At 63.5% G+C, this 174,708-nt stretch carries 188 protein-coding genes, 2 tRNA genes, 1 other RNA gene and 4 pseudogenes (1 of these 195 only partly in view); 91 read left to right on the top strand and 104 right to left on the bottom strand.

Annotation, left to right across the window (positions count from 1 at the left end; all coding sequences use genetic code 11):
- Positions 1-476, top strand: a 476-nt coding sequence (locus BLU18_RS07655) for a PGF-CTERM sorting domain-containing protein (protein WP_143025250.1), incomplete at its 5' end; no start/stop codon positions are given.
- Between the two features lie 365 nt (positions 477-841).
- On the opposite strand, the gene glmM is transcribed toward BLU18_RS07655, so the two are convergent.
- On the bottom strand, positions 842-2,170 hold the full coding sequence (glmM, locus tag BLU18_RS07650) for a phosphoglucosamine mutase (RefSeq protein ID WP_092633525.1): 1,329 nt from the start codon (positions 2,168-2,170) through the stop codon (positions 842-844).
- Positions 2,171-2,267: 97 nt separating this feature from the next.
- On the opposite strand from glmM, the gene BLU18_RS07645 reads away from it, so the two are divergent.
- From BLU18_RS07645 to BLU18_RS14840, 5 genes are all read left to right on the top strand, one after another.
- Positions 2,268-3,080, top strand: coding sequence for an undecaprenyl-diphosphate phosphatase (locus BLU18_RS07645; protein ID WP_092633523.1), 813 nt, complete (start codon positions 2,268-2,270; stop codon positions 3,078-3,080).
- 40 nt (positions 3,081-3,120) lie between these two features.
- Positions 3,121-4,323, top strand: coding sequence for a bifunctional sugar-1-phosphate nucleotidylyltransferase/acetyltransferase (gene glmU / locus BLU18_RS07640; RefSeq protein ID WP_092633521.1), 1,203 nt, complete (start codon positions 3,121-3,123; stop codon positions 4,321-4,323).
- A 116-nt stretch (positions 4,324-4,439) separates the two neighbouring features.
- On the top strand, positions 4,440-6,848 hold the full coding sequence (locus BLU18_RS14585; RefSeq protein ID WP_143025249.1) for an STT3 domain-containing protein: 2,409 nt from the start codon (positions 4,440-4,442) through the stop codon (positions 6,846-6,848).
- A gap of 276 nt (positions 6,849-7,124) precedes the next feature.
- Positions 7,125-7,457, top strand: a complete 333-nt coding sequence (locus BLU18_RS07635) for a VanZ family protein (protein WP_245697902.1) — start codon at positions 7,125-7,127, stop codon at positions 7,455-7,457.
- 564 nt (positions 7,458-8,021) lie between these two features.
- Positions 8,022-8,168 (top strand): hypothetical protein, encoded by a 147-nt coding sequence (locus tag BLU18_RS14840; RefSeq protein ID WP_176791200.1) that lies wholly within the window; start codon positions 8,022-8,024, stop codon positions 8,166-8,168.
- Between the two features lie 1,228 nt (positions 8,169-9,396).
- Here the strand turns inward: BLU18_RS14840 and BLU18_RS07630 are convergent.
- Positions 9,397-11,397, bottom strand: coding sequence for a hypothetical protein (locus tag BLU18_RS07630; protein WP_245697900.1), 2,001 nt, complete (start codon positions 11,395-11,397; stop codon positions 9,397-9,399).
- 14 nt (positions 11,398-11,411) lie between these two features.
- Positions 11,412-13,673, bottom strand: a complete 2,262-nt coding sequence (locus BLU18_RS07625) for a hypothetical protein (RefSeq protein WP_092633661.1) — start codon at positions 13,671-13,673, stop codon at positions 11,412-11,414.
- A 245-nt stretch (positions 13,674-13,918) separates the two neighbouring features.
- Here BLU18_RS07625 and BLU18_RS07620 point away from each other — a divergent pair, with 245 nt between their 5' ends.
- On the top strand, positions 13,919-14,689 hold the full coding sequence (locus tag BLU18_RS07620; RefSeq protein WP_143025248.1) for a hypothetical protein: 771 nt from the start codon (positions 13,919-13,921) through the stop codon (positions 14,687-14,689).
- Between the two features lie 182 nt (positions 14,690-14,871).
- Here BLU18_RS07620 and BLU18_RS07615 read toward each other — a convergent pair whose 3' ends face one another.
- Complete coding sequence (locus BLU18_RS07615) at positions 14,872-15,345, bottom strand: toxin-antitoxin system TumE family protein (protein ID WP_092633515.1); 474 nt, start codon at positions 15,343-15,345, stop codon at positions 14,872-14,874.
- Between the two features lie 2 nt (positions 15,346-15,347).
- Positions 15,348-16,019: a DUF7342 family protein gene (locus tag BLU18_RS07610; protein ID WP_092633513.1), complete on the bottom strand. Its 672-nt coding sequence runs from the start codon at positions 16,017-16,019 to the stop codon at positions 15,348-15,350.
- 130 nt (positions 16,020-16,149) lie between these two features.
- Between BLU18_RS07610 and BLU18_RS15015 the strand changes: the two are divergent.
- From BLU18_RS15015 to BLU18_RS07580, 6 genes and pseudogenes are all read left to right on the top strand, one after another.
- Positions 16,150-16,381, top strand: a pseudogene (locus BLU18_RS15015) (IS200/IS605 family accessory protein TnpB-related protein); the annotation flags it as partial.
- Between the two features lie 249 nt (positions 16,382-16,630).
- Positions 16,631-16,815 (top strand): annotated as a pseudogene (locus BLU18_RS15095) (zinc ribbon domain-containing protein); the annotation flags it as partial.
- A 120-nt stretch (positions 16,816-16,935) separates the two neighbouring features.
- Positions 16,936-17,208, top strand: a complete 273-nt coding sequence (locus BLU18_RS07595; protein ID WP_092633511.1) for an AbrB/MazE/SpoVT family DNA-binding domain-containing protein — start codon at positions 16,936-16,938, stop codon at positions 17,206-17,208.
- On the top strand, positions 17,209-17,640 hold the full coding sequence (locus tag BLU18_RS07590; protein ID WP_092633509.1) for a type II toxin-antitoxin system VapC family toxin: 432 nt from the start codon (positions 17,209-17,211) through the stop codon (positions 17,638-17,640). It abuts the gene before it with no gap.
- A gap of 120 nt (positions 17,641-17,760) precedes the next feature.
- Positions 17,761-18,395: pseudogene (locus tag BLU18_RS07585) on the top strand (IS6 family transposase).
- Positions 18,396-18,806: 411 nt separating this feature from the next.
- A complete protein-coding gene (locus BLU18_RS07580) occupies positions 18,807-19,859 on the top strand; it encodes a sugar transferase (protein WP_394327332.1) in 1,053 nt (350 codons plus the stop codon).
- A 112-nt stretch (positions 19,860-19,971) separates the two neighbouring features.
- Here the strand turns inward: BLU18_RS07580 and BLU18_RS07575 are convergent, their stop codons facing one another.
- Both BLU18_RS07575 and rfbB read right to left on the bottom strand, forming a co-directional pair.
- Positions 19,972-20,949: a GDP-mannose 4,6-dehydratase gene (locus tag BLU18_RS07575; RefSeq protein ID WP_092633505.1), complete on the bottom strand. Its 978-nt coding sequence runs from the start codon at positions 20,947-20,949 to the stop codon at positions 19,972-19,974.
- A gap of 524 nt (positions 20,950-21,473) precedes the next feature.
- Positions 21,474-22,400, bottom strand: a complete 927-nt coding sequence (gene rfbB / locus BLU18_RS07570; RefSeq protein WP_092633503.1) for a dTDP-glucose 4,6-dehydratase — start codon at positions 22,398-22,400, stop codon at positions 21,474-21,476.
- Between the two features lie 50 nt (positions 22,401-22,450).
- Between rfbB and rfbD the strand changes: the two genes are divergently transcribed.
- The gene (gene rfbD / locus BLU18_RS07565; RefSeq protein ID WP_092633501.1) at positions 22,451-23,341 is read left to right on the top strand and encodes a dTDP-4-dehydrorhamnose reductase; all 891 of its coding nucleotides are present in this window, start codon (positions 22,451-22,453) and stop codon (positions 23,339-23,341) included.
- Here rfbD and BLU18_RS07560 read toward each other — a convergent pair.
- From BLU18_RS07560 to BLU18_RS07550, 3 genes are read right to left on the bottom strand one after another with little or no spacing between them, the layout of a single operon-like run.
- Positions 23,338-23,517, bottom strand: a complete 180-nt coding sequence (locus BLU18_RS07560; protein ID WP_092633499.1) for a hypothetical protein — start codon at positions 23,515-23,517, stop codon at positions 23,338-23,340. The two genes, rfbD and BLU18_RS07560, sit on opposite strands and share 4 nt — an antisense overlap.
- A gap of 2 nt (positions 23,518-23,519) precedes the next feature.
- Positions 23,520-24,593, bottom strand: coding sequence for a glucose-1-phosphate thymidylyltransferase (locus BLU18_RS07555; RefSeq protein WP_092633497.1), 1,074 nt, complete (start codon positions 24,591-24,593; stop codon positions 23,520-23,522).
- Positions 24,594-24,595: 2 nt separating this feature from the next.
- The gene (locus BLU18_RS07550; protein WP_092633495.1) at positions 24,596-25,057 is read right to left on the bottom strand and encodes a dTDP-4-dehydrorhamnose 3,5-epimerase family protein; all 462 of its coding nucleotides are present in this window, start codon (positions 25,055-25,057) and stop codon (positions 24,596-24,598) included.
- A gap of 233 nt (positions 25,058-25,290) precedes the next feature.
- Between BLU18_RS07550 and BLU18_RS07545 the strand changes: the two genes are divergently transcribed.
- Positions 25,291-26,805 carry a flippase gene (locus BLU18_RS07545; RefSeq protein WP_092633493.1) on the top strand — a complete coding sequence of 505 codons (1,515 nt, stop codon included), beginning with the start codon at positions 25,291-25,293 and terminating at the stop codon, positions 26,803-26,805.
- Positions 26,806-26,820: 15 nt separating this feature from the next.
- Here the strand turns inward: BLU18_RS07545 and BLU18_RS14575 are convergent, their stop codons facing one another.
- The gene (locus BLU18_RS14575) at positions 26,821-27,699 is read right to left on the bottom strand and encodes an alkaline phosphatase family protein (RefSeq protein ID WP_143025247.1); all 879 of its coding nucleotides are present in this window, start codon (positions 27,697-27,699) and stop codon (positions 26,821-26,823) included.
- A gap of 90 nt (positions 27,700-27,789) precedes the next feature.
- Here BLU18_RS14575 and BLU18_RS07540 point away from each other — a divergent pair, with 90 nt between their 5' ends.
- Together BLU18_RS07540 and BLU18_RS07535 are read left to right on the top strand one after the other, a co-directional pair.
- The gene (locus BLU18_RS07540) at positions 27,790-28,827 is read left to right on the top strand and encodes a glycosyltransferase family protein (protein WP_176791199.1); all 1,038 of its coding nucleotides are present in this window, start codon (positions 27,790-27,792) and stop codon (positions 28,825-28,827) included.
- 35 nt (positions 28,828-28,862) lie between these two features.
- Positions 28,863-30,056 carry a sulfatase-like hydrolase/transferase gene (locus tag BLU18_RS07535; RefSeq protein ID WP_092633489.1) on the top strand — a complete coding sequence of 398 codons (1,194 nt, stop codon included), beginning with the start codon at positions 28,863-28,865 and terminating at the stop codon, positions 30,054-30,056.
- A gap of 18 nt (positions 30,057-30,074) precedes the next feature.
- On the opposite strand, the gene BLU18_RS07530 is transcribed toward BLU18_RS07535, so the two are convergent.
- Together BLU18_RS07530 and BLU18_RS07525 are read right to left on the bottom strand one after the other, a co-directional pair.
- Entirely contained in the window at positions 30,075-31,145 is a 1,071-nt protein-coding gene (locus BLU18_RS07530; RefSeq protein ID WP_092633487.1) for a glycosyltransferase family 4 protein, read from the bottom strand.
- The gene (locus BLU18_RS07525) at positions 31,138-32,346 is read right to left on the bottom strand and encodes a glycosyltransferase family 4 protein (RefSeq protein WP_092633485.1); all 1,209 of its coding nucleotides are present in this window, start codon (positions 32,344-32,346) and stop codon (positions 31,138-31,140) included. Before BLU18_RS07525 ends, BLU18_RS07530 begins: the two co-directional genes overlap by 8 nt.
- 164 nt (positions 32,347-32,510) lie before the next feature.
- On the opposite strand from BLU18_RS07525, the gene BLU18_RS07520 reads away from it, so the two are divergent.
- Both BLU18_RS07520 and asnB read left to right on the top strand, forming a co-directional pair.
- Complete coding sequence (locus BLU18_RS07520) at positions 32,511-33,722, top strand: phospholipid carrier-dependent glycosyltransferase (RefSeq protein ID WP_143025246.1); 1,212 nt, start codon at positions 32,511-32,513, stop codon at positions 33,720-33,722.
- Positions 33,723-33,915: 193 nt separating this feature from the next.
- Positions 33,916-35,808 (top strand): asparagine synthase (glutamine-hydrolyzing), encoded by a 1,893-nt coding sequence (asnB, locus tag BLU18_RS07515; RefSeq protein ID WP_092633481.1) that lies wholly within the window; start codon positions 33,916-33,918, stop codon positions 35,806-35,808.
- A gap of 17 nt (positions 35,809-35,825) precedes the next feature.
- Here the strand turns inward: asnB and BLU18_RS07510 are convergent, their stop codons facing one another.
- Complete coding sequence (locus BLU18_RS07510) at positions 35,826-36,944, bottom strand: glycosyltransferase family 4 protein (protein WP_092633479.1); 1,119 nt, start codon at positions 36,942-36,944, stop codon at positions 35,826-35,828.
- A gap of 140 nt (positions 36,945-37,084) precedes the next feature.
- On the opposite strand from BLU18_RS07510, the gene BLU18_RS07505 reads away from it, so the two are divergent.
- The 7 genes from BLU18_RS07505 (at position 37,085) to BLU18_RS07475 (ending at position 45,107) form a co-directional block, all read left to right on the top strand.
- On the top strand, positions 37,085-38,338 hold the full coding sequence (locus BLU18_RS07505; RefSeq protein WP_245697897.1) for a nucleotide sugar dehydrogenase: 1,254 nt from the start codon (positions 37,085-37,087) through the stop codon (positions 38,336-38,338).
- 645 nt (positions 38,339-38,983) lie between these two features.
- Positions 38,984-39,916 carry an SDR family oxidoreductase gene (locus tag BLU18_RS07500; RefSeq protein ID WP_092633475.1) on the top strand — a complete coding sequence of 311 codons (933 nt, stop codon included), beginning with the start codon at positions 38,984-38,986 and terminating at the stop codon, positions 39,914-39,916.
- Between the two features lie 72 nt (positions 39,917-39,988).
- Positions 39,989-41,083, top strand: a complete 1,095-nt coding sequence (locus tag BLU18_RS07495; protein ID WP_092633659.1) for a DUF4330 domain-containing protein — start codon at positions 39,989-39,991, stop codon at positions 41,081-41,083.
- A 61-nt stretch (positions 41,084-41,144) separates the two neighbouring features.
- Positions 41,145-41,561 carry a hypothetical protein gene (locus BLU18_RS07490; protein WP_092633473.1) on the top strand — a complete coding sequence of 139 codons (417 nt, stop codon included), beginning with the start codon at positions 41,145-41,147 and terminating at the stop codon, positions 41,559-41,561.
- A 100-nt stretch (positions 41,562-41,661) separates the two neighbouring features.
- Positions 41,662-42,828: a sugar phosphate nucleotidyltransferase gene (locus BLU18_RS07485; protein WP_092633471.1), complete on the top strand. Its 1,167-nt coding sequence runs from the start codon at positions 41,662-41,664 to the stop codon at positions 42,826-42,828.
- A gap of 5 nt (positions 42,829-42,833) precedes the next feature.
- Complete coding sequence (gene glmS / locus BLU18_RS07480; protein WP_092633469.1) at positions 42,834-44,636, top strand: glutamine--fructose-6-phosphate transaminase (isomerizing); 1,803 nt, start codon at positions 42,834-42,836, stop codon at positions 44,634-44,636.
- A gap of 186 nt (positions 44,637-44,822) precedes the next feature.
- Complete coding sequence (locus BLU18_RS07475) at positions 44,823-45,107, top strand: AbrB/MazE/SpoVT family DNA-binding domain-containing protein (protein ID WP_092633467.1); 285 nt, start codon at positions 44,823-44,825, stop codon at positions 45,105-45,107.
- A gap of 559 nt (positions 45,108-45,666) precedes the next feature.
- Here BLU18_RS07475 and BLU18_RS07470 read toward each other — a convergent pair.
- Both BLU18_RS07470 and BLU18_RS07465 read right to left on the bottom strand, forming a co-directional pair.
- Positions 45,667-46,887, bottom strand: a complete 1,221-nt coding sequence (locus tag BLU18_RS07470) for an orc1/cdc6 family replication initiation protein (RefSeq protein ID WP_092633465.1) — start codon at positions 46,885-46,887, stop codon at positions 45,667-45,669.
- A gap of 341 nt (positions 46,888-47,228) precedes the next feature.
- On the bottom strand, positions 47,229-47,486 hold the full coding sequence (locus BLU18_RS07465) for a MarR family transcriptional regulator (RefSeq protein WP_092633463.1): 258 nt from the start codon (positions 47,484-47,486) through the stop codon (positions 47,229-47,231).
- 715 nt (positions 47,487-48,201) lie between these two features.
- Here BLU18_RS07465 and BLU18_RS14570 point away from each other — a divergent pair.
- Positions 48,202-48,570 (top strand): DUF6907 domain-containing protein, encoded by a 369-nt coding sequence (locus BLU18_RS14570; RefSeq protein WP_143025245.1) that lies wholly within the window; start codon positions 48,202-48,204, stop codon positions 48,568-48,570.
- 94 nt (positions 48,571-48,664) lie between these two features.
- On the opposite strand, the gene BLU18_RS07460 is transcribed toward BLU18_RS14570, so the two are convergent.
- Both BLU18_RS07460 and BLU18_RS07455 read right to left on the bottom strand, forming a co-directional pair.
- On the bottom strand, positions 48,665-49,036 hold the full coding sequence (locus BLU18_RS07460) for a hypothetical protein (protein WP_092633461.1): 372 nt from the start codon (positions 49,034-49,036) through the stop codon (positions 48,665-48,667).
- 520 nt (positions 49,037-49,556) lie between these two features.
- Positions 49,557-50,516, bottom strand: coding sequence for an arsenic resistance protein (locus BLU18_RS07455; RefSeq protein ID WP_092633460.1), 960 nt, complete (start codon positions 50,514-50,516; stop codon positions 49,557-49,559).
- A gap of 154 nt (positions 50,517-50,670) precedes the next feature.
- Here BLU18_RS07455 and BLU18_RS07450 point away from each other — a divergent pair.
- The 3 genes and pseudogenes from BLU18_RS07450 to BLU18_RS07440 all read left to right on the top strand — a co-directional run.
- Positions 50,671-51,015, top strand: a pseudogene (locus BLU18_RS07450) (YegP family protein); the annotation flags it as partial.
- A gap of 6 nt (positions 51,016-51,021) precedes the next feature.
- The gene (locus tag BLU18_RS07445) at positions 51,022-52,542 is read left to right on the top strand and encodes a YegP family protein (protein ID WP_092633458.1); all 1,521 of its coding nucleotides are present in this window, start codon (positions 51,022-51,024) and stop codon (positions 52,540-52,542) included.
- A 403-nt stretch (positions 52,543-52,945) separates the two neighbouring features.
- Positions 52,946-53,419, top strand: a complete 474-nt coding sequence (locus tag BLU18_RS07440) for a DUF7384 family protein (protein WP_092633457.1) — start codon at positions 52,946-52,948, stop codon at positions 53,417-53,419.
- Positions 53,420-53,424: 5 nt separating this feature from the next.
- Here the strand turns inward: BLU18_RS07440 and BLU18_RS07435 are convergent, their stop codons facing one another.
- Positions 53,425-54,015, bottom strand: coding sequence for a hypothetical protein (locus BLU18_RS07435; protein WP_092633456.1), 591 nt, complete (start codon positions 54,013-54,015; stop codon positions 53,425-53,427).
- Between the two features lie 40 nt (positions 54,016-54,055).
- Positions 54,056-54,679, bottom strand: coding sequence for a non-canonical purine NTP pyrophosphatase (locus tag BLU18_RS07430; RefSeq protein ID WP_092633455.1), 624 nt, complete (start codon positions 54,677-54,679; stop codon positions 54,056-54,058).
- A 128-nt stretch (positions 54,680-54,807) separates the two neighbouring features.
- Between BLU18_RS07430 and BLU18_RS07425 the strand changes: the two genes are divergently transcribed.
- From BLU18_RS07425 to BLU18_RS07395, 7 genes are all read left to right on the top strand, one after another.
- Positions 54,808-56,040 carry a translation initiation factor IF-2 subunit gamma gene (locus tag BLU18_RS07425; protein WP_092633454.1) on the top strand — a complete coding sequence of 411 codons (1,233 nt, stop codon included), beginning with the start codon at positions 54,808-54,810 and terminating at the stop codon, positions 56,038-56,040.
- 23 nt (positions 56,041-56,063) lie between these two features.
- The gene (locus tag BLU18_RS07420; RefSeq protein WP_176791198.1) at positions 56,064-56,435 is read left to right on the top strand and encodes a PIN domain-containing protein; all 372 of its coding nucleotides are present in this window, start codon (positions 56,064-56,066) and stop codon (positions 56,433-56,435) included.
- A gap of 1 nt (position 56,436) precedes the next feature.
- On the top strand, positions 56,437-57,009 hold the full coding sequence (locus tag BLU18_RS07415; protein ID WP_092633452.1) for a DNA-directed RNA polymerase: 573 nt from the start codon (positions 56,437-56,439) through the stop codon (positions 57,007-57,009).
- The gene (spt4, locus tag BLU18_RS07410; RefSeq protein ID WP_092633451.1) at positions 57,009-57,206 is read left to right on the top strand and encodes a transcription elongation factor subunit Spt4; all 198 of its coding nucleotides are present in this window, start codon (positions 57,009-57,011) and stop codon (positions 57,204-57,206) included. Before BLU18_RS07415 ends, spt4 begins: the two co-directional genes overlap by 1 nt.
- Positions 57,207-57,208: 2 nt before the next feature.
- Entirely contained in the window at positions 57,209-57,739 is a 531-nt protein-coding gene (locus BLU18_RS07405) for a GTP-dependent dephospho-CoA kinase family protein (protein WP_092633450.1), read from the top strand.
- 63 nt (positions 57,740-57,802) lie between these two features.
- Positions 57,803-58,129 carry a 30S ribosomal protein S24e gene (locus BLU18_RS07400; protein WP_092633449.1) on the top strand — a complete coding sequence of 109 codons (327 nt, stop codon included), beginning with the start codon at positions 57,803-57,805 and terminating at the stop codon, positions 58,127-58,129.
- 70 nt (positions 58,130-58,199) lie between these two features.
- Entirely contained in the window at positions 58,200-59,825 is a 1,626-nt protein-coding gene (locus tag BLU18_RS07395; protein WP_092633448.1) for a bifunctional N(6)-L-threonylcarbamoyladenine synthase/serine/threonine protein kinase, read from the top strand.
- On the opposite strand, the gene BLU18_RS07390 is transcribed toward BLU18_RS07395, so the two are convergent.
- Positions 59,822-60,100, bottom strand: coding sequence for a DUF8106 domain-containing protein (locus tag BLU18_RS07390; protein WP_092633446.1), 279 nt, complete (start codon positions 60,098-60,100; stop codon positions 59,822-59,824). The two genes, BLU18_RS07395 and BLU18_RS07390, sit on opposite strands and share 4 nt — an antisense overlap.
- A gap of 153 nt (positions 60,101-60,253) precedes the next feature.
- On the opposite strand from BLU18_RS07390, the gene BLU18_RS07385 reads away from it, so the two are divergent.
- Both BLU18_RS07385 and BLU18_RS07380 read left to right on the top strand, forming a co-directional pair.
- Positions 60,254-60,532, top strand: coding sequence for a DUF5808 domain-containing protein (locus BLU18_RS07385; protein WP_092633657.1), 279 nt, complete (start codon positions 60,254-60,256; stop codon positions 60,530-60,532).
- On the top strand, positions 60,532-61,491 hold the full coding sequence (locus BLU18_RS07380; RefSeq protein WP_092633444.1) for a DUF5787 family protein: 960 nt from the start codon (positions 60,532-60,534) through the stop codon (positions 61,489-61,491). The genes BLU18_RS07385 and BLU18_RS07380 overlap by 1 nt, the downstream gene beginning before the upstream one ends.
- On the opposite strand, the gene BLU18_RS14835 is transcribed toward BLU18_RS07380, so the two are convergent.
- The 5 genes from BLU18_RS14835 to BLU18_RS07360 are packed head-to-tail and all read right to left on the bottom strand — an operon-like array spanning position 61,484 to position 65,952.
- Entirely contained in the window at positions 61,484-61,660 is a 177-nt protein-coding gene (locus BLU18_RS14835) for a hypothetical protein (protein ID WP_176791197.1), read from the bottom strand. The genes BLU18_RS07380 and BLU18_RS14835 overlap by 8 nt on opposite strands.
- A complete protein-coding gene (locus BLU18_RS07375) occupies positions 61,657-62,508 on the bottom strand; it encodes an MBL fold metallo-hydrolase (RefSeq protein ID WP_092633442.1) in 852 nt (283 codons plus the stop codon). The genes BLU18_RS14835 and BLU18_RS07375 overlap by 4 nt, the downstream gene beginning before the upstream one ends.
- A 57-nt stretch (positions 62,509-62,565) precedes the next feature.
- A complete protein-coding gene (locus tag BLU18_RS07370) occupies positions 62,566-64,995 on the bottom strand; it encodes a heavy metal translocating P-type ATPase (protein ID WP_092633440.1) in 2,430 nt (809 codons plus the stop codon).
- Complete coding sequence (locus BLU18_RS07365; protein ID WP_092633438.1) at positions 64,992-65,771, bottom strand: sulfite exporter TauE/SafE family protein; 780 nt, start codon at positions 65,769-65,771, stop codon at positions 64,992-64,994. Before BLU18_RS07365 ends, BLU18_RS07370 begins: the two co-directional genes overlap by 4 nt.
- A 1-nt stretch (position 65,772) precedes the next feature.
- Entirely contained in the window at positions 65,773-65,952 is a 180-nt protein-coding gene (locus tag BLU18_RS07360) for a DUF8131 family protein (RefSeq protein WP_092633436.1), read from the bottom strand.
- Between the two features lie 172 nt (positions 65,953-66,124).
- Between BLU18_RS07360 and BLU18_RS07355 the strand changes: the two genes are divergently transcribed.
- The 4 genes from BLU18_RS07355 to BLU18_RS07345 are packed head-to-tail and all read left to right on the top strand — an operon-like array spanning position 66,125 to position 69,820.
- The gene (locus tag BLU18_RS07355; protein ID WP_092633433.1) at positions 66,125-67,000 is read left to right on the top strand and encodes a halocyanin domain-containing protein; all 876 of its coding nucleotides are present in this window, start codon (positions 66,125-66,127) and stop codon (positions 66,998-67,000) included.
- A 15-nt stretch (positions 67,001-67,015) separates the two neighbouring features.
- Positions 67,016-67,522: a cytochrome c oxidase subunit II gene (locus BLU18_RS14830; RefSeq protein ID WP_176791196.1), complete on the top strand. Its 507-nt coding sequence runs from the start codon at positions 67,016-67,018 to the stop codon at positions 67,520-67,522.
- Positions 67,523-69,202, top strand: a complete 1,680-nt coding sequence (locus tag BLU18_RS07350) for a b(o/a)3-type cytochrome-c oxidase subunit 1 (protein WP_176791195.1) — start codon at positions 67,523-67,525, stop codon at positions 69,200-69,202.
- Positions 69,203-69,205: 3 nt separating this feature from the next.
- Positions 69,206-69,820, top strand: coding sequence for a hypothetical protein (locus BLU18_RS07345; RefSeq protein ID WP_092633431.1), 615 nt, complete (start codon positions 69,206-69,208; stop codon positions 69,818-69,820).
- 218 nt (positions 69,821-70,038) lie between these two features.
- On the opposite strand, the gene BLU18_RS07340 is transcribed toward BLU18_RS07345, so the two are convergent.
- Positions 70,039-70,899: a hypothetical protein gene (locus BLU18_RS07340; protein WP_092633429.1), complete on the bottom strand. Its 861-nt coding sequence runs from the start codon at positions 70,897-70,899 to the stop codon at positions 70,039-70,041.
- 63 nt (positions 70,900-70,962) lie between these two features.
- Positions 70,963-71,124 carry a hypothetical protein gene (locus BLU18_RS14825; RefSeq protein ID WP_176791194.1) on the bottom strand — a complete coding sequence of 54 codons (162 nt, stop codon included), beginning with the start codon at positions 71,122-71,124 and terminating at the stop codon, positions 70,963-70,965.
- A gap of 220 nt (positions 71,125-71,344) precedes the next feature.
- On the opposite strand from BLU18_RS14825, the gene hemH reads away from it, so the two are divergent.
- Together hemH and hemG are read left to right on the top strand one after the other, a co-directional pair.
- A complete protein-coding gene (hemH, locus tag BLU18_RS07335; RefSeq protein ID WP_092633426.1) occupies positions 71,345-72,391 on the top strand; it encodes a ferrochelatase in 1,047 nt (348 codons plus the stop codon).
- Positions 72,388-73,650 (top strand): protoporphyrinogen oxidase, encoded by a 1,263-nt coding sequence (hemG, locus tag BLU18_RS07330; RefSeq protein WP_092633424.1) that lies wholly within the window; start codon positions 72,388-72,390, stop codon positions 73,648-73,650. The genes hemH and hemG overlap by 4 nt, the downstream gene beginning before the upstream one ends.
- Here hemG and hemE read toward each other — a convergent pair.
- A complete protein-coding gene (gene hemE, locus BLU18_RS07325; protein WP_092633422.1) occupies positions 73,640-74,647 on the bottom strand; it encodes a uroporphyrinogen decarboxylase in 1,008 nt (335 codons plus the stop codon). The two genes, hemG and hemE, sit on opposite strands and share 11 nt — an antisense overlap.
- A 75-nt stretch (positions 74,648-74,722) precedes the next feature.
- Positions 74,723-75,076, bottom strand: a complete 354-nt coding sequence (locus BLU18_RS07320) for a winged helix-turn-helix transcriptional regulator (RefSeq protein WP_092633420.1) — start codon at positions 75,074-75,076, stop codon at positions 74,723-74,725.
- Positions 75,077-75,284: 208 nt separating this feature from the next.
- Between BLU18_RS07320 and BLU18_RS07315 the strand changes: the two genes are divergently transcribed.
- From BLU18_RS07315 to BLU18_RS07300, 4 genes are all read left to right on the top strand, one after another.
- A complete protein-coding gene (locus tag BLU18_RS07315) occupies positions 75,285-75,701 on the top strand; it encodes a DoxX family protein (RefSeq protein ID WP_092633418.1) in 417 nt (138 codons plus the stop codon).
- A 49-nt stretch (positions 75,702-75,750) separates the two neighbouring features.
- Positions 75,751-76,857, top strand: coding sequence for a DoxX family protein (locus BLU18_RS07310; RefSeq protein ID WP_092633416.1), 1,107 nt, complete (start codon positions 75,751-75,753; stop codon positions 76,855-76,857).
- Positions 76,858-76,930: 73 nt separating this feature from the next.
- Positions 76,931-79,228, top strand: coding sequence for a methyl-accepting chemotaxis protein (locus tag BLU18_RS07305; protein WP_092633414.1), 2,298 nt, complete (start codon positions 76,931-76,933; stop codon positions 79,226-79,228).
- Positions 79,229-79,230: 2 nt separating this feature from the next.
- A complete protein-coding gene (locus BLU18_RS07300; RefSeq protein WP_092633412.1) occupies positions 79,231-79,935 on the top strand; it encodes a bacteriorhodopsin in 705 nt (234 codons plus the stop codon).
- A gap of 66 nt (positions 79,936-80,001) precedes the next feature.
- Here BLU18_RS07300 and BLU18_RS07295 read toward each other — a convergent pair whose 3' ends face one another.
- Positions 80,002-80,595: a 2Fe-2S iron-sulfur cluster-binding protein gene (locus BLU18_RS07295; protein WP_092633410.1), complete on the bottom strand. Its 594-nt coding sequence runs from the start codon at positions 80,593-80,595 to the stop codon at positions 80,002-80,004.
- A gap of 60 nt (positions 80,596-80,655) precedes the next feature.
- Positions 80,656-81,549, bottom strand: a complete 894-nt coding sequence (gene gnd, locus BLU18_RS07290; protein ID WP_092633408.1) for a phosphogluconate dehydrogenase (NAD(+)-dependent, decarboxylating) — start codon at positions 81,547-81,549, stop codon at positions 80,656-80,658.
- A gap of 100 nt (positions 81,550-81,649) precedes the next feature.
- On the opposite strand from gnd, the gene BLU18_RS07285 reads away from it, so the two are divergent.
- Positions 81,650-82,744 (top strand): aminopeptidase, encoded by a 1,095-nt coding sequence (locus tag BLU18_RS07285; protein ID WP_092633406.1) that lies wholly within the window; start codon positions 81,650-81,652, stop codon positions 82,742-82,744.
- Positions 82,741-83,472 (top strand): glycerophosphodiester phosphodiesterase, encoded by a 732-nt coding sequence (locus tag BLU18_RS07280; RefSeq protein ID WP_092633404.1) that lies wholly within the window; start codon positions 82,741-82,743, stop codon positions 83,470-83,472. Before BLU18_RS07285 ends, BLU18_RS07280 begins: the two co-directional genes overlap by 4 nt.
- Positions 83,473-83,474: 2 nt before the next feature.
- On the opposite strand, the gene rnpB is transcribed toward BLU18_RS07280, so the two are convergent.
- Positions 83,475-83,866: RNase P RNA component (rnpB, locus tag BLU18_RS07275), an RNA gene on the bottom strand.
- A gap of 164 nt (positions 83,867-84,030) precedes the next feature.
- On the opposite strand from rnpB, the gene BLU18_RS07270 reads away from it, so the two are divergent.
- Positions 84,031-84,633: a TIGR00296 family protein gene (locus BLU18_RS07270; protein ID WP_092633402.1), complete on the top strand. Its 603-nt coding sequence runs from the start codon at positions 84,031-84,033 to the stop codon at positions 84,631-84,633.
- A gap of 15 nt (positions 84,634-84,648) precedes the next feature.
- On the opposite strand, the gene BLU18_RS07265 is transcribed toward BLU18_RS07270, so the two are convergent.
- The 10 genes from BLU18_RS07265 to BLU18_RS07220 all read right to left on the bottom strand — a co-directional run bounded on the left by BLU18_RS07265 (position 84,649) and on the right by BLU18_RS07220 (position 92,133).
- Positions 84,649-85,803, bottom strand: a complete 1,155-nt coding sequence (locus tag BLU18_RS07265; RefSeq protein WP_092633400.1) for a nicotinate phosphoribosyltransferase — start codon at positions 85,801-85,803, stop codon at positions 84,649-84,651.
- A gap of 70 nt (positions 85,804-85,873) precedes the next feature.
- Positions 85,874-87,268 carry an Hvo_1808 family surface protein gene (locus BLU18_RS07260; protein ID WP_092633398.1) on the bottom strand — a complete coding sequence of 465 codons (1,395 nt, stop codon included), beginning with the start codon at positions 87,266-87,268 and terminating at the stop codon, positions 85,874-85,876.
- 36 nt (positions 87,269-87,304) lie between these two features.
- Positions 87,305-88,903: an Hvo_1808 family surface protein gene (locus BLU18_RS07255; protein WP_092633396.1), complete on the bottom strand. Its 1,599-nt coding sequence runs from the start codon at positions 88,901-88,903 to the stop codon at positions 87,305-87,307.
- A 52-nt stretch (positions 88,904-88,955) separates the two neighbouring features.
- Positions 88,956-89,906 (bottom strand): WD40/YVTN/BNR-like repeat-containing protein, encoded by a 951-nt coding sequence (locus BLU18_RS07250; RefSeq protein ID WP_092633394.1) that lies wholly within the window; start codon positions 89,904-89,906, stop codon positions 88,956-88,958.
- A gap of 61 nt (positions 89,907-89,967) precedes the next feature.
- On the bottom strand, positions 89,968-90,222 hold the full coding sequence (locus tag BLU18_RS07245) for a DUF3194 domain-containing protein (protein WP_092633392.1): 255 nt from the start codon (positions 90,220-90,222) through the stop codon (positions 89,968-89,970).
- A gap of 4 nt (positions 90,223-90,226) precedes the next feature.
- The gene (locus tag BLU18_RS07240) at positions 90,227-90,616 is read right to left on the bottom strand and encodes a prefoldin subunit beta (RefSeq protein ID WP_092633390.1); all 390 of its coding nucleotides are present in this window, start codon (positions 90,614-90,616) and stop codon (positions 90,227-90,229) included.
- Positions 90,617-90,669: 53 nt separating this feature from the next.
- A complete protein-coding gene (locus BLU18_RS07235) occupies positions 90,670-90,945 on the bottom strand; it encodes a KEOPS complex subunit Pcc1 (RefSeq protein ID WP_092633388.1) in 276 nt (91 codons plus the stop codon).
- A 4-nt stretch (positions 90,946-90,949) separates the two neighbouring features.
- Positions 90,950-91,084, bottom strand: a complete 135-nt coding sequence (locus BLU18_RS07230) for a DNA-directed RNA polymerase subunit P (RefSeq protein WP_092633386.1) — start codon at positions 91,082-91,084, stop codon at positions 90,950-90,952.
- Between the two features lies 1 nt (position 91,085).
- The gene (locus tag BLU18_RS07225) at positions 91,086-91,361 is read right to left on the bottom strand and encodes an eL43 family ribosomal protein (RefSeq protein WP_092633384.1); all 276 of its coding nucleotides are present in this window, start codon (positions 91,359-91,361) and stop codon (positions 91,086-91,088) included.
- A gap of 52 nt (positions 91,362-91,413) precedes the next feature.
- Complete coding sequence (locus tag BLU18_RS07220) at positions 91,414-92,133, bottom strand: DUF2103 domain-containing protein (protein ID WP_092633382.1); 720 nt, start codon at positions 92,131-92,133, stop codon at positions 91,414-91,416.
- A gap of 93 nt (positions 92,134-92,226) precedes the next feature.
- On the opposite strand from BLU18_RS07220, the gene BLU18_RS07215 reads away from it, so the two are divergent.
- The gene (locus tag BLU18_RS07215; protein WP_092633380.1) at positions 92,227-93,519 is read left to right on the top strand and encodes a hypothetical protein; all 1,293 of its coding nucleotides are present in this window, start codon (positions 92,227-92,229) and stop codon (positions 93,517-93,519) included.
- On the opposite strand, the gene truD is transcribed toward BLU18_RS07215, so the two are convergent.
- From truD to BLU18_RS07185, 6 genes are all read right to left on the bottom strand, one after another.
- Entirely contained in the window at positions 93,516-94,850 is a 1,335-nt protein-coding gene (gene truD / locus BLU18_RS07210) for a tRNA pseudouridine(13) synthase TruD (RefSeq protein ID WP_092633378.1), read from the bottom strand. The genes BLU18_RS07215 and truD overlap by 4 nt on opposite strands.
- A gap of 5 nt (positions 94,851-94,855) precedes the next feature.
- Positions 94,856-95,512 (bottom strand): high-affinity nickel-transporter protein, encoded by a 657-nt coding sequence (locus tag BLU18_RS07205; RefSeq protein ID WP_092633376.1) that lies wholly within the window; start codon positions 95,510-95,512, stop codon positions 94,856-94,858.
- 82 nt (positions 95,513-95,594) lie between these two features.
- Positions 95,595-95,846: a hypothetical protein gene (locus BLU18_RS07200; RefSeq protein WP_092633374.1), complete on the bottom strand. Its 252-nt coding sequence runs from the start codon at positions 95,844-95,846 to the stop codon at positions 95,595-95,597.
- A gap of 81 nt (positions 95,847-95,927) precedes the next feature.
- Positions 95,928-96,266 (bottom strand): peptidyl-tRNA hydrolase Pth2, encoded by a 339-nt coding sequence (gene pth2 / locus BLU18_RS07195; protein ID WP_092633371.1) that lies wholly within the window; start codon positions 96,264-96,266, stop codon positions 95,928-95,930.
- A 38-nt stretch (positions 96,267-96,304) separates the two neighbouring features.
- Positions 96,305-97,393, bottom strand: coding sequence for an actin-like salactin (locus BLU18_RS07190; protein WP_092633369.1), 1,089 nt, complete (start codon positions 97,391-97,393; stop codon positions 96,305-96,307).
- 128 nt (positions 97,394-97,521) lie between these two features.
- Entirely contained in the window at positions 97,522-98,016 is a 495-nt protein-coding gene (locus BLU18_RS07185; protein ID WP_092633367.1) for a FlaD/FlaE family flagellar protein, read from the bottom strand.
- Positions 98,017-98,115: 99 nt separating this feature from the next.
- On the opposite strand from BLU18_RS07185, the gene BLU18_RS07180 reads away from it, so the two are divergent.
- Positions 98,116-99,321: a potassium channel family protein gene (locus tag BLU18_RS07180; protein WP_092633365.1), complete on the top strand. Its 1,206-nt coding sequence runs from the start codon at positions 98,116-98,118 to the stop codon at positions 99,319-99,321.
- On the opposite strand, the gene BLU18_RS07175 is transcribed toward BLU18_RS07180, so the two are convergent.
- Positions 99,316-99,606, bottom strand: a complete 291-nt coding sequence (locus tag BLU18_RS07175; protein WP_092633655.1) for a DUF7536 family protein — start codon at positions 99,604-99,606, stop codon at positions 99,316-99,318. The genes BLU18_RS07180 and BLU18_RS07175 overlap by 6 nt on opposite strands.
- A 96-nt stretch (positions 99,607-99,702) precedes the next feature.
- Here BLU18_RS07175 and BLU18_RS07170 point away from each other — a divergent pair, with 96 nt between their 5' ends.
- Complete coding sequence (locus BLU18_RS07170; protein ID WP_092633364.1) at positions 99,703-100,659, top strand: succinylglutamate desuccinylase/aspartoacylase family protein; 957 nt, start codon at positions 99,703-99,705, stop codon at positions 100,657-100,659.
- Positions 100,660-101,718 (top strand): pyridoxal-phosphate dependent enzyme, encoded by a 1,059-nt coding sequence (locus BLU18_RS07165; protein WP_092633361.1) that lies wholly within the window; start codon positions 100,660-100,662, stop codon positions 101,716-101,718.
- Between the two features lie 4 nt (positions 101,719-101,722).
- On the opposite strand, the gene BLU18_RS07160 is transcribed toward BLU18_RS07165, so the two are convergent.
- The gene (locus BLU18_RS07160) at positions 101,723-102,787 is read right to left on the bottom strand and encodes a sensor histidine kinase (protein WP_092633359.1); all 1,065 of its coding nucleotides are present in this window, start codon (positions 102,785-102,787) and stop codon (positions 101,723-101,725) included.
- A gap of 83 nt (positions 102,788-102,870) precedes the next feature.
- Positions 102,871-104,130, bottom strand: coding sequence for a tRNA(Ile)(2)-agmatinylcytidine synthase (locus tag BLU18_RS07155; RefSeq protein WP_092633357.1), 1,260 nt, complete (start codon positions 104,128-104,130; stop codon positions 102,871-102,873).
- Positions 104,131-104,247: 117 nt separating this feature from the next.
- Here BLU18_RS07155 and BLU18_RS07150 point away from each other — a divergent pair, with 117 nt between their 5' ends.
- Positions 104,248-105,219 (top strand): transcriptional regulator, encoded by a 972-nt coding sequence (locus tag BLU18_RS07150; protein WP_092633355.1) that lies wholly within the window; start codon positions 104,248-104,250, stop codon positions 105,217-105,219.
- 1 nt (position 105,220) lies between these two features.
- Here the strand turns inward: BLU18_RS07150 and BLU18_RS07145 are convergent, their stop codons facing one another.
- From BLU18_RS07145 to BLU18_RS07130, 4 genes are all read right to left on the bottom strand, one after another.
- A complete protein-coding gene (locus BLU18_RS07145; RefSeq protein WP_092633353.1) occupies positions 105,221-105,469 on the bottom strand; it encodes a glutaredoxin family protein in 249 nt (82 codons plus the stop codon).
- A gap of 53 nt (positions 105,470-105,522) precedes the next feature.
- On the bottom strand, positions 105,523-106,929 hold the full coding sequence (locus BLU18_RS07140; RefSeq protein WP_092633351.1) for an NCS2 family permease: 1,407 nt from the start codon (positions 106,927-106,929) through the stop codon (positions 105,523-105,525).
- Positions 106,930-107,007: 78 nt separating this feature from the next.
- Entirely contained in the window at positions 107,008-107,532 is a 525-nt protein-coding gene (gene pyrE / locus BLU18_RS07135; protein WP_092633349.1) for an orotate phosphoribosyltransferase, read from the bottom strand.
- A 54-nt stretch (positions 107,533-107,586) separates the two neighbouring features.
- Entirely contained in the window at positions 107,587-108,129 is a 543-nt protein-coding gene (locus BLU18_RS07130; RefSeq protein ID WP_092633346.1) for a CDP-2,3-bis-(O-geranylgeranyl)-sn-glycerol synthase, read from the bottom strand.
- 90 nt (positions 108,130-108,219) lie between these two features.
- Here BLU18_RS07130 and BLU18_RS07125 point away from each other — a divergent pair, with 90 nt between their 5' ends.
- Positions 108,220-108,819 (top strand): DUF502 domain-containing protein, encoded by a 600-nt coding sequence (locus BLU18_RS07125; RefSeq protein ID WP_092633344.1) that lies wholly within the window; start codon positions 108,220-108,222, stop codon positions 108,817-108,819.
- Here the strand turns inward: BLU18_RS07125 and BLU18_RS07120 are convergent.
- The 5 genes from BLU18_RS07120 to BLU18_RS07105 all read right to left on the bottom strand — a co-directional run bounded on the left by BLU18_RS07120 (position 108,816) and on the right by BLU18_RS07105 (position 112,325).
- Positions 108,816-109,763, bottom strand: a complete 948-nt coding sequence (locus BLU18_RS07120; protein ID WP_092633342.1) for a branched-chain amino acid transaminase — start codon at positions 109,761-109,763, stop codon at positions 108,816-108,818. The two genes, BLU18_RS07125 and BLU18_RS07120, sit on opposite strands and share 4 nt — an antisense overlap.
- Positions 109,764-109,934: 171 nt before the next feature.
- Positions 109,935-110,597 (bottom strand): 3,4-dihydroxy-2-butanone-4-phosphate synthase, encoded by a 663-nt coding sequence (gene ribB, locus BLU18_RS07115; protein WP_092633340.1) that lies wholly within the window; start codon positions 110,595-110,597, stop codon positions 109,935-109,937.
- Positions 110,597-111,307, bottom strand: a complete 711-nt coding sequence (locus tag BLU18_RS07110; RefSeq protein WP_092633338.1) for a DUF120 domain-containing protein — start codon at positions 111,305-111,307, stop codon at positions 110,597-110,599. The genes ribB and BLU18_RS07110 overlap by 1 nt, the downstream gene beginning before the upstream one ends.
- A gap of 76 nt (positions 111,308-111,383) precedes the next feature.
- Positions 111,384-111,512, bottom strand: a complete 129-nt coding sequence (locus BLU18_RS15170) for a hypothetical protein (protein ID WP_281241031.1) — start codon at positions 111,510-111,512, stop codon at positions 111,384-111,386.
- 39 nt (positions 111,513-111,551) lie between these two features.
- Positions 111,552-112,325, bottom strand: coding sequence for a nucleotide-binding protein (locus tag BLU18_RS07105; RefSeq protein WP_092633335.1), 774 nt, complete (start codon positions 112,323-112,325; stop codon positions 111,552-111,554).
- A gap of 114 nt (positions 112,326-112,439) precedes the next feature.
- Here BLU18_RS07105 and prf1 point away from each other — a divergent pair, with 114 nt between their 5' ends.
- Positions 112,440-113,684, top strand: coding sequence for a peptide chain release factor aRF-1 (gene prf1, locus BLU18_RS07100; protein WP_092633333.1), 1,245 nt, complete (start codon positions 112,440-112,442; stop codon positions 113,682-113,684).
- A 40-nt stretch (positions 113,685-113,724) separates the two neighbouring features.
- Entirely contained in the window at positions 113,725-114,948 is a 1,224-nt protein-coding gene (locus BLU18_RS07095) for a glycosyltransferase family 87 protein (RefSeq protein WP_143025244.1), read from the top strand.
- Here the strand turns inward: BLU18_RS07095 and BLU18_RS07090 are convergent.
- The 15 genes from BLU18_RS07090 to BLU18_RS07020 form a co-directional block, all read right to left on the bottom strand.
- Positions 114,945-115,334, bottom strand: coding sequence for a DUF6276 family protein (locus BLU18_RS07090; RefSeq protein ID WP_092633329.1), 390 nt, complete (start codon positions 115,332-115,334; stop codon positions 114,945-114,947). The two genes, BLU18_RS07095 and BLU18_RS07090, sit on opposite strands and share 4 nt — an antisense overlap.
- A gap of 19 nt (positions 115,335-115,353) precedes the next feature.
- Positions 115,354-116,034: a V-type ATP synthase subunit D gene (locus BLU18_RS07085; RefSeq protein ID WP_092633327.1), complete on the bottom strand. Its 681-nt coding sequence runs from the start codon at positions 116,032-116,034 to the stop codon at positions 115,354-115,356.
- Between the two features lie 45 nt (positions 116,035-116,079).
- Positions 116,080-117,123: a Brp/Blh family beta-carotene 15,15'-dioxygenase gene (locus BLU18_RS07080; RefSeq protein ID WP_218124060.1), complete on the bottom strand. Its 1,044-nt coding sequence runs from the start codon at positions 117,121-117,123 to the stop codon at positions 116,080-116,082.
- Positions 117,124-117,906: a lycopene cyclase domain-containing protein gene (locus tag BLU18_RS07075; protein WP_092633325.1), complete on the bottom strand. Its 783-nt coding sequence runs from the start codon at positions 117,904-117,906 to the stop codon at positions 117,124-117,126. It lies immediately after the preceding gene.
- Between the two features lie 103 nt (positions 117,907-118,009).
- Complete coding sequence (locus BLU18_RS07070; RefSeq protein WP_092633323.1) at positions 118,010-118,750, bottom strand: bacteriorhodopsin; 741 nt, start codon at positions 118,748-118,750, stop codon at positions 118,010-118,012.
- A 47-nt stretch (positions 118,751-118,797) separates the two neighbouring features.
- On the bottom strand, positions 118,798-120,456 hold the full coding sequence (locus tag BLU18_RS07065; RefSeq protein ID WP_092633321.1) for a bacterio-opsin activator domain-containing protein: 1,659 nt from the start codon (positions 120,454-120,456) through the stop codon (positions 118,798-118,800).
- 109 nt (positions 120,457-120,565) lie between these two features.
- Positions 120,566-121,975, bottom strand: a complete 1,410-nt coding sequence (locus BLU18_RS07060) for an ATP synthase subunit B (RefSeq protein WP_092633319.1) — start codon at positions 121,973-121,975, stop codon at positions 120,566-120,568.
- Between the two features lies 1 nt (position 121,976).
- Positions 121,977-123,746 (bottom strand): ATP synthase subunit A, encoded by a 1,770-nt coding sequence (locus BLU18_RS07055; protein ID WP_092633317.1) that lies wholly within the window; start codon positions 123,744-123,746, stop codon positions 121,977-121,979.
- Position 123,747: 1 nt separating this feature from the next.
- On the bottom strand, positions 123,748-124,074 hold the full coding sequence (locus BLU18_RS07050) for a V-type ATP synthase subunit F (protein WP_092633315.1): 327 nt from the start codon (positions 124,072-124,074) through the stop codon (positions 123,748-123,750).
- Entirely contained in the window at positions 124,071-125,120 is a 1,050-nt protein-coding gene (locus BLU18_RS07045) for a V-type ATP synthase subunit C (RefSeq protein WP_092633313.1), read from the bottom strand. The genes BLU18_RS07050 and BLU18_RS07045 overlap by 4 nt, the downstream gene beginning before the upstream one ends.
- The gene (locus BLU18_RS07040) at positions 125,117-125,698 is read right to left on the bottom strand and encodes a V-type ATP synthase subunit E (RefSeq protein ID WP_092633311.1); all 582 of its coding nucleotides are present in this window, start codon (positions 125,696-125,698) and stop codon (positions 125,117-125,119) included. Before BLU18_RS07040 ends, BLU18_RS07045 begins: the two co-directional genes overlap by 4 nt.
- Positions 125,699-125,717: 19 nt before the next feature.
- Positions 125,718-125,978: a hypothetical protein gene (locus BLU18_RS07035; protein WP_092633309.1), complete on the bottom strand. Its 261-nt coding sequence runs from the start codon at positions 125,976-125,978 to the stop codon at positions 125,718-125,720.
- A 172-nt stretch (positions 125,979-126,150) separates the two neighbouring features.
- Positions 126,151-128,382, bottom strand: a complete 2,232-nt coding sequence (locus BLU18_RS07030; protein ID WP_092633307.1) for a V-type ATP synthase subunit I — start codon at positions 128,380-128,382, stop codon at positions 126,151-126,153.
- Positions 128,369-128,701 (bottom strand): ATP synthase archaeal subunit H, encoded by a 333-nt coding sequence (gene ahaH, locus BLU18_RS07025; protein WP_092633305.1) that lies wholly within the window; start codon positions 128,699-128,701, stop codon positions 128,369-128,371. The genes BLU18_RS07030 and ahaH overlap by 14 nt, the downstream gene beginning before the upstream one ends.
- Before the next feature lie 74 nt (positions 128,702-128,775).
- Positions 128,776-129,003, bottom strand: a complete 228-nt coding sequence (locus tag BLU18_RS07020) for a DUF7860 family protein (RefSeq protein ID WP_092633303.1) — start codon at positions 129,001-129,003, stop codon at positions 128,776-128,778.
- Positions 129,004-129,088: 85 nt separating this feature from the next.
- On the opposite strand from BLU18_RS07020, the gene BLU18_RS07015 reads away from it, so the two are divergent.
- Positions 129,089-129,340: a DUF8151 family protein gene (locus BLU18_RS07015; RefSeq protein WP_092633301.1), complete on the top strand. Its 252-nt coding sequence runs from the start codon at positions 129,089-129,091 to the stop codon at positions 129,338-129,340.
- 8 nt (positions 129,341-129,348) lie between these two features.
- Here the strand turns inward: BLU18_RS07015 and BLU18_RS07010 are convergent, their stop codons facing one another.
- A complete protein-coding gene (locus BLU18_RS07010) occupies positions 129,349-130,344 on the bottom strand; it encodes a radical SAM protein (protein ID WP_092633299.1) in 996 nt (331 codons plus the stop codon).
- An 85-nt stretch (positions 130,345-130,429) separates the two neighbouring features.
- Here BLU18_RS07010 and BLU18_RS07005 point away from each other — a divergent pair, with 85 nt between their 5' ends.
- Entirely contained in the window at positions 130,430-131,011 is a 582-nt protein-coding gene (locus BLU18_RS07005; protein WP_092633297.1) for a cysteine hydrolase family protein, read from the top strand.
- A gap of 45 nt (positions 131,012-131,056) precedes the next feature.
- The gene (locus tag BLU18_RS07000; protein ID WP_092633295.1) at positions 131,057-131,485 is read left to right on the top strand and encodes a CopG family ribbon-helix-helix protein; all 429 of its coding nucleotides are present in this window, start codon (positions 131,057-131,059) and stop codon (positions 131,483-131,485) included.
- Between the two features lie 4 nt (positions 131,486-131,489).
- Here BLU18_RS07000 and BLU18_RS06995 read toward each other — a convergent pair whose 3' ends face one another.
- Both BLU18_RS06995 and BLU18_RS06990 read right to left on the bottom strand, forming a co-directional pair.
- The gene (locus tag BLU18_RS06995) at positions 131,490-132,722 is read right to left on the bottom strand and encodes an MBL fold metallo-hydrolase (RefSeq protein ID WP_092633293.1); all 1,233 of its coding nucleotides are present in this window, start codon (positions 132,720-132,722) and stop codon (positions 131,490-131,492) included.
- A 65-nt stretch (positions 132,723-132,787) separates the two neighbouring features.
- Positions 132,788-133,594, bottom strand: coding sequence for a DUF7839 domain-containing protein (locus tag BLU18_RS06990; protein ID WP_092633290.1), 807 nt, complete (start codon positions 133,592-133,594; stop codon positions 132,788-132,790).
- Positions 133,595-133,735: 141 nt separating this feature from the next.
- Here BLU18_RS06990 and BLU18_RS06985 point away from each other — a divergent pair, with 141 nt between their 5' ends.
- Positions 133,736-134,260 (top strand): OsmC family protein, encoded by a 525-nt coding sequence (locus tag BLU18_RS06985; protein WP_092633288.1) that lies wholly within the window; start codon positions 133,736-133,738, stop codon positions 134,258-134,260.
- On the opposite strand, the gene BLU18_RS06980 is transcribed toward BLU18_RS06985, so the two are convergent.
- The 3 genes from BLU18_RS06980 to BLU18_RS06970 all read right to left on the bottom strand — a co-directional run bounded on the left by BLU18_RS06980 (position 134,257) and on the right by BLU18_RS06970 (position 138,272).
- Complete coding sequence (locus BLU18_RS06980; protein ID WP_092633651.1) at positions 134,257-134,541, bottom strand: WNWW family protein; 285 nt, start codon at positions 134,539-134,541, stop codon at positions 134,257-134,259. The two genes, BLU18_RS06985 and BLU18_RS06980, sit on opposite strands and share 4 nt — an antisense overlap.
- On the bottom strand, positions 134,538-135,587 hold the full coding sequence (locus tag BLU18_RS06975) for a zinc metalloprotease (RefSeq protein WP_092633286.1): 1,050 nt from the start codon (positions 135,585-135,587) through the stop codon (positions 134,538-134,540). Before BLU18_RS06975 ends, BLU18_RS06980 begins: the two co-directional genes overlap by 4 nt.
- A 132-nt stretch (positions 135,588-135,719) precedes the next feature.
- Entirely contained in the window at positions 135,720-138,272 is a 2,553-nt protein-coding gene (locus BLU18_RS06970) for a heavy metal translocating P-type ATPase (RefSeq protein WP_092633283.1), read from the bottom strand.
- A 183-nt stretch (positions 138,273-138,455) separates the two neighbouring features.
- Between BLU18_RS06970 and BLU18_RS06965 the strand changes: the two genes are divergently transcribed.
- Both BLU18_RS06965 and BLU18_RS06960 read left to right on the top strand, forming a co-directional pair.
- Entirely contained in the window at positions 138,456-138,836 is a 381-nt protein-coding gene (locus BLU18_RS06965; RefSeq protein ID WP_092633281.1) for a 30S ribosomal protein S6e, read from the top strand.
- A 3-nt stretch (positions 138,837-138,839) separates the two neighbouring features.
- Complete coding sequence (locus BLU18_RS06960; protein WP_092633279.1) at positions 138,840-139,271, top strand: DUF7112 family protein; 432 nt, start codon at positions 138,840-138,842, stop codon at positions 139,269-139,271.
- On the opposite strand, the gene BLU18_RS06955 is transcribed toward BLU18_RS06960, so the two are convergent.
- Positions 139,268-139,555, bottom strand: a complete 288-nt coding sequence (locus tag BLU18_RS06955; protein ID WP_092633277.1) for a hypothetical protein — start codon at positions 139,553-139,555, stop codon at positions 139,268-139,270. The genes BLU18_RS06960 and BLU18_RS06955 overlap by 4 nt on opposite strands.
- 90 nt (positions 139,556-139,645) lie before the next feature.
- Between BLU18_RS06955 and BLU18_RS06950 the strand changes: the two genes are divergently transcribed.
- Positions 139,646-140,068, top strand: coding sequence for a DUF5807 family protein (locus BLU18_RS06950; protein WP_092633275.1), 423 nt, complete (start codon positions 139,646-139,648; stop codon positions 140,066-140,068).
- A 65-nt stretch (positions 140,069-140,133) separates the two neighbouring features.
- On the opposite strand, the gene BLU18_RS06945 is transcribed toward BLU18_RS06950, so the two are convergent.
- Both BLU18_RS06945 and BLU18_RS06940 read right to left on the bottom strand, forming a co-directional pair.
- Positions 140,134-141,309, bottom strand: a complete 1,176-nt coding sequence (locus tag BLU18_RS06945) for a DHH family phosphoesterase (RefSeq protein ID WP_092633273.1) — start codon at positions 141,307-141,309, stop codon at positions 140,134-140,136.
- Between the two features lie 45 nt (positions 141,310-141,354).
- Positions 141,355-141,807: a universal stress protein gene (locus tag BLU18_RS06940; RefSeq protein ID WP_092633271.1), complete on the bottom strand. Its 453-nt coding sequence runs from the start codon at positions 141,805-141,807 to the stop codon at positions 141,355-141,357.
- Between the two features lie 82 nt (positions 141,808-141,889).
- Between BLU18_RS06940 and BLU18_RS06935 the strand changes: the two genes are divergently transcribed.
- Positions 141,890-142,342 (top strand): universal stress protein, encoded by a 453-nt coding sequence (locus tag BLU18_RS06935; protein WP_092633269.1) that lies wholly within the window; start codon positions 141,890-141,892, stop codon positions 142,340-142,342.
- Here BLU18_RS06935 and BLU18_RS06930 read toward each other — a convergent pair.
- Positions 142,334-142,876 (bottom strand): GNAT family N-acetyltransferase, encoded by a 543-nt coding sequence (locus BLU18_RS06930; protein WP_092633267.1) that lies wholly within the window; start codon positions 142,874-142,876, stop codon positions 142,334-142,336. The genes BLU18_RS06935 and BLU18_RS06930 overlap by 9 nt on opposite strands.
- Positions 142,873-143,241, bottom strand: a complete 369-nt coding sequence (locus BLU18_RS06925; protein WP_092633265.1) for a universal stress protein — start codon at positions 143,239-143,241, stop codon at positions 142,873-142,875. The genes BLU18_RS06930 and BLU18_RS06925 overlap by 4 nt, the downstream gene beginning before the upstream one ends.
- Before the next feature lie 103 nt (positions 143,242-143,344).
- Between BLU18_RS06925 and BLU18_RS06920 the strand changes: the two genes are divergently transcribed.
- Complete coding sequence (locus BLU18_RS06920; RefSeq protein WP_394327331.1) at positions 143,345-143,926, top strand: DUF5806 family protein; 582 nt, start codon at positions 143,345-143,347, stop codon at positions 143,924-143,926.
- On the opposite strand, the gene BLU18_RS06915 is transcribed toward BLU18_RS06920, so the two are convergent.
- Positions 143,923-145,221 carry a dihydroorotase gene (locus BLU18_RS06915; RefSeq protein ID WP_092633263.1) on the bottom strand — a complete coding sequence of 433 codons (1,299 nt, stop codon included), beginning with the start codon at positions 145,219-145,221 and terminating at the stop codon, positions 143,923-143,925. The genes BLU18_RS06920 and BLU18_RS06915 overlap by 4 nt on opposite strands.
- Positions 145,222-145,320: 99 nt before the next feature.
- Between BLU18_RS06915 and BLU18_RS06910 the strand changes: the two genes are divergently transcribed.
- The 4 genes from BLU18_RS06910 (at position 145,321) to BLU18_RS06895 (ending at position 147,498) form a co-directional block, all read left to right on the top strand.
- Positions 145,321-146,133 (top strand): DUF8155 domain-containing protein, encoded by an 813-nt coding sequence (locus BLU18_RS06910; RefSeq protein ID WP_092633261.1) that lies wholly within the window; start codon positions 145,321-145,323, stop codon positions 146,131-146,133.
- Between the two features lie 59 nt (positions 146,134-146,192).
- A complete protein-coding gene (locus tag BLU18_RS06905) occupies positions 146,193-146,864 on the top strand; it encodes a DUF7119 family protein (protein WP_092633259.1) in 672 nt (223 codons plus the stop codon).
- Positions 146,865-146,905: 41 nt separating this feature from the next.
- Complete coding sequence (locus BLU18_RS06900; protein ID WP_092633257.1) at positions 146,906-147,340, top strand: group I intron-associated PD-(D/E)XK endonuclease; 435 nt, start codon at positions 146,906-146,908, stop codon at positions 147,338-147,340.
- Positions 147,341-147,387: 47 nt separating this feature from the next.
- Positions 147,388-147,498, top strand: a tRNA-Lys gene (locus BLU18_RS06895).
- A gap of 98 nt (positions 147,499-147,596) precedes the next feature.
- Here the strand turns inward: BLU18_RS06895 and BLU18_RS06890 are convergent.
- From BLU18_RS06890 to BLU18_RS06880, 3 genes are all read right to left on the bottom strand, one after another.
- Positions 147,597-148,676, bottom strand: a complete 1,080-nt coding sequence (locus BLU18_RS06890; RefSeq protein WP_092633255.1) for a PAS domain-containing sensor histidine kinase — start codon at positions 148,674-148,676, stop codon at positions 147,597-147,599.
- A complete protein-coding gene (locus BLU18_RS06885) occupies positions 148,666-150,234 on the bottom strand; it encodes a methyl-accepting chemotaxis protein (RefSeq protein ID WP_092633253.1) in 1,569 nt (522 codons plus the stop codon). The genes BLU18_RS06890 and BLU18_RS06885 overlap by 11 nt, the downstream gene beginning before the upstream one ends.
- 222 nt (positions 150,235-150,456) lie before the next feature.
- Complete coding sequence (locus BLU18_RS06880) at positions 150,457-150,930, bottom strand: deoxyuridine 5'-triphosphate nucleotidohydrolase (RefSeq protein WP_092633251.1); 474 nt, start codon at positions 150,928-150,930, stop codon at positions 150,457-150,459.
- Between the two features lie 120 nt (positions 150,931-151,050).
- On the opposite strand from BLU18_RS06880, the gene BLU18_RS06875 reads away from it, so the two are divergent.
- The 7 genes from BLU18_RS06875 (at position 151,051) to BLU18_RS06845 (ending at position 157,542) form a co-directional block, all read left to right on the top strand.
- The gene (locus BLU18_RS06875) at positions 151,051-153,027 is read left to right on the top strand and encodes an aconitate hydratase (protein WP_092633249.1); all 1,977 of its coding nucleotides are present in this window, start codon (positions 151,051-151,053) and stop codon (positions 153,025-153,027) included.
- A gap of 66 nt (positions 153,028-153,093) precedes the next feature.
- A complete protein-coding gene (locus tag BLU18_RS06870; protein WP_245697895.1) occupies positions 153,094-153,606 on the top strand; it encodes a GNAT family N-acetyltransferase in 513 nt (170 codons plus the stop codon).
- Between the two features lie 38 nt (positions 153,607-153,644).
- Positions 153,645-154,112 carry a DUF5810 domain-containing protein gene (locus tag BLU18_RS06865; protein ID WP_176791193.1) on the top strand — a complete coding sequence of 156 codons (468 nt, stop codon included), beginning with the start codon at positions 153,645-153,647 and terminating at the stop codon, positions 154,110-154,112.
- 24 nt (positions 154,113-154,136) lie between these two features.
- Positions 154,137-154,550: a DUF5809 family protein gene (locus BLU18_RS06860; RefSeq protein WP_092633245.1), complete on the top strand. Its 414-nt coding sequence runs from the start codon at positions 154,137-154,139 to the stop codon at positions 154,548-154,550.
- Positions 154,551-154,589: 39 nt separating this feature from the next.
- A complete protein-coding gene (locus tag BLU18_RS06855) occupies positions 154,590-154,964 on the top strand; it encodes a hypothetical protein (RefSeq protein ID WP_092633243.1) in 375 nt (124 codons plus the stop codon).
- Positions 154,961-155,497 (top strand): NUDIX hydrolase, encoded by a 537-nt coding sequence (locus BLU18_RS06850; RefSeq protein WP_092633241.1) that lies wholly within the window; start codon positions 154,961-154,963, stop codon positions 155,495-155,497. The genes BLU18_RS06855 and BLU18_RS06850 overlap by 4 nt, the downstream gene beginning before the upstream one ends.
- An 86-nt stretch (positions 155,498-155,583) precedes the next feature.
- Positions 155,584-157,542: an aconitate hydratase gene (locus tag BLU18_RS06845; protein WP_092633239.1), complete on the top strand. Its 1,959-nt coding sequence runs from the start codon at positions 155,584-155,586 to the stop codon at positions 157,540-157,542.
- On the opposite strand, the gene BLU18_RS06840 is transcribed toward BLU18_RS06845, so the two are convergent.
- Together BLU18_RS06840 and BLU18_RS06835 are read right to left on the bottom strand one after the other, a co-directional pair.
- The gene (locus BLU18_RS06840) at positions 157,543-157,776 is read right to left on the bottom strand and encodes a DUF2061 domain-containing protein (RefSeq protein WP_092633237.1); all 234 of its coding nucleotides are present in this window, start codon (positions 157,774-157,776) and stop codon (positions 157,543-157,545) included. It lies immediately after the preceding gene.
- Between the two features lie 109 nt (positions 157,777-157,885).
- Positions 157,886-159,499 carry a thiamine pyrophosphate-requiring protein gene (locus BLU18_RS06835; protein ID WP_092633649.1) on the bottom strand — a complete coding sequence of 538 codons (1,614 nt, stop codon included), beginning with the start codon at positions 159,497-159,499 and terminating at the stop codon, positions 157,886-157,888.
- Between the two features lie 167 nt (positions 159,500-159,666).
- Here BLU18_RS06835 and ddh point away from each other — a divergent pair, with 167 nt between their 5' ends.
- Both ddh and BLU18_RS06825 read left to right on the top strand, forming a co-directional pair.
- Complete coding sequence (gene ddh, locus BLU18_RS06830; protein ID WP_092633235.1) at positions 159,667-160,605, top strand: D-2-hydroxyacid dehydrogenase; 939 nt, start codon at positions 159,667-159,669, stop codon at positions 160,603-160,605.
- A 41-nt stretch (positions 160,606-160,646) separates the two neighbouring features.
- Positions 160,647-162,053 (top strand): MATE family efflux transporter, encoded by a 1,407-nt coding sequence (locus BLU18_RS06825; protein WP_092633233.1) that lies wholly within the window; start codon positions 160,647-160,649, stop codon positions 162,051-162,053.
- Here BLU18_RS06825 and BLU18_RS06820 read toward each other — a convergent pair.
- A complete protein-coding gene (locus tag BLU18_RS06820; RefSeq protein ID WP_092633231.1) occupies positions 162,050-162,760 on the bottom strand; it encodes a TenA family protein in 711 nt (236 codons plus the stop codon). The two genes, BLU18_RS06825 and BLU18_RS06820, sit on opposite strands and share 4 nt — an antisense overlap.
- Before the next feature lie 47 nt (positions 162,761-162,807).
- On the opposite strand from BLU18_RS06820, the gene BLU18_RS06815 reads away from it, so the two are divergent.
- Positions 162,808-163,836, top strand: a complete 1,029-nt coding sequence (locus BLU18_RS06815; protein ID WP_092633229.1) for an NAD(P)/FAD-dependent oxidoreductase — start codon at positions 162,808-162,810, stop codon at positions 163,834-163,836.
- Here BLU18_RS06815 and BLU18_RS06810 read toward each other — a convergent pair.
- The gene (locus BLU18_RS06810) at positions 163,833-165,008 is read right to left on the bottom strand and encodes an MFS transporter (protein WP_092633647.1); all 1,176 of its coding nucleotides are present in this window, start codon (positions 165,006-165,008) and stop codon (positions 163,833-163,835) included. The genes BLU18_RS06815 and BLU18_RS06810 overlap by 4 nt on opposite strands.
- A gap of 114 nt (positions 165,009-165,122) precedes the next feature.
- Here BLU18_RS06810 and BLU18_RS06805 point away from each other — a divergent pair, with 114 nt between their 5' ends.
- The 4 genes from BLU18_RS06805 (at position 165,123) to BLU18_RS06790 (ending at position 167,486) form a co-directional block, all read left to right on the top strand.
- Positions 165,123-166,574, top strand: coding sequence for a molybdopterin-dependent oxidoreductase (locus BLU18_RS06805; protein ID WP_092633227.1), 1,452 nt, complete (start codon positions 165,123-165,125; stop codon positions 166,572-166,574).
- Positions 166,575-166,693: 119 nt separating this feature from the next.
- Positions 166,694-166,966: a winged helix-turn-helix domain-containing protein gene (locus BLU18_RS06800; protein WP_092633225.1), complete on the top strand. Its 273-nt coding sequence runs from the start codon at positions 166,694-166,696 to the stop codon at positions 166,964-166,966.
- Between the two features lie 10 nt (positions 166,967-166,976).
- Positions 166,977-167,267, top strand: a complete 291-nt coding sequence (locus BLU18_RS06795) for a DUF8036 family membrane protein (RefSeq protein ID WP_092633223.1) — start codon at positions 166,977-166,979, stop codon at positions 167,265-167,267.
- A gap of 39 nt (positions 167,268-167,306) precedes the next feature.
- Positions 167,307-167,486 (top strand): DUF7987 family protein, encoded by a 180-nt coding sequence (locus tag BLU18_RS06790; protein ID WP_092633221.1) that lies wholly within the window; start codon positions 167,307-167,309, stop codon positions 167,484-167,486.
- Between the two features lie 24 nt (positions 167,487-167,510).
- Here BLU18_RS06790 and BLU18_RS14820 read toward each other — a convergent pair whose 3' ends face one another.
- A complete protein-coding gene (locus BLU18_RS14820) occupies positions 167,511-167,678 on the bottom strand; it encodes a hypothetical protein (RefSeq protein WP_176791191.1) in 168 nt (55 codons plus the stop codon).
- A 96-nt stretch (positions 167,679-167,774) separates the two neighbouring features.
- On the opposite strand from BLU18_RS14820, the gene BLU18_RS06785 reads away from it, so the two are divergent.
- Positions 167,775-168,071 carry a hypothetical protein gene (locus tag BLU18_RS06785; protein ID WP_143025243.1) on the top strand — a complete coding sequence of 99 codons (297 nt, stop codon included), beginning with the start codon at positions 167,775-167,777 and terminating at the stop codon, positions 168,069-168,071.
- Positions 168,072-168,263: 192 nt separating this feature from the next.
- Here the strand turns inward: BLU18_RS06785 and BLU18_RS06780 are convergent, their stop codons facing one another.
- The gene (locus BLU18_RS06780) at positions 168,264-168,707 is read right to left on the bottom strand and encodes a CopD family protein (protein ID WP_092633217.1); all 444 of its coding nucleotides are present in this window, start codon (positions 168,705-168,707) and stop codon (positions 168,264-168,266) included.
- Positions 168,708-168,803: 96 nt separating this feature from the next.
- On the opposite strand from BLU18_RS06780, the gene BLU18_RS06775 reads away from it, so the two are divergent.
- A tRNA-Ser gene (locus tag BLU18_RS06775) sits at positions 168,804-168,888 on the top strand.
- A gap of 9 nt (positions 168,889-168,897) precedes the next feature.
- Here the strand turns inward: BLU18_RS06775 and BLU18_RS06770 are convergent.
- The 4 genes from BLU18_RS06770 to BLU18_RS06755 are packed head-to-tail and all read right to left on the bottom strand — an operon-like array spanning position 168,898 to position 171,239.
- Positions 168,898-169,404, bottom strand: a complete 507-nt coding sequence (locus BLU18_RS06770) for an OsmC family protein (protein ID WP_092633215.1) — start codon at positions 169,402-169,404, stop codon at positions 168,898-168,900.
- Between the two features lie 41 nt (positions 169,405-169,445).
- Complete coding sequence (locus BLU18_RS06765) at positions 169,446-170,480, bottom strand: zinc-dependent alcohol dehydrogenase family protein (RefSeq protein WP_092633213.1); 1,035 nt, start codon at positions 170,478-170,480, stop codon at positions 169,446-169,448.
- A gap of 54 nt (positions 170,481-170,534) precedes the next feature.
- Positions 170,535-170,993, bottom strand: a complete 459-nt coding sequence (locus BLU18_RS06760; RefSeq protein WP_092633211.1) for an NOB1 family endonuclease — start codon at positions 170,991-170,993, stop codon at positions 170,535-170,537.
- Complete coding sequence (locus tag BLU18_RS06755; protein ID WP_092633209.1) at positions 170,994-171,239, bottom strand: PRC-barrel domain-containing protein; 246 nt, start codon at positions 171,237-171,239, stop codon at positions 170,994-170,996. It abuts the gene before it with no gap.
- Between the two features lie 125 nt (positions 171,240-171,364).
- Between BLU18_RS06755 and infB the strand changes: the two genes are divergently transcribed.
- Positions 171,365-173,167: a translation initiation factor IF-2 gene (infB, locus tag BLU18_RS06750; RefSeq protein WP_092633207.1), complete on the top strand. Its 1,803-nt coding sequence runs from the start codon at positions 171,365-171,367 to the stop codon at positions 173,165-173,167.
- A gap of 1 nt (position 173,168) precedes the next feature.
- On the opposite strand, the gene BLU18_RS06745 is transcribed toward infB, so the two are convergent.
- Complete coding sequence (locus BLU18_RS06745) at positions 173,169-173,555, bottom strand: DUF7522 family protein (RefSeq protein ID WP_092633205.1); 387 nt, start codon at positions 173,553-173,555, stop codon at positions 173,169-173,171.
- 159 nt (positions 173,556-173,714) lie between these two features.
- Between BLU18_RS06745 and BLU18_RS14565 the strand changes: the two genes are divergently transcribed.
- A complete protein-coding gene (locus BLU18_RS14565; RefSeq protein ID WP_143025242.1) occupies positions 173,715-173,939 on the top strand; it encodes a DUF8015 family protein in 225 nt (74 codons plus the stop codon).
- Here BLU18_RS14565 and BLU18_RS06740 read toward each other — a convergent pair.
- On the bottom strand, positions 173,920-174,303 hold the full coding sequence (locus tag BLU18_RS06740) for a DUF5811 family protein (RefSeq protein ID WP_092633203.1): 384 nt from the start codon (positions 174,301-174,303) through the stop codon (positions 173,920-173,922). The genes BLU18_RS14565 and BLU18_RS06740 overlap by 20 nt on opposite strands.
- Positions 174,304-174,390: 87 nt before the next feature.
- Positions 174,391-174,708, bottom strand: the 3' end of a protein-coding gene (gene pan2 / locus BLU18_RS06735; protein WP_092633201.1) for a proteasome-activating nucleotidase Pan2. Its footprint extends 912 nt past the window's final position; 318 of the gene's 1,230 nt are visible here — the last part of the coding sequence; its start codon lies beyond the right edge, outside the window — the gene reads right to left on this strand; its stop codon occupies positions 174,391-174,393.

Here is a 174,708-nt window from a genome sequence, read left to right as displayed (position 1 = left end):
TCAACCCGGTCGGCGTTGACGACGAGATGGTCGTCGAAGGCGTGACGAACCTGCGCCCGGACGACAACTCGATCACCGTCGAGCTCCTGACTCAGGACGGCGACTCGGTCGCCCTGACGACGACTGAGGACTGGGGCTACGATGGTCAGTACGAAGTCTCGATCGAGCTCGAGGACGTGCAGACGGGCACGTACACGCTCGAAGCCGACGACTCGTACAACTCTGACACGGTTGAGGTAGAGATCGTGCAGAGCGTCGAGACGGCAACGCCGGAGCCGACGCCGACGGAGGAACCGACGGCGACGCCGACGGCAACCGCCGAACCGACGCCTGAGCCGACGCCTGAGCCGACGGAGGAACCGACGGCAACGGCCACGCCGACGCCCACTGAGGGCGGCGGTCCCGGCTTCGGTGCCCTCGTCGCTGTCATCGCGCTCATCGCGGCTGCGCTGCTGGCCGTGCGACGCGACGACTAACGACGATTAATCCCGACTGACCGCCGATAGCGGTCATCCGGTGCGATTTCTTTTATTTGCGCTACTGCGTGTAGCAACAGTATCCTTGAGGAACTCAAGATGTTTCTGCGTTCACAGCTATGGGTTTTGAAGCGTTATGGTAATTGGTTAGAGTTCCTATTTTAAGTGTCACTCATATACTATAGGAGATAAATACAGATCTGGACAGAGACAATAGCGGTGGTCTAGTCAAATAGCATATTTTGTATCGCTTCTGGAAAACACCACAAAGTCGGAGTATACCACTGTTTAGAGAGTATAGATTATTCCCTTCACGGCGAAATCTGCGATCCCGAAGGCCGATGAACAATAATGAAAAGAAGTACTTATTTTGATGTTTGAGCAGTTGCGACTAATTCATTAGCCTCTGAGAGTAATGCGTCGGCACGAGTTTCCGTTCGTGCTTCGGTCGTGAGCCGGATGAGCGGTTGCGTGCCGCTGGCTCGAATTAACATCCACCCGTTTTCCGTTTCGATTCGCACGCCATCCAGCATTTCAATCGAATCTCCGTTATATCGCTCTGTTGCGAGATTCTCAACGGCAGCCATGACTTGTGCCTTCTGGGTGGTCTCGACGTTTTGCCGGCGGATCGGATATGTTTCAATATCCTCAATAAGTGTTGAGAGCGATTCTTCTGTTGCCACAAGTTCGGCAAGTTTGCATGCCGCTAGAGGACCATCCGGACAGAGCGTTTCCTCGGGCCAAATCCACGCTCCGCTGGGTTCGCCTCCGAAGGCGACATCATCCATAGTCACTTGCTGAGCGACGAATACGTCGCCAACTTTCGTCCGCATAACTGTCACATCCTGCGCACTGAGCGCGTCGTCAACAAGCAAGCTCGTATCGACAGGGGCAGCAACACGGTCGCCAGGAGTAGCTGCCTGTTGAGCAAACAACGCAAGCAGCACATCCCCCGGGATAAAGGTCCCAGTCTCATCAACGGCGAGCATTCGATCGGCATCACCGTCATGGGCAATCCCGAGATCAGCATCAGTATGCGCTACTGTTTGGCGAAGTGTAGCACAGTTAGCAGCTGTTGGCTCGCTTGGCCGTCCCGGGAAGCGACCATCTGGTTGAGCGTTTAGCGTTTCAACGGCACATCCCAGTTCAGTTAAGACTTCAACAGTCACACGTCCGGCTCCCGTTCCGAGATCAACGATGACAGACAGATCTAGTGGTGATTCGATTGTGGTACACAGTGCCTGTCTGTGATCGTCGTCAGCATGGTCATAGCGTGTTGTCTCTCCTAGCTCATCCCATGGTGAAAGAGCGAAATCGCCAGCCTCAATGCAAGAAGCGATACACTCGCGCTGCTCCGCATCAAAAGCTTGGCCAGATGGAGTCCACAGCTTGAGTCCATTATCGCACGGTGGATTGTGCGAGGCGGTAATTGCAACACCGGCATCTGCATCGTGCCAACTCACACTCCGAGCAACCGTCGGTGTCGCTGCTTGGCCGAGCCGAATCACGTTGGCACCACATTCCACAAGACCACTAGTTAGGGCCTTCTCGAGCATCCGTCCACTCTCTCGTGGATCACGGCCGACAACGATGTCATGATACCCCTCAGAGGCCAGCGCTCGGCCGACGGATAGTGCTGTGTCCGCAGTCACTGTTTCGCCGATAGGGCCGCGAATACCACTTGTTCCAAACATAGCAAAATATCTGATGACCCGCTATATTGTTCTTGGCAAGATTCGTTGTCAGTGAACGACCGGAATCGACTTGCGGGTGTAGTCGACTGACATACTTATGGACCGTTCGGTACTCATCGCAATTATTGTTGGTGCCCTGCAGGGCGTTTTTGAATGGCTCCCGATCTCTAGTGAGGGAAATCTCACACTTATCTTGGCTTGGCTCGGTGAAAGCCCGCAGCAAGCAGTCGCATTTGCCCTTTTTCTCCATCTTGGAACTGCCTTCTCTGCGACAGCGTATTATCGGCATGAGATCGCAACTGAATTGGGAACACTTCGTACCTGGCGCCCGGGCGTAGCACTACAGGACGAATATATGCAAACAACGTTTCTGGGTATTGCAACACTTGTCTCTGGGGGTGTTGGAGTGAGTGCGTATCTGTTGCTTGCGGAGATTGTCTCTGCATTAACTGGCGGTACGATCGTTATCGGCATCGGAGGGCTACTCATCCTCACTGGCATTTTCCAGCGGCTCTCAACATCTGTTGAGCGTGCATCACCGGCAACGCCCACACTCTGGGAGGCGGTCCTTGTCGGGATTGCCCAAGGCCTTGCAATTCTTCCCGGTATCTCTCGTTCTGGCTCGACGACCGGTGTCTTGCTATTGCGTGGCTATGCGGCTCCGACATCGTTTCGGCTCTCGTTTTTGCTGTCGATTCCCGCCGCAATCGGTGGTGGACTTTTGGCTTTCCTCGATACCGGATTACCCGGACTTTCACTCTCTAGCGGTCTGATTGCTCTTCTCACTGCGGCGATTGTCGGCTACCTCACGATTGATGCACTCATGCGGATCGTCAATCGGGTCGCGTTCTGGGTTGTTTGTCTTGGTCTGGGGAGTCTTGCAATACTTGGTGGTGGCCTCTTGCTGTGATAGGTCACCTCTTTAGGGGTGGCTGCTGACCTGAGTGCATATGTACGGTGTGGTACTCGCAGCTGGTCAGGGAACCCGAATGCAACCGCTGACTGATTCGCAGCCGAAGCCGTTGCTTCCTGTCGGTGGTCAGCCACTTATTGAATATGTTTTCGATGCGTGTGTTGACATTGTTGATGAGTTCGTCGTGGTGATTGGCTATCGTGGAGACGATGTGCGGGCAAAACTGGGTGACACATACCGTGAGACGCCGCTCACCTATGTCGAACAGGATGAGACCGCGGGTACGGCACACGCAATTGGACAAACAGAATCAGTTATTGACGATCGATTTGTCGTCCTCAATGGCGACGTTCTCGTCGACTCAACGCTTCCAACCGCGCTTGCTGAGACTGGTGGCCACGCAGTTGCAACAACATCCGTGTCCGATCCTACTGCGTACGGCGTTGTATCACTTGCTCCAGATGGCTCACTTGAGGATATCGTGGAAAAACCTGCTGACCCCCCGACGGAACTCGCGAATGTCGGGTGTTATGCGTTCGAGCCAGACATTTTCGAGTATATTCACCGAACAGAAAAGAGCGAGCGTGGTGAATTCGAGATAACCGAAACGCTTGAGCGACTTCTCGCGGACGGCCATGACGTTTCAGTTGTTGAGTACGATGGCCAATGGCTTGATGTGGGACGTCCTTGGGAACTGCTGGCAGCGAATGAGCATGTCCTTGCCGATAGCGATCGAGATATTCAGGGAGATACCGCCTCAAACGCCCAGTTATCGGGGGCTGTTATCATCGAGGAGGGGGCAGTTATACACGACGGTGTTGTCATTGACGGTCCAGCAGTGGTGAAATCTGGGGCAGAGATTGGGCCGAATGCGTATATCCGTGGTGCAACGGCTATTGGAGCTGATTCCCACGTCGGACATAGTGTTGAGGTGAAAAATTCTATTTTGCTACCGGGTGCGACAGTTCCACATCTCTCGTATGTCGGTGATTCCGTTCTGGGTCGAGACGTGAATCTGGGCGCTGGTACAAACGTAGCCAATCTACGCCATGACGGCGAATCAGTCCAGATGACGATCAAAGACGAGCGTGTCGATACAGGGCGACGAAAACTAGGGGTCGTGCTGGGTGATGGTGTACAAACTGGGATTAATACGAGCCTGAATGCAGGTGTGAAAATTGGATGTAACGTCTGTATCGCTCCGGGTGCAACTGTACTGCATGATCGTGGTCTGGAGTGAGTGAGTGGACATGACCGCCGTGTGTGCTGGCCATCCACTAATTGCCACGACTTGAAGCGATGACGCATCCGGGCGAATACGCGGGTTTTATTGTCTAATTAGCTTTGATTACCTGTATGTCTGAGGTGCGCGAAGCGGCGGAGGATTTTCTATCGGAATATCCAGATACTGAGGATGCGCTCTCTGAGATTGTTGCTCTTGATCAGAACGATGTATGGTCTTTTGAGGATGTGCCCCTAGATTCGGGGATCTTTGGTGAATTTGTCTCGCGAGGACTTGCCGAACAGGTTGATGGTGGGTATCGGCTTGTGGATCGACAAGCTGTTATCGTCGCTCTTGAGGGTGATACTGATGGGGCTGGGAGTAATGCCACCACCAAATCAAGGCTAGATACTGATATCAGTGTAGGACTGCCGACACTGAAGCGGCTCCTTCCAGAGCAACCATCTCGCGTGTTTGGCGCTATCGGTGCTAGTTTCCTCTTATTAATTGGGCTCCGAATGTTGGCCTATCCAACGGTCTTTCGAGGTGATAATGTTGTTCTTCTTGCCAACGACCCGTACTATTATCGCTACTGGGTTGAACAGTTACTAGCCCAACCTAATGGGAGCCTGCAGACGCTCTCAACACTACCGGATGCTGTCGCTAACGGCGAACCGCTTATGGTGGCTACTCTCTGGTTCATTGCCCGTCTGTTCGGTGGAGATGCAGGTGCGGCTGGGAATGTTCTTGCATGGTATCCTGTTGGCTCCACTCTTGTTGTCGGCAGTGTGAGTTATCTGCTTGGAACACGACTCTTCGCCGATCGTCGAGTCGGGATTGCAGCAGTAGTTATGTTGGCACTGATTCCCGCCCATGCCTACCGGAGTAGTGTGGGCTTTGCCGACCACCATGCGTTCGATTACCTCTGGTTAGCCCTGACGATGCTGATTTTAGTTGTCCTCACCCAACGACGCGACCGTCACGACTGGCGTTCTTGGGCCTTTGCCGGTGGACTTGGGGTCACTGTTGCTGGCCAAGTACTCGCATGGCAGGCCGGCCCGTTGTTGCTGCTTCCAATCGGTGGCTACGTGGTTCTCCTTTCACTTCTTGATTGCCGTGCTGACCGATCTTCCGTACGGTTGACACTGCCTGTACTGGCTGGCCTTGCATTCGGGGCCGCTCTGACATATGTGGTCCATCAGATACTCGGGTGGCATACCTCAGCTGTGGCCGCGACACCACTTCTACTGTTCATCGGGTGTCTCGGAGCTCTTGGGCTGGCCGAGCTGGCACGGCGACTCGGGACAAGCCCGCTGTATCTGGCCGCTGCTGAACTCGCCTTTAGTATTGGTGGGGTCGGAATCCTCTGGTATGTAGACGTTGCTGTCACGTCTAGCCTTAGCCGTGGAATTGACTTTCTCTTACGGCCGAGCTCAATTGCAGAGGAAACTTCTATTCTCAGTGGTGATCTGGGGTCGATTTTCGGACCTGCTCTGCTTTTTGGATTCATTCTCTTTCTGGCATTACCGTATCTAGGCTGGCTCATGATCCAGCTGTATCGTGACCGGGGTGCTGATCCAGTACTGATCGTTCCGACTGTGTACAGTTGGTTTTTCCTTGGATTAGTGACGATCCAAATTCGGTTTGCTGGCGAACTGTCAATTGCGATCGCACCTATCGCTGGAGTTGGTTTCATCCACTTCCTCTCGTGGATTGATCTTGCCCGTCCGCCAGTGTCTCTTTCTGGGGCAGACTCTGCCCAGTCGTCGGATTATACCGCTGATCCTGCAGCACCTTCTTTTGAGATACCGGACCGACGGGGCGTGTTCGCCCTTGGCGCCGCTTTTCTGCTGGTCAGCAGTCTGAGTTTCATGATGATTCCCGTGAAGACAAACCAACTGACAATTCCTGATGATCGGTATCAGGCCTCGTTATGGATGGCTGAGCACGCAGCTGACCAGAACTGGGAATATCCAGAGAACTACGTCTTCAGTCGATGGAGTTGGAACCGAATGTATAACTACTTTGTCAACGGGGAATCACCCTCTTATGGCTATGCGAAGGGCAACTACGCGGACTTTCTCGCTTCCTCTGCTGGAGCCGAGTGGTACCAGCGCCTGCGTGATCGGACTGGGTTTATAGTTACTGAAGACCTCCCCCAAGTGAGTTCGACTCCGGCAGCAGAATCCTTGTACAATCGGCTGCATACCGACTATGGGAGTGGAAGTGATACGACTACCGGCTTGGCCCACTATCGGGCTGTCTACGTCAGCGAGGATCGCTCCCTAAAGGTGTTTACGCTTGTTCCGGGAGCGCAGCTTGCAGGTACTGCTTCGTCAAACACCGAGGTGACGGTCACAACGAGACAATCCGTTAGTGGGGTTGAGTTTACCTACTCGCGGACGATCGAGACCGATGCTACTGGAGCGTATTCTGTCACAGTACCTTATCCTGGCGAGTATGTCGTTAACGGGACTCGTGTGCGGGTGTCGGAAACTGCGGTTCAGCAAAATCAGACGATCTCTGTTTCCACTTTAGGATAGGGATTGAATGACCCTTATCGTGGTTGCCATGTAGTTTGGATATTCAGATACATTCTCTCACTGATATACTCATAGCAGACACGAAGGTGAATATGTCAATATGTTCATTATTTGGGGATCATTTTGATCCAAAACTCGGTTTCAACGTATTGTCTATCAGATACCCAGCCTTTAGCCTGTGTGTGGGCTCTATAGAAGACAATGACTCAAATTCGGATTCCACTTATCGAGCAACCCTTCCGATAGGGAATCGTCCTTGCGGTCGCCGCGACGATTTTGTACTATTCCGTATTTACGCCGCCCGGTAGTGGAGCGATCCAGGCTGGGCCGTTTGGCATCCTCAGCTACGGGATATGGCTCCACGGCCTCGCGTACGCCGGACTCGCAGTCACGCTTGCGTATGCCGTCCAAGACCGCCTGTGGCGGGATCGCTCTGTCCTGATGCTGGTCTTTCTTGTTGCTGTTGGCTACGGGGCGGGGATCGAGTTACTCCAATCAACGCTGGAAACACGGACCGTCGATGTCATCGATTTACTCGTGAACGCAGTCGGAGCAGCGATTGCTGCCGTCTGCTGGCAGATCTTGACCCAATGGATACGATTCTATTGAGTACGCTGGTTGGCGGACGTTGAAACACTGATCCAATGACGAACGCTTCAGTGAGCTTCTCTCACCTAGTCTCGCAATAGAGTACCAATTTTGCTCACACCTCTTGGGGTTTAGCCGCTAACTGCACCACCAGAAGCAGTAGGGAGAGCCATCCTGTGTGAACAGCGGGAGTGAAGTGTAAAACCGCGGGACGGCGAGGCAACAGCAGCACCAATCACCGACTAAGATAGTAGTTATCGTCAGATTTGTGCAAAAGGCAGTAGCCGTGAGAAAGACAGGAAGGGTCCAACCAGTATGGAGACCAGCCAAGGAACTGGGAAGGAAAATCAACCGCTGAGTGATTTTGTCAACGAACAGGAGTTGATGGAATGCGGTGCTAACACTGATGTTTGAAACGAATATTGTACACCACGAAAACTGGCCACGGTAGGGAGCACAAAAACTATCGTGGCGGTGGTGATCGCGAGTACCCCACTTTGTCCAGTGATCCGACAGCGATACAACTTTTCTCCATAACATCATCAAGGCGTGCCTGTGGGCGTGCAACGATGTCCTCCAAGACATATGGCAGGCGATGACAAGCCACCCCCAAACACGAAACGGCATGGCTGGGCCGACGCCGACGTGGGCGAACAGGTCCTTCAGACGAACCTCGGCCACTCTGCATGCAACAGAGCTACCGAAGCCATCAACAGCACCGTCGCCCGGTAGAAGCATAGCAAACAGGCCTCACCGTCGCACTGCACGACACCTCCTATCCGGGATGACTAACGGAGTACGAGGGTCCACGACAATTGCGTCCTTCTTTCCACTGGAAACAGCTGTCTCGAAGTCGTATCCATCCTCCGACCGCCAGGCGACAACCCGCAGGCCAAGTACTTCCACGATGACGGTTACGAGATGACCGGCCTGACACACCAGCACTCCGAAACGACGAACAGCAGTTTTCGCCATATCGGCACAAAGGCCGAGATGGTGTCCGGGATACCGGACGAAAGCGACGCCAAGTACAGCACGGTCCTCAGTCTCGACCTCAGTATCAAAGAAATCCACGTCGCCCTGACTGAGTGATTTTAGAGCGGGACCTACCCCAATCACCGACGTGGGGTGCCCGTGAAGGTGTGGGCGACTAGCTGGATGCCCAACGGCAAGCTGTTCCATGTCTGTGCGTTCCGCTGAGTGGACGCGACATGGTGTACAAGGCCGAAACGGCAGGTATCGACACCATGCAGGGCAGGTACTTCTGTTGGATACACCTCAACGCTGCTCAAAGTGCGCACTCAACTGCAGGAGCCCCGTTCTTCTCAGACACGATTCGATTGCCAGACGTATGGGTGCGGCGTTTACGCGGACAACGACGCGGTCGCCAGACCACATCTGGCGGACAGTAACGTCGCGTAGCGACTTTGCAACAGCACAGACCAGTGGCATGAAGAGACTATGTGAGGCACTGCTCCGCACGAAGGCAACACGTTACTTTGGCCAGATATTGAGGGCATCAAATGCGAACGGCAGTTACTCGCTTAGCTCCCATCAGATGTTAGCCCAGACTAGGGGTCTCCCACTCAGTTACCTTTTTGGAAGTTGGGTCTGGGGTCCCCCCTTGGATGGCTATGGCACGAAGAGTTTACTACTGCGATGCTGGCGACAACAATCACTATATTAGTCGGGAAGTGCTGCTGCTGTCATGCCGCTTGCTTGCGATTTGGGCGGGATCTACTGCGGCCTCACTGTTGGGGGAACGCGGTACTGCAGTGCATGCTGCTGCCGGTTTGACCGGGGCCCAAGCAGGCACTATGACGGACTAACTCGTGCTGCGGCGTCAAGCGATGGGCAGCCCTCGCGACAAGCAATACAATCTTGTGACACACGAACCAATATCCCGGCCGATAGCACGGCCCGAGTAGCTCACGTAGGACAGCCACGATAACTGCAGTAATCACTCGGATGGCGGATACCGCAGCTGACGGGGTTCATCTGGGTAGACATCGAGGTAGACGTCGACAGACCCTGGGTCGAGCTCAAACTCGAAGCCGTAGGGATCGATCGTCCGCAGCCAGGTACAGAGCCGCGGGACCAGTTGGTCGCTATCGAGCGGGTCAGTGTCTGTCGGCACCGTATATCGATCACAAAACCGCTCGAGAACTTCATTAGTAAACGAGGATGTCCGATATGTGGGGCTATCGGCGGTGACCCACTCTGGACGGTGCTGGTGCTCACGGAACCCATGGATGGTCGGTGTCAACACGGTCGCGTAGTGAAGCCCAGATGCGAGAAACGTCGGGACACTCGGCGCCGGTAGTGGGAGCCACGACGCCACGACATCTTCGGCCGTTGCCGCCCGCATCTGGCGGTTGCCGACAGGATCGGTGACGACATACCCACCTCCATCGGGGCGACAGGACGGAAGCGACTCACTGAGTGTCGGCACCTCCAGTGGCGGGTCCCAGCGGCCAAGACAGTCATCACCGGCCCACAACTCAACGGTGCCCGCCGGTGTTACCCACCATTCTGGGGGATCAACGTCTCGTGGATACACTACTAATTGCTCCGTCGCTTTGAGGCATCGCGTGGTCGAATACAGTCGTGTACGGTCGGGGGTCGTCTCACAAAACGGGTGAGAGAGAATCTCGGTGATTTGATTGGCTGTTGCCGTCGTATCAGCAACGATATACGCGGTCGTGTCTGCACGCCTGGCGTCGCTTACGGCGCCGATGAGGTCACCGCCAGCAAGGGTTTCATCGGCCACGATGCGGACCGGATGCGCGCAGCCCTTTCGGATGGCCTCGAAGTGGGCGTGTGCAAAGTTTCTTGCCTGGTGGAGGCGGCCACGCGTCGCAAACCACTCGACGATCTGCTGTTGCCGGTCGGCTGGACTGTCGAGATCGAGCCGTGCACCTGGATCCGATGGTGACGGGGCCTCGGGAGTCGCTCCCGGTGTCGTCCCCGATGGCTCACGAAGCACCGATTTGACGCTGAGATCGAACCGGTCCCAACCGGGCACAGCCGGCCACAGATCCTGCTCGTAGTAGGCGGGGACGTGATCGAGAAACGCTGGCAGCGTTTCGGCATCAACAGTCAACCACGGATCGACATCGAACGACGCGTATGCACGCCGTTGCTCCGAACTGAAGTGGCGCTCACGGACCGCATCGAAGACAGCGGGACTGCGGGCAAGTCGTTTCCGTCTAGTCGGTTGATGGGCGGCATCATACTCGAGGGCGCGAATCTGTTTTGCGTCGAGATACAACCGGGCAGATTCATGGGGCGCTTCGAGCAGCGGTGCGTCAGCGGCGACACTCCATGTGCCCTCAAGTGGCAGTTGCCACGAGGAGGTGATCGCCTCGTCAGTGAAGTATGTTGCCGGATCGAGCGTGCCGGCATTGAGTGCGGCCGCGTGGTCGCTGTCACTGATCCACTGGTGGTCACGATGATACAGTGCCACGCGGAGTGAGACCTCGCGGTCACTGCCAGCGTTTCGAACGACGACCCGGACGACATGTGGGAGCCGGCGATCGATGAGCGTCTCGAGATACTGTCGGAGTGCCGTCGACGGCGGTGACAGGTCCGGATACGGGGTTGTGACCCGTTTTTGCACTCGCTCCGAGGGTGGCGTCGGCCCGAGCAGGCACGCTGATAGTGCGGGAGTCGTCCCGAGTGAGGTCGCTTCGACGAGCTCGAATCCCATCGTCCGTGGCAACTCATCTTGGGCGGTTCGAATGAGCGGCGCCGTCGCCTCGAGGGTCCGGTCGCCTGCGGCAAGCAGGAGTTCTTGTGTCTGAGCACCAGTGTAGAGTAGTGCCTCGACGACGTCATCTGGCTGGCGTGTGACAGCATACACAGTTCGGGCGATTGCATCGCCGAGTGGCGTCGTCACACGCTCAGCCGGCGTGTCGATACCGGGCCAGCGCAGTCGGAGGTACAGTGATTGATGTGACATACAAAAACCAGAAGTTAGAGTGAGAGATCAGCGTCGGCGTCGACGCTGGGCAGATGCGGCGAGACAAGCCCGCGCGGGAACACCCAAGTGTAGCCGTCGAGTGCTTTTTTGCCATCGGATGTATCCTTCCGATCGATATCGGGGAGGCCTTTGCTGAACCAACTCGTGTCCGGTGCATCCTTGTTGGTACACCACTGATAGATTCCCATCATCACCGAGTGACACTTGTTGACCTCAAGCTGTGCGTCGGCGGTTTCAGCGAGGAAGTCCTCCGCGACGACCCACCCGAACTCGGTGTAGCGCTGTTTTTTCTTATCAGCGCGCTCCCACTCCGGTGTCGCTTCGAATTCGGCAAAGTCACCGGTTTCTTCGCTCGGACGGCCCGTTTCATACATAATCGTCACATACGGGAGGTAACTCACATCGATGGGGACGTGTGGCGTCGTCACCTGACTCCACTCGCGTCTGAACGCGGTCTCACTCTCGTAGGTGAGCGTCTCATCGTCACGGGTGGTGACGATGTAGGTCCCGTCTTCGTTATGAGCGGTCGCACACCCATGGTCGACCTCGGTGAGATCTGCATCGGCCGGACAGCGCGTGACGACGTCGCCGTCGACGACGTGCGTGAGTATGCCGTCGGCGGTGAGTGTCCACACCGATTCGTTGTCACGTGTGACGAGCATTTCGCCGTCGATTGGCGGGATCGGATCACCCTGATACGTTCGAACGCCGTAGTCGGTGGTCTCGTTGTACGTCGCCCGGAGGGCTTTGTAGGCACGGTCAGCAGTTTGCTGGCTCGAGAGGACAAGGATCACGTGGCGATCCGCTGCCACGGCTCGCTCGACGTTCGTGAGGATGTTCGCTGGCTTCGAGCTGTTTTGCCACTCGGGTTCGACGTTGACAATGTCACTGTCGGTCTGTGTTTCCAAGACGTTGATGTAGCCGTTCTCCGAGCTAAGCTCTTGATCCGGCAGTGTCGTGCCGTCTTGTTCGACGCGACTGATCGTATCACCGCGAGCACGGGCGAACGTCATGAATCGCTCGCCGAGCCGGAGGTGGTCGTCACTACCGTCGGTTTGATGTCTCGTCTCAAGATCGACTTCAGCAGCCGACGTGTCCCAGTCGGTGTGACTGTCGAACTCATCGGACGAGACGGGTATAAACACTGGCGCCCCGCGAACCGGTGAATTGTCCCACGGGTTCTGGTCGTAGTAGTAGGCGTATCGCTGGGTGAAGTAACTGATTGCCGCCGGTGGGATCCAGAACCGGCCGTAGTAGCCATGCTCTGTCAGTGCTGGCTCCCAGCCGGCCGCTCCCCGGAGTAGCCGTCCAAACTCGGTGTGCCCGAGGACAGCTTCTTTGAGTGTTTCGACCTTTCGCCGATGCTGGAGTCTCGTATCATACCGTTTTCGCATCGCGTCATTGATTGAGACTGAATACGTCGTGCGGCCGTTGATATGTTGGTCATACTTGATGTGGAGGTACTCGTCGACGGGGATGTTGAAATTCGAGGTGAGACCGACTTTTTCGAACGGTCGACCCAGATCCGCGTTCCCCTCTTCTGTGATCAGGCGGGCGAGCCCGCGGTCGCCCTCGTATGTGTAGTCGGGCGACAGCGGCGCCAGTCGCGAGGTGAGATGGAGTTTGCCATCGCCGGGTTCAGCGAGTAGCTGATGAACGAATGGCTCACATGCCTCGGTGAGGGAATCGAAGACAGTGGCCATCATGTCATCATCGCATTTGCCGACGTCGGGGACTTCTTTGGACTCCTCGTTGACCAGCCGGCATGTCGATACGTCGCCCCCGACCGCGATCGGATCCAGATTCAAATCACCGACTTCGACGGTGTAGAGCTCGGGAAAGCTCTTGTTGACTGTTTCGCGAATGGCCTTCAAGCTGGGTTTAATCGCCTTCCCCGGGAAATCGTCGACCGTCGATTGCAACGCGCGGCCGTCGACGAAGTGTGGGGTAACATGGAGGGCGTGACACAGCACTGCCTCAATATCACCGCTTGAGAGCGGCACCGGTCGAGGATAGGTCAGCACTTCGACCGAAGCGTCAAACTGCTTTGTGAGTCGGGTGATTGCTTCGGCGACCCCATCCCCCGTCTTGTTTTCGAGTTTGTGTGCGTACGCGGGATCGACTGGTGGGGTGGCATGGATGATATTGCCTCGCGTGTGCCCGCCCTCGTCAGCAGGAATCCACAGTTCGGGGCGCTGTTCGCGTTTCTGGAATTGATTCTCAACCATCTCAAATGAGAGCGTTTGCTGGCTCATTCGAGTGGCCTCCGGCGTCGTTGGGTCGTGGGTAGCCGCGACGGACAGGTGTCGCGACCGGTCGCGTGTTCGAGCATCGTGCATGACCTACTGATGGGGGATTGGCAGTGGTCCTTTGGTGGATTCAGGGCCTGAATCCGCGTAACAATTATATATACTGGAGCCTGAGAGGTCACGGATATTTTCAATTCTGAGAATAGCAGCCATGCAAATATGCCGCTGGCTCTGGGAGCAGTCTCATAAGAATGCGTGCCAGTGCGCAGATCGTTTATCATGAGGAGGACTGTCCGTCGGCGATCGAACCAGTAATAAATGCGATCGGTCGTGATGATCGGCTCGGTCCCACGGGGGCCCCATTCTCGGACTTCAAGCAACGGGCATGTGAACTTATCACAATTATGTATGAGCGGGGTGCGTACTCGGGGTCGGATATTGACGAAAGGAGTCGAGCGGGAGTTACTGCCACCGAGTTCGATGATACGGAGCAGTTCTCACCCACGCAACAAACGCTCCACCAGAATCTGAAAACACTCGAGCAGTACGGCTATCTCGACCGTGATGGCTCCGGAGCGTCGGACCAGTTTGCGATCGCTGACGCTTGGATGACCGTGGATATCGATGGGGAAGGACTGGTTGATGCTGCTGGCTCGCCTTTGGGTCCGGACATCGATGGGGATGTTCCAGTGGAGACGATTGATGACGGTGAGTCAACTGGATCGTTACGGAATTATCAGCTGGCAGCCAAGCTGGCTGCAGACAACGCAGCGAATCTCACGCCTAATCAGCGGCTGGTCACCTCGATTTTCCGAACAGGTGGTGTGGTCGTCGGAATCGGCAGTGGGCTCCTGTTCGTCGCTGGCATACGTCTCAGTCCGCATCTCGTTGCTGCTGGCGAATCTGGCTTGTTGGCGGCGGCTACGCTCCTGATTGGGTGGCTTTGGTTTCAATTTATGGGGTCAGTCGCTGGGCGATCGGAGGAACGCCACGAGCGTGTGGGTCTCTCAGAGACAACCTAAACTACCCTACCCTATCCGCTCACGGCTGACGACATTTGCGCCTTGCAGGTTGAGCTTCCTACTTCGAGGATACGTTTCATTCGGATCCTTCGGTTCGGCGGTCCAGTTCTTCGAGGCTGCGCCCGGCGACGACGCCGACGCCGAAGCCGAGTGGGAAAGCGAACACAACAGTGGTGAGTAGCTCAGGGTAAGCCGTTCTGTGCGTTCACCACGTTCTCATCGCTATTCTTGACCGCTTCCCACCACGTCTTCAGCACAGCAATTGTGACGAGGGACGGTGGTTGTTCAACCTCGATACAGGATTTCCGATGCTTGTCGAGATCGTCTGGCGGATGAAAATGCTGCACGGGTTTCTTTGTGGATTGATTTACTTCTTCGCGTCTGAATCTGAATTCCAATCCTTTCTCTCGATAGTGGTATTTGTAATCTCCATTCTGCCACCACTGAATATCGAAATATCCGCCTCGTTGATGGATGCCGGGCATAACAGTAACCCGGGCTGCTCTATGAGTTCCGTCTCTCCTCGGGGAGAACGGTTCCCCCTTTTGATACTGAAACTGGACTTCGAAAACTCCCGTATCGAGTTGCCGACGCATGCGCTCTACGCTTTCATCAATCGCGTCCGAATCGATCGGTGACCCGTTCCCGAGCCCCATTTTTAGCGTGGGGTCTGGTTGAGAGCGTAGTCAGTTGTCTGTTCAACTCGGTGTCTCTCTCCCCGTTCGGTTCCGGTGTATGTCCGTTCTTTCGCCTCTTTGAGGCGGTAGGCAGCTCGGAGGTAGTTGAATTCTTGTTCTGCTGTCCGCCAGTGGGACATGTCCTCGAGTTCATCCTGGCTGAGGTCCTTATCTGAAACGAGGAGCTCCTCTGGGGTGGTTGCCCCATATTTGTCTTTGTAGTCCGCGAGTTCCTGCTTTACTCGTTGGATTTGATCGACGAGTGTTTCGCTAGCGGAGAGCTGGCTGATTTGTTTGAGGAGATACCAGTCGGGATCTCGCTCATAGACCGTTCCAGCGTCCGTCTGGTGGCTTCTAACCGTCCCTTCGTCGGCAAGTTTGTTGAGCGTAGTTCTGGCTTTTGATTCTGAGACCACAGCTATATCCGAAATCTCACGTGCAGATTTCGGGGTCGTTGTTCGGCTGATCACCGTGCGAATTCGCTCGTCGGCAGTCGTGTCTGTTTTCCACTCTGCGGTTGCGAAGTCGTTGATGTCCTCAAAGTCGTCATCATCAATATCGAACGGATCGATGTCATCCACGGTCACTGGTTCGTCCGGTAGCTCCTCCTCGGTGGGGAACGTATCGGGTCCGGTCGGTGCTTCGCCAGTCATGTATCGCCCTACACTCCGAAAACACATATATCTTTCCAGCATAGAAATATACGCTACAGCTTAGTGACGGCGTCGATACGGCGACGAATTCGTGGCCGTCGACTTCAGCACGATTGAGTTCACCGATGACTATGTCCGTGAGAACATGGCCTACGGTGAGTACATGAACCGGCGGTTTCACGGCTGGGGATTTGCGAAGCTCTATGCACAGATTCGCTACAAAGCCCCAAAAAAGGGGGATTCCCGTTGAGACGGTAAATCCCTGCAACACATCGAAGGTATGTCACGCCTGCGGTTCTCGTAGATTGGACTGGCCTGTCGAACCAGACCAATCACAACCATCTGAACGTTCTTGTCGCTGCTGGACACGTCGAAACGGTTCACAGACGGTACGAGGCGGATGCCCCGACCCTTGAGGTCGGGGAGGAAGCCGACAACCGATGACGCAATCCACGATACGATGGCTGGCCGACTCCCTGGCGTTCAAGTAACTACAATTATATATGTGAAAATACGGTGGAATACCGTCGTACCGCAGTCATCAAACTCGACACTCCCGAAGGAGCCGACGATTCACTTCGAGAGACTGTCGAACAGTTCAAACACTGCGCTTTGAGTGTCTGGATTGTGGCTACCAGAACCACGCTGACTACAACGCGGCGAAAAACATCGGTTTGCAGTATCTCCGTCGTCGGCAAAACGCAACGACGGAGGCGCACCCGTAGATGTGCGCTTGAATCGCGGGACGCTGAACGTGAGCGGGGGGTACGTTCCCCCTGCCTCTACTGAGGCATAGAACGGGAGTCCATGCGAAAGCCTTGGGGCTTGGCCCCGAGGCGATTTACAGATCTAATATTTCATCAATCGCAGTGCATGTGGCGCAACATGTATGACGTAGAGGACCGTACTACCGAATATGGCGGCTGAAGATGCACCCGAGGAAACGAAAGTCAGCGACCGAGGGATGGTCACAATTCCAGCGTCGCTCCGTCGGCGCCTCGATATCGAGCCCGGTGACAAACTCCGCTGGAACGTCGATGATGAGGGAGATCTCTCCGTAGAGGTTATCAAGCAACGGTATGGAGCATTTGCAGACGACGACATGAAGGCCCCGATGGGCGGTGATAGCCTCGAATCACACGATATCGCGGGGAAAGAAGAAGACTCAGCGTTTGCGGAGGACGGCTGAATGGCGGTTACAGTAGTCGATTCTAATATCCTCATCGACTACAAGGATACGAGTGCAAATACCCGCCACGAACGGGCAGAAAGTATCGTCCACGCTATCGACAGAGGCGATCTTCCGACTGCCCGGGTTACGAACTACGTACTATTAGAGTCGTTGAACTGGATTCACGAGCGCCAGCGCCACGAAATAGCTGTAGATCTGAAGACCCGTCTTACCGAATCGGCTGGCTTCGAACTGGTCCACTGCGCGCAGAAGGACTTCCCCACCGCTGTGGAACTCTTTGAGACTTACAAGGGCCTCTCGTTCGGTGACGCAACCATTGCCGCGTACATGCAGCGAACTGGTATCGAGTATCTGTACTCGTTTGACGACGACTTCGACGGCATCAAGGCCATTACCCGGTTGAACACACCCGATAACCCACACAATTGACACAGAAGAAGCGAAAACCAACCACGTCGTAAGCTAACCCACGGCTAAAGCCGTGGGCTTTCAGCGTGGCGGTGTTCAGATAAGGATGAAGAGTGAGGCGGTTCGTTTTCTGAGTGATCTATGCCCGAAAACGACCGCCTCGACGGCCGTTTGAACGAGATTGAGTTAGGTTTTGTGGAACGAGAGGCGACACCGAAATTGCTGATGAAGCTCGGTATTCAGCTCCATCTTGCTGGCCTATCACTTTCGGATACAATTTCTATTCTTGATATATTTGGTGTCAGTCGAGCTCGATCCACCGTTCACAACTGGGTTCACAAGGCAGAGCTACAGCCCGAAGCTGGTCGAAGTCCGGATCACGTCGCGGTCGACGAAACAGTGATCCGACTCAATGATGAGCAATATTGGCTGTATGCTGCTGTCGATCCTGAAGCAAACGAATTGCTACATACAACGCTTAAACCAACGACAAACAAGGTAATCGCTCATACGTTCTTTGCTGAACTCCGCGAGAAACACGACGTCGATGACGCCGTGTTTCTCATCGACGGCTCGCACTCATTGAAAGACGCCTGTCGCCGTCACAGCCTCGATTTCAGATATGAACGTCATGGAAATCGGAACAGTGTCGAACGTGTCTTTCGAGAGATAAAACGACGAACTACCAGTTTCTCAACTGTTTCAGCAACGCCGAAGCAGATACCGCCGATAATTGGCTTCGATCTTTCGCCTTCGCATGGAATCAGCTTATCTGAACACTACCATCACTCCCGACCCGAAGTCCTTATACGGTGCCACATATGTCCATTCTATGAATGACCTCGGGGTGGCGCTACCGTACGCTATCGATAACTGGAGTAACCGTATTTAGCGCGCTAGCCGTACTGGTAGCGAACCATGCCGTTTCACAGCAGCTCATCACGACGTACATACCTCTGTTCAATAACCTTGAAGTGGAGGTGATGCAAGACCGAACCCTTCGACGTGCACTTCTACTCAGTATTGGAGTCACTGTTGGGGCGCATATCCCTCTTTATAAACCTCGGCCACGACGGATTCTGGACATCGTTTTCCTCACACAAAAACGGGTCTTGGTGACTGGGCTCGCACTCGCTACGCTTGGATTTTTCGAGTGGTCTTATCGGTTGCCTCGAGCGACGCTGGTAATGTTCACCACTACTCTACTCCTCCTGTTACCGGGGTGGTTCATCACCATTAGACGACCGAGACGTGATCTATCAGAGCGTACCGTTCTGGTCGGAGACGATCTCGCCCAGATGCAGTCAGTCCGTGATATTATCGACGGTAACGTGGTTGGGTATCTCTGTCCAACGAACTCACTTCCGGTCGAAGAACCGGAGAAAATCATCGCTGACGGAGGCGGTGTAGAGGGGCTGAACGATCTGCAGTATCTCGGTGGGCTTTCTCGAATTGAGGACGTGCTCGTCAACCAAGACGTCAATACGGTTGTCCTCGCATTCGAGGACACAGATCGGGGTGAGTTCTTCGGTATATTGGACGCCTGTTATGAACACGGTGTTACCACCAAAGTCCATCGAGACTACGCTGATACGGTACTCACTGCTGATGCCGACGTTAAGGAATTGGTAGATGTACAGGTCGAACCTTGGGACTGGCAGGACTACTTCCTCAAGAGAGTGTTTGATCTCCTATTTGCTGGGATCGCTCTGCTCATCCTCTTGCCAGTGATCCTGAGTATCGTTGCGGCGATCAAGATCGAGAATGAAGGGCCAGTGCTGTTCAGTCAGCAGCGGACGTACCTGTTCGGCGAGACGTTCACGGTCTACAAGTTCCGGACACTGAAACCGAAGAAAGGTGGTGAGGTCGGGACAACTATCGACGAAGATCGTCACACTCCACTCGGCGAGTTTCTTCGAACGACACATCTAGACGAGATCCCACAACTCTGGTCGATCCTCATCGGCGATATGAGCGTCGTCGGTCCGCGGCCCGCGCAGACGGAGATTGAGAATGAATTTGAAACAGTCGAGCCGAAATGGCGCCAGCGTTGGTTCGTCAAACCCGGACTCACAGGATTAGCACAGATAAACGACATGATGAGTACCGAACCAGCCGAGAAGTTCCGATACGACCTTCAGTACATACGGAATCAGTCGCTATGGCTTGACGTGAAGATCGTCATTCGGCAAGTCTATAAGGTATTCCTCGACGTAGGCGGGCTCTTCAACGAAGATTGATGTACGCGTAGTAGAGAGTACAGCTGGCCGTAGAAGTCGAATTTGCTGGTTCTGATGTCCAGTAACGTGAGATCTCGATAAGGCTACAGTTGATGAGTAGTCCGAACGAAGATTACGTCGAGGCCGTGACTGTCGTCTGTTCTTCGATGATATCATTGAGAATGCGATCAAGGTCTGTCGTCGGGTGCCATCCGAGTACCGATTCAAGCTTGGAGACGTCCGGCTCTCGTTGCTGGGGGTCTTCGAAGTCCTCGCTGTACACCTCTTCGTAGGGAATATATGTGATTTCGGAGTTGGATTCGGTGAGATTGATGATTCGCTCCGCAAGTTCCTTGATTGAGGTCGCTTCCGGTGCGCCGACGTTGATCACTTCGCCGTGAGCTTCGGGTGTCGTCAGGAGTTCGTAAGTTGCTTTCACCGCCTCAGTGACGTGTGTGAAGCTCCGGGTCTGCGTTCCGTCTCCATACACTGTTAGCGGTTTATTCTCGAGTGCTTGTTCGACGAACCGGGGAATGACCATCCCGTACTGACCCGTCTGGCGCGGCCCGACGATGTTGAAGTAGCGACCGACGGCAACCGGAAGATCGTGATCTCGGTAATAGGCGAGGGCAAGTGACTCATCAACGGCCTTCGCGGAGGCATAACTCCAGCGGAGTGAAGAGGTGGGTCCAAGCACTCGGTCGTCCGACTCGGCGAACGGAACGGCTTCAGCCTTCCCGTACAGTTCCGACGAGGAAGCGATGAAGACGGGAGTCTGGTCGTCGACCGCGGCGTCGAGGACGTTTTCTGTCCCGATCAGGTTCGTTCGCATTGAGCGGAGCGGTTTGTCGACGATACGCTGGACTCCGACAGCCGCCGCAAGGTGGAAGACGCGGTCTGACTGTTGGACGAGCGGCGTGATTGTTTCCTTGTCAATCACGTCACCTTCGATGAGTTCAACTCGGTTGTGATCGGTGAGATGGGAGACGTTGCTTGATCGTCCCGTGGAGAAGTCGTCGAAGAGAATGATGTCGTCGTCGGTCTCCTCGAAGAGGAGGGTAGCGAGATGGGACCCAATGAATCCACTTCCCCCCGTGATGAGTGTCTGCATGGTGGGTAGGTGTTGGATGTGTGCAGATAAGGACACCGATTAGGTCAGGAGTTGTAGGTCTAGTCGATCTAGAGGTGACATAGTTGGTTGATTCGCGGTCTGAGCGTCCGACGCTGGATTCGGGCTATTCGGATCGGCGTCGTCGACATCAGTAAAGTCGTGGGACTGGCTGCTGCCTTGTGTTCAGATAAGAATTGAGAGGTGGGGAGTAGTATTTTCTGAGTACTTCATGCGCAAAAACGCTAGCCTCAGCGGTAGTATCAGCTTCACCACTGGGCCGTGGGGGGCGTTGCAGACTTGGAGTTCCTCAATGATCGGGATCGCTTGAGGGTTCCGCGTGTCACCCGTGACGAGTTTAAACGTGAGGATGTGTACGACGAATATATCTGAAAATCTGTTGAGGGGTCGACGATCGGTTAGATCTCTCGCGGTCGATCGAAGGTGTGTTGGCAGTTTAGGCTGGTACGAGGCGAACCGGGACTGGTACGAGTCGTTGATGTGGGCGTCGTAAGAGAAAGCGAAGCTCAGTCGAGATAGTATTCAACCGTCTGTTCGAGTCCCTGTTTAAATGTATACTCCGGTTCCCAACCAAGCGCTTCGATTTTCGCGGTTTCGAGTGCGTAGCGTTGGTCGTGGCCAGCACGATCGTCTACGAACTCAATCAGGTCCACCTCCGCGCCAACTGTATCGAGAATCGCTTCGGTCACTTCGAGGTTGGTCTTCTCGTAACTGCTCCCGATATTGTACACCTCGCTGATCTCTCCTTCCCGAAGGACCAGATCGAGTGCACGGCAGTTATCTTCGACGTAAATCCACTCTCGGACGTTCGATCCATCTCCGTAAACGGGGAGTGTCTCACCAGCAGCGGCATTCTTGATAAACTTTGGAATGAGTTTCTCGGGGTGCTGATGCGGGCCGAAGTTGTTGCACGTGCGCGTGATGAGCACCGGAAGGTCGTGTGTCCTTTCATAGCTCTGTGCGAGGAGATCGGCGCCTGCCTTCGTAGCTGCGTAGGGATTTCGTGGATTAAGTTGATCCGCCTCGGAGAATTTCCCATCGAGAATCTGTCCGTACACTTCGTCCGTCGAGATCTGTAGGAATCGGTCGATATTCGCGTCCTTTGCGGCGTCCAGAAGTATCTGTGTCCCTTCAACGTTCGTCGTGACGAACGGGTTCGCTCCTTCGATAGACCGGTCAACGTGGGACTCGGCTGCGAAGTTGACGACTGCGTCGACATCGTCAACGAGATCGCGAACGAGTTCCTGATTCCGGATGTCGCCCTCCACGAACTCGTGACGAGGATGGTCAAGAATGCCGTCGAGATTCTCCTTCGAGCCTGCATACGTCAGCGCGTCGAGCGTGACGACCTTGTCTGCGTCGTGTTCGTCCAGAACGTAGTGGACGAAATTCGAGCCGATGAAGCCAGCGCCGCCCGTGACGAGAATACGCATAATTCCCAGTAGTCGGTACGTATTTACATTCCTATCGGAAGACTCTCGATGTGCGCGTACTCGTCGTCGGTGCGAATGGCCTGCTCGGGAGTAACGTGGTTGAGGCGGGGCGACGACGAGGCTGGATCGTCCACGGGACGTATCATTCCTCTCAGCCGGCGTTTGATATCCCACTCTCGCAGTTCTCGCTAGAAACGTCCGATCAGTTCGGCGATCTCCTCGACGAACACGCTCCTAACGTAGTCATCAACTGCGCAGCGATGACCGACGTCGATGCCTGTGAGCAGGCGCCGGAACGGGCGCAGGCTATCAACGGCGAGGCGCCCGGAGAATTGGCAGACCACTGCAGGGCGTCAGAAACCGAGTTCGTTCACATCTCGACGGACTACGTCTTCGACGGAGAGCAACGCAGTCCGTACGACGAATCGGACGATCCAAATCCGATTCAAGTGTACGGGGAGTCGAAGTTACTGGGTGAACGCAACGTCCGAGATGAATACCCCCAAGCCTTGATTCCTCGGCTCTCCTTCGTCTGGGGCGTTCACCGAAGCAGCGATAATCTCACTGGGTTTCCAGCGTGGGTTCTCGACCAACTACGTGCTGAGGAGTCCGTCCCGCTGTTCACGGATCAGTGGATCACCCCTACTCGTGTCGGGCAAGCCGCTGAGGCAATCTTGGATCTCATCGCCGCGAGCGAGAGCGATCGGTACCACATCGCCTGTCGCTCCTGTATCACCCCGTACGAGTTCGGAGAGATCCTTGCAGATCGTATCGGCGCGTCGAAGAGCTTCCTCACCGAGGTATCGATGGATGATGTCTCGCGTGATGCAGCTCGCCCACTCGACAGCTGTCTCGCCGTCGACAAGATCGAAGACGCACTCGGGCGATCGCAGCCCACACTTTCTGCAGATATCGACACAGTCTGGGATATCTGGGACTAGATCTGGTACTGGTCGCGGTTTTCGAGGAAGTACTCGCGTGCCTCGCCGGGGAAGTCCTCGAAGCGCAGCACTTTCTGGCAGTCGAGTCCCGGGCACTTCATGACTCGGTTGTCCTCGAGTTCGTTCGCGGCGACTATGGTACCACAGGCCGGACAGGTGTATGTGATGATCCGCATGGTTAGAGTTTGAGCTGTGAGTTCTCACCGACGACGAGTCGGCGCCCCTCTGGGAGGAGTTCGTCGGCACTCTCAACATCGGCGTTCCGACCGAGCAGGCTGTCGACGATGCGACCCGACGCACTCAGCGTCGAATCGCCGATGACGACACTGTTCTCGATATGGATGTCTTCGAGCGTCGAGTTCGCCCCGATAGACGTGTACGGCCCCACGTACGTACCGTGCTTGATAGTCACGTTCTCGGCGATCGAGACGGGGCCACGAACGACTGCTCCGTCCTCGATAGTCGCTGACTCGGCGAGCCCGATGCGCCCCTCGGTCTCGGCACCGTCTTCGACGACGCCCGCCGTTTCAAGCTCCTTGTCTTCGAGCACGAGCCGGTTCGCTTCGAGGATGTCCGTGGGCTTGCCTGTGTCCTTCCACCAGCCGGTCACGACCTGCGAATCGATCTCGTAGCCGTCTTCCAAGAGTAACTGAATCGCATCAGTGATCTCGAGCTCGCCCCGCCACGACGGTTCGAGGTCGTCGATGGCGTCGAACACTGCCGGCGAGAAGACGTACATCCCGATGAGTGCGAGGTTCGTCGGCGGGTCCTCGGGCTTTTCGACGAGCTGTATGGCGTTTCCGTCGTCGTCGACATCCGCGATCCCGAACGCTTGGGGATCGTCGACTTTCTGAAGGGCGATACCCGCCCCGTAGTCGCCACGCTCGAAGCTCTCGACGAGCTCCGCGATCCCAGACTTGAGGATGTTGTCGCCGAGATACATCACGAAGTCGTCGTTGCCGACGAAGTCGCGCGCACAGCCCGCGGCGTGTGCGAGGCCGAGGGGCTCACCCTGAACAATGTACGTGATGTCGACGCCGTACTTGGAACCGTCGCCGAGGAGTTCCTGAATCGCGTCGCGGCCCTTGTGGCCGAGGACGACGCCGATATCGGTGATCCCTGCCTCTTTGAGATCTTCGATCGCGTACTCGAGGACGGGCTTGTTCGCGACTGGAACAAGCTGCTTTGGCCCGGTGTGTGTGATTGGTCGGAGGCGAGAGCCGGTTCCGCCGGAAAGTAGGATGCCCTTCATCGTTAGTTAGGCGTCTCGTCCCAGTCCATAGGGATTTCGTCTGTGTCTGGAGGGAGGCGTTCTTCGTCCGGATCCTCGTAGTCGTAGAGGTTCGTCGGGAAGTTGAGGAGGATTGCCTGCTCGTTCCCGACGACTTTGAACCCGTGCCAACAGTCGCCCGGGATCCGGATGATCTGTTGGTCGTGCTCGCCGATGATGAATTTGTTCACCTCGCCTTTTGTCGGAGAGTCGTCGCGGTCGTCGTAGATGCCGACCTTGATTCGTCCTTGGGGGCAGATGAAGTGATCTATTTGGCCTCGTGTATGGCGGTGCCAAGCACGAATGACGCCCGGGTAGGACATTGAGTAGTATGACATTGCGGGTTCTGAATCGTATTCTCTCCAATCCTCGCGGAAGATCTCAACCAAGTGGCCGCGCTCGTCAACGTTCACTTTGAGGTCGCGGACTTCGACATCATGAATCATTCCAATACTGTGAATAGCCAGTATCCTATTTTAATGGAAGGGATACAGTAATGATTATGACTTTGCCAACACGTGATGAATAATTCAGAATCATAACAATATGACAGTCACTAAAATGGTTGTAGATGAAAGATATCGAAACATCCAGATTTATACACTAATCATATAGTAAGATAATATGGGTCGTAAAATAATCGCTTTTGAGGAATCAATTCTGGGTGTGGCAAAATAGGATGGGGAACTACGTATCAAATCTTGCGAAGCAGGGTGGTATTACGTTTATAGGGAACCTCTCTGGCCGTTTGTTTGGGTTCGCATATCTAGTCATTATCACTAGCTTAGTTTCTCCGAGTGTATATGGAACATTTACACTTGGTTTGTCTGTCGTACTTTTCATTCGTGGTATCTCAGATTTGAGTCTTCACCGATCAATAGGTTACTTTTTGCCAAAATTTTTACAAGAAAATGAAAAAGGAAAAGCAACGGGAATCTTATATATTGTGGCATTATTGTCAGTATTCACCACAACATTAGCAGCTGTTCTTCTGATTGTTACTTCTCAATCATTGGCCCGGCTTTTCGACGATCCTCTTCTCTCCACCATACTTCCAGTTCTTGCGTTAGCAATTCCCATAGAAGCCTTAATTAAATCTGTTGAATCCATATTCAAGTCAATTAGAGTTTTGAAATATAGGTCATATACTAAGGATTTTATTAGGCCAATATTTCGAATATCTGTTACATCTGCACTTCTTTTTTCTGGAGCTGGGATTTTTGGTTTAGTAATTGGACATATATTTGCACTTATCTCATCTCTAATTGCTGGATTAGTTTTTTTCTACCGAAAATGTGATTGGTTTAGAGATGAAACAGTAGATTATATTGGGAAAAGACAAATCATCTCATACTCTCTCCCTCTAGTCTTTGCAGGTGTTATCTATTCAATAGTTGGGCGCTTGGATCAATTTCTCATAGGATATTTTTTAGATTCTTCTTATGTTGGATTTTACCAGGTTTCCTTTATTTTAGCCTCTAACACACTTATTGTACTCAAGTCTCTCACTCCTGTGTTTAAACCAACTGTTGCCAGTGTACAAAATGAATCGAACCAGCTCTTGACTGTATATAGGAACGCGACCCGATGGATAACACTACTCACACTTCCAATTGCCACAACTCTTTTTCTTGCCCCTGAACTGTATCTTTCAACCTTCTTTTCCCCAGAATATACTGTTGCCACAGGTGCTTTCTTGGCTTTACTTATTGGATATCTATTTAATTCTTCCTGCGGTCCTGAAGGAATGATGCTTGAAGGGCTAGGATACACTAAATTAACTCTGGTGAATACGATAATACTCATATGTATAAACGGTATATTAGATGTTGCTCTAATCCCTAAAATAGGGATTCTCGGAGCCGGGATTGCCACAAGTATAGGCCTGGCAGTTGCTAGTTTAGTTGGCGTCGTTGAGATCTACTACCTTCGCGGAATCCACCCTTACTCGATGGATTGGCTAAAGCTCTGGATAGCGATTTTGCCAGCCGCAGCACTTGGAGCCGCTATTCTGTCTAGAAATTTGCCCTCCGTACTTTTAGTGGTTATATTACCTAGCACTATTGTGATCGCATATGTTCTTTTTCTCATGTTGCTCTCCGGATTTACGGAAGAAGATCTGAGTATTGCCAAACAGGCTGATGAAAAATTTGATACCTCTATTTTTCAGAAGATTATACTGTGGGGTTCATAGATAGTTTGACTCATTTCAAATATATCCGAGATCCCTCAGCCGTGATTCAACGTTTCCCAGTTCTGGGCCCTCCCAGTTATCTGGTTCATACATCCCGGAGTCTGTTGAAGACAATTCTATCCAAGGGACTTGGATAATAGAGGGAATTGGGCGATATGCCGGATGTCCATATTGATTCCACTCCCCAAGGGCATTTCCATGATCCGATGTGATAACGAGTTTATCAGCCTCAACATTATTCACTAAAATTTCAATATTTCTGAGAACCTTACGCAGATTCTCTCGATAGTGTTTCCAAACTATCTCTTTTGCTATCTCGCCGTTTTCTAAGCGGGACCAGACACTTTGAAATTCATCATAAGATCCTTGTCCTGTTTTCCGTTCAACGGTGTCGGAACCTCCTAGCTCTGGGGAAGATAAAAATGGCTCATGAGGCTGCATATAATGAACTAATAGACGGGAGAAATTTTGCGTTCGACCTACTGATATTGCTCGGTCTGTGATAGGTTCCATAGTAATTGTTCCCAGTTCGTTATTCCATGCATATTTCCAAACTTCGTCAACCAACGCCATTTTTGACGGATCAACGAATTCCGCACTATTCGGATTACCCGTAATATATGCTGTTTCAGCTAGTTCCTCATTAACCGCCTCGGAAAAAGTCCGTTCCATCCAAACTGGTGTCTTGGTTGCTAAGGAGTATGATTTTCCAATTTCAGGTAAATAATCAAATTCAGGTGCCACTTCATTCATGAGATCATAACGACAAGCATCAAGAATTAACATTACATCCCATTCTTTTTCAAATATATTCTGGGATGGATATATCCTTGATGAATGCTTTCCAACAATATCGATAGATTTTGAGAGGGCTTTTTTAATTATTTCTTGCATTACTATTATCTATGATTCTGTGATCAGAGTGTCTCGTATCATGGAAACAATTAATTATGCCTTCTGTCGTAGATATTGTTGATGCCTGATATGGCTTCTGATTCAGATGAGATCTCAGTTGGGTTTATATTAGTTGGTGACAATTCGACTGCGAGTTCTCGACATAGGGTTTTGGATCCAACGAAATTCTTCGATGATTCTATAGAATGCCGATTTTTGTCGCTAAATTCGAGCCATAACTTTGAATTATCTCGGACAATATTTTTCTTATTCAATTTTTTACTTTTAACATGGAAAAGCGATATAATCTATATACAGAAGGCTATACTTCCGAGAGTAGTATTCAAATTAACCGACTTCCTTCGTACTAAGGTCGTGTTTGATTTTGATGATGCGATTTACACTTCCCCAGAGTGGGAAGACGATGATCCTGAAAGACGAGAACGGTTAATTACAGCACTAGAATCTGCGACAGTAGTAATAACCGGAAACCCTAATCTTTCGACGTTTGCTGAAGAGTATAACGATAAAGTATACACCTTGCCCACACCGGTCCCAAAAGACGATATGATTTCGGGGATATCTGAGTCAGATACTGTTACGATTGGTTGGATTGGTGGAGCTAACAATTTGAGATACCTAGAATTGATTGAGGAACCTCTCCTTCGTATTTTAAACGATTATAAAACAGAGCTAGTCATTGTTAGTGGGACAGAATTACCAGACAACATCTTGGAATCACATGGAGATATTGAACATCTTGTGTGGGAATTGGAAAAAGAGCATGAACAACTTTCAAGATTCGATTTTATGATCCGACCTATGGCAGATACTGAATGGATTAATGGAAAAGGCGGATACACATCGATAATACGCTGCATGTCTATAGGAATCCCGGTTATCGCTTCTTCAATTGAGCCTTTAGAGAAAATTACTAATCCTGGCAACTCTATTTTATTCGCAAGCACGAATAAGGAGTGGTATTCCAAAATGGAGGAATTAATCGACAATCCTGAAAAGAGGCGAGAAATTGGAATCAAAGCTAGACAAGAGGTTAGTCGTCAAAAACTTTGGACAGAAGATTATGCTAATGAATTACAAGATATTCTCAAATCAGTTGCTAAATGAAATCATTTAGTTATGAGCAATGAATCTCTATAGCCATGCTATCTGACCTCACTTCGGTCAAGCAAGTCGAAAACATTCTAGTTTTTATTTCGGATAGTTTACGTTTCGACGAACTTCCTAACTCTGTGAAATCCAACTCTATGTGGGGTCGTGCGATTGCAGCATCTACATTTACTGGATCGGGATTTCCATCTATTATGACTGGTAAATATCCAGTCAATCACCGAGTATGGGAATTAACGGATACGTTACCCGCAACACCAAATTTGTTGAATGCTACGTCGAACTCTGGGATTGACGCAACTAACGTCTGGGCTACAGTACCTGATCCAGAAAACAAACCGCCTCTCCGAATGTGCCATGAACAAGATAATACAACTATAGATGACATTGAATCCCCATTTACACTCGTTATTCACGATCAGGGGGGCCATATGCAGTATGGTAAGGGTGAGCAGGCCCAGTGGAATTCACATAAGGAGTTTTTCACGGATTTAGCAGACGATCCCAGCCGAATTAGGGACTTGTATCGTGAGGGTGTAGATGAGTCAATGAACCGATTCTCAAATATCTGTGCTCAGCTAAAATCTAGAAAAGAGTTTGAGAATACGCTGGTCATTCTGACGAGTGACCATGGTGAACTCCTCGGGGAGTATGGTGGCCTGTATGACCATGGCGCTCCTGTTGTTCCTGAACTCGTTTCTGTGCCAATGGTGTTTATGGGTGCTAATCTCCCTACTAATGAGGAGATTGATGTATTACTTTCAACAACAGATATTGTTCCGACTGTGTTTGCTGCATTAAATAAAACGGTTCCTTCTCACGTCAATGGATATGATATATGGAACCGCGACTCAGAAAGAATCAATAACCGGATTGTCCGTTCGGAAATCTGGCGTCAGCCGGACTATCCGATGATGTCGTATCAGGCTAGTTCGGCGTGGACCTCTAAAGGAGGTATCGTTCGACATTTAAATTCGATCAGTTCAAGACTTAGCTATCTTCTCGCATACGAGTATTATTATGCTCCATATTCAAATATGGTCCGTAAACTATCTTCAGGGACGATGAAACAATTGAAAGCATATCTGAAGCCAGAGATCACTTATGGCGAATTCAGCAGAGATAGTATCCAGTTCCCACAGGACTTCGAATCTGAGCAGCAATCCGATGCGACTACAGAAGGCCCAAATAAGCGCCAATTACGCGATCTGGGTTATCTTGAATAATTCTTACTTTTATTTTATTCACTTCGAAAATTTATTCAATATATCTGCCCACGTTGGTACTACTGTGGTCAAAGAATACTGTTCCTCAACACGTTGACGACCACGATTTCCCATTGTCTTTGCTAGTTCCCGATTTTTGTAGAGACGGTCCAATGCGGTTACCCACTCATTATTTGTAGTGGCGTGTAGGCCATTGTGTCCGTCCTCTGCGATCTCAGCGTTGACACCGACTGGTGTTGCTACGACTGGCTTCCCACATCCCATGTACTGAATTAACTTGAACCCGCACTTTCCCCGCTCCCACGGTGTCTCTTCAAGTGGCATGATTCCAACATCGAACTCAACAATATTTTTGATTTCTGTCTCTTCTGACCATGTTTTCACTTCATGAGGAACGCCCGGTAACTCCACTTCACCCGAGCCTACGAGGACGACGCGTGCGTCGTTTTCGTTGCATACTTCTCGAAGTGCCGGCGCAATCTGTTCCACATAGTTGGCTGTTGTTGGAGATCCAATCCATCCGATAGTGAACGTTCCGTTCTCATTTGGTGGAACATGTGGATACCGATCTAGATCAATAACTGTCGGTATGATTTTAATCTGGGACGCACCTGCTTGTTGAGCTCGAGAAGCCAGATATTCATTCCCAACGACAACGATCTCAGCTTCCCGCATTACAATATCGATTTTTTTGCCCAAGAGACGTCTGATTATCGGCCGATCTGACTGGTCATAGTTGTGGAATATTGCATCATCGTAGTCTACAATATAGGGTATATTGAGAGCACTAAGTAGACGCTCAAATATAGCGGGAATATACGGAAAGAGTTCTTTTTCGATAACAATAACATCATATTTCTGTGCGTTTAATATGTCCCGAATTCGTCGAATATAGGAATTTATTACAGCCTCTATTGAACGTTCGCCCGTCGCATACAGCGATTCAAGATATTCATTCGAAAACAGTGGTTTGCATGAACAGTGAATACCATATTCCTCGAAATATGGGAAATACTGTAACAACCGATAGCGACTGCTAGCTCCCTTTCTACCATACTTTGTCAGAAATAGTACATCAAAATCACTCATCGGACGATATTGATTGGTAGATCTTATCGTATTTCTCAACCCCTTCCGAGAGCGAGTAGTACGATTTTGCCACTGATCTGCAACGAGTGGCGATTTCCGAACTCAAATGTAATTTGAGAATATTTTCTACGGCTTCTTGCTTGGCAGTATGATCTAGTGATTCCATTGCCACTCCGACTTCGTTACTCTCAAGAATTTCTTCCACGTCCCCGACACCTGCATTACTCAGACAGGGGACTCCGCAGGCGAGAAATTCTCCCATTTTTGTTGGCGATGACCCCGTCTTGGAAAATGTTGGCTTGATGAGGAAGATTCCTATATCCATTTTATTCATCTCTTTTGGGACTTGTTCGTGCTGGACAGATTTTAATGAAATTACAGATGGGTCAATGTCGTGTTCTCGCAATTTTTCTTTGATTAATTCATGGTCTCCTTTATTGAGTATGGCAAGCTGTGCTTCGGGCTTCCGATCTTGAATCAGCTCAAAGCAATCAAGTACATCATCAAATAGATACCAAGTTCCTACGGATCCGACATACCCAACCACGAAGTCTTCACTCCGCTGTTCTGGGTTGGGTGTAAACAGCTCGAGATCAACGCATGTTGGAATCATCTCAAACTGTGTATTACTGGTATCCACATGATCGAACGATCGTATTGCGCCAATTCCAGCATTGGTCAATGAAACAACTACGTCTGCTTGTTCAATAAACTTTGTCTCAAACCATTTTGCAATCCGATAGATTTGATCATCCTCATCCCAAATACCAGCATCAATGCGTTCATCTGCCCAGAACCCACGCATATCAAAAACAAATGTAGTTCCGAACAAACGTTTGCATAGCAAGGCAAGAATTGAGGCGACATAGCTTCGTGAGTGTACAATGTCAATATCATTGCGGCGGATTGATCTCAAGCAGGTTATGAATCCTCTGGAAAGATCCCATATGGTTGCGGGTAGCGACGGCTTTCGATGGTATCGCATCGGATGCCATTGAATTCCCGCATTTTCTACCCTCTGTTTCATCGCTTCAAATCTTTTTCTTTTTTTGACATCTTCTCGTTTCTCAAACGTAACAAGTGTAATTTTATGCCTCTCCGCAAGGCGATCCAGATACCGATATACCTGTGATTGTCCGAGTGGTTCGAGTAAGCCTGTGTAAGATATGTAGAGTATATTTTTGCCCGGCGACTGTTCCATTGTCCGAAATTCTGACCTCTATACCTAAATTTTCGTTGTTTCCCGCTATCCGCTCTCAGTTGTACTAGTCATCCACTCAACTCCGTATCGGTTATATACTGCGCATCACTACGGACACCGTATACGGTTTATCTTGCGATTAAAAAGAAGCCTTCTTCCAATCCATGGATAAAGAAGCGAAACAAACTATCCCGATATTCGTCCTCACGCTCATACTCAGATTTATTTCTGCCGGCATAACGACAGTTACTAACCTCAATCCCGACTCTCAGGCTGACGCCATCAAATTCGGAAATACTGCGGCGTTAATTGCGCGTGGTATTAGTAATGGGCAGCCCTATCGGTACGTATCTGGTTCAGTTGGTTTCTCAGAACTGATCTATCCTTTGACATCAGTTGATCCATATAACCTATGGGGCTCCTTCCTCTCCCCGTTCTGGTTACTACCCGGCCCGAGTGGTCTCTATGCACGCCTTGGAAATGCGTTTCTCGGAGCGTTTGCGATTTATAATGTCTATCTCATTGCCCGGTACTACCACTCTCACCATGCTGGCATTACTGCGGCGCTTCCAATGATATTCTATCCGAGTTTCGTTGCCATCCACAGTACACTACTCCGCGAAGCGATCATTCTGTTCGCAATCACTACGGCAGCCCGACTTCTGATACTACCCCTACAACAGCGTCCCTACTGGTTTTCGTACGCGCTTGCAGCTGTTCTACTCCATATCTCGCTTCTCCAACGCGATGATAACGCAATTATTATTGCCGCAGCTATCGGTGCGGCAATCGCCGCATATATGATTAAGTCTGGATATATTTCGAAATCAACCACAGGTTTGGGGCTCGCACTCTCACCAGTCGCGTTCGTGCTCTCGCTTCCGGTCATCCGAGACGGAGTCGAATTTCTGGCCTACATTCGTGTCGTTCGCGCCCGCGGTCGTACAATCTATCTTCCCGACGTGATACCACAAACAATTCTCGAACTCGCCGCGTTCAGCTGGGTCGGTGGAGCGTACTTCCTCTATGCACCGTTTCCGTGGATGATCGAAACGATCCCTGACCTGCTCGTCGGTATCGAGGGACTCGTCAGTATCGCATTCACCATGGCTTCGATATGGGGTATCCGTTCACTCGGACAGAAGAATCCCTCCGCAACCATCGGACTACTCGTAGGTCTCGTTGTTGCAGTAATTCTATACGGTGTCGGGACAGTCAACTACGGGACAGGAATGCGCCACCGGCAAATGTTCCTCTGGGTCATCTTCCTCTTTGGCGGAATCGGAATCAGTGAGCACGTGAAGTTCGTGTGGCCGTTCCGTTGGGGCAAAGATTCGTTCATGGAATCCGATCCTAACCGATCCAGCTCAGACTAGTCTGGTTTGATCCTGCCAACACTCCACGAATATCCCGTGAATGCTCAACACTCTCTGTGCTTCTTCCTTCCCATCTCAAAAAATGCCGTATCGCTTGCCCACCTGCTCTCCAATTCCCGATATTCCACTCTGAATTACGTCAGCGATAGCAAAACTGATTACTGTGTCTCCTCTGTGAACAGGTAACTCTATCATGTGTGGAATTGCGGGTTTGTACTCTCGTTCTACATCTCCAAGTGAGCAGTCTCTCCGGCAGATGAACAACTGTCTCGTCCACCGTGGCCCTGATGAGGCAGGAATCCACGTAGATAGTCCTGTCGGCCTTGCTCATCGCCGCCTCAGTATCGTCGGCCTCGATACCGGCAGGCAACCGATCTTTAACGAGGACGACACCGTCGCCGTCATTTTCAACGGTGAGATATACAACTACGAATCACTTCGCACGAATCTCCAAGATCAAGGTCACCAGTTCACTACGGAGACCGATACAGAGGTCCTCGTCCATCTCTACGAGGAACAGGGAGACTCGTTCATCGAAGAGCTAGACGGGATGTTCGCGTTCGCGCTGTGGGATAGGTCACGAGAGCGATTACTTCTCGCTCGAGATCAGATGGGAATCAAACCCCTCTACCTCGGCGTCGAACCGAACGGAAGGGTCGCTTTTGCCTCGGAACTCTCTGCGCTGTTCCCCTTGGATTTTGATTTCGGAGGGTTAGATGAACAGGCGGTTGCGGAGTATTTCTCGTATGGGTACATTCCCGCGCCGCGGTCAGTGTTCCAGCACGTATCGAAACTTCAGCCCGGCCACTTGGCTGTCGTTTCAGACGGAGAAGTAGAGCGGAAACAGTTCTATAGCCCAAATATAGAGTCCATCGATCGAGACCTCGAGACGGCTGCAAAACAACTCCGCAGCCGAGTGGAACAGGCTGTAGAGGAACGACTACAGGCCGACGTACCACTCGGTGCGTTCTTGAGTGGAGGGATCGATTCGAGTGTTATCACGGGGATCTTATCCCAGATCCGTGAGGAGCCAGTAAGTACGTTTAGCGTCGGCTTCCACGAATCTCAGTTTGACGAAACATGGGCTGCACAGGAGGTTGCGACGTACCACGACACGGATCATCACGAGTACAAGGTCTCGCCATCGGACGTCCGTGATGTGATCGAGACCGTCATCCCGTCGCTGGGTGAGCCGTTTGCTGACTCGTCTATTTTGCCGACGTACATCGTCTCACAGAAGACTCGAGAGGAGATGACTGTCGCACTTTCGGGTGATGGGGCGGATGAGCTCTTTGCCGGATACAACAAATACCGAGGAGAATTCTACTCGAAGTACTACCGGATTCTCCCACGTTCTGTTCGCCGTAAGGTAGTCACACCAGTTATGAATCATCTGCCTGCGTCACGGGGAACGAAGACAGGTAACGCGATTCGGAAAGCACAGAAATTCATTCGTGGTGGTGAATCGGACCGAGCAGAACGCCAGTATCAATGGATGACGCTTACGACGCCACGGAGTTCTCCGGCAATAGATGGGGTTGACGTTCAGGATTGTGGCGTGAACCGAGTTGCAGAGGCTCAGCAAGATGCGGTTGCGAACCTTCCGGATGACCGAAGCGACGACCTCGCCGTTATGCAGATGACGGATGCTCGATTCGCGCTTCCCGACGGCATCCTTTCCAAGGTCGATCGGGCGAGTATGCTGAACTCCCTCGAGGTTCGCGTTCCGTTCCTCGATACCGATGTCTTCGAGTTTGCGATGGGACTACCGACATCGCAGAAAATCACGCCGACGAAGCAGAAGGTCGTCCTGAAAGAGGCGTTCGATGATATTCTCCCGGAGAAGATCCTACAACGCGGGAAACAGGGGTTCGAGGTCCCGATTGGAGAGTGGTTCAAAGACGAACTCGAAGATGAATTCACCGAGACGATCATGAGGTCGGAAACGGACGTGATTAACACGGAGTTCGTCTGGAAACTCTATCGCGAACACGTTGACGGCACGAGAGATCACGCGTACTTCCTCTGGGCGGTGTATGTTTTCCTTCGATGGCACAATCGAATGCGCGAACGAGGGATCCTCTAAATACGGCGAAACGCTGCCTATTCTCCGATTAACTCCTGATATACCCCGTCCAACTGCCCAACCATCGCCTCAGCCGAAAATTCCTCCACTCGCTCCAGGCCCCGCTCTCCCATCCGTTCCCGTAACTCCGAATCCCTCAACAAATCCCCCACCCCCTCACGCACCGCTGCAGCATCACCAGTCGGAACCAGGTATCCGTTCTCCCCATCAAGAACCTGCTCCGGAATCCCCGCGATATCGGTCGCAACCACGGGTAGCCCACTCGCCATCGCCTCGGTGATCACCCGTGGCGTCCCCTCGCGGAACGACGGCAACACGAGCACGTCACTCGCTGCGAGAATGCGCGGCACGTCGTCCCGGTACCCGGTCAGGAACACGCGATCCGACAGCCCCCGTTCCTCGATCTCCGAACCCAACGAGCCGTACAGCGGGCCATCGCCGACGATGCACACCGAGCCCTCGAAATCGCCCATCGACTCAACAGCGTCCAGCAACACGCCGTGGCCCTTTCCCTCTGCAAGCCGCCCGACCATCACCACACGCGGGCGCTCGCCCGGTAGGTCATCGGCTGGTGTCGCGTCTGCGAACGCATCCAAGTCCACCCCGCTGTAGACTGTCGTGTACTGTCCCGACCTCCCGATCCCCTCCTCCAAATACTCCTCGGCAATCACGTCGGCGTTCGTCGCGATGGTGTCGGTATACATCGCGGCCCGGCGCTCACACGCGAGTACGAATCGATTCAGCGTATCGTTTCGATCCTCAGTGAACGGGACGCCATGGACGGTGTGGACAACGTTCGGCACGCCAGCTAACGCGGCGGCGAAGCGTCCGATGATCCCCGCCTCCGTGCTGTGTGTGTGGACAATATCAAACTCCTCACGACGGAGGTACTGTGCCAGTGAGACGACCGCCGGGACTGCAGTCACGGGGTTATAGTGACGAATCAACGGGAATCGCTCCGTCTCGACCCCCCATTCGTTGAGCCGGTTTAGTGGTTCCAGGTCGTACTCGGCACCGTAGCCGACAGTGAACAGGTAGTCGTTCTTTAGTCCCTGTACGGTCGCCAATGTCTTGGCTTCTGCACCTCCCTTTATCAATCGCGTGATGAGATGGAAAACATGGGGTTGGCCCGTCATTGAACAGTCACACGTCTGGCGACGGTGCTTGTCAACTTAAGCCTCGTTCTCTTGACTGACTGCGTGATCTGATTTGAGTAACGACACGCTAAAACGGCTGAGGTGTGTCCACCAGATCAATGGCAGAAGTACGGACGCAAATGGGCATCATCGGCCTCGGCTACGTCGGCCTTCCGCTTGCCCTTGCGATGCACGACGCGGGCTACGACGTGGTCGGCGTTGACGTCGACGCTGACAAAGTTGAAACGCTTAGTAGCGGTAACTCGACCGTTGAAGATGTCACTGATGACGAAGTCGCGGCCGCAGTTGAGAGCGGCCTCACGTTCACTACTGATTACGACAACCTCAAGACCGTCGATGGCATCTCCATCTGCGTACCAACACCGCTTCGGAAGACTGATACGCCCGATCTCTCCTTTGTCCTCGACGCTGCTGAACGTCTCGCCTCTGTCGTCTCTGAGGGCTGCACAATCGTCCTCGAGAGTACTGTCTACCCGGGTGCAACTGAGGAGGCGCTCGCCGATGTTTTCGAAAAAAACGGAACCACTGTCGGGGAGGATCTCTTCCTTGCCTTCTCGCCGGAACGCATTGATCCCGGAAACAAGGAGTACGGTCCGACAGATATCCCCAAAGTTCTCGGCGGCGTCACTGACGAATGCGGCAACCGCGCACAGGCCCTCTACGAGCCCGTTTTTGATGAAGTCGTGCGCGTTGACTCTGCGACTGAGGCCGAGCTCGTCAAGCTCCTCGAGAATACGTTCCGCGCAGTCAACATCGGTCTCATCAACGAGCTCGCCCAGATCGCCCACGAACTTGATGTCGACATCTGGGACGCTATCAAGGCTGCCGAGACCAAGCCATTCGGATTTATGCCATTCTATCCTGGGCCTGGATTGGGTGGCCATTGTATCCCTATTGATCCGTTCTATCTTTCTTGGAAGGCCAACGAGAACGGTATCGATACTCGCTTCATCAACCTTGCGGACACGGTCAACCGGGAGATGCCCGAACACGTCGTTGATCGCATTGTTGAACTGCTCAACGATCGTGGTACTGCACTCTCAAAAGCTGAGGTTCTCGTGCTTGGTGCTGCGTACAAGCCCGATGTGTCTGACACCCGGGAATCCCCGGCTATCGACATTATCGACGAGCTCACCGACTGGAACGCTACTGTGGACTACCACGACCCCTACGTCCCCGAACTTGATGTCGGCGACACCACCTACGAATCCGTCCCACTCACTGACACTCGACTCAGTCGCACAGATTGCGTCGTGATTGTCACAGACCACTCTGTGTTCGATGTGGATTCTATCGTTGATGAGGCATCACTCGTCTTTGACGCTCGAAACGCTACTGACCACCGTGACGACGACCATATCGTCTTGCTTTGATTGCAACATAAGGTATTGACTACTTCAAATAGGACTAGACAGGATATATAAAATAGGTGGTAATATGGGGTCACTTTCGATATCTATGATCCAATAACACCTGTCCGAAACTCACCTCAACAGTTATCGACTATGTCTTTGGATTGTGTTCCATATCCGAAGACAGCTACAGTAGAGTTGGATGTCGGTTATGATAGTAGGGTGCGAATTACTATCTATAATCGGATGGATGCCAGTAGTATGAACAATCGCTGTCAACACCCGGAGTGCTACCCAGTGGAAGCCATGCAACGAATTCCTGGGAAGGGAAAATTCTGTCGGTATCACGCGCACAAGATACTCCACAAAGGAGACGCCTAAGCATACTACCTAACGCAAATTTCAACTAATTGCTTCGCTATCAACTACCTCATCGCCGCTATCACCAAACGCAGCCAGCATCACAGACACCACAAACACCCTCAAAGCCACTAGGATCTCTATCGACATATCTCGGTGACCACGACCACTGCCACCAGTACAATGACCATCGCGCAGGCCCCAGTTCGTCAAGCACGTAGCGGTGTCATCGCTCCTAACCAGTATCTGATTGCTCTCCGCAGTCGAAGTCGACAGACCCATTCCATATCATGAAAATCGTAACGTATGCCGACTGCACTTATCACCGGAGTTGCTGGATTCATCGGGTCAAATCTCGCTGACGAACTATTAAACCGCGGCTACGACGTCCGCGGCGTCGACAACCTCACCACTGGACGTGAACAGAACCTCGATGCACTCCACACTAACGACGACTTCACGTTCCATGAGGCGGATATCCGTGATGTCGATGCAATGGCTGAGGCCACTGACGGTGTCGATTACGTGTTCCACCAAGCCGCAATTCCCTCCGTCCCGCGGAGCGTTGATGATCCCGTTGCTACTACCGACGCCAACTGTACGGGGACAGCGAACGTTCTCAACGCGGCGCGCCACGCCGATGTCGATACCGTCGTCGTCGCTTCCTCCTCGTCAGTCTATGGCTCAACTGAACAACTCCCAAAGGTCGAGCACATGGAGTCCCTGCCTGAATCACCCTACGCACTCTCGAAGTACTATACAGAGAAACTCGCACTCCAGTTCAGACACTTTTACGATATCGATACGGCCGCACTCCGTTATTTCAACATCTTCGGGCCACGGCAGGATCCCAACGGCGACTACGCTGCTGTCATCCCGAAGTTCATCGACCTGATGCTTGACGGCGAGCGTCCGGTTATCTATGGCGATGGCGAACAGTCTCGTGACTTCACGTATATCGACAACGCCGTCCAAGCGAACATCCTTGCCGCTGAGGGGGACGCCACTGGCGAAGCATTCAACGTCGGTTGCGGCGGTCGAGTCACAGTCAACGAAGTTGTCGATACTCTTAATGATATCCTCAATACTGACATTGACCCAATCTACGATGACCCCCGGCCCGGCGATGTACGACACTCTCATGCTGACATCTCGAAAATTCAAGATGTGCTCGGCTACGAGCCCAAGGTCGGATTCGAAGAAGGACTCAAACAGACTATCCCCTACTACCGCGACTAAACAATACGTCTTCCGGAACCGTTTTGCTACTCTGTCAACCAATCACGATCAGCATGACCGGTGATCGCATCTATGGAACTCATTGACGACGACGGGAACCTTTTCGGTATCGTCAACGTCGTCGACACGCTGGTCGTTCTACTCGTACTCGCAGTCGTCGTCGCTGGCGTAGCGTTCGTCCTCCAGCCTGAGCCAGAGGGGCCGGATATCGGAACGACCCATGTCACTCTTGATCTGGGTACACAGCCAGATTACCTCATCGATGCGATCAATGAGGGCGACACGTACAATCCGACCGAGCAAAGCCAGATCACCATTACTGATGTCCACATCACACCACAGGAAAACCAAACTCAAGTCATCATCCGGGCCGAGCTCCGTGGTCCCGCCAGCCGCGGGGGCATTGAGTATGCGAACGCGCCTCCACGGCTTGGTCGTACACTCGATATTGCCACGTCGACCTACCAGATCGACGGCCGCATCAGGGCAGTCGGTAGAGGTGACTCACTCTCCACCAAGCAGACGAACGTCGTCCTCAGCGACACCATGTCGGCCGCTAACGCTGAGGAAGTAACCAAAGGCGACGAGATTCGCCTTGGTGGACGCACTGTCGCTGCCATCGAGAATGTCACCGTCTACGCAACTGCCGATCCGAATCAACGGCGTGTCGTTGTCGGAGCCACCCTAGAGACGTACATGCACTCCGGCGGATCTCGCTTTGGCAACACGCCTGTCAGGTCCGGGCAGACGGTGACACTCTCCACTGATATGTATACTTTCAACGGCCAGATTGAGCGTGTCGGGACGCTCGAATCTCGCGGCTCGGCCACTAAACAGACGGTAACACTCCAGCTGTACGATGTCCGTGATAACTTTGCCGATGCCATCCAGCCTGGCATGACTGAGCGCTCGGGGGGCGAGACGGTCGCTCGCATCATTGATGTCGAGACCGAACCCTCGATCATTATCGCAACTGCCGAAAACGGGAGCGTCAATGTCGTCGATCATCCGTACAACCGGACGGTGACTATCACGGCTGACCTCCGGCTCCGTCAGACGACTACCGGCCTCATGTTCAAGGGTCAGTCTCTCCGTCAGGGCTCAACGGTCGTTATCGATCTCGGAACGATCATAGTTGAAGCGACGGTAGTCAATATCGGCGGCTAATCGGTGTTCACAAGAGCAGTATCGAAATCGACATACTGCTTCTACTGTACTATGTGAATAGATGTCGGCCAAGAGTTCGTTGGTGCTCAAGATATTGGTTGCCTACACCGAACGAATGAGCCGTGCAGTCGATAGATCCCGGCTCATGAATCTCGTTGAATTGGCTGCCAACAGGACCACGAAGATAGTCCGAAATTCTTGGATCTATAACTGGCTGACTGCCGAACCGGAGCCCGAGATCATCGTTATTGACCTCCGTGAGACTCGTACTGTTGGCCCGGTCATCGCTCTCCTTGACCTGGTGATCGAGATGCTGGTACCGTGGTACCGTCAATCGGCGCTCAAGCGTGGCATCAATAGTGTCATTACGCTCGGTGAACGCGCTGCCGAGACACGTGTAGGCAAACTCGTCATCGCACTATTTGAACCACCTGAGCTCCCAGAGGAACGGAGTGGATCGCAGGACAAATATCGATGACACGTAGCAAGCGGAAGTCATCCTTTCGTGGGAAAAGAGAATATTACGCACTTGCAGGTATGTCCCGAAGGCCTATGCGCGATACTGAGCATTAGTGTGTATGAAAGCAGTCGTACTCGCAGCAGGGAAGGGGCGTCGATTGTGGCCACTCACAGAGATCCGGCCGAAGCCCATGCTCCCGGTTGCGAATAGACCAATTCTCGAACACGTTCTCGAGGCCCTCACTCAGACGGATATTACTGAGGCACTCTTGATCGTCGGCTCAAATCGGGACCGTATTCAGAGTTACTTTGGGGATAGCTATCGTGACCTCAGTATCTCCTATATCGTTCAGGAGCCACAGCTCGGGACGGGACACGCCTTATTGCAGGCTGAATCATCGGTAGGTGATTCATTTGTGGCGTTGAATGGAGACCGACTCATCAAGCCCGGTCTCATTGATGCAGTTATCGAACGACACGAAACGACTGCCGAACCCACTATGGCGATTACGCGGACTGAACGCCCAAGCCGATACGGTGTTGTCGAACTTACTGGCCAGACCGTGACGGGTCTGACGGAACGTCCTCACTCTGACCATACAACATCTAATTACGTCAACGCCGGTGTCTATGCATTTAGTCCCGAAGTCTTTGCTGCAATACGCCGGCTTGATACGCATGGCGAACAAGCATTGACAGATGCGTTGGGGACATTCATTGAGGAGCAGCGACTGGAAGCAGTTCGGTATCAAGGACGGTGGTTAGATGTCTCAGAACCGTGGGATTTGCTTACTGTTAACCAAACGCTGCTTGATACACAAGGCAAGTCAGTAACGGACCCAGAAACGGCTACTATCGATGAATCTGCTGTTGTGAGAGCGGCAACAGCGATTGGTGATAATGCTGTGATTTATCCACAGACCACCGTGCTTCGCGGGGTAAGTATCGGTAACAATGTCACTGTCGGTGCTGGTGTCACCCTGGAACGAGCGGTGCTCTTGGATGACGTCACAATCGAACATGGGGCGGTCGTGACTGACTGTATCGTTGGTGCAAACACGAGTATCGGGCCTAATACCACGGTTGAAGGTGGATGTACTGATCTTGTGCTTGAAGACAGGGTCTACCGCGATGTCACACTCGGTGGGCTTATAGGCGACAATGTTACAATTGGGGGTAACGTGACCGTCCGACCGGGCACGATTGTCGGAAACGATGCGACAATCGATAGCGGGACGTCCGTTGTCGGACGGATTGACGACAGCAGTCACGTCCAAGGGGGATAATACGTATGTGTGGGATTATCGGCTATATCGGGCCGGATGACACGGGGCGTATGGTACATGAGGGACTCAAAAATCTCGAATACCGGGGCTATGACTCCGCTGGGATCGCTCTTGCTGGAGGAACTCTTACGCTTGCCAAAACGGCTGGCCAAGTGGATGCACTTACTGCTCCCCATGCGAATGACGCAACGATCGGGATTGGACACACGCGCTGGAGCACTCATGGTGAGCCCACGCAAACGAACGCCCATCCGCATACGGACTGTACTGGTGAGGTCGCGGTTGTACATAATGGCATTATCGACAACTATGAAGCTCTCAAGGCGGAGCTGAGTGACCAGCACGTCTTCCAAAGTGAGACCGATACCGAGGTAATCCCACATCTTATCGAGTCCCACTTGGAGGCTGGTATCTCGTTGTTGAGTGCCGTCCAACGGACCACCGACCAGTTGGAAGGGAGTTACGCGATTGCTGCTGTCGTAGCGGGGCAGGATGAAATTGTTGTCGCTCGAGAGGATAGCCCACTGCTCCTGGGCCATGGTGAAGATGCGACGTTCATCGGTAGCGACGCCACGGCATTTATCGAGCATACGAATCGTGTGACCTACTTAGAATCGGGCGATATTGCTCGGATCACCCCTGACACAATCACAATCTACAATGACGGCGAGCAGGTTGAGCGAGAAACGGAAACTCTAGAGTGGGATGCCGAAGCAGCTGGCAAGAGTGGCTACGAGCACTATATGCTCAAAGAGATTCACGAACAGCCACGGGCGCTCAGACAGGCGATCTCGGGGCGTATCGATGACTTTGCACCTGCCGTTGATCTCGATATCGATCTGCCCGATGAGTACTTGCAATCAATCGAAGAGATTCAAATCGTTGCCTGTGGGACCTCATATCATGCTGGGCTCTACGCCAAAGAGCTCCTAGAGACGCATGCTGGAGTCCGCGTGACGGTACACATCGCAAGTGAATACACGTTCAACGGGGGTCGCGATCCGTGGCGAACCCTTGTCCTTGCCATCACGCAAAGTGGGGAAACTGCAGATACACTCTCTGCACTTCGAGCTGCCGCACACGAAGGCGCACAAACACTCGCACTCACGAACACGCTTGGGAGTACTGTCACGCGTGATGCTGATGATACGGTCTTTATTCGCGCCGGCCCCGAGATCGGTGTCGCTGCAACCAAGACCTTTGTCTCGCAAGTTGCCACCACCGTACTGCTAACTGTCCATATCGGCCAGCTCCGGGATGTGCTCAATTCACAAACTGCGGCCGATCTCCTTGGGAGTCTTCGTACCCTTCCTGGGGCCGTCCAGCAGGTCCTTGATCAGGAAGCCACGATGAAGCAGGCGGCAGCGACCTACGCTGACAGTGATGCGTTTTTCTACATTGGACGTAGCGCGGCGTACCCAGTGGCCCTTGAGAGTGCCCTCAAACTCAAAGAGATCTCCTACGACCACGCCGAGGGCTTTGCCGCGGGCGAACTCAAGCATGGACCACTTGCGCTTGTCACTCCAGAGACGCCAGTGCTTGCGATCCTTACGAATAATGCTGCCGCCGAGAAGACTGTTCACAACGTCAAGGAGGTCGAATCCCGCGGAGCGCCAGTGCTCGGTGTAACGAGTGATGACCAACTGACGGATGATCTTAACACGACCTTCGAAATTCCGGAGTGTGGCCTACTTGAACCACTTGTCGCCAACGTCGCCCTCCAACTGTTTGCCTATCACGTCGCCAACGAGAAAGGCCGCCCGATCGATAAACCTCGGAATCTCGCCAAAAGTGTGACTGTCGAGTGAGAAATACACCTACTGTTTCTATATCGGTGGATTAGTGGCGGCACTAACTCCTCAGCTCACCCCGTGATTTGTCGATGTAAGGACTTTCGAGGTGTCCAAACTGACTCATACGGTTCTGAATAGTTATCTACCGGAGTGATGCTGCCGAGCAAAGCGATTAATTCCATTCCCACTGTATGTGAGAATGTGCCGACGATTGATTCGAAGGGGCGGATCATCCTTCCACAGCGGATCCGGGAACGACTCTGTCTCGAACCTGGCACCGAAGTGACGGTTCGGACTGAGGACGGGAAAGTGATCGTTGAACCGGAGGCCGACCCACAGAGGGTACTCGATCGGTTGGAAACGCTCGTTGTGGAGACTGCCCCAACGAACGACGCCTCGACATCACTCAACGCTGATATCGATCCGATCGCACAGCGACATCGAGACGCCGTTCGACGCGGTGCAGAGCAGGACACCGACCCGTGATACTTCTTCCGTATCCGTTTAATGGTGGTGTGAGCGCACTCGCTCACATGGATACGTTCATCAGACCTCGCTTGACTACGTCGGAGCGGGGATCATGGGTGTGATAATTGCTGTCATTCTGTATCCTGTAGTGTTCGGTGTCTACACTATTTGACGACGTACCACGGCCCGTCGAACTGTGAAGTTTGCAGATGGTTTGGACAGGGGGATTCCGTATCATCGGGACTGGGATTAAGCGACTATCCAGTAAAGAGTCATTACTGTCCGTACATCGCTGATATCAGGTCGGGGTATTTCTTGATTTAGTGGCCCCTACTGCAGAGGAAGTATTGTCTCACACCCCACTGTGTCGAATGTTCTCATCTGTTCGTCACCTCTCAAGCAGTATCTTGTTATCAAATGTTCATAGCGACTATTCAGATCAATCTCTCACCATTCCACTATGTCGAGTGTTTATTTCAGAGGTTGTCGAGTCCTGTCTGACACCCCACCGTGTCGAGTGTTCCAGATAAATTCCTACCAGCGAAGCGAACTACCGTAATGCTCAGTTACTGCCTATTTATTCCAATGATTGGGTTAATTTTATGACACACCGTGGTAGTGTCAGTCCCTCAAAGTCACTGACGACCTTGGCGACAAGATCAAGATCAACGGCAAATTCATATTCATAGTATTGACCACCCGAACGGCCTTCATTTCGAGAGCGACGGTCAAGAATGCCAAGCATTGCAAGATCGGCAAGGTGATCGTGCATGCGACGTCGAACTAGGGGGTCAATGTCTGATTGCTCGGCAATAGTCCGATATTGTGGGTAAATATCCCGCACACGAAAGGGATCCCCTGACTCAAGCGCCAATTGTAGGACTGCCACGAGAGAGAGATGCCCGTGTCGGGTTAGTTCACGCATGCCGTGTTCGATTTGGCTCCGCTCAATTTTGTTCCGAGCGTCGTGGACATCGTCTTTGGTGATTTGATCACGGGCCACCGATCGTGCGAGTTCACCGGCTTGGTACAGCAAGTCGAGCGCCTGTCTCGCACTTCCGGTGTCCTGGGCGGCGATTGCAGCACATAGTGCGAGTACGCCCGGTTCAGTGGCATCTTCAAAGAGGGCACCCTCCGCGCGACGCTCAAGAATTGCTTCTAATTCGGGCGCATTGTACGGTGAGAAATGGATCTCTTCTTCACAGAGGGTATCTTTCACTTTTGGCGAGAGATTGTCTCGAAAACCGAAATCGTTGCTAATCCCGATTACGCCGGGTTTCGTTTCTGTCAGGTAGTCGTTTGAGCGTGCTCGCGGAATTTCATACAGAATCTCATCATCGGTCCCGATATGATCAATCTCATCAAGAACGATCAAGACTGTTCCCCCGACTGTATCGAGTTCATCATATAAGAGATCAAAGACACGCTGCTGTGGATAGCCAGTTGTACTGATTTGATCGTCGGGTGATCGGAGGGTATTGACGAGGTTGACTGCTACTTGGTATGATGAGGAGAGATTCGTACAGTTCAGCCAAAATACCGAGAGTGATACATCGTCGTATTGGCTTGAGTCTTGTTGTAGTTGTTTGAGCAAATATCGTGAGACTGCTGTCTTCCCAACACCTGTCTTCCCATACAAGAAAATATTCCGTGGCTGTGCGCCGTTAATTACTGGTTGGAGAGCGGTTTTGTACGCATTCAATTCCGACTCCCGAGCCGTGATTGAGCTCGGTTGATAATCGTCCCGGAGCATATCCTCGTTACGGAAGATCTGGGTATCACGGGTAAACGTCGGCATCAGTCACGTGTAGCTCTTGATGCTTGGATAATAAAACCACTGCGTCGAATGCGTCAATTGAAATTATATCCTAATACCGTGAAAGACAAATATGCTGTATTGGACGGTATAGAATGTTCTATCTCACGACTGAGAAAGCATTAACATTCGACATAGTGGGGTGTGAGATGGCTCATGCAAAGATAAGATGACCCCCTGTCCATAGCGTAGTCAAAGAACATTCGACACAGTGGAGTGTGAGAGAATGGCTGATCTTCTCAGTTAGGTGTGCCTCTACGATCTCGGCACACGCGCCACAATTAGTAGATAACGGAGGGAAAAGATTTCGTGAACTCTGCATCTCAGTTCTCACGTGGATCGTCCACAAAAATATACAGGCCACGGATTAGGGTGTCATTTTCTTCAACTTGTTTAATCCAGCCGGCCGCAGTGAGTCGATTTATCGCTTCATTTACCCGTTGCCGAGGCAGGTTAAATCGCTCCGCTACTCGAGACGGTGTTGTATATCCCCATGGTTGATCCGCAGATGTTCTTCCCTCTTTCAGCACCTCTAAGACCCGCTCCTCGTGTTCGGATGGCTCGTGTTTCTCGTTGGTCATGCGTGAACCTACTTTGTGGCGTACTTAGTAGTTCGTCGTTCGTGTTTCCTTCCATCTCGAAGTTCTATTAGATGTTCTTCAGTAACGTTTATTAGTAACGAGTGTATGATATTGGATAAGAAGCGCGGGACTCGGCTACTGTAAGACATCTGGCCGGACGTGCGCCAACACGTCCGACCGCGCTTCGCCAACCAGACGAAGCATGAGAAACTCCGAACCACCCAATAAAGAACCTGTCGTACAGTCACTAACTCACGATACAGCCAGCCCGCAGCTACAGCGCTGTCCAGTCTGTGGGGTCGTTGGCCTTCCTGAACGGATTGCGATCCATTCTTGTCAGGACACAGCCGCTACTCACTCCCAGACTGGCGGATCCACTTCCAACCTCACTCATTCCAAATCACGCGCCACCCCAGATGCGTCGCTCCAGCGGTGCGCAGAGGTTCTCCAGCCCATCACTGAGGTCCGTACCACAGACATCTGTACCGACAATCCCCACGTCGACCACCCGATATTGGAAATCGTCGGGACCCCGGCCACTCACTACGTGCCTCCCCGTGTGCTCTCCATCCTCGCTACATATCACTGTGGACTCCGCGGGCTGCACACGCGCCAGGCTCCCCAGTCGTGGGTCCTTGAGGCAATCTCCCCGACGGCCGAGCCAGCTTCGACCAGTTCCACCACACTCCCGTCCCGCTAACCACCACCCACTCCAATGTCACACCTTCCAGACGACGAGCGATCCACGGACGAATCGAGCTTCACCGTCGAGACTGGCGTCACACGCCAACTCGAAGACGAATACTCACGCGCTACTCTTGAGGTCACTCCCAAAGCTACAGCTGACCGGACGCTCCTGATCGGATTTGGAGGTCACTGGGGGCTGACCACCACGGAACTCACCCCGACCCAGGCCCGTGACCTCGCTCGAGCGCTCGAACGGGTGGCCAACCACCTTGAGACACCGCCCGACGACCCAGCAGCCACGTCCCCCGCAACCAACGAGACGACCACTGATTCACACGACTCTAGTCTCCTATCACACACCGAAGCCGACCAACAGGAGGCCACTAACGATGAGTGACCAGAGTGATGAGGAAGTTGATGAGACGGAGCTGGATCCCCATGATCCCCCACGTGAAATCACCCATGGACGTGGTCCAGGACAAGGTGCGTGGCTAGAGCGCCAACTCAAAAAGGCTCTTGAAGAGTGGGGCTATGGTGCGGCCCGCCGCGAACCCGTCGTTGCACTCACTGCCGATGTCGTTGCCTGTCGTGGAGACCACCGCGATGAGCCGGCCGATTATCTGGTTGCCGAATGCAAAGATTGGGAAAGTCGCTCCATCGACGAGTCGGTCATCATCCGACTTTGCCTGCTTGCCTTCTTGGGGCGAGCAATGCCAGTACTCTGTCACACCACCCGACTGACGGATCGTGCTTGGCGGCTCGCTCAAGCCTTCGATGTCCGACTGCTCACGCTCCGAGATCTTGAGAGAGACGAACTCCCGCCGTTGACCTGCGAGCGGCCACCGGAGGACGCCGATGTCCACCGGACCTCCGTTAACCCATGGTCGCTCCGAACCACGCCACCGGTCCCACTCCTACGGATGCAGGCCGGGCAGCCGGTCGATATCGAAACCCCGGTGTTCTTCCCCAACACGAGCGCGCCATGTTACGTGCCAGATCGCACAGGTCACGAGGACTACACTGACACGCACTTGGATCGGCTTGAGCGCCGCGAACACCACAGACGGAACGCCCAAGGCGACGAGTAGTGACCTCCACCCCCGCGTTCACGCGGATAAATCCTGAGTGTTAGATATCATATACTGAACTGGCGAAATACGTCTTCAACTCCGATCCAGGATCTTATTACTCTCTACGCCATCTTCTTCAGAGCTTTCAACAGCGTATCTGATACTCACAGAGTGTGAGCTGTCGCGAGCGATATTACTACGTTAATTTGGTTTCGGGGATTCCGCTCTGTCCTCGTCGATGAACCAGAATTCCGCTGCCAGTACTCGATTACACCCTACATACGGCCTCACTCCAGTAGCGAAATCGCCACCGTCACTCCGACACCAGCCACGCCGGAACGATTCTCGTGAGCACGACCATCCCCGTCAGTTCGACGAGCGTCTGCGTGACGACGATGGCGGGAACCAGCTCGTAGCCCGCCGGAAGCGCCAGCGCCAACGGGAGGACGACCAGCGAGTTCCGGGTGACGGAGGTGAACACGAGTGCGCGACTCTCGCCGACGTCCATCTCGAACAGTCCGGCCACCAGCCGACCGAGTAGGGGCATCACGAGGAGGAACAAGACATAGACCGGGACGACGACGGCAATCTGCGCTAGCGAGTCGTGGACCCGCGGGAGCTGCGAGGCGATGACGACGAACAGCGTCGCGCCCATCATCGGCACGGGGAGCCACGCCATCGTCTCCTGCCACGCGGCGGCTTTCGAGGACCGTTTTGCGCCCACCTCGGTCAGCCACGCGGCGCTCAGGGGAAGGACGATGAGTCGCAGGAAAGCGTCGATAAAGGGCCCGGCGTCGATAGCCTCGGCCACCGCCGGGCCGACGAAGAGCCAGAGGTAGACGGGCAACAGGAGGAGTTGGACGAGCATCAGCGCCGGCGTCGTCGCGGTAATCTGCTCGGCGTCGCCGCCCGCCAGTTCCGTGAACGTGATGACGTAGTCGATACACGGCGTCAGGAGCACCAGACACACGCCGACGAGGACGACTGGGTCCGCGGGAAGCAGGTGCAGGAGTCCCCATACGACGACCGGAACGACGAGGAAGTTCGTGCCGAGCGCCGCCGCCATGAAGCGCCCGTTCGCGAACGCGCGGCGGAGGCGAACGAACGGGATTTCGAGGAAGGTCACGTACAGCAACACGGCCAGGACGGGGTCGATGAAGCGCTCGATGACCGGGGCCGCCTCCGGACGACCGACGCCGACGCCAATCGCCAACGCGACGGCGACTGCGTAGACGGCGACCTGATGGCGCTGGAGCCAGCCGTTCGTGATCATCTACCGTCCCGACGGGACTGATAGATAAACTACCTTGGGCTCTACGAATGGGGCTGGAACACGTCGATATTGATATGCAGCTGAATGTATGTGATTATCAACAAGTTATTTAGTGTCTCACATTGACCTATTATGTGTATAAATGACAAATATCACATTCGAGCTGTTCGAGGACGCGGCGGACGAGTGGCGGTGGCGAGCACGGCATCAGAATGGCGAAATCGTCGCTGACGGGGGCGAGGGGTACGCGTCGAAGTCGGGTGCGCGCGAGGCCATCACCCGACTGCAAGCGTACGCTCCCGACGCGGACGTCTTGGAAGTCGGCAAGGCGGCGTTCGAGGTGTATCGGGACAAGGGCGGCGAGTATCGCTGGCGACTCGTCCACCGGAACGGCAACATCCTCGCCGACAGCGGTGAGGGGTACGCCGAGAAGAGCGGCGCTCGGCAGGCGGTAACGCGACTCAAATCGAACGCTGCCGACGGCGACATAGCGGAGTAGGAACCGATGTCATCCAACACAAATCAACTGACAGCGTGGTATCGAGAGCATATCGGCCGACCGACCAACGGAGGTGAGGTGACCGGCTACTGGATATTCGTCGTCGGCGTCGTCGCGGGTACGCTCGGCATCTTCCTGAGCCTCGGTGCCGCGCCCGCGAGCGCGGGTCGCCAGATGGCGATTCTCCTCGGCGCGGGTGGGCTCGTCCTCATCCTCGCTGGACCGATCATTCGACTGCCGCTCAGGCGGGCGGCGACGCTGCTTACGTACCTCGGCGTCGCCATCAGCGCACTCGCGCTCGTTTGGTTCCTCGTCGCCTTCCCCGACAACTGGAGTCGGGCGACGGGGAATCGGAGTATAATTGGCCTCTACGGGTTCGGCGTGCTGATAATCGCCATCGCTGGCATCGTCGTCCCTATCTTGACACAGTCGGCAGACGCCGAAGCGGACGAACGCGCCGCTGAGGCCGCCGAGCGGGCCGAACGAGAGCGAGAGCGTGCCGCGACGGAGGAGCGCCACGCGTCCGAACTCGAGACGGTGCGCGCGGCGCTCGCGAACGCCAAAGCCGACGAAGCCGACCTCGCTGCGGAACTCCGCGGACTCCACGAGAGTCAGGGTCGCTTCGAACTCTACGAGGACAAGGGCGGCGAGTACCGCTGGCGGCTTCGCCACCGCAACGGGAACGCCATCGCTTCCAGCGGCGAGGGCTACACGCGCAGGCACAACGCCCACAAGGGGATGCAGAGCGTCCGGCGCAACGCCCTCGGCGCCACCGTCGTCGACCTCGACGCGGAGGCCGATATCCCGGCCGAGGACGACGAGTTCGAACCCGTCGAGGAACACGAGAGCAACGCCACGGTCGAAGTCTACGAGGACCAAGGCGGCGAGTACCGCTGGCGACTCGTCCACGACAACGGCAACCTCCTCGCGGACTCCGGCGAGGGCTACAGCACGAAGTCGAACGCGCGACGCGCGCTTCGGAGCGTGCAGCTGACCGTCGGCCCCGCCGACTACCTCTGGTTCGACCCGGCCGGCTTCGAGACGTACCGCGACAAGGGCGGCGAGTACCGCTGGCGACTCGTCGCGCGCAACGGCCAGATTATCGCCACCTCGGGCGAGGGCTTCGCCACCCACGGCAACGCCCGTCGCGCGGTTCGTGGGCTTCGCGACGGCCTCGACGACTTCGAGAGCGAAGTCTACGAGGACGCACGCGACGAGTACCGCTGGCGGCTCCGCGCTTCGAACGGCGAACTCGTCGCCGGGAGCGGCGAGGGCTACACGCGACAGGACGACGCCGAGGACGCCCTCGAACGCGTCAACGAACTCGTCCCCGAGGCGGACACGCTCGAAATCGGGCTGGCGGCGTTCGAAATCTTTGAGGACGAGGCCGGCGAACACCGGTGGCGGCTCCGCCACCGCAACGGCAACATCCTCGCCGACAGCGGCGAGGGCTACACGGACCGCAGTAGCGTCCGCGACGCCATCGAGAGCGTCAAGCGGAACGCGCCGAACGCGGCCGCCGAGTAACCGGTCGCGCCGCTCTTTTCGATTCCTGAGAAAGTGACCGCTGCACCCCGCTCGGTACCCGGCCCGCGAGCGTGTGAACGGAGCCCCGGCTACGCATCGCCGAAGGCGGCGCCGTGGGGGAACGGCGCCGAGCACCGAGGTGCCAGTGGGGTGTGCCGGGCGCGCGGGTGGGGAGGATGGGAACTGAAGCCGGTAGTGCGCGCCCGGTCCAACACTTACTAGCCCCTGACTTAAACATGCGTCAGACAAGGGTCTGCCGTCGAGCGATCAGGGTCGTCGACAAGGCTCTTTGTGTCCCCGAACCGAGAGGTGGGTATGACGTGGGCCGACCTCTTCGCGCGCGCCGACTGCTACGACAGCACTGAGGCGGACGTGACAGACGCACTCGACCAGCACCGAGCCGATGCCGACTGAGCCGTCGCCCGCCCGCGTGACCGCGGACGCCGACGTTCTCGTGGCGGACCTCCTCATCGGCGGCGCCTCGCGGGCCGCGCTCGACCACGTCCGCGAGCACTCGTGGATGACTCTCGTCGCCAGCACGCCGTTGCTCGACGACGCCGCCGCCGTCGTCCGAACGCTCGCGGACGACGAGCTGGCGCAGGCGTGGCGCGACCGAATCGAACCCGAGTGCGAACTCGTCTCGCATCCGGCCGAGGACCACCCGGCGCTCGCGTCGGCCTACCGCGGCGGCGCGATGCATCTCCTGACGCTCGACGAGTCGCTCCAGTCGGCGTCGGCGGGCGCGGCCCTCCGGGGCAGAGTCGAGACCAGTCCTCGCCATCCCAGCGCGTTCGACACGCTGTTCGACGCCGAGAGTCTGTATCGAGAGGTCGTCGGTGGAGAGTATCCGGGCCCGGACCGCGACCCGCGGGCGTGACTTCGCTACAGGCCGCCCAGTCGCCCGCCGAACTGCCAGTACGTCACCGCCGGCGACAGCGCCAGCAAGACGCCGAGTCCGACCGTCGTCCCTGCCGTCCGCCAGTCAAGCGCCGTGCCGAGCGTCCGGTATCGCCACGACTGGAGGGACACGAACGCCCCGCCGATCAGTAGGCCGCCGACGGCGGCGCCGGAGGGCACCACGAAGCCACTCGGAAGCGGGAGCCCCGCCAGTTCCGCCCCGACGAGCACGCTTCCAACGCACGCGGACGCGAGGCCGTAGCCGAAGCCGACAGCGACGTGGTGGACGGCGACGCCAGTTCTGGACGTGTCGCCAACGGCCGCCTCGGGCGAGGCGTAGCCGGCGCTGTCAAGCCACACGAGTGGGAGCGTCCCGACAGCGACGACTACCGCGTACGGGGCGCCGTTGGCGACGGCGAGGATGGAGAGTGCCACCGCGATGAGGTACGCCTCGGCGAGCGATAGGGGGCCCGCCGCGACTGCGGGGACGACGAGTAGGGCCGTCGCCGCGAGGGCGAACACGAACAGGGGGACCGACAGGGGTGCCGACCGCTCCGCGAGTCGGTGGAGGGGCATACGTAGCCGTTGTCACAGCGACTGCAAGTGCCTTTGGCCGCTATCGCGTCGCGTACCACTCGGCGAACTGTTCGAGCGCCCGGCCGCGGTGGGAGACGGCGTTTTTCTCGGCGGCGCTCATCTCCGCGAACGTCGTCCCGTCGTGTTCGAAGACCGGGTCGTAGCCGAAGCCGCCGTCGCCGCGCGGTTCGACGATGCGGCCTCTGACGACGCCGCTGAACAGTTTGACGGGGAGGGCGTCGTCTTGCTCCTCCCGGTCGTCGGTCGCCGCGGCGGCGGCGCGGTCCGCACGGTCGACCGGGTCGGGACTGGCGTCGAAGGCGTCGCCGTCGCAGTACGCGAGCACGCAGCGGAACTCGGCGCGGGCGGGGTCGGCGGCGTCGCGGGCGAGGTGGCCGACGCGTTCCATCCCCAACGTCTCCTCGGCGTAGGCGGAGTAGGGGCCGGGGAAGCCGTCGAGGGCGTCGACGAACAGGCCGGCGTCGTCGACGAGGGCGGGTTCGCCGGCGTGGCGGTAGGCCTCGCGGGCGCCGCGGGCGGCGATGGGTTCGAGGTCGGGCGCCTGAATCTCGGTGTAGTCGAAGTCGAGTTGTGACACCTCGCTGTCGAGGTAATCGCGGGCCTCGCGGACCTTCCCCGCGTTGGTCGTGACGTACCGGAGCATAGCGGGCGTGGGGTCGGTCGGGGCAAAGAGGCGTCGGTCCGGCGGCGATTTCCCGTCGTGTCACTCCTCGTCGGCAAACAGCAAGCTTATCACCGCCAGGGGGCGAAAATCCTCCAAGATTACTCTCAATGGCAACGGAAACACATCAGCAACCGGAGGTGAACATCGGTCTCGTTGGCCACGTCGATCACGGCAAGACGACGTTGGTGCAGGCCCTCAGCGGGTCGTGGACGGACCAGCACTCCGAGGAGATGAAACGCGGCATCTCCATCCGACTCGGGTACGCGGACGCGACGTTCCGTAAGTGCCCCGGGGTCGACGAACCGGAAGCGTTCACTGTCGACGAAACCTGTGCCGACGGGTCCGAGAGCGAACCGCTTCGGACGGTGTCCTTCGTCGACGCCCCGGGTCACGAGACGCTGATGGCGACGATGCTCGCGGGTGCGGCGCTCATGGACGGTGCGGTACTGGTCGTGAGCGCCACGGACCCGGTGCCGCAGGCTCAGACCGAAGAACACCTGATGGCCCTCGACATCGTCGGCGTCGAGAACATCGTCATCGCCCAGAACAAAATCGACCTCGTCGACCGCGAGCGGGCGATGGAGAACTACGAGGAAATCGAATCCTTCGTCGAGGGGACCGTCGCCGAGGACGCCCCCATCGTCCCGGTCAGCGCCCAGCAGGAAGTGAACATGGACCTCCTCATCGGCGCCATCGAGGAGGAGATTCCGACGCCGGACCGCGACGAGACGAAGCCGGCACAGATGTTCGCGGCCCGCAGTTTCGACATCAACCGTCCCGGCACGACGTGGGAGGATCTCAACGGCGGCGTCGTCGGCGGCAGTCTCGTCGACGGGACGCTCGAAGTCGGCGACGAAATCGAACTCCGTCCCGGCCGCGAAATCGACGAGGAGGGCCAGACCGAGTGGCGCCCGATTACGACCGAGGTTCGCTCGCTACAGGCGGGCGGCCAGACCGTCGACGTGGCTCGGCCCGGCGGCCTCCTCGGCGTCGGGACCGGTCTCGACCCCGCGCTCACGAAGGGTGACGCGCTGGCGGGACAGGTCGCGGGCGAGCCCGGAACGCTCCCGCCGACCTACGAGTCCTTCGAGATGGACGTGGAACTGCTCGACCGCGTTGTCGGCGAGGACGAGGAGGAAATCGAAGACATCTCGACGGGTGAGCCGCTGATGCTCACCATCGGCACCGCGACGACGGTCGGTGCCGTGACCAGCGCCCGGTCCGGCGAGTGTGAAGTATCGCTGAAGCGCCCGGTCTGTGCGGAAGCGGGCGCCCAAATCGCCATCAATCGCCGCGTCGGCGCGCGCTGGCGACTCATCGGCATCGGCACGCTCAAGTGACACGTGATTCGCCAGCTGTCGCCGTGGACACCAGCGCACTCATGATGCCGGTCGAGTGCGACGTTCGCGTGTTCGACGAACTCGACCGTCTGCTCGGTCTGAACGAGGTCGACCTCGTGACGCCGCGAGCGGTGCTCGCGGAGCTGGACCGTCTGGCGTCGGGTGCTGGCGAAGAAGCGACCGCGGCCAGCGTCGGTCGGGACCTGGCCGAGCGGTGTCGCGTGGTGGAGACGGACGCATCGTACGCCGACGACGCCCTCGTCGAACTCGCGGAGCGAGACGACTGCGCGTACGTCGTGACGAATGACCGCCCCTTGCGTGACCGCCTGCTCGAACGCGGCGTTCGGGTAATCGGTTTAAGGGGTCGGAACAAACTGAACATAACACAACCTTAGCATGTACAAACGGGTACGACTCAAAGACACGGTCGAAGTGCCGCCGCGGCACCTCGCCGACGTGACGCCCGAGCGGGTGAAGCGCCTGCTCCAGGACAAGCTCGAAGGACGAATGGACGAGGAGGTGGGCAGCATCGTGAGCGTGACTAACGTCCACGACATCGGCGACGGCGCCGTCTTGCCCAACCGCCCCGGGGTCTACTACGAGGCCGAATTCGACGCCATCACCTTCGATCCACAGATGCAGGAGGTCGTCGACGGGACGGTCGTCGAAGTCGTCGAGTTCGGGGCGTTCGTCGGGATCGGTCCCGTCGACGGCCTGCTCCACGTCTCACAGATCTCCGACGAATATCTCGCCTACGACGGCGAGAACCAGCAGCTCGCCTCGACGGAGACGAACCGCACCCTCGGCGTCGGTGACGAGATTCGGGTGCGTATCGTCACCAAGAGCATCGACGAGCGCAACCCCCGTGACAGCAAGATTGGGCTGACGGCCAAACAGCCCGGCCTCGGCAAGCACGGGTGGCTCGAAGCGGAGCGCCAAGAGCGCGAGGCACAGATGGAGGGTAACTGATGGCCGAGGACCGCCTCGCCTGCCGTGAGTGTCACTTCATCAACGACCCCGACACGCAGACCTGCGCCAGTTGCGGGTCGTCGAGTCTCACGGAGGACTGGGCGGGCTACGTCATCATTACCCACCCGGAACAGTCCGAAGTCGCCGAGGAGATGAACGTCTCCGAACCCGGCGGCTACGCGCTCAAGGTCCGCTGACCGTGCTCGAACTCCCCGACGACCTCCGGGGTGCGTTCAAGGAGCCGTTCGGCCCTCTTTTCACCGACGCCGAGCGCCTGCTCGACGCCGATGGCGCCGGCCGCCCACTCGTCGCCGTCGGCGACGTCGTCACCGCGCACCTCTACGCCACCGACCACCCGCCGGACGTGGCGCTCATCGACGGTCACACCGAGCGCGAACGCGTCGACGACTCGGTCGCGAAACGGCTGCCCGACCCAGATATCGAGGTGTCGAACCCGCCGGCGACGCTCTCCAGCGACCTCATCGACGCGCTGCTCGACGCACTCGACCGCGAGGCGCCGACGGTCATCGGCGTCGACGGCGAGGAGGACTTGGCGGCGCTGCCGGCCATCCTCGCGACGCCCCGCGGCGGCGCCGTCGTCTACGGCCAACCCGGCGAGGGGATGGTGCTCGTCCCCGTCACCGAGGAGACGCAGGCCCGCGCCCGTGACCTCCTCGGGCGAATGACCGGCGACACCGACGCCGTGCTTGCCCGTCTCGACACCCGCTAGAGCGCTGTCGCACGCTTCGTAATCCTTTTGTCCAGTTCGGGACCACGTATAGGTAACTGAACGATGGACATCGATATTATCGAGGAAGACGAGAACCCCATGTTGCACCGGACGGACGTTAGATTCCAGATTACGCACGAAGAGGAGACCCCCTCGCGGCTCTCCGTTCGTGACAGTCTCGCGGCCAAGCTCAACAAGGACTCTGCGGAAGTCGTCGTTCGCGAACTCGACACGAAGTTCGGGATGCGAAAGACCATCGGCTTCGCCAAGGTCTACGAGAGCCCCGACCACGCCCGCGACGTGGAGCAGGACCACATGCTCGACCGGAACAAGATTAGCCCGGACGGCGAGGAGGCCGACGAGGCCGACGCCGAAGCGGAAGAAGCGTAGACGTGACGCCGCCCGCTGACCACGCGGTGTCGTGTGGTCAGCTCGTGACCACCCGCGCACAGCGACTGCCATGACCGTCCGCGTGCTCGGCATCGAGGGCACCGCGTGGGCGGCCAGCGCCGCCGTCTTCGAGTACGACCCCGCGGACCCCGCGCCGCTCGACGCCAACCCACCCTTTATCGAAACCGACGCCTACCAGCCCGAGAGCGGCGGCATTCACCCGCGCGAGGCCGCCGAACACATGGGCGAGGCCATCCCCAAAGTCGTCGAGGCGGCTCTCGACGCCGCCGACGGCCCCATCGACGCCGTCGCCTTCTCCCGCGGCCCCGGACTCGGCCCCTGCTTGCGCATCGTCGGCACCGCGGCCCGCGCCCTCGCGGGGACGCTGGACGTGCCCCTCGTCGGCGTCAACCACATGGTCGCCCACCTCGAAATCGGGCGCCACGGCTCCGGCTTCGACGCGCCCGTCTGCCTGAACGCCAGCGGCGCCAACGCCCATCTCCTCGGCTTCCACGACGGCCGGTATCGTGTCCTCGGCGAGACGATGGACACCGGCGTCGGCAATGCTATCGACAAGTTCACCCGACACGTCGGCTGGTCTCACCCCGGCGGCCCCAAGGTGGAGGAGGCGGCGGCCGACGGCGAGTACGTCGACCTGCCCTACGTCGTCAAGGGGATGGACTTCTCTTTCTCCGGCCTGATGAGCGCCGCCAAAGACGAATACGACGCGGGGACACCCGTCGAGGACGTCTGCTTCTCGCTCCAGGAGACGATTTTCGCCATGCTGGCCGAGGTGGCCGAACGCGCCCTCTCGCTGACCGGCGCGGACGAGCTCGTCCTCGGCGGCGGCGTGGGGCAAAACGCCCGCCTGCGCGAGATGCTGGAATCGATGTGTGCCGAGCGCGGCGCCGAGTTCTACGCGCCCGACGCCCGCTACCTCCGAGACAACGCGGGGATGATAGCCGTCCTCGGCGCCAAGATGTTCGTCGCGGGCGAGCGACTCCCAATCGAGGACTCCGCCATCGACCCGAACTTCCGCCCCGACGAAGTCGACGTGACGTGGCGGACGGGCGAACCCACCGTCTCCTTCGACCCGTCAGCGGCGCCCGCCAGACGCGGCGCCGAGGCCGTCGTCAGCGTCGAACGCACCGCGGACGGGGCGCCGGACCGAATCGTCAAGCGCCGCGTCCCGAAGTCTTACCGTCACCCCGAACTCGACGCCCGCCTGCGCCGAGAGCGCACCGTCGCGGAGGCGCGACTCACCAGCGAGGCGCGGCGGCAGGGCGTGCCGACACCCGTCGTTCGCGACGTGGACGTGCCAGAGGCGACGCTCACCTTCGACGCCGTCGGCGACTGTGACCTCGGGGCGGCGCTCTCGCCCGAGACGGCGCGCACCGTCGGCGAGCATCTCGCGACGCTCCATCAGGCGGGCCTCGTCCACGGCGACCCCACGGTGCGGAACGTCCGCGTCGGCGAGCGCTGCTATCTCATCGACTTCGGCCTCGGCTACCACAGCGGGCACGTCGAGGACCACGCGATGGACTGTCACGTCTTCGGCGGGAGCGTCCGCGGGACGGTGTCGGCCGCGGACGCTGACGCCCTCCTCGACGCCTTCGAGGACGGCTACGCGGCGGTCGGCGACGAATCCGTCCTGACGCGACTGCGGAAAATCGAGGGTCGCGGGCGCTACACCTAGAGCGTCGCGTCGGCGACCAGTCTCGCCCACGCCGACCAGTAGCGTCGCCACGCGTCGACACACTGCTCGACGGCGGGAGCCTCGTCGCGAGAGCGTCGCCGTTCGTCGACGACGGCTTGGCACTCGGGACAGCGCAGTCGTCGACTGTTGCCGAGCGTTCGAACTGCCCAGTCGCCGTCGACTGGGCTGGCGTGGCCACACTCCGGACAGAACAGGGTCGCCTTGCGCGGGCGGGCGTCGACGCTCGCGGGCGACGGGGCCGTGTGGGGGGCCATTACCGTTACTTTGCCGCGCGAGCGGGATAACGCTGGCGTTGAGGTCTGAATCGGTCGATAATGAACGATACGGGGTGTGTCGATATCGCCATCGACGGTCGTCTCTCGCTCCGAGCCGAAACGATTTATCCCGGGAGACCGTACGTCTCGCGCATGGTAGACAAGCCGCAATCCGGATCGATTCTCGGCATCCCCTACAACTTCGAGCGCCCGAGTCTCGGGCGTCTCGTCTCGTCGCACTGGAAGCCGGGCGACGGCATGGTCGTGGAGAAGCCCTTCGGCATCGGCTACTCGCTGAACATGGCCAACTGGCGGTCCTGGATCGTTGTCATCGTCGCCGCCGTCCTGCTCTGGCAGGAGCGCGGTGGCGAGAGCGACACCGACATCGACGACGCCGACGACGAGCCGGTGGAAGTGATCGTCGACGACTAGTGTCGGAGTACGCCTTCGAACTCGCGTTGTGCGCACAGCTGGAGCGAACCCGTGAGTGGATACTGGGTCGCCAGCTCGGGGCGTCGGTCGCCGACCCCGGCGCGCGCGTCGTCGACGTCTGCGGCGTCGTCCCCGGCCCCGAGTTCGACCGCCGGGCCGCCATCACGAGTCGGACCATCCCGCCCCGCGCCGTCGAGAGCGACGTGGGCCCCGGACGCGCCGTCGACCCCACCGAGGCCTTCGACTGCTCCCCCGGCGTCGCCGCCCGCGTCACCGACCGCGCCGTCGACGTGGGCTTCTTCGAGACGGAGCATCGAGGCAGTCGCCGGCACGTCCGCGCGACGACGCGCTACCCCGACTGGGTTGGCCACCTCGTCGGCATCGAGAACAAACCGGACCTCGACCGGCCGGGCGACCTCCAGTGGCAGTTGCGCCGCGACGTGTCGCTCGGCCTCTTCGACACCGTGATTCTCGCGACCGAGAGCTACGTGACCGGCGCGCACCTGAACCGCATCCCCGACGCGGTCGGCGTCTGGCGGTTCGACCCCGAGACGGACGACCTGACCGTCGTCCGGGAGCCGACGCCAATCGACACCGGAGCACCGGGCGTCGAACCTCTCGACGAGCGTCCGCTCCGGACGGACGTTGCCGTCGCTTCGACGGCCGCGAAGGCGCGCAAGCGACGCGCTATCGCCGAGCGAGCCTACGGCAAGGGATGGCGCCCCGACGAGTTTCCGGGGTGTGCGGCGATGGACCCGACCGATGATGGCCGCCCCTACTGCACCGCGTTCGACGCCGTGGTTGACCCCGGGAGCGACTGTGGGTCGTCGTGTCCGCACTTCGAGGCCGCCGAAGCGCCGAGTGTCGACACCGCGGCGCTGCGCGACGCGCGGACGCCGTGGGTCGCCGACCCGGCGGGCGTGGCGCGTCGGCAGGCAGGGCTGGACCGCTTCACCTAACTTTCGCTACTGCGGTCGTGAGCGCGACCAGAAGGCCGAGCGCGACACCGAAGAGCGCGGCCCGGCGCGGGGCCGGCGTGCCGTACGCGAGCACCGAGACGGCGACCCAGACAAAGGCACCCGAGAGCCCGCTGGCGGCGCCGCGTCCGAGCGTCGAGACGACGGTCATGTGCGTTCCTCCGCCGCCGAGGGGTAAAGGTCGTACTGCTCGCCGTCGACGGCGAGTGGCTCCGCGAAGGCCTCCTCGGCGGGGTAGTAGTGAGCGAGGTGGACCAGCCGCGTTCGGTCGGCGCCGAGTTCCGAAGCGAGGGCGAGTGCCCCCTCCCGGGTCATGTGTTTCGTCCCGAACGTCCGCGGGACGCCGCTCTCGTCGTAATGGGCCCCTCCCTGCGGATGGTGTTCGGCCGACGACGCGGGGACGATGGCGTCCGCGAGCAACAGGTCGGGGTCGGCAAGTGCCGCCCGTGACTCCTCGGGGATATCGTAGCTGGTGTCGCCCGTGATGGAACACTTCGCGCCCGTCTCCGGGTCGGTGACGACGACGCCGTAACACAGGAGCGGCGGGTGGTCGACGGGGACGAACTGCACGTCGAGGCCGCAGACGCGAAACGTGTCGTGTGGCGTCTGCTCGTGGACCGACACCCGGTCGAGGTAGTCGTACTTCCGTCGGACGGTGTCGGCGACGCTCTCGTCGGTCACGGGGTCGACCACGTCCGCGGCGTGGACTGGCAGGTGGTCGAAGACGCGGTAGGCGTTCCCGAGGCCGTCGAGGTGGTCGAAGTGAATGTGCGTCACCAGCGCGGCGTCGGGGAGTGACACGTCCTGCGTGAGAAACTGGTGGCGGAAGTCGGGGCTGCAGTCGACGAGGAGCGATTCGCCCGTCCGCTCGTTCTCGATGTGGACGGAGAACCGCGAGCGCTCGACGCCACGGTCACGTGCCCCCTCGCAGGTGGCACAGTCACAGCCGACCGTCGGCGTCCCGGTCGTATCACCCGTTCCGAGTAGCGTCACCCGCATTCGCCCGGGGGTTGCGCCCGGGCGCTCTTAGTGGTCGTGGTTCGGTATTGGCCGACCTCAATCGTCCGCCGTCGCCCCCGCGTGACCGAGTGCGTTCGCCTCGGGGTCGCCCCCTGCCAACGAGTCGTCCGCGCTCCCGTGGCCCAGTCCGCGGGCGGAGTTGGCGACCACCAGCAGACTGCTCGTCGCCATCGCCACCGCCGCGACGAGCGGGTTGAGGACGCCGAGGGCGGCGGCGGGCACCGCGAGCGCGTTGTAACAGAACGCCCAGCCGAGGTTCTCGCGGACCCGGCGATTGGTCGCCGCGGTCAGGTCGAACACCTCGGGGACGGTGGTCAGGTCGTCCGTCGTCACCACGGCGTCGGCGGCGTCGGCCGCGAGGCGCGTCCCGCTCTCCAGAGAGATACCTAGGTCGGCGGCCGCCAGCGCCGGCGCGTCGTTGCTCCCGTCGCCGACCATCACCGTCGTGCCGTCCTCGCGGAGGCGCTCGACGACTTCGGCTTTCGCCTCGGGCGGGACGCCGGTGAACACGTCGTCCACGTCGGGGTGCTCGCGGAAGCGCGCGGCGGTCCCGTCGGTGTCCGCCTCGCCGCCGTCGCCGGTGATGACGACGACGCGAGCCACGTCCTCGGCCACCGAACTGACGACGCGCTCCCATTCCGGACGGGGCTGGTCGCCCGCGACGACGACGCCGCGCACGCTCCCCTCCCAGCCGACGTACGCGGGGACGTTCCCAGCCTCGACCGCTCGCTCGTAGCGTTCGCGGTAGGTGTCTGGAATCTCGCCGTCCTCGAACAGCGCCGCGCGCCCGACGGTCACGCGCTCACCGTCGACGACGCCGCTCACGCCGCGGCCGGGGTGGCGCTCGAAGCCGTCGACGCGTCGGTCGGGGGCGTCCACCCCCTCGACCACCGCTCGGGCCATCGGGTGGTCAGCGAACGACTCGACGGCCGCGGCGCGCGCCAGTGCCTCGTCGGAGCCGACGGCGTCGTGGAGGGACATCTCGCCCGTCGTCAGCGTCCCCGTCTTGTCGAAGGCGAGAATCTCCGCCTCGGGCGCGCGCTCGAACACGTCGCCGTCGGTGACGACGATTCCCGCATCGAGCGCCTCCCGGACGCCCGCCGAGACGGCGAGCGGCGTCGCCAGTCCCAGCGCGCAGGGACAGGAGACGACGAGCACCGCCAACCCGGTCAGGACGGCGTCGCTCGGCGCCGCGCCGAGGGCGAGGTGGACGGCCACAGCGCCGAGAGCGAGGAGGACGACGACGGGGACGAACACGGCGGCGAGGCGGTCGGCGAGTCGCTGGACGCCGGGGCGCGAACTGCGGACGCGCCAGAGGTGGGTGACGAGACGGTCAAGCGTGCTCGTCGCGCCTTCGTCGGCTTCGACGACGAGGCCGCCAGCGGTGACGAGGCCGCCGCCGATAACCTCGTCGCCCACCTCGCGCCGGACGGGCACCGATTCGCCCGTCACGAGCGACTCGTCGACGGCGGCGGTCCCTTCGACCACCGTTCCATCGACCGGGAGTCGGTCGCCCGCGCCGACGACGAGTTCGTCGCCGGCCGTCACCTCCTCTACGTCGACCACTTCCTCGCCGTCCGCGGTGCGCCGGCGGGCGTGGCTCACCCGACTCTCCGTGAGCTCCGTCAACTGCCCCGCGGCCCGCGCTTTCAGGCGCGTCTCGTAGTAGCCGCCCAGCGTCACCACCAGCACGACCACCGTCGTGATGTCGAAGTACACCTCCGTGCCGCCGAGGAGGAGCGTCGCCGTGCTGTAGACGTAGGCGGTGCCCGCCGCGAGCGCCACCAGCAGGTCCATGTTCGGCTGGCCGGCGCGGAGGCTGACGTACGCCCCTCGGAGAATCGGGTAGCCGGTGTAGCCGAGGACGACGCTCGTCATCACCCACACGTTCCAGAGGAGGTACTGGCCGGCGACGCCGGTCACGTCGAGCAACAGCGCGTCGAATCCGAGGTAGGTCGGATAGAGGAAGAGGACGTACCACGCCATCGTCATCATGCCGAAGAAGCCGCCGATGACGAGGCGGCCCACCGTCTCCGTCGTGTCGTCCTCGCCCGATTCGTCCACGGGCCGCGCGCGGTAGCCGGCGCCGTCGAGCAAGGCCGGCAGGTCGTCTTCGTCGCGACGCTCGGGGTCGTAGACGACGCGGACGAGGTTCGAGGGGTACGACGCTTCGGCGTCGACGACGCCCTCGTGGCCCGTCGCGCGCGCTTCGAGGAACGCCTCGCAGGTGGCACAGTGCATGCCGTCGACGGCGACGAAGGCCGCCTCGGTGTCGGCTGGGTCCGCGGACTCGTCGTCGTCGCCGAGCGCCGAGCGCACGTCGTCCGGGCCGTCGACCGACGCGGCGTCCACGTCGTCGAGGGTGCGCGCCACCTCCAGACACCCCCGACAGCAGAAGGTGCCCGCCACGTCGTCGTCGCTCACCGGCGGGTCGGGCGTCGGCAGGTCACAGAGCGTGCAGGTCATAGTGGCTGGTAGACGGGAATCGGCGGGTGGGGGAGGGGGACGCCGAACAGCGCCAACCCTCGCGCCAGCGGCAGGTAGCCCAGCGCGAGAAAGCAGACGCCGAGCGCCCGGTGGAGGCCCACGCGCGTCCCCGCATCGAGCGATTGGAAGACGGTGCCGTACGCGAGGAGGGTCGGGACGGTGCCGAGGCCGAGGACGGCCAGCGAGAGCGCCCCGCGCAGCGGCGACCCGACGGCGAGCGCGTAGAGGAAGGCGGGGTAGAGCAGGGGACAGGGCATGAGTCCGTGGAGCGCGCCGAGGGCGACGATGCGCGGCCCGCCGACCCACTCGTCGACGCGGTCGGTCAGGGCGCCGTACACCCGCGAGAAGACGCTGCCGACGACGGGGAGCGACCGGCCGCGGACCGACCCGCGGACGAGGTAGCCGGCGCCCGTACAGACGATGACGCTCCCGACGACGACGCCGGTGACCGCGCGCACGTCTGTCGCGACGGCGGCCACGGCGGCGGCGTCGAAGAGGGCGGCGCCGAGCGCTCCCATCAGGCCGCCGACGAGGGTGTAACTCGCCGTCCGCCCGGCGTTGAACAGGAGGTGCTGGCGGACGTCGTGCCAGTCAAGGTGGTCGCGGCCCCCCTCCGCACCGAGGCGGTCGGCGTACAGCGTCACGAGCGGGCCACACATCCCGAGACAGTGCGCCCCGCCGAGGACGCCGATGGCGAGGAAGACGACCAGTCCCGCGTCGTCGGCGGGAGCGAACGCGCCGGCGAGTGGGTGCATCCTACGCGGCGCTGGCCTTGGCCGTCGACTCGCTGGGCATGAACATCGCAGTCACGCTCCCCGCGATGAGGACGACGTTGACGAGCGCCACGGCGACGATGAGGTCGACCGAGAGCGCGTACACTGCCACCGGAAGCAACGCCAAGAGCCCGACGAGTGGGACGCGGTGTACGGAAACCATACTGGCGCGTCGGCGGGCCGTGCTAATAACTACCCCCGCTATTCCAACGATTCGAAAATCGCCGACCCGTATTATAAGCCCAAAGTAGCGAGGTGGGTGATATGGTGGTAGCTGACGGTAACGACCGACGAATCGTGACGCGGCGTCCGGACCGCGTCGGGAGGCCGTACCCATGACCGGCGACGACGAACCGTGGGTCACGCGCCGGACGGCGCTCCGGACCGCCGCCGGCAGCGTCGCCGCGGGGGTGGTCGGCGCCGGAACCGCGACTGCACAGGGCGGCGTCGACTACGGCGGTTGGTTCGGCGGTAGCACCGGCGGCGAGACGGCGACGTTCGACGGCACCGTCGACCGCACGGGCGAAGACGCCATCACCGTCGACGTCGGGGCGGAAGGCAACGGCGGGTCGTACGCCTTCTCGCCCACCGCCGTCCGCGTCGACCCCGGCACGACGATAACCTTCGAGTGGGTGTCGGACACGCACAACGTCCTCATCGAAGACCAGCCCTCGGACGCGGACTGGGGCGGTGTCGAGAGCATCGAGAACTCCGGATTCAGCCACGAGCACACCTTCGAAACCGAGGGCGTCTACAAGTACTACTGTCAGCCGCATCTCGCACTCGGGATGAAAGGCGCCGTCGTCGTCGGCGGGAGCGGTGGAACCGCCGGCGGCGGTGGTGGCGGCAGTGGCAGCGAAAGCGGTGGTGGCGGCGAATCGGCCGGCGGCAGTTCACCCGCTCTCACCTTCGCCTTCCAACTGCTCGGCGGCGCCGTCGCCGCGGCCATCGCCGTCGTCCTCGGCGTCACGGCGTGGGTGTTCCTCAACTACGACGAGGTCACGACCGGCGACGAATCCGAGTCGATGGCCGCGCGGACGCCCACCGAGTCGGTGTTCGAGTCCGGCGTCGTCCGCGACCTCGGCCACGACGACTACGACCCGTACGGGACGGCAACGCTCATCGCCATCTACCTGGGCATCATCAGCCTGCTCTGGGTGTTCATGTACTTCGTCGAGTTCCTCGGCGGAGGACCGACGGTGATCGGCTAACTGGAGGTGTCAGACATGGAAATTCATCGCTACGAGAAAATCTGGACGGTCGTTGCACTGCTGCTCATCGTCGCGTTCATCGGGACGGTGACCTACGGTGCGGTCGGCGCGGGCGTGAAGATGGTTGACGACTCCGGCGGCACGGTCGACCCCGGGTCGCTCGGCGATACCGAGTTTGCGGACCCCGGCGTGACACAGGTCGGTGAGGACTCCTACGAAGTGCACGTCGTCGCGCGGCAGTTCCTCTTCCAGCCCGGCACCAGCGAGCCGATTCGCGTCCCGGCGAACTCTGAAGTGACGTTCTACATCACGAGCGCGGACGTGATCCACGGCTTCGAACTCGCGGGCACCAACGTCAACACCATGGCGATTCCCGGACAGGTCGCCAAGGTCACCGTTCGCTTCGACGAGCCCGCCGAATACGGCATCGTCTGTCACGAGTACTGCGGTGGCGGCCATCACACGATGGCTGGCCAACTCGTCGTCGTCCCCGAGGACGAGTACAATTCGGAGGGTAGCTAAATGGCATACGTCGACGACTTCCCGACTGACGCACGAATCGTTCGCTGGAACATGGGCGTGGCTTTCCTCGCCCTCGGTATCGGCGGCTTGCTCGGCATGGTGCAGGCCCTGCATCGCACGGGCTACTTCCGTGGCTTCGTCAGTTCGACGGACTACTACACCGTGCTGACGACTCACGGCGTGCTCCTCGCACTCGTGTTCACGACCTTCGCACTCTGTGGCTTGTTCACGTGGGGCGTGACTCGAAGCCTCGACAGGCCGCTCCCGAACCCGACGTTCTCGATGGCGTGGTTCGGGCTGATGCTACTGGGCTCGCTCGTCACCGCCGTCACCATCCTCGGCGGGTTCGTCGAGTCGATTCCGCTGAGCGCGGACGTGCTCTACACGTTCTACGCGCCGATGCAGGCACACCCGGCCTTCTACGTCGGCCTCGTGCTCTTCATCGTCGGCTCGTGGCTCGCGGGCGTCGATTGGTTCCGAACCTACTGGCAGTGGCGGGCAGATAACCCCGACGAGCGCATCCCACTGCAGACGTTCATGGTGCTGACGACCATGCTCATGTGGTACATCTCGTCGGCTGGCGTCGCCATCGAGGTCATCTTCTTCCTCCTGCCGTGGTCGCTCGGCCTGATTCAGCAGGTCGACCCCCTGCTCACGCGGACGCTGTTCTGGTACTTCGGCCACCCGGTCGTCTACTTCTGGCTCATGCCAGCGTACTTCATCTGGTACACCGTGTTGCCGAAGCTCTCCGGCGGTCGGCTGTTCAGCGACCCGCTCGCGCGCGTCGTGTTCGTCCTCTTCCTCCTGCTCTCGACGCCGGTCGGCTTCCACCACCAGTACGTCGACCCCGGCATCCCCGAGGGCTTCAAGTTCATCGCGATGACGAACACGATGTTCCTCCTCCTGCCCAGCCTGCTCACCGCCTTCACCGTCGTCGCGAGCATGGAACACGGGGCCAGACAGCGCGGCGGCGAGGGCCGCCTCGGCTGGCTCCGAAAACTCCCGTGGGACGAACCCGCCTTTGCCGGCTGTGCCCTCGCCGGCCTCATGTTCGCCGCCGGCGGCTTCTCCGGCATGATAAACGCGGGCATGAACATCAACTACCTCATCCACAACACGCTGTGGGTGCCGGGGCACTTCCACCTCACCGTCGGCACCGCATCGGCGCTGACGTTCATGGCCGCGGGCTACTGGCTGTTCCCGCAGATTACGGGCAAGCGCCTGCGCTTCAAGTCGCTCGCGACGATTCAGCCCTACCTCTGGTTCGTCGGCATGACGCTCATGTCGAACGCCATGCACCGCGCCGGCCTCGCGAGCGTGCCCCGACGTACCGCCGAACCGCAGTACGACGCCGTCTCGTTCGAGGGCGTCGTCGGCGGCATCAGCGAGATGCGCCTCCAGATCGCCATCGGCGGCACGCTCCTCTTCCTGGCGCTCGTCCTCTTCCTGATCGTCATCTTCGGGACGTGGTTCTCGGGACGGAGTGCCGACCCCATCCAGGTCAGCAGCGCCATTCCCGCCCCGCTCTCCGGACCGGAACACAGCCCGAAGATTCTGGACAACCTGAAGCTCTGGACGGCCGTCGCCATCCTGTTGATCGTGCTCGCCTACGGGCTACCGCTGTGGGCGATGGCCAGCGACGGACTCCTGGCGCCGGGCACGCCGCCGATTCCGATCTAAGCCGTGTCCGCCCCGTCCGATTCCAGCGACGACGGTGATGCCGTCGACGCCAATACAGCCGACTCAGCGGACTCCGGCGGCCTCTCGAAGCGAACGCTCGTTCGTATCCTCGTCGGGTTCGCGCTCGGCGTCCCGCTGGCCGTCGAGGGGGCCACGTTCTTCGAACTGTTCCGCCGCCAGCTCACCGGCGCCGACGAAGGAGACGGCGGTGGCGGCACGTCGACGGCGACTGAGGCTCCGGACTCGGCCATCGATGTCGGTGATGACGTCCTCGAAGCGACCGACCGCCCCGAGACGCTCCGCTCCGCAATTCTCCGCGAGGAGTCGGGCGACCGCTGGCCGCTCTCGCTCACCGTTGAGGTGGAAAACACCGGCGAGACCGACTACGAGTTCCAACTCCTCGCCGTCCACCTCGACGACGGCCGCAGCGTCAGCGGACGCACCAGCACCGACCGCCTCGCCCCCGGCGAGTCCCGCACGATAACTGCCGAGTGGTCCATCCCGGCTGGGTCGACGCCTCGGGCCGTCGATGCGGTGGCACTGGTCTACGGCGACGACGGCGTCGAGACGGTCGAGCGCCAGGTCGAACTGGCGAAGATTCCGGTTCGCGGCAGCTGAGTGGGCGCACACGGCGGCGTCTTTTCTCACGATCTTAGCCGACGCTCCGCGCTTGAATCACATCTTTCCCCGACGCGCGGCTCTCGGCGACGACGAGTGGCTACGCGTCTCCGTCCCGTCGGAGCGACATCGGTGCGAGTTCGGCTCTCCTCCCGGCCCTGCTGTCGCTCATAGAGGGGTGAAAGAACGTTGAACCTCGAAAGAGAACTCCGCGCCGCTCAGTACCGCGAGGGCATGTACGCCATGCCCAGCAGCAGGATGGCCGTGGCGAAACTCACGATGGAGACGCCCCACAGGCCGTTGGTGTGCTCGTGGTACGTGTCTATCTCCTCGGTCTGCTCCTGATACACCCCGTAGTCGCTCTCGAGGACGAGCGTCGAGTTGTCGGGGAAGTACGCGAAGTACTGCTGGCCGCTGAGCGTGACGTTCGCTTCGTTACCCACGTCGACGGTGTTGGTCCGCGGTGCCGTCCACGAAAGCGTCGCGCCCGAACTCGTCACGTCGGACACGGTGGTCGCGTTGCCCTGATACTGGAGCGTGTCGCCCTCGCTGTACTGGGTCGACGACGGTGCTGGGAAGTACTCGCTCGCCGGCGTCAGCGACCGACTCCCGTTCGACTCGCGGACGACGTACTCCGTGCCGTTCACGGTGACCGTCTCGTCCTCGACCGCCGGGTCGTCCTGCAGGATTGCGCTCCGGTTGATTTCCTCGACCAACTCGAAGGACGACGGGTCGTCACTATCCTCGACCACGACGCGGTAGGAGTCGCCCTGATACGTGACGGCACTGTCGTGGTCCCACGTTTGAGTGTGGCGGGCCGAGTCGTTCGTCCACGACACCTGTCCCGAGCGAGTGACGCTCGGAGCGCCCCCGTGACCGCCGCCACCCGACATCTCGGCCGAAATCGACGAAACCGTGTACTGTTGGCCGTCGACCGAGAACTGGTCGCCCTCGCTGAGCCGGTGATCGGGGTTCTCGAACCCAATCGTCGGCGCACTGGCCGTCGCGATCACCGAGTACGACGCCGCGCCGAGCACGATGAAGAACGCGACGTAAATGGCCGCAGCGCGTCGTTGCATGCCCCGATTTTAGTCCACCCGGCGTATAATGATTACTAACTCACTGTATCGACTCGCCCCACCTCACTCGTCGATGGCGTCGACGAGTTGGAGCGCTTGCCGCAGATGAAAGCGCGCCTGCCGCGAGTCCGCGCTTTCGAGTGCGTCTCGCAGTTGCCGTTCCATGGCGGCAGTCGTATCCATCATCTCGGCGCCCTCTCGGTCCGTCCGGGATCCGGAACTCATAGTTGTCAATCCTCCTGCATCCCTCATAGGTATCGGCTCCTTACTGGGGTTCAATCGCACCCTTCGAACGTTCGAACAGCCATAGAACCGGGTACAACTCGGGAGCGACCCACGGATTTCGCCGCCGAAACTCCGTTTCCAGACTTAAATTACCGGGGCAGTCGTCACCGTCTCACACTCATCGACAGGTTTTGTATCGCCCTTCCCCTAGGCGGAGCGTATGACTACCGGAATCGTCCTGCTCAACTTCGGTGAGCCGGCGGAGCCGCGTCGAGACGTCGTCGTGGACTATCTCGAACGCATCTTCTTCGCCAACATGGACATCGAAGAGATGGAGGCGACGGAGGCGGCGGCACGCGAACGCGCCAGCAAACTTGCCCAGCGGCGCGTCCCCGACCTCATGGAAGAGTACGAGGAAATCGGCGGCTCGCCGCTCATCGACCACGCCACCACCCAGGCGACGATGCTCGCCGACGACCTCGCCGACCGCGGCTACGACGTGGAGACCTACTATGGGATGCAGTACACCGAGCCGTTCATCACGGACGCGGTGGAGGCCGCCCGCGACGACGGTATCGACCACCTCATCGGCCTGCCCGTCTACCCGCTCTGTGGCCCCTCGACGACGGTCCAATCGCTCGACGAACTCGACGAGGCCCTCGACGAAATCGGCTGGGACGTACCCACCGACGCCCTCACCGGCTGGCACAAACACCCCGCGTACAACCGCGTCCGCATCGACAACATCCGCACCTTTCTCGACGAGAACGACCTCTCGCTCGGCGACGGCACGCGCCTCGTCTTCTCCGCGCACGGCACGCCCCAGTACTACCTCGACGAGGGCAGTCGCTACGAGGAGTACGTCGAGGAGTTCTGTGACGTCGTCGCCACGGCGCTCGGCGTCGAGGAGTACGAACTCGGCTACCAGAACCACGAGAACCGCGACGTGGACTGGACCGAACCCGACGTGGAGGAGGTCATCGAGGAGGTTGACGCCGACCGAGTCGTCGTCGAACCGGTCAGCTTCATGCACGAACAGAGCGAGACGCTCTCGGAACTCGACGTGGAGCTCCGCGAGGAGGCCGAAGCCGAAGGGCTGGAGTTCTACCGCGTCCCCATCCCCTACGACGACTCGCGGTTCATCGGTGCACTCGCAGACTTGGTCGAACCGTTCGTCGCCGGCTACGACCCCGAGTACGCCGGCCTGCGCCAGTGTGAGTGCCGCGACGAACCGGGGACGATGTGTCTGAACGCACCCCACGAATGAGGGTCGGCATCGTCGGCGCGGGCATCACCGGACTCGCCCTCTCCCACTACCTCCGGGAGCGCGGCGTCGACGCCGTCGCGTTCGAGGCCACCGCAGAACCCGGTGGCGTCATCCGGTCCTCTCGCGTCGACGGACGTATTCTCGACCACGGCCCACAGCGCACGCGCCTGACCGACGAACTCGAAGAACTGGTCGACGCCTGTGGGCTCCGAGACGACTTGCTCGTGGCCGACGACGACCTGCCCCTGTACGTCTACGTCGACGGCCGACTCCGCCCCGTTCCCTTCACGCCCCGGGAGTTCCTGTCGACCGACCTGCTCTCGGTCCGGGGGAAGCTCCGACTGCTCGCCGAACCGCTCACCGAAGGCGTTCGCGACGACGAGACGGCCGGCGAGTACTTCCAGCGGAAGTTCGGGACGGAGGCGTACCACAACCTCGTCGAACCGCTCTTCGGCGGCATCTACGGCTCCGACCCGATGGAGATGCCCGGGGCGTACGCCCTCGACACGATGCGGCGGATGGAACGCTCCGGGAGTCTGCTCCGCGCCGCCCTCAATCGCATCATTGAGGACGGCGAGCGCCCCCCGCCTGTCTCCTTCGCGGACGGCATGGCCCAACTCCCGCGGGCGCTCTACGACCACAACGCCGACCGAATCGAACTGGAGACGCCGGTCGACCGAATCGTCCCCGAGGGGTCGGGCTACCGACTGGAAACGGACGCTGGCGACGAACGCGTCGACCGCGTCGTCGTGACGACGCGAGCCGACGTCGCCGCCGGCCTCCTCGCGCCCGTCGACGCCGAGAGCGCCCGCGCGCTCCGCCGACTCTACTACAACCCCCTCGCGTACGTCCACCTCGCTTCGGAGGCAGCGCCCGACGGCTACGGCTATCAGGTTCGCCGCGACGAACCGCTCCACACTCTCGGCGTGACGTGGAACACCGGCCTGTTCGACCGCGACGGCGTCTACACCTGCTTCCTCGGCGGGATGGGGAACCCCGGGATGGTCGACCGCTCGGACGCCGAACTCGGCCGCATCGCCGCAACGGAGTTCGAGGACGTCCTCGGTGCCCCCGCCGAGGTGCTGAACGTCACGCGCCACCCGCGGGGCTTCCCCGCGTACGACGAGTCGTGGGCGGCGATGGAGCGGGTCGACCTACCCGAGAATGTGACCCTCGCGACCAACTACGCGGGCCGGATGGGCGTTCCGTCGCGTATCCGCGAGGCCAAGCGACTGGCCGAGCGGTTCGCTACCGACTGACCGACTTCGCCGTCTCGACGAACGCCTTCACGGACTCGACGGGCGTGTTTCGGTTCACGCCGTGGCCGAGGTTGAGGATGTGGCCGCGGGGACCGGCGGCGTCGATTATCTCTTGTGTTCGCTCGCGGACGAAATCCGTGGGCCCGAACAGGTGTTGCGGGTCGAGGTTCCCCTGCACGGGTCGGTCACCGAGTTCGGCGCGCGCGTCCGCCATGTCGACGGTCCAATCGAGTCCCACCACGTCCGCCCCCGTCGCCTCCAGTGCGTCGAGGCGCCCGCCCATATTGCGCACGAAGACGATGGAGGGCACCGAGAGGTCGGCCAGAATCTCGCGATGGAGGGGAAGGACGAACTCGCGGTAGTCGGCGGGGGAGAGGACGCCGGCGTAGGTGTCGAACAGTTGGACCACGTCGGCGCCGTGGGCGGCCTGATACTCCAGATACTCCCGCACCACGTCCGCGAACTCGCGGAGGAGGGTGCGGAACGCCTCGGGATGCTGGGCGCGGAAGCGTCGGAGTGGCCCGTGATTGCGCGACGTGCCGCCGGCGACGGCGTAGGAGGCGAGGGTGAAGGGCCCGCCGGCGAAGCCGATGATGGCCGTCTGGTCGCCCACGCGGTCGACCAGTCGGTCGAGGAGGTCACCGACGAAATCGAGGTCGGTCGCCACGTCGCCGTGGGGTCGCTCGGCGTCTGCCGGGCCGTCGACGGGATTTTCGATGACCGGACCGACGCCGCTCTCAACGTGATAGTCGAAGCCAAGCGGTTCGAGGACGGTCAGGATGTCAGAGAACATCACCAGGCCGTCGGGTTCGTAGAGGTCCCACGGGAGAAGCGTGATGCGAGTGGCCACCTCCGGTGTCTCGATGGCTTCGCGGAAGCTGTAATCGGCGCGAATCTCGCGGTACTCCGGGATGTGGCGGCCGGCCTGTCGCATCAGCCACACGGGCGGGCGCTCGGTCCGTTCGCCCCGGGCCGCGCGGACGAGGAGGTGCGTCATGGCCGGTGATTGGACCCCGACCGGCTAAGTATGTCGCATCGCGGCCGCTCGTGCCGTGGCGACTCGTCGCCCCACTCAGGCCGTCGATTCCTCGGCTGTCGGCTCCTCGGCCATCCACTCCTCGGCCCAGTCGCCGATGGCATCGAACACCGGGCAGAGCGACTGGCCCTTCTCGGTCAGGGAGTAGTACGTCGCCACCGGCGCGTCCTCTTCGAGGCGCCGGTCGACGAAGCCCATCTCCTGCAGGTCGTCGACGACGCGCGAGAGCGTCCGCGAACTCGCGCCCGTCGACCGCTTGAGTTCGTTGAAGCGCTTCTCCTCGCCCTGCAAGTCGTGCAGGACCGCCAGTCGCCACTGGGAGCCAATCTGTTCGAGCGATTCGATGACGTAACACGTCTCCGCGTCCCCCGTTCCCGTCTGGATTGCCATACTCACGATATTCCATCCGCCGGGATACCAGTTACGTTCCGAATCAGGTATCAGAGTGTTACCGTGAGAGGGGCCACCCCGGTAACACGCACGCCACCCGGTGACACGAGTATCAGATAAACTATATATCTACGGGGGGAGTATGACGGGGTACGATGAACGCTACAATCGATTTCGACACGTTCGTATCGACTGAGGTGACCGCCTGATGGTCTTCGACTCCGCAGGTGCGGGCGTCGTCTTCCTGCTTGCTCGCGTCCTCTTCGGCGGCGTGATGGCCTTTACCGGTCTGAACCACTTCCTCGATGCCGAGGGCATGATCGGCTACGCGCAGGCGAAGGGTATCCCCGCCGCGTCGCTCGGCGTGCCCTTCTCCGGCGGCATGCTCATCGCCGGTGGCCTCGGCCTCATCCTCGGCGTCTATCCGACGATTGCCGCGGGTGCCATCGCCGTCTTCCTCGTCGGCGCCACGCCCACGATGCACGACTTCTGGAACGCACCCGAGGACCAGCGACAGGGCGAGTTCAACAACTTCCTGAAGAACGTCGCGCTCCTCGGCGGCGCCCTCGTCTTCCTCGCGCTCGCGAGTTCGGCGTGGCCGCTCGCCGCGAACGTCGGCCTGTAGGCCCACGCCAGCCGCGTTTTTTATCAGCGTCGTCCCCCAATAGTCACCGATGTATCTTCGCTGGGCGCGGCGCGTCCTGGCGGGAGCGACTGGCGCCACGCTCGTCGCTTCCCCCGTCGCCGCACACGTCGACTACGTGACCGAAGACGGGGAGGGCGGCCCCGCTGTCGTTGACTTCCTCCTCGCCGTCCTCTCCGATCCGCTGAACCTCGCACTCCTGCTCGGCGGCGCGGTGGGCGTCACCGTCGCAACGCTCGGGTGGCTTCGCTACGGCGACCACCTCGCGGACGTGACGGTGACGCGGCGGACGCTCCGCTCCTACCAGCCGTATCTCGGCTGGCTGTTGCGACTCGCCACCGGCCTCCCACTCATGGGTGCCGGCTTCAGTGGCTACTTCTTCTCACCTGTCGTCAGCGTCGAAGCCCGTATCGTGCAGGTCACCATCGCCTTCTGTCTCCTGTTCGGGCTGGCGACCCGACTGGCCGCCGTGGCCGGCCTCCTCACCTACGCCGTCGGCCTGACGATGCACTTCCCCACGCTCTTGCTCAGCTCCGAGTACGTCGCCGGCTTCCTCGGCATCCTCGTCGTCGGCCCAGGACAGCCGAGCGCCGACCTGCTGCTCCGCCGACTGGTCGTCACCGACGGCACGCTCATGAGTCGGTTCCGGGGCGTGACCACCGTCGGTGACCTGCTCTCTCGCTTCGGCGTCGAGAAATCCGTCGCGCCGCTGCTCATCCGCCTCTTCCTCGGCCTCAACTTCGCCTATCTCGGCGTGACCGAGAAGTGGCTCAACTCGGGGCGTGCCTTGCAGGTGGTCGAGAAATACGGGCTCACCGCCGTCGTCCCCGTCTCGCCCGAGATGTGGGTGTTCGGCGCGGGCCTCGGCGAACTCGTCGTCGGCCTCTGCATCCTGACCGGAACCTTCACTCGCAGCGCCGCCGGGGCCGGATTCCTCATCCTCACGACGACGCTCTTCGGCCTGCCCGACGACCCCGTCCTCGCCCACGTCACGCTCTTCGGCCTCACCTCCGCGCTGCTCATCACTGGGAGCGGTCCCTTCGCGGTTGACCGGACACTCGTCCCTCGACTCCGCTCGCGAATCGGCCTCCAAGACGCGGTCGACCCGAGCGCCGACGCGGCGACGCCGTCCGACTGACTGCCTCCGATTATCAGACGCTATACTTGGGGGGGTGTGATTATTAAACACTGCACCAAATGGCGTTCAGACCATGGGCCTTCCCGTCCTGAACCGGTTTCGTCGCCGGTACGGACTCAAACTCGCGGTGGCGTTCGCGGTGGTGTTGCTCCTGACGGTCGGCGTCGGAGCTGCCGTGAGCGTCGACGCGTCCGCACAGTTGCGCGACGACGTACAGCAACGTATGACCGAGACGGCCGACCAGCGGGCCGAGCGCGTCGACGCCTGGTTGACCGGCGTGACGACGCAGGCACGCGTCGCCGCCGACCACCCAGCGCTCCGGAGCGACGACTCAGCCGCCGTCTCCGCGTATCTGACCGACGTATCCAGCCCTGACCGGGCGCCGCCGGACCTCGTGGCTACGCACTACGTCGACGCCGACTCCGGTGAAGTGCTCGCGAGTTCGGACGCCGACTTCGTCGGCACCGACGCGCGGGTCGCGCAGTCCTCGTTCGACGGCGCGGACGACGTGGTCGTCACCGACCCCGCACGCTCCGAGCGGGTCGACTCCTCGACCGTCTCGGTCGCGACGCCCGTCGACGGCCGTTCCGACCGGCTACTCGTGTACGTCGTCGACTTCGGTGGCCACGTTAGCGCCCTCACGGACGGCGCCGAATCCAGCCAGACCGCCGTCGTCGGCACCGACGGCACGGTGTTCGCGCACCCCGACTCGTCGCGTCTCGGGTCCGCTGCTGAAGCCACGTCGACCGTCGTCCCCGACGGCGCGTTCGACGGTGCGACGTTCACGACGACCGACGAGCAGGCCGTCGCCGCCGCGCCGATGGACAGCACCGGCTGGGCAGTCGTCGTCGTCCAGCCGTCGAGTGCGGCCTTCGCGGTGCAACGAGCTGTCGTCTCCGGCATCCTCGGTCTCATCCTCGTCGCCGTCATCAGCCTCGTGCTGATCGGCGTCACCATTGGGAGCCGAACGACGCTCTCGCTTCGCCGCCTCTCCGGCAAGGCCGAAGCGATGGCCAACGGGGACCTTGACGTCACGCTTCGGACCGGGCGAACCGACGAAATCGGCCAGCTCTACCGGGCTTTCGACGAGATGCGGGCCTCGCTCCGCGAGCGGATTCGGGAAGCCGAGACGGCGCGCACCGAGGCCGAACAGGCCCGCGCCGAGGCCGAACAGGCCCGCGCCGAAGCGACCGAGACCAACGAGCGTCTCGAACGGACCGCCGAAGCCTACGGCGAGGTGATGCGAGACGTGGCCGACGGCGACCTCACCCGCCGCATCGACGTGCAAGACGAGAACGACGCTATGGCTACCATCGGCCGGGCGTTCAACGACATGGTCGCCGCCATCCAGTCGACCATCCAGGAGGTCACCGCGTTCAGCGCCGAGGTGGCGACGGCCGCCGAAGCGGTCGACCAGAACGCCACCGACGTCATGGCCGCGGGCGAGGAGATGAACGATGCGGTCGGCGAAATCGCCGACGGTGCCCGCACGCAGACCGAGAGCCTGCAGGACATGACCGGCGAAGTGAACGACCTCTCGGCGAGCGCCGAGGAGATTGCAGCGACCGTCGACACCGTCGCCGACACCTCCGAGCGCGCGGCCGACGCGGGCGACGACGGCCGCGCCGCCGCCGAGGCGGCCGTCGACGAACTCGACAGCATCGAGGGGATGACCGACCACACGCAGGCCGAAGTCGAGGCGCTCAAAGACGAGATGGACGAAATCGGCGAAATCGTCGACGTCATCTCCGACATCGCCGAGCAGACCAACCTGCTCGCGCTCAACGCCTCCATCGAAGCCGCCCACGCCAACGGCGAGGTGGGCGACGCTGACGGCTTCGCGGTCGTCGCCGACGAGGTGAAGAACCTCGCCGAGGAGACCAAGGAGTCCGCGAGCGAAATCGAGGCGCGCATCGAATCCGTCCGCGAACGCACCGAGCAGGTCGTCGAGGGCACACAGGAGACGAGCCAGCGCGTCGACGAAGGCGTCGAGACGGTGGAGGGTGCCATCGACGCCCTCGAACGCATCGCCGACTACGTCGAGGAAATCGACTCCAGCATCCAGGGCATCGCTGACGCCACCGACGGTCAGGCCGACTCCACCGAGCGAGTGGTGGAGAACCTCGACGAGGTGGCCGCAATCAGCAAACAGACCGCAGAGCAGGCGAGCAGCGTGACGGAGACGGCAGACCGACAGGAGCGGACTATCACCGAGGTGGACGACGCCGCGGACGAACTCACGCGGCGGGCCACTCGGCTTCGCGAACGACTCGCCGGCTTCGACGTCGGCGACACCGACGCACCGACCGCGACCGGCGGCACGCGCGCAGACGCCGTCGGTGACGGCGGCCGCGACACGGAGGCACGATAACTATGCTCGGAACGACTACGACGTGGGCGACGCTCGGCGCCATCGGCATGGCGCTCGGAACGCTCCCACCCCTCTGGGGGTGGCGAACCGACCCCGACCGACGGACGCACTATCTCGTCCTCGCGGGGGTGACGGGCGTCGCCGCCGTGGCCTACACCCTGATGGCGTTCGACATCGGGGCGGTGTCGGCCTCGGGCCGTGTCGTCTCCATTCCCCGCTACGTCGACTGGCTGATTACGACGCCGCTCATCCTCCTCTTCCTAGCGATGCTCGGCGAAACCGGCCGCGGGTCGCTGCTCCGCCTCATCGTCGCCGACGTGCTCTTACTCGTCCTCGGCGCCGTCGCCGTCGTCATCGCTGGCCCGATTCGCTGGATCGCGTTCGCGGGCGGTGTCTTCGCGTTCGGCGTCCTCGTGTACGAGCTCTACGGCCGCATTCCGCGGCAGGCGACGTTCTCGAACGAGCGCACCCGCACACTCTTCATCACGCTCCGCAACCTCACCATCGCGCTGTGGACGCTCTACCCCGTCGTCTGGATTCTCGCCCCGTCGGGCATCAGCCTGCTCACCCGCGACATGACGATGCTCGTCATCGCCTACCTCGACCTGATTAGCAAGGCGGCCTTTGTCGCGCTGGCGGTGGACGGACTGGCGACACTCGCCGAGGACGACGCCGTCGACAGCGAAGCGACGCCCACGGCGGACTGACGGCGTCGGGCGTCACGATATTTTGCGGACGCAGGTCGGAAAAACAGTCGCGAGCGACGGCGTCGATTAGGGCGCTTCGCCCGTCTCGATGGTGAAGTCGTCTTTCGGGTACGCGACGCAGGTGAGCGTGTAGCCGTCGCCGAGTTCGTTGTCGTCGAGCATCTGCTGGTCGTCGTGGACGACGTAGTCTTCGGCGTTACCGCCGGAGGTGATCTGTCCGGCACACGAGACACACTGGCCCTGTCGGCAGGCGTAGGGCATGTCCCAGCCCTCGTCTTCGCCGGCTTCGAGGACCGTCTCGTTCTCTTTGACTTCGACCGTCGACCCTTCTTTCGCGTACTCGATTTCGAAGGTGTCGGCCTCGTCGTCGGAGAGGTCCCACGGACCTGCTTCCTCGGCACTCTCGGCCCCGCCTTCGAGTTCGGCACCGTCTTCGCCGGCGCCACCCGCAGGGACGGCGCCGCCGCCACCGGCGCCGATGGCGCGGTTCATCGGCTCCGGGAACTCCGTCTCCGGCACCGATTCGGCCCGGTGTTCGAGCACCTCTTGGCTGATGTCCGTGGTGGGCGTCCACCCCGTCCCCTTCGACAGGTGGAGCGCGACGGCGGTGAGCGTCAGGAGCGCACCCGCCCCCAGACCCACCAAGTTAACCTCGACCATGGTCGGCGCTACGGATTCGGGGGTTAAGGTAATTGTGATTACCGCGCTGCGGCCGGGTCGTCAGTCCTCGCGAGCGACCTCGTGGCGTCCGAATCCGTAGCGCAGGCGGTTGGCCAAGCGCCGCGAGAAGCGGTCGCGCCGCGAGGCGAACCGCTCCGCGAGCGCCTGGTGGATGAGCGGCACCGGCACCTCGCGTTCCAGCGCCTCTTGGACCGTCCACGTCCCTGTCGACCCGCCAGCGACGTGGTCGGCCACGTCCCCGAGGTCCGTCCCCTCCTCGCGGAACGCCTCCTCACAGAGTTCGAGCAGCCACGAGCGGATGACGGCGCCGTTGTTCCACGTCCGGGCGACGGCTTCGAGGTCAAGGTCGTACCGCCCCTCGTGGAGCAGTTCGAACCCCTCTCCGTAGGCCTGCATCAGCGCGTACTCCACGCCGTTGTGGACCATCTTCACGTAGTGACCCGACCCCGCCGGCCCCATGCGGTCGTGACCGTCCGGCCCCGTCGCCACCGCGTCGAAGACCGGCGCCAGTTCGGCGTAGGCCGCCTCCGGCCCGCCGACCATCAGCGAGAAGCCCAGTTCGGCGCCCGCGGGCCCACCGCTTGTCCCGCAGTCGAGGTAGGCGGCCGCTGTCGCCTCCGCCCGACGCGTCGAGTCCTCGAAGTGAGAGTTGCCGCCGTCGACGACGATGTCGTCCTCGTCGACGTGGGGTTCGAGTTCCTCTAGCGCCGCGTCGACGGCGTCGCCCGCCGGCACCATCAGCCAGATTCGCTTCTCCGAGCCGAGTCGGTCACAGAGGTCGGGAATCGAGTCCGCGGGTTCGGCGCCGGCGTCCGCCGCCGTCGCCACCGCTTCCTCGTCGATGTCGAACGCGACGACGTCGTGTCCCGCCGCCAGCGTTCGCTCCACGACGATTTGTCCCATCCGACCCAGACCGATAACGCCCAGTTGCATGGCACACCCTGCGACGCGCCGGGAGGTAGTGGTTGTGGTTCGCCGGTTCCGGCGACTGTCCCCCCCGCGCTCTTTTGCCCCTCCCCCATCTCCTCTGCGTATGGACGACCGTATTCGTGCACACGCCGAGACGCTCGTCGACTGGAGCGCCCGGGTCGACCCCGGCGACGAGGTGGTGATGCGTGTCGCCGAAGGCGCCCACGACCTGGCCGTCGCCGTCGCCGCCGAACTCGGCGCCCGCGGCGCGACACTCCTCGCCACCTACGGCTCCGACGAGGTGACGCGGGCGTACCTCCGCGCCCACGACGACGAGTTCGCCACGCCCGACGCCGAACGCGCCCTCTACGAGGAAGCTGACGTGTACCTCTCGCTCGGCGGCGGCCGCAACACCACCGCTACCGCCGACGTGCCCGGCGAGAGACAGGGGGCGTACGCCCGCGCCCGCGAAGACGCCCGCGAGGCCCGCATGGCGACCGACTGGGTGTCGACAGTCCACCCTACGCGCTCGCTCGCCCAAGCCGCCGGGATGTCCTACGAGGCCTATCAGGACTTCGTCTACGACGCCGTCCTCCGCGACTGGGAGTCGCTCGCCGACGAGATGGGGCAGTTGAAAGACGTCCTCGACGCCGGGAGCGAGGTCCGTCTGGTCACCGAAGACACCGACCTGACCCTCTCCATCGAGAACCGAACCGCCGTCAACAGCGCCGCGAGCGTCGCCTACGACTCCCACAACCTCCCCAGCGGCGAGGTGTTCACCGCGCCCGCCGACGCCGAGGGTCACGTCACCTTCGACGTGCCCATCACCGTACAGGGTCGGCGCCTCCGCGACGCGCGCCTCGTCTTCGAGGACGGACAAGTCGTCGACTTCAGCGCCGCGGAGGGCGAAGACGCCCTCGCCGCCCTCCTCGACACCGACGCGGGCGCCCGACGCCTCGGCGAACTCGGCGTCGGGATGAACCGCGGCATCACCCGACCGACCGACAGCGTTCTCTTCGACGAGAAGATGGCAGGGACCGTCCACCTCGCCATCGGCCGGGCGTACGACGCCTGCCTCCCCGCGGGCGAGTCGGGCAACGAGAGTGCCGTCCACACCGACCTCATCACGCGGATGGACGAGGGGTCGCGCCTCCTCGTCGACGGCGAGGTAATCCAGCGCGACGGTCTGTTCCGCTGGGCGGACGGCTTCGAGTCGTGACGACGACCATCGCCCACCGCGGGTTCGCGGGCGTCAACCCGGAGAACACCGTCGGCGCCGTCCGCGCCGCGAGCGCCGCGGGCGCCGACCGCGTCGAAATCGACGTCGTCGCCTGCGCGGACGGGACGCCCGTCGTCTTTCACGACGCCCACCTCGACGACGACGGCGAGAGTCGCGGCGTCACCGACGGCTCTGGCGCCGTGCACGACCTGTCACCCGAGACGGTGACGGCCGCGAGCGTGTACGGTAGCGGCGAACGCGTTCCTACGCTCGCCCGCCTGTGTGCGGAGACAACGGTGCCGCTTGACATAGAACTGAAGCGCCCCGGCGAGTCCGTCTGTCGCGGCCCGCTTCCCCCCGCTGACCGCGACGCCGCCCGCGAGCGATGGCAACCCTTCGTTGATCGGGTGTGTGACACGCTCGGGGACCGAGACGTGCGCTTCTCCTCCTTTTGCGAGGGGGCACTCGCGGCGGTCCGTGCCCGCGATGCCGACGCCGCGCTTGCCCCACTCTGTCGGCGCCTCGACGTGGGCCGGACGCTCGCCGACCGCTACGACGCGACGGCGATTCACGCGTCGCTCGCGGCGGTTCGCGGCGGCGTGGATATCGACCGCACGTGCAACGTCTGGACGCTTCGGACGTGGCGCGAGGCACGTGACGCCGTCGCGGCGGGTGCCGACGGCCTCATCGCGGACTATCCGGGACTACAGCAGTGGCTCGAGGCGTAACTGGCTGAGAGGAGTAAGCCCCCTTCTGTTCGACCGGCATTCGGCTGAGCGTCCACCTCCGCGTCCGGACTACCTTGGCGAGGCGGACTTGCACCGGTGAGGATTCGCCGTTCCATCCGTTCTCGGCCGTCGCGGGACGGGTGTCCCGAAGGCACGCGGCAGAGCCACGTGCCGCGGAGACGCGTCGCGCCTCCCTGCCCTCGGTGGGTCGACTCCCCTCGCTTGCGCTCGGGTTCGCGCACCTCATCGGTCGGGCCGAGTGGTCTCGTTTCTGTTCCAGAGCCAGCCGTCTCCGACTCCGGGCTTGCGCCCGGTCACCTGTCCGGACGGTGGGGGGACTTTCCTCATGCCCCGGCGCGAACGCCGCGGGCACGGAAGCCGGGCTCTCTCTGCCACTCGTCGGTAGATCGGGCGCTCGAATAACACTATCGGACGCCTCACCCGTTGGCGCCCGCGACTTCGCTCGGGGCGCTCGCCCCGAACCCCTCGGCTAGAATTCATCACGGTCGTTCCCGTCGGAAAGGAAGCCTTCAAGTCCGTTCGGAGCGAGGAACAGGTATGTCCGAGGCGCAGCCGGTACACCTTTCTTACGACGATGGGGCCCGAGCGGTCGAACTGGCTCGTGAAGCCGTCGAGGCATACGTGCTTCAAGGCCAGCGCGAACAACCGGGAAGCATGCGAGACGCATTCTACGCCCGCACCGGGGCGTTCGTCCGCATCACCTCCACACGCGGCCGTGGTCGTCTCCGCGGCTGTGCCGGTGCGTATCGCGGCTCCGACCAACTCGGCCACGCCATCGTCGACGCGGCCATCACCGCCGCTTCCGGTGACTCCTGTGGCTCCGAAGTCGAACCCCCCGAACTCGAGAGCCTCAACATCTCCGTCTGTATCGTCTGTAATCACGTCCTCACCAGCGACCCCCTCGCCGACATCGACCTCGGAACCCACGGCGTCGCCATCGACGCCAACGGGCAACACGCGTGGATGTACCCCACGCTTCCCGTCGAGAACGACTGGAACGAAGAGCAGTTCCTCACGCACGCCTGCCGCAAAGCCGGCATCTCGCCCGTCGCGTGGCAGGACGAGGACACTATGATTACGCTGTTCGAGGGACAGGTCTTCCGCGAGCGCGCAGACGGCGGCAGCGTCGAACAGCTGTAGTCGGTCGCGCCGATTCTACGCGTCCGTTCCGAACCCGACAGCTTCGGCGTCGGCCAGCGCTCGCGTTGTCGCCGCGTCCAAATCGAACTCCCGAACCACCTCGCCGTCGCGAATCAGCGGTTCGAGCAGCGGCTCACCCCCCTCCGGTCCCTCGCGCGCCGCGAGGCCGACGTGGTGGCCGCCGTCCGGCGTCCGATACACCTGCTTGGTCCCCGAGAGTTTCCCCCGCTTGGCCGCGGGTTCGCCGTCGACTTCGACGATGTCGAGGGCGAAGTCCACCGGGTCGGCGTTCGAGACGTGGCCGCCGACGCCGAACCCGTCCGCTACGTCACGCAGGTGGCGCAGTTCCGCGGGGCCGAGGCCGCCGCTCACGAACACGTCGATGTCGCCGTGCCCGCGCGCGTTGAGTTCCCAGCGCACCTCGCGGACGATGTGTTTGAGGTCGCCCCGGCGCGACCCCGTCGTGTCGATGCGGACGCTATCCAGGTCGTCGCCCAGCGTCTCGACGGCGCGCAACACCTCGTCAACCTCGTCGCTGTAGGTGTCACAGAGCGCCACCCGCGGCACGTCGGGGGCGACGGCCTCGTCGAACGCCCGCCACGCTCGCTCCTGCTCTCCGCGCCCGAAACAGATGAGGAGCGCGTGGGGCATCGTCCCGCCCGCTTCTCGGCCGAGCACGTCCCCCGCCGCGACGTGCGAGAAGCCGTCGAAGCCGGCGAGCAACGCGCTCCGCTCGACCGTCGCCGCAATCGACGGGTGGACGTGCCGCGCGCCGAAGGAGAGCACCGTCGAGTCGGGGGCGGCCCGCCGTGCCTCCAGCGCGTTCGTCGCCATGCCGCTGGCGTGCGAGAGGAAGCCGAGTAGTGAGGTTTCGAAGCGGGCGAACTCCAGATACGACCCCTCGATGCGGAGGACGGGGCCGCCGTCGAACAGCTGTCCCTCGCACATCGCGTCGACGTCGACGTCCAGCCCCGAGAGCAGCGACGCAGCGTCTTTCACGCCCGCGAACAGTTCGAAGTCGCCGTCGGGGAACTGGTCGGCCGTCACTTCCGCGACGACGGTCGGGTTCCGCTCGGCGTGTCGAAGCGTCGTCTCCGTCCGCGAGAAATACGCGTCGGTCGCCGTCCCGTCGCGGATGGCGTCGGGACCGACGATGTCGAACGGTGGCATTGACGCCCGTTTTGCCCCCGCTCGTGAAAAGTCCGTTCGTTCGATACCCCCCGTCGAAGAGGATTCGTCTTCATCGCGCGTGAACCGAATCGAGCGCCGTCACGGTCGGCGCGTTCACGATGGTCACCGTCGTCCCCGACTGCTCGACGCGGAAGGCGTCCGCGTACGGACCTGCGGGGACGACCAAGACGTTCTCGCCGCGACGCTCCGCGCCGCGGCGCGTCCGAAGCAGGTCGCGGTACGCGATGGCGAACTCCGCGGCGTCGCCCTCGGTCGCCCACTCTATCTGGAGGACGTAGCCCGTCGCCCCCGTCTCGTTCCGATAGGGGACGAGTCGGTCGCCCGCCCACCCCGCTGTCACGTCGTGCGTGTAGTTGTACGCGCGGTAGGGGCGGGTCGGTCGCTGGAGGTGGAACACGTCGGTCCCGCCGTTGGCCCACACGGTGGCGAACAGCGACGCCTCGCCAACCGTCGTCCCCGCGGGCGACCGGTCGAACCGGTGCCAGTCGCCGCTCGACCGGTTCTGAATCCGGACCGACGCTGGCGACCAGTCGGGGTAGCGCTCCGGGTGGATGACCTGCGTCGAACTCGTCGGCGGGTTCGCGTACGCGTCGTTCACCGCTTCCCACCCCCCTCGCTGGCGGAGGTGGTGGACGAAGGCCGGGCCGTCGGAGTAGGGTTGGTACGCGGCGACGTAGACGCCCATATTGTCGTCGAGGCTCCCACCCGGACCGCTCTCGGGGCGGGGCAGACACGACCACGACGCCTCGCATCGCTCCGCGTACAGGTCTTCGACGTACCCCGCGTCGCCCTCTATCAAGCCTCGATAGCCGAGGCGCGCGTCGCGGGTTCGGTTCCCGCGGTCGAAGCCGAACTGCTGGTCCTGCAGGGCGTGGACGAGTTCGTGCGCCAGCGTTTCGCGGTCTATCGTCGGCGTCTCCGACTCGCTCACCACCACGATGCGGTCCTCACTCGGCAGGTACGACCCCTGCACCGACGCGCCGTAGAACGACTCGAAGACGCCCTCGACCGACCGATTCTCCCCCACGAGCAAGAGCGCCTCCCACACCTGTTCGTCCCACGCCGTCGCCGTCACGTTCTCGCGGGCGAGGTAGGTCTCTCTGTCGACCACGTCCACCGGCACTCGCGATTCGAACTCCAACCCGCGGAGACGCTCGACGCGGGCCATCGTCCGCGCGACGACTGCCCGTCGCTCGCTCTCGTTCAGGCCGTCGGTGGCGTTCACGGCCAGCGGTTCGTCGTACCAGTAGCCGTGCTCCCAGCCCAACCGGTCCGTCTCGGGGTCGTCGAACGCGGGGTGTGCCGGCGTGGTCGTCGCTGTCGGTGTCGTGGTGTCCGCAGAAGTCGGTGGCTCCGTCGTCGTCGTCGTCGCGTCCGTCCCAGTCGTCCCGCCACACCCGGCGAGGACGACCAGCACCGCGAGCAGGACGGTCCGCGCGTGCATACCCTCCGTCGGCGCCACGGCGGCAAAAGGGTGCCGTCAGTCGCGACGGCGGACTACCACCGCGAGGCCGACGGCGATCAGTAACCCGACGAGCGCGGGCAGCGCACCGAAGCCGGGCGCTTCCAGCCCGGTCGAATCCGTCTCGGTCGCCGTGGCGGTCGATTCGTCGCCGCCGCTCGTGTCTCCGGTGTCGCTCTGACTCCGCGGTCGAACGTCCGACAGTCCCTCGGTCGTCGGCGCGTTGACGATGGTGACGCGGGTGCCCTGTCGGTCGATGCGGAAGGCGTCGGCGAACTCGCCGTCTTCGATGACGTACGTGTTCTCCCCCTCCGAGGTGGCGTCGTGAGCGTCGAGGATGGCGCGGTAGGTGTTGTGGAACTGCGCGGCGTCCTGTTCGCTGTCCCACTCGGTCACCCAGACGTAGCCGTACTCCGCGTCCTCACCGGTTCCGTTGTGGTACGGGTACAGACGGTCGTTCCCCCATCCAGCCGACGGCGCCGCGTCGTAGTTGTACATGTCGAGCGGGCCGCTGGTCCGGGCGACGCTCCGCGGCGAGACGGTCTGGGCGCCCGCCGTCCGCGCCTGATACCAGAACATCACGTACATCGACGCCTCGCCCACCGTGTCGGAGCCGTTGACGCCCTGCTGGGGGAACGTCTCCCATCCGTCGCGGGCGCGGTCACGGTACTCGATTGGCACCGGTTCCTCGTCGGTCAGGTGGATGACCTGCTCGGTGGATTCGGGCGGGTCCTGAAACGCCTCGTCGACGGCGTCCCAGCCACCCTGCTGGCGGAGCCAGTCGATGTACACCGGGCCGTCGGAGTAGGGATGCAGTAGCGTCAGGAGGATGCCGAGGTTCGGCGGGGACTGCGACCCGCTGGAGCCTGAACTCGGCGGGTCGACACACTCCCACTCGACGCCACACCGCTCGGTGTACTTGTGTTCGATGTAGTTCGCCTCCCCTTCGACGACGCCGTCCGTCGCGAGGTCGGCGTCCTGTGTCTTCGACCCCGACAGCTGCTCGCCGAGGTCACCCGTCTGGTCCTGTAGCGCGTGAGTGAGCTCGTGAACCAGCGTCGCGTTGTCGATGGTGGGGCTATCCGGCGAATCCGTAATGATGCGGATGCGGTCGTCACCGGGGGCGTAAAAGCCCGCCGTCGAGCTGCCAGTCGCCGACTGGATGGCGTCGTTCGCGCCGTCGCTCTCGCCGACGATGAACAGCGCCTCCCACACCTGACTGTTCCACGCGTCGTAGGACGCGTTGCGCGACGAGTTCTGGTTGCGCTGGCTCTGGAACTCCTCGCGGGAGATGACTTCGACGGGGACGTCCTGTTCGAACTCCTCTTCGCGCAGGTACTCGACGCGCGCCATCGCTCGGCTGACGAGCGCGTCCAACTCCCGGTCTGAGAGGCCGTCCGACTGGTCGACGTCTATCGATTCGTTGTGCCAATAGCCGCTCTCCCACCCGATAGTGTCGCTGTCGGGGTCGGCCCGCTGTTGGGCGACGCCCGCGTCGTCGACGGCCGTCGCGGCGCCCCCGCTACCGGCCGCCGCGGCGGTTCCCGTAACGGCGGCCGGAGCGACCGACGCCAACACGATCAGTACCGCGAGTCCGACGGATACCCGCTGTCGCATACCCCCCGTTAGGATGCACTACGGAAGTACCTTGCCCGCCGGGTCGGGCCGCTTAGAGCGACCGCTCGATGACGGTCCCGCCATCGCCGACGGCGACTTCGAGGCCGTCAGCGTCGACGACGGCCCGGAGATTCGTCCCGGTGGGCGCGGTTGCGGCCGTCCAGCCCTCGGCGTCGCGGCGGAACATCGCCCCGCCATCGCCGACGGTGACCCCCGTCTCGCCCGTCACTTCCACGTCTCGGAGCGACGCGTCGCCGGTGTCCGACCGGACCCACGCGCCCTCGGACCAGCGATACACCGTGCCGTTGCCGCCGACGATGGTCACCTCGTCCTCGCCGTCGGCGTCGACGCCATAGAAGTCGCTGTCGGCGTCCTCGATGCCTCTGGCCTCCCACGTCGACCCGTCGCTGGTACTGAAGACGGTGGTGTTGCCGTCGACGGCGTAGCCCGACCGGGGACCGTAGAAGTCGATGGCGTTGATGTTCGACCCGCTCCCCGGCGTGACCGAGTCCCACGTTCCGCTGGCGCCGTTCTCGAAGCTGTAGTAGATTGCCCCGGAGTCACCCGCGACGTAGACGTTCGCGCTGCCCGCTTCGCCCGTCACGGCCACGTCGTTGAAGTTGTTCGTCACGTCGTTCGGGGCCGAGTGGTCGACGAGGGTGCGGTCGGCGACGTCGTACTCGCCGATGGCACCGCTGGCGCCGACGACCCACAGTCGCTCGCCGTCGTCGGTCACGTCGGCGCCGTAGAGGTCGTTGCCGTTCCCCGTGGGGCCGCCGCTGGCGGCGATACCCCACAGGTCGCTGCCGCGTTCGAGGATGTACCCGCCACCGCCGACGCTGTACGCGCCCGCGTTCGTCATTTCCACGTCGTGGAGGGACACGTCGACCGCCGTCTTCGCGTTCAGCCACACGCTGTCTGCGGCGCCGAGAGCCGGGACACTTGCCAGGGCGGCGCTCGCTGCGGTACCACGGAGTAACGTTCGGCGCGTCATGTCGCGCATCGTTAAATCACTCCAGTCGGGACTCAGAAGTGAGTCGGCATAAGTTAGGTGGCCGTTCGGACTACGCTGCGTCGTCGTCCGCGGCGTCGAAGAGGTCGTCGACGGCATCCTGTGCCGCCCGTGCGGCCTCGTCGGCCACCGTCTCGGGGTCCGCGTCCTCGTCCGGCGCGTTCAGATAGACGTCGACTTCCAGCACGCCGTCTTCGAACGTCACGGTCACGTCTAGGTCGCGAACGTCCGACTGTCGGTATCGCGAGAACACGACGCCTTCGGCGGCTTCCGCCGCCGTCTGCACGACGGTTTCGTCGTCGGGCACGGCCTTACGCGCCGCCAGCGCCGCCCGGACCCATCGGGCCGCCGCCAGCGCCGCCCTGCAGCATCTGCTGCAGCTCTTCCTGAAGCGACTCGAACTGGTCGCGGACGCGCTCTTCCTGTTTGCTCAGCTGCTCGACGCGCACTTCGAGGCTCTCGACTTTCTCTTCCAGGTCGTCGTGGGCCTCGTCGTACTCCGTAGAGACGAGGAGTTCGCCGACTTCACGGTACATCTCGGTGTCCTCGTCGATGTCGCCGAGGGCGTCGAGCGCCGTCTTCGACTCGTTGAGCGTCGACTCGGCCTGCTGTTTCTGCGCGGCCACTTGCTGGGCCGTCTCCTGCAGGTCCTGCAGTTCTTCGAGTTTCTCTTGGGCTTCCGGCGGCAGATTTCCTTGCATGCGCGGACCGTTGGGTCCCGGAGTGAAAAAGCCCCGTATTCCGTTCGCTCACGTCACGCTTGCGACGCCACGTCCTCGACTCGCTCCGCGACGGCGAGGAGGCGACTCCACGTGTTCGTCCCCGCACGGAGGGCGACGAGGTCTGTCGCTTCGATGCGAACTTCGACCGTCTGCGCGTCGCGCGTGACGGTCGCCGCCGACCGAGCGTCGTCTATCTCGCCGACTTCGACGCCGACGCTCCGCTCGACGCGACGAGCGCGTTCCTCGGTGTCATACTCGAACTGCAAAGAGAGGTGGTGTGGCGCGTCGTCGTCGACCGACTCGGCCACGGAGTTACTCGACGTTGACTTCCTTGACGGTCGGCGCGCGCTCCTTGAGGAGCACCCGGTGACCGCAGTACGGGCAGCGGACGCCGCCGTACTCGTCGAGTTCGACGTCGCGCTTGCACCGGGAACACTTGTAACTCATGTTATTCGTCGTCTTCGTCGGTCGCGAGCGCAGCGCGGATGGAGCGCTTGACGGTGCGGCCACCGGGCGTCTCGGGGCGGTACGCCCCGCCGGTGAACACTTCGCCCGTCTCCTCGTTCTTCCAGACGCCCGTTCCGATTCGGGTGACACTGTCACCGTCGAGCGTGGCGTTCTGCATCTCGCCTTCGATTTCCTTGACGCGCCGGCGGGCGACACGCCCGTATCGCGCGCCGAATCGGCCCGCGCTCCCAGTGCTGCGTGCCTTGTTCTCGGCCATAGTACCGATTCTTACCGTTAGCGAACGGATAAACCCTGCGAGTTTCCGTTCGTCACTGCAGGTCCGCCGCCGCCAGCGCATCGTTCAAATCGTCGCGGACGCGCTCGCCGGTTTCGCGGTTCATCGCCGTCGTGACGATGCGGTTCTCCTGCACGCTCGACCCGTCGCGCAGGAGTAAGCGCACGTTCCCGTTGTCGTCCGCCCGCGTCACCTTCGCGCGCAACCCCGACTGCGACCCCTTGCCCCCGGCGTCGATGGGTCCGGGGACGATTTTCTTCACGTGCGGGTGTTCGGCCACCGTCGAGATGGCTCGGCGCCCCGCTCGTTTGCCGATGAGCGTCGTGTGTCGCCCGCCGAGTTTCTCCTTCGGCGGCGTCTCCACGACTTCGAGCGCCCGTTCCCCGCGACGTTCCAACACCGACGCCACCGGGTCGTCGCCGGCGACGCGATAGAACTCGTAGTGGGTCTCCCCCCGCACCGCGCGGATTATCTCTCGGTCGCCCGCCGCGAACACCGTCTCCGGACGCTTTCGACGGATTTCGTCGGCGATTAGCCCGGCGAAGTTTCGGCGCTCGATGACCCGCGCCTCGCCCTCCTCCTCCGGGCGCGTCGTAATCGTCGTCTCGCCCACCGTCTCCTCCTCCTCTACCATCGTCAGCGTCGCGCGGTCGACGTCGATGTCGAGGACGACCGCGTCGCAGTTGGCGGTGCGACAGACCAGACAGTAGTCGCCCGGTCGGTCTAACGGGGTTCCACACCGCCGACACTCCATATCGGTGACAGTCGGGCGCGTCTGATAAGTCCGTCCTTCGGTGCCCAGACCCCGGCACAAAGCCCATTGGGTCCCGGCCACACACCACCTCGCATGGCCCTCCGCCCGACCCGCGTCCTCGTCGCCGCGGCTCTCGTCGTCGCCCTCCTCGGCGTCGCGGTCCCCGCCGCGGCGAGTCCGCGGCCCGTCCCCGTCTGCTCGCCCTGTGACCGTGGCTTCACCGACGCGGCATACGCCCACGGGATGGACGTCGAAATCGAACACAGCACCGCCACGATGCGCGTCCACCGCAACGGCTCCGCGACGTGGACCGTCGAGAACCGACTGAACGACACCGCGGCGGCGACGCTCGCACGCAACGATTCGCTCCGGCGCTCGCTCGCCCGTGACGCCATCGCTATCCACGACGGCACTCTCCACTCGACGAGCGTCTCGGGTGATACCGTCCGGATGCGGTACCGCACGCCCGACGTGGCGACCGATGCGCCGGGCGGCGTCCTCCGCGTCGACTACTTCCGCGACGACGACGGCCGTCTCGTCCGGTTCGGTCTCGGCGCCGACCGCCTCACCCTCGTCGCGCCGCCGGGGATGGTCGTCGGCGACGCCCTCCCCGGCGCCGACGTGTCGTCACGCCGCATGACGGTCACGTCCTTCGACTCCAGCGGCGACGGGCCGTTCGTGACGCTCGTCCCCGACGACGCCGCGCTCGCGCCCCTGTGGAGTCTGGTCGCCGTCGCGCTCCCACTCGTCCCCATCGTCGGACGCAACGTCCTCTTGTTCCTCGTCGTGCCCGGAGCGGTGTTCGCTGGCGGCTTCGCGGTCCTCGCTCGCGGCGCTCGTGCGCTCGACGCCGACGCCACGACCACGCCCGACCGTCGCGCACTCGCCGTCGTCGGCGTCGGCGTCCTCGCGTTCGCCTACCCGCTCTACGCCGGAACCGTCGTCGTGGGGTCGGAACCGTCCCTTCTCGCCGGCGGCGTCGGCGCCGTCGCTCTCGGCGCGCTCCTCTCTCTGCCCGCCGTCCGTGACCAGCTTTCCGAGTGGCGTCTCGCCGGCCTCGTCGCCCTTGCGTCCGCGCTCGCCGTCGCCACCGGCCTCCTCCTGCAGGCGTCCACTCTCCCGGACGTGAACGTCGTCCCCCTACTCTTGCCGCTACCCGTCTACGCCGCGACGCTCGCCGGCTACACTGCCGCCCACACGTCGCTCCGGCGGGGGCTGACTGTCGCCGTCGGCACGCTCCTCGTCGTCCTCGCGACGATGTTCTCCATCGCCTCGCAGGGCGGAACGCTCTACGTCCTCGCTGTCACTCTCGCCGTCTTCGGCGCCCTCGCCGCCGTCGTCGTCGGGAGTCCCTTCTTCCTGCTCGGCTACGGCCTCGCCGACTAGAGGTCCCGCGGGTCGACCTTCAGATACTCCCGGAGGACCGCCGTCGCGTACGACCCGCGCGGGAGCGAAAAGGAGATGGTCAGGGGGTCGCGCTCGACGCTCAGATTCGCCTCGACCAGAATCGCGCGTCGCGTCCCCGAGGAGTCGAAGTTGCCGGGCAGGTCGAAATCGTCGGGTGCGAGGTCCAACTCCCCGAGCACCTCGCGCTCTATCTCGCCGGGTTCGCCGTCGCCGAGTTCCGTCTCCGTCCCCACCAGCGGCGCGGTGACGAAGGCGCGTCCGCGCTCGCAGTGGCGGGTCACCACGTCGACGCGTTCCTCGTCGACTCGCTGGAGGCGGTCGGTGTCGGGGAGCGCCAACCCTTCGGGCGCGTCGGCGTCCGCGAAACACACCACGTCGCCGGCGACGGGACGGTCGAAGGGCAGGCCGCGACGCAGGCGTTCGGAGAGGATTTGGTTGAACGCGTACGACTGCGCGGCGTTGACGAAGAGTCGCTGGAGGTTCCACGGCACCGTCTCCAGCGCGTCGCGGAAGTCGGCGGGCGTCTCGCCGCCGTTCTCGACCAGTGTGTGCAGCATCGAGCGCTCGTAGCCGAGGTGCCCCGGCATCGCGTCGAGTGCCTGTTGCCAGTCGGGGTCGGCGCTCGCCGCCACGTCTTCGACCGTCGCCCGCGCCTGCTGTGTCCGGTCCGGTTCCGTCTCCGCCGGGTTGCCGACGTACGTGAGGACGGCCTCTCGCCACTCCTCGCGGACGACGTGCAGGCCCACCTCGTGCGTGACGGGCCGCTGACTGCCGAAGCGCTGGTGGCCGAAGACGTTCGGCACAGCGGCCGACCCGCCGCCGAACGCCCGCAGGTCGTCGGTCACGTCCCCGACTGCCTCGGGTCGCTTGGCGTCCGCGATGCGAATCTCGAAGGCGTTGCCCGCGAGGTCACCGAACTCCAGGTCCCGGCCGATTCGGCCCAGCGGGTCGATGTCGACGCCCGAGAGGTCGGGCAGGTCCTCGGCCGTCGCGTCCCGAATCGAGAACAGCTGCGTCGTGACCGCGCGCTTGTCTTTCGTGCCCGCCCACGACACCCGTTCGCGACTGATGCCCATCGCGTCCGAGAGCGCACTCGCGAAGTCGTTGGTGTCCCAGTCGGTGAGCGTCGCGCGAACGAGGAGGATGGGGTACGAGCCCGAATCGGCGTCGAGCGGTTCGGGGGTTATCGTCTCCAGTTCGCGCACCCGGAAGTCGCTCGGGTCGTCGCGGAGGCGCCCGCCGACGCCGGGGCCGTCGCTCACGTAGTGGTCGATGCCGACCTGCCGTTCGAGGGGATGGGCGTCGCGCATGGGCGTCAGACCAACACGCCCGCGCTCTCGACGAGGAGCAACACGCCGACGCCGACGCCGCCGAGGCCGGCGACGGTGCGAAGCGCCCGTCGGTGCCAGCCCATCGTCTGGCCCCACACAGCGGACACCGCGGCCATCGTCAGTATCGACCCGACGGCGAACGCGCCGAGGAACGAGGTGGCGGTCGGGAGGTTCGGCGCCGTGGACACGAGGGCGATGACGAGCGCTCCGCTCCCGGCGACGCCGTGGAGGGCGCCGACGAGTAGCGAGTCGCCGTCGACGTGCGTGTGGCGGCCGCCGAGCGAAAGCCGGCCGATTCGGAGGTGGCGGTGGAGGGGGTGCGTGCCGTGGGCGTGGTCGTGCCAGCCGAGGACGCCGGTCAGCATCCGTGCGCCCAACACGACGAGGACGACGCCGACCAGTCCCTCAAACAGCGTCGTCACCGACGAGGGCAGACGGACACCGAGGAGGAGGAAGGCGAGGCCGAGCGCCGCGATGGGGACGGTGTGGCCGACGCCCCACGACGCGCCGACGAATCCGGCGCGCGAGAGGGTCGTCTCTTCGCCGTCGACGAGCGTCGCGACGGCCGCGAGGTGGTCCGTTTCGAGGGCGTGCCGTGCGCCGAGGGCGCCCCCCGCGACGGCGGCGGCGACGAGTGACATACTCGGTCGTCGCCGGCGCGGCACTTTGTTGTAACTGTTTGCCGGCGCGTCGCCGAGCGAGCGCCGAGGTGCTGAGTCCGACTCACGAACGCGGTGAGTCGTCCTCACGGGTGTCGTCTGCTGGCGACGACTCTGCGGGGGGTTCGGCGGTATCCTCCTTCGGGACCAGCGAAACGTACTCGCTGCCGAGATACAGGAGGGCCGCCGTCAGTATCAGGAGCAACATCTCTCCCGTGCCGGTCGACTGGAGAACCAACCCGGTGTACGCAATCGTCGCGACGAGGACCGCAGTGCAGCGGCGAATCGTCTGTCGGAGGAGGGCAGCGTCGTCCATACGTGAGGGACATCACAGCAACGAGTGTAAACGATTGCCACTGTCGGGGTGGCAGGCGGCCCACCGCTACTGCAGTCCCTCTCAGTACAGCGAGAGGTCGCCCGTCACCCGGTCAACCTCGTCGTCGTCGCCCGGGCCGACGGCGAGTGCCGTCACCGTGCCGGGGTCCAACTGCGTGTGGCCCGCATCGCGGATGATGGCGTTCGGGAGGCCCGCCCGCTCGGCCGCGTCGGCCAACTCGAAGAGTTCGGACTCGCCGCTTCCCTTCAGGACGACTTTCTTCTGTCCCTCGCCTTTCCACGCGCGGCGGGTTCGTTCGTCGGCGTCCTCGTACGCCGAGAGCGAGGCGTGCGCGACCTGTGCCGCGAGTTTCCCCCGCCCCATCCCGAGGTCGGTCCGCGCAACGATGGCCTGTTTCATGCCCGGTCGGTCGGGCGGCCGGGACAAAGCGTCGTCGGTTAGTACGCGTCGGCGTCGACGAGTCGCTCTGCGATGCGCTGCGCGCCGACCGCTGCCGACAGCGACGGGTCGTCGGGGGCGACGGCTTCCACGTCACGCTGGAGCTCCTCGCTCAGGCGCTCCTCGAACTCCTCGACGATGCCGGGGATGCACGTCATCCCGCCCGTGAGGACGATTGGCTGGTCGAGCGCCAACTGGTACACCTTGATGTAGTCGTTGGCGAGTTCGGGCAGGAAGGCGTTGGCAATCTCCTCGACGGCCTCGTCGACGTACTCGTCGACGGCGTCCATAACGCTCCGCTCGATGGTGAACTCGTGGGAGCCGCCACCGGGCTGCTGGATGATGTCCGTGAACGGCTCGAAGTCCACGAAGTCGGCGTGTTCCTCCTTGTACTCGCGGGCCGTCGTCGTGTCGATGTTCACGCGACCCTGCGTCTCCTCCTCGACGTAGTTGGCTATCATCCGGTCCACCTCGTTGCCGGTGACCGCGCCCGTCGTGAAGGGGGCGAGTTGCTCGCCGCGGCGGTACGCCGCCGCTTCGAGGTTGGTCGAGCCGAGGTTGACCGTGACGAAGATGTCGTCGACGGCCTCTAACTCGTCGCCGAGGGCGGGGACGGCGCCACACAGCGACTCCGGATAGCTGCGGATGAGCGCCTCTCCAATCGAACTCCCCTCGATGACGGATTCGAGGTTCGCCAACCCTTCCTCGTTGTCGATGGTCGGGATGGCGTAGACGACGGCGCTGTCTTCGGGCACGTCGTTGGCCTCGATGACGGACTCGAAGAACGTCGCCGTCAACTCGGCGCGGTCCTCGTCTTCGGGGAGGCCCGAGCGCAGCGTGTACTGTACTCGGTCGGGGTACTCCCGGGCGGCTTCCTCGCCGTAGAGCACCCGTTCTTCACCAGTGATAGCGTCTTCGTACGTCGCCAGACAGGTCAGCGTCTTGACGGTCCGCAAGCCGCCGCTGCCATCGGGAATGGCGATGACCGTCCGGGTACTGCCGAGTTTGACGCCGACGGGCGTCGGTTCGTCGGTCGCCGTATCGCCATCGTCGGCCGTCTCACTCTCAGCGTCGTCGTCTTCACTCATACGCTCCGCGATACACGCGGACATGATAAATAATCACGCCCGCGATTCTCATAGGGAGTATCCGACGTCAGTATAGAGTCTCGCCGAGACGGTCCGGCGAGAATCTCTGGACAGGTACGATACCGCTATCAGTCGCGGGAAAGGGCGGTCAGCCGAGCGACGTAGTGGAGACTCACCCGGTGGTCGTCCGGGTCGAGGTCGTTGCCCTCGTTCGCGCGTGGCTCGCTAATCCCCCACAGATACCGTTCGAGCGTCTCGGCCGCGTCGTTGCCGAGCCACCCGACGCGTTCGTAGAACGCGAGCGCGTCGGCCACCGACTCCGTCCCCGCCTGCAAGACGAGAAACTCCAGCCACTCGAGGACGAGCCCTTCGGCCGTGAGCGAGGCCGGCAGCGTCGACAGATACGGCCGCGTCAGGTCCGCCGACCCTTGCTCCATCACCGCGAGGTCACGGACGATGGACTCGTGGAGCGCGGCCGTCGCCGACCCGCGGGTCGGCGTCGTTGTCTCCTCTGTCTCGTCAGTCGTCTCGTCGTCGGCCACCCGCGACTCCCGAGCCACCGGCTCGCTACTGCCTGCGCCTCGGAGTTCGGCGAGATCGTAGTTTCGCGGGTCGATGGCCATCGAACGAGGCCACCTACGGGGCCCCTCGAATTAAACTTCCCGCACGCGCGCCGCGAACGGCGGGTGGCTTTTTATCGTCCGCGCGGGACGTGTTCGGGTATGGACCCTGCGGACGTGGAGTACGAACCGGTCAGCGTGAAGGCCGTCCTCGTCGAGATGAAAGACACGGCGGAGCTGCTGATCGACCTCTCGTACTCTGCGGTCCTGCACGGGAGCGACGAGGTGGCGATGGAGGTGCTCGAACTCGAAGAGCGCATGGACGTCCTTCAGTTGCAGGCGCGGATGAGCCTCCTGATGGCCGCGCGCAACCCCGAGGACGCCGAGGCGCTCGCCCCCGTCTTGGGCGTCGTCGGCGCCGCCGAGAAGATAAGTGACGCCGCGGGCGACATCGCGAAAATCGTCCTCGAAGACATCGGTGTCCCCGAGGCGATGCGGACGGCGATTCCGGAGGCCGTCGAAACCGTCGTCCGGGGACAGGTCGTCCCCGACTCCGACTACGTCGGCGAGTCGCTCGGCGACCTCAACCTCGAAACCGAGACGGGCGTGCGCGTCATCGCCATCCGGCGGTCGGGCGAGTGGGTGCTCAACCCCGACCGCAACACCACGCTCGAAGCCGGCGACGTGGTTCTCCTCCGGGGCACCGAGATGGCGCTCTCGGGCGTGTACGAGAGCGTCACCGGCGACACGTACGACCCGCCCGAACCGGCGGCGTCCACCATCGAGGACTTGGACCGCGCCGTCGACTCCATCGTCCTGATGAAGAACATGAGCGAACTCGCCGTGGACTTGGCCTACGGGTCCGTCCTCTTCGACAGCGAGGGGGTCGCCGAGGAGGTGGTCGAACTCGAAGCGGAGGTCGACGCCCTCAAGTCCCGCTTCGAGGCGTGGGTGTTGCGCGCCGCTCCCCGCGTCGACGACCCCATCTCGCTTCGGGGCTTGGTCCACCTCGCGAGTGCGACGGAGGTCATCAGCGACGCCGCCCTCGAAATCAGCGAGGGCGTCCTGCGCGGCCTCGACACGCACCCGGTCGTCGCCGCCGCCGTCGAGGAGTCGGACGAGGTCATCGTCCGCGTTACCGTCGGCACGAACAGCCGTCTCGCCGACGCGTCCTTCGGCGACCTCCAGGTCAAGACGGAGACGGGGATGCGCGTCATCGCCGTCCGTCGGGGCGACGGCGACTGGGTCATCTCGCCCGGCCCGGAGACGACCGTCCACACCGACGACGTACTCATCGCCAAGGGGACGCGCGCGGGGGCCGGCCGACTCGCGGAACTGGCCGGCGACGACGACGCCTTCGACTCATAACTCTCGGGTGCGCCGATAGGCCGTCAGGGCCGTCAACACCGTCGTCACGAGTAGCGTCGTCGCCGACGCGAGGACGAATCCGAGGACGAGAAACCACCCTTCCGGACCGAGCACAGGGTAGCGCTGCGTGCCGCCCACGGGCCCGACGAGTTCGAACACCCGAACGAGGTAGGCGAGGGCGGCGAGGGCGACGCCGGCGACGGTGCCGATGGTCGCGTTGCGGCGCACGCGAAGTGCGTCGAGGAGTCCTGTCGACGGCGGCCGGTCGGGCGTGTCGTCGCTCACGTCGGTCGAGTGGGGGGCGAGGCTCAAAGCCCTGTCGCGGGTCCTCGGTCCGGCACTATCGAATCGCTCAAAGGGGATGAGTCCGTGGGTGAAACAATGACTTCGGTGGGCAGCGCAGACGCGTCTCCTGGGACGGTCGATACGGGCCGTCTCGAGGTCGGTGAGACTCGCGACGGCAGTTCGTTCGGACTTCCTGTCGCCGTCATCGAGGGCGCCGAGGACGGCAAGACGCTGTACATTCAGGCGGCCAGTGACGGCGACGAACTCAACGGCGTCGGCGTGGTTCAGCGGGTCGTCCCCCAAATCGACCCTGAGGAACTCGCGGGCACGATAATCGTCGTCGGCATCGTCAACTACCACGCGTATCAGGTGGCCGAACACCGCAACCCCATCGACGACACGAAGATGAACCGGGCCTACCCCGGCGACGAGACCGGCACGTCGAGCGAGCGCATCGCCGCCGCCACCTACGACGTGGCTCGCCGGGCCGACCTCGTCCTCGACCTCCATCAGGGCTCGACGAGTCGGATGATAGACGAGGTGCGCGTCCGGTGTGGCCGCCGCCACCGTCTCCACTCCGAGTGTCTCGAACTCGCGAAGACGTTCGGCTGTGGCTACGTCCTCGACCAGAAGGGCCCGGACGGCCAACTCGCTCGTGTCGCTCCCTCGGACGGCATCCCGGCTGTCGACCCCGAACTCGGTGGCGCGGTCGGCTGGGACGAGTCGAGCATCGAGACGGGCGTCCGCGGCGTGTTCAACGTCCTCTACGGCTACGGCTTCCTCGACGGCGACCCAGAAATCGAGGCCCAGACTCGCGCGAAGGCGTTCGATCAGTACGGTTCGCCCGTCGGCGGCCTCGTCACCTTCGACCCCGACCTCGGCGACCGCGTGACCGCCGACGAGACGCTGTTCGAGGTGACGGACGTGTTCGGCAACCTGAAAGCGCGCGTCACCGCCGACCACGACGGCGTTTTCTGGCGCAGTCGGCGCCTGCCGCAAGTGGCCTCCGGCGAGTACGTCTGCTCCGTCGGCAAGAACGTCGACTCGTATTAGATGCCCACCGCGCTCGTCTGCCCCGCCTGTGACCGCACCGACGACGACCGCTGGCGCTGCACCTGCGGTCATCCCCTCGAATTCGCGTCCCACCCCCGCCCGGACGGCCCCGCGCCCGACTTCTCGGCGTTCGACTCCCGCCGCGGCGTCGCCGCCTTCGACGACTTCCTCCCCGTCGACCCGCGCGTCTCCCTCGGCGAGGCGTTCACGCCCCTCGTCGACGCGCCCGCCCTCGACGCGACGCTCAAACTGGAATACGTCTCGCCGACGGGCAGTTTCAAGGACCGCGGCGCGGCGACGGTCATCGCCCGCGCGCTCGAATGCGGCGCGGACCGGGTCATCGAGGACTCCTCGGGTAACGCGGGGACGGCCGTCGCGACCTACGCCGCCCACGCGGGACTCGACGCCGACATCTACGTCCCCGACTCCGTCACGGCGGCGAAGCGTCGGGCCATCGAGGCGACGGGTGCGACTGTCGTCACCGTGTCCGGAAGCCGCGAGGACGTATCCGAGGCGTGTCGCGACGCCGTGGCGTCGGGCGAGGGCTGGTACGCAAGCCACGCCTGGAACCCCGCCTTCTTCGCCGGCACCGCGACGTTCGGCCTCGAACTCGCCGCGCAACGCGACTGGTCGGTGCCCGACGCCCTCGTCGTCCCCCTCGGCCACGGGACGCTCCTCCTCGGCGCCTACCGCGGGTTCCGCGCGCTCGTCGAAGCGGGGTGGACGGATTCGATGCCGCGACTGCTCGCGGTGCAGGCCGCGGGCTACGCCCCTATCGCGGGCGAGACGGGGACGGAGACGAACGACCTCGCGGACGGCATTCAGGTCCGCGACCCGGTCCAGCGCGAGGCCGTGACCGACGCCATCGCGGCCACCGACGGCGACGCCATCACGGTGTCGACCGAGGGCGTCCGCGAGGCCACCGACCGTCTCGGGCGACTCGGCTTCGGCGTCGAACCCACCGCCGCCGCGGCTGTCGCGGGCCTCCGTCGCTACCGCGACCGGGGCGTCCTCGACGGCGACGATGTGGTAGTTCCCCTCACCGGGCGAGCGAAATAACCCGTCACCGCCCGTTCGACGGGGTGGAGAGCGTGATGCTGACGACCGTTCCCGTCGGGTCGTTCTCGCTGAACTCGATTTTGCCGTCGGACATCCGGACCGTCCAGTAGAGTATCCAGAGGCCGAGGCCCTGCGTGTGGGTCAGCGGCGTCTCCTCGGGGACCCCTATCGCCTCGAGGTCGAATTTCGGGATTCCGCTCCCCGTATCGGCAATCGAGACGGTGGCCGTCTCGCCGCCACGCTCCGCGTCGACACGCACCGACACGTCGGCCGCGTTGTGCTCGATGGCGTTCGTAATCGCCTCGCGGAGCGCCAACGGCAGGGCGACGTGGCCGACGACCGGACACGTCTCCGGGAGCGTCGATTCGACGTCGGCGTCCGGATACTCCTCGCGCACCTGTCGTATCTGCTCCTTGAGCACCGACGTGAGGTCGAGTTCACACCGCTCGTCGGTGTCCCAGATGGAGACGATTTTTCGCGTCCGGTCGGTGGTCTCCAGGAGCGTTTCGAGATGGTTGCGAACCAAGTCGATATCGGCTCTGACCGCCTGCGAGTCGGTTTCCTGCTCGATGTTTCCGAGATAGCCGAGCGCTATCGACAGTTCGTTCCGGAGGTTGTGTCGCAACACGCGCTGGTTGATGCGGAGCAGTTTCGTGAGTTCTTGTGTCTTGGTGAGCCGTTCCTCGGACTGAACGACATAGACGCCGCTCCGCGTCCCGACGGCGGCGCCGAGCGACGCCGCGAACGACAGGAGAAAGGACTGTTTCGGGTGTGGCTCGCCGATGGACCACGTCAGCCACACCGCGAGCGCAAGTAGCGTAAAGGAGATGGCGACGCCGATTCCGAGCCACAGCGCTCGCCACTGTCCGGCCGCCGAAATCGACCGGTCGGCGAGTTCGTAGCCCGTGTAGAGAACGATGAGCGAGAGCCCCACTATCATGAGCGACTCAAGGAGGGTCTCCAACCCGCCGGTCTGGATGCGGTAGTGGACGAGTCCGAGGCCGAAACAGAGCGCCCCCACGGCGTAGAACCCGTGCCGTGGGCGGACGGCCTCGGTCGAGAACTCCATACGATGTCCTGTGAACTGACGGGCAAAGACTTTCGCCAGTATCTATAAATAGGAGTTCGGTTGACACGTTTCGTCCGGTCGCCTCACCGCTCCGGATGCGTCGGCGCGTCGAATCCGCCCCGAACCAGTGGCTTGGCGACGTGTCGACGGGCGCAGGGCGGCACCTCGTACCACCCCGTCTCCAACTCGCGGTCGACCGGTCGCTCCACGCGGCCGGGCGCCGTCGTCCCGCAGTCTCGGCACCGATACCCCTGATTCCGCCCGGCGCTCTCCATCGACCGGTCGCAGTCGGGACAGGTCGGCACGACCGATTCGGTCCGCACGGGCGTCCGAAGCGCGAACTTCTCGAGTTTGAGCGTACCGTCGCTCACCTCGCCGCAGACGGTCACGTCGTCGCCGACTCGGAGGCGGCGGACCCGGTCGCGGAAGCGTTTCGTCGGTTCGAACGCCACGCAGGGGAGGCGGGCGTTGCCGTCCTCGACTGCGAAGTGGACGTGCCCGCCCGCGCGCGTCTCGGGGGCGTCGGCGACGGCGCCGTCGACGCGGTAGGCGCGTCCGTCCCGGACCCCGTCGACCGTCCCCTCGCGGAGGTGGGCGTCCGTCCCCTGATTCGTCCGGTAGGTGACCGCGCGAGCGACAGGTTCGCTCTCGATGGCGGCCGCGACAGACTGGACGGTATCGGGGTCGTCGCCGCGAATCCCGTAGAGAATCGGGCCGGGCGCCGCGGGCACGCAGACGAGTTCGTCCTCGACTCGGTCGATAGTGTCCCACGCGTCGGGATACGCGGCTTCGGCGGCGGCGACGACGCTCTCGCGGTCCACGTCGCGGGGCGTCCCGCACCGCGACAGGTCGCGGTAGGCGATGCGTTCGTACGTCCAGTCGTCGAACGCACGGTGGGCGCCCACCGCGGCGAGGGCGCCGATGCGGCCGCGGCCGCCGCGATGCCGGTAGTCCAGTCGGTCCAGTAGTGCCACCGCGTCGTCGACCGTCAGCAACTCCCGGAGAGCGCGACGGGAGAACTCGGCCACCGCGTCCGGCACCGTCGTCGCTCGCTCGGCGGCGACGACGACGCCGGGGTCCGTCCGCGGGTCGTCGTCGACGGCGAACTCCTCGACGGTCCGCGTCGCTATCTCGAACGCTCGGTCCGGGTCGAGGTCGGTTTCGAGACAGAGCGCGGCGTTGCCTCGCGTCTTGTGTTCGACCGCGGGGTTGAGCCGAATCAACAGGCGGCGCTCGACGGCCCCGCCCGCGGCGTCGAGTGCGTCGGCGACGCGGGCGGCGACGTAGGTCGTACACATCCCCGCCGTCCGGGAGTCCGTGTCGTCGAGGCCGACGAGTGTCACGGGCGAGCGTAGGTGCCCGCGCGGTGAAAGCGGTTTCGCGTCAGTACTGCCAATCGCCTGACGCCGGCCGGGTCGCCGACACAACTTATATATGCCGCGGAACGCCTATTTTATACTATGTCACGGTCAGCACTGGTCGGAAACATCACTGCGATGCTCCAAGACGCGGGATTCGCGGTGAGCGACCGGTGTTCGATTCGCCCGAAGAGCTTCGACTTGGCGGCCCGGCGCGGTGACGACCTGCTGTTGGTGAAGATTCTCGCCAATGTCGACTCGCTCGACGCCGAGACGGGCGTCGAGATGCGCCGACTCGGCTCGTATCTGTCGGCGACGCCGCTCGTCATTGGTCTGCGGACCCGCGACGAGGACCTGAAACCCGAAGTGGTGTACTTCCGTCACGGGATTCCGGCCATCAACCCCGATACCGCCTACGACCTGTTCATCGAAAACGTCTCGCCGCTCATCTACGCCGCGCCCGGCGGCCTCTACGTCAACATTGACGGCGACTTGCTCGAAGACCAACGCGAGGAGCGCGGGTGGAGTCTGGGTCGCTTGGCGACCGAGCTCGGCGTCTCGCGACGCACCGTCTCGAAGTACGAGGACGGCATGAACGCCAGCATCGAGGTGGCGGTTCAGTTGGAAGAGCTGTTCGACCAGCCGTTCAGCGACCCCGTCGACGTCATGGAGGGCGCCGAGGAGGTGCGCGAGGCGGACCCGACGCCGCAGGACCCCGCCGTCGAACCCGACGAGGACCACGTCCTCGCCGTCCTCGCGCGCGTCGGCTTCACCGTCCACCCGACGACTCGCGCTCCCTTCACCGCCGTCAGCGAGGACGGCGACCGCGAAATCGCGAACCTCCTGACGGGCCACTCGGCCTTTACGCGGAGCGCAGAGAAGCGCGCCCGCATCATGTCCTCGCTCGGCGAAGTGACTCGCACCCGGTCAGTGTACGTCACCGAGGAGCGAGAGAAACGCGACTCCGTCGAGGGCACCGCGCTCGTGAGTCAAGACGAACTCGCGGCGCTTCGCGACGCCGACGACCTTCGGGACCTGATTCTGGAGCGGGCGCGTGCGCCCGCGGAAGGATAGCTTACGCGCCGTACGTCTCTTCCAGATACTCGACGATATCGTCGCTCTCGGGCATCCCCTCGACGTCGTGGTCGGGGTCGACCAGGACGGGAACGCCCGTCTGCCCGCTCACTTCTTCGACTTCGGTCCGTTCGGCGTGCGAACGCGGCACTTCGTGGGAGGTGTATTCGAGGCCGAGTTCGTCGAGTTTCGTCTTTACCTTCGCGCAGTAGGGACAACCGGGGAGTTCGTACAGTTCGAGTGATGGCATCACTCGGTGTAGTGGCTCCGCGAACTTGAGCCTCGTGGGTGTGTGCGCGGCGCCTACGCCAGCGTGTTCGTCCGCACCACGAAGTAGAGGACGAACGCGGCAGCGAGCACCCAGTGACCGGGGCGCACGTCGCTCCACTCGCCGCGCGCGGCTTTCACGATGGGGAAGGTGACGATGCCCGCCGCAATTCCCGTCGCGATGGAGTAGGTGAGCGGCATGACGAGAATCGTCATCCCCGCGGGAATCGCGTAGGAGAGGTCGTCCCACGCGATGTCGACGACGTTGCCGAGCATCACGACGCCGATGACGACGAGGGCGATGTGGGAGGCGTAGAGCGGAATGGCAGCGGCGAGAGGGACGACGGCCAGCGACGCGAGAAAGAGGAGTGCGACGACGAGAGCGGTCATGCCCGTGCGGCCGCCCTCCTCGACGCCGGACGCCGATTCGATGTACGTGGTGACCGTCGAGGTGCCGAGCATCCCACCGACGGTGGTGCCGACGGCGTCGGCCATCAGCGGTTTGTCGATGTCGGGCAGGTTACCGTCGTCGTCGAGAAAGCCCGCGATTTGGGCGACACCGGTGAGCGTCCCGGCGGTGTCGAAGAAGTCGACGAAGAAGAACGTGAAGACGACGAGCGCGAAGGTGAACGCCTCGATGTCCGCGATACCGCTGACGAACGCGCCCGCGAGGGGCGTGATGTCGTAGGTGGCGCTCGCACCGCCGGCAACGAGGGCGTCGGCAGCGTCGCCGCTCACGAGGCCGGACGCGGCGACGCCCCACCCGAGCAGCGAGGTTGCGACGATGCCGATGATGATGGAGCCACGAATCCCGCGGGCGTAGAGCGCGAACGTAAAGAGCAGGCCGACGACGGAGACGATGGCGACCGGGTCGGAGGCGACGGCGCCGAGCTGCACCAGCGTCTCGGAGTCGTCGACGACGATGCCCATCGCCTGCAGGCCGATGATGGCCAAGAAGAGGCCGATACCGGTGCCGACGGCGAACTTGACCGGTTCCGGGAACGCCCTGATGACGTACTCTCGCGCCCCGACGGCGGTGAGAATGATGAAGATGATGCCCTCGACGACGACGGCGGCCAGCGCCGTCTGCCACGAGATGCCGAGCGACCCGACGACGGTGAACGCGAAGAAGGCGTTCAGGCCGAGGCCCGGCGCCTGTGCGAAGGGACGATTCGCGTAAAACGCCATTATCAGCGTCGCTACCGCCGCCGCGATGATGGTGACGACGGCGAGCATCGCCACCACTTCGGAGTAGGAGTAGCCGGGGACGCTGATTCCGTCCTGAATGGGTATCTCGGGGTTGTCCGCGAGGATGCTCGGATTCACCACGACGATGTACGACATCGTCAGGAAGGTGGTGATGCCCGCGAGCACCTCCGTCCGGAGCGTCGTGCCGTGCTCCTCGAAGCCGAAGTAGTTCGCCAGCGAGTCGCGTAGCGCCATTATGCGTGACCGTATCCGCCATTCGGGACTTAACAGTTGGCATGCGAACTCGCCGAGTTCGGCGCGAACGCTGCCCGATTAGCGGTCTGCCAACAGGTCACTCGCCGTCAGGAGAGCTTCGAGTTCGATCCCGTGCTCCGCGAGCAACTCGCTCGCTCCCTCCTCGCGGTCGACGACGACGACGACCCGGTCGACGACGGCGCCCGCCTCTCGAAGCGCCTCCACCGCATCGAGCGCGCTCTTGCCCGTCGTCGCGATGTCCTCCAAGACGACGACGTGGTCGCCCTCGGACAGGCGACCCTCGATGCGGTTGCCCGTGCCGTACTCTTTGGCCTGCTTGCGCGCGATGACGTAGGGCTGGCCGGTCTCGGCGCTCGTGACGGCCACCAGCGGGACGGCGCCGAGCGCGACGCCAGCGAGCGTCTCGTCGTCGCCGACGCGCTCTGCGAACGCCTCGGCGATGAGCGAGAGACATCGGGGGTCGGTCTCGAAGAGGTACTTGTCGACGTAGTAGTCGCTCGTGCCGCCGTGGGCGAGTTCGAACTCGCCGAACTTCACGGCCTCCGCGTCGCGGAGCGCCTCGATGAGTGCGTCGTTCGTCATTGGCGTGTTCGGGGCCGCGAACAGACATAAACGGGACGATTCACGCCGCGCGCTCTACCACGGCTCCGATTTCAGCCCCAACCAGTACGCGCCGGCGTTCGTCGTCACGTGCAGGAGCGGCGTCGCGACGGCGACGACGACGAGGCGCCCGAGCGAGAACGTCGCCAGCGTCCACGCGGGTGCGAGAAGCACGGCGAGGCCGAGCGCTCCGACGACGAAGTCGAGTTGGTCGAGGCCCGGGACCGCGGCGCCGCGCTGGCGGCCGAGCCGTCGCTTGAGAAGGGAGGCGAGGACGTCGCCGAGCATGGCGCCGAACGCGAGGCCCAGCGCCGCCAGCGGCGGGAACGCGGGGAGGTCGACGCCGAGGAGCGCCGACGCCGACGGGCGGGCGACGTTGAGCAGGGCCGCCAACGCGAGGCCGCCGAGGGTGCCGACGGCCGTCCCGCGCCACGTCTTCCCGTCGCCGAGGACGCGCCGCCCGGCGAACTCTCGCCCGCCGTCGATGGGTCGGCCGCCGCCCGCGAGGACGGCCACGTTGTTCGGGACGTACGCCGGCAACATCGCCCAGAGCGCGCCAGCGACGAGCGAAACGAGCATACCTCGCCGTTGGTGGCCGCGGGGTGTTAAGAGGGACGGGTCCGACGCGGGTGGCCCACGTTGAAGGTCCCTCCCCACCACACTCCGACAATGTCTTCGTGGAGACGTGACGTGGCCAGCGGACTGGTGGTCCTCGTGCCGATTTTCGTCATCCTGTTCGTCCTCAACTGGCTTTACTCGCAGGTTGCCGACCTGCCCGTCGTGCGGACGCTCCCCCCGGAGTACGGCGTCCCCGTCGCCATCGTGGTCTTTGCCATGCTGGTGTTGTCGGTGGGCTACCTGATGCGGACGACGGCCGGCCGCCTGTTCGAATCGGGACTCGACAGCGCGATGAACCGGGTGCCGCTCGTTCGCGTCCTCTACAACGCGTCGAAACTCGCGGTGGAGACGGCGCTGACGGGGACGGAAGACCTCCAAAAGCCGGTTCGGCTGGAGACGTGGCCGGGCATTCGGATGACGGCGTTCAAGACGGGACAGACCACCTCCGACGGGCAGGAAGTGCTGTTCATGCCCACGGCGCCGAACATCACGACCGGATTCGTCATCGAAGTCGACCCGGACCGCATCGAGGAGACGGGCGAAAGTGTCGAAGAGGCGCTGACGCGCATCCTCAGCGCTGGGTTCGCGGAAGAGGAAGACCACATCGACATCGCCGTGGAGACGCCCGCCGAACCGTCCGACGACGATTAGACGTCGACGTACTCGAACCAGTCGTCGTGGTCGTCGGTCCGGCGTTCGACGAGGTCGAAGAAGGCCTGCTGAATGTCTTCGGTGATGGGTCCGCGGGTCCCCTCACCGACGACGACGTTGTCCACCTTCCGAATCGGCGTCACCTCGGCGGCGGTGCCGGAGAAGAACAGCTCGTCGGCGTTGTTGAGTTCGCCTCGGCTGATGGTCGCGTCGTCGTGGACGGTGTAGCCCAGTTCGCGCGCCAGCGTAATCACGGTGTTGCGCGTGATGCCGTCGAGGATGCCCTCGGCGAGGCCGGGGGTGTAGAGCTCGCCGTCGCGGACGAGAAACAGGTTCTCGCCCGGCCCCTCGGCGACGTTGCCCTCCTGGTTCAGGAGGAGTGCCTCGACGTAGCCCTCGCGTTTCGCTTCGAGACTGGCGAGCACGCTGTTGACGTACGGGCCGGAGGTCTTCGCATTGGTCGGAATCTGCGAGGAGGCGTACTTGCGCCACGAGGAGACGGTGACCTCGACGCCCTGTTCGAGTGCGTCCTCGCCGAGATACGCACCCCACGGCCACGCGGCGATGGCCACCTGTTCCGGGCAGCTCTCGGGATTCAGGCCGAGCATGTCGTAGCCGTAGTAGGCCACCGGGCGGATGTAACACGATTCGAGCTCCTGCCGGCGGATGAGTTCCTTCGTCGCCTCGGTCAGTTCCTCGCGGTCGAAGGGAATCTCGAGGTTGTAGGGCTTCCCGGAGTCGTAAAAGCGGTCGAGGTGTTCTTCCCAGCGGAAGATTGCGGGGCCATTTTCGGTGTCGTAGCAGCGGACCCCCTCGAAGACCCCGGTGCCGTAGTGGAGACCATGGGTGAGGACGTGAATCTGGGCGTCGTCCCAGTCGACGAACTCGCCGTCCAGCCAGATGGTGTCGACGTCGCCCGCCTCCCGCATCTCTTCGAAGCTCATCTCACAGTCCTCCCGTGACTCGGTCGCTACTCGTTTGGGTCGCCTCGGTAGAAGTCATCGTCTCGAGCGACATGAGTTGTGACTGTGTTATCCCAATCCAGTCTTAACAGTTTCCGTGCGGGGGCCACTCGCCGGTACTCCTCGCACACCGCTTCGCCGGCGAGTCGGCGCTTACAACCCGCCGACGAGCGTCGCCCCGTCGACGAACGCCAGGTCGTGTCGGCTGGCGTACGCCCGTGCGTCGGCCGTCGAGAGCGCCTCGCCCGTCTCGTCGTCGAGCATCTCACAGCCCGCGACAGCGGGTTCGACGCCGGCCTCGCGGGCCAGCGCCAACCCGAGTTCCGTGTGGCCGCGACGCTCAGCGAGGAGGGCCGGCGACGCGCGCAGGAGATGGACGTGGCCGGGCGTCCGGAACTCCGCGGCGAAGGCGTCGACGCCGTACGACTCGTCCTCGCTCACCTCGCCCAGTCGGCGGATGGTCAGCGCCCGGTCGTTGTCGGTGACGCCCGTGAACCCGTCGCGGTGGTTGACCGTCAGCGAGAACGAGGGGCGGGCGTCGTAGCCGAGGTCGGTGTGGTCGTTCGCGGGGTGGTCGACCGTTTCGTGGCGGAAGGGGAGGTCGAACCGCTCCGCGACGGCGTCGGTCAACGCGACGAAGATGAGTCCGCCGCCGTCGTTACGGAGACGCGCCACCGCCTCGGGCGTGACGGCGCTCGCGGGGTAGAGCAGGTCCGTCTCGCCCTCTCGGTCGTCGGCATCGTGGACGAGTACTGGTTCGCCCGCCCGGAAGGCCTCGATGGCGCGCGCCAGCCCACCCGTCGATTCACCCTGCATCACGCGTCACCGAGGTGAATCGTGAGGCGGTCGCCGTCGGACAGGTCGAGCACCTCGCGCAGTTTGATCGGCGCGATGAGTTCCAGCTGCGTCTCGTCGTGATGGGTTCGCTCCGGGACGATGACGTGGGCGCCGTCGTACGTCGCGCCGTCGCTCTCGACGCGCGCGGCGTAACACGTCGCCGGGCCGAAGGTCCGGTCGCCGTCCTCCCAGCCATCGATTCGGGTCGCCGTCGCCGACAGCGCGGCCATCTCGCCGCGCGTCCGCGCGCTCTCGGGCGTGAGTTCGACGTTGAGCGTCCCGGCGAAGGGTTCGTAGCCGAGGCGGTCGCGGAACTGCGCCATATACCCCGACAGCGAGATGTAGTGTTTCCCCTCGCCCATGCCGCTGGTCACGGTTCCCTCGAGTGCGAGCGTGGTGTCCGACTCGAACAGCTGTCGGTAGTCGCCGTACTCGCGCCGGAGGCGGGCCGCGCCCGCGTCCGTGACGGTGACGCGCTGTCCGTCGGCCAGCACGTCCCGGTCGACGAGGCCAGCGTCGTCGAGTCGCTGGAGGCGCCGTGACGCGGTCTGGGCCGACGCGTCGAGATGCTCGGCCAGCCCGGAACAGGAGAGCTTCGTCCGACCGTCGAGGCCGCCGTCGAGGGCGACCTGCTTCAACGCGGCGAGTTCGTCGGGACCAACCGTCGTCGCCGCTGCGGTCTCTGCCATGGCCGGACTTACGCCTCGTCGCGGATAAGCATATCGAATGTGGAATGCATCACAAAATCGTGATAGTTAGCGAGTCCTACGCCGGCAGGGCGACGCCAGCGACCAGAGACCCGCCGACGGACGACACCGCGAACGCCCCCAGTCCGAGTGCGAGCACCAGAAACACCAGTATCCACCACAGCGGGACCGCGTTCGACTCAGCCATACGTTGGTGTCGTCGCGGCGGCCCCAAAGAACTTCCCGTTCAGCGGAGGAGCCAGCGCAGGAACCCGGTCCGCTCCGAATCCTCGGTCTCTTCTGCGGCCGCCAGCGACGGGTCGTCGACGAGGTCGGCCGCCAGTCGCTGGTACGCCCGCGTCGCCGGCGCGTCGGGTGCCGCGACGACCAACGGTTCGCCCGCCTCCGCCGCCTCTCGAACCGCGTCGTCTTCGGGAATCGCCTCCCGGACTGGCACGTCGAGGCGGTTGGTGACCACGCGCACCGCCTCGTCGACGCCGTCGGCGTCGACCCGCGTCACCACCGCCCCGGCGACGGGCGTTTCGAACCGCGCCGCCACCTCGCGGGTCCGTTCCGTGTCGTCGAGTGCGCCCCGTTCGGCCGTCGTGACTAGCAGTATCTCGTCGGCGACGCGGAGCGGTTCGATGCTGTCGTGACTCAGCCCTGCCGAGGTGTCGACGAGCACCGTCTCGGCGTCGAGGCCGTCGAACAGGGCCGAGAGGTTCGTCGGGTTGGCGGCGCCGAATTTGTCGATATCGGCCGAGGCCGGGAGCACCGAGAGGCCGACCGGTCCTTCGCGTATCGCCTCGCTCGCGGTGACACGTCCCGCGAGTACGTCGTGGACGGTCGGCCCGTCGTCGGCGTCGACGCCGAGGGCGCCGGCGAGGTTCCCCATCCCGAGGTCGGCGTCGACGACGGCCGTCTCGTGACCCCCGGCGGCGAGCGCCGCGCCGAGGTTCGCCACCGTCGTCGTCTTGCCGACGCCGCCTTTGCCGCTGGCGACCGCGTACACCCGTCCCATCTGTCGTCAGGAACCTCCGCCGACTGGCATATAACTCTACTCCCCGATTCCGACCGGCAAGCGACGTGGTCCCCAGTCAAAGATTACTTAGCCGCGAGCGGACTATTAACGCCAATGAGTACCGACACGCAGGACGCCCCCGACGACCGTCGGAGGTACGAGTTCCGAAAGGTCATCGAGGACCTGAAGGAGTACGAGGGCTCCGGCACCCAACTCGTCACTATCTACATCCCGCCGGACAAGCAGGTTTCCTCTGTCGTCGCCCACGTCACCCAGGAGCACTCCGAGGCGAGCAACATCAAGTCCAAACAGACCCGGACGAACGTCCAGGACGCCCTCACGAGCATCAAGGACCGTCTCCGCTACTACGACACCTACCCCCCGGACAACGGCATCGTCATCTTCAGCGGTGCTGTCGACGCCGGCGGCGGGCAGACCGACATGGTGACGAAGGTGCTGGAGAGCCCGCCCGACCCCATCCAGTCGTTCCGCTATCACTGCGACTCCGATTTCCTCACCGAACCGCTGGAGGAGATGCTGTCGGACAAGGGGCTGTTCGGCCTCATCGTCCTCGACCGACGCGAGGCGAACGTCGGCTGGCTCAAGGGCAAGCGCGTCGAACCCGTCAAGAGCGCCTCGTCGCTCGTCCCCGGCAAGCAGCGAAAAGGTGGCCAGTCCGCCCAGCGATTCGCCCGCCTCCGCCTCGAAGCCATCGACAACTTCTATCAGGAGGTCGCCGAGATGGCGAACGACCTGTTTGTCGCCCAGCGACACGAACTCGACGGCATCCTCGTCGGCGGCCCCTCGCCCACCAAAGACGAGTTCCTCGACGGCGACTACCTCCACCACGAACTGCAAGACCACGTCGTCGGCAAGTTCGACGTGTCCTACACCGACGAATCCGGCCTCTACGACCTCGTCGACGCCGCGCAGGAGGTCCTCGCCGACCAAGAGGTGATGAAAGACAAGGTGCAGATGGAGGAGTTCTTCGAGAACCTCCACACCGGTGACCTCGCCACCTACGGGTTCGAGCAGACCCGACGAAACCTCGTCATGGGCTCCGTCGACCGCTTGCTCATCAGCGAGGACCTCCGCAAGGACGTGGTCGTCTACGACTGCGACGGGCAGGAGGAGTTCGAGGTCATCGACCGCCGCCACGACACCCCCGACCACCAGTGCGACGACGGGAGCGAGGCCGAAGTCCAGGAGCGAGAGGACGTCATCGAGCACCTGATAGATATCGCCGAACAGCGCGGCACCGAGACGAAGTTCATCAGTACCGACTTCGAGAAGGGCGAACAGCTCCACAACGCCTTCGGTGGTGTCGCGGGCATCCTGCGGTACTCTACCGGCATCTAAAGCAGCTACTTTTTCGGTGGTCGGAATCGACGCCCTCGGTATGTCCCTCCTGCGACGACTTCTCGCTCGCCGTGACGACCGCCCCGTCTTCGCCGCCGTCTCCCTCCTCGCGCTCGTCGCCCTTGCTACCTACCCCGCCGTCGACTGGTATCTCCGCGCGCTCGACATCGCGCCCCGCTTTGGCTTCTGGGACTTCGGCGCGTACGGCGGCGCCGTCGACCGCTGGGTCGCTGGCGACTCGCTCTACGTCAGAAACGAGGACGGCGGCTACCACGGCAGCTACCTCTACCCGCCTATCGCGCTCCTCGCGTTCGCCCCGTTGCTGCTCTCCTTGCCTTTCCGACCCGCCGTCCTCGTCTGGACCGTGGGGACGACGCTCCTTCTCTGGGTGGCGCTCCAGCGCCTCGTGGGCGCGCTCGGCGTCTCGCTTCGCCCGTGGGAGCGACTGGCGCTCCTCCCGGTGCTCGTCGGCTTCCACCCGCTCCTCCTGTCGATAAAGCTCGGGCAGACCGCCGGGGCGCTCGGCGCCCTCCTCACCTTCGCGGCGTCGGCGTCGCTCCGCGGCCGAGGGTATCTGAGCGGTGTCCTCACCGCCTGCTGTGGCGTCGTCAAACTCCCGTACGCGCCCGCCGGCGCACACCTGCTCGCGGACCGGCGGCGCTTCCTCGGCGCCGTCGGCGGCGGCCTCGCGCTCCTCGCACTCTCGCTGCTCGCCTTCGGCGTCGACGCCCACCGTACCTTCATCGAGGTCCTCGCGTGGGGTGTCCGCGAGGGCGGCGCCGCTCGCTCGCCGACCATCTGGCTCCCGCCGTACTACCGCCCGCTGTACAGCGTCCCCTACGGACTGGTGATTCGCGTGCTCGCCAGCCTCGCCATCGTCGTCGCCGTCGTCCGCGCCGCCCCCGACGCCCGCCGCGAGACGACGGCGCTCGGCTTCGCCGCCGTCCCTCTCCTCGCGCCGCTCACCTACGCCTACTACTTCGTCGCGGCGGTTCCGGCCGTCGTTCTCCTCGTCGCCGCCGAACTAGACCGACTCGACGGCCGTCCGGCCGTCCCCGTCGTCGGCCTCCTCTTCCTCCAAGTTCACTCCTACGGCCTGCACGGTCTGGGCGCCATCGCACCCGGCTGGTATCCCGAGGTGTTGCTCCAACCCGGACTCTTCGGCAATCTCATCGTCGTCGGACTGGCGTTCGCTCGCGTCGCCGCCGCTGGCGACCCCCTTTTCGTTCAATCGCTGACGGCGGCGGTCGGGCGACGCGACTAGCGAAGGAGTTCCGCCAACTGGTGGCGGCGACGCGACAGGTCGACGTGTGGCTCCACGTCCTCCGCGTCGACGAGGCGGTCGAGCGTCAAGAGTACGTCCGCGCCCGCCCGCTCCGCGTACGAACAGCAGTCGTCGATGCCGTCGCGGCGGAGCGCGAGTGAGTCGAGCAGACCGAGCGCGAGTGCGAGCGCTGCGCCAGCCTCACCGCTCGGGAAGGCCGGAAGGATGGCGTCGAACTCCGGGTCGGCAGCCCCCTCGTCGGCAGGTTGTGTCCGAAGACAGCGAGAACAGATGGTCGCGGCAGCGCCTTCGCCCGGTGCGTGCGCTCGAAGGTCCGCCGGGACGGTGAAGGCAATCGAGCGCGCGCCACAGGCCGAACAGGGCATTATTGTAACCGTTCGCCTATCAGTCGCCTGCGGCGACGGCTTCGACTTCAGCCTCTTCTTCTTCTTCCTTCTCCTCTGCTTCCTTCTTGGCCTTGATCTTCTTGAGGCGGAAGATTTCCTCGCGCTCCTGCTCTTCGAGTTTCTGCTCGATGTACTCCTTGTTCTCGTGGAGGTCGGGGAGGAGCTTGAACTCGAGGGCGTTGACGCGGCGCTTGGTGGTCTCGATTTCGGTCAGCATCTTCTTCATCGCCGTCTCCACCTCGGCGGCGAGGATGATGGATTCGAGGAGTTCCTCGTAGGCGTCGGCGGCCTCGTCGATGCGGCCCGAGGAGCCGAGCAGGCCGTAGCCACGCTGATCGAGACTCTTCTTGACGCGGGAAGACTCGATCTGCGGGACGACCACGCCCATGATGTTCTTCGACTGGGTCGTGATCTCGGGGTGCTCTTTGAGCGCCGAGGCAGCGCCGCGAACCGCCACGTCGCCCTCCATGGCTCGCGCCATGTTGATCTTGCGCTGGGCCGTCTGGTAGTTCTCGTCGAGGTCGGCGCGGATGTCCTGGGCCTGGTCCAGGATGTCCATGAACTCCATGATGAGGCCGTCCCGCTTCTGTTCGAGCGTGTCGTGGCCTCGCTCGGAGAGTTCGATCCGGTCCTCTATCGCCATGAGGTTCTTGCGCGTGGGTTTGACGTCCTCGGCCATTGTCGGACCGTTGTGGACCGACCCTGTTAACCTTTTATTTTACGCTCACGAGCCGCCCGCCCGTCCGATTCCCGCGTCCTCCACGAGGTCCATCCACGTCACCACTGCGACGTGTGGCAGAGTCAACACGGCGACGACGACGAGATACAGCGCCGCCAACACCCGCGGTTCGGTCCCGACGCCCGCGACGACGGCCACGCCACCGAGGCCGGCGAGCGAGACGGCGGTCAGCGGCACCGCGTTCCACCCCGTCCGCGCCAGCGCCGCGAGCGTCCCCCGGTCGACGAACGCCCCCCGCGCCCGGTCGTCGACGGCCGCCAGTCGCCCGACGTGACGGAGCGAGTGCCACACGCAGAAGTAGACGCCGACGGCGACCAACGGCGGAACGACGAGGAAAAACGCCCACAGCAGTCCCGTCTCCGCGGCGTCGCGGCGCCACGTCCCACCGGAGCGATGGCTCGCGGCGAGGACGAGGCCGGTCAGCACCGCGAACGCGACGCCGAGGGCCGCACGCGTCGTCGGCGCCCACAGCCACCCCGCGTGCAGGTCGCCGCCGAACAGCGCCACCCACGCGTCCACCACCCGCCGGTACTCGTCGGGGTAGCGCAGGAGTGGGACGAGCATCGGCAGGCCACCCCGAACAAGGACTGTTCCCGCGCGCACGCCCGCGCTATCGAGATGCGACCCCCCGAGCGCGTCCAGCGCGTACAGGTCGCCCTGTCCCCAGTGGAGCCACGTCAGCGCGACGAACAGGACTGCGGCCGCCACCGGCGCCACGAACCACAGCGCCGCGTACGCGCCCCCGAGCAGGAGATAACACCCGCCCACGGCGACCAAGACTCGGAGCGTCACCGGTCGTCCCGCCGCGTGGGCCGGCGCGAGGTGGTCGACGGCGCCGTGCGGGAGGCCGAAGACGACCAGACTCGCCGCCAGCGGGAGGTACGGCGCCCACGCCGGCAGTCCGAGGTCGACGCCGCTCGCCGTCACGAGGAGCGACCCGGCGGTGAGTAGTGCGACGACGAGCCACGCGGGCCGACAGCCGACCGCGTGCATCAGCGCGGCCGACGCCGACGCGTCGTCTCGGCGCATCTACCGCGCGCCCGCGTCGTCCGCCTCGGTCGCGCCTCGCCGGTCCAACACCCACCGATAGAGCACGAGGCCCTGCACGACGAACAGGTTCGTCACCACGAAAAAGAGCGCCTCCTCGACCGGGAGGCCCGCTATCTCGACGCCGGTCGTGTATCGGGGCGAGAGCGTCCAGATACCGTACTCGATGGCCACTCGGTCGGCGACACACAGGTACGTCGTGGGCACTAGCGTCCCGAGGACGACGAGGCGTCGCCGCGCCCAGAGCTGTGGGGCGCCGACTGCCCACTGGAGCGCCAGCACCGGCGCCGCCCACGCCAGAATCGCGCCGAGATAGAGCGTCGCGTCGGTCCCGAGCAGGCGCCACCCGGCGACGCCGAGGGCGACGGCGACGCCCGTCGTGGCGACTCGGGTCCCGACCGGATTCGAGGGCGTCGTCAACCCGCGCGGGAGCGAGAGGTGCGAGAGCCAGAGCGCCGTCAGCCACGGCTGAACGAGGATGAACGCGTACTCCTCGATCGGTGCGTAGCCGATGGTGGCGAGCGTGCTGCCCTCGCCGTACGACCAGACGCCCGTCGCGATGAGGTAGTTGTCCCACGGCGTCGTGTACGCCAGCGCGACGACGGCGATGAGTGCGACGCCGCCCCAGTACGTCCAGTCGGCACCGAAATGCCAGCGACCGACGGCTCGGAGCCGCGACCGACTCACGAACGCCGTCGCGGTCATGAGCATCAGCGCGGGGAGGAGGAAGGCGAGGTGGAACTGCAGGTAGGTTGGGCCGGTCATGGATACGCGTTCGCCGCTGTCGTGGCGCGAGATTGCGCGGTCGGCCGTATAGATTCTTGGGTCACGCTATCACGAGCGGGAACGCCAGCGGGGCGTCCCGCGGTCAGTCGGCCGGCTGAGCGGTCGTCGACCCCGCCGCGTCGAGCACCTCCCGACTCGACAGGAGGATGATTCCGAACCCGACTTTCGCGACCAAGTCGAGCACCATGAAGCCCGCCGTCTCGGTGTACAGGCTGATCGTTCCCAGCCCTTCGGTGCCGAGGACCCACCACACCGGGTAGACCAACCACACGACGACGATCAGCGTCCGGAGCGTGCTGAACGTCGAGGCGGCGTCACCCGAGAGCTGACTTGCCTTCTCGTCCAGCGACCCGTACAGCATGTACAGGAGCACGAGCAGGAAGCCGGTCGAGACGCCCCACCAGATCAGCCGGCGGGCGCCCTCGCTGAAGACCCCCGTCCCGGCCGACAGCGTCGCGACGACGCCCGTGCCGATCATCAGCATGTCCAGACCAACCAGCGCCGACAGTTGGTTCCGGTTCGCTCCGGCGAGGAGGCCGAGGTCGATCAACAGGAGCGGCGTCGTGAAGAACCAGTCCGTGTACCGTGCCCAGTATATCGGGAGTTCTTCGCCCCCGACGGTCACCATCGTCAACCCGAACCCGAGCGCCATCGCGAGGTAGTTCACGAACGCGATGGCGGTGATGAATATGGTGACGATGTAAAACTCCTGTCGCCGGCGGTCTGTCTCGCCCCAGCCCCTGACGATGAAGTACAGCATCCCCAGGAACATGCCGAGCGTGCCGATCCACAGCCAGATTCCCTCGCTACCAGGTTGTGGCATAGTGCAGATTCGACTCGGGAGACAGTCGTCCTAAGCGGCGTCCACAACTAGTTGGGCTGCGAATCGAGCACCGCCTCGATGAGTTTCCGCTGGGCCGCCCGCAGGTGTTCGTGGAACGTCGACCGACAGACACCCATCGCCGACGCGAGGTCCTCGCCCGTCGCCTCGTGGGGCCACTCGAAGTAGCCGCTCCGGTACGCTCGCAGTAGCGCCGCGTGCTGGCGGTCGGTCAGCGCGTCGCGCAGGCGGGCGACGAACTCCCTATCGGTCTCGTCTCGGCGCTCGCGGTTGCGGTAGCCGACCAGATCTGCCCCGTCGAAGCGGTCGAGAACGATGTCGGCCATCGACCGCGCGAGCGATTCCTGCGCCACCTCGACGGTGGCCCGGGCCACGCCACTTTCGGCACGCAAGGCACGGAGTTCCGCCCCGTGGTCCGCCAGCAGCGTTCGGAGGTCGTCCGCCGTGACCGTCAGTTCGACCAGACAGCCGTCGTCGCCGTCGACGAGGACGGCGAGCAGATCGACGGCGTCGTTCTCACCCACCGCCGCCCGAACCGCCTCGCCCGTCGCCCCCGCACACTCGAACAACGCCGTCGGCTGGTCCCGGTCGGCGACGCGCCCCGCGTACGCCAGCCGACCTTCTAGCGCCTCGGCGACTGCGACCAGCGGGTGGGTCATCAGCGTGAACTGCAGTTCGACCACCTCCGACCCGCGGAGGGTCCGCTGGCTCTCCAGCGTGTTGATTCCGGTGGCGACGGTCCGCCCCAGCGCAGTCAACACCGCCCGCTCGTGGTCGTCGAACTCGCTGTCGCTTCGGGCGAACACGCAGACGGCACCGTACGTCGCATCGCCGTAGTGGAGGGGAATCGCGGCGACGGCCGTCGGTGCGGCCCCGTCGTCGAGCGCTCGAATTGTCACCCGGCCGTCGGCGACGGACTGCGCCACCGCCGTCTCGACCCTGTCCTCGGCGTCGGCACCCAGCGAAATTCGGTCCCGGCTGTCGGGTGTCTCCCCCGCCACCGCTCGCCGATGGAGCGTCTCGTCGGCGGGTTCGTACCCCCCCAGCCACGCCCCCGCGTACGTCGCTGCCAATCCCTCGACCACGCCGCCTTCGAGGTCGGATCGACGCCGCGCCTCCGCAACGGCGGCAGTCACGTCCGCGACGACGCCGTCGAGACGCTCCAACAGGAATTCCTGAGCCGCCCGTTCTCGCTCGACTCGGGCCGCGTACCGGACCGCCGCCCGCTCCGCGCGCTTCCGGCGAGTCACGTCCTGCTGGAACCCGACGTAGTGAGTGATGGCTCCCTCGTCGTCCCGGAGCGGTGCGATGGTCACTTCGTTCCAGAACTGCTCGCCGTTCCGGCGGTAGTTCCGGAGTTCGACCGTCGTCGGTTCGCCGGCCTCGATGGCGTCGCGCATCCGCTCGACCGGCTCTGTACGCGTCCCCTCTCCCTGCAGGAACCGGCAGTTGCGCCCCACCGCGTACGCCGGCGGATACCCCGTCATCCGTTCGAACGCGGCGTTCGCGTAGACGAGTGGCATGTCCGACATCGTCGCGTCCGCGATGGTGATGCCGACCGGTGCTTCGTCCATCGTCCGCGTCTTCAGCGTCTCGTCAACGGCGTCGGTGCTCACCGCTGTCACTTCCCCGCCGCCCGTGGGCACCGCTCCCCCGCCACGCCCCTCTCCCTCTGACTTCCCTGACATGTTATCTCACAGACGGCGCCAGAAAAATGGATTTGGAGGCGTGTCGAATCGATGACTGATCGGACAGAAAAATCGCGCGTTTCCGCCGAAACGGAAGTGTGTGCCGACGTTAGTCGGCGGTCGCTTCTTCCTCGGTGGCCTCTTCGCGGTAGTAGTCCGCGATGAGGTCCTCGTCGATACGGTTGAGTTCCTCTTTCGGGAACTTCGAGAGGAGGTCCCAGCCGATGTCGAGGGTTTCGCCGATGTCGCGGTTGGTGTTGAAGCCCTGGTCGACGAATTCGCTCTCGAACTCGTCGGCGAAGTCCAGGTACTTGTTGTCGCGGTCGGAGAGCGCCTCGCGGCCGACGATGTTCACCAGGTCGCGCAGGTCTTCACCCTCCGCGTACGCGGCGTACATCTGGTCGGAGACGTCGGCGTGGTCCTCGCGGGTGAGGCCCTCGCCGATACCGTCGTCCATCAGCCGCGAGAGCGAGGGGAGCACGTTGACCGGGGGCTGGACGCCCTGACTGTTGAGGTCGCGGTCGACGTAGATCTGCCCCTCGGTGATGTATCCCGTCAGGTCCGGGATGGGGTGCGTGTCGTCGTCGCCCGGCATCGTGAGGATCGGAATCTGGGTGACCGACCCGTCACGACCCTGAATCCGACCGGCACGCTCGTAGAGCTGGGCCAGGTCGGTGTACATGTACCCGGGGTAGCCACGGCGACCCGGCACCTCTTCACGCGCGGCGCCGATTTCGCGCAGCGCCTCGCAGTAGTTCGTCATGTCCGTCAGGATGACCAAGACGTGGTAATCCTTCTCGAAGGCGAGGTACTCGGCGGTCGTCAGGGCCATCCGCGGCGTGACCGTCCGCTCGACGGCGGGGTCGTCCGCGAGGTTCATGAAGACGACCGAGCGTTCCAGTGCACCGGTGCGCTCGAAGTCGTCCATGAACTCGTTGGCCTCTTCGGCCGTGATACCCATCGCGCCGAAGATGACGGCGAACTCGGAGTCGTCGCCGCTCTCTTCCTCTTCGGGCACGCTCGCCTGTCGCGCAATCTGGAGCGCAAGTTCGTTGTGCGGCAGCCCCGACCCGGAGAAGATTGGAAGTTTCTGTCCGCGGACGAGCGTGTTCATGCCGTCGATGGCAGAGACGCCCGTCTGGATGAACTCCTCGGGGTACTCGCGGGAGTACGGGTTGATTGCCGCGCCGACGATGTCCTCTCGCTTCTCGTATTCGATGTCCGGGCCGCCGTCGATCGGTTCGCCGGATCCGGAGAGGACGCGACCGAGGAGGTCCTCGGTCAGTTCCATCTTCAGCGTCTCGCCCTGGAAGCGGACGAACGCGTTCTTGTCGATGCCGGAGGTCCCCTCGAACACCTGGATGGCGACGAGGCCGTCTTCGGATTCGAGCACCTGCCCGCGGCGAATCTCGCCGTCGGCGGTCTCGATTTCCACCATCTCGTCGTAGCCGATCGGCTGATCGACCTCGGCGAACACCAGCGGACCGCTGATCTCGGTGATCGTTTTGTACTCTTTCATCTCAGTACAGCTCCCGAATCTGCTCGGTGATGTCGTCTTTCAGTTCGTCCATGTACGCCTCGTACTCTTCCTGCACGCCGATGCGGTTGATGCGCGGCAGGGCATCGACGTTCGTGATTTCCTCGACGGGGACGCCCGCTTCGAGGGCGTCGAACGCCTCGTCGTTGAACGTCTTGATCGTCGTGAGGATGAGGTACGTCTTGTCGGGTTCGCAGTAGGTGTCGACGTCGTGGAACGCGTTCTGCTGGAGCCACGCCTCGCGGAGGTACCGCGCGATTTCGAGCGTGAGCTGCTGGTCCTCCGGCAGGGCGTCCTTGCCGACGAGCTGGACGATCTCTTGGAGTTCGCCCTCCTCGTCGAGCACGTCGACGGCCCACTGGCGCACCTCGGCCCAGTCCTCCGCGACGTTGTCCTCGAACCACGGGTCCAGCTGCTCCCGGTAGAGGGAGTAGGACTCGTTCCAGTTGATCGAGGGGAAGTGCCGGCGCTCGGCCAGGTCGGCGTCGAGCGCCCAGAAGCACTTCACGATACGGAGCGTGTTCTGGGTCACCGGCTCGGAGAAGTCGCCGCCGGGCGGGCTGACCGCGCCGACGACCGAAATCGACCCTTCCGTGCCGTTGATGTTGTTGAAGTAGCCCGCTCGCTCGTAGAACTGGGAGAGACGCGCCGCGAGGTAGGCCGGGTAGCCCTCCTCGCCGGGCATCTCCTCCAGTCGCGAACTGATTTCGCGCATGGCCTCGGCCCACCGCGAGGTGGAGTCGGCCATCAGCGCCACGTCGTACCCCATGTCGCGGTAGTACTCCGCGATGGTGATGCCCGTGTACACGCAGGATTCGCGTGCCGCGACGGGCATGTTCGACGTGTTGGCGATGAGCGTCGTCCGGGCCATCAGCGGGTTCCCCGTCTGCGGGTCGGGCAGTTCGGGGAAGTCCTCGATGACCTCCGTCATCTCGTTGCCGCGCTCGCCACAGCCGATGTAGACGACGATGTCCGCGTCGGACCACTTGGCGAGTTGCTGCTGGGTGACGGTCTTCCCGGACCCGAACGGACCCGGAATCGCCGCCGTCCCACCCTTCGCGATGGGGAACAGGCCGTCCTGCACTCGCTGCCCGGTCAGGAGCGGCTCCGTCGGCGTCTGCTTCTCGCCGGCGGGGCGTGCCTCACGAACCGGCCACTCCTGGCGCATCCGAATCTCTTCGCCCGTGTCGAGTTCGGCCACCGTCTCGTCGACGGTAAACTCGCCGCTCTCGATAGCGGTGACTTCCGCCGTCTCGCCCTCTTCGAGGGCGTTCGGGGGCACGAGCACCTTGTGCTCGATGGTCACCGTCTCCGGGACCGTGCCGATCACGTCGCCGCGGCCGACTTCGTCACCCTCCTCGACGGTGGGTTCGAACTCCCACTCTTTCTCGAGGTCGATGCCGGGTGCGTCGACCCCGCGGTCGAGGAAGGGGCTGTTCATCTTGGTCTCGAGCACGTCGAGGGGACGCTGGACGCCGTCGTAGATGGAGTCCAGCAGTCCCGGTCCGAGGTCGACGGTCAGCGGGTCGCCCGTGTTCTCGACGGGTTCGCCGGGACCGACCCCCGAAGTCTCTTCGTACACCTGAATGGTCGTAATGTCGCCCTCGATCTCGATGACTTCGCCCATCAGCCCTTCGTCGCCAACGTAGACGACGTCGTTCATTCGGGCGTCGAGATCGACGGCGGTCACGACCGGACCACTCACACTGTCGATGATGCCGTCCTCTCGGACGGTCGTGTCTGCCTGACTCATGTTAGTCTTCCTCCTCCATCAGGTCGATACCGATGGCTCGCTTGATCTGCTCGCGTAGACCGCCGCTGCCGGCGCCGCCACCCAAGGTGACGAGCACCGGTTCGATGCTGCCCTCGACGGCTTCCCGGGCCTCCCGGGAGAGATGCGACATGTCCTCGTCGTGCATCACGATGATGCCGACGTCGTCGTCGTCGAGTGTCCGCATCACGGCCTCGTCGAGGTCGTCGTCTTTCTGTTCGTCCGGTACGTTCTCGAATTTCCGCACGCCAGCGAGTCGAAAGCCCGTGGTGAAGTCCGAACTCCCGATGACGGCGATTTCCTGGCTCATAGAATCACCAGTTCGTCCTCGATTTCCTCTTCGGACAGTCCCGCCTCGCGTCCGCGGGCGATGGCGCGGATGTTGTCCACTTCGCGCTCCTTCTTGAGGATGTACGAGATGACCGGCGCCACCGAGAGCGGATGGACGACGCCGAGTCGGTCCGCGTACTCCAGCAACGCGGCGTCAAGTGCCTGCTCGAACGAGATGAGGCTCTCGGCCTGTTCGAACTCGTCGAGCGCCGCGTCCAGGCGGTCACCGTAGCGACTGTCGCGGATGACGGTAACGAGTTCGTCGACGTTCGACGCCAGCGTGTTCAGCTGGCTCGCACGGAACAGCGACCCGCCCTCGATGAAGTACTCGGAGGGATCGATGTCCGCCCCGCTTCGGGCCAGTCGGAGCGCGTTCCGGGCGTTCCGGAAGTCGATTTCCGCTTCGAGGAACTCTCGGTAGGTCTGGGTCGCCTCGTTGACGACCAGCCCCGAGAGCAACTGCTCGTAGAAGACGCGGTCGACCGCGTTTTCCAACGGCACGAGCACGCCCGTCTCCTCGTAGTCCTCGTAGGCCGCTTCGAGCGGCTCCGCGAACATCGTTCCGTCGAGCAGTTCGATGACGTCCTCCATGGTCGCCGCGTCGAGCAATCGGTCGAGTTGGCGGTCGGAGAGTTCGCCGGCGCGGATGAGGTCGGTGTCGACGTCGTCGCGCTCTGCGTCGGCGTAGATGCCGCGCAGAATCGTCTTGACGTTCCACGCGTCGAACTTCCGGAGATAGCGTGCGATGTGGTCGTAGAGCCGACCGTCGGCCCAGTCCAGCAGGTCGTTGAAGTGCTTCGCGAGGTTGCGGTTGAGTGCGTATTCGATAAGGTCGACACCGGAGTGGCGCGACCCGAGCGCGTTGATTTCGCGCTCGTACTCCGATTCCTCCATGAACCGGGCAATCTCTGACGGCCCCATGCGGACGAGTTTCCGATAATCGTCGTCACTGAACAGGGCCGCACGGCGCGACCGAACGCGAGCGGTGACGTACTCCGGGTTCGAACTGCCGGAACTTGCGCTCATTGCTCGAACAGTCGGTCACTCAGCTCCGTCAAGTTGTCCTCCCAGACCGTCTCGAGGATGGAGTCGAAGGTGTTGTTCACCCTGACGCGTGACTCCTCGCTCTCGACGACGACGCCGCCCAGGCAGTCGTACTCCCCGGCGACGCTGAAGCCGTCGTAATCCTCGAGTAGGTCTTCGAGCAGTTCCTGATCGTCGGCCCGCCCGTAGACGGACACCGACTCGCCCTCGTCGAACTCCTCCGCAGCCTCGTCGAGGAGTGCCGCCGTCAACTCGCGGCGCTGGTCGCCGTCGATGTCCGTGAGGGTCGTCTCGACTTCCTCGCGGACCTCTTCGAGCGCGTCGCGTCGCGCTTCGAGTCGCGACTGCTTGGCTTCGAGCTTCGCGCTGGAGATTGCCTGCTCGCGGCGCTGCTGAACCTCGCGCTCCACGTCGGCTTCTCGCTCCTCGTGAATCTCCTCCGCGTCGCTCTCGGCCTCCTCGATAATTTCGGCGGCGCGCTCCTCGCCCTCTTCGCGGATTTCCTCCGCACGCGCGCGGGCCTCTTCTCGAATGTCTTCGGCGACTGTGTCTAAACTCATGATGAGAGGGAGGGGGTGTTCAGACCAGGAACACGACGACCAGCGCGAGGATAACGAGAGTCTCCGGCAGGACCGTGAAAATCAGGCCCTGCACGAAGAGGTCCGAATCCTCGGTGATAGCGCCGACGGCGGCCGAACCGATGCCACGCTCGGCATAGCCCGCGCCGAGAGCGGCCAGACCGACGGCGAGTGCCGCGGCGGCCGGTGCCGGGATTGCGGGGGCGGCTGCTCCTTCAGTCTGCAGTGCGACGGATGCCAGCTGGGTTGCAATTTCGTACATTGGTGGGGTGTGGAGTCCGTTTGAGTCTCCGAACAGTGCGTAGTTGCCCCGAGGATGGTCATAAACCTTCCCAAAACGAGTCACCAGAAACCGTCCTCGCGGGGGCGAGAGCACGGCTATTCACCGGTGAACGTATGTCACCGCGAACCAAGAAGAGGCGCCGAGTGCCTCGTTAGTCTTCGGTCGTGTACGTCCGGTCGTAGCCGAACGGCTCGTACTCCCGACCGCCGCCGCCGTAGAACTTCCCGAAGAACTCCACGTACTCGAGTCGCACCGCCTGCAGCCCGGCGCTGGTGACGCCGAGTGCGAGGACGAGCGCGTGACCGAGCACGAGGACGAGCAGTCCCACGAGCAGCATCGCCGGACCGGAGTGGACCAGTCCGCCGAACATGATTTCCGTCACTTCGTGGCCGTGCGCCATGTCACCGACGTGGGGCATGTGACCGAGGCCGAAGTGGAACGTGGCCTCTGCGCCCTCGCCCGTGACGTACACGCCGAAGAACAGCAGGTTGACCGTGAAGGCCATCCCGGCCTTCGCGAGCAACACCGCCGCGATTCGGGTGTACGACAGCGCGTTCACGAGCACGTTCAGGAACTCGATGGCTTCGACGGGTTCGCCGACGACCAGCAGCACCAGTCCCACGGCGAACGCCGCGAGGCCCGCGAGGCCGACGACTTCGGGGAAGCCGTTGAACCCGAGGGCGTAGGTGGCGTGAATCGCCTCGCCCGCTTCGGGCGCGGCGTGCGTGCCGTCGAAGATGGTGAACAGGAAGTCGGGCGTGACGCCAACGAGGTCGGGCGAGAGGATGGCCACCCAGAGCCCGTTGAGCATCAGGATCCACGAGGCACTCTCGGTGATTGCGTGCTTGGCGTCGTGGAGCTGGATGTTCTCGACGAAGTCGATGACGTACCCCACGTTGAGATGGAGAATGCCGGCGAGGATGCTCACCACGAGCCACGTCAGCGCGTACGACTGTCCGGCCGGGGACAGTCCCTTCTCCATCGGCGGGTGACTCATGCCGAGCGCCCCCTCCCAGAGGTACGTCGAGACGAGGTGGAGGCCGAATATTTCGCCGTAGAGGACGCCAAAGAGCATCGTGAACAGCCCGGCGAAGATCGTAACGCCGCCCATGCTCCGGAAGGCGTCACTGTCGAAGTTGGTGTAGAGGAAGTACCCGATGAGGGTGTAGAGCGCACCGTACCCGAGGTCACCGATCATGAACCCGAAGAAGGCCGGGAACGTGAGGAAGACGAAGACCGTCGGGTCGATTTCGTCGTACCGCGGACGGTTGACTGCTTCCGTCAGCACCTCGAACGGCTTGACGAGACCGGGGTTGTCCTGCACCACGGGCGGGGAGTCGTCGCGCATGACGACGTTGTCGCCGCCGTCGGCGCGGACACTCTCGCCGCCGTCGGTGGCAGCGTCCGACTCCGCGGATACCTCTTCGTGGTGTTCGTCGCCGCTGGTGGTGAACGACGCCCGCTCCAGCTCTTCGACTTCCGCGTGGTCACCGACGGCGTCGGTGATGGTTCCCGCGAGCGTCGCGTACTCGTCGGTCGGAATCCAGCCCTCGGCGACGAAGGCGTTCTCCGTCGTCGCGAAGGAGAGCGGCGCTTCCCGCTTCTGGACGTCGATGGAGAGTTGCTCCTCGGCGGCGAGCAGGAAGCCCGCTGCGTCGAGGCGAACCTCTTCGAGTTCCTCTTCGACGGATTCCAGTTCCGGCTGGAGATCTCGGTCGCGGCGCTGTTCGAGGTCCGAGACGTACTCCTCCGGGGAGCTGTCTGCATCCGGCACCTCGAGCGCGCTAAACTCGACGCCGACGAGCGCGTCGTCGAGCGGGTCGTCGGCCCCGTCGGCCGGGCGCACGAAGACGGCGACCACGTCGTCCTCGGAGAACACTTCGAAGTCGGCGACACCGTCGGCGTCGACGACAGCGCGTTCGATGGCCTCGGGGTCGCCCTCGCCGACGGCGACGTCGAGCGTGTCGTAGCCCGAGAGCAAGTCGAGGTCGATGCCGAGCGTCGCGAACGGCTCGACCGCCGAAATCCGCTCTGCGATGTCGTTGAGCTCGTCGCGAATCTCGTCGCGTCGGTCCTCCAGGTCGTTGACGCGGGTGCGAATCTCCTCGAGTTCCTCTTCGAGCGCCTCGTCGGTCACGATGCGCGTCGGACCGGCATCGGCCTCGTCGACGTCGAGGATGCTCTCGATGGAGCGCACGGTCACGAGCTTCTCGGAGGCCGCTTCGGCGCCGTCGACCGGGTTCCCCGGTTCGAAGCCGTCCCAGGACCCGTCGTACTCGGTGACGTGAAGGAGGTTGCAGTCGTGGACGGCCTCAACGACCTCGTCCATGACCGACTTCGACCCCGTCACCGACACCTTGCTCATCTGCTCAGGTCTGAGCATGCACCGCCTCCTCGAACTGTGTGATGGCGTATTCGACCGCCTCCTCCTCTCGTTCTTCCGCCTGCGCGACGAGTGCCTCGCGAGCAGCCTCCCCCTCCTCGCGGATCTCTGTCGCCTCGGCGTCTATCTCTGCCTCGGCCTCTTCGAGACGGCGTTCGGCCTCGGCCTCGGCCTCCTCCTCGGCCTCGGCGCGGATCTCGTCGGCACGTGCTCGCGCCTCCGAGATCCGTTCGTCCCGGTCGGCCTCGGCCTCCGTGACGATCTCTTCGGCTTCCGCCTCGGCCGCCTTGATCCGTTCGAGAACCTCTGGTCTCGGCATACTACTGATCAGTGGAATTTGCACAATCAGCCTATAAGGTGTTTGCGGAACCGTGCTGACGGACCTGCCGCCACTCACTCCGTCAGCGGCAGCAAAATGCCGAACACCAGCGGCGAGAGCAGGAACAACAGCACGCCCAGCACCTCCGCGTCGAACAACAGCGTCATCTCCCACGCCGGCAGTTGCAGCGCCAGCGCGTGCACCGCCAGTTCGCCGAGGGCGCCGAGAGCGAACACGGCAAGCCCGAGTAGCGTCCCTCGCTTCGCCAGCACCGGATAGTCCAAGTCGCCGTACCGTCCCATACTGGCCTCCGAGGCTGGGGACTTTCAAGAACGTTCCGTTCCCGAGACCGAAAGAGCGACAAGCCGGCACGACATGGCGTCTCGCATGAACACGCCCCTCTTGGAACTCCTTCCCCAGCTCGTCGAACTCCTCGCGTTCGCGTTCGGTAGCCTCGGCCTGTCCGCTGCCGGCGTCTATCTGGAGCGGTTCGCGCTCACGACCCTCGAAACCGGCAACGCCAAACTCGGCGGCTGGATCGCGTTCATGGGCCTGATGGCCTTCTACTTCGCGTACCTGATGAGCACGGACAAGGTCCGCCCGAAGCTGGCGGCTGTGCGGCGCCAGGCCGGCGAGTAACTCAGAACTTACGCCAGCGGCGTCCGCTCGACGACCGTCCCGTCGACCGTCGGATACTGCTCGACGATTTCGCCCTCGCCGAGGTCGCCCTCGTCGACCATCTCTTCGAGGAGCCACCACGCGAGTTCGACGTGGTCCGACTTCACCGTGTAGTACTGGTCGGGCACGCCGAGCTCTTGCAGGCGCTTCTCGGTCACCCACGTTTTCCCGTAGACGAGGGTCCCGTCGTCGGTTACCTCGTCGAACTCACGGCGGATGTTCCGCGCCATCCGCTTCAGCCGCCGTCGGTGCTGGGCGGCGTCTTTGAACACCGAGGTGCAGAAGTACACCCCGTCGTGGTCGCCCATCACGTCCAGAATCTCCTCTTTGGGCGAGTCGACCGCGCTCATGTGCCCCTCGCGGAGTTCGAAGCCCTCCTCCTGCATTCGGCGGTAGTTGCCGTCGGACATCTCGAACTCGTTGATGTTACAGAAGTCGGCGGCGCCCTCGTCCAAGAATTCGAGGAACTCCGGCTCTGCGCGGATGCCCGGGATCTCGAACGCGGGCGTCAGCCCCTCCTCGCGGGCGATGTAGAGGATGTCCTCCCACTCGGTGCCGTGGAGGTCGCCCCACTGTTCGAGTGGCGGGTGGAAGCGAATCTCGTCCAGCCCGGCCTCGGACAGACGACGCATGTTCTCGCGCCCGCCCGGAATTCCGGTGTAGAGGTGGGTGTGGTGGTCCTCGCCGAACTCGTCTTTCAGCAGCGAGAGGTAGTGACAGGTTCGGTCGAGCGACTCCTGTGGTTCCCCACCCGTGATGGAGGTGCCGAGTGCGTCCATCCGGTGTGCCTCGGTCAGTACGTCCTCGTCGCTCTCGACTTCGCGCTCGTTGGCGTAGACGGTGTCGACGTTCTTGCGGTTCTCCCCGAGCGGGCAGTAAAAGCAGTCACGCTGGTCGCAGTAGCCGTAGACGAACAGCACCATCTTTCCGCCCTCGGCACACTGTTCACAGCCCTTCGAAATCATTCGTTGTCGAGTTGACGCCCCGGAGGTGTGAAAACCCGTCGGTCCGAACCGACGGTTTACTTGCCTCCCTCGCATACCCACCCCCATGCCGTACGATCCCGACAGCACGGCCGTCGTCGTCGTCGACATGCAGAACGGCTTCTGTCACCCCGATGGGAGTCTCTACGCCCCCGCGAGCGGTGCCGCGGTTCACGACGTGGCGTCGCTCGTCGACCGGGCCCACGACGCCGGCGTCCGTGTCGTCTACACGCGCGACGTTCACCCGCCCGAACAGTTCGACGACACCAACTACTACGACGAGTTCGACCGCTGGGGCGAACACGTCCTCGAAGGGTCGTGGGAGGCTCAGCTCGTCGACGAACTCGACGTGGCGCCGACCGACCACGTCGTCGAGAAACACACGTACGACGCCTTCCACGAGACGGAACTCGACGGCTGGCTCTCTGCGCGCGGCATCGACGACCTACTCATCTGCGGAACCCTCGCCAACGTCTGCGTGCTCCACACCGCCGGCAGCGCCGGCCTTCGCGACTACCGCCCCGTCCTCGTTACCGACGCCATCGGCTACGTCGAGGAGGACCACCACGAGTACGCCGTCGACCACGCCGACTGGCTGTTCGGTGAGACGACGACCCGCGACGCCGTCGACTTCCTGCCCACCTGTTAGCGCCGTGTAGCAATGATTAATATCTGAGCGGCGGTACGTTAATACATGACCGTCGTCAGCATCTCGATGCCCGAGGAGTTGGTCGAGCGAATCGACGCCTTCGCCGACGAACACGGCTACACCGGCCGGAGCGAAGTCGTTCGCGACGCGTCCCGGAGTCTGCTCGGTGAGTTCGAGAACAAACGCCTCGAGGACCGCGACCTGATGGCCGTCGTCACGGTCATCTTCGACTACGAGACGACGGCCGTCGAGGAGCGCATGATGGGCCTCCGCCACGACTACGAGGGCCTCGTCGTCGCCAACTTCCACAGCCACGTCGGCAGCCACTACTGCATGGAACTGTTCGTCCTCGAAGGCCAGCTGGAGACGATTTCGACGTTCGTCGGCAAGATTCGAGCGACACAGGACACCCTCAGCGTCGACTACTCGGTGATGCCTGTCGACGAGTTCGGTCCCCACGCTGCACCCGAGTGAGACGTCAGACCGTCACCGTCGCGCCGATGTCGGGCGCACTCGCGTCGATGCCGTCCTCGCGGAGTCGTTCCGCGAACCACGCACAGCGGTCGCCGTGATTGACGAGGACCGTCGCGTCCGCGTAGTCGTCGACGAACCCCCGGATACCCCCGCCGTCGGCGTGCGCCGAGAAATCGTACTGTTCGACCTGTGCGCTGACGGGCATCACGCGCCCGTCGATTTCGGCCCGGCCCGTCTCTAGCAGGGAGCGGCCCGGCGTCCCCTCGACCTGATACCCCGTCATCGTAATCTTGTTCGTCGGATTCGCCCGAATCTGCGGGATGTACGTCATCGCCGGGCCGCCGGAGAGCATTCCGCTCGTGGTGATGATGGCGGCTCGCTGGTCCGTGATTCGGCGCCGCTGCCCGTCGCGTCCGGTCACGAAGCGGGCGTGTGACGTGGCGTCCCGCAGGGCATCGGCGTCCCGGACGAACTCGGGATTGCGCTTGAGCATCTTCGTGACTCGCTTGCCCATCCCATCGACGTAGCAGGGGATGTCGTGGGCCGCACAGACGAGCATCAACTCCTGTGTGCGCCCGATGGCGAACGCCGGAACGACGACGGTGCCGCCCTGCCAGAGGGTGCGCTCCACGCTCTCGACGAACGCCTCCTCTACGGTGCCGCGGTCCTCGTGGGTCACGTCGGCGTACGTGCTCTCGCAGACGACCACGTCGGCGTCGGGCCGGGCCGTTGTCCCCGCCACGAGTCGCTGGTCGTCGGTGTGGAAGTCGCCGGTGTAGAGCAGGCGCGTCTCGCCGTCGTCGACGAGGACGTGCGCGCTCCCGGGGATGTGGCCCGCGTCGTAGAAGGTGACTTCGTGCCCGGCGGCGACGAACGTCTCGCGGTAGCCGTGCCGCTCCGACACCTCGCCCACTCGCTTCAGGTCGTTCTCCGTGAACGGACACTGGAGCGTCCCCCCGTGGAGTTTCAGGGTGTCGCGAGCGAGCGTCCGCGCGAGCTCCGCCGTCGGCGGCGTCCAGTGAATCCGCGGGCGATTGCGCCCCGAGAGGAGCGCCGGAATCGACCCGACGTGGTCGAGGTGGCCGTGCGAGACGACGACGGCGTCGGGGCTGGGCGTCTCGACGGGAAACTGAGGTGGATTGTCGGTCAGCATCCCGAAATCGAGGAGTAACGAGTCGTTGACGAGGAGGGCGCTCCGCCCGACTTCGTGTGCGCCGCCCAGCAGTCGAAGCTCCATTCGCCGGCCCTAGCCCGTCCGATGGCTTGGGTCCGTCGGTTTCCCGGCACGGCGTCGGGACTCCCTCACTCCGCGGTGTCGACGACCCGGTAACTGACCGTCCCCTCGCGGAGGCGGTCCAGATGCGTCGAGAGTTCGTCCGCGACGGCGAGGAGGAGGACGTCGAGGCCCCGAACCGCCGCCTCGTTCACCGCGTCCGGGGTGCCGAATCGCATGTCCGGGTCGAGGTCGGCGCGGCGGGCGGCGACGAACGCCTCCGTCCCCGCCGTCGCCACGAGGTCACAGTCCACGGCGTGGTCGGTAATCGTCTCGCACGCGACAGCGTCGCTGCCGCCGTCCTGCACCCGCGGAATCGAGACGGCGGTCACGCGACCCAGTTCGTAGTCGAGGACGCCCTCGAAGTCCGTGACGCCCACGTCCTCGTCGGCCGCGGCGTCGGTGACGGCGACGGCCGTCGTACTCCCGTCGGTCCCCGGCGTCGCGCGGAGAATCCCGTCGCGCATCGACAGCGAGACGCTCTCGCCCGACTCCACCGCCGCCGTCGCGATGGCCGTCTCTATCTCGACTTCGCCGATGACGTCCTCCGAGACGTGCGTGACGAACTCGCGGAGTTCGTCGGTCTGGCCGATGAGCCAGTCGACGCCCTCCTTGGTCACCTCGTATCGCCCGCGGCCGGGGTTCCGGACGTACCCCTCCTCGACGAGGTCCTGCAGGTAGTCGCTCACCGCTTGGGCGGTGATGCCGATTTCGTCGGCGATTTCGCGCTGGCTGACTGCTGGCTGTCGTTCCGCGATGGCCACCAGTATCTGGTACCGGGTCGCCGAGCGCTTGCTCTGGAGGACGCTCGTCTCCTCGTCGACGTGCTCTGCCATCGATGACAGTTCGGTCCCGGCCCCCAATATAGTTCGGATTGATTTGTCGTCTCTCGGCGCTGAGTGCAATCACGGTTTCAGTTCCTGCGTCGACTCCCGCCGCGTCACAACGACTAATTGGCCGACAGCCCTCTCCCGACCATGTCACTCGTCGACACGACGCTTCAGGACCGCCTCGCGCGTCGCATCGAGGCGCTGCGGACCGCTCGCGAACTCAAGCCGGGCCATCCCAGCGTCGCGACGGAGACGATTCGAAACTATCACACCCGAGCCACCGCCGACGGCTTCGTCTTCGACGCCGACGAACCCGTCTCGAAAATCGGCGGCACGGGCACCGCCCCCCGTCCGCTCCGTTACTTCCTCGCTGGCTTCGCCTTCTGCCTGCAGGCGCAGTACGTCCGCAACGCCATCCGGATGGGAATCGAGCTCGACCACCTCTCGGTCGATGTGGAGAGCGAAATCGACCGGCGCGGCGGCCTCGGCCTCCGCGACGCCCCCGCGGACTTCGAATCCATCGCGTACACGACGACGCTCGAAACCGACGCCGACGCCGACGCGGTCCGTGACCTCGCCGCGACGGCCGAGGACTGCTGTTACGTCCACGGGACGCTCTCGAAGGCTGTCGACCTGACGGGGACGACGGTCCTGAACGGGTCGCCGCTCTAGCCGTGTCGGCGCACGCCGAACTGGGCGTACGCGTCGCCGTAGGCCACGGCCAACGCCCCGACCCACCAGTTCCACCGCTCGGCGAGCGACGACCCGTCGGGCGCGTCGGCCAGCTCTGAGACCACCGTCTCGACGGTGAGCGGTTCCCCACGGTCGGCGGCGAGACGCCCGCTGTCGGCCAGGTCACCCGCAGCCCGCACCACGGCGCGGCGCTCGCCCTCCTCGCTCTCGAAGGCGCGTTCGAGCGCACAGGCGAGTCGCTCGCGGTCGAGGTCGGTCACGTCCACCACTCGCTGCGGCGCTCGCGCCCGCTCGCCTCGCGGAACGGCGGCGGCTTCTCGCCGTCTGCCTCCGCGCCGAACGCGTGGGCCAGCCAGTAGCCGACGTGCCAGCCCACAGCGTCGGTGTCCAATTCGACGAGCGTGATTTCGACGCGGGTGTACGTCTCGATGGCGCCGTCGCCGTCCGGGTCGGTGCCGTAGGTGTTGACACACGACCCGCTCGCCGCCCGACAGGTCTGTGTCGCGCCGAAGCGAATCCGAATCTCCGCGTCGCCGTCGGTGCGCTGGAAGGTGAGGTTGTCCGGCATCCCGGGCGGGTCGTCTTCGTAGTAGCCGAGGGCGTGGTCGACCTGTCGCCGCGCGCCGGCGGGGTCGGAGGCGTTCGCCGCGTCGACGTGGACGGTGAAGTCCGCGTCGTCCCACGGGAACGCCCGTTCCGTCGCGTTCGGCTGGGGTTCGGTGTACAGCACCGACTCCGCCTGCATCACCTCGTGGGGCGGGTCGTCGTGGCTCAGACCCAGCGTGTGCCCGAGTTCGTGTTCCACGACGAGAGTCGTCGAGTCGTCGGCGAGCCCGGTCTTCACCCGCACCGTCTCCGAGCGGTCTATCTGTCGTGGGTCCGTCACCAGCGGCGCACAGCCCACGGCGTCGGACACGTCACCACAGTCCGGCACCCGGTCGACGAACTTGACGACGAGGTCGGGGTTCGACGCGTCGGGCCGCACCTCGTACTCGACGGGGAAGCCGAGATATCGCTCGTCGTTGCCCTCCCAGAACGTCGCCGCCTCGCGCACGAGTGGCGCGAAGTCCCGGTCGGGGTTCCCCTCGTTGCGAATCGCGACGACCACCGGGTCGGTCCCCCACGGGTTCGCCCCGGGCGCACCGCTCGTCGCGCGCGTCGTCTGTGTCCCTGTCGCCAATCCTGTCGCCGTTCCCGCCGCCTCCGTTTCGACGGTGGGGCTGGCCGTCCGTTCTCCGGGGTCGAGCGGCGTCGCACACCCCGCGAGGACGACGAGGAGGACGAGAACGAGCGAACGAACCGTCATGTGTCGCCGTGTGTGATGGGCGGACAAAACGGTTCGGGCGGGCGGTCCGCCCGTACGGATTATTGGAACTGTTTTCCGGTGGTTCGCCGAGAGAGGCCGACGAACCACCGAGACCGAGTTACAATAACCGCATCACTCTTCTGGGTCGATGCCGGCCAATCGCATCGCGTTGCCCGTCACCGCGAGGCTCATCCCCATGTCCCCGATGACGACGGCGTGGACGACGCTCACGAGGCCGAACGGGGCGGCCGCGGCGAGGGCGGCTTTCACCGCCAGCGACGACCACACGTTCGTCTCGATGACGCGGTTGGCGCGGCGAGCGAGCGCGACGAGGTACGGCAGTCGGGTGAGGTCGTCGCCCATCAGCGCCACGTCCGCCGTCTCGATGGCGGTGTCCGTCCCCGCGGCGCCCATCGCGACGCCCACTGTCGCCGTCGCCAGCGCCGGCGCGTCGTTGACGCCGTCGCCGACCATCGCCACGCCGCCGCCCGTGCGGTTCCACGGGAGGCGACTCTCCTCGCTCGCTTCGGCGTCCGCCGTCATCTCGCGGACCACCGCCACCTTCTCCTCGGGCAAGAGGTCGGCGTACACCTCGTCGATGCCGACCTGTTCCGCGATAGCGTGGGCCGTCCGCTCGTTGTCGCCGGTCACCATCGCGATGCGTTCGATACCCAGCTCACGCAGGCGTGCGACGGTGCGTTCCGCCTCCGGGCGCACCGTGTCCGCGACGGCGACGACGCCCTCCAGTTCGACTCCGTCGCCGTCGTCGCGACCGACGAGAACGACCGTCTTCCCCTCGCCTTGGAGGCGCGGCACCACGTCGTTCACCAGGTCGAGATACGAGCCGTGTTCGCAGTCCATGGGGTCGACCTCTCCGACCGCCAGTCCGCCGTCGGTCTTGACGTGCGCGTGTTCGAGGTCGACCCCGAGGTCGGCGAACAGCGCCGGCTTGCCCGCGTAGTGGGTGACGCCGTCGAGGTCGGCGCGGACGCCCTGCCCCGTGATGGACTGGAAGTCGGACACGTCTCGGCCGTCGACGCCGCGGTCCGTGGCGCGTTCGACGATGGCCGCCGCGATGGGGTGTTCGCTCCGTCGCTCCAGCGCCGCCGCACACCGGAGCACGTCGTCTTCGGACTGCCCGTTCAGCGCCACCACGTCGGTCACGCCGAGTTCGCCCGTCGTAATCGTTCCCGTCTTGTCGAGGGCGACGCTCGTCACGTCGCCCATCGCCTCCAGTCGGTCGCCGCCCTTGATGAGGACGCCGTTGCGCGCCGCGCTCGTGATACCGGAGACGACGCTCACGGGCGTGCTGATGACGAACGCGCACGGACAGGCAACGACCAGCAGCGTCAACCCGCGCGTGAACCACGTCTCGAAGGGCGCACCCAGCACGAGCGGTGGGCCGAGCGTCGTCGCCACCGCGAGCGCCACCACGGCGGGCGTGTAGTAGTCGGCAAAGCGGTCGATGAACCGCTCGCGCTCCGATTTGTCGCGCTCGGCGTCCGCCACGAGGTCGATGACCTTCGCGAGCGTCGACTCCGCGGCCGGCGTCGTCGTCTCTACCTCCAGATATCCCTCCTCGACGATGCTCCCGGCATACACCTCGTCACCCTCGCTCACGTCGACGGGGACGCTCTCGCCCGTAATCGGCGATTCGTCGACGGCGCTCGTCCCCTCGCGAACCACGCCGTCGACGGGGATGCGCTCTCCCGGGCGGACCAGCACCACGTCGCCCACGGCCACGTCCTCGACGGGGACCGTCCCCTCCTCGCCGTCCCGCCGCACCGTCGCCGTATCGGGCGAGAGGTCCATCAGCTCCGACATCGAGGTGCGCGCGCGGTCCATCGAATAGCGTTCGAGGAGTTCGGAGACGGAGAACAGCACCGCGAGCGTCGCCGCCTCGAAGGGCAGGTCGACGGCGATGGCGCCGAGCACCCCCGCGCTCATCAGGAAGTCGATGTCGAGACTACGGGCGCGCGCGGAGTACCACCCGTTGCGGACGATGGTCTGGCCCGCCGCCGCCGCGGCGAGGACGTACAGCACCCAGTCGAGGGTGAACTGGTGGCCCAGCACGCTGGCGACGACGGGCGGTGCCCCGCCCAGATACTCCACGGCGACCCCCGCGAGCAAGAGGACGGCGCCGACGCCGGTTTTGAGCGCGCGGCGACTCCGCCACGCCGAGGGCGATTCGTCCTCGCTCTCGACCACGTCGTAGCCAGCGTTCTCGATGCCCGCGACCACCTCGCCGCGCGTCGCTCGCTCGGGCGCGTACGTCACGACGACGCGGCCCGAGGCGGGGCGGGCGTCGTAGTCGAGGACGCCCTCGACTCGCGAGAGCGCTGACTCGACCGTTCCCGCACACGACGAACAGTCCATCGACGGCACCGCGAACGTCTCCGTCGTCGTCTCGGCCACCTCGTACCCCGCGGCCTCGACTCGCTCCCGAATCGCCGCTTCCGTCGTCGCGTCGGGGTCGTACTCGACGACGAGCGTTCCCGTCGCGGGCCGCGTGTCGACCGACTCGGCCCCTGCGGCCTCGCGGACGCTTCGCTCGACCTTGCTCGCACACGAGGCACAGTCCATCTCGGGCACCGACGCGCGATAGCGGGCGCCGTCGGTGGCCGTCGCCGGCGCGGCCTCCTCGTCGCGCTCCGCACCGTCCTCGTCTCCGTCGTGCCCCGTCATTGGTCGTCTCTACCCGTTACTGTAGTATTAATCCTCCTACCAGTATCGCCCCATTCCTTGGTAAGAATTATTATCTGAAACGCTATTTTATAATAAAATATCGTGGCGGTGCTCGCGAGACGCCCTTCGCGCGCGACGCTCGGTTTCGACGTGCTTTTTATCGGCGACCGTCTGATTCCGGGCATGGCAGACTTCAAGGTCGTCGTTTCGGACCCCGAGACGGGGGACACTACACAGGTGGAGGTCGACGAACAGGACGCTAACCGGTTCCTCGGACGCGAACTCGGCGATACTGTCGAGGGCGGCGCCGTCGGCCTCGACGGCACCGAGCTCGAACTGACCGGTGGCTCCGACAACGCCGGGCGCCCCCTGCGTGCCGACGTGGCTGGTTCGTCGCTCAAGCAGCTCCTCCTCGAGGGCGGTGTCGGCTTCGAGCCGTCTCGCGACGGCGAGCGAAAGCGCGTGACCGTTCGCGGCCGCGAAATCAGCGAAGCCGTCGCCCAAATCAACGCGAAGGTCGTCTCGGGCGACGCCGACTTCGACGCGCTGACCGACGACGAGTAAGCCGTGTCCGACCGCGTCGCCAGCGACGGTGAGGCGGTGGCCACGTATCGCGCTCGACTCGCCCGGAGCGGCGGCACTCGCCGTCCCTGCTTGCGCCTCCCCGACGACATCGACATCGAGGCCGGCACCATCGTCCGACTCGTTCTCGACGGCACCGAATACCACGCTCGCGTCGAGAGCGACGCACAGGGCGCCCTGATTCGCGGCGCCTACGACAACCGTCGCCTCGCCCGGAGCGACGACGAGGGGACCAACCGCCTCGTGGAGTGGGTCCGCGACACCGACCGCGAGACGGGCCAGAGCGTCGACTTCGACGAGGTGACGCCCGGCTATCTCTACGGCGTGCGCGTCCCCGGAAAGCGAGCGGTGTACACCGTCACTCGCCAGCCCGACAGTTCGCTCTCCTCCATCGCCGAAGGGTTGGACGAGAACTAGAGTCGGAGTATCGTCCCGGCGCCCAAGACGACGATACCGAACAGGATGAGAACGAGGACCCACCCCGGCTGTTCGCCGATACCGAGTTCCACACCCCTCACCTCCGTCCCCGGACGGAGCGCCCCCACGACGCCCGCGACGGCGACGAACGCACACAGGAGCGCGCTCCCGGCGGTGAACAGTCGTTGCGCGCCGCTCGTCGACCCCCAGTCGACGACGGCGCTCGCGAGGAAGGCGAATCCGAACAGGGCGTACAGGCCGTTGGTGAGTCGTACTCGGTCCACGACTCGACCCACGACCACCCGCCTCAAAACGTCGTCGCCCGCCTCGTCCCGAAACGACCGTTCTTTACCGCTCGACCGCCTGCGACCCGTATGACCAACACCGACCTCGACGCCTTCCTCGCGGGCGACCGACTCGACCACGTCGCGCTCTATCTCACCGACGACTACCTCGACGACGAGGGGACCCTCGCCGACTACGGCACCGACGTCGACGGCGGCGTCGTCCTCGTCGTCCCCGGCGAGAAGGGGCGACAACTCTTCTCCGCCGGCACCGGGATGGACGCGATGGAGTTCGCGAAGCAGGCGATGGGCACCGAGGGCGACGTGGACCGCAACCTGCAGGGCGGCACCTGCCCCGACTGCGGCGAGGGCGCCGCGTTCGTCCTCGCGTTCGCCGAAGCGCAGAACGAAGAAGTCGGCGGCATCTACGCCGAGGGCGACGTCATCCACGCCTACGCCGCCTGTCCCGACGGCACCGCCTTCTCGGACCGCTGGGTCGTCGGCGAAGAGTAGTTACGCGTCGTCCGGGTCGACGCCTTCACGGCTCGCGTTCGCTCGCCGTTTCGGTTCGGAATTGACTACTCGTCGATTTCGCTGGCAACCTGTTCGAACGCCGCCAGAATCACCTGTTTGGTCGCGTAGCCCTCAGTCGTCCAGTGGTGGGCGTAGTCCAGCATGTCGTCGTAGATGTCCGGCTTACAGCCCGCAGCGCGCGGGTGGCCGCCGCCGTTGACCAGTCCCGCCACCTCGTGTGCGCGCTCGAACCCGTCGCTGCCGCGGATGCTGGCGCTGCCAGCGGGTTTGACGATGACCGCGGCGTCGGCACCCTCCTCTCGAAGCGCCTCGGCCACTTCGTTTTGCGAACAGCGACCGTAGGTGACGCCGACGGTCCACGGGCCGACCGACTCCATCTCGGCGCGGTCGACTGCCGCCTCGATGAGCTGCTCTTTCTCGACGCGACGCTGGTCGAGATAGTCGACGACGGGGTCGGGCAGCGCCGGGCCGTACCGCCCGACGACGGTCACGTACTCCTCGGCGCTGGCCCAGTGGGCGTAGTCGGCGAGGTCGTCGCTCCGGGCGTCCTCCCGAATCCAGAGGTCGTGGTCCCGTGTGACCGCCGCGAGGTCGACGAGGTGGTCCGGGAAGTCGTAGTCCAGCGAGCGAAGCGTCACGTCGGCCGTACACTCCTCGTCGGAGTCGCCGACGACGAGGTCGGCGCCCGTCTCGCGAACCGCGGCGACAACGTCCTCGTCCCACTGGTGGTGGTCGAACCAGCGCACCGACTCGGCGCGGTCGACGATATCCTCGACGGCCGACACGACGCCGTCGTCGTCCGGGCAGAGGTCACAGATATAGACGTCGACGCCGGGGTCGGCGTACTCCGCCACTCGTTCCAGTGCGGCGTCCAGCGAGTGAGGACTCGCCGTGACGAGACCGACCGGCGACTCCTCGCGGTCCTCGTCGTCTTCGTCGTCTGCGTCGTCCAGTCCGGGGTCGGTCCGCGCGGCCAGCGATTCCTCGAACGGCGCTACGTCGAGGGCGGCGTCGTACACCTCGCGGACGAGGGCGACACAGCCCAGTCCGTCGGCGTCGCCGTCGGCGACGACGATTGCTTCGGCGCCCTCGATGGCCTCGCGGGCGCGTCGGTCAGCGTACTCCTCGTCGAGCGAATCGGGGTAGAAAAAGCCCGCACCGGGGAGGCGCGACTTCCGGGACAGCGAGAGTTCGTCGGTGTCGATGAGCGAATCGTCCATACCGGCCCGATGCGGGCCGGTGGGAAGTATTCCGCGGTCCGACCGTCAGGCGGCGTCGCCGCGCTCCTCCGCTTCGAGTTGGCGCACGGTCAACACGGGCACGGGACAGGTCCGCACCACGCGCTCGGCGACGCTCCCGATGAGAAAGCGGTTCTCGCCGTGGCGGCCGCGCGTCCCCATCGCCACCAAGTCGGCGTCGTTGTCGACGGCGTACTCCCGAATCTCGGTCGCCGGCCGCCCTTCGCGGACGGCCGTCGTCACGGACCGGTCGGTGGCGCTGGCGACGGATTCGAGGGCGTCACGTCCCGAATCGTCGAGTGCGTCCCGCATCTCCTCGCGCACCTGTTCGGGCGAGGCCGCCACCTCGCCCTCGTCGACCACGTAGAGGGCGTGGACGGCGGCGTCGAATCGCTCGGCCAAATCGAGTGCGACGTCGACGGCCCGACGGACGCTCTCCGAGCCGTCGGTGGCGATGACGATGGTGTCGAACGCGGGCATACGCCCGCTTTCGGCCGGTCCGGGTATAAACCCGCCGTCGCTGGGGGGAGCGTTTTTGCCCGTGGCCCGCACACGCCTCGCTATGTCCGAATCGCTCTCGCCCTCGCTCGTCCTCGTCCCCGTCGACGGGAGCGAGGAGTCGCTCACGGCGGTCGAGTACGCCACCACCATCGCCGACGAGTACGACGCCGCGGTCCACGCACTCTACGTCGTCAGCGAGGACGTGGCCCGCGCCATCGACTCCGGCGCCGTCGACGACGAGTCGGTCGCGGCCGACACCGAGGCGTTCATGCAGGCCGTCACCGACCGCGTCGACGAGGCGGGCGTCCCCCTCTCGACGTCGATGGCTTACGGCTTCTCTACCCGCCAGCTCTCCCGGCATCCGGGAAGTGTCGTCCTCGACACTGCGGAAGAACTCGGCGCGGACTTCGTCGTCGTTCCGCGAGAATCCCTGTCCGGCGACGCCGACGAAGTGCTCGCGAAGGCCGCCGAATACGTCCTCCTCTACGCGACCCAGCCAATCCTCTCAGTGTAGGCGAATCGTCATCTCGTGTTCGAAGCTCTCGGTGTCGCTCGCTCGGAACCCCACCTTCTCGTAGAGGCTGATTGCGGGTTCGTTCCAGCGCTCGACCGTGAGCCACACGCGTTCGACGCCCGCCGCCTCCCCGGCGCCGAGCAGCGTCTCGATGAGGTGGGTGCCGATGCCCGCGCCCTGATACGCCTGCAGGACGAAGATGGCGAGTTCCGCGGCCACCATCGTGTCGTCGCTGTCGGGGACTAGCGTGGCGTGGCCGGCGATATCGTCGCCGTGGCAGGCGACGACGTTCACCGTTCCGTCGCCGGTTATCGAGTCCAGCCAGTCGGCGATGCGGTCTTCCCCCGTGGGCGGGATGCCCTGTGCCCGGTCGGCCGGGTCGAAGGCGTCGTACATCGCTTCGAGCGCCTCCCGGTCCCGGTCGGGGTCGTACCGGCGCACCGTAATCGACCGTCCCTCGCGGTCCTCGGCCGTCGTCGGCGGCGTCGGGAACGGGCCCGCCGGGTCGTCGGGGTAGCCTCTGTCGGTGGTCATCTGACGAGCGTCACCGAGACGTGCGAGTTCAACAGGACGAACTCGGCGATGCCGCCGAGCTTTATCTTGCCCATCGGACTCGTCTCGCCGCCGCCGAGGACGATGCGGTCGAATCCGTCGCGTTCGGCCAACTCGACCAGTTGACTCCCGGGGTCGCCCTCCAGATGGCGAATCGTCGCGGTCACGCCAATCTCGTCGAGCACCGACTGGACCCGCGCTTCGATTTCCTCCGGGTCCGCGTCGGTCGCCGGGTTCCGGAGAATTGCGACCGTCAGGTCGTCGCCCGTCTCGGCGGCGCGGTCGACCGTCCCCTCCAGGGCGCGGATCGAGTCGTCGCTGCCGCCGATGCCCAGCAGTAGCTTCATGCCATCCACGTCGGCAGCGCGGGTAAAAAAGGACGCGGGACCCGTCTGACGCCCGACAGACACCGACGGAACCCTTTTCCACCGGCGCGCGGAATCCGGGCGTATGAGCGACGATTCGACGGCTGACGGGCCCGACGACCCGGACCCGTCCCCTTCGTCCACCGGCGACGGCGACGCCGCGGCCGCCCACGCCGACGTGCCACCCGACGTGCGCAAGTACGAGCGATTCAAGAAAATCGACGGGTCGGAGTACGACCGCGTCAACGACTTCCTCCGCGACCGCACCTACATCACCGCGCGCGAGTGGGCCATCGCGCGTCTCTGCGTCGACTTCCGCACCGAGACGGGCGTCGAGATGACGAAAATCGGCGAGAACCTGCCCGAACTCGTCCCCTTCATGACCGACACCTACTCGCCGCAGGCGGTCAATCAGGCCCGCTCCGCCTTCGAGGACAAGGTCCAGAAAGCCGGCGCGACCTTCCTCTACGGCGCCATGTCCGGTTTCTTCACCGCCGAGGAACTGGACGAGATGATGTACGAGGTGACCGAGGTAGCCAAATTCTTGCTGGAGGTCGAGGGCGTCGACCTCTCCGTCGCGGAGGAACTCGACGCCGAGGACCGCATCTCCGAGGTCATGCGCGAGGTGCGCGAGTCGAGCGAGACGCTCCGCGACGACCTGGACTAGCGCACGTTCTTGCCGTCGGTCGACCCGAAGGTGTCCATCGCGCCGTCGTAGACGCGGTCACCGCGACGGAGCGTCCACTCCGGGAACACGCCCTCTAACCCCTCGAACGGCGTCCACCCGCACTTCGAGTGGAGTCGCTCGCCCGCAATCGACCGCGAGCGGTCGAGGTCGTAGAGCGCGAGGTCGGCGTCCATCCCCGCCTCAATTTTCCCTTTCCGGTCGAGGTCGAACGTCGCCGCCGGCGCCGCCGCCGTCAGGTCGCGGACGCGTTCGACCGTCAGCGGCCCGTCGAGCGTCTCCGCGAGGAGGAGCGGCACCATCGTCTCGACGCCGGGAACGCCGCTCGGCGCGTCCAAGAGCGTCGCCTCCTTCTCCGCTTTCGTGTGCGGGGCGTGGTCGGTGGCGATCAGGTCGACGCGGCCGTCGACGACGCGGTCGTAGAGGGCGGCGCGGCGCTCCTCGCTTCGCAGCGGCGGATTCATCCGGCCGTACGTGCCGAGGTCGTCGAGGTCGGCCCGCGACAGCAGGCAGTGGTGGGGCGTCACCTCGCAGGTGACGGTGTCGGGCGCGTCGGCGACGATGTCGACCGCCTCGGGCGTGCTGGTGTGGGCGACGTGGAGGCGAACGCCCGCGTCGGCCCCGACTTCCACCGCGCGCTCGACAGCCGCAATCTCCGCCTCGGCGGCGCGGTAGGCGCTCCACGCGTCCGCATTGGCGTCGTGGCCCGTTCCCGACCCGGCGTCGTCGCGGGCCGCGTCGTCGAACAGCGTCGCGTCCTCGGCGTGGACGGTGACGGGCACGCCCGCCTCGGCGGCGCGGTGGACCGCGTCCTCGAACCGGTCGCCGTCGATGCCCATGTCGCCGGTCGAGTCGGCGAGAAACACCTCGCCGAGCGCGAACACCGGGCGGTCGAACAGCGTCTCGGGGTCCCAATCCGGCGTGACGCCGCCGTTGATGCCGTAGTCGACCAGCGAGTGCTGGGCGAGCAGTTCCTTCTGGTCGTAGGCGGCGCCGGTCGTCGTCGGCGGGTCGGTGTTCGGTTGGTCGACGACGGTGGTGACGCCGCCCGCGGCGGCGCTCTGTGACCCCGTTCGCCACGTCTCCTTGTGTGGTGCGCCCGGTTCGCGGAAGTGGACGTGCGCGTCGACGGCGCCCGGCAATAGGAGTCGTTCGCGAGCGTCGACCGTCTCCGCGCCGTCGGCCGCGAGGTCGCTGCCGACGGCGTCGATTCGCTCACCCTCGATGCGGACGTCGCGGACGCGGCCGTCCGCGAGTGTCGCGTTCCTGACGAGCATACCCCCACCTGTTTCCGTGCCGCCCTAAGTCTGCCCGTTTCCGGGGCCGCCGTTCCCGCCGGGGCGAGTCGTTATACTCCTCCGCGCCGCACCGACACCATGGTCACGGTTCCGGCCTCGACGCTCGCCCACTACTCGCGGTTCTCCCGCTACAACTCCCCCTACCCCGGCCACGACGAGGGCTGTGCCATCGACCTCTACCCCGATTCGAACCGGGGCCTCTCTCCCGTCGCAGGCGAGGTGCTCGACACCCGGACCGTCGGCGCGCCCACGCGCCCCTACGCCGCCGCCGAGGACCACCTGATTCTGCTCGATACCGGCGACTACGTCGCCCGGATTCTCCACGTCGACCCCGCAGTCCGTGCCGGTGACCACGTCGACGTCGGCGACTCGCTCGGCGAACTCGTCCGCTCGGGCTTTTTCGCGCCGTGGGTCGACAACCACGTTCATCTCGGCTTTCGCCCGCCGGACGCGAACCCCTACCGCGCCGCTGGGTCGCTCCCGATAGAGACGCCAGTCGACGTCCACGCCGCCGACTGGGACGGCACCGGCGTCGTCCGCGAGACGGGCGAGACGTACGCCCTCCTCGATGCGCCTGCACACCCCGACCCCGGCACGTGGGCCGGACTCGCCGCCGCATCGGGAGTCGCTCTGGACGGTGGCTGTCCCCACTACGGCGGCGGGGGCGTCCTGCCCGCAACCGACGGTCCGGTCACGGTGGCCGGCGAACGCGTCGGCGTCGCCAGCGGCGGGGGCGTGACGTGGGACGCCGTCACCGTCGCGGCGAACGGGACTCCCATCACGGGACTCTCGCTCTTTCTCGCCCGCGACGAACTCGGGACGAAACTCGTCTGCCCGGACCACGACTTCGCCGTTGGCGACCGGGTGTCGGTGTCGGTGCGACGTGAGTGATGGCCGTCCGTCGCCGACCACGGGGGACTTTTCACTATCCCTGCCGAACGGGTGGTACGATGAGTGAGGACCCCGACGCGTCCGGCCGTCCAGCCGACCGCCGATCCCCGGTCGGCGAACCTGTCGTTCGCGCCGACCCGTCGGTCACTGGGGAACGGGCTACCGACGCCGTCGGATTCGACCCTGACGACCCCGAGAGCGTACAACTCGCCGCCGACACCGTCCGGTCGTTCGCCGAGAACACCGTCGGCTCCGAGGACCACGTCTACATGCTCCGCGGCGCCGCCGCCTGTGCCGCATTGGTTCGGGGCGTTGGCTCCTACAAAGCCGCCGCAGAGCGTGCCGGTGGCGACGTCTCCGTCTCCTTCATCCGGAAGTGGGCGCGCGTCCACGACCTGCCACAGGCGATTCGCCGGCACGTCGCCCGGGGTACCATTGCCCCCACCGCGGCGAAACACATCGCTCGCGTCTCGGGCGACGACCGCTACGCGCTCGCGTGGGCGACGCTCGAACACGAACTCACAGTCCGCGAAATCCGCCGCCTCGCCAGCGAGGTGAGCAACGGCACGTCCGTCGAGGACGCCCTCGACGACCGGGGGCTCACCCTCGGCCGCATCGCGTTGACGCTCCCGCCCGACCAGTACATCGAGCTCCGACGCCGGGCGTCCGTCGAGAACGTCACGCCCGACGAGTTGGTGGCGGAGGCGCTGGACGAGTATCTGGATTTGTGAGCCTCGCGGACTCTTTTCACTGAAGCCGACTCACAAGTCCCGTGACCGACGACGCCACGCATCCGAAAGAGCGTGGAGAGCGCAGTGAGGCCGCCGTACTCCACGAGTTCCTACGCCGAGGCTGTCCAGTCCTTCGACCGTTCGGCGATAACCAGCGATACGACCTCGTCGTCGAGGTCGGCGCCTCGTTCTACCGGATACAGGTCAAGACGGGGCGTCTCGAAAACGGCCGCATCCAGTTCGAAACGAGGAGTACCGGAACGCGAACCCGCGCTATCGACAAAGAGGGATACGAGGGACAGATCGAGGCGTTCGCAGTCTACGCGCCGGCGACCGACCACATCTACGTGGTGCCGATTTCGGACGCACCGAGTACGAGTATGGCACTTCGAGTCACGGACCCGGACAAACTGTCACCGAACATCAACTGGGCGGACGATTTCGGCGTCGGGGAGTGGATTTCGTCGCGAGCGTAGGACGCTCATCGTAAGTGTTTACACCTCTCCCCCCAACGTCCAGATGAGGGCCGGTAGCTCAGTCAGGCAGAGCGTCTGGCTTTTAACGCGTCTGCCCGATTCCCCGGGCGGTTGCGGAAGTCACCAGACGGTCGGGGGTTCAACTCCCTCCCGGCCCGTTTTCCTGCGAACGACGTGAGCCAACGAGCGACGGCGCCAGCGCCCAGTCTGTCGTTCACGCGCTCTCGTTTGCGACGACAGGATGCGGCGAATACCTTTATTCCATTGCGTCGTGGTCGCCTCGCAACAGCCGGAGTCGGACACTGTTGCCACCGAGACTGCTCGTCTCGAATGACAGTTCACCGCCGTACAGTTCGACTGTCCACTTGACGAGCCAGAGGCCGAGGCCGCTCCCGTGGTGTGTCGGTTCGATGTTGGCGTCGCCGCGGATGACCGTCCGCTCGTCGGCGGGGATTTGCGGTCCGTCGTCGTCGACGTATATCTCCACCCAGCCATTTGGACCATTGTCTGTCACTTGCACGTGGACGTACGGCGTCGCCGCCGGGTTGTGTTCGATGGCGTTCGTGACGAGGCTCTCGATGGCGCGCCGGAGGCGGCTGTCAGCGCTCACGAGCATCGAATCCGGGAGTGTCATCCGAATCTCCGCCGACGGGTAGCGCTGTCGGTAGTCGGTAACGACTCGCTGTATCAGCGGCACACAGTCGATGACGGTATCAACCGACTCTGCGGTGATGACCGACTCGATATCTATCGCCTCTTGTGTCAGTGTCTCCAGTTCGTGGGCGGCGTGTTCGACCTTGGCCGCCGCGTCGACCTGTTCGGATGTCTGGTCGTCGAGTGCGTTGAGAAGCCGTGTCATGTTGCCCGTGATGACGTTGACGGCGTTCCGGAGGTTGTGCCGGAGGACGCGATTCATGACCTGTAACTGGCGTTTCTGTCGCGTAATCTCGGTCAAGTCGGTGTAGATGGCCATGCCATCGGCGGCGATGGCCTCGTCGCCGTACGGCACTCCACGGTACAGAAACGTCCGGAGGCCGTCGGCAGTTTCGCGTCTCACCTGCTGGTAGTTGACTTCGCCCGCCGCCGTCCGCTCGTTGAGGCGAGTGGCTTCCGCCCGGTTCCAGTCGGGAACGATTCGGTCGTCGAGCGACTCGCCTTCTAACTTTGCGGACTCGTAGCCAAACACGTCCACGAACGCATCATTGACGTGGCATACGAGTGGCTTCCCGTCAACGAACTCGAACTCGACGATAGCGTCCCGAACGTGGCTTATGAGTGTCTGGTAGCGCGTCTCGGCGTCGTCGGCCACGCGCTTGACACTGGGCTCATCTGTCATTCGCTATCATGCCATTGTGCGTGGTCCTCTCGAGTGGGGCAGACGGTGTTCCGGTCACGTCCGGTGATTTAGCAACGGTCAATTGTCGGGTACCTTGCGCGCTCTCGGCACGGAACACTTGGTCCGCGGCTCCGGCATAGAACGCGGCGAACGCGTCGTCGACAGTCTCCCCATCGACGACGTTCAACACTGTGTCCGTCGCTTCGAAGACGCTCTCGTCATTCTCGTAGCGGGCGGCACGTGCCTGCTCCTCGCCGAGCACCTCGATTTCGGCGGCGATATTGCCGACGATGAGTAGGGGGTCGTCGCGGCGGCGGGCTGTCTCGGCGTTGACCTCGCCCAGCGACCGCTCGGTCAAATCGAACACGTTCGAGTTCGGCGCCCACGCGTCGAAGGCATCGAGGACGAACAATCGGTCCTCGCGCAGTGCGGCGTTGAGCGAATCGTCGCTGCCGTCGAAGGCCGCCTCAAGCGTCCCTCGCGTCAGTCCCGGTGGCGGCGTGAGCGACACCCCATGTCCCGCCGTCAGCGCCGCGACGACTATCTGTGCAACGGCGTCGTTGATGTCGACACTATCGGCGTGCAGGACGGATTGTCCCCCTTCGATCAACCCATCACATGGGTCGTCGACGCCCCCGAGCCCTGTCGGGAGTCGTGGCGCGTCGGAGCGAGTCGTACTAACCGACGAGAGTGCGTCTTCGACTTCGCGGAGCATCGCGGTCTGCTCGCCTCGGGCGTCGCGAATTTCGACGATGCTGTCCTCGATTTCGGCTGCCCGGTCACTGACGTGTTCGGACCGTGCAGCGATTGTTTCGCTCGACTCCGCGAGGTCATCGGTCGCCGTCGACACCTGTTTGACGTCGTTTGCCGTCTCTTCGACCGTTTCCGCGACGGCTTCGAACTCGTCCATCGCGTTAGCGACGTTGTCGGCGCCGGCCTCGATTTGCTCGGTCGTCTTCTCAAGTTGGGCGACCGTCTCGTCTGCCGCGGCCTGCACCTGTTCGAGCGCCGACTCGATGGTGTCCGCCTGTTCCTGTGATTCCGCAGCGAGCGTCTTGATTTCGTCGGCAACGACTCCAAACCCTTCCGTCTCGCCGTCGTCGTCCGCCCGAGCGGCCTCGATAGAGGCGTTCAGCGCGAGCAGATTCGTCTGTCGCGCAATGTCGTCGATGCCGGCGAGTGCCGTCTCGATGGTGTCGATTCGGTCGTCGAGACGGCTCATCTCTGTCGCCAACCGCTCGCTTCGCTCCCGAACCGTCTCGATGACTTCCTTGGCTTCGACTGCCGCCGCTCGACCCCTCTCGCTCCGGGCCGCCGCCGCCTCGCTTCGCTCGGCGACCTGTTCGGAACTGGCGGCGACCTCTTCGATGGTCGCGCTGAGGTCTGACACTTCGGTCGCAACCCGGTCGAGTTCCGCAACCTGCTCGCCCGCCCGGTCGTCGATGGCGACCAACTGACCGTCGACCGTCTCAGAGGCAGTCCGGACGCCCTTGACCGCGCCCGTGGCGTTCGCTATTGCCCGCCCGTTGCTGTCGCTGTCTGTCTGATTCTCACTCATATTACAAATATTTGGATAAAAGTCCGATAGTAGTGCAATCGTTTTGTATTTCTGGATTCGCCTGTGTCATTTTCATATAGTGGGTTCAATAACGAACTGTATATGGTTTTGTGCGGTCGCAAGTGTTGCAGGAATTTTCCGTCGGCAGCGGAGTCGTCACTTTGCCCCGTTCGGGCACCGCCTGCGTCGGACTCTGGGGGTTGTGCGGCGGGCGCCGGCTGATTACTCTTCGAGTCGCTCGCCCTGATAACTGCCCTCGTAGGTGCCGTCGTGGTTCGCCTCGGCGAACACCAGCTGCGCGATGCGGGCGCCCGGTTCGATTTCTATCGGGCGGTGGACGGCCAGCAGCCCCTCGCCGCGGCCCTCGTAGCCGGCGTCCCAGACGGCGGTGTGAAGCATGCTACCGTTACGCATGAGCGACGACCGGGGGTAGACGAAGCCGATGTGGCCCTCTGGTATCCGAATGCGCTCGCCGTAGCGGGCGATGTACCCGCCGGGGTCGAGGACGTACGCCTCGGCGTCGGGGTCCGTGTCGAGTTCGCGGCGGTCGGCGACGTGCTTGCCGTCGCGGCCGATGCGTCCTCGCTCGGTCGGTTCGAGAATCGCGTCGACTGTCAGGTCGACGCCGTTCGGTTGGACCTGTTCGGGCGTGACGGGGGTGAGGTGGTCGGCGACGAACGACCCGGCGCGGAACATGCGGGTGAGTCGACCAGCGGCGACAAAATCGTGGCGGTCCGGCCGTCTCCAGCGTCCGTTGGGGCGCGTAGCGCGGTCAACGCGGGTTTTATATCCATCGGCGCGGCATATCTGGACGTTATGGGACAGACGCTTACGGAGAAAATCCTCGACGATCACCTGGTCGAGGGTGACCTCGAACCCGGCGAGGAAATCGGGATCGAGATCGATCAGGTGCTCACACAGGACACGACCGGGACGATGGTATGGCTTCAGTTCGAAGCGCTCGAACTCGACGAAGTCCAGACCGAACTCGCGGCCCAGTACTGTGACCACCAGACCTACCAGTTCGACTTCAAAAACACCGACGACCACCGCTTCCTCCGGTCGGCCGCCGGCACCTACGGCGCGTACTTCTCTCGCCCGGGCAACGGCATCTGCCACAACGTCCACAAGGAGAACTTCGCTGCGCCCGGGAAGACGATGCTCGGTTCTGACTCGCACACGCCGACCCCCGGCGGCCTCGGCGAACTCGCCATCGGCGCCGGTGGCCTCGACGTCGCCGTCGCGATGGGCGGCGGTCCGTACTTCGTCGAGATGCCCGAAGTCGTGAACGTCCGCCTCGAGGGCGAGCTCCCCGACTGGGCGAGCGCGAAGGACCTCATCCTCGAACTCCTCCGTCGCCTGTCGGTCAAGGGCGGCGTCGGCAAGGTGTTCGAGTACTCCGGTCCCGGCGTCGAGAGCCTCTCGGTGCCCGAACGGACCACCATCACGAACATGGGGACGGAGCTCGGCGCGACCACCTCTATCTTCCCGACCGACGAGCAGACGAAAGATTATCTCGACCGGCAGGGACGCGGCGACCAGTTCGTCGAGCTCTCGCCCGACGACGACGCGGAGTACGCCGACGAAATCGTCGTTGACCTCTCCGACCTCGAACCGCTCATCTCCTGTCCGTCGATGCCGGATAACGTCGTGCCCGTCCGCGAAGTCGCGGGCACCGACGTCGAACAGGTCATCATCGGCTCCTGTACCAACGGTGGCTACGAGGACATCCTTCCCGCCGCGAAGATGGTCGAGGGCCGCGAGATAAAGAAGGACCTCGAAATGATCGTCGCCCCCGGCTCGAAGCAGGCCGGCGAACTCCTCGCCCGCGAGGGCTGGACCGCCGAACTCATGGCCGCGGGCGTCAACGTCTCCGAGGCGACGTGTGGGCCGTGTATCGGTATCGGCCACGTCCCCGCCTCCGACTCCGTCTCGCTCCGAACCTTCAACCGCAACTTCGAGGGGCGGTCGGGCATCGAGAACGACTCCGTCTACCTCTGCTCGCCGCAGGTCGCCGCCGCCGCGGCGCTCAAGGGCGAAATCGTCGACCCGCGTGACCTCGCCGACGAACTCGGCGACATGGACGCACCGGGCGTCGAACTCCCCGAGAAGTACGACGGCTCGAAGGCCGACATCATCCGCCCCGACGAGGCCGTGGACGACGAACTCATCAAGGGACCGAACATCGGCGACGTGCCGCTGAAGGACCCGCTCGGTGCTGACATCCACGGTGAGACGCTCCTGAAGATGGGCGACAACATCACCACCGACCACATCATCCCGGCCACCTCGGACATCCTCAAGTTCCGCTCGAACATCGAGCGACTCTCCGAGTTCACGCTCTCGCGCGTCGACGACACGTTCGCAGAGCGCGCCAAGGCGACGGACCACAGCGTCCTCGTCGCCGGCGAGAACTACGGGCAGGGCTCCTCCCGAGAGCACGCCGCGATGTGCCCGATGTATCTCGGCGTCGAGGCCGTCCTCGCGCAGTCGTTCGCCCGCATCCACAAGGCGAACCTGTACAACTTCGGCCTCCTGCCGCTGACCATCGACGAGGAGACCTACGACCGCATCGAACAGGGCGACGACATCGAAGTCGTCGACGACGTTGCCGCCGCCGTCGAGAACGGCGCCGAGGAGTTCACGATTCGCGTCAACGGCGACTGGGAGGCAACCGCCCAGTTCGACGCTTCCGAGCGCGAGCGCGAAATCCTCGCCGCCGGTGGCAAACTCACGCTCACGAAACAGCAGTACGCCGACGACGCCAGCGGCGCGTCCCCCGCAGACGACTAGTCGCGCGAGCCACGACGGCCCGCGTGACGCCCGTGCGTTTTTGAGGCCATCCCCCGTAGCCGAGGCGTGGCCATTCCGACGACGCCCGCCGACGTGACCATTCGCGACGCCGAGGCGGCCGACCTGCAGTCGGTGGTCCGCATCGAGCGCGAAGCCTTCGACCAGCCGTGGCCCTACACCGCCTTCGAGCATTTCCTCGGCGACCCCGGCTTCCTCGTCGCGACCCGGGGCGGCGACGACGGCGCTGCTTGGACCGACGCCGTCGTCGGCTACGTCGTCGCCGACGCGACGCCCGACTTCGGGCGCACCATCGGGCACGTCAAAGACCTCGCCGTCGCCGAACCCGCCCGCGAACGGGGTATCGGGCGCTCGCTGCTCGTCCGCTCGCTGCTCGCCCTCGCCATCGAGGGCGCGGACGTGGTGAAACTCGAAGTCCGCGAGGGCAACGACCCCGCGCGAGCGCTGTATCGCGACGTGGGCTTCGAAGTCGCGCGGCGGAACCCCCACTACTACCGCGACGGCGAGGACGCCCTCGTGATGGTTCTCGACCTCCCTGCGTGGCGCGAACCGGACGCCTGACCGCCACGCTCATACGTCTCACGCCCCCTCCCGAAGGCATGGGATACGCCTGTCCGGTGTGCGAGACGCCCCAGCGAGACGGTGAACATCTCGCGAACCACCTCGCCTTCACCGCCATGCTCCACGGCGACGCCCACGAGCGATGGCTGGACGACCACGCCCCGGACTGGAGCGAGCAGGGGGCCGCGGAGTTGGCACCTGTCGCCGTCGACCACGCCGAGGAAGTGCCCCACGAGACGGTGTTCGAGGATACGACCGACGACCACGCCCACGACGCCCCGTCGACAGCATCCGTCGAAACCGAGGCGCTCGACCCGGCCACGCTCGACGGCGACGCGAGTCGAATCCTCGCGGAGGCCCGCGAGATGACGCAGGCGATGTTGGACGCCGGGGACGACACCGAGGACGACACCGCCGCGGACGACACCGAGGACGACACCGCCGCGGACGACACCGAGGACGACACCGCCGCGGACGACACCGCCGCGGACGATAACAAGGCGTAAGCCGTCGCCGCCGAAGGGTGGCGTATGGAGACCGAGGGCGTATTCGACCCCGAGACGCTCGCGGACGCCCGCGAGGCCTACGAGTCGGTCGGGCCGGCGGCACAGACCGTCGTCCGCGAGGTGGCGACAGCGATGGACTTCGACCGCCCGGAGTATCAGGAGCGCGTGACGAGCGACGTGGTCGAGACGGCGCGTGACGCCCTGTTCGCGTCGCTGCTGACCGTCACCGTCGCGGACCGCGAGGCCTTCGACGCGTGGCGCGAGGACGCCGACGTGACCGTGACCGTCCTCGGCAGTCAGGACGTGGACCGAGTCGTCTGGCACGTCGCGCCGTTCGCGGACGAGGCGGTCGCCGCCACCTTCGAGAACGAACGCGACGCGGCCGTCGCGACGCTCCGCCGGCAGGCGTTCGGTCGCCTGTACGCCGACCGCCTCTAGCGGCGAAAGGCGTTTCACCCCGCCACGCCAACCGCGCTCGTGCGACCCATCACACGCCGCGTGCTCGTCGGCTTCGCCCTCGTCTGTCTCGGGTTGCTCGCGCTCGGTGCCCTCCCTTCCTTTCTGGGGACCGGCGACCCGTACTACCTGACGGCGACGCCGACGGAGGCCGACGGGCCGGCGGTGAACGCCACCAACCTGACCGAGCGTCGCTACCCCTATCTCACGACGGCCGTTGAGACGGGGCGCTCGGAGCCGTATCGCCGCGGCCCGGTCGGGCTGAAGGAGGCCTTCACGCACTCGCCGTTCGACGAGCACGAGGGGTTGGTGGCGCGAAATCCCGACGCGAGACGCGACGACGGCGTCCTCGTACAGGTGGACGACCAGCGCTATCTGGTAACGGTGACACGATGAGCGACGACCACGACTGGCCGGTGCTCGAATCCGTCACGGAGTACGAGACGGGGTGGTACACCGGCGGCTACGACCTGGTCGAACAGCCTGACGGCTCGACGAAGCGCTACTACTGGGCGGAACTCCCGCCCGCGGTGGTCGTCGTCGCCGTCGTCGACGACCACCTCCTGTTCGTCGAGCAGTACCGGCCGACGATTCGCGAGACACAGCTCGAACTCCCCGCGGGGGTCGTCGAGGACGGCGAGTCGTTCACGACGGCGGCGGCCCGCGAACTCCGCGAGGAGACGGGCTTTGCCCCCGACTCGACGGCGCTTCTCGACGACTTCTGGACGGCAACGGGCGTGTTGCGCCACCGGCGCGGCATCGTCTTCGCGGAGGGACTCACGCCCGTGGACCGCGACCTCGACGGCAACGAGTTCCTCACGCCGCAGGCGATACCCGTTTCGGAGGCGGTCGACGTGGCGCGTCGCGACCCGACCAACGACGCCACCATCGAGGGCGTTCTGTTGGCCCGCGACGAGGGGTTGCTGTAACCCCTGCGCCGGCGAAATTCGCCGCCCGAGACGGGTGGGAAACGGTTATATGAAGCAGTCGGCAAAACCCGAGTAGATCAACCACCATGGGACTCACACTCACGGAGAAGATTCTCGAAGACCACCTCGTAGACGGTGAACTCGAGCCGGGCGAGGAGATTGGCATCGCCGTCGACCAGACCATCGCACACGACCTGACGGGGACGATGGCGTGGCTCCAGTTCGAAGCCCTCGGCCTCGACGAAGTACAGGTCGAGGTGGCCGGCCAGCACTGTGACCACCAGACCTACCAGCCGGACTACAAGGTATCCGACGACCACCGCTTCCTCCGCTCGGCGGCCGGCACCTACGGCGCGTACTTCGCGCGACCGGGAACTGGCATCCTCCACCAGGTCCACAAGGAGAACTTCACGGCGCCGGGCAAGACGCTCATCGGCGCGGACTCCCACACACCGACCGCCGGCGGCCTCGGCTGTCTCGGCATCGGCACCGGCGGCCTCGACGTGGCCACTGCGATGGGCGGCGCGCCGTTCTACCTCGACGTGCCCGAAGTCGTGAACGTCCGCCTCGAGGGCGAACTGCCCGAGTGGTCGACGGCCAAAGACGTCATCCTCGAACTCCTCCGCCGGTTCTCCGTCAAGGAGGGCGTCGGCAAGGTGTTCGAGTACACCGGCCCGGGCGTCGAGACGCTCTCGGCACAGGAGCGCACCACCATCACGAACATGGGGACGGAACTCGGCGCGACCACCTCCATCTTCCCCTCCGACGAGCAAACGAAGGAGTTCTTCGAGCGACTGGGTCGCCCGGAGGACTACGTCGAACTCGCGCCCGACGAGGACGCCGAGTACGACGACGAAATCGTCGTCGACCTCTCGGAGATCGAACCCCTCATCGCCTGCCCGTCGATGCCGGACGAAGTCGTTCCCGTCCGCGAGGTAGCGGGCATCGACACCGACCAAGTGCTCGTCGGCTCCTGTACCAACGGCGCCTACGAGGACATCCTGCCGGTCGCGAAGATGCTCAGCGACCGCGAGGTGGCGAAACAGACGGAGATGATAATCGCACCGGGGTCGAAACAGGCCTCCGAGATGCTGGCGCGCAACGGCCTGACGGCGGAACTGATGGCCGCCGGCGTCAGCATCTCGGAAGCGACGTGTGGCGCCTGTATCGGCGCAGGCCACGTCCCCGCCTCAGACTCCGTGAGCGTGCGCACCTTCAACCGCAACTTCGAGGGGCGGTCGGGCATGGAAGACGACGCCGTCTATCTCTGCTCGACCGAGGTGGCGGCGGCGACGGCGCTCACCGGCGAAATCACCGACCCGCGTGACCTCGACGCCGACATCGACGCGCCCGGCTTCGAGTACCCCGAGCGCTACATCGGCGCCAGCGAGGCGGACATCATTATGCCGGACCAGTCGGTCGACGACGGCCTCGTCAAGGGGCCGAACATCGACGAAGTGCCGCTGAAGGACCCGCTTGGGGGCTCGCTCCGCGGCTCGGCGCTCCTGAAGATGCCGGACAACATCACCACCGACCACATCATCCCGGCGACTCAGGAGGTGTCGGTCTACCGCTCGAACGTGCCGAAGCTCTCGGAGTTCACCCTCAAGCGCGTCGACGAGACGTTCGCCCAGCGCGCTGCTGACGCCGACGGCGGCTTCCTCGTCGCCGGCGAGAACTACGGACAGGGCTCCTCCCGGGAACACGCCGCGCTCTGCCCGATGTATCTCGGAGTTCACGGCGTCCTCGCGCAGTCCTTCGCTCGCATCCACAAGTCCAACCTCATCAACTTCGGCCTACTCCCCCTGACCATCGACGAGGAGACCTACGACCGCATCGAGCAGGGTGACGACATCGAACTCGTCGAGAACGCCGTCGAGGCCGTCGAGAGCGGCGCCGAGGAACTCACGATTCGCGTCAACGGTGATTGGGAGGCGACGGTGGGACTGGACGCCAACGAGCGCCAGCGAGAACTGCTCGCCGCCGGCGGCAAACTCCCGCACACGCGCCAGCAGTTCGCCGACGGCGTCGGCGAAGAAGCGTAGTTACGCCGACTCCAGTCCCCACGCGACGCGGTCCCACAGGCGTTCGTATCCGTAGTACGTCCCCGTTTTGACGACGTTGGCGACGAGGCCGATACTCGCCGCCTCGCTCACGTCGCCGACGATGGCCCACGCGACCACGATAGTGATGGCGACCATCAACAGCCGGTAGCAGAGCGTCTTCGCCAGCGCTCGCGACCACGACTGCCTGGGCCGCCGAACGAACGAGGTATCCATACCCGCCGGTACGGACGCCACTCACCTAAACGTAACTACTAGGAGTAACGTTCCCAGAAATTAGTAACCACAAAGGGTTATTTCATATCCGATACAGCGCGGGTCGACCTTATTCGAGGTCGGGGCGCGAGAGTTCCGTGTACTTGGCGGTCAGGAACTCGAGCAGGACGGGGGTGCCCTCCTCGTTCTTCTGGACGGCGCGCTCGATGGCGTCGGAGATTTCCGACGGGTCCTCGACGCGTTCGCCGTAGCCGCCCATGGATTCGGCGAACTCGGCGTAGTTGCCCGAGAACGGCGTGTCGTAGCTCGCCATCTCGAAGTTGTTGAGCACGACGGCGATGATCGGGATGTCCTCTCGGACGGCCGTCTCGAAGTCCATGCCGACCATGCCGATGGCGCCGTCACCCATGACGTGGACGCAGGTCTTCTCCGGCTTGGAGAGCCTCGCACCCATCATGAGACCCAGCCCGTAGCCGAGCTGCGTCGTCTTGCCCCAGCCGAGGTAGGAGAGCGGCTCGGTCACGTTGAAGAACGGCGCCATGAAGTCACGCGCGTTGCCGGCGTCGGCGGTGGCGACGACTTCCTCCTTGTCGAGGGTCTGGTCGAGCTCGTGGACGACGCGGTAGGGGTTGATGGGCGTCTCGTCGGATTCGAGCACGTCGCTCCAGTCGTCGAGCCACGCTTCCTCGATGTCCGCGATTTCGCTGGTCACCTCGTCGTAGCGACCGAAGTCGGTGTCGTCGATGCGGCCCTCGATTTCGTCGATGAGGGCTTCGAGGACGAGCTTCGCGTCGCCGATGACCGCAAGGTCGGACTGGTAGTCCTTGTCGACGTCGCCGGGGTCGTTCGTCGAGTGGATGAGGGTGTTGTCCTCCGTCGGCGGCGTGATGCCGTACGCCGTCTTGGTGAAGCTGCACCCGATGCCGAAGAGCACGTCGGCCTCGTGGACGAAGTGGTTGAGCTGGCGCGGTTCGCTCTTCGACCCGGCGCCGAGCGAGAGCGGGTGGTCCTCGGGGAACGCGCTCTTGCCGTTGAGCGTGGTCGCGACCGGCGCTTCGAGGAGTTCGGCGAGTTCCTTCAGGGGCTCCCACGCCTTGGCGTAGTGGACGCCCTGCCCGGCGTTGATGACGGGGAGGTCGGCGTCGAGAAGCGCGTCGGCGGCGTCGGAGATGGCTGCCGGGTCCGGGCCGGACCGCGTCGACGACGTGGGCTCGTAGTCGATGTCGCCGACTTCCTTGCGGAAGACGTCTTTCGGAATCTCGACGAGACCGGGGCGCTGACGGCCGTTACGCGCTGCCTGGAACGCGCGCCGGATGGTCTCTTCGACGGCGTCGGGGTCGGTCAGCTGTTCGGTCGTCTTCGTCACGTGCTGGTAGTTGACGAGCGAACTGAACTTCGGGTCCGTGTTCGTCTTCGCACGGGAGTAACCGGCCGGGAGCGCGACGAGCGGTGCCGACTCGGCGTACGCCTGCGCGATGCCGCCCACGGAGTTCTCCGTTCCGGGGCCGTGCTGACAGGCGAAGGCCTCCACCTGATCGCCCGAGGTGATTCGGGCGATGCCGTCGAGCATGTGCGCGCCCGTCCGTTCCTGGCGCACGACGATAGAGCGGATGCCCGCTTCCTCCGCTGCGTTGTCGTCGAACAGGGGATTGCTCGGGAACCCAATCAGGTGTTCAACACCTTCTTCTGCCAATATGTCGGCGATGGCATCTGTTACATTCATCGTATAGGCCAACATGACCCCCCGGGGTTGTAAAGTTAATTTTTATTAAAGATAAGGACATACACCTAATCAGCCATCGTCATTTGTCGAACTATTGAGGACAGACGGCTAAGCGACAGTCGTCATCTGACGAAAAGTTGAATACGCCGACTCTGGATTTCAGACATATGTCCGACAGGCCGCAGCTCGAGCGACTCTGTGTTCACGAGACGGTCGACCAGAAGATTCCCGCCGAGGCGTTCGCCGAGGCGTTCGCCGACCTCGACGTGCCCGTCGAAATCGTCGGCGACGACGCGGAGTTCGACCGCACCGACGCCGTCGCGTCGTTCCGTCCCCGCGAGTCGTTCCTCGACGCCGGATGGACTCACTGCATCCGCGCGGGCTACGACGAGTTCGACACCGACGCCTACGAGGCGGAAGGCGTCCCCCTCACCAACAGCACCGGCATCCACGATACGACAGTCGGCGAAATCGCCGTCGGCTACATGGTCTCGCTGGCGCGGATGCTCCACATCTACCGCGACCACCAGGGCGACAACGACTGGTACGAGCCGACCTACGAGCGACCGTTCACCGTCGAGAACGAGCGACTCTGTGTCGTCGGCCTCGGGACGCTCGGCCAAGGCATCGCGAAGCGCGCGGACGCCCTCGGGATGGACGTGGTCGGCGTCCGCCGCTCCGAGGAACCCGTCGACGGCGTCTCCGAAATCTACCACCCCGACGACCTCCACGAGGCCATCGACGGCGCACGCTTCGTCGCCATCGCCGTCCCCCACACGCCCGAGACGGAGGGGATGTTCTCGACCGAGGAGTTCGACCTGATGCGCGACGACGCCTACCTCGTCAACGTCGCCCGCGGCCCCATCGTCGACGAAGACGACCTCGTCGCCGCCCTCGACGCCGGCGACATCGCCGGCGCGGGGCTGGACGTGTTCGAGACCGAACCGCTCCCCGAGGACAACCCGCTCTGGGACTTCGAGGAGGTCATCATCTCGCCCCACCGCGGCTCTGCCACGAACCGCTACCATCTCGACATCGCCGACCTCGTCACGGAGATTTTCCACCAGTACCAGGCCGGCGAGGACCTGCGCAACCGCGTCGCCTGATTCCAACAGCCTCCTAATCCCCCCACCCAATACCTCGGTCGATGGGTGGCCTCGCCGCGCTCGCCGGCTTGCTCGACCGCGCCGGCGTCATCGACCGCCGCCGCTTCCACGAGACGTTCGACCTCGCGTGGCCGCGCGTCCTCACCGGCCTGGCGATAATGTCGAAATCCACCGTCGACCTCGCGATGGTCGGCTGGGACGTTGGAACGGCGGCCGTCGCCGGACTCGCCTTCGCCAACGCCTACTGGCAAGTCGGGAAGTACCTCGGCATCGGCCTCGCGGGCGGCACGGTCACGCTCGTCTCACAGGCCTACGGCGCCGAAGACTACGAGCGCGCGAGCGCCACCGTCGCCGTCAGCCTCGTCGTCACGCTCGTCGTCGCGGCGCCGCTCGTCACCGCCTACGGCGTCTTCGCGCCGCGACTGGTGGCCGTCCTCGGCTCCGAACCCGACCCCCTCCGGCACGCCGCCACCTACCTCTCGCTCGTCGCGCCCGCGCTGCTCTTCGAGTTTCCGAACCTCATCGCCAGTCGCACCTACGCTGGCGTCGGCGACACCGTGACGCCGATGGCGATTCGGGGGACGGGCGCGCTCCTCAACATCGCCTTCTCCGCGACGCTCATCTTCGGCTACGGCCTCGGCGTCGCGGGCGCCGCCATCGGCACCTCGCTCGCCACCGGCGTCGTCGTCCTCGTCTTCGCGTGGGGGCTCTCCGGGCGGTCGTACGGCGGCTACGGCGCCTGCCCCGTCGCCATCTCTCGCGAGACGCTTCGCTTCGACGGCTTCGCCCCGCTCGCCCGGCGCTTGCTCGTCGTCTCCGCGCCCCTGATGGCCCGGCGGACCGCCGAGATGCTCGTCGCTTTCCCGCTTCTCGCCATCGCCGCCACCTTCGGCCCGGCCGTCGTCGCCGCCTACGAGGTGGCCCGCCGCGTCCGCACGCTGATAGACAGCCTCTCGTGGGGCTTCTCTATCGCCGCGAGCACGCTCGTCGGCCAGCGTCTCGGCGCCGACGACGAGGCCGACGCCGAGGCGTACGCCCTCGGCATCATCCGCCTCTCGATAGTCGTCTATCTCGTCGCCGCCACCGTCGTGCTCGCCGCCTCGCCGTGGATTGCGGGGCTGTTCGTCGACGACCCGGACGTCGTCGCCGTCGCCACGCCCTTCGTCGCCGCCGCGGCGCTCAGCGTCGTCTTCCTCGGCGTCGACGGCGCGGCGACGGGGACGCTCCGGGGTGCCGGCGACACCGGCTATCCGTTCGTCGTGTCGCTGTTCGGCCGCTACGTCTGTGCGCTCCCCATCGCGGCCCTCGGCGTCGTCACGGCGCTCGGCCCGACGGCGCTCCTCGTCGCCCTCGTCGTGGAAACCGTCGTCCCCGCGGCGCTGAACGTCCGGCGGGTGCGCTCGAACCGCTGGAAGGCCGTCGGGCGGGCGCACGCGTCGACCAGTTAGCTCTCGTAGGCCGACTCGAAAAACGCCCGCTCCAGTTCGACGGTCCGCCGGAACAGGTCGTCGAGGCGGCGCTGGCGGTCAGCCGAGGCCGCTGCTCCCTCGCGGTCGAGTTCGGTTCGGAGCCAGTCCACGAAGTCCACGAACGCCGGGTTCGCGTGCAACTCGACCCACTCTCCGAGGTAGAACGGTTCGGGAATCGGCTCGGAGACACTCGTCGCCCACGTCTCGTACACCCACTCGGCGGGGACGAGGACTGCGAGCGTCTCGGCGTACCCGCCCTGTCGCCCCGCGCGTTCGAGCAGGTCGACGAACGCCCGCGTCGTCGGCGCCCGCGACGCGTCCGGGTCTGCGTCCAGTGCGTCGAACGATCGCTCGAAGTAGTCGTTCTCCTCGTCGGTGAGCGTCCCGAGGAAGTCGGCGAACCGCCCCTTGGCGGCCATCGACGGCGCCTCACCCAGCGCGTGGCCGAACGTCCCCGTCAGCGTCGCTACGAAGGCGTAATCCTGCTCCAGATACCGCCGGAAAACGTCGGGGTCGACCTCGCCGGCGCCGAGTTCGCGGACGAACCGGCCGTCGACCGCCGCACTCCAGTCGGGTTCGGAGCCCTCGCGGAGCCAGTCGGTGAACCGGGCGTCCTCGCGCCCGTTCGCGTACGCATCGAAGGTGTCGGGGACGGTCATGTGCGTCGGTCCTTCCGCGACCCTCATAGTTCCTCCTCCCCGTGGCGTTTTGTCGCTCCAGTCGTAGAGGGGATATGACAGCGATTGGTGTCGTGGGCGCCGGCGCGGCGGCGGCCGCGGCCTGTTACGTCCTCGACAGCGCGACTGACGCCGACGTGACCGTCCTCGAGAAGTCCGGCGGCGTGTGTGGCCGCGCGGCGACGCGCCGCCGCGACGACGTGACCTACGACTACGGCGCGAACTACCTGAAAGACGACGACCAGCGAGTCGTGGACCTCGCTCACGAGTTCGACGACGGCCTCGTCGAGGTGCAGGGCGACATCGGCGTCTTCGACCAGACTGGCGCGGTGAGCGAAGGCCGCGAGAATCAGGAACGCAAATTCACCTACCGGTCGGGACTCACCCGCCTCGCCAAGCATCTGTTCGGCGCCACCGAGGCGACGGTCCACCGCCGAACCCGGGTCGAGCGCGTCGTCCGCGAGGGCGACCGATGGACGCTCGTCGACGCCGACGGCGAGCGCTGGGGACCGTTCGACGCCCTCCTCGTGAACCCGCCGGCCCCGCAGACGGCGACGCTCGTCGAGACGGCGGACTGGGACGCCGCCGCCCGCGACGACCTGCTGGCGGCGGTCAGCGACGTGGACTATCGCTCCATCTGGACCGCCGTCCTCGGCTACGACTTCGAACTCGACTGGCCCCACTACGCGCTGGTGAACACGGACAAGGAGCACGCACTCGGCTGGATTGCCCGCGAGGAGTGCAAGCCCGGCCACGTCCCCGACGGCGAATCCGTGCTCGTGGCCCAGGCCAACCACGAGTGGTCCGTCGACCACTACGACGACTCGCCCGAGGCGAACGTGGCCGCCCTCGCCGACCACGTCGCGAGCGTCGTCGACGACGAGCGACTCACCGACCCGACGTGGACGGACCACCAGGGGTGGCGCTACGCGCTCCCCGAGACGGGCGTCCGGACCGACGCACTCGCCGCCGCCGAGGATGCCGGCTGGTACTGCCTCGGCGACTGGGTCGCGGGCGAGGCGCGCCTCCACGCCGCCGTCCGCAACGGACTGGAGACGGGCGAGCGACTGGCCGAGAATCTCTAAGCGCGCTCGACGCGGCCGATATCGAGGCGGACGAACGCGGGCAGCGTCACCGCCGCGAGGATACATTCCAGCCCGCCGACCAGCAGGAACGCCGCCCCGTAGCCGTAGGCGTCGGCGGCGAGGCCGCCGAGGACGATGCCGGTGAGGAAGCCCAGACTCCCCGCGATGTTGAACCCGGCCATGGCGACGCCGCGCTCTCTCACGCCCGCGAGGTCCGTCACGAGCGCCAGCGTCGCCGGCGCCATGAGCGCACCGAGGACGCCGACCACCACCATCCCCGCTTGCGCGACCCGGAGGTCCGCCACGGCGCCGACACCGATGACCGCCACGCCGTACAGCGCCGACCCAACGACGATGGGTATCGTCCGCCCGATTCGGTCGGAGACGACACCGAAGGGGTACTGCAGCAGGGCGAAGGGGGCGAAAAACAGCGCGAGCGTCACCCCCGTCGCGCCCGGACTCAACCCGAACACCGTCCGGAAGTAGAGCGTCCCGACGAGGGAGAAAAAGCCCGCAGTCAGGCGGTCGACGAAGCCGAAGGCGTAGGGGAGCGCGAGCGTCGGCCGTCGGCGGAGACTCGCGAACGGCGACCGACGAGTACCGCCCTCGGGCGCCCGGTCGGCGACGAAGGAGACGCAGACGGCGACGAGGAGGAGCACCCCGCTCGCGACGTAGAGGGGGACGAGCGGGCCGAGTTCGTAGAGCGCGCCGCCCAGCGGTGCGCCCGTCGCCGTCCCGAGACCGATGGCGATGCCCGTCGCGCCCATATTTCGGCCGTGCGACCCCTCCAAATCCATCAGCATCGTCATCGAGAGGGAGAAGGCGCCGACGGTGGCCGCGCCCTGTAGGACTCGCAGCCCCAACGCGACGGCGAACGACCCCGTTACCGTCGGCAGAAGGGCGAGGCAGGCGTAGCCGACGGCACCGAGGAACGCGCCCGCGGCGACGAAGGGGACGCGCCGGCCCGCGGCGTCGCTCGCCACTCCCCACGGGACGGCGAAGACGACGAACGCGCCGAACTCGGCGGCGAGAAACCACGTACTGGCGTTGAGTGCCGTGTCCGCGCCGAGCGCGGCAACGAGCGTGTCGATGCCGGGATAGAGCAACACCTGCGCCAGCAGGACGGCGTAGACGACGGCGGCGAGGACGACGCGGCTCCGGGTCCGAGACACAATCGGCCGATACACGCGGTCCCGCCTACTGTCTTTCGACCCTCGACGAATTCTAGACGGAGTTCGGACGAACCTTGAGAAATCCCTTACCCCGGCCGGCGTCTCTCGTGAGGTATGGACCTGCCTCACCGCCTCGACCGTGTCGCCGTCGCCATCGCCGCTGGCGTCGCCGCCGTCGCCGGCTCTTACGCCGTCGTCGGTGAGTCCCCGGCGTTCGTCGCGACGCCCATCGCCAACGCGGCGGTCACGCTCGCGCCGGGCGCACTCGTCACGCTCGCCATCACCCTCCTCGGTGACCTCGGGAGCAAACTGGCCTACGGCGGCGGGCTGGCGGCGACGGCGCTCGTCCTCGGTGCCGTCGCCGGCGGCGCCCGCCTCGCCGCCGACCGCGCGGGACGACCGCTCGCCGGCCCGCTTGTCGGCGGCGCGGCCGTCGCCCTCGTCGGCGCCGCGCTCTCGACGGACCTCACCTCCGCCGTCGGCGCCGGCGTCGGCGCGGCACTCGTCGCCACCGCCGTCGACGTGGGGGCGCCCGCGGAGACGACCACCGACGCCCGGCGTTCGGTGTTAGCCGGCGTCGCCGCCCTCGCCGCTGGCACGTTGGCCGTCGGCGGGCGGCGCACGTTCGCGTCCGCGACCGAATCCGCCCAAGTGCCGGTTCCCGACGACGTGGCGACTCTCCTCTCCGAGGCCGAGGAGAAGTCCTTCGACGTCGAGTCGCTGGAGCCGTTGGTGAGCGACGACTTCTACACCGTCGACATCGCGAGCGTCGACCCCGACCCGACTCGCGAGGACTGGTCGGTCCGGATTCACGGCGCCGTCGGTGAGGAGACGACGTACACGTTCGAGGACATCGAGGCGATGGACCACGAACACCAGTTCAACACGCTCCGCTGCGTGGGCGAGACGCTCAACGGCCGCAAACTCGACACCGCGCTCTGGACGGGCGTCCCCCTGATGGACTTACTCGATGCCGCCGACCTGCAGGGCGAGTACGTGATGCTCCGCGCGGCGGACGGCTTCTACGAGGAGTTCCCGGTCGACGCGCTCGAATCCGGCTTCCTCGCCGTCGGGATGAACGGCCAGCCACTCCCCCGCGGCCACGGCGCGCCGGCACGGGCGCTGATTCCCGGCCACTGGGGCGAAATCAACGTGAAGTGGCTCACCGAAATCGAGGTGCTCGACGAGCCAGCGACGGGCTACTGGGAGGAACGCGGGTGGCACGGCACCGGCCCGGTCAACACGGTGGCGAAGCTGTGGGCGGAGAACCACCTCGACGACGGGCGCGTCGAAGTCGCCGGCCCCGCGTACGCGGGCACTCGTGGAATCGAGCGCGTCGAGGTGTCGACCGACGGCGGCGAGACGTGGGCCGACGCCGACCTCTCGGACCCGCTCCCCGGCGAGGACGTGTGGCGACAGTGGGTGTACCGATACGAGCCCCCGGCGGGCGAACACGAGGTGGTCGTCCGCGCCACCGACGGCACCGGGACGCTCCAGCCACGCGACGAGAAGCGAGCGTACCCCAGCGGGCCGAGCGGGTGGGTGTCGCGCACCGTCCAGCCGTGAGCGGGCGAAGCGTTTTGCCCACGCCGACCGCTGGTAGGTGTGTCGCGAGTCAGCCCCGGCGCGTCGTCGTCCGTTCGGCGACCCACGGGGACAAATCACGCCAACAGTTACCACAGTCGATGGAGAAGGCACTCTGGTACCTGCTCGCGGGCACGCGGGGCGGGGCCAACCGCGCGAAGATCATCCGCCTGCTCGACGAGCGCCCGCGAAACGCGAACCAACTCTGCGAGGAGCTGGACATCGACTACAACTCCGTCCGCCATCACCTCGACATGCTGGTGGACCACGACGTAGTCGAGAGTGGCGACCAATCGTACGGTCGGCTCTACTTCCTCACCGACCGCTTCGACCGACACCGCGAGCAGTTCGAGGAGATAACGGAACACGTCTAACATGGCATCGATGACTCCCACCCTCACGATTGCGAGCGCCCTCTCGGGGCTGAACATCGTCCTCTTGGCCGCCCTGCTGGTCGTGTGGGGACGCAACTACCGGCAGTTCCGCACGCCGCTCACGCTCGGACTGGTCGCGTTCGCGTCCGTCCTCGCCGTCGAGAACGTCGTCGCCATCGGCTTCTTCTTCAGCTCCGACATGCTGTACGCGGCGTCGGCGAGCGCACAGACCGCAGTCCTCGCGATGCGTGCCCTCCAGTTCGTCGCGCTCGCCTTCCTCACGTACGTGACGATGCGCTGACACCGACAGAGCCAAGGTTCGTCTTCACGTCCCCTCGGTATGGCCCTCCTCCAGACCGAGACGAAGATAGTGCTCGGCTGTATGTTCCTCGGACTCACGTCGTGGTATCTGGCCCGGCAGGTGACCCAAAACTCGCTCGTCTCGTTCGCGACGCTGCTCGGAATCGGCGTTATCCTCCCGACGCTCATCAACGAGTGGCGGCGACGCTCGGCGTCCTGAGAAGTGGTCGGCGAGTGAGAGAGACTACTGTTTCGGTTCGACGGTCAGGTCGCTCGCAATCCAACCCTCGGTGTTTCCGGATTCGATGAACACCGTTCGCCCGGGACAGCTCTCACAGACCGACACTGTGGGGGTCTCGGGCATCGATGGCTCCCCGTCTTCGTCCGCGCCCGACTCCGTACCAGTTGGCATCACACTTCTTTAGGGATACCTAAAATAAAAAGGGTGCGGTTCGGCGTGTCGCTCGTTCCCCCGACGCATATGTACCCGGACGCGGTTGAGTCGGATATGAATCGGGACGTACTCGGTTGGCTCGGTGCCCTCCTCGGAGTGACGATACTCACGCCCGTCGTGTTGTACCTGTTCACCGGTGCTGCGGTGGGTTTTCTGGTCGCCTGTAGCGGTGGCCCGCAGGGAACGTTCGTCGTCGGCGCTTCGGGAAGCGAAACGCTCCAACTCTCCTGTTCGGCGGTGCGAACGCTCGTGAAGACGGCTGTCACCGTGGGCGGGAGTGCCGCCGCCGTCGTCGGCGTCGCCATGGTTGCCGTCGCCGACATCACCGGCAGTTCCGGTGGGATGCGCTGACGCCGAATATTTTTGCGTTAGGAATCCGTCATATTCCGGGTGGGTGATGGTCGATGCCCGTCGTGCCACACCTGCCAGCGGACGAACCGCCTCGTGAGCGAACGCCACCCGATATCGACGACATCGTCGAACGAATCATCAACGGCACGGGTTCCGCGACCGGCTGACTCGGTCGCCGCTTTTCTTCCCGCGTTACAGCAGGACGCCGCCGATGACGAGGAGAGCAACCGCCACGACCGACGCCGCGGTGAAAAACGGCGCCGCCGACCGCGCGGGCTCGCGGATTTTCCGCTCGTCCAGTCCGTCGACGAGCCGTCCCGACCCCATCTCGACCAGACCCGCGAGGAGCAACCAGAGCACGACCATCGCGACGACGAGGTAGCCCCGCGTCGACCCGAAGAGCGACTCGGCGGTGTAGCGCTGTGCCGCGAGGTGGCCGCCGGTCAGAAACAGGACCACCGCGGAGAGACGCGTCCACGTCCGGAGTTTCCCGATTATCCCTCGCAGCGGCGTGGCGTCGAGGTCACCGTCCTGTGCCGCAGGCAACACCGCCCGCGCGACGAAGAGCACGCTTCCGGCCCACAGCCCAGCGAACAGCAAGTGTACCGCGTTGATTGCCGTGTCGACAGTCGACATGGTTGCGGGTGGAGCGCCGTGGACTTGAAAGCGCGGTATCGCGGGGCGGCACCGAATCGAAACCGATTAAACGCACGCCCGACGAGTGTAGGCCGAGCCGAGGTAGCCTAGCCCGGCCAAGGCGGTTGCTTCGAGAGCAACTGTCCGTTAGGACTCGTGAGTTCAAATCTCACCCTCGGCGCTTTTCCACTTACGTCTCGAACGTCCAGTCCGTACTCACGTCTGCGCCGTCCACGAGCGTCTGGTACACCACGCAGAACCGCTCGGTCGCGTCCCGAATCGACGCCGCCGTCTCCGGGTCGAGGTCACCCGCGAGCGTCACGTCGAGGCGGATGTCCTGAAACCCGACGGGCACGTCCGCGACGCCCATCGTCCCCCGCAGGTCGAGGTCACCTTCGACGCGGACCGACACGTCGGCGTCGACGCCGAAGTTCTCGATGACTGCTTGCGCCGTCAACTGCGAACACGCCGCCAGCGCGCCGAGGAGGAGGTCACCCGAACACGCCGCGGTCCCCGACCCGCCCGCGCCCTCGTGTAGCTCTGCTTCGTACATCGCCTGCCCGACTTCGACGCTGCACGTCGTCGCGTCCGCCGCCTCGTCGCCCGTCGCGCTGATGGTGAGTTGGGCCGCCTCCGGGTCGGCCTCGTACTGCTCTTTCAGCGGCTTCTGTGTCTCGCGAAGATCGCTGTCTGTCATACAACCACATGGTCCGAGCGCCGGAAAAAGCGTTCCGGGCCTCAGGGTTTGACGAGCACCTTGATGGCCTCGCGTTCGTCCATCATCCGGTAGCCCTCGGGGACGCCGTTGAGGTCGACCGTCTCCGTGAAGATGGGCGAGGGGTCGAGCGTCCCGCCGAGCACGTCGGCCATTAACTCCTCGGCGTACGCGCGAACGGGCGCGATGCCCCCGCTGAGCGTGATGTTGTCCCCGAACATCCCGTAGAGGTCGAGGCCGTCGACGCCGTGGGGGACGCCGACGTAGCCGACTGTCCCGCCCGGTCGCGCCATCGAGATGGCGGCGTTCATCGACGACGTGGCGCCCACGCACTCGACGACGTGGTTCGCGCCGCCGTATGTGAGCTCCTGGACGCGTTCGATGGCCTCGTCGCCGCGGGCCGCCACCGTCTCCGTCGCGCCAAATTCCTCGGCGACAGCGAGGCGGTCCTCGTGGTGCCCGGCGGCGATGATGCGCTCTGCACCCAGTCGTCGCGCGGCGAGGACGGCACACAGACCAACCGCCCCGTCGCCGACGACGACACACGTCGACCCGGCGTCGACGCCCGCACTGACGGCGGCGTGGTGGCCCGTCCCCATCACGTCCGTCAGCGGGAGGAGTGCGCGCAGGGTATCCTCGTCGTCGGCGTGGCGGTCCGGCACCCGAACCAGCGTGCCGTCGGCGTGTGTCGAGCGGACGTACTCGCCCTGCCCGCCGCCGTTGGCGTCGCCCCACGAGTCGCCGTTCACACAGGAGGTGTACAGTCCCTTCCGACAGAACTCACAGGAACCACAGCTGATGCGGAAGGGGGCCAGCACTCGGTCGCCCGGTTCGACCGAGCGCACGTCGTCGCCGACTTCCTCGACGATACCCATCGGTTCGTGGCCGACGCGACTTCCCACCTCACGGTCGCTCTCGCCCCGATAGAACCAGAGGTCGGAGCCACAGACCGCCGTGTGCGTGACGCGGACGATAGCGTCGGTCGGGGCCTCGATTTCGGGTCGCGGTCGCTCCTCGATTCGAATGTCGCCGGGGCCGTGGTACGTGGCGGCGCGCATACGCTCTCACGAACGCCGAGGCACAAAACGGCCACGCCGACCTACTTTCCTCTGTCAGGCGGGGTTCTTCCGCGAGAGGTCGCTCCCGCAGATGGGACAGCGGTCGCGGTGGTCGTCGAACTCGCGGCCACAGCCCTGACACTGGAAGCGCCAGTTGCGCTGTTCGGTGATGCCCTCGCGCGCGATGACTTCGACGGTGACGCCGAGATGCTCGGCGACGTTCTGCATCGCGTAGTCGTCGGTGACGAGCGTTCCGTCGAGTTCGAACGCGGCCGCGACAAGGCGAACGTCAGTGTCGGAGAGTTCCTCACCGTCGCCCGTCTCGACGGCCGCGCGCTCGATGGTTTCGATGGTGTTGTCGGCCGGGATGTGGATGTGCATCCCCGCGCCCTCCATGGCGTCGAAGCGGTAGGCGCTCTCGTCTTCGAGTTCCGCTTCGACGGCGGGGACCGACGCCATCTGCTCGGAGGTGTGATACTCGTGAATGAACGCAGAAGAGTCCAGAACGTGCATCTACCGGTCGATGACGATGTAGTCTTTCACTGCCTGCACGCGGGAGACTGGCACGTGGAGTCGGCCCTGTTCGTCCTGCTGGAACGCGGAGTCCGACGCCGAGAACTCCTCGTTCGGCGAGACGAGGAGGTCGTTCAGGGCCCCCGTCTTCAGGTTCATCGTGATGTTGTACAGCATGCCGAGTTCCGTTCCGTCAGCGCCCATAACGGACTTTCCAGAGAGGTTCTCGGCGAGTACGTCTGACATACGCTCCACATTCGTGGGGATGACCTTAAACGCCACGGGGTCGTCGTTCGCGAGCGGCCCATGTTGAAAGACTTAACTTCGGTCCACGGCTCTCTCGGGACACAGAACTTCTAGCGGGGGAAACTATGTCAGATTCGGATACACGCGACCGGTCGGATACGCTTCGCACCCCCATCGTCGCCGTGCTGGGGCACGTCGACCACGGGAAGACTAGCTTGCTCGATAAGATTCGCGGGTCGGCGGTCAGCGAGGGCGAGGCCGGCGCCATCACCCAGCACATCGGCGCGACGGCCGTGCCACTCGACACCATCTCGGGTATCGCTGGCAGCCTCGTCGACCCCGACGACTTCGACCTTCCCGGCCTGCTCTTCATCGACACGCCGGGCCACCACTCGTTCTCGACGCTTCGCTCTCGCGGCGGCGCACTCGCCGACATCGCCGTCCTCGTCGTCGACGTGAACGACGGCTTCCAGCCCCAGACCGAGGAAGCCATCGACATCCTCAAACGCACGGGGACGCCCTTCATCGTCGCCGCGAACAAAATCGACACCACGCCCGGGTGGAACCCACAGGAGGGCGAACCCATCCAGGTCACCTACGAGGCACAGAGCGACCGCGCCCGCTCCCGCCTCGACGAGAACCTCTACGAGATAATCGGCGAACTCTCGGACTCGGGCTTCTCCGCCGACCTCTACTGGCGCGTCCAGGACTTCCAGGCCAACATCGGCGTCGTCCCCGTCTCCGCGCTGACCGGCGAGGGCGTCCCCGACCTCCTGACGGTCCTGATGGGCCTCTCGCAACGGTACATGAAAGACGAGATGGCCATCGACGTAGAGGGACCGGGCGCCGGGACGGTCCTCGAAGTCAAAGAGGAGAAGGGCTTCGGCACCACCCTCGACGTGGTGATGTACGACGGGACGATTCGTGAGGGCGACGAAATCGTCGTCGGCGGGATGCAAGACCCCATCGTGACCGAGGTGCGGGCGCTCCTGCAACCCAAGCCACTCGCCGAGATTCGGACCGAAAAGCAGTTCGAGCGAGTCGACGCCGTCGCCGCCGCCGCGGGTGTGAAGATTGCCGCCCCCGACCTCGAAGACGCCATGGCCGGCGCGCCGGTTCGGGTCATTCGGAACCGCACGCGCGAGACGGTCATCGCGGACGTGGAGTCCGAACTCGCCCAAATCGAGGTCGAAACCGAGGAGGAGGGCGTCGTCGTCAAAGCCGACACGCTCGGTAGCCTCGAAGCGATGGCGAACGCCCTCGTCGAGGCGGAGGTTCCCATCCTCCGCGCGGAGGTGGGCGACGTGGCCCCGCGCGACGTGGCCGTCGCCAGCACCGCCGGCGAGGACGAACACAAGGTCATCCTCGGGTTCAACGTCGACGTGCTCTCCAACGCCGAACGCGAACTCGAATCGACCGACGTTCGCCTCTTCAGCGACGACGTCATCTACCAACTCGTCGAGGACTACGAGGCGTTCGTCGAGGAACGCGAACGCGCCCAGCAGGAGACGGTCCTCGACAAAATCATTCGGCCCGCGCGCTTCCAGATTCTCCCCGACCACGTCTTCCGCCAGAACGACCCCGCCGTCGTCGGCGTCGAAGTCCTCTCGGGCACGCTGAAAAACAACGTCAACGTCGGTCGCTTCGACGGCAACGAGTTCGAGCGACTCGGCCAACTCAGCGGCATCCAGAAGCAGGGTGAAGACGTAGACGAGGCCCGCGCGGGCGAACGCGTCAGCGTCGCCATCGACGGCCCGACGGTCGGCCGGCAGATCCACGAGGGCGACGAACTCTGGGTCGACCTCCCCGAGAAACACGCGAAGATTCTGGAACAGGAGCTCGACGACGAGATTCCGGCCGACGAGTTGGAGGCGCTCCGCGGCTATCTCGACAACCGTCGGCGGCGCGACCCCTTCTGGGGGAAATAGGTCATTCGGCCGTCTCCCCGTCGTTGAGGACTGACGTACATTGCACGATGAACTCGACGAGGTGACGCGCGACCCGTTGGTCCAGCGAGACGACGACGCCACTCGCCGACCCCTCCGGAAGGTGGAGGAGGACGCCGTCGTCGTGGACTTCGAGCGTCGCGTTCACGCCGCCGAGCATCGGACTTTCCTCCTCTCGGACGAGCGCATGTCGCTCGCGTAACTGCTCGGCGATCTGTGGAATCGCCGCCTCGATGGTTTCGCTCGAGAGGTCCTCGCGGACGTACAACACCTCCCACTCGTCGGCGTCGTAGCGCACTAGCGCCCGATACCCGTCGCCCGCTCGCTCGTGTACGAACTGGTGGAGTCGCTGGTCGTTCGGACCGGTCATCGACCCGAGCCACGCCGCCCGCTCGGTTATAAATCGGGACTAATCGCTCGCCGCGGAATCTCACTCATATTATTCACACAACTTTCGAGGATGTCTCTGGTACACGCGGAGTAACTTTTTAGTCGGAACCAGAGCAAGTAAGAAACGAGGTGACCGACGATGAGTGTTCGAACTACCCCGAGTGACCGTATCGCCCTGCCGACCGTCTCTCGGTACGACCTGCTGTTGGCACTCATGCCGATACCGTTGCTCTGCGGGGTGTTGCTGACGATGCTCACGCCGGTCTCAGAAACGGTCGCGATGGGTGCCGGCAGCCTCGTTTCCGCGATTCCGTTCGGCTACGCTATCTCTCTCGGCGCGCCGACTACCGGGCCGTCGGCTTGACGCCGTCGCCCACGGCATCCATTACTTGGAGGGCCGCGCTCGCGGCCAGTCCGCGTGCCACCTCGTCGCGTTCTGCGTTGGCGATTCCCGCCTCGAGGTCGTCGAGGTCGGGCGTGAACCCTGCGCTGACGGGGTGGCCCGCCGGCGGGCGAACGGCGACGGTCGCCGTCGGCCCGTTCGAACCGTAGGATAGCTCCGACCCGACGGTGTAGCTGTCGGGCAGATACGAGCGCGTGCGAGAGACGATACCCGCGACCGCCTGGCGGAGCGCCCGGCGCTGATCCTGCGTAAGTTCGATATCCGTCGATGGCTGTCCCGCTTCGGCAACTCCGGGTGCGCCTCCGTACGGCGTGTTTCCATTCATCCGAGTCGATAGCCGTACGCGGACCGCAGGTAAAAAGTCGTCGCCCGTCCCGAGAGTCCCGCCGAGTCCGTCCGCCGAGCGTCGCGCTCAGTACTGGTAGTCCGTGAACGCCATCACGGGGCCGGAGTCGGAGTTGTCCTCGATTTTCGCCTTGGCGTCGCGGAAGTCCTGCATCTGCACCTCGGTGCGGTCGTCGCGGATGGCGAACATCCCCGCCTCCGTGGCGAGGGAGGCGATGTCCGCACCGCTGTATCCGTCGAGGTCCTCGGCCACTTCTTCGAAGTCCACGTCGCCGGCGATGTTCATATCACGGGTGTGGATGCGGAGAATCTGGGCGCGGCCCTCGGCGTTGGGTTCGGGCACCTCGATGAGGCGGTCGAACCGGCCGGGGCGCAGGATGGCCTC

Source organism: Haloplanus vescus (assembly GCF_900107665.1).
Lineage (GTDB): Archaea > Halobacteriota > Halobacteria > Halobacteriales > Haloferacaceae > Haloplanus > Haloplanus vescus.
Note: the sequence above shows the minus strand (reverse complement) of the source record. Positions and strands in the feature narration are given on the sequence as shown.

Bases quoted from the DNA above. Each gene is read 5' to 3' on its own strand.
- glmM (WP_092633525.1), bottom strand. From the start codon at position 2,170: ATGTTTGGAACAAGTGGTATTCGCGGCCCTATCGGCGAAACAGTGACT.
- BLU18_RS07645 (WP_092633523.1), top strand. From the start codon at position 2,268: ATGGACCGTTCGGTACTCATCGCAATTATTGTTGGTGCCCTGCAGGGC.
- glmU (WP_092633521.1), top strand. From the start codon at position 3,121: ATGTACGGTGTGGTACTCGCAGCTGGTCAGGGAACCCGAATGCAACCG.
- BLU18_RS14585 (WP_143025249.1), top strand. From the start codon at position 4,440: ATGTCTGAGGTGCGCGAAGCGGCGGAGGATTTTCTATCGGAATATCCA.
- BLU18_RS14840 (WP_176791200.1), top strand. From the start codon at position 8,022: ATGGCAGGCGATGACAAGCCACCCCCAAACACGAAACGGCATGGCTGG.
- BLU18_RS07630 (WP_245697900.1), bottom strand. From the start codon at position 11,397: ATGTCACATCAATCACTGTACCTCCGACTGCGCTGGCCCGGTATCGAC.
- BLU18_RS07625 (WP_092633661.1), bottom strand. From the start codon at position 13,673: ATGAGCCAGCAAACGCTCTCATTTGAGATGGTTGAGAATCAATTCCAG.
- BLU18_RS07620 (WP_143025248.1), top strand. From the start codon at position 13,919: ATGCGTGCCAGTGCGCAGATCGTTTATCATGAGGAGGACTGTCCGTCG.
- BLU18_RS07615 (WP_092633515.1), bottom strand. From the start codon at position 15,345: ATGGGGCTCGGGAACGGGTCACCGATCGATTCGGACGCGATTGATGAA.
- BLU18_RS07610 (WP_092633513.1), bottom strand. From the start codon at position 16,019: ATGACTGGCGAAGCACCGACCGGACCCGATACGTTCCCCACCGAGGAG.
- BLU18_RS07595 (WP_092633511.1), top strand. From the start codon at position 16,936: ATGGCGGCTGAAGATGCACCCGAGGAAACGAAAGTCAGCGACCGAGGG.
- BLU18_RS07590 (WP_092633509.1), top strand. From the start codon at position 17,209: ATGGCGGTTACAGTAGTCGATTCTAATATCCTCATCGACTACAAGGAT.
- BLU18_RS07580 (WP_394327332.1), top strand. From the start codon at position 18,807: ATGTTCACCACTACTCTACTCCTCCTGTTACCGGGGTGGTTCATCACC.
- BLU18_RS07575 (WP_092633505.1), bottom strand. From the start codon at position 20,949: ATGCAGACACTCATCACGGGGGGAAGTGGATTCATTGGGTCCCATCTC.
- rfbB (WP_092633503.1), bottom strand. From the start codon at position 22,400: ATGCGTATTCTCGTCACGGGCGGCGCTGGCTTCATCGGCTCGAATTTC.
- BLU18_RS07560 (WP_092633499.1), bottom strand. From the start codon at position 23,517: ATGCGGATCATCACATACACCTGTCCGGCCTGTGGTACCATAGTCGCC.
- BLU18_RS07555 (WP_092633497.1), bottom strand. From the start codon at position 24,593: ATGAAGGGCATCCTACTTTCCGGCGGAACCGGCTCTCGCCTCCGACCA.
- BLU18_RS07550 (WP_092633495.1), bottom strand. From the start codon at position 25,057: ATGATTCATGATGTCGAAGTCCGCGACCTCAAAGTGAACGTTGACGAG.
- BLU18_RS07545 (WP_092633493.1), top strand. From the start codon at position 25,291: ATGGGGAACTACGTATCAAATCTTGCGAAGCAGGGTGGTATTACGTTT.
- BLU18_RS14575 (WP_143025247.1), bottom strand. From the start codon at position 27,699: ATGCAAGAAATAATTAAAAAAGCCCTCTCAAAATCTATCGATATTGTT.
- BLU18_RS07540 (WP_176791199.1), top strand. From the start codon at position 27,790: ATGGCTTCTGATTCAGATGAGATCTCAGTTGGGTTTATATTAGTTGGT.
- BLU18_RS07535 (WP_092633489.1), top strand. From the start codon at position 28,863: ATGCTATCTGACCTCACTTCGGTCAAGCAAGTCGAAAACATTCTAGTT.
- BLU18_RS07530 (WP_092633487.1), bottom strand. From the start codon at position 31,145: ATGAGTGATTTTGATGTACTATTTCTGACAAAGTATGGTAGAAAGGGA.
- BLU18_RS07525 (WP_092633485.1), bottom strand. From the start codon at position 32,346: ATGGAACAGTCGCCGGGCAAAAATATACTCTACATATCTTACACAGGC.
- BLU18_RS07520 (WP_143025246.1), top strand. From the start codon at position 32,511: ATGGATAAAGAAGCGAAACAAACTATCCCGATATTCGTCCTCACGCTC.
- asnB (WP_092633481.1), top strand. From the start codon at position 33,916: ATGTGTGGAATTGCGGGTTTGTACTCTCGTTCTACATCTCCAAGTGAG.
- BLU18_RS07510 (WP_092633479.1), bottom strand. From the start codon at position 36,944: ATGACGGGCCAACCCCATGTTTTCCATCTCATCACGCGATTGATAAAG.
- BLU18_RS07505 (WP_245697897.1), top strand. From the start codon at position 37,085: ATGGGCATCATCGGCCTCGGCTACGTCGGCCTTCCGCTTGCCCTTGCG.
- BLU18_RS07500 (WP_092633475.1), top strand. From the start codon at position 38,984: ATGCCGACTGCACTTATCACCGGAGTTGCTGGATTCATCGGGTCAAAT.
- BLU18_RS07495 (WP_092633659.1), top strand. From the start codon at position 39,989: ATGGAACTCATTGACGACGACGGGAACCTTTTCGGTATCGTCAACGTC.
- BLU18_RS07490 (WP_092633473.1), top strand. From the start codon at position 41,145: ATGTCGGCCAAGAGTTCGTTGGTGCTCAAGATATTGGTTGCCTACACC.
- BLU18_RS07485 (WP_092633471.1), top strand. From the start codon at position 41,662: ATGAAAGCAGTCGTACTCGCAGCAGGGAAGGGGCGTCGATTGTGGCCA.
- glmS (WP_092633469.1), top strand. From the start codon at position 42,834: ATGTGTGGGATTATCGGCTATATCGGGCCGGATGACACGGGGCGTATG.
- BLU18_RS07470 (WP_092633465.1), bottom strand. From the start codon at position 46,887: ATGCCGACGTTTACCCGTGATACCCAGATCTTCCGTAACGAGGATATG.
- BLU18_RS07465 (WP_092633463.1), bottom strand. From the start codon at position 47,486: ATGACCAACGAGAAACACGAGCCATCCGAACACGAGGAGCGGGTCTTA.
- BLU18_RS14570 (WP_143025245.1), top strand. From the start codon at position 48,202: ATGTCACACCTTCCAGACGACGAGCGATCCACGGACGAATCGAGCTTC.
- BLU18_RS07455 (WP_092633460.1), bottom strand. From the start codon at position 50,516: ATGATCACGAACGGCTGGCTCCAGCGCCATCAGGTCGCCGTCTACGCA.
- BLU18_RS07445 (WP_092633458.1), top strand. From the start codon at position 51,022: ATGTCATCCAACACAAATCAACTGACAGCGTGGTATCGAGAGCATATC.
- BLU18_RS07440 (WP_092633457.1), top strand. From the start codon at position 52,946: ATGCCGACTGAGCCGTCGCCCGCCCGCGTGACCGCGGACGCCGACGTT.
- BLU18_RS07435 (WP_092633456.1), bottom strand. From the start codon at position 54,015: ATGCCCCTCCACCGACTCGCGGAGCGGTCGGCACCCCTGTCGGTCCCC.
- BLU18_RS07430 (WP_092633455.1), bottom strand. From the start codon at position 54,679: ATGCTCCGGTACGTCACGACCAACGCGGGGAAGGTCCGCGAGGCCCGC.
- BLU18_RS07425 (WP_092633454.1), top strand. From the start codon at position 54,808: ATGGCAACGGAAACACATCAGCAACCGGAGGTGAACATCGGTCTCGTT.
- BLU18_RS07415 (WP_092633452.1), top strand. From the start codon at position 56,437: ATGTACAAACGGGTACGACTCAAAGACACGGTCGAAGTGCCGCCGCGG.
- spt4 (WP_092633451.1), top strand. From the start codon at position 57,009: ATGGCCGAGGACCGCCTCGCCTGCCGTGAGTGTCACTTCATCAACGAC.
- BLU18_RS07400 (WP_092633449.1), top strand. From the start codon at position 57,803: ATGGACATCGATATTATCGAGGAAGACGAGAACCCCATGTTGCACCGG.
- BLU18_RS07395 (WP_092633448.1), top strand. From the start codon at position 58,200: ATGACCGTCCGCGTGCTCGGCATCGAGGGCACCGCGTGGGCGGCCAGC.
- BLU18_RS07390 (WP_092633446.1), bottom strand. From the start codon at position 60,100: ATGGCCCCCCACACGGCCCCGTCGCCCGCGAGCGTCGACGCCCGCCCG.
- BLU18_RS07385 (WP_092633657.1), top strand. From the start codon at position 60,254: ATGGTAGACAAGCCGCAATCCGGATCGATTCTCGGCATCCCCTACAAC.
- BLU18_RS14835 (WP_176791197.1), bottom strand. From the start codon at position 61,660: ATGACCGTCGTCTCGACGCTCGGACGCGGCGCCGCCAGCGGGCTCTCG.
- BLU18_RS07375 (WP_092633442.1), bottom strand. From the start codon at position 62,508: ATGCGGGTGACGCTACTCGGAACGGGTGATACGACCGGGACGCCGACG.
- BLU18_RS07370 (WP_092633440.1), bottom strand. From the start codon at position 64,995: ATGACCTGCACGCTCTGTGACCTGCCGACGCCCGACCCGCCGGTGAGC.
- BLU18_RS07365 (WP_092633438.1), bottom strand. From the start codon at position 65,771: ATGCACCCACTCGCCGGCGCGTTCGCTCCCGCCGACGACGCGGGACTG.
- BLU18_RS07360 (WP_092633436.1), bottom strand. From the start codon at position 65,952: ATGGTTTCCGTACACCGCGTCCCACTCGTCGGGCTCTTGGCGTTGCTT.
- BLU18_RS07355 (WP_092633433.1), top strand. From the start codon at position 66,125: ATGACCGGCGACGACGAACCGTGGGTCACGCGCCGGACGGCGCTCCGG.
- BLU18_RS14830 (WP_176791196.1), top strand. From the start codon at position 67,016: ATGGAAATTCATCGCTACGAGAAAATCTGGACGGTCGTTGCACTGCTG.
- BLU18_RS07350 (WP_176791195.1), top strand. From the start codon at position 67,523: ATGGCATACGTCGACGACTTCCCGACTGACGCACGAATCGTTCGCTGG.
- BLU18_RS07340 (WP_092633429.1), bottom strand. From the start codon at position 70,899: ATGCAACGACGCGCTGCGGCCATTTACGTCGCGTTCTTCATCGTGCTC.
- BLU18_RS14825 (WP_176791194.1), bottom strand. From the start codon at position 71,124: ATGAGTTCCGGATCCCGGACGGACCGAGAGGGCGCCGAGATGATGGAT.
- hemH (WP_092633426.1), top strand. From the start codon at position 71,345: ATGACTACCGGAATCGTCCTGCTCAACTTCGGTGAGCCGGCGGAGCCG.
- hemG (WP_092633424.1), top strand. From the start codon at position 72,388: ATGAGGGTCGGCATCGTCGGCGCGGGCATCACCGGACTCGCCCTCTCC.
- hemE (WP_092633422.1), bottom strand. From the start codon at position 74,647: ATGACGCACCTCCTCGTCCGCGCGGCCCGGGGCGAACGGACCGAGCGC.
- BLU18_RS07320 (WP_092633420.1), bottom strand. From the start codon at position 75,076: ATGGCAATCCAGACGGGAACGGGGGACGCGGAGACGTGTTACGTCATC.
- BLU18_RS07315 (WP_092633418.1), top strand. From the start codon at position 75,285: ATGGTCTTCGACTCCGCAGGTGCGGGCGTCGTCTTCCTGCTTGCTCGC.
- BLU18_RS07310 (WP_092633416.1), top strand. From the start codon at position 75,751: ATGTATCTTCGCTGGGCGCGGCGCGTCCTGGCGGGAGCGACTGGCGCC.
- BLU18_RS07305 (WP_092633414.1), top strand. From the start codon at position 76,931: ATGGGCCTTCCCGTCCTGAACCGGTTTCGTCGCCGGTACGGACTCAAA.
- BLU18_RS07300 (WP_092633412.1), top strand. From the start codon at position 79,231: ATGCTCGGAACGACTACGACGTGGGCGACGCTCGGCGCCATCGGCATG.
- BLU18_RS07295 (WP_092633410.1), bottom strand. From the start codon at position 80,595: ATGGTCGAGGTTAACTTGGTGGGTCTGGGGGCGGGTGCGCTCCTGACG.
- gnd (WP_092633408.1), bottom strand. From the start codon at position 81,549: ATGCAACTGGGCGTTATCGGTCTGGGTCGGATGGGACAAATCGTCGTG.
- BLU18_RS07285 (WP_092633406.1), top strand. From the start codon at position 81,650: ATGGACGACCGTATTCGTGCACACGCCGAGACGCTCGTCGACTGGAGC.
- BLU18_RS07270 (WP_092633402.1), top strand. From the start codon at position 84,031: ATGTCCGAGGCGCAGCCGGTACACCTTTCTTACGACGATGGGGCCCGA.
- BLU18_RS07265 (WP_092633400.1), bottom strand. From the start codon at position 85,803: ATGCCACCGTTCGACATCGTCGGTCCCGACGCCATCCGCGACGGGACG.
- BLU18_RS07260 (WP_092633398.1), bottom strand. From the start codon at position 87,268: ATGCACGCGCGGACCGTCCTGCTCGCGGTGCTGGTCGTCCTCGCCGGG.
- BLU18_RS07255 (WP_092633396.1), bottom strand. From the start codon at position 88,903: ATGCGACAGCGGGTATCCGTCGGACTCGCGGTACTGATCGTGTTGGCG.
- BLU18_RS07250 (WP_092633394.1), bottom strand. From the start codon at position 89,906: ATGCGCGACATGACGCGCCGAACGTTACTCCGTGGTACCGCAGCGAGC.
- BLU18_RS07240 (WP_092633390.1), bottom strand. From the start codon at position 90,616: ATGCAAGGAAATCTGCCGCCGGAAGCCCAAGAGAAACTCGAAGAACTG.
- BLU18_RS07230 (WP_092633386.1), bottom strand. From the start codon at position 91,084: ATGAGTTACAAGTGTTCCCGGTGCAAGCGCGACGTCGAACTCGACGAG.
- BLU18_RS07225 (WP_092633384.1), bottom strand. From the start codon at position 91,361: ATGGCCGAGAACAAGGCACGCAGCACTGGGAGCGCGGGCCGATTCGGC.
- BLU18_RS07220 (WP_092633382.1), bottom strand. From the start codon at position 92,133: ATGGAGTGTCGGCGGTGTGGAACCCCGTTAGACCGACCGGGCGACTAC.
- BLU18_RS07215 (WP_092633380.1), top strand. From the start codon at position 92,227: ATGGCCCTCCGCCCGACCCGCGTCCTCGTCGCCGCGGCTCTCGTCGTC.
- truD (WP_092633378.1), bottom strand. From the start codon at position 94,850: ATGCGCGACGCCCATCCCCTCGAACGGCAGGTCGGCATCGACCACTAC.
- BLU18_RS07205 (WP_092633376.1), bottom strand. From the start codon at position 95,512: ATGTCACTCGTCGCCGCCGCCGTCGCGGGGGGCGCCCTCGGCGCACGG.
- BLU18_RS07200 (WP_092633374.1), bottom strand. From the start codon at position 95,846: ATGGACGACGCTGCCCTCCTCCGACAGACGATTCGCCGCTGCACTGCG.
- pth2 (WP_092633371.1), bottom strand. From the start codon at position 96,266: ATGAAACAGGCCATCGTTGCGCGGACCGACCTCGGGATGGGGCGGGGG.
- BLU18_RS07190 (WP_092633369.1), bottom strand. From the start codon at position 97,393: ATGAGTGAAGACGACGACGCTGAGAGTGAGACGGCCGACGATGGCGAT.
- BLU18_RS07185 (WP_092633367.1), bottom strand. From the start codon at position 98,016: ATGGCCATCGACCCGCGAAACTACGATCTCGCCGAACTCCGAGGCGCA.
- BLU18_RS07180 (WP_092633365.1), top strand. From the start codon at position 98,116: ATGGACCCTGCGGACGTGGAGTACGAACCGGTCAGCGTGAAGGCCGTC.
- BLU18_RS07170 (WP_092633364.1), top strand. From the start codon at position 99,703: ATGACTTCGGTGGGCAGCGCAGACGCGTCTCCTGGGACGGTCGATACG.
- BLU18_RS07165 (WP_092633361.1), top strand. From the start codon at position 100,660: ATGCCCACCGCGCTCGTCTGCCCCGCCTGTGACCGCACCGACGACGAC.
- BLU18_RS07160 (WP_092633359.1), bottom strand. From the start codon at position 102,787: ATGGAGTTCTCGACCGAGGCCGTCCGCCCACGGCACGGGTTCTACGCC.
- BLU18_RS07150 (WP_092633355.1), top strand. From the start codon at position 104,248: ATGTCACGGTCAGCACTGGTCGGAAACATCACTGCGATGCTCCAAGAC.
- BLU18_RS07145 (WP_092633353.1), bottom strand. From the start codon at position 105,469: ATGCCATCACTCGAACTGTACGAACTCCCCGGTTGTCCCTACTGCGCG.
- BLU18_RS07140 (WP_092633351.1), bottom strand. From the start codon at position 106,929: ATGGCGCTACGCGACTCGCTGGCGAACTACTTCGGCTTCGAGGAGCAC.
- pyrE (WP_092633349.1), bottom strand. From the start codon at position 107,532: ATGACGAACGACGCACTCATCGAGGCGCTCCGCGACGCGGAGGCCGTG.
- BLU18_RS07130 (WP_092633346.1), bottom strand. From the start codon at position 108,129: ATGCTCGTTTCGCTCGTCGCTGGCGCGCTCTGGGCGATGTTGCCGGCG.
- BLU18_RS07125 (WP_092633344.1), top strand. From the start codon at position 108,220: ATGTCTTCGTGGAGACGTGACGTGGCCAGCGGACTGGTGGTCCTCGTG.
- BLU18_RS07120 (WP_092633342.1), bottom strand. From the start codon at position 109,763: ATGAGCTTCGAAGAGATGCGGGAGGCGGGCGACGTCGACACCATCTGG.
- ribB (WP_092633340.1), bottom strand. From the start codon at position 110,597: ATGCAGGGTGAATCGACGGGTGGGCTGGCGCGCGCCATCGAGGCCTTC.
- BLU18_RS07110 (WP_092633338.1), bottom strand. From the start codon at position 111,307: ATGGCAGAGACCGCAGCGGCGACGACGGTTGGTCCCGACGAACTCGCC.
- BLU18_RS15170 (WP_281241031.1), bottom strand. From the start codon at position 111,512: ATGGCTGAGTCGAACGCGGTCCCGCTGTGGTGGATACTGGTGTTTCTG.
- BLU18_RS07105 (WP_092633335.1), bottom strand. From the start codon at position 112,325: ATGGGACGGGTGTACGCGGTCGCCAGCGGCAAAGGCGGCGTCGGCAAG.
- prf1 (WP_092633333.1), top strand. From the start codon at position 112,440: ATGAGTACCGACACGCAGGACGCCCCCGACGACCGTCGGAGGTACGAG.
- BLU18_RS07095 (WP_143025244.1), top strand. From the start codon at position 113,725: ATGTCCCTCCTGCGACGACTTCTCGCTCGCCGTGACGACCGCCCCGTC.
- BLU18_RS07090 (WP_092633329.1), bottom strand. From the start codon at position 115,334: ATGCCCTGTTCGGCCTGTGGCGCGCGCTCGATTGCCTTCACCGTCCCG.
- BLU18_RS07085 (WP_092633327.1), bottom strand. From the start codon at position 116,034: ATGGCCGAGGACGTCAAACCCACGCGCAAGAACCTCATGGCGATAGAG.
- BLU18_RS07080 (WP_218124060.1), bottom strand. From the start codon at position 117,123: ATGCGCCGAGACGACGCGTCGGCGTCGGCCGCGCTGATGCACGCGGTC.
- BLU18_RS07075 (WP_092633325.1), bottom strand. From the start codon at position 117,906: ATGACCGGCCCAACCTACCTGCAGTTCCACCTCGCCTTCCTCCTCCCC.
- BLU18_RS07070 (WP_092633323.1), bottom strand. From the start codon at position 118,750: ATGCCACAACCTGGTAGCGAGGGAATCTGGCTGTGGATCGGCACGCTC.
- BLU18_RS07065 (WP_092633321.1), bottom strand. From the start codon at position 120,456: ATGTCAGGGAAGTCAGAGGGAGAGGGGCGTGGCGGGGGAGCGGTGCCC.
- BLU18_RS07060 (WP_092633319.1), bottom strand. From the start codon at position 121,975: ATGAAAGAGTACAAAACGATCACCGAGATCAGCGGTCCGCTGGTGTTC.
- BLU18_RS07055 (WP_092633317.1), bottom strand. From the start codon at position 123,746: ATGAGTCAGGCAGACACGACCGTCCGAGAGGACGGCATCATCGACAGT.
- BLU18_RS07050 (WP_092633315.1), bottom strand. From the start codon at position 124,074: ATGAGCCAGGAAATCGCCGTCATCGGGAGTTCGGACTTCACCACGGGC.
- BLU18_RS07045 (WP_092633313.1), bottom strand. From the start codon at position 125,120: ATGAGCGCAAGTTCCGGCAGTTCGAACCCGGAGTACGTCACCGCTCGC.
- BLU18_RS07040 (WP_092633311.1), bottom strand. From the start codon at position 125,698: ATGAGTTTAGACACAGTCGCCGAAGACATTCGAGAAGAGGCCCGCGCG.
- BLU18_RS07035 (WP_092633309.1), bottom strand. From the start codon at position 125,978: ATGTACGAAATTGCAACCCAGCTGGCATCCGTCGCACTGCAGACTGAA.
- BLU18_RS07030 (WP_092633307.1), bottom strand. From the start codon at position 128,382: ATGCTCAGACCTGAGCAGATGAGCAAGGTGTCGGTGACGGGGTCGAAG.
- ahaH (WP_092633305.1), bottom strand. From the start codon at position 128,701: ATGCCGAGACCAGAGGTTCTCGAACGGATCAAGGCGGCCGAGGCGGAA.
- BLU18_RS07020 (WP_092633303.1), bottom strand. From the start codon at position 129,003: ATGGGACGGTACGGCGACTTGGACTATCCGGTGCTGGCGAAGCGAGGG.
- BLU18_RS07015 (WP_092633301.1), top strand. From the start codon at position 129,089: ATGAACACGCCCCTCTTGGAACTCCTTCCCCAGCTCGTCGAACTCCTC.
- BLU18_RS07010 (WP_092633299.1), bottom strand. From the start codon at position 130,344: ATGATTTCGAAGGGCTGTGAACAGTGTGCCGAGGGCGGAAAGATGGTG.
- BLU18_RS07005 (WP_092633297.1), top strand. From the start codon at position 130,430: ATGCCGTACGATCCCGACAGCACGGCCGTCGTCGTCGTCGACATGCAG.
- BLU18_RS07000 (WP_092633295.1), top strand. From the start codon at position 131,057: ATGACCGTCGTCAGCATCTCGATGCCCGAGGAGTTGGTCGAGCGAATC.
- BLU18_RS06995 (WP_092633293.1), bottom strand. From the start codon at position 132,722: ATGGAGCTTCGACTGCTGGGCGGCGCACACGAAGTCGGGCGGAGCGCC.
- BLU18_RS06990 (WP_092633290.1), bottom strand. From the start codon at position 133,594: ATGGCAGAGCACGTCGACGAGGAGACGAGCGTCCTCCAGAGCAAGCGC.
- BLU18_RS06985 (WP_092633288.1), top strand. From the start codon at position 133,736: ATGTCACTCGTCGACACGACGCTTCAGGACCGCCTCGCGCGTCGCATC.
- BLU18_RS06975 (WP_092633286.1), bottom strand. From the start codon at position 135,587: ATGACGGTTCGTTCGCTCGTTCTCGTCCTCCTCGTCGTCCTCGCGGGG.
- BLU18_RS06970 (WP_092633283.1), bottom strand. From the start codon at position 138,272: ATGACGGGGCACGACGGAGACGAGGACGGTGCGGAGCGCGACGAGGAG.
- BLU18_RS06965 (WP_092633281.1), top strand. From the start codon at position 138,456: ATGGCAGACTTCAAGGTCGTCGTTTCGGACCCCGAGACGGGGGACACT.
- BLU18_RS06950 (WP_092633275.1), top strand. From the start codon at position 139,646: ATGACCAACACCGACCTCGACGCCTTCCTCGCGGGCGACCGACTCGAC.
- BLU18_RS06945 (WP_092633273.1), bottom strand. From the start codon at position 141,309: ATGGACGATTCGCTCATCGACACCGACGAACTCTCGCTGTCCCGGAAG.
- BLU18_RS06940 (WP_092633271.1), bottom strand. From the start codon at position 141,807: ATGCCCGCGTTCGACACCATCGTCATCGCCACCGACGGCTCGGAGAGC.
- BLU18_RS06935 (WP_092633269.1), top strand. From the start codon at position 141,890: ATGTCCGAATCGCTCTCGCCCTCGCTCGTCCTCGTCCCCGTCGACGGG.
- BLU18_RS06930 (WP_092633267.1), bottom strand. From the start codon at position 142,876: ATGACCACCGACAGAGGCTACCCCGACGACCCGGCGGGCCCGTTCCCG.
- BLU18_RS06925 (WP_092633265.1), bottom strand. From the start codon at position 143,241: ATGAAGCTACTGCTGGGCATCGGCGGCAGCGACGACTCGATCCGCGCC.
- BLU18_RS06920 (WP_394327331.1), top strand. From the start codon at position 143,345: ATGAGCGACGATTCGACGGCTGACGGGCCCGACGACCCGGACCCGTCC.
- BLU18_RS06915 (WP_092633263.1), bottom strand. From the start codon at position 145,221: ATGCTCGTCAGGAACGCGACACTCGCGGACGGCCGCGTCCGCGACGTC.
- BLU18_RS06910 (WP_092633261.1), top strand. From the start codon at position 145,321: ATGGTCACGGTTCCGGCCTCGACGCTCGCCCACTACTCGCGGTTCTCC.
- BLU18_RS06905 (WP_092633259.1), top strand. From the start codon at position 146,193: ATGAGTGAGGACCCCGACGCGTCCGGCCGTCCAGCCGACCGCCGATCC.
- BLU18_RS06890 (WP_092633255.1), bottom strand. From the start codon at position 148,676: ATGACAGATGAGCCCAGTGTCAAGCGCGTGGCCGACGACGCCGAGACG.
- BLU18_RS06885 (WP_092633253.1), bottom strand. From the start codon at position 150,234: ATGAGTGAGAATCAGACAGACAGCGACAGCAACGGGCGGGCAATAGCG.
- BLU18_RS06880 (WP_092633251.1), bottom strand. From the start codon at position 150,930: ATGTTCCGCGCCGGGTCGTTCGTCGCCGACCACCTCACCCCCGTCACG.
- BLU18_RS06875 (WP_092633249.1), top strand. From the start codon at position 151,051: ATGGGACAGACGCTTACGGAGAAAATCCTCGACGATCACCTGGTCGAG.
- BLU18_RS06865 (WP_176791193.1), top strand. From the start codon at position 153,645: ATGGGATACGCCTGTCCGGTGTGCGAGACGCCCCAGCGAGACGGTGAA.
- BLU18_RS06860 (WP_092633245.1), top strand. From the start codon at position 154,137: ATGGAGACCGAGGGCGTATTCGACCCCGAGACGCTCGCGGACGCCCGC.
- BLU18_RS06850 (WP_092633241.1), top strand. From the start codon at position 154,961: ATGAGCGACGACCACGACTGGCCGGTGCTCGAATCCGTCACGGAGTAC.
- BLU18_RS06845 (WP_092633239.1), top strand. From the start codon at position 155,584: ATGGGACTCACACTCACGGAGAAGATTCTCGAAGACCACCTCGTAGAC.
- BLU18_RS06840 (WP_092633237.1), bottom strand. From the start codon at position 157,776: ATGGATACCTCGTTCGTTCGGCGGCCCAGGCAGTCGTGGTCGCGAGCG.
- BLU18_RS06835 (WP_092633649.1), bottom strand. From the start codon at position 159,499: ATGAATGTAACAGATGCCATCGCCGACATATTGGCAGAAGAAGGTGTT.
- ddh (WP_092633235.1), top strand. From the start codon at position 159,667: ATGTCCGACAGGCCGCAGCTCGAGCGACTCTGTGTTCACGAGACGGTC.
- BLU18_RS06825 (WP_092633233.1), top strand. From the start codon at position 160,647: ATGGGTGGCCTCGCCGCGCTCGCCGGCTTGCTCGACCGCGCCGGCGTC.
- BLU18_RS06820 (WP_092633231.1), bottom strand. From the start codon at position 162,760: ATGAGGGTCGCGGAAGGACCGACGCACATGACCGTCCCCGACACCTTC.
- BLU18_RS06815 (WP_092633229.1), top strand. From the start codon at position 162,808: ATGACAGCGATTGGTGTCGTGGGCGCCGGCGCGGCGGCGGCCGCGGCC.
- BLU18_RS06805 (WP_092633227.1), top strand. From the start codon at position 165,123: ATGGACCTGCCTCACCGCCTCGACCGTGTCGCCGTCGCCATCGCCGCT.
- BLU18_RS06800 (WP_092633225.1), top strand. From the start codon at position 166,694: ATGGAGAAGGCACTCTGGTACCTGCTCGCGGGCACGCGGGGCGGGGCC.
- BLU18_RS06795 (WP_092633223.1), top strand. From the start codon at position 166,977: ATGACTCCCACCCTCACGATTGCGAGCGCCCTCTCGGGGCTGAACATC.
- BLU18_RS06790 (WP_092633221.1), top strand. From the start codon at position 167,307: ATGGCCCTCCTCCAGACCGAGACGAAGATAGTGCTCGGCTGTATGTTC.
- BLU18_RS14820 (WP_176791191.1), bottom strand. From the start codon at position 167,678: ATGCCAACTGGTACGGAGTCGGGCGCGGACGAAGACGGGGAGCCATCG.
- BLU18_RS06785 (WP_143025243.1), top strand. From the start codon at position 167,775: ATGAATCGGGACGTACTCGGTTGGCTCGGTGCCCTCCTCGGAGTGACG.
- BLU18_RS06780 (WP_092633217.1), bottom strand. From the start codon at position 168,707: ATGTCGACTGTCGACACGGCAATCAACGCGGTACACTTGCTGTTCGCT.
- BLU18_RS06770 (WP_092633215.1), bottom strand. From the start codon at position 169,404: ATGACAGACAGCGATCTTCGCGAGACACAGAAGCCGCTGAAAGAGCAG.
- BLU18_RS06765 (WP_092633213.1), bottom strand. From the start codon at position 170,480: ATGCGCGCCGCCACGTACCACGGCCCCGGCGACATTCGAATCGAGGAG.
- BLU18_RS06760 (WP_092633211.1), bottom strand. From the start codon at position 170,993: ATGCACGTTCTGGACTCTTCTGCGTTCATTCACGAGTATCACACCTCC.
- BLU18_RS06755 (WP_092633209.1), bottom strand. From the start codon at position 171,239: ATGTCAGACGTACTCGCCGAGAACCTCTCTGGAAAGTCCGTTATGGGC.
- infB (WP_092633207.1), top strand. From the start codon at position 171,365: ATGTCAGATTCGGATACACGCGACCGGTCGGATACGCTTCGCACCCCC.
- BLU18_RS06745 (WP_092633205.1), bottom strand. From the start codon at position 173,555: ATGACCGGTCCGAACGACCAGCGACTCCACCAGTTCGTACACGAGCGA.
- BLU18_RS14565 (WP_143025242.1), top strand. From the start codon at position 173,715: ATGAGTGTTCGAACTACCCCGAGTGACCGTATCGCCCTGCCGACCGTC.
- BLU18_RS06740 (WP_092633203.1), bottom strand. From the start codon at position 174,303: ATGAATGGAAACACGCCGTACGGAGGCGCACCCGGAGTTGCCGAAGCG.